Origin of the sequence: Ornithinimicrobium pekingense DSM 21552 (assembly GCF_000421185.1) — a bacterium.
Taxonomy (GTDB): Bacteria; Actinomycetota; Actinomycetes; order Actinomycetales; family Dermatophilaceae; genus Ornithinicoccus; species Ornithinicoccus pekingensis.
Map to the genome: position 1 here is coordinate 1 of NZ_ATWJ01000014.1, position 226,469 is coordinate 226,469.

Sequence of the window (226,469 nt, forward strand, 5' to 3'; positions counted from 1 at the left end):
ACAGCGGCAGAAGAGTGCGGATTCGTGGCAGCCGCTAAGGTCGCGTCATGAAGCCGTCGCCGGGGGAAGTCGCGTCACGAGTCACTGCCATTGTGGAGTCGCCGTGGCCCCGACATCTCGAGGATGGTTTGCCCTGGCTGCAGTCGTTCGGTATCGACACGGACACAGCGGAGGAGACCCCGCGCCGGGGCGCCGACCGCTCCTGGCACATGGCGGCGATGCCCTCCTGGGGAGCGGTCCGTGCAGGGTGGGGCACCTACCGGGACGAGTTCGCGGACATCTTCTGGTTCCTGTGGGACGGCGAAAGCTCCGCTGATGTCCTACGGGCGGCCGACGACCTAGCTCGTGCCCTGACGGACGTCCATGGCGATCCTCGTGAAGTCACTGAGGCAACCCAGTACAGCGGAGGCTCCTGGTGGTGGCAGCTGGAGCAGCACAGCATCGAGATGTACGCCTACAGCGGCGCAGTCAACCCAGATGGCTACCCGACCGGGTCCCCCTGCGTGCAGCTACAGATCGACCTCCGCGCAGTCGCTGAGCCGCGAGAGGCGGAAGCCCGTCGCACCCATGGGTAACCGACCACCGGCTTCCTGCGGCCAACGTCGAGACATGATTCCCACGGCGCACTGACGGTTCAGAACGCGCGACTCGCGGCATGAAGGGTGCTCGGTACTAACGGATCAGGGCCGTCCCGCCCTACGCGGGACCGATATCCGGCGACGTCAGGGGAGGGACTGTGGGAAGGTCGGCTATGACTAGCTCGAGGGCTTCCGATCCATACAACGTGCTTGCCGCGATCGACGCCGCGGTCGAAAACCCGGTCATCCTCGTCCAGCTTCTGCACAGCTGCCGCGACCGCGATAGCGCTTTCGACATGCTCCAACGCGAGTTCGGCTGGAACGAGCATCAGGCGCGTGCGGTCATGGACATGCAGTTCCGCCGAGTCGTCGAAGAGGATCGGCAACTGATACGACGGCAACTGGAGGGCGACGACTAGACCCGCCGCACACGGCATGGTGGGTGTTCCGGGCGAGATGCCTCGCCCAGGGAGAGCAACCGACTGGCGGCAATGTCGGACGCGCCGAAGGCTAGCGTCCTCCTGGCGGCAGATCCGTGCGTTGCCGGTGGCACTGGAAGTTGCATACCTATGCAGTGGGGAGGGCCTTGGGGGGTCTGCTGGCCCGTAGTTTCCTGTGCTCCAGTGGTTCGTCGTGTCCGAATGGGTCGTCTATCGGGACACTGTGACCCTTGCGATTGAGCCGGTTGCGCCGCGTCGGTATCTCTCAGGGAGTGCCCCTGCGTCCAACGCTGCCGATGGCCTGGAACAGCAGGGAGGGTCGCCCGCCGACGGAGTTGATGAAGATGGTGGTGACGGACAGGGCCATCGCGACCATCGCCCACACCGGGTACACCAGCCCGGTGGTGGCCAAGGGGATGCCGACACCGTTGAACAGGAACGCCAGGGCGACGTTCTGGCGGGTGCGGCGGTAGCTGGAGCGACTGATCGTCCGGGCGGTGATGACCGAGCGCAGGTCGTCGCGCACGACGATGATGTCGGCGGACTCGACGGCGATGTCGGTGCCGCCGCCCATCGCGATGCCGACGTCGGCCTGCATGAGGGCGGGGGCGTCGTTGATGCCGTCCCCGACCATGACGACGCGGGTACCGTCGGCCTGGAGGTCTCGGACGATCTCGGCCTTGCCCTCGGGCAGCACCCCGGCGCGGACGTCTTCGATGCCGAGCTGGGCGGCGACGTGGCGGGCGGCGCGTTCGTTGTCGCCGGTGACCAGCACCGGGTCCAGGCCGGCGCCGCGCATCTGGGCCAGGGCCTCGAGGGCGTCAGCGCGGATCTCATCCCCCAGGGCGATCACCCCGAGCGGTTCGCTGTCGGCGGCCACGGCCACGACGGTTCGCCCGGCGGCCTCCAGTCTGTCGATGGCTGCAGCGAGTTGGTCCAGGTTCACGCCCCGCTCGGTGAGGAACCCGGGGCGTCCAACCAGGACGTCGCGGCCGGCGACGCGGGCCATCACACCGAAGCCGGTGACGGACTCGAAGCTCTCCGCGTCCGTCACGGCGAGACCCCGGTCGGTGGCGGCGTCCACGATGGCGCGGGCCAGGGGGTGCTCGGAGGAGGACTCGGCAGCCGCGGCGGTGGCGAGCATGCCGCCCTCGTCGACCAGTGCCTCGATCTCCCGGACGCCGGGCCGTCCCTCGGTCAGGGTGCCGGTCTTGTCCAGCACGATGGTCCGGACCTGTCCGAAGGTCTGGAAGGCCTCCCCGGTGCGCATGATGATGCCTAGGTCGGCGGCCTCCCCCGCAGCGCGCACGATCGCCAGCGGCGCCGCGATACCCACCGCGCACGGGTAGCCCATCACGAGCACGCCGAGGCCGGCGAAGACTGCGCGGCGCACGTCGGGCTCCCCGGCCAGCAGCCACGACCCGGCCAGCCAGCCGAGCAGCGCGAGCGCGGCGACGATCAGCACGGTGGGTGTGTAGACCCGCAGCACCCGGTCGACCAGGTGCAGGATCCCGGGCTTGAGCGCCCGGGCATCCTCCACGTGGCGCACCACCTGGGCCAGGAAGCTGTCGGTCCCGACCCGGGTCACCTCCACCAGCAGGGTCCCGGAGGCGTTGATCGACCCGCCGACGACCTCATCCCCGACGGCCCGATCCACCGGTACCGACTCACCGGTAACCAGGGACAGGTCGACGGTGGAATACCCGTCGCTGACCCGCCCGTCGACCGGGATCCGCTCCCCCGGACGGACCCGTACTAGGTCGCCGGCAGCGACCTCGGCGATAGGGACGTCGCGCTCGGCACCGTCGCGGACCACCCGGGCGGTGTCGGGCTGCAGATCGAGCAGCTTGCGCACCGCCTGACTGGAGCGGGTCTTGACCAGCAGCGAGAGCCACTCGGAGAAGATGTGGTAGTTCGCCACCAGCACGGTCACCGCGAAGAACGGCGCCGTCGGGTAGTCCGGCAGCAGGTTCGTCAGACCGATGACGCCGCCGGCGATGCCCGCGAACGCGCCAACCTCCAGCAGCACGTGCTGATTCAAAATGCGCCGGCGCGCGGCCTGGTAGGCCATCCGCAGGATGTGCGGGGCGACCCCGAACACCACAGCCAGGGCCAGTGCCCCGGTGATTGACCCGGCTGCCGCGTCACCGATCAGCCCGGTCTCCCGGGCCGTGTAGGCCAGCGCAGCCGGGGCGATGATCAACAGCGCACCAAGAGCCGCGCGCGTCCTGCCGGCGGGACGCACGATGGCGTAGGACACCGGCACCATCAGGGCTACCACCGACGCCGGCACCAGCACCGACCAGATGCCGGAGACCTCCAGGATCAGCGCGATCGCGGCCAGGCTCGCCGCGACCGCGGCAAGCAGCCGCTTGCCCTCCCGGACGAGGTCGGCTTCCTCATCCTCGAACGGACGCAGCTTGCGCGGGTCGTACAGGTCGTAGCCAATGTCACGCAGCGTGGCCAGGATGTCCTCAGGTGCGATCAGCGCCGGGTCGTAGTCCACCAGCGCCTGCTCGTGGGTGAGGCTGACCGCGACCTGATCCACCCCCGCCTGGCGGCCCAGGGCCTTCTCGATCGTGCCGGTGCACAACGAGCAGTGCAGGCCCGCGATCCGAGCCCGAATCCGGGCGTGCCCGGCCAAGTGGCTCGGCTCCTCCGCCCACAGCTGCTCGGTACCGCTGTCGGCCGGAGCGGTCATCGAGACGGCCCCTGGATATCACCGGTGACCTGGTAGCCGGCGGTCTCTATCTGGGCCGCCAACGCTGCATGGTCGGTCACGGCCGAATCGAAACGCACCCGCACCTGGCCGGTGCGGTGGTCCGCGGTCGCCTCGCGGACCCCGTCCAGCCGGCGCAGCACCTTGCCCACGCGCTGTTCACACCCGCTGCACGTCATGCCCTCGACCTGCATGATCACGTTCTCCACCATCTGTTCCTCCGGTAGCAGTAGTCACTGAGCCACGTGCCGTGACGCCTCGCACAGACCGCCCTCGAGGGCCTCCTGCGAGGTCCCGCGCACGGGGTTGCTCGGCGATGATCAGACCACGGTAGACCTTCCACTCGACTGGAAGGTCAAGTCCTCCTGTGCGGACACACCGCCGCTGTCGACCTTCCAGGCGCAGGAAGGCTCAGAGTGGGTATCGTCCGTATCCCCGCGCCTCAGGGGCCGACCGGAAGGACCGGTGCCTCTCGTCGACAACCGCACCGAGCAGCTGATCAACGTCCTCGCCGAGTGCGTCGTCAAGTGCGAGGCGCGGGCGAACGACTGCGCCAGCCAGGGCAACGCCGACCTCGCTGGCTGCCTGACCCTGTGTGTCAGGCGTGCATCCCGCTGCTCGCCCGCGGCAGCCAGTTCTCCACCTAGCTGTGCCAGACCTTCGCCGACGCCTGCGAGCAGTGCGTGCAGGCGTGCGAGTGGACTGGCATGACCGAGTGTGCCGAAGCCGGCCGCAAGGCCGCCGAAGCCTGCCGTCAGATGGCTGGTGCCGCCACCTGACCCGCTCGCCCGGGGCGGCCGGTGCAGCCTCAGCTCAGGGTTGGGACTGCACCGGCGCCTCCACTTTCGCCTCCACCTTCTGCCGGACATGCTCGATGAGCTGGCAGGTGGTCCCCGCGTCCACCGGCGGCAGGTTGTCCGCCTCGGCGGCGAGCTCCACGAGTTGGCCGCGCAGGTCCTGTAGCTCGGTGATGCGCCGGTCGATCGTGCTCACCTGCGCGTCGAGCACCCCGCGGACATACGTGCAGGGCGCCTCGCCCCGCTCCCGGAACCCGAGGATCTCTTTGACCTCATCGAGAGTGACCCCGAGCCGCTGGGCGGTGCGGATGAACCGCAACCGGTCGACGGCGTCCTCGTCGTAGATGCGGTAACCCGAAGGGGTGCGCCCCGGGTCGGGCAGCAGCCCGATCGACTCGTAGTACCGGATCGTCTTCGGGTTCACGCCCAGCCGGCCAGCCAGCTCACCAATCCTCATCCCAACCTCCCGGTCACAACCTTACAGCCAGCGGGAAGGGTGGTCCCCGTTGACACGAGTCGGACCGGCCCACATGCGGAACGTTCTCGGTGCTGGCACCGGACGCCGCCGACGCGATCAGAGGTAGCGGCAGACGGTCGTGGCGTCGCAGCTGGTCGGGTCGACCGTGGCGGCATCGTCGCGGAGGCGGGCGACGGTGTGCCGTAGTGCCTGCAGGTCGGCGATCTGGCGGTCCAGGTCGCCCAGGCGGGCCTCGAGCAGGTCTTGGACGTGCTGGCAGGGCGCGACTCCGGCGTCGCGGATGTCGAGGACCTGACGGATCTGGGCCAGAGTGAGCCCAGCGGTTCGGCTGCGGCGGATGAAGTCCAGGCGCGCCAGAGCCTCCGGGGCGTAGTCCCGGTATCCGCCGGCGGTGCGCTCGGGTGCGGGCAGGAGCCCGGCTTCTTCGTAGAACCGCAGCGTCTTGGTGGTGGTGCCGCTGACTTGGGCCAGCTCACCGATCCGCACGGTGACCCCTTGCTCGATCCTTTTCGATGTTCACCTTGACCTTCCCCTGTACTGGAAGGTCCATTGTGACCTCTGGAGACGTGCGACGCGAAGGATGGTGTGAGATGGGTGAGAACTACGACGTCGATCTGGCCGTGATCGGCTCCGGGGGTGCTGCCATGTCGGCGGCCATTGCGGCCAGCCAGGCCGGCAAGAGCGTTGTGCTGATCGAGCGCGGCGTCCTGGGTGGCACGTGCGTGAACATCGGCTGTGTGCCGTCCAAGACGCTCCTGGCGGCCGCCGGAGCGCGGCACGCCGCACTCACCAACCCCTTCGCAGGCGCTCCAACGTCCGCCGGGCCGGTGGATCTGGGCGCCCTGGTCGCCCAGAAGGACGCGCTGATCGCGCGCCTGCGCGAGGCGAAGTACGCCGACGTGGCCGCCGCCTACGGCTTCGAGGTCCGCCCGGGCCAGGCCACCTTTCTGGACAAGGACACCCTGGCCGTCGACGGCCAGGCGCTGCGGGCCCGGGCCTACCTGATCGCCACCGGCTCCACCCCCGCCGTCCCGGACGTGACGGGCCTGGACTGCGTGGACTGGCTCACGTCCACCACGGCGATGGAGCTGCTCGAGCTGCCGGAGTCCCTGGTCGTCATCGGCGGCGGCTACGTCGGGATGGAGCAGGCCCAGCTGTTCGCCCACCTCGGCGCCCGGGTGTCGCTGGTCGGTCGCCTGGCGCCCCACGCCGAGCCGGAGCTGGCCCAGGGCCTTCGGGAGATCTTCGCCGACGACGGCATCAGCGTGGTCGAGGAGCACGCCACCGCGGTGGCCACTGACGTCGGCCCTTCAGGACAGGACGTCGTGGTGAGCACCGCCTCTGGCGCGCAGGTGCGCGGAGCACGGCTGTTGGTGGCCACCGGGCGCGTCGCGCGCACCGACGGTCTCGACCTCGCCGCTGCCGCGGTGGACGTGAACGAGCGGGGCTTCGTCGTGGTCAACGAGACCCAGCGCACCAGCAACCCGCGCATCTACGCCGCCGGTGACGTCTCGGGGGCCGCCCAGTACGTCTACGTCGCCGCCGCCGGCGGTCGGGCCGCCGCGCTGAACGCCCTGGCCGACGACGACGGGGCCACGCCAGCACGCGTGGACTACACCGGTTTGCCTGCCGTCGTGTTCACCCGGCCCCAGCTGGCCTCGGCGGGGCTGACAGAGGAAGAGGCCCTCGCCCGCGGCCACGCGTGCGACTGCCGGGTCCTGGACCTGTCCGACGTTCCCCGGGCGCTGGTCCAGCACGACACCAGGGGCGCGGTGAAGCTCGTCGCTGACGCCACTACCGGCAAGGTCCTGGGCGTGCACGCCCTAGCCGACGGCGCCGGGGAAATCATGCTGGCGGCCACCTACGCCATCAAGGCCGGCATGACCGTTGACGAGCTGGCTGACACCTGGGCGCCGTACCTGACCATGGCCGAGAGCCTTCGCATCGTCGCCGGCCTCTTCCGCAACCAGATGGCGACGTCCTGCTGTGCCTGAGACCCCTCGCGTCCACCCACCTCGACCCGGGGCGCGGCCGAGCACGGCGGACGCCGGGCCCTCGGTGCTGGTGTAGCCGTGCTGCGTCGGGCACACCTTGCTGTTGGTCGTCGGCGTCACCGTACCCCGATCAGTGGAGACAGGAGCGGTCGCTCCAAGGCCGCGCAGGTACTTCCGCATGCTGATGCGAACCTTCGTAACGGGTATGCAGCAGGCTGACCGCCCTCAATTCGGCGGAGTCGTGATGTCACGCACCTCGGTGGGGTCGTGATGTATCGCCCGCCGCACGACAGGATCAGCCGTCGCCGGCTCGACGGACGACCAGGAGGGGCCCGGCCCCTCACGTGAAGGGCCGCCATGGCGGCCTGCGGCTCTCTGCTCGTCTCGCTCCCCGCGGCCCGGGGTCAGACGCCCGGGACGAACACCCGCCGGTGCGCGGTGATCGTCTGCAGCAGGCGCTGCTCGCGGTGCAGCCACTCCGGGTCGGGACGCCCGCCCGGCTCGTTGTTGAGGTGCTTGCGGACCATCGCCAGCTCGCCGCTCTCGTCCTGGAAGGCGGTCATGGCCTGCTGGGCCCGTCTGCCGCCGGCACCGCGCGCCCAGCTGCGGGCGCGCCGCCGCTCCCCCGGGTCGGCCAGCATCGCGACCTCCGCGGGGGTGAACCAGCCGTTGATGCCGTAGCCGGTGAGGGTGTCGCGCAGGATCCGCGACTCCCTCCGCCGGGTCCAGCGCAGCAGGAGCAGGAAGGCGACGAAGAGGGGCACCTGGACGATGGCGAAGATGACCAGGTAGGCGTCGGCCGCCACGACCGCGCTGTAGTTCCACAGCGCGTGCAGGAAGACGGCCGCGGCGAAGCCCACCACGACGACCCAGGCCGAGGAGAGCCGGCGGCGGTGGGCGACCAGCCCCAGCGCCAGGCCGATGCACACGGTGAACATCGGGTGCGCGAACGGGCTGACCAGGCAGCGCATGATGAACAGCCCCACCAGCCCGGGCGTGCCCAGCTCCACGTAGGCCTGCCCCAGGTAGAGGATGTTCTCGACGAAGGCGAAGCCCGCCGCGACCAGACCGGCGTAGACGATGCCGTCGGTGACGCCGTTGAACTCCCTGCGCGCCCGCCAGAAGATCAGCAGCACGCCCAGGCCCTTGGCCAGCTCCTCGGTCAGCGGGGCGAGCACGACCGCACCCAGGACCAGCGGGTCCTCGTGCAGCCCGGCGAAGAAGGCCACCCCCAGCTCGTTGAGCACCAGCGCGCCCAGGGTGGAGATCAGCGCACCCCACAGGAAGGCGAACCACAGCAGGCGCGCCGGCTCCGCCTCCAGCCGGTCGACCCACAGGAACGTCGGGACCACGATGCCGATCGCGATCGAGGCGCTGACCAGGGCGAGGCCGGCGGCCGCGAGGCCGATCACGTCATACACGATCGCGCCCAGCAGCAGCGCCGCGATGCCGAAGACGGTGACGACGGCACTGGTGAGGACCAGCCGTCGGATGGCCGGGCGGCGCGTGACGTTGCGCGGCACCGGCGCCGAGGGCTGGAAGGTCATGACCTGGTGCCAGGGCGCCTGCTGCGCACCTCCCGACGGCTCCCGGGGCGGCGCTGCGGGGGTGTGCGGTGCGCCCGCGGGGGGCGGCGAGTGCGGCGGGAGCATGGCCGCGAGGCTATCGCGCACCCGCGCCAACTAGGCTCGCCCCGTGAGTGGTGATGAGCGGATCGTGTGGATCGACTGCGAGATGACGGGCCTGGACACCCGGGCGGACGCCCTCGTGGAGGTGGCCTGCCTGGTCACCGACTCCGAGCTCAACGTGCTGGGGGACGGCGTCGACGTCGTGATCCGGCCGCCCCAGGAGGCCCTGGACCAGATGGGCGACTTCGTGCGCGACATGCACACGCGCTCGGGCCTGCTGCCGCTGCTGGAGCAGGGCATCACCCTCGAGGACGCCCAGAGCCAGGTGCTGGACTACGTCCGCAGCCTGGTGCCGGAGGGGCGCAAGGCGCCGCTGGGCGGCAACACCGTCAGCACCGACCGCGTCTTCCTGGCGCGCGACATGCCCGAGCTCGAGGCCCACCTGCACTACCGGATCATCGACGTCTCCTCGATCAAGGAGCTCGCCCGCCGGTGGTACCCGCGCGCCTACTTCGCCTCGCCACCGAAGATCGGTGGTCACCGGGCGCTCGGGGACATCCTCGACAGCATCGCCGAGCTGCGCTACTACCGGGAGGCGGTGTTCGTGCCGCATCCGGGACTGGACAGCTCCTCGCTGAGGGAGATCGCCGGCCGGCACGCGCGCAAGCACCCGGGCTGACCCTCCGCGGTCCTCTCGACACGGGCTGAACACGCGTGTAGCGTGCTGAACATGCGTTCAGCACGGACGTCGACGACGGCCTCCGACGGCGACCTCACCGGGCGGGCCCGGATCCTCCAGGCGGCCGTCAACCGGTTCGCGGTCGACGGGACGGCGGCGCCCCTGCGGGCGATCGCCTCCGACGCCGGCGTGAGCGCCGGCCTGATCCTGCACCACTTCGGCTCGCGGGAGGGGCTGCGCGAGGCCTGCGACGAGCTGGTGCTGACGCAGATGCGCGAGAGCAAGACGAGCGTCGTCGCACGGCCGTCCGGTGGCGCCGCGCTACTGGTCCAGCTCGCCCAGGTGGAGGGGTATGCCGCACTCGTCGGCTACGTGCTGCGCTGCCTGCAGGAGGGCGGGCCACGGCTGCGCACCCTCGTCGACCACATGGTCGAGGACGCCGTCGCCTACCTGCACGAGGGCGAGGCCGCGGGGACGGTGAGCCGCAGCCGTTTCCCGCAGGCCCGTGCCCGGTTCATGGTCGAGCAGGCGCTGGGCGCCCTGCTGCTGCAGCTGCCCGCCCAGCAGGACCGGCTGGACCTGCAGGAGCTGCCCCGGTGGCTGCGTGACTACTCCGAGCGCATCGTCGGGCCGGCCCTCGAGCTCTACACCGAGCCGCTGTTCACCGACAGCAGCCTCCTGGACGCCTACCTGTCGACCACCACGACCGCCGCACCGACCGACCACGAGAGAGCGAGCACCCCATGAGCGACATCGCCGTCGAGGTCCGTGACCTCGTCAAGACCTTCGGGTCCACCCGCGCGCTGGACGGTTTCGACCTGACGGTGCGCTCCGGGGAGGTGGCCGGCTTCCTCGGGCCCAACGGCTCGGGCAAGTCCACCACCATCCGGGTCCTCCTGGGCATGCTGCGCGCGGACGCCGGCACCGCCCGGGTGCTCGACATGGACCCCTGGCACGAGGCGGTGGCTGTCCACCGCCGGGTCGCCTACGTCGCCGGGGACACCAGCCTGTGGCCCAACCTGACGGGAGGCGAGGCGATCGACGTCCTGACCCGCGGGCAGCGGGACGAGCGCCACCGCCGGCGGCGCGCCGAGCTGCTGGAGCGCTTCGAGCTCGACCCGACGAAGAAGGCCCGGACCTACTCCAAGGGCAACCGGCAGAAGGTGGCGCTCGTGGCGGCGCTGGCCGCCGAGGCCGACCTCTACCTGCTCGACGAGCCGACGTCGGGCCTGGACCCGCTCATGGAGTCGGTCTTCACCGAGGAGGTGCGGGCCCTGCGCGACGAGGGACGCACCATCCTGCTCTCGAGCCACATCCTGGCCGAGGTGGAGAAGCTGTGCGACACCGTGACGATCATCCGCGCGGGCCGGGACGTGGAGTCCGGGACGCTGGCCGACCTGCGCCACCTGACCAGGTCGACCGTCACCGCGACCGTGCGCCCCGGCAGCGGGGCCGACGCCGGCCTCCTGGCCGCGCGTGCGGGCGTGCACGACTTCGCCGCAGACTCCGGCCGGCTGAGCTTCGACGTGGACGACACCCACGTCAACGACCTCCTCCCGGTGCTGGCCGCTCTCGGGGTGGAGAACCTGACGATCACCCCGCCCTCCCTCGAGGAGCTGTTCATGCGCCACTACGGCGACGACCTGAGCGAGGACGTGCAGGCGTCATGAGCACCACCACCGCCCCGGGCACCCGACGCAGCGTCCGGAGCACCGCGCCGGCCGACCCGGAGGTCTTCGCGGGCACCGGTCGGCTGGTCCGTCTCTTCCTGCGCCTGGACCAGTTGCGGATCACGGTCTGGGGGCTGGCGTTCCTGCTGCTGATCGCCGGGTCGGTGGTCTCGCTCGAGGCGACCTACCCCACGCAGGAGTCGCTGCAGGCACGCGCCGCGCTCATGGACAACCCCTCGGCCATCATGATGACCGGGCCGGCCTTCTCCCTCGACAACTACACCTTCGGCGCGATGCTCGCCAGCGAGCTGTCGCTGTGGGTCTTCCTGCCGGCGGCGATCATGAGCGTGCTGCTGGCCGTACGCCATACCCGCGCCGAGGAGGAGGCCGGGCGGCTGGAGACCCTCAGGGCGCTGCCGGTCGGACGTTTCGCTCCCCCGACCGCCGCACTGGTGACGGTCGCGGTCGCCAACCTCGTCGTCGCGCTCGCCGTCGTCGTGGCTCTCGTGGGGACCGGCGTGGAGGTCGCCAGCTCGGTTGCGTTCGCCGTCGCGACGGCGCTGACCGGGCTGGTCTTCGGGGCGGTGGCCGCGGTCACCGCCCAGGTCACGGAGCACGCCAGGGCAGCCTCGGGTATGGCGCTGGGCGCGATCGCGGTCGCCTTCCTCGTGCGCGGGGTGGGCGACGTCATCGACAACCAGGGCTCGTGGCTGTCGTGGCTCTCCCCCTTCGCCTGGGCGCAGCAGACGCGCCTGTTCGTCGACCTGCGGTGGTGGCCGCTGCTCGTCTCGGCCGCCGCGGTCCTGGCGCTGCTCGCGCTGGCGGTCACGCTGGCCCGTCGGCGTGACCTCGGGGCCGGGCTGCGCGTCCCGCGTCCGGGACCGTCGCAGGCCGCGGCCGGGCTGCTGTCCCCCGCGGGGCTGGCGCGCAGGCTGACCCTGGGGACGTTCGTGGCCTGGGCGATCGGCCTGTTCCTCTTCGCGATGGCGTTCGGTTCCCTGGCCACGGCGCTCGACGAGATGGTCGAGGACATGCCGATGGTCCAGGAGTGGATCGACATCGACGTCGAGGACCTCACGAGGTCCTTCTCGGCCGTCATGCTCGCCTTCCTGGCCATCGGGCCGGCCGCCCTGCTGGTCTCGGCGGTGCTGCAGCTGCGCGGCGAGGAGCAGGCAGGGCGCGTCGAGGGGGTGCTGGCCACCGGCAGCTCGAGGGGCTCGCTGCTCGGCGGCTGGCTGGCCGTCGTGACGGCCCTGACGCTCGGCACCCTGGTCCTGCTGGGCCTGGGCGTCGGGGTGGGCGTGCTCACCGCCACCGGGGAGACCACCTGGGTCGGCGAGCTGACGGTCGCCTCGCTCGCCTACGTCCCGGCGACCCTGCTGCTGGGCTCCGTGGCCGTCGCCCTGCTGGGGCTGGCGCCCCGGTGGTCCGGGCTGGCGTGGGTGCCCGTGGTCTGGACCGCCATCGTCGTCTTCCTGGGGGACCTGCTCGACCTGCCGGGATGGGCCAGGGACCTCTCGCCCTTCGCCCGCACGCCGATGCTTCCGGGTGCGGACGTGGAGCTGACGCCGCTGCTGGTGATGGCGGGGCTGACGCTGCTTCTGACGGCGGTCGGGTTCGTCGGGCTCCGCCGCCGCGACATACCTGCCTGACCCCGCACGCAGAAGACCCCCGGCCACCGGTCGGGGGTCTCCTCGTCCCTGAAGGACGGTCGGGGTGAGTGACGGGACTTGAACCCGCGACATCCGCGACCACAACGCGGCGCTCTACCTGCTGAGCTACACCCACCATGCTGCCCGCGTGCGGACAACGCGGACCATCGTACCCCCTGCACGGCGGTGCTCCGAACCCGCGTCCGTCCCCGCGGTGTCAGCGGGCGTCGACGTCCCTGCCGCGGCCCGGGAGGCCGCGGTCCTCGCCCGCGTCGTCAAGGTCGCGGGCCGCCTCCATCCGCAGCTGTCGTGCCTCCTGCACGATCTTCTCGGACTTCTCGACCTTCTTCTCCGTGCCCTTGGTGTCCCGCGGCGGGAGCTGGATGGTCTCCTCCGCCGCCATGCCGGCGGCCAGCTCCCGGCCGCGCTCCAGCTCGGCGTCCAGCTCGGCCCCGAGCACCAGGACGTTGTTGATGATGAAGATCAGCAGGAGGAGCACGATGACACCACCGATGGCGCCGTAGGTCTCGTTGTAGTTGCCGAAGTTGGCCACGTAGATCCCGAACCCGGCTGCGGCGATGATGGCGACGACGACCGCGAGCGCGGCGCCGGGGCTGAGCCACCGGAACTTCGGCTGCCGGATGTTGGGCGTGCCCCAGTAGAGCAGCGCCACGATCGCGATGAGCATCAGCAGGATGAACGGCCACTTGGCGATGTTCCAGATGGTGTTGGCGGTCCCCGACAGGCCGATCGCCCCGAAGATCAGCTCGGAGACCGTCCCGGACAGGGTGATGGCCAGCACGATGGTCATGAGCATGACCAGGATGACCACGGTCAGGCCCACGAGCATCGGGCGCAGCTTCCAGACCGGACGGCCCTCCTCGATCTCGTAGACCTTGTTCATCATCCGGCTGAACGCGTTGACGTAGTTCGAGGCCGACCAGAGCGCCCCCAGCAGACCGACGATCAGCAGGAGCCCGGCCCCACCGGAGTCCCCCATGGTGTTGAGGTAGCCCGTGACGGTGTCGATCGTCTCCTGCTGCAGGCCCAGCTCGCCGCCGAGGTCGGTCACGGCGGTCTGGGTCGCCTCGCCCTGCCCCAGGAAGCTCAGGCTGGTCGACAGCGCCAGCAGCATCGGGGCCAGGGACATGATCGCGAAGTAGGTCAACGCGGCGGCGAGGTCGGAGCCGCCGTCCTCGCCGAACTCCGCGACGGTCCGCTTCAGCACGCTCTTCCAGTGCGGCTTCGGCAGGTCGCCCGGACTGTCCGGACCGCGGTCGGCGGCCCGGTGGAACTCCTGGTCGTCATGGGCCCGGTCGAGCGTCTCTCGCTTCTCGCTGTCAGTCACCTCGCCAGTTTTGCACGGGGACAACGAAGGGGCAGGTCGTCTCGACCTGCCCCTCCAGTGGTGCGCCCACAGGGACTCGAACCCCGAACCCGCTGATTAAGAGTCAGCTGCTCTGCCAATTGAGCTATAGGCGCGACAGCCGACAACTGTAGCAGCGCCCCGGCCCGGGTCCCAAAACGCCTCCGCCTGCCACAGGGTTCGGCGAGGTGCACGGCATACGTCAGGATGGGGCCCATGCGCGCACTGGTGAAGCCGAACGCCGGACCCGGACTCGAGCTGCGGGAGGTGCCCGAGCCGGAGCCGGGCCCCGGCGAGGTCAAGATCCGGGTGCTGCGCGCCGGCCTGTGCGGCACCGACCTGCACATCGAGTCCTGGGACGACTGGGCGGCCTCGATGCTCGAGCCGCCGCTGGTGGTCGGGCACGAGTTCTACGGCGAGATCGTCGAGCTGGGCGAGGGGGTGCCGACCGACGACCGCTACGGGCTGGCGGTGGGTCAGCGGGTCTCGGTCGAGGGGCACGTGGTGTGCGGGACGTGCCGCAACTGCCGGGCGGGCCGTCAGCAGATGTGCGTGCGCACGTCCAACCTGGGGGTGAACCGCGACGGCGCGTTCGCCGACCACGTCGTGGTGCCCCATACCAACGTCTGGGTGCAGCCCGACCTGATCGACCCCGAGCTCGGCGCCCTCTTCGACCCCCTCGGCAACGCCGTGCACACCGCCCTGTCCTTCCCGCTCACCGGCGAGGACGTGCTCATCACCGGCGCGGGGCCCATCGGGGTCATGGCGACGGCGATCGCGCGCCACGCCGGCGCGAGGTATGTCGTGGTCACCGACCTGTCGGACTCGCGCCTGGAGCTGGCGCGGCAGGCGGGGGCGGACGTGGTCGTCAACGTCGGCCGCGACCGGATCGCCGGTGCGCAGGAGCAGCTGGGCATGGTCGAGGGCTTCGACGTCGCGATGGAGATGTCGGGCAGCCCGCACGCGATGCGCGAGCTCATCGAGAACTGCACGCACGGCGGCAAGGTGGCCCTGCTGGGGCTGCCGCCGGAGTCGTTCGCCATCGACTGGGGCAAGGTCATCACCCACATGCTCACGCTCAGGGGCATCTACGGCCGGGAGATGTACGACACCTGGTACAAGATGACGTTCATGCTGCAGACGTCCGAGCAGCTGCGCGACCGGGTCCGCTCGGTCATCACCCACCGCTTCCCCGCCGAGCAGTGGCAGGACGCCTTCGACGCCGCCCGCTCGGGTGAGGTCGGCAAGGTCATCATGGACTGGAGCTGAGGAGAGAGACATGTACGGAGTCAAGGACCAGCTGCGCGCCGAGCTCGACCAGATCGAGGCCGACGGGTTGACCAAGAACGAGCGGCTGATCACCACGCCGCAGTCCTCGCACATCAGCACCACCGCGGGCGACGCGCTCAACTTCTGCGCCAACAACTACCTCGGCCTGGCCGACCACCCCGAGATCGTCGCGGCCGCCCGCGACGCCCTGGACGAATGGGGCTTCGGGATGGCCTCGGTGCGGTTCATCTGCGGCACGCAGACCCAGCACCGCGACCTGGAGAGGCTCATCGCCGACTTCGTCGGCACCCAGGACTCCATCCTCTTCCCCTCCTGCTTCGACGCCAACGGCGGCATCTTCGAGGTGCTGCTCGGCCCGGAGGACGCGGTGATCTCGGACGAGCTCAACCACGCCTCGATCATCGACGGCGTGCGCCTGTGCAAGGCGCAGCGCTACCGCTACAGGAACCGCGACATGGCCGACCTGCGCGCCCAGCTCGAGGCGGCGCGGGACAAGGGCGCCCGCCGCACGCTGGTCGTCACCGACGGCGCGTTCTCGATGGACGGCTACCTGGCGCCGCTGGAGCAGATCTGCGACCTCGCCGAGGAGTTCGGCGCGATGGTCATGGTCGACGACTCCCACGCGACCGGCTTCATCGGCGAGAAGGGCCGCGGCTCGCACGAGGCCTACGGTGTCATGGACCGGGTCGACATCATCACCGGCACCCTGGGCAAGGCGCTCGGCGGCGGCTCCGGCGGCTTCGTCGCGGCTCACCAGGAGATCGTCGACCTGCTCAAGCAACGGGCCCGCCCCTACCTCTTCTCCAACGCCGTCGCCCCGTCCGTGGTCGCGGGCTCGACGAGGGCGATCGAGCTCGCGCGCGACTCCGACGAGCCGCGCCGGGTGCTGCGCCGCAACGCCGAGCTCTTCCGCTCGCTCATGACCGAGGCCGGCTTCGAGCTGCTCCCCGGCGAGCACCCGATCGTGCCGGTGATGTTCCCCGGCGAGGACGGCGCCCGCCGCGCCTCGCAGGTCGCCGACGCCATGCTCGCCAAGGGCGTCTACGTCATCGCCTTCTCCTACCCCGTCGTCCCCAAGGGGAAGGCGCGCATCCGCGTCCAGCTGTCGGCCGCCCACTCCGAGGACGACGTCCGCGCCTGTGTCGAGGCCTTCGTCGCGGCCCGCGACGAGGTCGGCTGACCACCCCTCTCCCGACCGACGACGCCGGGTGCACGCCCCACCCGCGACCGAGGACGCCGGGTGCACGCCCCACCCGCGACCGACGACGCCGGGTGCACGCCATACCTTCCACCGAGGACCGCGGGTGCGCGGTCACGCTGAGGGGCCGGACGGAATGTGTACACACCACGTCGTCGGTCGGCCGGGAGCTGTACACACCGCGTCGTCGGTCGGCCGGGAGCTGTACACACCACGTCGTCGGTCGGCCGGGAGCTGTACATACCACGTCCTCGGTGGGGATATACTTGAAGGGTTGACAAAGGGTTTCGCGCGCCGGGTGGCTGGGACGGCGTGCACTGCACGAGAGGTGTGCCGCCCTTGTCACCCGTCCAGTCCTACCAGCGCCTCTTCGCGCTCACCGGGCCGCTCTACGTCCTGATCGCCTTCGTCGGACGCATCCCGCTGGCGATGTCCCAGATCGCCTCCCTCCTCGCGGTCACCGCGGCGACCGGCTCCTACACCGCAGGCGGCGTCACCGCCGGTGCCCTCGCCATCGCCAACGCGGTCGGTGCGCCCGTCGCCGGCAGCCTCACCGACCGGCTCGGCCAGCGGCCCGTCCTCCTCGTCCAGAGCGTCGTCGGCACCGTGGGGCTGGGCGTCCTGGCGTGGATGACGATGACGCACGAGGCGGGCGCGGCCTGGTGGCCGCTGCCGGTGGTCGCGGCTCTGGGCGGGGCGTTCGTCCCGCAGGTCGGGACCATGGCCCGGGTGCGCTGGCGCCCCATCAGCCGTCGCGGCAGCGACGACCCCCGCGTGATGGACGCCGCCTTCTCCTACGAGGGCGCGGCCGACGAGGCGTCGTTCGTCCTCGGCCCGGCCGTCGTCGGGGTCATCGCCGCCGTCGTCGACCCCGTCGCCTCGCTGGTGGTCGCGGCCGTCCTGCTCGGCGCCTTCGGCACCTGGTTCGCCGTCCACCCCACCAGCGCCCTGGTCGGCCCCGCCCCGACCAGCTCGACCGCCGTGGCCCGCCTGCTGACGCCCGCGCTGGTCATCCTCGCCGCCACCCAGCTGTCCATCGGCATGGTCTTCGGCTCGGTCCAGACCGGCACCTCGGTGCTGGCGACCGAGGCCGGCATGCCGGGGATGACTGGTCTGCTCCACGCCCTCCTGGGAGTGGGCAGCGTGCTCGCCGGGCTCGCGGTCGTGGCCGTGCCCGAGACCTTCCCGCACGCCCGGCGCCTGCGCGTCTTCACGACCGCGCTCGTCGTCCTGTCCCTGCCCCTGCTGCTCGTCGGCTCGCTCGCCGGGCTCACGCTCGCGCTGCTCGGCCTGGGTTTCGCGATCGCGCCGTCGATGATCACCACGTTCGCGCTCGCCGAGCGCATCACCTCCGTCCGCCGCCTCGGGGCGGCGATGACCCTGCTGGCCGCGGCCACGGGGGCCGGGTATGCGGTGGGTGCCGCCCTGGCGGGCCGGTTCGCCGACCTGGCCGGTCACCGTCCGGCCTTCGCCGTCACCGTGGGCGCGACCCTCCTGGCTGCGGGCCTGGCCTGGGGCGGAGCCCGGCGCCTGCGCGCCTCCGTGCAGGCGCGGACCGCCACCGACGGTGGCGAGGCGCTCGCGTCAGGCTCGGCAGGGCACTCCCCCGAGCCCGTGGACGCGCTCGCGCGTTCCTGATGCTCCCGTCGCCCGGGTAGCGGCGACGGAGCAGGTCAGGCCGGGGTCGGACCCGGTCGAGACCCGGTGTCAGGCCCCGCAGCCCCCCGCACCGCAGGCGCACCCGCCGACGCGGCCGCCGCCGCACCCGTCGGTGTCGACCGCGGCCGAGGCGGCCGCCAGCTCCTGCGGCGTCAGCGGCTGCGCGCCGAGTCGCTCCCCCAGCTGGGCGAACACCTCCACCAGGCGGCGCACGTGCCACTGGTGCTCCTCCTGGGGGTGCTCGTGCACCTGGGCACCCGTGAGCCGGTCGGAGAGCCACACCGCGTGGCCGGCCGGGTTCACCGCCGAGTCCATCCCCCACCACACGTCGACCGGGCAGCGCACGTCCGCGGGGTCGACGCCCCAGGGCTCCTGGACCTGCACGAGGTCGAGGACGATCCCGTCGGCGCCGGCGTGGGCGCCGAGGCCGAGCTCGAGCTGGTCGCGCAGGAACACCGGGTCCTGCAGGGCCAGCGCGTGCAGCATCCGCTGCTGCTCGTCCATGCCGCGGACCCACTCGTGCTGCTCCATGCCCGGACTGCCGGCGTCTGCCGCGCCCGGTGCCTGGGGCCAGACCAGGGTCAGTGCCGCCACCCGCTCGGGGTGGAGGGCCGCGAGCGCCAGCGCGGCAGGCGTGCCCCCACCACCGGCGAGGACACCGACCGGCCCCTCGATCCCGGCGTGGTCGAGCACGTCCAGCACGTCCTGGGCCAGCTCCCGGGCCGGGCGCGCCTCGCCGCCGGGCGTTTCTCCATACCCGGGCCTGTCGTAGGTGAGCACCCGCAGCCCCAGCGCGAGCAGCGCGTCGCGGGCGGGGGTCCCGCTGAAGCGCGAGCCCGGGGTGCCGTGCAGCGCCACGACGGGCAGGCCGTCCGCCGCGCCCTGGACGCGGTAGGCGATCCCGCTGGTCGTGGTGGTCGTGCCGTCGGCGGTGCTGGTCGTCACGCGTCCCAGTGTCTCAGAGCCACCCGGACCGCTTGAACGACCGCCACAGGAAGACCACGACCAGCGCCATCACGGCCACCGCCAGCGGGTAGCCGGCCAGCCAGTGCAGCTCGGGCATGTGGTCGAAGTTCATGCCGTAGATCCCCGCGATCAGGGTCGGCACCGCGATCATGGCCGCCCAGGCGGAGATCTTGCGCATGTCGGAGTTCTGCTGCACGCCGATCTGCGACAGGTGCGTGGCCAGCACGTCCGAGAGCAGGGCGTCATAGCTCTCGATGTCGGCCAGCACCGTGGCGAGGTGGTCGGCGGTGTCGCGGAACTGCAGCCGCAGCTCCGGGGAGACCAGGCTGCCGTCGTCGTCGGCCAGGTGCTCCAGCGGGACGCGCAGGGGCAGCGCGGCGCGCCGGAACTCCAGGACCTCGCGCTTGAGGCGGTAGATCGTCGCCGAGTGGGAGGTGTTACCCCCGCCGAAGACGTCCCGCTCGATCTCCTCGAGGTCCCGGGCCACCTCCTCGTCGATCTCCTGGTAGGTGTCGACGACCTTGTCGATGAGCCCGTGGAGCACCGAGACGGGGCCCTCGCGCAGCAGCTCCTGCTCGTGCTGCTCGAGCCGCTCACGGACGTGGTGCAGCGGGGCGACGTCGCCGTGGCGCAGCGTGGCCACGAAGTGCGGACCGATGAAGGCCATCAGCTCACCGGTCTCGATGTCGGAGGTCTCCTCGACATAGCGCAGGGTCCGGACCACGGCCAGCAGCGTGGAGTCGTAGACCTCCACCTTGGCCCGGTCGCTGCCGTCGAGGGCCTCCTCGACCGCCAGCGGGTGCAGGTCCAGCTCGGAGACGACGAAGTCGAACTCCTCGGGCGTGGGGTCCTTCAGCCCGATCCAGACGAAGTCGGCCGCGGGCGCGTCCTCGGCGCGCAGCCGCACCAGGGCGTCGCTGACGTCCGCGCACTCGTGGCGCTTCCCCTCCCGGTAGAGGGCCTGGTCGACGATCACGGCGTCCCCGGACGGCGGCTCAGAGGTAGAGCCCGGTGCCGGCGTCGGGCACCCGCTCGGCGGCGACGGCGTGGATGTCCCGCTCGCGCAGCAGCACGTAGTCCTTGGACCCGAGCTCGACCTCGGCCCGCTCCTCGGGGTCGAAGAGCACCCGGTCGTCGAGCTGCACCTGACGGACGCTGGCACCGGTCGCCACCACCCGCGCCCAGGCCAGCCGCTTGCCGACGCTGGCGGTCGCCGGGATCACGATGCCGCCACCGGAGCGGCGCTCACCCTGCTCGCCCTCGAGGGACACCAGCACACGGTCGTGCAGCATCCGGATGGGCAGCTTGCCGGAGTCGCCCACCTGCGCGGGTCAGCCGCGGTAGAACGCGCGGCGCGCCAGGCCCAGCACCAGGGCGGTGCCTGCGACGCCGCCGAGGACGTTGGCGACACGGTCGAGGCGCACGTTGCCCTGCTCGTCGAAGGCCGCGTCGTTGGCCTTGCCCTTGAGCGAGGCGATGGTGTTGGCCTTGATCGTCTGGGGGCTGACGCGGTAGGCGAGCTCGTCGACGCTGCGCGCCATCCTCGTGCGGGTCGCAGCGAGGTCTGCCTCGATCTCCTTGACGGAACGTTGCTGCTGCTGTGCGGCCATGTGCGTCGTGTCCTTGAGGTAGGTGAACAGCGGTTCTGCTGAGACGATAACGCAGAACACCTGCTCACGAACCTCAGGAGGTCACCTGCCATGTCCCGCCTCGAGCCCGGTCAGCCCGCCCCCGGCTGGACCCTGCCCACCGCCGACGGTGGCGAGCTGAGCCTGTCCGACCTCGCCGGCCGGAAGGTGATCCTCTACGTCTACCCCGCCGCGATGACGCCCGGGTGCACGACGCAGGCGTGCGACTTCCGCGACAACCTCGCGGTGCTGCAGGAGGCGGGGTATGCCGTCGTCGGCATCTCCCCCGACCCGCCGGCCAAGCTGGCCAGGTTCGTCGAGAAGGAGGGCCTGACCTTCCCGCTGGTCTCGGACGAGTCCAAGGAGGTGCTGACCGCCTACGGTGCCTACGGGGAGAAGAAGAACTACGGCCGCACGGTGATGGGCGTCATCCGCTCCACCTTCGTCCTCGACGAGCAGGGCACGGTCGAGCTGGCCAGGTACAACGTCAAGGCCACCGGTCACGTCGCCATGCTGGCCAAGCAGCTCGGGGTCGCGCTGCCCGCCTGAGGCCGTCGCCTACGCTGGTCCCCGCGCGCTCGTGGTGGAACTGGCAGACACGCAGGATTTAGGTTCCTGTGCTCCGGCGTGCGGGTTCGAGTCCCGCCGAGCGCACCAGCGTATGGCGTGCGCGCGCCGCGAGGGCATGGACGGTGCAGCGCCCAGCCACTAGCGTTCGGTCATGGAACGCACCCCACGGCGGGCGCTGCCCGCACTTCTGACCACCCTGGCCGTCGCCGCCCCGCTGGCCCTCGCCGCCGGACCGGCGCAGGCCGCCCCGCCGGAGTACACCTACGACGCCCTGGGCGACTCCTACGCCGCCGGGTTCGGGCTCGCACCGGAGCAGGCGCACCCCTCCCTCCTGGACGGCCGGATGCGGATCGCGCTGGACGACGCGGCCGCCATTCCTGGGGCCACCGTCACGAGCCTGGCCGGTCAGCTGGCCGCGCTCGACGACGAGACCGACCTCGTCACGCTGTCGGTCGGGGGCAACAACCTCCCGTGGACCCAGGTGGTCCTGACGTGCGCAACGCAGCCCGACGAGGTGTGCCTCGGTGCCACCACTGGCGTCAGCGGAACGGTGGCTACGCAGCTGCCCGCTGGACTCGCGACGGCCTACTCCTTCGTCAAGGCGGCGGCTCCTGGTGCACACGTCGTCGTCACCGGCTACCCGCGGTTGTTCTCCCCGGAGTACGGGGACTACACCGGCAGTGTGGGCCCGCTCTCCTTCACCATCTCGGTGGCCGAGCAGCACGCGATGAACGCCCTCGCCGACCAGCTGAACACCACCATCGCCCAGGTCGCGCAGGCGAGCGGGGTCCAGTACGTCGACGTGGCGACCCGCTTCGACGGCCACGGCATCAACGCCCCTGACGCCTGGATCGGCGACGCCGACGACCCGGAGGCGCTCCACCCCACGGCCGAGGGCCAGCGCGCCTACGCCGCCGCCCTGACCGCCGCGATCAACCCGCGCGACCTGCGGCGGTAGGGCCTCAGCGTCGGCTCAGCCCCGGCGACCGTCCGAGGCCAGCCGCACCTCGCCGGCCACGGTCGTCACCACCTCGCCGCCGACCCAGGTCTGCCCGTCCCCCGTCTCGACGTGCACCCGTCCGTCGCGCCGCAGGCGCGTTCCCTGGCCGGCCACGTAGCGCCCGGGCAGCCTGCCGGCCTGGACGAGCCACTGGGCCAGGCCGGCGTTGAGGCTGCCGGTGACCGGGTCCTCCACCAGCTGAGCACCGTCGCGGAAGAAGGCCCGCACCTCCAGGTCCTTGCCCCCCGTCGACGGGTCGGCCCACCTGCCGGCCACCCCGACCGCCAGGCCGAGCGTCCCGTCCTGCACGTCGACGACGGGGAAGTGCTCCGGCACCGGCTCGACGGCCAGCACCGCCTCGGCGTCCGCGAGCTCGACCCCGACCCACCCGGGGCCGTTGTCCACCCACTCCATCGCGACGACGTCGCCGGCGGACAGACCCAGGGCCGCGAGCACGCGCCCCCGGTCGGCGTCCTCGACCGGGCCGGAGCGCACGAGCGGGGGCCCTGCGAAGGCCAGCCGCGGCTCGCGACGGACGGTGACCAGCCCGGCACCGCACTCCTGCACGACCCGGTCCGGGTGCGCCGGCCGCCCGCCCGCCTCGAGCCAGGCGTGCGCCGAGCCGAGCGTCGGGTGACCGGCGAACGGCAGCTCGCCCCCGGGGGTGAAGATCCGCACCCGGTAGTCCGCGGCGGGGTCGGCGGGCGGCAGCAGGAAGGTGGTCTCGGACAGGTTCGTCCACCGCGCGAAGGCGGCGAGCGTCTCCTCGCCGAGCCCCTCGGCGTCGTGGACGACGGCGAGCGGGTTGCCCAGAATGCCGTCCCTCGCCCCCGGTGGCCCGAAGACGTCGACCTGGCTGAAGCGGCGCGGGAGGGCGGGGCGGTCCATGCCCCCATCCTGCCCGCTCGCGCGTGGGGCGGGCGGGGTCGGCTCAGACCACCCGCAGGCCGTGCTCGGGCACGCCCGGGGTCAGGACCTTCCAGGCCCGCCCCCACGTGCGGGCCTCCGCGACGACGGCGTCCACCATCTCGGTCGTGGTCAGGCAGAGCACGGTCGGGCCGGCGCCGGAGACGACCGCGGCATGGCCCAGCCCGCGCAGGGTGTCGACCGCGCCCATCGTCACCGGGTAGACCCCCCGCCGCTGCTCCTGGTGCAGCCAGTCCTGGGTCGCGTCGAGCAGGAGCGTCGGCTCCGCGGTCAGCGCGTGCACGAGCAGCGCGGACCGGCCCGCCTGGTGCACCGCGTCGGGCCGCGGCACGTGCGGCCCGAGGACGGCCCTGGCCACCGCGGTGTCCACGCGTTCCCGGGTCGGGACGAGCACCACCGGCACCACGTCGGTATGCAGCGTCGGGCGCGCCGTGCGCACCACCCGGGGCGAGGGCATCCAGGAGACGGTGAGCCCGCCGTAGACGGAGGCCGAGGAGTTGTCCGGGTGGCCCTCGGCGATGCCCGCGTGGGTGTTCACCAGGCCCAGGTCGGCCTCGGTCAGCTCGCCGCCGCGCGCGAGGGCGAAGCCCAGACCCAGCCCGCCGACGATGGCCGAGGCCGACGAGCCGAGCCCGGCCGACATCGGGATCCGGTTGCGGCAGGTCAGCCGCAGCCCGTAGCCGTCGAGCCAGCCCAGGCCGCAGGCCAGGAGCGCCTCGCGCATCCGCGCCGCCACCAGGTGGGTCTCGTCGCGCGGCAGGCTGTCGCGCCCCTCCCCCTCGAGCACCACCTGCAGTCCCGCGCCGGCGGGGAGCACCGTGACGTCATACCCGTCCTCGATGCCGAGCGCCAGGCCGACCGCGTCGAAGCCGGGGCCGAGGTTGGCGGTGCTCGCCGGGACCGTGACGGAGACCGAGCGGCCGGTCTCGGGCGCGGCCATCACTCCAGCCCGAGCGCCCCGGCGGCGCTCACGACGTCGACGCTGACGCGGACCGGCTCGATGTCGGAGCCGTCGGCGGTGCGCAGCGCCCACTGCGGGTCCTTCAGCCCGTGGCCGGTGACGGTGCACACCACGGTCGCGCCGGCCGGCACCTTCCCGGCCACGTGCATCTTGAGCAGGCCGGCCACCGAGGCGGCCGAGGCCGGCTCGACGAAGATCCCCTCCCGCGAGGACAGCAGCCGGTGGGCGTCGAGGATCTCCTCGTCGGTCACCGCGTCGATCAGGCCGCCGGACTCGTCGCGCGCGGCCTCCGCCTGCCGCCACGACGCCGGGTTGCCGATGCGGATGGCGGTGGCGATCGTCTCGGGGTGGCTGACCGGGTGGCCCAGCACGATCGGCGCCGCGCCGGAGGCCTGGAAGCCCCACATCCGAGGACGCCGGGACGCGACCGCCACGCCGTCGGCGCCGGGCGCGGCGGAGTCGGCGTACTCGCTGTAGCCCTTCCAGTAGGCGGTGATGTTGCCGGCGTTGCCGACCGGCAGGCAGTGGATGTCCGGCGCGTCGCCCAGGGCGTCGACCACCTCGAAGGCCGCGGTCTTCTGCCCCTCGATGCGGGCCGGGTTGACCGAGTTGACCAGCTCCACGGGGTAGGCCTCGGCCAGCTTGCGCGCCAGGTCGAGGCAGTCGTCGAAGTTGCCGTCGACCTGGATGAGCGTGGCGCCGTGCGCGATCGCCTGGGAGAGCTTGCCCATCGCGATCTTGCCCTCGGGGACCAGCACGCCGCACGCCATGCCCGCCTTGGTCGCGTAGGCGGCGGCGCTCGCGCTGGTGTTGCCGGTCGAGGCGCAGATCACCGCCTTGGCCCCCGTGCGGGCGGCGTCGGAGATCGCGGCGGTCATGCCACGGTCCTTGAACGACCCGGTGGGGTTGAGGCCCTCGTACTTGACGTGCACCTGGGCACCCACGAGCGCCGAGAGGTGCTCGGCGGGGATGAGGGGGGTGCCGCCCTCGCGCAGCGTCACGACGCGCTCGGTCACCGACGCGGGCAGACGGTCGGCGTACTCGGCGATCACGCCGCGCCACTGGTGCGCCATGGAAGGTCCTCTGCTCGGGCGGGGAGGGGCACGTCAAGGGTATGCGGTGCCGCCGGGCGGGCCGGGCGCGGCCCCGCAGATCTCGTCGGGCCGGGCACCGCGCCGGATCTGAGACAATGGTGGGGTTGGCCCGCCCCCGTCCCGGCCGATGAGCAGCGTTGGACGGGACGGCGCCCGCACGGCGGGCGGTCCGGCGAGGCACGTACTGGATTACAGCGAAGGGCAAGGTCAGGTATGCGGTTCACCAGCGGTCAGGTCGTCGTCCACCCCCACCACGGCCCGGCGACGGTCACGGGGACCTTCTCCCGGACCGTCCGCGGCGAGGAGATGCATTACCTGCAGCTGGTCGTCAAGCACAACGCGCTCGAGCTGGCGCTGCCGACTGCCAAGGCCGAGGAGCTGGGGATCCGGCCGGTGATGGGCGCCGGGAAGGTCGCCGAGATCTTCGACCGGCTGACCGCCGAGACCGGCTTCGAGGAGTCGCAGTGGTCGCGCCGCATCAAGCACAACGTCGACCGGCTCAACTCCGGCGACGTGCTGATCCAGGCCGAGCTCGTGCGCGACCTGACCCGCCGCGACGCGGACAAGGGGCTCTCGCTCGGCGAGCGCGACCTGCTGCGCGACGCCCGCCGCCCGGTCGTCGACGAGCTGAGCATCGTCCTCGACCTCCCGGCGGAGGAGACGCTGCGGGTGCTGGAGGCCGCCGTGACCGACGGGACGCGCCCCGACCTCACCGGGCTCGACGACCGCCTGGCCTCCGCGAGCTGACGAGGGTCGACGTCAGGACGGTGCCAGCAGCGCCGTGACGTCCCTGGCGAGCGCCCGGAACGCCTCGCCCCGGTGGGACACCTCGTGCTTCTCGGCGCTGGTGTGCTCGGCCAGCGTGCGCCCGTCCGGTCGCACGAGCAGGGGGTCGTAGCCGAAGCCGTTGGAGCCGCGGGGCTCGCGGCCCACCACGCCACGGCAGGTGCCCTCGCGCACGATCTCGGTCCCGCTCTCCCCTGCCCTCTCCCCCGGCAGCACCAGGGCCGCCGCGCAGACGAAGCCGGCGCCGCGGTGCGGCTCGGGAACGTCGGCGAGCTGGGCGAGCAGCAGGGTGTTGTTGGCCACGTCCTTGTCCGTCCCGGTCGCCTCGGCGAGCGGGCCGGCCCAGCGCGCGGAGAACACCCCCGGTGCCCCGCCCAGCACGTCGACCGCCAGCCCGGAGTCGTCGGCCAGCGCCGGAAGACCCGTGGCGCGTGCGGCATACCTCGCCTTGAGCAGCGCGTTGTCGGCGAAGGTGACCCCCGACTCGACGACGTCCTCCAGGTCGGGGAACTCGTCGAGCCCGACGAGCTCGAGCCCGGCGGCGTCCAGGGCCTCGGCGAGGATCTCGCGCAGCTCGGTGACCTTGTGCGCGTTGCGGGTGGCCAGGACCAGGCGCCGGTCGGCCCCGTCCGCGGTGCGGCTGGTGTCGCCGCTCACCAGGTCGGGGGGCCCTGGTCGACGGCGGCGCCGGCCTCGTGGGCGTCGGCCCCGCCGATGTCGTCCGCGCCGAGCGCGGCCTCCTGGCGGGCGGTCAGCTCGGCGCAGCCCTCGGCCGCGGCGTCGAGCATCGCGTCCAGCAGCTCGCGGTCGAAGGGGGCGCCCTCGGCCGTGCCCTGGATCTCGACGTAGCGCCCGTCCCCGGTCATCACGACGTTCATGTCGGTGTCGGCGGTGGCGTCCTCCTCGTAGTCGAGGTCGATCACCGGCTCGCCGTCGACGATGCCGACGCTGACGGCGCAGACGGAGTTGGTCAGCGGCTCGGCGTCGGCGGCGATGAGCCCCTGCGCCCGGGCGGACTCGACCGCGTCGACCAGGGCCACGAAGGCACCGGTGATGGCGGCGGTCCGGGTGCCGCCGTCGGCCTGCAGCACGTCGCAGTCGAGGTGGATGGTGTTCTCGCCCAGCGCCTCGAGGTCGATGACCGCACGCAGCGACCGGCCGATGAGGCGGCTGATCTCGTGCGTGCGCCCGCCGACGCGGCCCTTGACCGACTCCCGGTCGGAGCGGGTGTGGGTGGCGCGGGGAAGCATGGCGTACTCCGCCGTGGTCCAGCCCTGGCCGCTGCCCCTGCGCCAGCGCGGCACGCCCGCCTCGAACGAGGCCGCGCACAGCACCCGGGTCCGCCCGAACTCGACGAGCACGCTGCCCTCGGCGTGGTCGAGCCAGTTGCGGGTGATGCGGATCTCGCGGAGGTGGTCGGGGGCGCGGCCGTCGTGGCGGCTTCCGGTCGTCATGCCGACCAGCGTAGTTGGTGCGGCCCCCCCGGCCGGGGCGGGCGGGATGGGCCACCCGCCCCGGCGGCCCCGAGCGGCGCAGGCGGTCAGGTCGAGGGGTGCGGCCGCGGCCGGGTCAGAGCCATCCCCCGGACCGCGAAACCTGCCGCGAGCGCCTCGCCGACGATGCTCACGACCTTCTCGGGCGACCACAGCGGGTCGTACATCGAGGGGACCGGGCCGATCGCCGGCACGTTCACGAAGTGGTAGAGGATGACCGGGACGAGCGCGGACAGGGCGACCAGCAGCGCGAGCAGGTAGGCCCAGCGTCGCCCGGTCAGCAGCAGCACGAGCGAGGCGACGCCGGCCACGACGCCCTGGATCCGGAAGAGGTTGCCGCCGCCGATCCCGTCCGGCGCCGCGACGTCCATCACCGGGGCCATGCGCAGGTGGACGAAGGCGTCGACGGCAAGGCCGAGGACGACCACGGCGCGCGTCACCAGCTCGGCCCGGCTGCCCACCCTCGTCGGCGCCTGCCTCGGTGCGGTCCTGGAGCCTGCGGTCATGATCCGTCTCCTTCCACGACGAGCGTGCCGGTCATCGCCGGGTGGGGCGTGCAGTGGAAGGGGTACTCCCCCTCCTCGGTGGGTGCCGTGAAGGTCACCTCGGAGCCGGGCCCGACCACCACGTCGAAGGCATCCCCCTCGTCCGCGGTGACCGTGTGCCCGACGCCGTCCAGGTTGCGGACCACGATCTCGGCACCCGGGGGCACCGAGTCCGGCAGGACGTAGTCGAATCCCTCGATGACGATGACCTCGCGCCCGGTCGACGCGCCGGCATCGTCCTGCGTCGCGGTGGCGCCGTCCTGAGTGGCCGCGGTCCCACCCTGCGTGGCGGTGGCCGTGGCGGGGGGCTGTGCCCCGTACCCGAGGTCCGCCCCCGGCGCCGCGGTGTCCGCGTCACCGCCCTGGCTGCCGCACCCGGTGAGGAGCCCGGCCGCGAGCGCCAGGGCGGCCACGCGGGCCAGGACCGCCGGGGTGCGCGGTCCGGGGAGGCGGGGGGTGCCGTCCATGGAGGTGGTACGGAGTCCGGCGGCAGAGGGATTGCGCTAGAGGACGGCGGTGGACCACACCGAGCCGGAGGGGCCCACCAGCTCGACGGCGGCGAGCGTCCCCGGGTCGGGCACGGCGACCACCCAGCTGTTGGGGCGGTCCTCGGCCAGGCTCCAGACCCCGACGTCCTCGGTGGTGCCGTCGGCGTGCCGCAGCCGGCAGGTGTAGGTCCGTCCGACCGGCCCGGAGGTCACGTCGATGACCAGCAGCGTGCCCTGGTCGCCGTAGCTCGGCGAGACCGTGCCCACGGTCTGCCCGTCCGCCGTCAGCAGGGGCGTCGCCCAGGGCGACGCGGGGTCCGGCTCGTCACGACCGAGGTATGCCGTCGCTCCGGCGCCCGCCGCGACGCCCAGCACGGCGGCCGCGGCGGCCCGGAGCACGGCCCGGCGGGAGGGCCCGGCGCCCGGCGGGACCGCGGAGCCCCCGGCCGACGTGTCCGGCCGGGGTGCGCCGTGGCGTGCCCGGGCGATGCGCTCCAGGGTCGCGGTCTCGAAGGCCGGTGGCGGAGCCACCCGCGGCACGGCCGGCAGCACCAGCTCGACCGCGCCGGCGAGGTCGTCGTAGGAGCGACGGCAGGCGGCGCAGGTGGACAGGTGGGTCGAGAGCCGCTCGGAGGTCTGCCGCTCCGCCTGGCCGAGCGCCAGCTCGACCAGCTCGTCCTCGTCCGGGCACGGGCCGGTGCGGGCGGGGGGCCGCTCACTCATGGGTCGTCTCCATCGTGGCCCGCAGCCGGCGCAGGCCGGTGCGGATCCGGGTCTTGGCGGTGCCGAGCGGGATCGACTCGCGCTCGGCCACCTCGGCGGCGGTGCAGCCGGCGAGCACGGCCAGCACCACGGCCCGGGCCTGCTCCGGCGCGATGCTGTGCAGCCGGCGCACGGCCTGCTCGGTCTCCAGGCGGTGGACCGCGCTCTCCTGCAGGTCGGGCGCCTGGGCCGTGGTGTCCTGCACGAGCTGGTCGAGGATCAGGTCGTCGGTCGGGGTGCTGCGGCGGGCGCGCACGGCGTCGATCGCGGCGTTGCGGGTGATCGTCAGCAGCCAGGTGAGCACCGAGGCGCGGCGCACGTCATACCCGGCGGCTGCCGACCACGCCTTGACGAACACCTCCTGGCAGACGTCCTCGGCGAGCGCGGGGTCGCGCGTGATGCCCACCGCCATCCCGAAGACCGCGCCCTGGAACCTGCGCACGAACGCGGCCGACACCGCCGGGTCGTCCAGCGCGAGCCCGGCCAGGAGGGCGGCGTCGTCGGCGCGGTCGGCGCGCGAGACGGGGGCCATGCCTGAGAGTACGGCCGGCGGACCCTGCAGGGATTGCTCAGACCCGGACGGTCTGCCCCGGCCGGGCCACCTCGACCTCGCCGGCCCAGGCACGCGACGCCTCGGCCACCGCGTCCTCCGTGCTCGTCCACGGCGGCAGGTGCGTCAGCATCAGCCGGCGGGCCCCGGCGTCGCGCGCCGCGGTGGCCGCCCGCAGGGCGGTCAGGTGCACACCGCGCCCGGTGTCGCGGCCCTCGAGGTAGGAGGCCTCGGACAGCACCAGGTCGGCGTCTGCCATGAGCGGGGCCAGGTTGGGGCAGGAGTCGGTGTCGCCGGTGTAGACCAGCACCACCCCGTCGGCCGCCACCCGGAACCCGAAGGTCGGCACCGGGTGCCACACCTCGTAGGGGGTGATGGTGAAGGGACCGAGCTCGAAGGGGGTCGCGTCGGCCAGGGTGCGGAAGTCCATGCCTCTCATCGCCTCCGGCCCGCCCACCCCGTAGGCCCGGGCCATGCGCTCGGCGGTGTTGTCCGGGCCGTAGACGGGCAGGTCGCCGTCGGCGGGGTGGGGACCGTGCTGGCGCAGCACCCGCAGCCCGGTCAGGTCCAGGCAGTGGTCGGGGTGCAGATGGGACAGGACCAGCGCGTCCAGCGTCATCGGGTCGGTGTGGCGCTGGAGCGTGCCGAGCGCGCCGGACCCGAGGTCGAGCAGCACCTGCCAGGTGCGGCCCCGGTGCTCGGCGCGGACGAGGTAGCAGCTGGCCGGTGACTCGGGGCCGGCCATCGACCCCGTGCACCCGACGATCGTCAGATCCATGAGCACATGGTGCCCGCTCGCAGGGCGTCGTGGACAGAGGTGACGTTCTTCAGAGCGGCGTGGGCAGGCAGCTGGCGCGGGTCAGGGCCGGTGAGCGACGACGAACACGCGGCGGAAGGGCAGCACGACCCGGCCCTGCGCATCCGCGCGGTAGGCCTCCCGCAGGCGCGCCCTGAACTCTGCCTCGAAGCGGGGCCGCAGCTCCGGCGGCAGCGCCTGCATGGTCGGTCGGGCACCGGTGCCCGAGACCCAGGTGAAGACCGGGTCCTGCCCCTCCAGGACGTGCAGGTAGGTCGTCTCCCAGGCGTCCACCTGCCACCCCAGGTCCTGCAGCACGGTCAGGTAGGTGGCGGCGTCGTGGGCGTCGGGCGCGGCGACACCTGCGGTGTGCTCGGCGTAGTCGGGCTCCGCGGCGAGGTCGCGCCGGATCGTGTGGCTCGGCTCCTCGAAGTTGCCGGGCACCTGCATCGCGAACCACCCTCCGTCGGCCACCCGCCCGACCAGGGACGGGAGCAGGTCGAGGTGCCCGGGCACCCACTGCAGGGCCGCGTTGGTGACGAGGACGTCGGCCTCTTCGTCCGGCCGACCCTGACCGCCCTCCGCACGACCCCGCCGGGCCCACTCCCTGATGTCCCCGAGCTCGGCCGTGACACCCCCGACGCCGGCCGCCCGCTCGACCATCTCGGCGCTGGAGTCGACCCCGACGACGCGCGCCCCGGGCCAGCGGTCGACGAGGAGACGCGTGAGGTTGCCGGCACCGCATCCCAGGTCGACGACCGTGCGGGGCTCCCCGGCCCCGATCCGGGCGACCAGCTCGACGAAGGGCCGACCGCGCTCGTCGGCGAAGGTCAGGTAGCGGTCCGGGTCCCAGGTGTGCACGTGGCTCCTCCTCGACACAAGTTATCTTGACATCAAGATAATATCTCCCCCGGGGTGGACGCCCGCACGGGGTCGCGGGACAATCACCTGTCATGCTGCCCGGCCGCAGTGAGCGCACCCGGATCCTCGAGCGGGTCCAGCAGGCGTGCGCCGTGGCGCAGGATCCGCTGGAGCTCCTGGAGCACGTCGCCGCGGTCGTGCGCCGCGCGGTCCCCTATGCCGCCGCCGGCTGGATCGTGGTCGACCCGGACACCATGCTGATGAACGGGGTCTACTCCGAGGACGTCGACCGCGACCTGCACCTGGAGCTGATCGCCCTGGAGCTCGGGCAGGACGACGTCAACAAGTTCTGGCAGATGGCGCGTCACGGCGTCGCGGCGGCGGCGCTCAGCGCGAGCACCGGCGGCGACCTCGGGCGCAGCGCCCGGTGGGCCCGCGTCTACGGGCCGCACGGCTACGGCGACGAGCTGCGGGCCGTGTTCGCGGGGAGCGGCGTCGCCTGGGGCCACGCGTGCCTGACGCGCCGGGCGGGCGAGCCCATGTTCGACCCCGAGGAGGTGCAGCTCCTCACCGCCCTGGCCCCCGCCGTGACAGAGGGGATCCGCCGGTGCTACCTGCACGACGACCCCGCTGGCACGGACCTGGACGAGGACCGGGGATTCGTCGTGGTCGCCGACGACGGCTCGGTCGAGACGGTCAGCCCCCAGGTGACCCGGTTGCTGGGCGCACCCGACGACGCCGCCCTCGAGAGCACCATCGTCCTGCACCAGGTCGCCCAACGGGCCCGCGCCCTGGCCGCGGGCGGGGCGGACGGGCCCCCCGCCATGGCTCGCACCCGCTCGCGCGACGGAGCCTGGCTCGTGGTCCGGGGCATCCGGGTCGCCGACCCACCGGACGAGACAGGTGCCGCACGGGCAGGAGGCGGCCGCACCGCGGTCGTGCTCGAGCCGGCGCACGGGGCCGACCTGGCCCCGATCCTGCTGGAGGCGCACGGCCTGACGCCCCGTGAGCGCGAGGTCACCCGGCTCCTGCTCCACGGCATGTCCACCGCACAGATCGCCCAGGAGCTGTGGATCAGCGCCGAGACTCTGCGCGGTCACGTGAAGGCGGTGTTCGCCAAGCTGGGGGTGTCGAGCCGGCCGGAGCTCGCCGCGCTGCTCTCGCACGAGCCGCGACTCCGGCTGCCGCCCGACGGGCCTGGCGACCGGCATACCCGGTGATGCCGGGACGGAAGACGTAGCCGACGAAACGCAGGCCGGGCAGCGACTCCTGCCCCGTGCGCACCAGGGGCATCCCCAGGTCGCCGAGCACCCCCAGGTGGCCGACGAGCGGCTCCAGCCCGCGGTCGAACCCGGTGGCGGCGATGACGACGTCGGCGCCGACCGTGCGCCCGTCGCGCAGCCGCACACCGTCCTGCTCGAGGCCGACGGCCTCGGGCACCACCGTGAAGGCTCCCGCACGCAGCGCGTCGACCACCTCGCGGTCGACCATCGCGGTGCCCGCACCTCTGCTCATCAGGGCGGAGATCGCCCCCTGCACCGGTTGAGGGAGCCCGTGCTCGGTCAGGTTGCCCACCACCCGGCGCGACATCGCGGCCAGCATCCGGTCGACCAGGCGCGTGGGCAGGTGCAGGAAGAGGGGTGTCGGCAGATCGGCCGGCAGGCCCCCCATCCGGCGGAGCAGGACGGTCGGCGGGGTGCGCACCGACAGGGTGACCCGCGCGGCACCGTCCCGCGCCAGCTCGTGTGCGATCTCCAGCCCGGTCGACCCGGCCCCCACGACCACCACCTCGGCGCCGGCGAAGGGCGCCGGGCAGCGGTAGTCGGCGGAGTGCAGGAGGGTCCCGCCGAAGGCTGACGGGTCACGCGCCCAGGCCGGCAGCACCGGGCGGTTGGCCAGGCCCGTGGCCACCACCACCTGCCGGGTCGCCAGCGTGCCGCCGGACGTGCGGACCGACCAGCCCTCGGGGACGGGGTCGAGCCGTCGCACCTCCACCCCGGTGCGCACCGGAACACGGTGGCGCCGTGCGTAGGCGCGCAGGTAGCCCACGTACTGGTCCCGGGTGGGGAACTGTCCCCACGCCCGGGGGAAGGGCGCGCCCGGCAGCGCCGAGTGGATGCGGCTGGTGTTGAAGCGCAACGAGTCGTAGCGCGACGCCCACGCCGCGGCGACATCGCTGCCCTTCTCCAGGACCGTCGCGGGTATGCCGCGCGCGTTGACCTCCGCGGCGCACGACAGGCCCGCCGGACCGCTGCCGATGACGAGCACCTCGTCCATGGCCCCTCCCTGACCCGGCCGACGATCGGCCGTCCTCACCAGGCTGGCGCGCACCGCGGGCCGCGACCACCCCCCACCTGGGGGGTCCTGACCGAGCTCAGGCCTCGACCCGCTCCTCGGCACGGCCGACGAAGGCCTGGTGCACCTGGTCGACCTCCGGGCCGAGGAAGCGCCGGGCCAGGAAGGTGAACCCGTGCGGGTCGCCGGTGGTCAGCCACTGGTGCTGCGGCACCGCCCCGGCCGGGGCGAGCAGGTCGCCGTCGGTGAGCACCCGGAACAGGTCGGCGGCCGTGGCCGCGGCGGAGCTGACGAGCGTGACCTCCTCCCCGAGGACGTACTGGAGGGCCGACGTCAGCAGGGGGTAGTGCGTGCAGCCCAGGATGAGGGTGTCGATCCGCTGCTCCTGCAGCGGCGCCAGGTAGTCCCGCGCCGTGGCCAGCACCTCCGGCCCGCTGGTGATGCCCGCCTCGACCAGCTCGACGAAGCGCGGGCAGGGCTGGGAGAAGACCTCCACCTGCGGCGGGGCGGCGACGAAGGCGTCCAGGTAGGCCCGCGACTGGTGGGTGGCCTGGGTGGAGATGACCCCGATCCGCCCGGAGCGCGTGAGCGACATCGAGCGGCGCACGGCGGGCCGGATGACCTCGACGACGGGCACGGCATACCTCTCGCGCGCGTCGGCGAGGACCGCCGCGGAGGCGCTGTTGCACGCGATGACCAGTGCCTTGACCCCGTGGTCGACGAGCCGGTCGAGGCACTCCAGGGCGAAGCGGCGCACCTCGGCGATCGGCCGGGGCCCGTAGGGCGTGCGCGCGGTGTCGCCGAGGTAGAGCACCGACTCCTGCGGCAGCTGGTCGAGCACCTCGCGCGCGACCGTCAGGCCGCCGAAGCCGGAGTCGAAGACCCCGATCGGGGAGTCGGTCATGCGCCGCCGCTCAGTCGTCCGCGGAGGTGTCGGCCGAGACGAAGGGGTTGCTCAGCGAGCCGATCCCCTCGACCTCCACGACGCACCGCTGGCCGGCGGTGATCGGACCCACCCCGGCCGGGGTACCGGTGAGGATGACGTCCCCGGGCAGCAGGGTGAAGGCCGCCGAGGCGTGGGCGATGATCTCGGCGACCCCGAAGATCATCTCGGCGGTCGTGCCGTCCTGGCGCACCTGACCGTCCACGGTCGCGGTGATCCGCAGGTCGGAGACGTCCAGGTCGGTCTCGACCCAGGGCCCCAGTGGCGTGAAGGTGTCCATGCCCTTGGCCCGTGCCCACTGGCCGTCACCGCGCTGCAGGTCGCGCGCGGTCACGTCGTTGGCCACGGTGTAGCCCAGGATGACGCTCTTCGCGTCCTCGGCGGAGACGTCCTTGCACACGCGCCCGATCACCACGGCGAGCTCGGCCTCGTAGGAGATCTCCTGGGCGAACCCCGGGATGACCACGGGGTCGCCGGGGCCGCAGACCGAGGTGTTGGGGATGAAGAACATCATCGGCTCGGTGGGCAGCTGGCTCCCCATCTCGCGGACGTGGTCGGCGTAGTTGCGCCCGATCGCCACGACCTTGCTCCGTGGGATGACCGGCGCCAGCAGCCGCACGTCCTCGACCTCGAAGGTCTCGCCGGTCAGCTCGATCCGGGTGTAGAGCGGGTCGCCGGAGATCTCGGCGATCTTCTCGCCCGCCCCGTCGACGAGGCCGAAGCGGGGGTCGTCCCCGGTGGTGAATCGGCAGATGCGCATGGGCCAAGGGTATGGGGTGGGCGGGGCGGGTCCTCGGCCGACGTACCGTGGGACACCGTGCAGGTCCTCCCCGAGCAGGTATGGCGCGAGCGCGCCGCGGCGCACGCCGCTGCCGTCGAGCAGCTGTCGGCCGACCGGCTCGCCCGTCGGGTGCAGGGCCGCAGGCACCCGGTCGACGACTTCCTGTGGGAGTACTACGCCTTCCGTCCCGCGCAGCTGGCCCGCTGGCACCCCGGGGCCGGGGTCGGGCTGGAGGGGGCCACCGAGCGGGCGGGCTGGTCGTTCTACACGGTGGCCGACGGCACGGCATACCTCGACCTCGAGCGGTTCCGGGACCGGCGCGGCCGGGCCGTCGGCTTCGTGCGCGACCTGCTCACCGCGACCCTGTCGCGGCCCGGACGGTTCGGCTGCTTCGGCCTGCACGAGTGGGCGATGGTCTACCGCGCCGGAGAGGATGAGGTGCGGCACGGCGGGTGGCCGCTGCGGCTGGGCAGCGCCGGCACCGACGAGGTCGTCGAGACGCACACGGTCGCCTGCTCCCACTTCGACGCCTACCGGTTCTTCACCCCGGACGCGGCACCGCGCAACACCCTGACCCCGACCCGGGAGGGCCAGCTGGCGATGGAGCAGCCCGGCTGCCTGCACGCCGGCATGGACCTCTACAAGTGGTGCTTCAAGCTGGCCCCCACGGTGCCCAGCGAGATCACGGTGGAGGCCTTCGGGCTGGCGCGCGACGTCCGCGAGCTGGACATGCGCGCCGCGCCCTACGACCTGCGCGAGCTGGGCTACGAGCCGGTGCGGATCGAGACGGCCGAGGGCAGGGCGGAGTACGCCCGGGCCCAGCGCGGCTTCACGGTGCGTAGCAACGCGCTGCGCCGCCGGCTGCTCGAGACCCTCGACGTGCTCGGCCCCGTGGGCTGAGCAGCGCCGCCACGCAGCGGGTCAGACCAGCTGGTACATCCAGCCGTGCCGGTCCTCGGCGCGGCCGTACTGGATGTCGAGCAGCTCCTGGCGCAGCGACATCGTCACCTCGTGGCTCTGCGGCATGGCGACCTCGCCGCCGTTCCACGCGAGGCGGCCGACCGGCGTGATGACCGCGGCCGTGCCGCAGGCGAAGACCTCGGTGATCTCGCCGCTGGCGACGCCCTCGCGCCACTCGTCGATGGTGAAGCGGCGCTCCTGCACCTGCAGGCCGCGCTCGCGGGCCAGCTCCAGCAGCGAGGAGCGGGTGACACCCGGCAGGATCGTGCCGGTCAGCTCGGGGGTGACCACCCGCCCGTCGGCGTAGAGGAAGAACAGGTTCATGCCGCCCAGCTCCTCGACGTACCGGTGCTCCTGGGCGTCGAGGAAGACGACCTGGTCGCAGCCGTTCTCGATGCCCTCGGCCTGGGAGGCGAGGGAGGAGGCGTAGTTGCCGCCGCACTTGGCGGCGCCGGTGCCGCCGAGGGCCGCGCGGACGTACTGCTCGCTGACCCACAGGCTGACCGGCTTCAGGCCGCCGGTGAAGTAGGCCCCCGCCGGGGAGCAGATGACCGAGAAGAGGTAGCGGTTGCTCGGGCGGACCCCGAGCGCCTCCTCGGTGGCGATCATGAACGGGCGCAGGTAGAGCGAGGTCTCCCCCGACTCCGCCGGGGGCACCCATCCCTGGTCGAGGGTGACGACCTCCTTGATCGCGTCGAGGAACATCGTCGGCGGCAGCTCGGGCATCGCCAGCCGACGGGCGGAGGCGTTGAACCGCTCGGCGTTGCGCTCGGGCCGGAAGGTCCACACCGAGCCGTCGGCGTGCCGGTAGGCCTTCATCCCCTCGAAGATCTCCTGGGCGTAGTGGAAGACCGCCGCGGAGGGGTCCAGCTGGATCGGGCCGTAGGGCACCACGCGCGGGTCGTGCCAGCCCTGCTCCCTGTCCCAGTCGATGACCGCCATGTGCTCGGTGAACAGGCTGCCGAACCCGGGGTTCTCCAGCAGCCGGGCGATCTCCTCCGGCGAACGGCGCTCGCTGCGCTCGGTGACGGCGAAGGACGTGGACGTCGGCGTCGTGGTCATGGGGCCGAGCGTAGTCCGCTCCCCCGACGGTCGCGTCAGCGGATCCAGCTCATCATTGCCCGGACCCGCCGGCCGACGTGCTCCAGCGGGTGGGCGGCGCGGGCCGCGGCGCGGCGGCTCGAGGGCTCCTGCAGGGCGTCGCCCAGCGGCTGCCCCGCGGGTCCGTACTGGCTGGCGAACCCGGCCCCGTTGATCTGGTCCACGCGGGTCAACAGGTCGTGCACGACGGCGAGGTAGGCGACCTCCTCCTCGACGCCCCGGCGCACCAGCTCCTCGAAGGCCGCCTCGACCGCCTTGCGCAGCGGCGTGTGGACCCGCTCGTCGGCCAGCTCGAGAGCGGTGGCCTGGTGCTCGACGGTGGTGACGATGGCGCCCGAGCGCAGCGAGCCCATCGCGGCGGCGTAGGCCGTCAGGGTGGCCCAGGCGGCGCCGCTGCCGTCCCGGGCGACGGCCACCAGGGCCGGGCAGCCCCGTCCGTCGAGGTACTCGTCCCGGATGCGGTGCCCGTCGCCGACGGCCCGCAGCATCGCCAGGTCGACGCCCTCGGGCACGCTGAGCGCACCGGGCAGCACCTGGGCGCCGGAGGTCACGATGACGAGGTCGCCGGGCTCGGTGTGCTCGTCGAGCAGCCGCTGCAGGTCGGCGGTGTCCATGGCGCCGGGGGCGGCGCTGCCGTCGTCGGCCTCCGGGACCAGCACGATGTCGCAGTGGTGGACGGCCTCCTCGGGCCGCGCCACGTTGAGTCCCTCCATCTCGGCGCTGGCCGCACGCCGGCTGTCCGGGTCGGTGCCGACCCACACGTCGACGCCGGAGTCGCGCAGGTTGAGCGCGTGCGCCTCCGCGACGGCGTCGTAGCCGAGGACGGCGACCTGCCGGTCCTGCAGCAGGGTCAGGTCGGCGGAGTCGGGGTCCAGCACGGTGCTCACGGGCTCCACCCTAAGCGCGCGCACCGCATACCTCGCCCGCGCCCACCCGGCCGTGCGCCCGGGTGGGGCTCAGCGCAGGAAGAGGCGGCGCAGGCGCACGGTCGTCAACCACAGGCCCGCAGCGGTCATGCCCAGGAAGTAGCCGACGTGGACCAGCGTCGCGCCGGTCAGGTGCCCGAACGACAGCTGGCGCATCAGCTCGACGCCGTGCCACAACGGCATCGCCATGACGAACCACTGGATCGCCTCGGGGTAGACGGTGATCGGGTAGAGGGTGGCCGAGAAGAGGAACATCGGCAGCATGACGAAGTTGATGAGGTCCATCTGCTGGAACGTCGTCAGGTAGCTGGTGACGCCCATCCCCAGCGCCGCGAAGCCGAGGGCGATGAGCACCGCGACCGGCACCATGAGCAGCGCCCACCAGCTGGTGACCAGGCCCATGACGGCCAGCACCCCGAGGAAGCCCAGGGCGTAGATGAACCCCCGGAACAGCGCCATGAGGATCTCGCCGAGGGCCACGTCGAGCGGCCCGAGGCTGGTCTGCAGCATCGCCTGGTAGAGCTTGGCGAAGCGCAGCTTGAAGAAGACGTTCCACGTCGAGTCGTAGATCGCGCCGTTCATCGCCGAGGTCGCCAGCAGCGCCGGGGCGATGTAGGCGGCGTACGGGATCGGCTCGCCGGCCGGGCCGGTGACGTCGCCCACCAGCCCGCCCATGCCGATGCCCATCGCCAGCAGGTAGAAGACCGGCTCGAAGAAGCCCGAGACCAGGATCATCCAGTTCTGGTTGCGGATGACGGTGAAGCCGCGCTCCAGGACCGCGGCCACGTTGCCCGAGGAGAGCGAGCGCAGGGGCAGGCGCCGGGTGTGCGGTGCCGCCAGGGTGGTCGTGGGCGGCACGGGTGCGGGGGTCGTCACGAGCGCAGCCTCCGGGTGTAGAAGCGGACCGCCAGCATCAGCCCCGCGACGGTGCAGGCCAGCAGGAAGCCCACGTGCACGGTGAGCATCAGCGGGGACAGCGGCGCCCCGTAGGTGGCCAGCCGGGCCAGCTCGGTGCCGTGCCACACCGGCGAGATCCAGCCGATCCACTGCAGGTAGACCGGCATCACCGACAGCGGGAAGAAGGTGCCGGCGAAGAGGAACATCGGCATCACGACGAAGCGCTGGATGAAGGCGAACTGGAAGCCCTCGTCGGTCAGCGTCGCGGCGTAGGCCTGCAGCGGGGCGCCGAAGGCCGTCGCGGCGAGGACACCGACCGGGATGACCAGGAACGACCAGCCGCTGGGCGCGGCGCCGAAGGCCAGCATGACGAGCCAGAAGATCGCCGCCTGCACCAGGAAGCGGATGACGACCGCCACGAGGTGGCCGAGGGCGATCTGGCCCGGGCTGACCGCGGTCGCCATCGGGGCGTAGTAGAGGCGCTGCCACTTGAACCCGGCCATCACGGGGTAGGTCATCTCGGCGGTCACCGACATCACCACGGTCGAGACCAGGAGGGCGGGGGCCACGAACGTCAGGTAGTCGACCCCGTCGACCGCCCCGACCCCGGAGCTGACCAGCGTGCCCAGCCCGATGCCCATCGCGACCATGTAGAGGAGGGGCTGGCCGACGGAGTAGAGCACGATCGGCCAGAAGTAGGCCCGCATGCCCCGCAGGACGGTCTCGGCGTAGTACCAGACCCCCCGGGCGCGGGCGCGCGCGGCCATGACGGCGTGCTCCGGCGCACGGCCGGAGTAGGCGAGCGCGGTGGCGTCGGCGTCGGCCTCGACGCGGGCGTGGTCAGTCAACGAGGCTCCTCCCGGTCAGCCGGAGGAAGACGTCCTCCAGGGAGGAGCGGCGCACGAGGGAGGTGACGGGGTGCAGGCCGCGGCGCCCGATCTCCTCCAGGGAGGCCTCGCCGTCGGCGGTGTAGATGAGGATGCGGTCGGGCAGGACCTCGTTGCGCACGCCCACGCCCTCCAGCTCGGCGACGACCCGTGCGTTGCGCTCGGAACCGAAACGCACCTCGACGACCTCACGGGTGGAGTGGTCCCGGATCAGCTCGCGCGGCGAGCCCTGCGCCATGATCCGGCCCTGGTCGACCACGATGAGCCGGTCGCACAGCTGCTCGGCCTCGTCCATGAAATGGGTCGTGACCACGAGCGTGGTGCCCGCCTCCTTGAGCCGGAAGAGCCGGTCCCACAGGATGTGCCGGGCCTGGGGGTCCAGGCCGGTGGTCGGCTCGTCGAGCAGCAGGATGCGGGGTTCGTTGACCAGGCCCCGGGCGATGGTGAGCCGGCGCTTCATACCCCCGGAGAGGTTGCCCACCTTCTCGGTCGCCTTGGCCTCGAGCTGGGCGAAGGCGAGCAGCTCCTCGGACTTGGGCAGCAGGTAGGAGCGGGGCAGGCCGAAGTAGCGGCCGTACATGACGATGTTCTCGCGGACCCGCAGCTCCTCGTCGAGGTTGTCCTGCTGCGGGATCACGCCCAGGTGCGCGCGGACCTCGGGACCGTGGTCGGCGGGGTCCATCCCGAGCACCTGCAGCTCGCCGCCGGAGCGGTCGAGGGTGCCGCCGATCATCCGCATCGTCGTCGACTTGCCGGCGCCGTTGGGACCGAGCAGACCGAAGCTCTCCCCCGGCTGGACCTCGAAGTCGATGCCGTCGACGGCGGTGAAGTCGCCGTACACCTTGCGCAAGCCACGTGCGCTGATCACCGGTTCTGCCACGTCGCAGGACTCTACGTCGGACGGCCGACAAACCTCCAACCCTTATCGACCGACGACGCCGTCTGCACGCCCCCACCCCCACCGACGACGGCGTATGTACGCCCCCACCACCACCGAGGACGGTCGTCCGGTCCTCTGCCTAGAGTGGCGGGTATGACGATCAGGATCGGTGCGCACGTGGACCAGGCCGACCCGGTGGCCGAGGCGCTCGCACGGGGCACGACGCTCGTGCAGCACTTCCTCGGCGACCCGCAGGGGTTCAAGGGACCGGAGGTCCGCTATCCCGGGGGCGCCCCGGCGCTGCGTGCCGCGGCGGAGGAGGCCGGGGTCGACCTCTACGTGCACGCGCCCTACATCGTCAACGTCGCCACGACCAACAACCGCATCCGCATCCCGAGCCGCAAGCTCCTGCAGCAGCACGTCGACGCGGCGGCCGAGATCGGGGCCAAGGGGCTGATCGTCCACGGCGGGCACGTCAACAAGGGCGACGACCCGGCCAAGGGTTTCGACAACTGGCGCAAGGCGATCGAGGCGACGGACCTCACGGTGCCCGTGCTCATCGAGAACACCGCCGGTGGCGACAACGCCATGGCCCGCCGGCTGGAGCGGATCGAGGGCCTTTGGGCAGCGGTGCAAGCGGCGGACGGTGCGGAGAACGTCGGCTTCTGCCTCGACACCTGTCACGCGTGGGCCGGAGGCATCTCGCTGACCGAGGCCGTCGAGCGGATCCACGCCATCACCGGCAGGATCGACCTCGTCCACGCCAACGACAGCCGGGACGGGTTCGACTCGGGCGCGGACCGCCACACCAGCTTCGGCGCGGGCCAGCTGGACCCCGATGAGCTGGCCAAGGTCGTCCGCGACGCCGGGGCGCCGGTGATCTGCGAGACCCCTGGTGGCCCCGAGGAGCACCAGGCCGACTTCGCCTGGCTCCGCGACCGGGTCTGAGGGCGCACCACGTCCTCGGTCGGGTGGGGGGGGGTCGGGTGGAGGGCGTGCACCCGACGTCGTCGGTCGGGTGGAGGGCGTGCACCCGACGTCGTCGGTCGGGTGGAGGGCGTGCACCCGACGTCGTCGGTCGGGTGGAGGGCGTGCACCCGACGTCGTCGGTCGGGTGGAGGGCGTGCACCCGACGTCGTCGGTCGGGTGGAGGGCGTGCACCCGACGTCGTCGGTGATCAGGCCCGGGCGGTGTGGAAGGCGACGAGCCGGGCCTGGCCGCTGTCCAGCTCGGCCCAGTCGACGTCGAGGGTCAGCACCGCGCAGCTCGCCGTCGGGACGTGGTCCTCGACGGCGTCCAGCGCGCGTCGGTCGGAGCGCTGCTGGTCGGCGAGCCCCGCGGTGACGATGCCCATCACCGGCTGGTGCCCCACCAGCCACAGCGTGGCCGTCTCCTCCGGCACCTCGCGGACGGCGTCGAGCACCTGGGCGGGGCCCCCGTCGTAGAGCCCGCGACCACCCCATACCTCGACGTCGGGCACCCCGGCCCCGGCCAGCAGCTGCTCGGTCGTCTGCCGGGTGCGGGCCGCAGGCGATGACAGCACCAGGTCGGGCAGGAGCTCCTCCTCGGCGAGCCACCGGCCGAGCACCTGCGCGTCGGCCACGCCGCGCGGCGCGAGCTCGCGGGAGTAGTCACCCTGGGGGTGCGACTGCTCGGCCTTGGCGTGCCGGACGACGACGAGCGTGCGGGTCATGCCCCCACGCTAGCGCCGGGCACCGCCCCCGCGTCAGCCCGTCGCGACCACGTGGTCCAGGCGCCCGTGGTCCCGGTATGCGGTGAGCTGGCGGCTCAGGTAGCGCCCCATCCGCGGGTAGGACGCGGGGGTGCCACCACCGACGTGCGGGCTGACCAGGACCCCGGGCGTCGACCACAGCGGGTGGCCCTCCGGCAGCGGCTCGGGGTCGGTGACGTCGAGCGCGGCCCGCAGCCGCCCGGCCGCGCACTCGCGCTGCAGCGCCTCGTTGTCGACGACCGGGCCGCGGGCGACGTTGACGACGAGGGCGTCGTCGGGCAGCGCGGCGAGCGCGGTCGCGTCCACCAGCCCCCGCGTCGCGTCGGTGAGCGGGACCGCCACCGCGAGCACGTCAGCTCCCGGCAGCAGGTCGGTCAGCCGGTCGATGCCGTGCACCCGCTCGACCAGGTCGTCGCCGGCCCGCTCGCGGCTGGCCACCGCGACCACCTCGCACTCGGCTGCCACCAACCGCTGCGCGAGCGCCCGCCCGATCCCGCCGTAGCCCAGGACCACCACCCGGGAGTCGGCCAGTGAGCGGCGCTGCCCCGCGCCGGAGCGGTCCCAGCGGCCCTCGGACTGGGCCAGGACGTAGCCGGGAATCTCCCGCTGCGAGGCGAGCATGAGCGTCAGGGCCATCTCCGCGGTCGCCGTGTCGTGGACGCCGACGGCGTTGGCCAGGTCCACGCCGGCAGGGAGGTAGCGCAGCGCGTGCTCGAAGCCCGCGCTCGCCAGCACCACGCCCCGCAGCCCGGCGATCTCGTCGAGCCGGGTCATCCACCGGCCGGCCGTGAACGGCAGCGACAGCACGTCGACGTCGCGCCCGCCCCCGGGCGGCGTCTGCAGGTCCCGGGGGTCGTAGGGCAGCACCTCGACGCCCTCGACGGGGTCGAGGTGCTCGACGAACACGGTGGGAACGGCGACGGTCGGGGAGGAGGTCACCTGGCTCACGCTACGACGCTCCGTCACCACCCGGTCCAGGTGGGTCGGGTCTCGCCCGGCGTGCACGCCCCACTCACCTGAGTGCGCTGTGCGCCCACCCGCGGGGTATGGCGTGCACGACCCACTCACGTGAGTGGCTTCCGCAGGCCGGGCGTCGGGTGAACAACCTTCCCGGCACGTCCTCAGCCCTCGACGCCCAGGGTGCTCAGGATCAGCTCGCGCGCCCGGGCGGCGTCGGCCTGGCCCCGCATCTCCTTCATCACCTGGCCGATGAGCGCGCCGACCGCCTGCACCTTGCCGCCGCGGATCTTCTCGACGACCCCGGCGTTGCCCTCGATGACCTTGTCCACGGCGGCCTGCAGCGCGCCGTCGTCCTGGACGAGCTCCAGCCCGCGGGCGTCGGCGACCTCGGTCGGCGTGCCCTCACCGGCGACGACGCCCTCGACGACCTGGCGGGCCATCGAGTCGTTGAGCCGGCCCCCGGAGACGAGCGCGTCGAGCTCGGCGATGTGGGCCGGCGTCACGCCCAGCTCGGTCACGGCGACACCCTGGGCGTTGGCGCGGCGGGCCAGGTCGCCGGACCACCACTTGCGGGCGGCGGCCGGCGAGGCGCCGGCCGCGACGGTCTCCTCGATCACGTCGACGGCACCGGCGTTGACGACGTCGCGCATCTCCAGGTCGGTGAAGCCCCAGTCGCCCTGCAGCCGGCGGCGGCGCACCGCCGGGTTCTCCGGCAGGGTGGCGCGCAGGCGCTCCACGTCCTCCCGGCTCGGCGCCACCGGCACCAGGTCCGGCTCGGGGAAGTAGCGGTAGTCGTCGGCGTCGGACTTGGGTCGGCCCGAGGTGGTGATGCCGGTGTCCTCGTGCCAGTGCCGGGTCTCCTGGACGATCTTGTCGCCGGCGTCGAGGATCGCCGCGTGCCGGGTGATCTCGTAGCGCACCGCACGCTCGACCGAGCGCAGCGAGTTGACGTTCTTGGTCTCGGTGCGGGTGCCGAAGACCTCCGCGCCGATCGGCATGAGCGAGACGTTGGCGTCGCAGCGCATCGAGCCCTGCTCCATCCGCACGTCGGAGACGTCCAGGGCCTTCATCAGGTCGCGCAGCGCCGAGACGTAGGCCTTGGCCACCTCGGGTGCGCGCGAGCCGGCCCCGGTGATCGGCTTGGTGACGATCTCGATGAGCGGGATGCCGGCGCGGTTGTAGTCGACCACCGAGTAGTCGGCGCCGTGGATGCGGCCGGTGGCCCCGCCGACGTGCGTCGACTTGCCGGTGTCCTCCTCCATGTGCGCGCGCTCGATCTCGATCCTGAACGTCTCGACCCCCTCACCGTCCTCGGCCGGGATCTCGACGTCCATGTAGCCGTTGAAGGCGATCGGCTCGTCGTACTGGCTGGTCTGGAAGTTCTTCGGCATGTCCGGGTAGAAGTAGTTCTTCCGGGCGAAGCGGCACCACTGCGCGATCTGGCAGTTCAGCGCCAGGCCGATGCGGATCGCCGACTCGACGGCCGTGGCGTTGACCACCGGCAGCGCGCCGGGCAGGCCCAGGCACACCGGGCAGGTGCGCGTATTGGGCTCGGCGCCGAACGACTGCGCGCAGCCGCAGAACATCTTCGTGGCGGTGGACAGCTCGACGTGGACCTCCAGGCCCATCACCGGCTCGTAGCGGGTCAGCACCTCATCGAAAGGAACGGTAAGGAACTCCGTAGCGGCGGCGGAGCCGCCAGTCGTCGCGGTCACGCGCGCGCCTCCTCGGTCTCGTCGGAGCGGGTATGCGGTGCCGCCGCCGGTGCGCGCTCCGGCACCTCGGGCAGCCGCTCGATGACGAAGCCGCCCTGGGCCTCGGTGAGACGGGCCTCGAGAGCCGCGCCCACGGCATACATGCGCTGGTCCTCCATGGCGGGCGCGAGGATCTGGATGCCGACGGGCAGCCCGTCCTCCTCCGCCAGGCCCGACGGGATCGACATCCCGGGGACGCCGGCCAGGTTGGCCGGGATGGTGGCGATGTCGTTGAGGTACATCGACATCGGGTCGTCGAGCTTGTCGCCGATCCGGAAGGCGGTGGTCGGCGCGGTGGGGCTGACCAGGACGTCGGCCTGCTCGAAGGCGGCGGCGAAGTCGCGCGCGATGAGGGTGCGGACCTTCTGGGCCTGGCCGTAGTAGGCGTCGTAGTAGCCGCTGGAGAGGGCGTAGGTGCCCAGGATGATCCGGCGCTTGACCTCGTCGCCGAAGCCGGCGTCGCGGCTGGAGGCCATCACCTGCTCGGCGCTGGGGCTGCCGTCGGGCTCGACCCGCAGGCCGTAGCGCATGGCGTCGTAGCGGGCCAGGTTGGAGCTCGCCTCGGACGGCAGGATCAGGTAGTAGGCCGCCATGGCGTAGGTGAAGTGCGGGCAGGAGACCTCGACGATCTCGGCGCCGAGGGCGCGCAGGTGGTCCAGCGACTCCTCGAAGCGCGCCTGCACCCCCTCCTGGAACCCCTCGCCGCCGATCTCCCTGACGACGCCGACGCGCAGGCCGGTGAGGTCGCGGGTGCCGGTGGCCGCGGCGACGACCGGCGGGACCGGGGCGTCGATGCTGGTGGAGTCCATCGGGTCGTGCCCGCCGAGGACCTCGTGGAGCAGCGCGGCGTCGGCGACGGTGCGGGCGCACGGGCCGATCTGGTCCAGGCTCGAGGCCAGGGCGATGATGCCGTAGCGGCTCACGCCGCCGTAGGTCGGCTTGGCCCCGACGGTGCCGGTGACGGCGGCCGGCTGGCGGATCGAGCCGCCGGTGTCCGAGCCGATCGCCAGCGGCGCCAGGAAGCCGGCGACGGCGGCGGAGGACCCGCCGCCGGAGCCGCCGGGGATGCGCTCGAGGTCCCAGGGGTTGCGGGTGGGGCCGTAGGCGCTGTGCTCGGTGGAGGAGCCCATCGCGAACTCGTCCATGTTGGTCTTGCCGAGGATCGGCATCCTGGCCTCGCGCAGCTTCGTGACGATCGTGGCGTCGTAGGGCGGCACGAAGTGCTCGAGCATGCGGGATCCGGCGGTGGTGGTCAGGCCACGCGTGCAGGCGATGTCCTTGACGGCGATCGGCACCCCGGCCAGGCGGGGCAGCTCCTCGCCGGCCGCCCGGGCCTCGTCGACGTTCGCCGCGGTGGCCAGGGCCCCCTCCGCGTCGACGAGGAGGAAGGCGTTGAGCGCGGGGTTGAGCCGCTCGATGCGGTCCAGGTGCGCCTGCGTCAGCTCCACGGAGGTGAACTCCCCCGCCGCCAGGGCGTCGGCCATCTGGACGGCGGTGAGCCGGGTCAGGTCGGGGTATGCCGTGCTGTCGGTGGTGGTCGTCATGCTCACTCCTCGTCCAGGATCCGCGGCACGCCGAAGCGCCCGTCCTCGGGGTCGGGCGCGTTGGCCAGCGCCTGCTCGGCGCTCAGGCTCGGACGCACCTCGTCGGGGCGGGTGACGTTGACCAGGGGCAGCGGGTGCGACATCGGCGGCACGTCGGCGGCGGCGACCTCGTTGACCTGGCCGACCCAGTCGACGATCTGGTCGAGCTGGCCGGCGAGGGTGTCGAGCTCGTGCTCCTCGAGCTCGATCCGCGCCAGCATGGCGACGTGCGCGACGTCGTCGCGGGAGAGGTTGGACATGGGTGCCAGTCTAAGGTCGGGAGGCCGACCGCCCGGACGGGCCCGGGAGCCGACAGCCGGGCTCGTGCGTCGCACCGTCATGTCACCGTGGCCAGCCTCCGCGACCACCCGCGCCCTGCGTGCCGCCACCACGGCCGTCGTCGCGATGTCGCTCTCGTCCTGCACCTTCAGCAGCCCGGGCCGCGAGCCCGCGGAGGGACCGCTGGCCGAACGGCATACCTGGGGAGGCCTGTGTGCCGAGGGAGCGTGCTTCAGCACGCTGCTCGTGGAGGCTGACGGGACCTGGACCTACGAGGACGAGCGGGGATCGACGAGGGGCGAGCTGCGGCCGCGCCAGCTGGACCGGGTCCACGCCGCGGTCGGTGCCACCGACCTGGGGTCGGCTCCACGGCACGAGGGGCTGTGCGAGGCCGACCGGGACGGCACCTCGGTCCGGTACGGGTGGGCGGCACCGGACGGCTGGCGGACGGCGTCCTCGTGCGAGGTGCAGGTGGACCCGCGGGACCCGCTGGTACGGGCGCTCCCGCCGCATACCCTCAGGAGTATCCTGGACCCATGAGCGAGAGCGGCATTCCGGGCCGCGTCGTGACGGCCCTCGTCGGTGCAGGGCTCGTCGACCCCCAGCGGGTCGACGCAGCCGAGTCCGTGGTCGAGCAGACGCTCGCCACCCTTCCCCAGCAGGAGCAGGCAGCGGCCCGCCCGCGCGTCGGGCCCCGCCTCACCGAGGTGGGCGCCTACGCCGGGGCAGCACTCGTCGTGGCTGCCGTCATCCTGCTCGGCGCGCAGTACTGGGGCGACCTCAGCCCCCTGCAGCGCACCCTGCTGCTGGCGGCCGTGGCCGCCGTCCTCCTCGCCGGTGCGGTCACGCTCGTCCGCGTGGCCGGCGGGTCGTGGCGCGCGCCGACCCGGGTGGGCCTGCGGGTCCGGCTGCTGGCCGGGACCCTCGTGGCTGCAGCCGCCGTCTCCGCCGGGGTGGCGCTGGGCAGCTGGGTCTACGACGCCACCGTCCCTCCGGCGTCCTTCGACGAGCACAACCTGTCGATGACAGCCGGCGTCGGGCTGGCGCTGGTCGTGCTGGTCGGTGGCTACCTGCTGGTGCCGTCGGTCCTGCTCCACCTGGCCCTCGGCGCCGCGACCGTGATGCTGCTGACGAGCGTCTGGCTCGGTGAGGGCGACGGACGCGAGCTCGTGCGCGGCGGGATCACCCTGGCCGTCGCGGGCGGCTGGCTGCTCCTGACCCGCCGGGGCTGGGCGGAGCGCACGGCGGGGTCCGGCGTGGGCGCGCTGCTCCTGCTCCTGGGTGCGCAGCTGCTGCTCGAGCACGACAACCCCGGTTGGGCGCACGGCGCGACCCTGGCCGTGGCCCTGGGGCTCTTCGGCCTGTACTGGTGGCGCGGCGAGTGGCCGTTCCTGGCTGTCGGGGTCCTCGCCCTGACGATGGCCGTGACCGAGGCGCTCGTCGAGTGGACCGAGGGCTCGCTCGGCGCCGGTGGCGCCGTGCTGGTGGCGGGCCTGACGCTGCTGGCCGCCTCGGGCGGCGCGGTCCTGCTGCGTCGCCGGCGCGAGCACGACCACGCCGACCGGCCGGACCGCCCGGGCCGCTTCCATCTCGGCCGACGCGAGCGGCACGCCTGAGCGGTCCTCTCCCGCCCCTGCCGATGAGTCCGCGTCCTCTCACGGGTCTGACACCCGTGAGGGGCCGGACCGTCCGGCCGGGAGCACAGGAGACGACCATGACCCGCCTGAGCAGCGTGATGCTGGGCACCACCGACCCCGACCGGCTGCACGCCTGGTACACCGCGGTGGTGCCCCCCGAGACCGATGTCCGCATGGGCGACTACCGCATCCTGGGCTACGCCCGTGGGGTCTATCTGTTCATCGACCCCCGCGACGACGTGCAGCCTCGGCACCCCGACCCTGCCCGGACCATCCTCAACCTCGAGGTCGACGACGCCCGTGCCGTGGCCGCCCGGGTGGAGGAGCAGGGCGGGACCTGGGCGGCGCCGCTCGAGGACCGCGACGGCTGCCTCTTCGCCACCGCCAAGGACCCGGACGGCAACTACGTCCAGGTGATCCAGCTCAGCGACGCCGAGCGCGCCGCGATGCAGGGGACGGACGGACCCCTGCCCGGCGGGCTGCTCGCCGACGAGGCCTTCAGCAGCTTTGCGGTCGCCGACCTGGAGGCCGCCCGGCGGTTCTACGCCGGGACGCTCGGGCTGGACGTGCGGGAGGAGGCGATGGGGCTGCTGAGCATCGGCCTCGGCGGCACCCGGGTGATGGTCTACCCCAAGGAGGACCACGTCCCGGCGACCTACACCGTCCTCAACCTCCCGGTCGCCGACGTGGAGGCGGCCGTGCGCGCCCTCACCGATCGGGGCGTGACGTTCCAGCGCTACGCCGGCTTCGAGCAGGACGAGCTGGGCATCGTCCGCGACGAGGGCCCGCAGATCGCCTGGTTCGCCGACCCGTCCGGAAACGTCCTCTCGGTGCTGTCACGGGTCTGACCCCCTTCGTCGAAGGGCTCCGTCACAAGGCCTGCAGACGCTCCAGCACCTTCGCCGGCCGGGGGTTCGTGTGCGGGACGCCGTCGATCACGACCGTGGGCACCGTCTCGTTGCCGCCGTTGACCTCCCGCACGTAGGCGGCGGCCTCCTCGTCCTGCCAGATGTTCACCCAGGTGGCCTGCTCTCCCGCCGCCCCCAGGTGTCCCTTCAGGCGCTGGCAGAAGCCGCAGCCGGGCCTCCAGTAGATGACGACGGACCGCTCGGACTCGGGCATGGCGAGGACCTCCTGGTGGGTGGTGGTGCGCCCGCCCCGCCACGGGGCGGTCCACCACACGAGGGCGAGACCGCCGGCGGCGTAGGCGGCGGCGAAGAGCCAGTCACGCTGCCACACGGACGCCCCGACGACGGCCACCACGAGGGCGAGCAGGACGATCCACAGGCGGCGCATGCCCCCTAGTGTGCCAAGCCGGGCTCAGCCGGCGCCCGCGGTATGCCGCAGCACGTCGGCGGTCACCTCGAGCTGGCCGCGGTGCTGGACCAGCTCCTCCAGCACGTGCACCAGCGCGCCGCCCTGGGTGCGGCCCGCGGGGCGCGCGTGGGTCTCAGGCCGGTGCTGCCCGACGCAGGGGGCGGACCAGTCGGCGCGCGCCACCGCGTCCGCGAGGCGCGCCCGGCCCCCGTGCACCAGCGCCTCGAGCTCGGCGACCGTGCCGGCCGCGCGGAACTCTGCGTCCCGGTCGCGGTGGTCAGGGCGGCCTGCGACCTTGTGCCCGGCCCAGAAGTCGATGACCCCGACGCAGTGGACGACGATCGCGTAGGGGCTGTTGCTGCCGGGCGGGTCCAGCCGCTGGTTGACCACGCCGTCGCCCAGCTCACGGCAGGTCGCCAGCATCCCCTCCAGCGCGGTGTCGACGAAGGCGAGGTAGTCCTCGTCGGCGAGCTGCGGCATACCCGCGCTCATGCGTCCACCGACCCGGTCCGGAGCAGCTGCACGAACTGCTCCTCGTCGAGCACCGGCACTCCGAGCTCCTCGGCCTTGGCGGCCTTGGACCCGGCGTTGGCGCCGACCACGACATAGTCGGTCTTCTTCGACACCGACCCCGCGGCCTTCCCGCCCCGGCTGACGATCGCCTCCTTGGACTCGTCGCGGCTGAAGCCCTCCAGGGAGCCGGTGACCACGACGGTCAGCCCCTCGAGCGTGCGCTCGACCGACTCGTCGCGCTCGTCGGCCATCCGGACCCCGTCTGCCGCCCACCGCTGCACGATCTCGCGGTGCCAGTCGACCTCGAACCACGCCGTGACCGACTCGGCGATCACCTGGCCCACCCCCTCGGTCGCCGCCAGCTCCTCCACCGAGGCCGCCCGGACGGCCTCCATCGACCCGAACTCGGTCGCCAGGGCCCGTGCCGCCGTCGGGCCCACGTGCCGGATCGACAGGGCGACCAGCACCCGCCACAACGGCTGGGACCTCACCTGCTGCAGGTTCTCGACGAGCTTGACCCCGTTGGCCGACAGCACCCGGCCGTCGACCACGGCCTCCGGCGGGTCGCCCTTCTTGGCCGCCCGCGTGTAGAAGGGCACCGAGCGCACGTCGTCGGCCGTGAGGGAGAACAGCGTCGCCTCGTTGGTCAGCACGCCGGCGTCCAGGAGGGCGCCCACGCCCTCCCCGCCGAGCGCCTCGATGTCGAAGGCGCCCCGGCCGGCCAGGGAGTAGAGGCGCTCGCGCAGCTGGGCGGGACACTCCTTGCTGTTGGGGCAGCGGATGTCCTTGTCGCCCTCCTTCTCCGGCCGCAGCGTCGTCCCGCACGACGGGCACTCGGTGGGCATGACGAACGCCCGCTCGCTGCCGTCGCGCTTGTCGACCACCGGCCCGAGGATCTCGGGGATGACGTCGCCGGCCTTGCGCAGCACCACCGTGTCGCCGATCAGCACGCCCTTGCGCTCCACCTCGGAGGCGTTGTGCAGGGTGGCCCGCTCCACGGTCGAGCCGGCCACCTGCACCGGCTCCATCAGCCCCCACGGCGTCACCCGGCCGGTGCGGCCGACGTCGACCCGGATGTCGAGCAGCCGGGTCGTGACCTCCTCGGGCGGGTACTTGTAGGCGATGGCCCACCGGGGCGCGCGCGAGGTCGAGCCGAGCCGGCGCTGCACCGGCACCTCGTCGACCTTGACGACGACCCCGTCGAGCTCGTGCTCGACGTCGTGCCGGTGCTCGCCGTAGTAGGCGATGTAGTCGCGGACCTCCTCGACCGACCCGAGCACCTTCGTGCGGTCCGAGACCGGCAGCCCCCAGGCGGCCAGCAGCTCGTAGGCCTGCGACTGGCTGGCGATGTCGAAGCCCTCGCGCGCGCCGATCCCGTGCACGAGCATCCGCAGGCCGCGCGAGGCGGTGACGCGCGGGTCCTTCTGCCGCAGCGAGCCGGCGGCGGTGTTGCGCGGGTTGGCGTACGGCGGCTTGCCGGCCTCCACGAGCCGGGCGTTGAGCTCCTCGAACGCCGCGACCGGGAAGTAGACCTCGCCGCGGACCTCCACGAGCCGCGGCACCGGCACCGGCTCGCCCGTGTCGTCACCGCCCTCGACGACCGCGCCCTCCTCGGGCACGCCCTCGGCCTCCTGCTGCTCGGGGGCGCGCAGCTGGTGCGGGACCCCCTCGATCGTGCGGACGTTGAGGGTGACGTCCTCCCCCGTGCGCCCGTCGCCCCGGGTCAGGCCGCGCACGAGCCGGCCGTCCTCGTAGAGCAGGTTGACCGCCAGACCGTCGATCTTCAGCTCGCACAGGTAGTGCACCTCGGCGCCACCGACCTCACGCTCCACCCGGGCGGCCCACTCGTCCAGCTCCTCGGGGGAGAAGGCGTTGTCGAGGCTGAGCATCCGCTCCAGATGGTCGACCGCGGTGAACTCGGTGGAGAACGTGCCGCCGACCACCTGCGTCGGGCTGTCCGGCACGCGCAGCCCGGGGTGCTCCTCCTCCAGCGCCTCGAGGTCGCGCACGAGCGCGTCGAACTCGCCGTCGCTGATGACCGGCGCGTCCTTGACGTAGTAGGCGAACTGGTGGGCACGAATCTGCTCGACGAGGTCCGTCCAGCGGTGCCGCGCCTGCTCGGGCACGTCGTCGGCGGGCTGGGTCTCGGGGAGGGTGCTCTCGCTCACCGGCCCATCCTCGCAGGGTCCACCGACACCCCAGGGGTATGCGGTGCGCCCTCGCCACGGGCGCGCCCCGGCCGGCGCGGCCCGGTGATCAGCAACGACCCGACGAGCACGACGCCCGCGCCGAGGAGCACGACCGGGCCGACGGACTCCCCCAGCACCAGCACGCCGAGCAGCACGGAGACGACGATGATCGGGTAGGTGACGCTCGTGGCGACGGTCGGGCCCGCGGCCCGCACCACGGCATACTGCATCGCCTGCGCCAGCCCGGTACCCACCACGCCGAGGACGACCACGGCCAGGACCGGTCCCCACAGGCCCCAGCCGGAGGCCGTGCCGTCGGGGCCACCGGGAGCGAGCGGCCCGCCGGCGGGTGCGCCGCGCAGCCACCAGTCGCCGAGGACGAGCAGCGGGACCTGGGCCGCCGCGACCAGCACCTGGGCCGCCGGCATGGACAGGCCGCCGGGGTCGACCCCGTGCAGGAAGCGCCGCACGTAGGTCCATCCCACCCCGTAGCTGGCCGAGGCGGCCAGGACCATCGCCAGGCCCGCCGGGTCCGGTCCCCGCTCGGCCGACCAGGGCTGGGCGATGAGCACGACACCGGCGAAGCCGATCGCCACCCCGCGCTGGCGGCGGCGCCCCACCGGCTCCCCGGGCAGCAGCAGCGCCGTGGCGAGCACCGCGACCACCGGCGTCGTGGCGTTGGAGATGCCCGCGACGGCGGAGGTCACGCGCTCCTCCCCGACGGCGAACAGCGTCCACGGCAGCGTGCACAGCAGGGTGCCGGTGACCAGCAGGTGCCCCCAGGTGCGCCGGCCCCGCGGCAGCCGCGTGCGGGTCGCGGCCAGCAGGACGAGCAGCACCGCGACCCCGCAGACGATGCGCAGCGAGGCCACCTGGACGGCGGTCAGCGACCCCAGGCCCAGCTTGATGAGCAGGTAGCTGGAGCCCCAGATGAAGGCGAGCGCGACGTACCAGACCTGCCAGGGCAGCGCGCCGGTCCGGCGGCTCACGCCAGTGCGACCTCGGCGAGGCGGGCGGCCGCGGCCACCGTGCCGGCGGTGATGTCGCGGGCGAGGTCGGGGGCGGCGCCCGCCAGGCCGCAGGAGGGCGTGACGGTCAGGTCGGCGAGCTGGCGCGGGGGCAGACCAAGCTCGTGCCAGCGCCTGGTCAGCTCCTCGACGCGTGCGGGCACCACGGCGGCGCCCCGGTCGGCCGGCAGGGCTCCGGCCCACAGGGCCACGCCGGAGTCGAGCAGGCCGGCCACCCGCTCCCAGCCGGCGGTGCCCAGGAGCGAGACGTCGAGGCTGACCGCGTCGGTTCCCGCCCTGCGCAGCACGTCCAGCGGCACGTCGGCCGCGCAGGAGTGGGCGGCGACGAGCACCGCGCCGGCGCCACGGGCCGCGTCGACGACCGCCCCCAGGGCGGAGGCCAGCTCGCCGGCCTCCGGCGTCCGCAGGACCCGGTAGCCGGACTCGGAGCGGATGTGCCCCAGCGACACCGCCGTCAGCGACGGCTCGTCGAGCTGCACGACGACCTCGGCGCCGGGCACCAGCCGCCGCACCGCGGCCACGTGCGCGGCGACGCCCTCGGCCAGGGACCCCGCCAGGTCGCGGGTCGCCCCCGGGTCGGACAGGACGCGGTCGCCCAGCGGCAGCCACAGCGAGGCGGCCAGGGTCCACGGCCCGGCCGACTGCACCTTGAGCCGGCCCCGGTAGCCGTCGAAGGCCTCGGCCAGCTCGTCGAGGTCCTGGCGCCACAGGGAGGCCGTCCGCTCGGCGTCCCGGCCGGGACGGTCGACGAGGCGCCAGCCCTGCGGCTGGAGGTCGACGGGCAGGTCGACCAGCAGGTGGGCGGTGCGCCCGAGCAGCTCCGCGCCGGGCCCGCGGGCGGGCAGCTCGGGCAGGTACGGCATACCCGTCACGCCCTCGGGCACCGCGCCCGCGAGCTCGCCGCGCAGGACGCGCAGGGCCTCGCGGACGTCCGTGCCGGGCCAGGAGCCGACGCCGGTCGCGACGACTCCGTCCGGGGTGGCCGTCGGGGTGCTGCCGTGGGTGTCGGGCGAGGGTTCGGGCACGTCCCTACCCTACGGTCGCGCCGGACGCGCGCCCGGCGCGGGCGATCGTGCCCGAGCCCACCACGCGGGTGCCGTCGTAGAGGACGACCGACTGACCGGGCGCGACGCCGCGGATCCGCTCGTCCAGGCGGACGGTGAGTCGGTCGGGGCTGCCGCCACCGCTCTCGACCTGCACGGTGGCCGGGTGCTCCTGGCCGTGGGCGCGCACCTGGGCCCCGACGCGCAGCTCCCCGGTCGGCGCCGGGCCGCACCAGCGCACGTGGTCGGCGGCGACCAGGTCCACGCCGAGCAGCTCCTCCGGGCCGACGACCACCGTGTTGGTGGTGGTGTCGGTGGAGACGACATACCGCTTGGACCCGTCGGCGGGCGGCACCTTCAGCCCCAGGCCGCGCCGCTGCCCCACCGTGTAGCCGTGGGCGCCGCCGTGCTCCCCCAGCACCGTGCCGTCGGGGTCGACGACCGGGCCCGGGCGTGACCCGAGCCGGTCCGCCAGCCAGCCGCGGGTGTCGCCGTCGGCGATGAAGCAGATGTCGTGGCTGTCGGGCTTCTTCGCCACCGAGAAGCCGCGCTCGGCCGCCTCCTGCCGGATCTGCGGCTTGGTGGTGTCGCCGAGGGGGAAGAAGGAGTGCGCCAGCTGCTCGGCGTCGAGGACGCCCAGGACGTAGGACTGGTCCTTGGCGGCGTCGACCGCGCGGTGCAGCTCGCGCCGCACACCGCCAGGGGCCGCGGCGTCGGGCACCTCCACCACCTGGGCGTAGTGGCCGGTCGCGACAGCGTCGAAGCCCAGCGCCAGCGCCTTGTCGAGCAGCGCGGCGAACTTGATCTTCTCGTTGCAGCGCAGGCACGGGTTGGGGGTCCGGCCCGCGGCGTACTCGGCGACGAAGTCCTCGACGACGTCCTCGCGGAAGCGCTCGGCCATGTCCCAGACGTAGAACGGGATGCCGAGCCGGTCGGCCACGCGGCGGGCGTCCCCGGCGTCCTCGAGCGTGCAGCACCCGCGCGCGCTCTCGCGCAGCGTGGCGGCGGACTGCGCCAGGGCGAGGTGGACGCCGACGACCTCGTGGCCGGCGTCGATCATCCGGGCGGCGGCGACGGCGGAGTCGACCCCGCCGCTCATCGCGGCGACGACCCTCATGCGCCCTCCTTTCGGGGGTATGCGGCTCACGCCCGGCTCCGGGAGGCGGCGTGGGCGCGGCGGGCGCGCTCGAGCGCCGGCGGCAGGGCGGCGAGAAAGGCGTCGACGTCGGCCCGCTCCGAGCCGTGCCCGAGGGTGAGCCGCAGCGCACCCCGTGCCTCGGCCTCCGGCACGCCCATCGCCAGCAGCACGTGGCTGGGGCGCGGGACGCCGGCCTGGCACGCCGAGCCGGTCGAGCAGGCGATGCCCGCCGCGTCGAGCAGGTAGAGCAGCGAGTCGCCCTCGCAGTCGGCCACGCGCAGGTGGACGTTGCCCGGCAGGCGGCCGGTGACGTCCCCCGGGGACCAGCGGCCGCTGACCGTGATGCCGTCGTCCAGGGCGAGCGCCCCCTCGATGAGCGCGTCGCGCAGGACCGACAGGTGCCGGGCGTGGCTGGCCTGGTGCTCGGCGGCGTGCGCGACAGCCTCGGCCAGGCCGGCGATCCCCGGGGTGTCCAGGGTGCCCGAGCGCAGCTGACGCTCCTGGCCGCCGCCGTGGGTCAGGGGCACCGGCGACTGGTCGCGGCCGGCCGTGAGCACGCCCACCCCCAGGGGGCCGCCGATCTTGTGCCCGGTCACGACGCCGAGGTCGACCGCGGACAGGTCGAGCGGGACCTGGCCGAGGGCCTGGACCGCGTCGGAGTGGAAGGGTATGTCGTGCTCGTGGGCCACGGCGGCCAGCTCGGGGACGGGCTGGACGGTGCCGACCTCGTTGTTGGCCCACATCACGCTCGCGAGAGCCACCGTGCCCGGGCCGCCGTCCGCCTCGATCGCGGCCGCCAGCGCCTGGGGGGTGACGACACCGTCGGCGTCCGGCTCGACCCACGTGACCCGGGCACCCTGGTGCCGGACCAGGTGCTCCACCGAGTCGAGCACGGCGTGGTGCTCCACGCCGGAGACGACCAGCCGGTCCCGACGGGCACCGCTGTCGCGGCCCGCGGCGAGGCGCGCGGCATACGTGCCCTTGACCGCGATGTTGTCCGACTCCGTGCCGCCAGAGGTGAAGATCACCTCGGAGGGCCGCACCCGCAACGCCTCGGCCACGCGCTCGCGCGACTCCTCGACGACGCGGCGGGCCTCCCGGCCGGGGCTGTGCAGGGAGCTGGCGTTGCCGACCTGGCGCATGGTGCGCACCACCACCTCGACGACCTCGTCCAGCACCGGCGTCGTGGCGGCGTGGTCGAGGTAGACGGGGGTCGGAGTCAGCACCGGACGAGTCTACGTGGGCGTGCGGGGAGCACCCGGCCGGACAGGGGCCGACGGGGGCCGGGGGCTGGAGGGGGCCGGACGCAGGACGTCCCGTGGGAGTGCCGGCATGCTCAGCACTCCCACGGGACGTCCGCGGCGCGCGGTCAGCCCTTGCGCCTGCTGATCTCCTCGGTGGCCTGGGGCAGGACGGTGAAGAGGTCGCCGACGACGCCGTAGTCGACCAGCTCGAAGATCGGGGCCTCGGGGTCCTTGTTGACCGCGACGATCGTCTTGGAGGTCTGCATGCCGGCGCGGTGCTGGATCGCCCCGGAGATGCCCGCGGCGACGTAGAGCTGCGGAGAGACCGACACACCGGTCTGCCCGACCTGGCTCGAGTGCGGGTACCAGCCGGCGTCGACCGCCGCCCGCGACGCGCCCACGGCGGCGCCCAGGGAGTCGGCCAGGGCCTCGACCGGGGCGAAGTCACCACCGGTGCCCCGGCCGCCGGAGACCACGATCGCGGCCTCGGTCAGGGAGGGGCGCCCGGAGGCGGCCTTCTCCTTGCGCTCGGTGATCCGGGCCGCCTTGGCGGCGTCGGAGACCTGCGCGTCGACCGCCTGGACGGTCGCCGCGCCGCCGCCGGTCTCCTCCACGGGGACGGAGTTGGGCTTGAGCGTGACCACCGGGCAGCCCTGGGCCACCACCGAGGTGACCGTGTAGGACCCGGCGAAGACGGACTGCACCGTCTGCACGCCGCCACCGTCGGCCGGGGCGACGTCGACGGCGTCGGTGACCAGGCCCGAGGAGGTCTTGATCGCCAGGCGGGCGGCGATCTCCTTGCCGTCGTTGGAGGAGGGCAGCAGCACCGCCGCCGGGGAGTGCTCCTGGACCAGCTGGGCGAGGACCTCGGCGGTCGGGGCGACCAGGTGCTCAGCCACCTCGGGCGACTCCACGGCATACACCGTGGTCGCGCCGTGCCGGCCGAGGACCTCGGCGGCGCCCTGGGCGCCGGCGCCGACGAACACCGCGGCCGGCTCGCCCAGGCGGGCGGCCGCGGTCAGGGCCTCGAGGGTGGACTTGCGGACGTCGCCGTCGACGTGGTCGACCAGGACGAGAACTTCAGCCATTGTGTCGTTGCTCCTGTGGGTCTCGTGGGTCGGGGGTCAGACGAACTTGCGGGAGGCCAGGAACTCGGCCAGCTTCGAGCCGCCGTCGCCCTCGTCGGTGACGACCTCACCGGCCGTGCGCGGCGGACGAGCGCTCACCTCGACAACCCTGGACCAGGCCGCGTCCAGCCCGACCTGGGAGGCGTCGACACCCAGGTCGGCCAGGCCCCAGGTCTCCACGGGCTTCTTCTTGGCCGCCATGATCCCCTTGAAGGAGGGGTAGCGCGGCTCGTTGATCTGGTCGGTCACGCTCACCACGGCCGGCAGGGAAGACTCGATCGTCTCGGAGGCGGTCTCGTCGTCACGGCGGATCCGCACCGTGGAGCCCTCCACCGTCAGCTCGGAGGCGAAGGTCACCTGCGGCAGGCCCAGGCGCTCGGCCAGCATCGCCGGCACCACGGACATGACACCGTCGGTGGAGGCCAGCCCGGTCAGCACCAGGTCCACCGGCGCCTCCTCACCGATCTTCTTGATGGCCTCGGCCAGCACCAGGCTGGTCGCGACGGAGTCCGACCCGGCGATGGCCTCGTCGGTGACCACGACGCCCTTGTGCGCGCCCATCTGCAGCGACTTCTTCACCGCCGCGACCGCGTCCTCCGGGCCCATGGTCAGCACCGTGACCTCGCCCTCGCCGGCCTCGACCAGCTTCAGGGCCTCCTCGACCGCATACTCGTCCAGCTCGGACAGCAGCCCGTCCACAGCCTCGCGGTCGGTGGTGTTGTCAGCCTCGAAGCCCCGGTCACCCTGGGCGTCCGGCACGTACTTCACACAGACGACGATGTTCATCTGTCACGTCCTCGTGGGTAGCGGATGTTGTGTCGGTCCATCTTGACACCTGACGAGGACGTCAACGTACGCGCCCCCGGCCTCACCCGAGCAGGTGCACCCCCCAGGTGAGCCCCAGCAGCAGCAGCGTGAGGACCGGCAGGATGAGCGCACCCGCGATCCGTGCGCCCCCGCCGGGCCGCGGGCTCTGCCCGGGCGCGACGATCTGGTCACCGTCCGGCGGGGCGTCGATCCAGGCCGCGACCACGCTGGTCGCCATCAGCACCACCGCGACGAGGGCGACCGGGAGCACACCGACCTCGAACCAGGTGTCCCGCAGGAGCAGGAAGACCCCCACGAAGGCCCCGATGAGCACGACCGGGGTCAGCAGCGAGACCGCCACCCGGTGCTCCACCGCGACCCGGATCAACGGCGTGGGCCACCGCAGCACCGCACCCATGAGCGCGAGCAGGAGGAGGAGACCGACACCGTCGCCGACGGTGATGGCCAACGGTCCGCCCTCGAGCCAGCCGGTGAGGGCCCGCACCGCCGCGAGCATCCCGACGAGGCCGGCGACGTTGCCCAGGACGGTCCAGCTGTTGATGCTCCAGCTCGGCTCCTTCCCGCTGCTGCGGGCGATCTCCCGGGCATAGGGCACCGGCTCGCCGAACGCCTCCAGCGCGCCCTCCCCCGACTCGGCGACGTGGCTGTCCACGGTGACCAGGGCGTCGCCGATCCGGTCGCCGGCGACGCCCAGCAGCCGCAGCTCGATGATGAAGTCGTCGCGCCAGCCCTTCTCGACGTGCGGGGCGATCTGGCCCGGGTCGCCGAAGACGCCGCCGCGGCCCTGACGCGTGCCGTTCTCCTGGATGTCGTTCATCAGCTTCTCCTTGCTGCGGGCGCACCGTCGAGCAGCGCGCGGGTGGTGGTGGTGAAGGACGCCCAGCGGGCGGCCAGGTCGGCCGCCTCCTGCCGTCCCTGAGGGGTGAGCGCGAAGTACTTGCGGCCGGGACCGCCCTCGCCGGGCCGCCACTCGACCTCGACGTGCCCGGCCTCCTCGAGGCGCCCGAGGAGCGGGTAGAGCGTGCCGCCCTTGACCGCCCCCAGCCCTGCCTCGGCGAGCCGCTGGGTGATGGCGTAGCCGTAGCTCGGGCCGTCCTGCAGGACGCGCAGGACGCACACCCCGAGGACGCCCCGCAGCCATTCGCTGGGCCACTGTTCGGTGTTCATGACTAGATCGTACGCCTGACTAGTCAGATACGCAAACTACTTACGGCTTCGAACACGTCCGACCCCCGTGCACCTCTGTCGTGTCACATCGGTCGTCGCAGCGACGCCTGTGACACGAGAGATCCGCACGAGCGTGCTGGTGGACGGGTATGCAGCGAGGCCGGGCGCTCCCCTCGGAGCACCCGGCCTCGTGGCGGGACGGACGGACCGGTCAGCGACCCTCGAAGGCCGCCTTGCCGGGACCCTCCTTGACGAAGGAGGTCATGCCGATCTCCCGGTCGGTGGTGGCGAAGACGCCGGCGAACTGCATCGCCTCGATCGCCAGACCCGTCTCCAGGTCGTTGTCGAGACCTCGGTCGATGGCCTCCTTGGCGGCGCGCAGCGCGAAGGCCGGCCCGTGCACGTAGCGCTCGACCCGGGCGACGGCGGCGGCGTAGGCCCCGCCCGCGGGGGCGACCTCGTCGACGAGGCCGATCCGGTGGGCCTCCTCGGCGTCGACCATCCGGCCGGTGAAGACCAGGTCCTTGGCGCGGGAGGCGCCGACGAGGCGGGCGAGCCGCTGGGTGCCGCCGGCCCCCGGGATGACCCCGAGCAGGATCTCCGGCTGCCCGAGCTTGGCGTCCTCGGCCACCACGCGGAAGTCGCAGCACAGCGCCAGCTCGCAACCGGCGCCCAGGGCGTACCCCTCGATCGCGGCGACGGTCGGCTTGGGGATGCGGGCCACGGCGGTGAAGCACGCCTGGATGACCGGTGCGCGCTGGACCATGTCGGTGTAGGACATGCCCTGCATCTCCTTGATGTCGGCCCCGGCGGCGAAGACCTTCTCCCCGCCGTAGACGACGACCGCGGCGACCTCGTCGTCCTCGGAGACGAGGCGCGCGGCCTCACCGATGGCGTCCTGCACCTCGATCGACAACGGGTTCATCTTCGGCCGGTCGATCCGGATCGTGGCGATGCTGGAGTCGATCTCGACCCGGACGAACTCGCTGGCGGTGCTGACCGTCCGGCTCACTGCGGGTCACCGCCCGCCTGGCCCTCCTGACCCTGGCCGTCCTGACCCTGGCCGTCCTGCTGGCGCCCCTGGGTGCCGACCGACAGCCACGGGCCGACCTCCGTGCCCTCGGGCGCGTCCGCGGGCAGATCGGGCTGCTGGCCCTGCTCGGCCTGCGACTTGGCCACGACGTTGCGGTGCCACAGCGACAGGGCCTGCAGGATGAGGCCGGTCGCGATCTGCAGCTTGGCCTTGGGCTGCTCCTGGCGGGCGACGATCTGCTCGACGGCCAGCACCAGGTTGCCGCCCGCGATGCCGGCCTTGACCAGGTTGACGCCCAGCGTGACGTCGTTGCAGCCGTTGAGACGCGTCAGCAGGTCGTCGGGCACGGTGCCGGCGACCTGCCACTGGCCGAAGACCCGCATGATGTCGAACTGCTCGCCCTGGACGATCTTGACGAACATCCGCTGGTCCCTGACCTCGAAGGCGACGTCGCCCTCCTTGTCCAGGTCGGGGCTCATCTGCAGGTCCTGCAGCGCGTCGAGCACGCGGCCGGACAGCGGGCGCTCCTGCGGCGGCGGGGGGAAGTTGGGAAGCGACGTGGGATCGGTCATGGGCACCAACGTACCCGTCGCCCTGCGGCCGCCCCAGCCGACCCGGGACGGGTACGGAGCATGCCGGGGTGGCCGCGTCCACGGCGCACGCGCGCTGCATACCCTGGCCCCATGCCCGCCCCGCTCCGCCCCCGCCGCAGCCTCGAGACACCTCCCCCGCTGGGGGTGACGATGTCGGTGCTGGGCACGGAGGTGGCGGTCGTCGCGCGGCACGCCACCGCCGTGGACCTGTGCCTCTTCACCGAGGGCAGCGAGAAGCGCCTGCCGCTGCGCCGCACCGCCCACGGCATCTGGTGGGACCTGGTCCCCGACGGCGCGCTGGTGCCGGGCACCCGCTACGGCTTCCGGGTCGACGGGCCCTGGGACCCGCACGTCGGGCACCGGCACAACGCCGCCAAGCTGCTGCTCGACCCCTACGGGCAGGCCGTGGACGGGTGGGTGCACTGGGAGCCGGAGGTCTACGGCCACGTGGTGGACGGGCGCGACCAGCACGACCACGACACCCGGGACGACCGCGACTCCGCGCCGTTCGTGCCCCGCTCCGTGGTGGTGGACCAGGCCTTCGACTGGGGCGACGACGTGGCCCCGGCGGTGCCGTGGTCGGAGACGGTCGTCTACGAGGCGCACGTGCGCGGGCTGACCATGCGCCACCCCGCGGTCCCGCCGCACCTGCAGGGGACCTATGCCGCCCTGGCCCACCCGGCCGTCCTCGAGCACCTCACCGGGCTCGGGGTCACCACCCTGGAGCTGCTGCCGGTGCACGCCTTCGCCTCCGAGGCGGCGCTCGTGCAGCGCGGGCTGCGCAACTACTGGGGCTACAACTCCCTGGGCTTCTTCGCCCCGCACGCCGGGTATGCGGCCGCGAACGACCCCCAGGGCGTGGTCGACGAGCTCAAGGGCGCGGTCCGGGCGCTGCACGCGGCCGGCATCGAGGTCCTCCTCGACGTCGTCTACAACCACACCGCCGAGCAGTCCTCGCACAACGGGCCGACCCTGTCCTGGCGTGGCCTGGACAACCGGACCTACTACCGCCTCGACGACCGGGGCCGTGACATCGACGTCACGGGCACCGGTAACACCGTCGACCTGCGCGACCCGCTCGTGGTCCGGATGGTGCTGGACTCGCTGCGCCACTGGGTGCAGGAGTTCCACGTCGACGGCTTCCGCTTCGACCTGGCGCCGGCGCTGGCCCGCGGCGACGACGGCTACCGCCCCGACCACCCCTTCCTCGTCGCGCTGCAGACCGACCCGGTGCTCTCGGGCGCCAAGCTGGTCGCCGAGCCGTGGGACGTCGGGGTCCACGGGTGGCGCACGGGGCAGTTCCCGCCGCCGTTCGCCGAGTGGAACGACCGCTACCGCGACACCGTGCGCACCTTCTGGCTGGCCGACACCGGCCGCTCGCTCGCCGGGCAGCCAGGGCACGGCGTGCGCGAGCTGGCCACGCGCATCGCGGGGTCGGCCGACATGTTCGCCGCGGCCGACCGGGGGCCGGTGGCCTCGGTCAACATCGTCACCGCCCACGACGGCTTCACGATGGCCGACCTCACCGCCTACGAGACCAAGCACAACCTGGCCAACGGCGAGGACAACCGCGACGGCCACAGCGACAACCGTTCGTGGAACCACGGCGTCGAGGGTCCGACGACCGACGTGGCGGTGCTGGAGGCGCGGCAGCGGTCGGTACGCAACCTGCTGGCGACGCTGCTGCTGTCCACCGGCGTGCCGATGCTGGTCGCCGGGGACGAGCTCGGCCGCACGCAGGGCGGCAACAACAACGCCTACAACCAGGACAACTCGACCTCCTGGCTGCGCTGGACGCTGGAGCCGTGGCAGGAGGCGCTGCTGGGCGACACCCGGGCCCTGCTGGCCCTGCGGCGCGAGCTGCCGGTGCTGCGCCCTGCGACCTTCCCCACCTACGAGCCGGTCGCCGGGCGATCACGCCTGCGGTGGTACGACGAGAGCGGGCACAGCGTCTCGGACGAGGCGTGGGCGGACCCCTCGCGCCGGACCGTCGTCGCGCTCTACGACTCCCTGCACGAGGTCGACGACCGTCAGGCGGTCGTCCTCGTCGTGCACGGCGGGCTCGACGCCGCCGAGGTGGTCGCCCCCGAGGTGCACGGCGTCGCGACGTGGCGGGTGCGGTGGAGCAGCACGGGGGCGGCGGGCGGAGCGCCGGCCTCCGGCGCGGTCGCTCCCGGGGAGCCGCTGCAGGTCGGCGCCACCAGCTTCACGGTCCTGGTCGGCGCCCTCGAGGGTTGACTCCCGACCGACGACGCCGGACGTACGGCATACCCGCGACCGACGACGCCGGATGTTCGCGGAGCGAACACCGGACGTCGTCGGTCGGCAGGAGAGCGTGCACCCGACGTCCTCGGTCGGGTGGCGGGTGGGTCAGGGCAGCGTGACGAGCCCCAGCTCGGCGTCGGAGGACAGGTGCTCGTGGCGCGGCAGCACCCGCACGGTCCACCCCAGCGACCCGGTGCGGGCCAGGCGGAGGCTACCGTCGAAGCGGTGGCGGCCCTCCTCGTAGGACTGGGTCGGCTCCAGGTCGAGGTAGTCGACGTCGGTGAGCGTGTCCTCCGCGTTGGCGCGGCCGTAGGCCATCTGCACCTTCACCGAGCGCGGGTCCAGGTCGCCCAGCCCGACGTAGGCGTGCACAGCGACCTCGTCACCGATCTGCGGTGCGTCGGACAGGCCCTCGGCGTCGACGTGGTCGATGCGCACGTGCCGCCAGTTGTGCCTGACCTGTCCCACGTAGCGGGCCAGCGAGCGCGCGCCGGCGTAGTCGTCCTCGGCCACCGCCCAGGCGGCGTGGGCCGCCGGCCAGTAGAGGGCCTCGGTGTAGTCGCGCACCATACGGTCGGCCAGCACCTTGGGGCCCAGCGTCGACAGGGTGTGGCTGACCTTGTCGAGCCAGCGCTGCGGCAGGCCCTGGGCGTCGCGGTCGTAGAAGGTCGGCACCACCGTCTTCTCGAGCAGTTCGTAGAGCGCGGCGGCCTCGAGGTCGTCCCGGCGGTCGGGGTCCTCGACACCGTCGGCGGTCGGGATCGCCCAGCCGTTCTGCCCGTCGTACCACTCGTCCCACCAGCCGTCGAGGATCGAGAGGTTGAGCGCGCCGTTGAGCGCGGCCTTCATCCCGGACGTGCCGCACGCCTCGAACGGGCGCAGCGGGTTGTTGAGCCAGACGTCGCAGCCCGGGTAGAGCTGCTGGGCCATCGCGATGTCGTAGTTGGGCAGGTAGATGATCTTCCCGCGGACCTCGGGGTCGTCGGTGAAGCGCACCATCTCCTGGATGAGAGCCTTGCCGGTGTCGTCGGCCGGGTGAGACTTGCCCGCGATGATCACCTGCACCGGGCGGTCGGGGTCGCACAGCAGCTTCTTGAGGCGCTCGGGGTCGCGCAGCATCAGCGTCAGACGTTTGTATGTCGCGCCGCGCCGGGCGAAGCCGATGGTCAGCGCGTCGGGGTCGAGGATGTCCTCGGTCCAGCCGAGCTCGGCCTCGGTGGCACCGCGGTCGAGCAGCGACTGCCGGAAGCGGGCCCGGGCGTCCTCGATGAGCTGCTGGCGCAGCTCGCGCTTGGTGGCCCAGAAGGCGTCGATCGGCACCTCGTGCACGCGGGTGAAGACCGAGCGGGAGGCCACGTCCGGACCCAGGTGGGCCTTGGCCAGGTCGTAGAGCTTGCGGTCGACCCAGGTGCCGGCGTGCACGCCGTTGGTCACCGAGCCGATCGGCACCTCGTCGAGGTCGAAGCCCGGCCACAGGCCGCAGAACATCTCGCGGCTGACCGCGCCGTGCAGCTGGGAGACGCCGTTGACGCGCTGACCCAGCCGCATACCCATGACGGCCATGTTGAAGCGCGAGGCGTCGCCGCCCTCGTAGTCCTCGGCGCCGAGCGCGAGCAACCGCTCCAGCGGCACACCGGGCAGGGAGTTGCCCTCGTCGCCGAAGTGCGCGGCGATCGCGCCCACGTCGAAGCGGTCGATGCCCGCGGGGACCGGCGTGTGGGTGGTGAAGACCGTGCCGGCGCGGACCGCCTGCAGCGCCTCGTCGAAGGTCAGGTCGCCGCCGGTGACCAGCTCGCTGATCCGCTCCACGCCCTGGAAGCCGGCGTGGCCCTCGTTGGTGTGGTAGACCGTCGGCGCCGGCGCACCCGTGATCCGCGAGTAGGCGCGCAGTGCGCGCACGCCGCCGATGCCGAGCAGCATCTCCTGCTCCAGGCGCTGGTCGCCGCCACCGCCGTAGAGGCGGTTGGTGACCTCACGGCGGGAGGCGTCGTTGGTCTCGACGTCGGAGTCGAGCAGCAGCAGGGGCACCCGGCCGACCTGGGCACGCCACACGTGGGCGTCCAGGTGGCCCCCGCGCGGCATGGCCAGGCGGATGACGAGCGGGGAGCCGTCCTCCTCGCGCAGCAGCGACAGCGGCAGGTCGTCCGGATCCAGGACCGGGTAGGACTCCTGCTGCCAGCCGTCGGCGTTGAAGCGCTGGGCGAAGTAGCCCGACTTGTAGAACAGGCCCACTCCGACGATCGGGATGCCCTGGTCGGAGGCGGCCTTGAGGTGGTCGCCGGCCAGGATGCCCAGGCCGCCGGAGTACTGCGGCAGCACCGAGGTGATCCCGAACTCCGGGGAGAAGTAGGCGATCGCCTCCAGCGTGCGGCCGTCCCAGCGGCCGGCGCCCTGCTCGTGGTACCAGCGCGGCTTGGTCAGGTAGCGCTCGAGGTCCTCGTGCGCCTCGTGCACCCGGGTGACGAACTCCTCGTCGGCGGCGAGGCGCTCCATGTCGCGCGTGCGCAGGGAGGAGAGCACGGCGACCGGGTCCTGGCCCGTCGACTCCCACAGCCGGGGGTCGATGCCCGCGAACAGGTCGCGGGTCGGCGGGTGCCAGGACCAGCGCAGGTTGAGCGCGAGGTCGTGGAGCGGGGCAAGGTTGCTGGGGAGCACGGTCCGGACGTGCAACCGACGAATAGCCTTCACGAGGGGCAAGGATAGGCGACCGCGATGCAAGAACTTGCAGCGGCGCGGCGTCGGTGCGCCCGGGGCTGCGGACGGACGAGGGCGGACGCCGGTCGGGCGGCGGTCGGGCACGTGCGGATGCTGCGACGCCCGGTTCACGGGTAGCGTGAGCGGCGTGACCGAGCCTTCGACCACGCCCGCCGCCGACGCCGATGCCGCACCCCGCCCCGACCAGCCACCGATCGACCGCTCCGTGCTGTCCCTCTTCGGCCAGGAGCCGATCGGGCGGATCCCGGTCCTGGACGTGGGACCGGTCGTCGACGGCGGCCGTCGCCCCACCAAGTCCGTCGTGGGCGAGCTGTTCACGCTCAGCGCCACCGTCTTCCGCGAGGGCCACGACGCCGTGAGCGCGACGGCGGTGCTCGTCGACCCCGACGGGGACGAGCACCACGTGCCGATGACCCTCGTCAACGAGGGCCTGTCGCACTGGGAGACCGAGGTCTTCGCCGACCGCGAGGGGGTATGGAGCTTCCGCGTGGAGGGGTGGGCCGACCCCTACGAGACGTGGCGCCACGACGGCCAGATCAAGGTCCACGCCGGGGTCGACGTCGAGCTCATGCTCGAGGAGGGCGCCCGGGTGCTCGAACGCGCGCTCGACGAGGTCGACCGGCCGCAGGAGCACCGGCGGGTGCTCGACGAGGCCATCGGCGCGCTGCGCTCCAGCGCCCTGCCCGTGCCCGAGCGGCTGCAGGCCGGGGTCAGCCACCAGGTCCGCGAGGTGCTCGCTGCGGCGCCGCTGCGCGACCACGTCAGCCCCGGCCCGAGCTACACCTGGTGGGTCGAGCGACCGCTGGCGCTCACCGGGGCCTGGTACGAGATCTTCCCCCGGTCCGAGGGCGCGCGCCGCGACCCGCAGACGGGTCTGTGGACCACCGGCACGTTCACCACGGCGCAGGAACGGCTGCCCGGGATCGCCGCGATGGGCTTCGACGTCGTCTACCTCACCCCCGTCCACCCGATCGGCACGACCAACCGCAAGGGCCGGAACAACTCCCTGGTCGCCGAGGAGAACGACCCCGGCTCGCCCTACGCCATCGGCGCGGCCGAGGGCGGGCACGACGCCCTGCACCCCGAGCTCGGCGGCTGGGACGACTTCGACGCCTTCGTCGCACGGGCCGAGAGCGAGGGCCTGCAGGTCGCCCTGGACATCGCCCTGCAGGCCTCCCCCGACCACCCGTGGGCCCGCGAGCACCAGGACTTCTTCACCACCCGCGCCGACGGCACGATCGCCTACGCGGAGAACCCGCCGAAGAAGTACCAGGACATCTACCCGCTCAACTTCGACAACGCGCCCGCCAAGATCTACGCCGAGGTGCGCCGCGTCGTGCAGGTCTGGATCGACCACGGCGTGAAGATCTTCCGGGTCGACAACCCGCACACCAAGCCGGTGGAGTTCTGGCAGTGGCTCATCGCCGACGTCGCGGTCGACCACCCCGAGGTGATCTGGCTCTCGGAGGCGTTCACCAAGCCGATGATGATGCGCACGCTGGCCAAGGTCGGCTTCCAGCAGTCCTACACCTACTACGCCTGGCGCAACACCGCCGACGAGCTGCGCGAGTACGTCACCGAGCTGGCCACCGAGACCGCCCACTACATGCGCCCCAGCTTCTGGCCGACGACGCACGACATCCTCACGCCATACATGCAGCACGGCGGGGCCACCGCCCACCTGGTCCGCTCCGCCCTGGCCGCCACCCTCGTGCCGACCTACGGCATCTACACCGGCTTCGAGCACGTGGAGCACCTGCCGCGCCCGGGCGCCGAGGAGCACCTGGACAACGAGAAGTACGAGTTCAAGGACCGCCGGTGGGGCGAGGACGTGCCCGGCCGCACGGACCTCACCGGCTGGCTGACGATGCTCAACCGCATCAGGCGCGAGCACCCCTCGCTGCACTGGCTGCGCAACATCACCTTCCACGGCGCCGAGGACGAGAACGTCCTCGTCTTCTCCAAGCACGGCGGCGGCGCGGGCGACGGCTCGGACCGCGACACGGTTCTCGTGGTCGCCAACCTCGACCCGTATGCCGTGCGCGAGACCCGCCTGCACCTCAACCTGCCGGCGCTCGGCCAGGGCCTGGGGTGGCACGAGTCCTTCACCGCCACCGACCTGGTGACCGGCAACCGCTGGACCTGGGACGACGCGCCCTACGTGCGCCTCGGGCCGGGCTACGGCGAGGAGCCGGTCCACATCATCCACGTGACGAGAGACTGAGGAAGGACCGGCGATGCGAGGCCTCAACCTGCACCAGCCAGGGCTGAAGAACGACCCCGACTGGTTCCGCAAGGCGGTCTTCTACGAGGTCCTCGTCCGGGCCTTCGAGGACTCCTCCGGCTCCGGCTCCGGCGACTTCAGCGGACTGGTCGGCCGGCTGGACTACCTGCAGTGGCTCGGCGTCGACTGCCTGTGGATCCCGCCCTTCTACGCCTCGCCCCTGCGCGACGGCGGGTACGACGTCGCCGACTACACCGCGGTGCTGCCGGAGTTCGGCACGCTGCCGGACTTCCGCGAGCTGATCAGCCAGGCGCACGCCCGCGGGATCCGGATCATCACCGACCTGGTGATGAACCACACCAGCGACCAGCACCCGTGGTTCCAGGCCAGCCGTTCCGACCCCGAGGGGCCCTACGGCGACTTCTACGTGTGGTCCGACACCGACGAGAAGTACAGCGACGCGCGCATCATCTTCGTCGACACCGAGACCTCCAACTGGACCTTCGACGCGGTGCGGCGGCAGTTCTTCTGGCACCGCTTCTTCTCCCACCAGCCCGACCTCAACTTCGAGAACCCGGCGGTGCAGGAGGCGATGTTCGACGTCGTCCGCTTCTGGATGGACATGGGCATCGACGGCTTCCGGCTCGACGCGGTGCCCTACCTCTTCGAGGAGGAGGGCACCAACTGCGAGAACCTGCCGAGGACGCACGAGTTCCTCGCGGCGCTGCGCGCGATGGTCGACGAGGAGTACCCCGGGCGGGTGCTGCTGGCCGAGGCCAACCAGATGCCGGCCGAGGTGGTCGACTACTACGGCACCGAGGAGGCCCCCGAGTGCCACATGTGCTTCCACTTCCCCGTCATGCCGCGGCTCTACTACGCGCTGCGCGAGGAGAAGGCCGAGCCGATCATCCGGGTGATGAACGAGACGCCGGCGATCCCCCGGGGCACCCAGTGGGGCACCTTCCTGCGCAACCACGACGAGCTGACCCTGGAGATGGTCTCTGCCGAGGAGCGCTCGGCGATGTACGGCTGGTACGCCCCCGACCCGCGGATGCGGGCCAACATCGGCATCCGGCGGCGCCTGGCGCCGCTGCTGGACAACTCCCGCAGCGAGATCGAGCTGATCAACGCCCTGCTGCTGTCGCTGCCGGGCTCGCCCTGCCTGTACTACGGCGACGAGATCGGCATGGGTGACAACATCTGGCTCTCCGACCGTGACGCGGTGCGGACCCCGATGCAGTGGACCCCCGACCGCAACGCGGGCTTCTCGACCGCCGACCCCGGCAAGCTCTACCTGCCGGTGGTCAGCTCGCTGGTCTACCACTACAACTCCGTCAACGTCGAGGCCCAGATGGCCAGCAGCGCCTCGCTGCTGCACTGGACCCGCGGGATGCTGCAGGTCCGCGGCGCCCACGACGTCTTCGGCATGGGCGAGTTCCACCTGTGCGAGACCGACAACGACGCGATGCTGGCCTTCGTGCGGGTGCTGCCCGAGGACGACGAGGGCGAGCGCGACGGCCACCCTGCCGTGCTCTGCGTCAGCAACCTCTCCTCCCGCCCGCAGGCGGCCACCGTCACGGTGCCCGAGCGGCTCCGCGGCGCCACCGTGCTCGACCTCTTCGGCGGCAACGGGTTCCCGGACATCGCCGACGACGGCACCGTCCGACTGACGATGGGCTCCCGCGACTTCTTCTGGCTCGGCCTGGAGCCGCCGGTCGACGACACCCCCGCCCCCCGCGCCAAGGAGGACTCCTGATGGCCACCCTGTCCCCCGGATTCGACGAGTTCCTGCCGGCCTGGGTCGCGACCCAGCGCTGGTACCGCGGCAAGGGCCGTGAGCCCCGGCTGCAGCGCATCGCCGGCTACCGGTGGGAGGACCCCCAGGGCGAGGTCGGCCTCGAGGACCACATCCTCGTCGACCGCTCGGGCGAGGAGGAGGTCGTCTACCAGGTGCCGCTGTCCTACCGAGCCGAGCCGGTCGACTTCCTGGCCGACGCCCTCGTCGCCGTCGCCGAGCACGACGAGCTGGGCACCCGTTACATCTACGACGCCACCCACGACCCGGTGTTCGTCCAGACCCTGCTGCAGCACATCTACGGCGAGCACGACGTGCCCTCCGTGCGCTCCCGGCGCGTCGTCGCCGGCGCCGCCGCGCCCGCGCTGCACACCTGCCGGGTCCTGCGGGGCGAGCAGTCCAACACCTCGATCGTGGTGGAGCCGTTCGGCCGGACGCGCCCGGTGATCATCAAGGTGTTCCGGGTGCTGCAGCCCGGCGACAACCCCGACGTGACCGTGCCCAGCGCGATCGCGCCGCTGGGCAACCGCATGGTGCCGGGGCCGATCGGGTATGCCGAGGGTCGCTGGCCGCTGCCGGACAGCACCGAGGCCCGGGGGCACCTCGCCTTCGTCCAGGAGTTCCTGGCCGACACCCGCGACGCCTGGCAGGTGGCGCTGGAGTCCGCCCGGGCCGAGGAGGACTTCGCCGGGCCGGCCCGCACGCTCGGTGCCGCCACCGCGCGGGTGCACGCCTCGCTGCGGGAGGCGTTCGAGACGCGCACCGGCGACCGGGAGAGCCGCACGACGCTGGTGGACCAGATGCGCCGACGGGCCGAGGCGGCCTTCGCCGAGGTGCCCGAGCTGGAGTTCTACCGCCAGGACGTCGAGCGGCTCTACGGCGCTCTCGAGGAGCTCGAGCTGCCGCCGCTGCAGCGGGTGCACGGGGACTACCACCTCGGCCAGGTGCTCGAGGTGCCCGGCCGGGGCTGGGTGCTGCTCGACTTCGAGGGAGAGCCGATGCGGCCGCTGGCGGAGCGGACCGCGCCCGACCTCGCGCTGCGCGACGTCGCGGGCATGCTGCGCTCGTTCGACTACGCCGCGGCCTCGGTCGAGCTGGGCGGGGAGGGCGAGCGCCGCGACTGGGCCGACCGGGCCCGCACCGCCTTCCTCCAGGGGTATGCCGAGGAGACCGGGGAGGACCTCGACGCCCAGGAGCTGCGGTCCCTGCTCGACGCGCTCGAGCTCGACAAGGCGCTCTACGAGGTCGTCTACGAGGCCCGCAACCGTCCCGACTGGATGCCCATCCCCGTGGGCGCCGTCCAACGCCTCGTCAACCGAGCCGGGCGACGGCGCGACGACGCTGACCTCCGCGCCGCCTCGGGCGACCAGGGGCGGGTCGGCCGTCACCGCGCCCCGGAGCAGAACGACGTCGCTGCAACCGCCCAGCCCCCTGCGGCTGCCGGACAGCCCCCCGCGGCCGCCGCCGCTACCCGGCAGGGTGGGCCGACGGGGAGCGAGCCCCACGAGCCGGCCGCCGCCGACTTCGGCGTCGTCCACGCCCCGGGCTCCACCGGTGCCGGGTCGCTCACCGACGACGAGGGCCACGTGCGCACCGCGGCGCAGCCCGAGGACTACGCCGCCCGACCGGTTCATCACGAGCACCGCACGTCCCCCGTCGGCGAGACCCCCGCCGCCGGCGAGACCCACGCCGCCGGTGAGACGTCGGCGCCTGCAGCCGGCGTCTCCGGGCAGGAGGCACCCCGCGCCTACCCGCCGGCCAGCGGACGACCCACGAGCGCCAGCGGCGGCGTGCCGCACGCCCCCATCGCCCCGCCGGCCGCGATGGTCAGCGCGGGGGACGCGCAGGAGCAGCGCCCCGACGAGGAGACGGTGGAGACCACCGTGACCGGTGGCGAGGAGCCACCGCCCTCGGTGGACGCCAACGAGCCGGCCGAGGTCGAGTGGCGCTACCCCGGCGCGAGCGGCTCTGCCCCCGTCCTCGGTCCGGACGGCCGCCCGGTCGACCCCGCCGTGCTGCGTGAGCAGGCGTGGTCCGACGCGCTGTCCTCCCCGGCCGTGGTCACCGGCCAGCTCGTCGGCGACGCCGACGGGCAGGACGCGACCGACGAGCACGCGGTCCCCGGCACCCGCTCGAGGACGGTGCGCCGCGTGCCGCTGAGCCCGCCCGCCTCGCCGCCGGCACCGCATACCCGCCCGCTCGACCTCGAGGAGGCGACCGACGTCGCCTACGGCCTGCACCGCAGCCCGCACCTGGTCCTGGGCCCCCACCCGTTCGAGGGGCACGTGACGATCCGGGCCCTGCAGCCCGCCGCCGAGGCCGTCACGGTCCGGCTGGCCGACGGCACCGAGCTGGCGATGACCGAGGAGACCGGCGGCATCTGGGTCGCGGTCGTGCAGCAGGAGGACGTGCCCGACTACCGCCTCGCCGTCACCGAGCGGGGTGGGCACCGGGTCGTCGACGACGCCTACCGGCACCGCCCGCAGATCGGCGAGATGGACCTGCACCTGCTCGGCGAGGGCCGCCACGAGGAGCTGTGGAAGGTCCTGGGCTCCCACGTGCGGACCGTGCGGGACGGGATGGGCGAGGTCACCGGCACCCACTTCGCGGTCTGGGCGCCCAACGCGCTGGCCGTGCACGTCATCGGTGACTTCAACGACTGGGACGGCAGCACGCACGCGCTGCACGTCCACGAGAGCGTCGGCGTGTGGGAGCTCTTCGTCCCCGGGGTCGGGGCAGGGGCCCACTACAAGTACGACATCACCGGCCCGGACGGCACGCGGCGCGCCAAGACCGACCCGATGGCGCGGGCCACGGAGGTGCCGCCCTTCAACAACTCGGTGGTGACCGTCTCCAGCCACCGGTGGAGCGACGGGGACGCCGCGTGGATGGAGCGCCGGGCGCGCACCGACATCCACCACGGCCCGATGAGCATCTACGAGGTGCACCTCGGCTCCTGGCGCCAGGGCCTGAGCTACGAGGAGCTGGCCGAGCAGCTGGTCTCCTACGTCAGCGAGATGGGCTTCACGCACGTGGAGTTCATGCCAGTCATGCAGCACCCCTACGGCCCCTCGTGGGGCTACCACGTCACCGGCTACTACGCGGCCGACAGCCGCTTCGGGCACGAGGACGGGCTGCGCTACCTCATCGACCGCCTGCACCAGGTGGGCGTCGGCGTCATCCTCGACTGGGTGCCGGGGCACTTCGCGACCGACCCGTGGGCGATGGCGCGCTTCGACGGCACCCCGATCTACGAGCACCCGGACCCGCGCAAGGGCTGGCACCCCGAGTGGGGCTCCTACATCTTCGACTACGGCCGCCCCGAGGTGCGCAACTTCCTCGTCGCCAACGCCAGCTACTGGCTGGAGGAGTTCCACGCCGACGGCCTGCGCGTCGACGGCGTGGCCTCGATGCTCTACCTCGACTACTCCCGCGAGGCCGGCCAGTGGATCCCCAACCGCCACGGCGGGCGGGAGAACCTCGAGGCGGTCGAGCTGCTGCAGGAGACCAACGCCACGGCATACCGGCGCAGTCCCGGGGTGGTCATGATCGCCGAGGAGTCGACCTCCTGGCCCGGCGTCACGGCGCCGACCGACGAGGGCGGCCTGGGCTTCGGCTTCAAGTGGAACATGGGCTGGATGCACGACACGCTCGGCTACCTCGCCGAGCTGCCCTACTCCCGCTCCCACCACCACCACGCGCTGACGTTCTCGCTGGTCTACGCCTTCAGCGAGAAGTACATCCTGCCGATCAGCCACGACGAGGTCGTGCACGGCAAGGGCTCGCTGGTGCGCAAGATGGCCGGCGACGCGTGGCAGAAGTTCGCCACCACCCGCGCCTTCCTGGCCTACCAGTGGTCCCACCCGGGCAAGCAGCTGCTGTTCATGGGCTCCGAGTTCGCCCAGGCCCGCGAGTGGGCCGACGGCGGGACCCTGTCGTGGGAGCTCACCGAGCAGCCGATGCACGCCGGCGTCCAGCGCCTGGTCCGCGACCTCAACCGCCTCTACGACGAGCTGCCGGCGCTGTGGCAGATCGACCACCACGAGGACGGCTTCGCCTGGCTCGACGCCAACGACGCCTCCCGCAACACCTACTCCTACCTGCGCTGGGGCAACGAGGGACCAGACGGGCTGCGCCCGGTGGTCGCGGCCATCGTCAACTTCAGCGGCATCGCCCAGGAGCGGGTGCACGTCGGGCTGCCCTACGGCGGCCGCTGGCGCGAGGTGCTCAACACCGACGCCGAGCACTACGGCGGGTCCGGCCAGGGCAACATGGGCTTCGTCGAGGCCTATGACGTCGAGCACCAGCGCCAGCCGTTCTCGGCCCTGGTGACCGTGCCCCCGATGGCGGCGGTCTGGCTCGTGCCCGACCCGGTGGAGCCGGAGCCGGCAGCCCTGGAGGAGCCGGCCGAGCAGGACGCCGGGGCCACGGCCGGAGGGGCCGACGCCGGGGAGCCCGGCGGGCGCCACGACCGCGCCGGCGAGCCGGCCCGGGCCGAGGACCTCATCGACGTCGAGGCGGTCGTGCGGGCCTACACCGAGATCGTCCCCGACCCCGAGGACGTGGACCAGCAGGTCGCGTTCGGCACCTCGGGCCACCGCGGCAGCTCCCTGGACGGCGCGTTCAACGAGCACCACATCCTGGCCACGACGCAGGCGATCTGCGAGTACCGCACCGCCCAGGGCATCGAGGGTCCGCTGTTCATCGGCAAGGACACCCACGCACTCTCCGGGCCGGCCTGGCGCACCGCGCTGGAGGTGCTGGTCGGCAACGGCGTGGACGTGTGCATCGACACCGGCGGGGCCGAGGCGTACACGCCGACCCCGGCGGTGTCCCGGGCGATCCTGGCGCACAACCGTGAGGTCGAGGGCGCGGTCGGGACCGCCGACGGCATCGTGGTGACGCCGTCGCACAACCCGCCCCGGGACGGCGGCTTCAAGTACAACCCGCCGCACGGGGGACCGGCCGACACCGACGCGACCGGCTGGATCGCCGACCGTGCCAACGAGCTGCTCCGTGCCGGCCTGGAGGGTGTGCGCCGGGTGCCCTTCGACCAGGCCCTGGAGGCGGCGGAGCCCTACGACTTCATGGGCGAGTACGTCCGTGCCCTCCCGCGGGTCGTCGACATCGACGCGATCCGCGAGGCCGGCGTGCGGATCGGCGCCGGACCGCTGGGCGGCGCCTCGGTCGACTACTGGCAGGCGATCGCCGAGGAGCACGACCTCGACCTGACGGTCGTCAACCCCCGGGTCGACCCGACCTGGAGCTTCATGACGCTGGACTGGGACGGCAGGATCCGCATGGACTGCTCCTCCCCCGACGCCATGGCCTCCCTCATCGACATGATGCAGGGGGAGTCGTCGTTCGACGTGGCGACCGGCAACGACGCGGACGCCGACCGCCACGGGATCGTCACCCCAGACGCCGGCCTGATGAACCCCAACCACTACCTCGCGGTCGCGATCGACTACCTCTACGGCGGGGCCCGCCCTGGCTGGCCCGAGGGGACGGCCATCGGCAAGACCCTCGTGTCGTCGTCGATGATCGACCGGGTCGCGGCCGCCCTGGGCCGGGAGCTGGTCGAGGTGCCGGTGGGCTTCAAGTGGTTCGTGCCCGGCCTGCTCGACGGCTCGGTCGGCTTCGGCGGCGAGGAGTCGGCGGGCGCGTCCTTCCTCTGCCGCGACGGCTCGGTCTGGACGACGGACAAGGACGGCATCATCCTGGCGCTGCTGGCGGCCGAGATGATCGCCCGGACCGGCAGGAGCCCCTCCCAGCGGTATGCCGAGCTCGTCGCCGAGCACGGCGACCCCGCCTACGCCCGGGTCGACGCCCCGGCAGACCGGGCCGCCAAGGACAAGCTCAAGAAGCTCACGGCCTCCGACGTCACCGCGGACACCGTCGCGGGCGAGGCGGTCACCGCCGTGCTGACCGAGGCGCCCGGCAACGGCGCGTCCATCGGCGGGCTCAAGGTCACCACGAAGTCCGCCTGGTTCGCCGCGCGGCCGTCGGGGACCGAGGACGTCTACAAGATCTACGCGGAGTCGTTCCGGGGCCCGGAGCACCTGGCCCGGGTCCAGGCCGAGGCGCAGCAGCTGGTGGACGCCGCACTGCAGGACTGACCGCACGCTGACGCGGGTCGGCCGGTCGCGCGGCTGGGCGACCCGTCCTGCTCGGGTAGGGTGGCCCGCCGTGACCCCTCCCCCGCACGCGACCGCCCTCGCGTGCCGGGGCAGCCGGTGAGGCGCCTGCGGCGCGGGCTGCTCGACCCACGGCCGCTGCGCGTCAGCACCGACTTCCGGCGACTGTGGGCCAGCGGCCTGGTCTCCGGCCTGGCCGCCCAGATGTCGGTGGTCGCGGTCCTCTTCCAGGTGTGGGACCTGACCCGCAGCCCCGTCTGGGTCGGCACGATCGGCCTGGTCCAGGCGGTCCCGATGATCGTGCTCGGCCTGCTCGGCGGCGCCGTGGCGGACGCCCTGGACCGCCGCGACGTCGTGGTGCGGACGACGGCCCTGCAGGCGCTCGTCGCCGCCGGCCTGGCGGTGCAGGCCGCGCTCGACGTCGGCTCCCTGGCCCTGGTCCTCGGCCTGGTGGCGTTGCAGTCCGGGGCCGCGGCCCTCGGCGCCCCGGCCCGGCGCACCTTCGTCAAGCGGCTGTTGCCGGCCCACCTGCTGGCGGCCGGCGTCGCCCTGCACATGATCGGCTTCCAGGCAGCGATGATGGCCGGCCCCGCGCTCGGCGGCCTCACGATCGCCGCGGCCGGCATCGGCGCGTGCTACGCGCTCAACGCGGCGAGCTTCCTCGTGGCGCTGTGGGCGGCATACCTGCTCCCCCCGATGCCGCCGGAGGGCGCGCGCGGGGCCGCCGGGCAGGAGGACCGGATGGCCGCCGACGCCGCGGAGGGCGGCGGCGACAAGCCCACCGGCGCCCCGCAGCCACGGCGTCGGCTACGGCACCGGGTGCGAGCCGTCCTCGCCTCGCTGGCGGACGGCATCCGGCTGACGGTGCGACGCCCGGTGCTGCGCGGCAGCTTCGCCGTCGACCTGGCCGCGACGCTGCTGGCCTTCCCGGTGGCGCTGTTCCCGATGATCAACGAGCTGCGCTTCGGTGGCGACCCGACGACGCTGGGACTGTTCCTGTCCGCGGTCGCGGTGGGCGGGTTGCTGGCCGGGGTCGCCTCCGGGCTGGTGACCCGCTCGGCCCACCTGGGCTGGATCCAGCTCGGAGCTGCCGTCGTGTGGGGTGCGGCGCTGGCCGGGTTCGGGCTCGCGGGGCCGCTGTGGCTGGCGCTGACCTTCCTCGCCGTCGCGGGTGCGGCGGACACGACGTCGGTCACCTCGCGTGCCGCGATGGTGCAGCTGGACACCGAGGACCGGATGCTCGGCCGGGTCTCCTCCGTGGAGCACGTGATCGGCATCGCGGGCCCCGACCTCGGCAACTTCCGCGCGGGCGTGGTGGCGGGGCTGTGGTCACCCGCGGTCGCGGCCTTCAGCGGAGGGGTGCTGTGCGTGGTCGCCGTGGTGGCGGTGGGACTGACCCACCCGCAGCTGGCACGCTTCCGCGTGCAGGGGCAGCGCCCCTGAGGCAGCTGACCTCGGCGGCGGTCAGCGCTCCTTGGGGATCATGATCCACAGGATGATGTAGACCAGCTCCCCGATGCCGGTGATCCCGAAGATCACGAAGCCCAGCCGCACGAGGAAGGTCGGCAGCCCGAACCGCTCCGCGAGCGCGGCGCAGACGCCGGCGATGATCTTGCCCCTGCGGGGGCGGACGAGGCCGTCAGCCATGACGCGGTCCTTTCCGTCGACTGCCGTCAGTCTGCCACCGCTGCCACCGGGGCCACCGGGGCGCTCAGAACAGCGCGCTCATCAAAGAGCTGCGGGCCTTCTGCACGCGCGGGTCGGAGGCGCCGATGACGTCGAAGAGACCGATCAGGTGCGTGCGGGCCGCGTCGCGGTCCTCCCCGGCCGTGCGGCGGACGACGTCGATGAGACGCAGGAAGGCGTCCTCGACGTGGCCCCCGACCGCGTCCACGTCGGCCGCGTCGATCTGGGCCTGCACGTCGTCGGGACGGTCGGCAGCCGCCTGGCGCACGGCCGCGAGGTCGAGCCGGCTGGTGCGCTCGAGCAGGCGGACCTGGCCCAGCCCCAGGGTGGCCAGCTCGTCGGCCGGGTCGGCCGCGAGCGCCTGCTCGTAGGCGTCGACGGCCGCGGCCCAGTCGCCCCGCTCGATCGCGTCGTAGGCGGCCTGGTGCAGGGGCGGCAGCTCCTGCTCCTGGTCCTCGTCACCGGTCTCGTCCGCCTCGCCGCCGTCGGCGGACACGTCGACCCGGCCGGTGATGGCGTTGGTGACCGCGGCCTCGAGGAACTTCTCCAGCAGCTGGTCGACCTGGGCCAGGTCCTGCACGCCCAGGTAGAAGGGCATCGGCTGGCCGCCGAGCAGGCCCAGAACGACCGGCAGGGCCGACACCTGACCGAACGTCTGCTGCAGGATCGGCGTGAGCGCCTGCATGATGCCGGGGTTGTCGGCCAGGTCCACACCGACCACCTGGAAGCGCCCGTCCTTGGCCCGGGCCGCCTCGGCCAGCTCACGCAGGTGCTGCAGCGACTCGGGCACCTGCGGGGTCCACAGGACCAGGACCAGCGGGGTGGTCAGGCTCGCGTTGACGACGGCCTCGAAGGTCGCGTCGCCGGCGTGCACCAGGGCCCCGCTGCGCCCCGGCACCCCGCCGGACGGCATACCCGAGCCCTGGGCCCCGGCGGAGCCGGCGGCGGCACCCGCGGACGGGGCCGGTCGCTGCGCCCCGGCACGGGCGCCCAGCCCGGACAGGTCGACGGCTCCCCGGAGCGCGGAGGTGCTGAACGGCTGCTGGGACATCAAGGGCTCCTCGGCTCAGACGTGCGTGGTGTGCGAGAGGCGCACCCTCACAGGGTATGGGGTGCGCCGGCGCTCACTCGCCCCAGGCTTCCACGAGCTGCTCGCGCGCGGCGATCATCTCGGGCTTGAAGTCCACGCCCTCGGCCGGCACGCGCATCCCGACGAACACCATGGTCCGCAGCACGGCCTCGTCGGTGATCTCGTCGTCACCGGCGAGCGCGACGAAGGACTCGGGGGCGGTCAGCACGCTGTTGGCGTTCACCGTGAAGGTGGTGTCGCGCAGCAGGGTGCCGATGACGAAGGCCGACCCGTCCTCGAACATGAGGGTCTTGGTGTCATCGGAGACCAGCCAGTTCTTCTCCCGCAGGGAGGCCTGGTCGGCCACGGCCGCGGCCTGCTCCTCGGCCGCCTTGCGCACGGCGGGGCTGTAGCCGTGGGTGCGGTAGTCGGGGATGTCCTCCGGCTGCGGCCAGCTGATGTAGGCCCCGAGCTCCTTGAGGGTGTCGCGCGGATTGGCCAGCAGGGTGCCCTGCCCCTCGCGCAGCACCGGGGTGCCGACCGAGCGCCGGTCGAACGTCGGCACCTCCGTGCCGGGGAGCATCCGGGCCTCCCAGATGATGCGGAAGTCCTTGTCCTCGCCGGTCCGGCTCTCCAGGAGGTGCAGCACCGGGACCTCGTCCGCGGGCACCGTCTGCACGAGCAGGAACTCCGGCAGGTCGCCGTCCTCGCGGCTGATCGCCAGCACGTTGGGCTCCGGGGCGGCGTCCGCCTCGGTCTCAGCCGGCTCGCCGAAGACCTCCTCCAGCTGGTCGGCAGCCTCGACGGCCGTGCGCGCCGAGCCCATGAAGGCGCTGCGCTGGGCGTCGGTGACCTCGTCGCCGTCGCCCTGGAAGGACTCGTGGCGCGCCTCCATCACGGTGGCGGCGACGGCCTCGGCGTCCTCGACCGACATGGCGGCCTGGCCCTCGTCGGTCGTCATCGCCTCGCTGGTGGCGGCTGCGTCGTCGGTGGCGGCCGTGGCGGTCGCGGAGTCGCCGTCCGCGGCGGAGGTGGCCGAGCCGTCGTCACCGGGGCCGCCGGTGGCCGCCCCCTCGGAGGTCGCGCCGGAGGCGGGCGTGGAGGCGTCGTCGGTCTCGTCATCGCCGGAGCAGGCGGTCAGGACGAGCGCCGAGGCCAGGGTGACCGCAGCGGTCATTCGGGAGAACTTCATAACGAAACGGTAAACACTGCGCATTCACCCGCCAAATCAGGGATCTCCCAGGAACCGGCCCGGCAGGACGGGAAAGCCCTCCCGGGGTAGCCTCCGGCCCTCCGGCTCAGGCCCGGAGGCGGTCCTCCACCCGGACACCCTCCTCGTCGGCCGGCCCGCTGACCAGGCGCTCCAGGGCGAGGTAGGCGGCATACAGCACCAGGAGCACGGCGGTCACGTGCAGCAGCAGCGCGAGGGAGACGCCCACGATGACCCCCGCGACCCGGTAGCGGCCCCAGAGCAGAGACAGGGCGCTCGGCACCAGCAGCGCGAAGAGGGCACCGAGGGCCAGCTCCTGCTCCCACGGCCGCTGCCCCATCCACGGCAGCACGTCGAGCACGTCGAAGAAGTCCAGCGTGGCCAGCACGCCGGTGACCGAGACGACACCGAGGAGCGCCACGAGCGCCCCGCGCCAGCGCAGGCTGCGGCTCCACCACAGCGTGCCCAGGGTGACGGCCGCCCACATCAGCCAGGCGCGGACCCGGCCGGTCCCGAGCCCGATCATCGCCCGCCGGAAGATCCGGTCGGCCTCGTGCCGCTCCACCCGCGGACCTCGGTAGCGCTCGGGCGCGACGAGCGCGTCGTGCAGGACCGCGGCGGGCAGGAAGTCGCCGCTGCGCGGCACCAGCCAGGTGAACAGGTCAGGCACGGAGGCGAGGTCGGTGCGGAAGGTGCTCAGGTCGGCCGGGACGACGAACGGCTCCTCGTGCTTGTCGTCGCGGTAGCCGAAGGTCCGCAGCAGGGTGAAGGCACGACCGTCGACGCTGCGCAGCTCCAGCCGCAGCACACCCCCGGTCTCGGCGTCGAAGAACTGCCCCACGCCCCGGTCAGCCCCCGGCGAGCTCGTCGGTCGCGCGCACCAGCGCATCGAGCGTGCCGGGCTCGGAGAAGGCGTGCCCGGCGTCGGGCACCACGACGAAACGTGCCCCGGGCAGGCGCTCGGCCAGGTCGAAGGCGGTGCGGGCGGGGGTGCACATGTCGAGGCGGCCCTGGACGATCACGGTCGGGATGTCCGCCAGCGCAGGCGCCCCGTCGATGAGCTGGCCCTCGCGCATCCAGCCACCGTGGACGAAGAAGTGGTTCTCGATCCGCGCGAACGACAGCGCCTGGGCGTCCTCGACCGCCTTGCGGTAGCCCTCCTCGTCGGGCAGCACGGTGATGACGCGCGACTCCCACCCGCTCCACGCCTTGGCCGCGGGAAGGTGCACGGCGGGGTCGGGGTCGAAGAGGAGCTCGTGGTAGGCGGTCTGCATGTCGCCGCGCCGCTCGGGCGCCACGGGCGCGACGTACTCGGCCCACAGGTCGGGGTAGACGTGCTCGAGGTGGCCCCGTTCGTACATCCACGCCAGCTCGCGGGCGCGCAGGGTGAAGATGCCGCGCAGCACCAGCTCGGTGACCCGATCGGGGTGCGCCTGGGCGTAGGCCAGCCCGAGGCAGGACCCCCAGGAGCCGCCGAAGACCTGCCAGCGCTCGATGCCGAGGTGCTCCCGGATGCGCTCCATGTCGGCCACGAGGTCCCAGGTGGTGTTGGTCGCCCACACCCGCGGGTCGACGGTCGTCGAGGCGTGCGGCCGCGACCGGCCCGCCATGCGCTGGTCGAAGAGGATGATCCGGTAGCGGGCGGGGTCGAAGACGCGACGTTGCTTCGGGCTGGTGCCGCTGCCGGGCCCGCCGTGCACGAAGACGACCGGCTTGCCCTCGGGGTTGCCGGACTGCTCGACATACACCTCGTGGCCGTCGCCGACCGCCAGGTGGAAGCTCTCGTAGGGCTCGATCTCGGGGTAGAAGGTCCGCAGCTCGCTCACGGCACCCTGCCTATCACGGCCCACCCTCCGGCGGGTCAGGCCGGGCGCACCATCCGCACCTCGACGACGCCGTCGTCCTGCTGCACGCTCCGGGTCCCGTCGAGCACGAATCCGTTGCGCTCGTAGAAGCGGACCGCCCGGCCGTTGCCCAGGGCCACCCACAGGTAGGCCGGCCCCTGCCCCAGCGTCTCGTCCAGCAGCCGCTGGGCGATGCCCGTCCCCTGGTGCTCCGGGGCGACGTTGAGCGACCATACCTGGCGGGGTGCGGGGGCGTCCTCGTCCATGCCCGGGCCGATCATGAGGAAGCCCACGGGCTCGTCCTCGAGCAGCGCGACGCGGATGGCCCGGCCGTCGTCGGGGACCGTCCCCTCGGCGTAGGCCCGGGTGACGGCGTACCAGCGCGGCCGGAAGTCGTCGACGGACAGCCCGTCGACCACCTCGTCGTCCATGATGCCGCGGTAGGTCTCGGCCCAGATGCGCACGTGCAGCGCCGCGAAGCCCTCGACGTCCTCGGGCCGGGGCTCACGCACGAGGTATGCGGTCGCGCCGGCGGGGGCCTCATGCCCCTGCCCCTGGGTGCTCACCTCAGCCCTCCCCGAGGTGGGCGTTGACCCGGTCGACCTTGGCGCTCAGCTGGCCGGTGCGTCCGGGCCGGATGTCGGCCTTGAGCACGAGCGAGACGCGCGGGCCGTGCTGGGCGACCGCGTCGCAGGCCGCCTTGACCACGGGCATCACCTCGTCCCACTCTCCCTCGATGGTGGTGAACATCGAGGTCAGCTCGTAGGGCAGCCCGGAGTCACGCACGACGCGCAGGGCGTCGGCGACGGCGGCGCTGACCGAGCCGGTGTCGTCGGAGGCGGACGGGGCGACCGAGAACGCGAAGAGTGCCATGACGCCCACCCTATGCACCCCTCGTCTTCCTCCTCCCCTCCCTTCCCCACTCCCTCCCCTCCCCACCGACGACGTCGTGTGCACGTCACCTGCCCCACCGACGACGCGGTACGTACGATCCCGCCCCCACCGACGACGCGGTGTGCGCGCCAGGCGAGCACGCGCCGCCCCCGGTCGCCAGGAGAGCGGGCACACCACGTCCCCGGTCGCGGGGAGAGCGGGCACACCACGTCCCCGGTCGTGGGCGGGGGCGGGGGCGTCTCAGGTGAGGTCGGCGACCACCCGGTCGGCCGCGGCGTAGGGGTCGAGGCGCCCGGCGAGCACCTCGTCGACCGCCTCGCGCAGCGCGCCGTCCTCGCGCAGCCCGCCCATCCGTGAGCGCAGCCCCTCCAGCGCCAGCGCCTGCACCTCGCGGGCCGCCCGCACGCGCCGGCGCTGCTCGAGCTCCCCGTGCTCGGTCATCCAGTCCCAGTGCTTGTCGAGCGCCTCCAGCACCTCGTCGGCGCCCTCGCCCCGGTCCGCGACCGTGGTCAGCACGGGCGGGCGCCACAGGTGCGGCTCGGTGCGGTCGCCGAGAGAGATCATGTGCCGCAGCTCGCGCACCGTCGCCTGGACGCCGTCGCGGTCGGCCTTGTTGACCACGAAGACGTCACCGACCTCGAGGATCCCGGCCTTGGCCGCCTGCACCCCGTCGCCCATGCCCGGTGCGAGCAGCACGATCGTGGTGTCGGCCAGGCCCGCGACCTCCACCTCGGACTGCCCGACGCCGACGGTCTCGACGAGGATGACGTCGCAGCCGGCGGCGTCGAGGACCCGCAGCGCCTGCGGGGTCGCCCAGGCGAGGCCGCCGAGGTGGCCCCGCGAGGCCATCGAGCGGATGTAGACGCCCGGGTCGAGACCGTGCTCGCCCAGACGGATCCGGTCGCCGAGCAGGGCCCCGCCCGAGAACGGGCTCGAGGGGTCCACGGCCAGCACCCCCACCCGCAGGTCGCGCCGGCGCAGCGCCCCGACCAGCATCGACGTGCTCGTCGACTTGCCCACACCGGGGCTGCCGGTCAGCCCGACGATCCGCGCCCGGCCGGCGTGCGGGGCGAGCGCGGCCATGATCTCGCGCAGGGCGGGGTGACCGTTCTCGACGAGCGTGAGCAGCCGACCCAGTGCCCGGGGGCTGCCCGCGCGGGCCTGCTCGACCAGGGCGGGGACGTCGACCTCGCGGCGCGATCGCACCTGCTTCACCTCGGCTCCGGGGACGGTTCGGGACGGACTGCACGGGAGGTGGTGCGCGACACGGCGGCCGGGCGCACCCGGCCGCCGCGCGACATACCTCTCGTGCCGGCTCTCAGGCCTGCTGGCCGGCAGGCACGCGCACGACGAGCGCGTCGCCCTGCCCACCGCCGCCGCACAGCGCGGCCACGCCGACGCCGCCGCCGCGGCGCTGCAGCTCGAGGGCCAGGTGCAGCAGGATGCGTGCGCCGGACATGCCGATCGGGTGACCCATCGCGATCGCTCCGCCGTTGACGTTGACGCGCTCGGGGTCCAGGCCCAGCTCCTTGGTGGAGGCCAGACCGACGGCCGCGAACGCCTCGTTGATCTCGACGAGGTCGAGGTCGGTGGGCTCGATGCCCTCCTTCTTGCAGGCGAGCGCGATGGCGCGCGACGGCTGGCTCTGCAGCGAGGAGTCGGGCCCGGCGACCATGCCGTGGGCACCGATCTCGGCGATCCAGGACAGCCCCAGCTCCTGCGCCTTGGCCTTGCTCATCACCACGACCGCGGCGGCGCCGTCGGAGATCTGCGAGGCGGAGCCGGCGGTGATGGTGCCGTCCTTGCTGAAGGCCGGCCGCAGCCCGGCCAGGGACTCGACGGTGGTCTGCGGGCGGATGCCCTCGTCGTCGCGGAAGGCCACGGGGTCGCCCTTGCGCTGGGGGATCTCGACCGTGACGACCTCGTCGTCGAAGCGACCCTCCTGCCAGGCCTTCGCCGCGAGCTGGTGGCTGCGGGCGGCGAAGGCGTCCTGCTCCTCGCGGGTGAACTCGCGGTCAGCGGTGTTGGCGTCCTCGGTCAGGTTGCCCATCGCCTGGTCGGTGAAGGCGTCCCACAGCCCGTCGTAGGCCATGTGGTCGCGCACGGTGACGTCGCCGTACTTGTAGCCGCTGCGCGACTTCTCCAGCAGGTGCGGGGCGTTGCTCATCGACTCCTGGCCGCCGGCCACGACGATCTCGGCCTCGCCGGCGCGGACCAGCTGGTCGGCGAGCGCGATCGCGTTGATGCCGGACAGGCAGACCTTGTTGATCGTCAGCGCCGGGACGTTCATCGGGATGCCCGCCTTGACGGCGGCCTGGCGCGCGGGGATCTGCCCGGCGCCGGCGGTGAGCACCTGCCCCATGATCACGTAGTCGACCTGGTCGCCGGAGACGCCGGCCTTGTCCAGGGCGCCCTTGATGGCGAAGCCGCCCAGGTCGGCGGCGCTGAACCCGGACAGCGACCCGAGCAGCCTGCCCATCGGGGTGCGTGCCCCGGCGACCAGGACGGACGTGGTGGTGTCGGTGCTCATGGCTGTCCTCCAGCGGCAGTGGTGGGAGCGGTTCCTCCCGCCATCGTAGTGCGGCCCGGGGACGCTCCGGACCCGGGGCGGGAGGGGGTATGGGGTGCCGCGACGTCAGCCTCCGTGGACCACGGCGCCGTCGAGCACCGTGGCCGACACCGTCGTCCCGCGCAGCGCGCGCGCCTGCTCGCGCGACGTCATACCCGGGGCGCCGAGGGGGTCGACGTCCAGCAGGACGAGGTCGCCGGGGGCACCTGCCCGGACCCGTCGTCCGTCGACCGACGCGGCGAGCGCGTCGCGCGGGGTGATCTGCTGCTCGGGGTGCCAGCTCTCGCCGTCGACCGGGCCGCGGTGCACGGCGACCGCCATGGCCAGCCAGGGGTCGAGCTCGGAGACCGGGGCGTCGGACCCGAGCGCCAGCTCGATGCCGGCGTCGAGGAAGCTGCGCACGGCGAAGGCCCGGTGCGTGCGGTCGGGCCAGCACTGCTCGGTGACGCTGCGGTCGTCGAGCAGGTGGGCCGGCTGCACGCTGGCCCGCACCGGCAGGCCCGCCCACCGGGGCAGGTCGGCGAGGTCGACGAGCTGGGCGTGCTCGATGGAGCCGGTGGCTCCCGTGGCGGCGAAGGCGTCGAGCACCGCCTTCACCGCGGCGTCGCCGATCGCGTGCAGCGCGGCGTGGAGACCGGCCCGGGTGGCCCGCCGCAGCAGCTCGACCAGCTGGTCGGCCGGGACGTTGGCGGCACCGGCCGGGTGGGCGAGCTGGGCGGCGTCGGCGTAGGGCTGGCAGCACCAGGCGGTCCGGGTGTTCAGCGAGCCGTCGGTGATGACCTTGAACGGGCCGAGGGTGACCAACCCGTCGGTCGCGCGGACCGGGTCGCCGGTCCGGGCCCCGGAGCGGATGACGGTGTCCAGGCCCTCGGGGTAGACACCGGTGCGCACCCGCAGCGGTGGGGTGCTGCCGGCGGTGCGGTCGCGCCACTGCTCCCAGGGGGCGCCGAACTCGAGGTCGACGACGCCGACCACCCCCCGGGTGTGCGCCTCGGCGACAGCGGCGGCCACGCCCCGCTCCGCCTCCTGGGCGGCGCCGGGGAGGGTCTGCAGGCGGTCGTAGAGCGGGAACCAGTCGGCCTCGGCGACGATCCCGTCGACCGCCGGGCCGCCCAGCAGGCGCAGGGCCGCGGTGTTGAGCCAGCCGTGGTGCGCGTCGCCGCTGATCAGCGCCACGGGCACGGGCCCGCTGACCGCGTCGAGCGCGGCGACGGTGGGCTGCTCCGCCCAGCCGGCGCTGCGGTGCCCGAAGCCGACGAGCACGCCCGTGGGGCTGTCCAGACCTGCCCTCAGCCGCTCGGCGACCCGCTGCAGGACCGCCCGCGGGCCGTCCGTGCCGGAGGTGTCCAGGCGGGCACGCACCAGCCCCCACTGCGTCATGTGCACGTGCTGGTCCCACAGCCCCGGGACCGCCCAGCGGCCCTGCCCCTCGAGCACGGGGACCGAGGCTGCTGCACCGGCCGCGGCGTCCCGGGCGGACGGCCCCACGGCCGCCACGGTGCCGTCCAGCACGAGCACGTCGACCGGTTCGACGGCTGCCGGCGCGGAGGCGTCAAGGGGCACCAGGCGCACGTCGCGCACGAGCAGGTCAGCCATGCTGCGCAATGTAACCCCCTGCCCGCGGGCACGTGCACACGGTTCGTCGCGTCCTCTCCCCCGGTGTCAGGCCGCGGGCCTAGGCTGACGGTATGAGTGCAACCCCTGGCACCGGCCCGGCAGACCCCGCCCTCGACGCGCTCCAGCCGCTCCTGCTGGGTATCGACCACGTCGGCATCGCCGTCCCGGACCTCGACGCGGCCATCGCCTTCCACGAGGACGTCCTGGGCAACAGGGTGGTGCACGAGGAGACCAACGAGGAGCAGGGCGTGCGCGAGGCCATGGTCGCCGTGGGCCCGGCCGACACCACCGGCGGCGGACCGGAGCCGGCCATGATCCAGCTGCTGGCGCCGACCGGCCCGGACTCCACCATCGCCAGGTTCATCGACCGCAACGGACCGGGACTGCAGCAGCTGGCCTACCGCGTCTCCGACGTGGACGCGGCCGGCGAGGTGCTGCGCGGGCGCGGGCTGCGCCTGCTCTACGACCGCCCGCGCCGGGGCACGGCCGGCTCGCGCATCAACTTCATCCACCCCAAGGACGCCGGCGGTGTGCTCGTCGAGCTCGTGGAGCCCGCCGAGTGACCGGACCCAGGGTCGGGCGGGCGACGCCGCCGCAGCACGGGACCGTCGGCGACGGGGCCCCGGGCGGCCCGGCCGCGCCTGCCGACGGGTCCGGGCCGCCCGAGCCCACCTCGGCCCTCGCGGCGGACGAGACCACCGCCGGGCCCCACCCCGCCGGAGCAGCCGTGCGGGCGCCCGAGGCGCCGGGCGACGGGGGCGACCGGGGCGACGGGGGTGACGGGCTCGACGCGATGCCGCCCGGGGCGGGGAGGGCAGCACGACCCGCGAGGCGGGGTGGCGCGCTGCGCCGGCTGTCTCCCGTCCGCGGGGCCAGGGCCGGACGCGCGGCGGTGCAGCGCTGGCAGGACTACCGCGAGCGCCAGCTGTCCGTGCTCGCCGAGAGCAACCGGCTCCAGCGCGAGCTGCGCGAGCAGGAGCGCACCGTCGTCGCCTCCCCGGACGCCGACCCGGCCGGCACGCCGGACGCGTCGGCGGGGGCCCACACCGGTCGGCCCTGGCCCGCCGTCTCGCCGTTCTACGTCGGCTTCACCTTCGCCTTCGGTGCGCTGCTGGCCTGGCTGCTCTTCCAGAACCTGACCCGCCTGACCTCGGTCTTCACCTTCCTCCTCGTCGCCCTCTTCGTCACCCTGGCGCTGGAGCCGGTCGTGCAGTGGCTGACCCGTCGCGGGGTCGCCAGGCCCGCCGCCGTCTTCGTGGTCTTCCTCGGCCTCGTGGGCGTCGTAGCCGCGATCGGGGCGCTGGTGGTGCCCCCGATCGCCTCGCAGACGGCCATGCTGGTGGACCGGGCCCCGGCCTTCCTGCAGGAGCTGGCCAACGAGCCCTGGATCGCCGACCTCGACGAGCAGTACGCCGTCTCCGAGCGCATCACCGCCGAGATCGAGAGCCTCACGGTCGACGGCGCCACGATCTCGACGATCTTCGGCGGCGTGCTCGGCGCCGCCGGCTGGGTCGCCGGCAGCCTGGTCGGGGTCCTGACCTCCGCCATCCTGACGCTCTACCTACTGGCGACGCTGCCGCGGACCAAGGACGCGGCATACCACCTGCTCCCCCGCAGCAGGCGCGACCGGGTGAGCGCGATCGCCGAGGAGATCATGCGCCGGGTGGGCGGCTACGCCCTCGGCCAGGGCGCCGTGGCGACGATCAACGCCGTCTGCTCCTGGGTGATGATGCAGATCCTGGGCATCCCCTACCCCGAGATGCTCGCGGTGCTCGTCGGCCTGCTGGGCCTGATCCCCATGGTCGGCGCCACCCTCGGCGCCGTCGTGGTCGCGCTCGCCGCGCTGAGCGTCAGCCCCACGACCACGCTCGTCGTCATCGTCTACTACGTCATCTACCAGCAGGTCGAGAACTACGTCATCGTGCCCAATATCATGCGCCGCACGGTGTCGGTGCCGGGCGCGGTCACCGTCGTCGCGGTGCTCATCGGCGGCACGCTGCTGGGCGTGATCGGCGCACTGATCGCCATCCCCGTGGCCGCCGGGCTGCTGCTGATCTACCACGAGGTGCTGGTGCCGCGCCAGGAGCGCCTGTAGCGGCGCGGGAGCCTCAGGCCCAGGACCCGCCGGGGCGCCGGCGCTCCCGCGCGGCCCAGCAGACCGTGTGCCAGTGCCGTCGGTTGTCCACCTGGTTCATCGACTCCACCGGCCACACCACGGTGTGCGCCACGTCGGCGCCGACCTCCCCCTGGCAGCCGGGGCAGCGGTAGACCCGTCCGGTGTCGTTGGGCCGCACCTGCCGGGCGGCCCACACCTGCCCGGCCCAGCGGACCTGGCTGGGCGTCGGGTCGCGGCGCAGGGCGGGCGGGGCCTCGCCCCGGCCCCGCGCGGGGCGCCCCGACCTGCGGGGCCGGTTGGAGCGCGGCACGGCAGGGCCGTCAGGAGGTGAAGGGCCGGTCCAGGATGACGTGCTCGACGAGCAGCGGGGAGGCCTCGACCGACTCCCGGGGCAGGCCGGAGCTGCCCGAGGCGAGCTCCTCGCACACCGCGAGGACGTCGTCGGCGCCGATGTGGTCGATCATCGCGAACGGGCCCATCGGGTAGCCCAGGCCGAACTGCGTCGCGGTGTCGATGTCCTCCACGGTGGCGTAGCCCTCGTCGAGCATCCGGACGGCGTCGTTGAGGTGCGGCACGAGCAGGGCGTCGACCACCAGGCCGGCACGGTCGCGGCAGACCACCGGCTCGGCGCCGACCTTGGTGACCAGCTCGCGCAGCACGGCCACGGCGTCGTCGTCGGTGACGCTGGTGCGGCCGATCTCGATCACCTGGCCGTTGTTGGTGGGGGCGTGGACGCGCAGGGCCAGGCAGCGGCCGGGCCGGCCCGACAGGGCGCCCAGCGCGACGGCCGCGGCGCTGTTGACCGTGGTCAGCACGGTGCCCGGACCGGTGATCTCGCCCAGCTCGGCGAAGAGGTCGTCGATGTCGCGGCCCGGGAGCAGGTCCTCGACCGGGTCCCCGGCCGAGGCCGGCTCCCCCAGCTCCAGCCCGTCGAGGTCGTCGACCTCGGTGTCCAGGTCCTGGGCCTCGATGACCACGCCCACGTCCGCGAGCGCCGCGAGCGCCTCGGAGTCAGCGGCCTCGGTGACGTGCACCACGGCATACCCGCCGTTCTCGAGGCGCTCGGCGAGGTCGTCGGCGACCTCGCCGGTGCCGACGACACCCACCGAGGTGACCCCGGTCGGCTCGGGCTGCGGCGGCGTCTGCGCGTCCGCGACGACCGTGCCGCCACCGGGGCGGTCGTAGGTGTAGAAGCCCCGGCCGCTCTTGCGGCCGAGCAGACCGGCGGTGACCATGCGGCCGAGCATCGCGCTGGGGGCGTGCATCGGCGAGCGCGTGTGGTTGTAGATGACGTCACCGATGTGGTGGCAGACGTCCAGGCCGACGAGGTCGACCAGGGTCAGCGGCCCCATCGGCAGGCCGGCGCCGACCCGCATCGCGGTGTCCAGGTCCTCCCGCGAGACATGGCCGTGCTCGAGCATCCGCAAGGCTGAGGTGAAGTAGCCGAAGAGGAGGTAGTTGGCCACGAAGCCGGCCCGGTCGCCCACGACCACCGGCTTCTTGCCCATCGACCGGGACAGCTCGACGACGCTGTCGACCACCGCCTGGTCGCTGCGCACCGTGGTGATGACCTCGACGAGCTTGAGCACGGGCGCGGGGTTGAAGAAGTGCAGGCCCACGACGCGCCCGGGGTGCTTCGTCGGCCCCGCGATCTCGGTGATCGACAGGCTCGAGGTGTTGGACGCCAGGATCGTGCCGGCGTCGCAGATCTCGTCCAGCCGCCCGAAGACCTCGTGCTTGAGCGACATCACCTCGGGCACCGCCTCGACCACGAGGTCGGCGTCCTTGAGGTCCGCCAGGTCGGTGCTGATCGTGACCCGGTCCAGGATCTGCGCCTGCCCCGCCTCGTCGAGCCGGCCCTTGGCCACCGCACGGTCGGTCGAGCCCTGCAGGATCGCCCGGCCGCGCTCGGCATACTCCTGCGTCGTCTCCACCCCGACGACCCGCAGCCCTCCCCTCGCGAAGACCTCCACGATGCCGGCACCCATGGTGCCCAGTCCGATGACGCCGACGGTGCTGATCTCGCGCATGCTCCCGATCCTGCCAGACGCGCACCCGCGGTATGCCGTGGGGCCGGGGCCCCTCGGCACGGCACGGGGGTGGCCCCGCGGGCGGGTTAGGGTTGCCCGCGTGCGTGTCGTGATCGCCCGGTGCTCCGTCGACTACCAGGGGGCCCTGGAGGCCCATCTGCCCCTCGCGACCCGGCTGCTGATGGTCAAGGCCGACGGGTCGGTGCTGGTGCACTCCGACGGCGGCTCCTACAAGCCGCTGAACTGGATGGCCCCGCCGTGCTCCATGGCCGAGGTCGAGCCCGACGAGCTCGAGCGCGAGGAGGGGGTCGAGGCCGTCTGGCTGGTGCAGCACGGCAAGCGCGACGACCTGCTCCGCATCCGCCTGCACGAGGTCCTGTCCGACTCATCGCACGAGCTCGGCATCGACCCCGGTCTGGTCAAGGACGGTGTCGAGGCCCAGCTGCAGGCCCTGCTGGCCGAGCACATCGGCACGCTGGGCCAGGGGTGGACGCTGCTGCGGCGGGAGTACATGACCGCGATCGGGCCGGTCGACATACTGTGCCGGGACCAGGACGGCGCGACCGTGGCCGTGGAGATCAAGCGGCGCGGCGACATCGACGGGGTGGAGCAGCTGACCCGCTACCTCGAGCTGCTCAACCGCGACCCGCACCTGGCGCCGGTCCAGGGAGTCTTCGCCGCGCAGGTCATCAAGCCGCAGGCCCGGGTGCTGGCCACCGACCGGGGCATCCGCTGCGTCACGCTCGACTACGAGGCGCTGCGCGGCCGGGACGACGCGGAGTCGCGGCTCTTCTGACGGGCCTCTTCTGCCCACGGGCGCAGACCGGCCCCGAGACGCAGAGGCGGCACGAGGACGGGCTCCCGCCCGAGGCCGTGCCACGGACAAGGTTCCGCACCACGGACGAGGCGGGCACCATCGTCCCCGGTGCACACCCTGGTCCGCCGCCGTCCCGGCGCGAAGGCCGGTGCACCAGCTCCCCCGCGCGACGTCGCGCTGACCGGGACGGTCGTCCGGTCCCTGCGGCAGGATGGGGCGCATGATCCGCCGCGCGGCGATCGCCGCCCCCAACGCGCACGCCACCCGCGCCGCCGAGCACGCGCTGTCGGAGGGCGGCACGGCCGTCGACGCCGCCATCGCCGCGATGGTCAGCGCCACCATCACCGAGCCGGGCATCGTCGCCCCGCTGGGCGGGTGCTACCTCAACGTCTGGCCGGTCGACGGCGACCCCGTCGTCATCGACGGCAACGTCGAGATGCCCGGGCGGGGCCAGCCGGCGGAGCGGTTCGGGGCGGGGCTCATCGAGGCGGTCTCGGACTACGGCGGGGGCATGACCACCTTCGTCGGGCCCGGGTCAGTCGCCACCCCCGGCATGCTGGCCGGGATGGGGCTGGCGCACGAGCGCTTCGGGACCGCGCCGTGGGCCAGCCTGCTGCAGCCGGCCGCCGAGGTGGCCCGCTCCGGCTTCGCCCTGAGCCGTACCGCCCAGTCCTACCTCGTCCTCGTCACCGACACCATCCTCGCCTGGGACCCGGCCACGCGGGCGCTGCTGACCGACGACGGCGCCGCGCCGCAGGTCGGCCACCCGGTCGCGAGCCCCGCCCTGGCCGACACGCTGGAGCAGATCGGGGCCGAGGGCTGGCAGTCGGTCTACACCGGCGACATCGCCCGCCGGATCGACGCGGACATGCGCGAGCGCGGCGGGCTGCTGTCCGCGACCGACCTGGCGGCCTACCGGGCGGTGGAGCGGCCCGCGCTCCGCAGCCGCCTGGGGGCCTGGGACCTGGCCTGCAACCCACCGCCGTCCATCGGTGGGCCCGTGCTGACGGCGATGCTGCGCCTGCTGCACGCGGTGCGCGAGGAGATCACCCCGGCCCGTGCGGCCCAGGTCATGAAGGAGGTCCTCGACATCCGCCTGGACCGGATCGACACGGCCGAGGACCTCGCCGCAGCGGGCGCCGAGCTGCTGGGGACCCTGCACACCATCGGTGCCACGGGGCTGCCGACCTCGCCCTCGACCGCGCACGTGTCGGTCGTGGACGCGCAGGGTATGGCGTGCGCGCTCACCGCCTCCGCCGGGTACGGGTCGGGGATGACCGTCGCCGGGACCGGGATGATCGCCAACAACGCGCTCGGGGAGCTCGAGCTCAACCGCCTCGGCCTGCACGCGCTCGAGCCGGGCACGCGGCTGGCCTCCAACATGGCGCCCACGACCGCGCGGCTGGCGGACGGCAGCGTGCTGGCCATCGGCACCCCCGGGGCCGACCGGATCACCACCGCGCTCACCCAGGTCATCATCCACGTCGCCCGGCACGGCGAGAGCCTGCAGACGGCGATCGACCGCCCGCGGATGCACCCGCGCCGGCTCGACGACGGCACCGACCGGATCGAGCACGAGCGGGACGAGTCCATCGCGGCCGACCTCGACGCCGTCGGGATGCCGCGGCACGAGCACCCTCCTCAGGCGATGTACTTCGGAGGCGTCGGCGGGGCCTTCCTGCGTCCCGACGGCACGCTCGAGGCGGCCGCGGACCCCCGCCGGGCGGCGGCCACGCTGGTGACCTGAGCACAGGTGTGCCGGGGCGGTCCGGGACGCGCGCGGAGCCGCTCGTGCCTACGGTGGAGGCCATGAGCCATCACCAGCACGACGGCGGCGACGCCGAGCCCGGCACCGAGGTGCAGCAGGCCAAGCAGGAGGCCGCCGAGAACGTGGTCGAGCGCGTCGAGTCCTGGCAGGACGGCGCCGAGGAGCAGACGGTCCGCGAGGAGCTCGCGGAGGGTATGCAGCGCGCCGGTGTCGAGGTCGACGACGCCCAGCTCGACGAGACGGCCGAGCAGATCCACAGCCACGGCAGCGCGGACACCACGCCCGACCCGCGCTGAACCAGGGGCGGCGTGACACCATGCCGCCATGGTCAACCTCACCCGGATCTACACCCGCACCGGCGACGACGGCACCACCGCCCTCGGCGACCTCGGTCGCACCTCCAAGAACGACCCCCGGCTGGTCGCCTACGCCGACACCGACGAGGCCAACTCGCTCATCGGGGTGGCCATCGCGGCCGGCAACCTGCCCAGCCGCATGGAGGCGACGCTGACGCGGATCCAGAACGACCTCTTCGACGTCGGTGCCGACCTGGCGATGCCGCTGCGGGCGAGCTACGACTGGGAGCCGCTGCGGGTGCAGGCGGAGTGGGTCGACGAGCTCGAGGCCGACTGCGACTCCTACAACAGCCAGCTCGAGCCGCTGCGCTCCTTCATCCTGCCGGGCGGGACGCCGGGCTCGGCGCACCTGCACGTGGCCCGGACGGTGGCCCGCCGCGCGGAGCGGGCGGCGTGGGCCGCGCTCGAGGCGCACGGCGACGAGCCGGCCGGCGAGGGCGACCCGAAGGGCGTCGGCGGGGTGAACCCGCTGGCCCCGAAGTACCTCAACCGGCTCTCGGACCTGCTCTTCATCCTGGCCCGCGTGGCCAACCTCGCCGGCGACGGCGACGTGCTGTGGAAGCCCGGTGGCGGCCGCGTCGAGGTGCCGCAGAAGCGTCGCCGCAAGGCCGCCCCGAGCGTCGACCCGGGTGACGACCCGGTGTCGGACGACGCCTGACCGACCGCACCCCACGCCCACCGACGACGCGGTGTGCTCACCCCCACGCCCACCGACGACGCGGTGTGCTCACCCCCAGCCCCACCGACGACGCGGTGTGCTCACCGCGCCCCGGTGTAGATGCCGGTGAGGCGGAACCGCATACCCGGCTCCTCGAGCTCTTCGAGCGCGTGGGCCGTCCAGCCGGCGGTGCGGGCGACCGCGAAGATCGCCGTCCCGGCGTCGCGCGGCAGACCGTCGACGAGGGCCCAGAGCGCAAGGGGGAGGTCCACCGTCATCGGCCAGCCACGTCGGGCGAGCAGCTCCTCGCGCAGCAGCTCGACGGCGTCGGTGACCTCGGTCGTGCAGCGGGGGGAGATCCGCCGGTAGAGCTCCTCGGCACGGGGGTCGGAGCGCTCGTAGACCAGGTGGCCGAAGCCCACCGGCGGCCGGTCTGCGGCCAGCGCCTGCCCCAGGGCGGCCCGAGGGTCCTCGAGCGCGGTGCGCAGCCATCCGTACGCGGCAGCGGGCGCGGTCACGTGCAGGGGGCTGTCGGCGGTGGCCAGGGCGGCCAGGAGCGCGGAGCAGAGGTCGGCACCTCCGGAGACGGCCACCCGCAGGGCGGTCGTCGAGACGGCCATGTCGTGGTCGGCCAGCAGGACGAGCGCGGCGTCGACGTCGGTGACCCGGCCGGTGCCGAGCGCAGCGGCCAGCCGGGCGGCGACCGGTGCGGTGCGCGGCAGGTCCGACGCCGGCGACGACCCGCCGAGACCCTCCAGCGCAGCGACGAGGTGGCCCAGGGCCCGGGACCCCGCCGTCACCGTCGCGGCCGGGCTGCGGTCGTGACGACCCGGGTCGGTCGTGCCGGCGACGAGGACCGCATGCTTGAACCGGTCGAGGACCGAGGTGTGCGGAGGCAGCGCCGCGAGCAGGCGGCGCAGCGCCCCCAGGTCCTCCCCCTCGGGCGGGCGCGGCTGCTCCTCGCTCCCCCACAGCAGGGCGCAGACGTCCTCGAAGGCGGCGGTGCGCGAGAGCTCGACGGCGTCCTTCCCCCGGTAGGCCAGCCGGTCGCCGTGGATGCGGGTGATCTGGGTCCTGACCTCCACCGGCCGAGCGCCCGAGCGCCGTGCCGGCCGGGCCAGCCCCTCGCGCAGAGCCTGCACCGCTGTCGCGTCGAAGAGACTTCCTCCCGGGCCGCCGCGCCGCGTCGGCGTGAGCAGGCCACGGCTGACGTAGGCGTAGACCGTCTCGACCTTCACCCCCAGGTATGCCGCCACCTGGGCGGTCGTGAGGGTGGCGCCGGGACGGCTCACCGCAGCGCTTCGTATGATCTGAACATTGACTGGATCAACGTTGACACAGGATCAATGTTAACGGCACGCTCGGGACATGGACACGATGATCGCCCCGGCCGGCCTCAAGGGCGTCGTGGTCGCCGACACCACGACCGGAGACGTGCGCGGCCAGGAGGGCTTCTACCACTTCCGGCAGTACTCCGCGGTCGACCTCGCCCGCACCCGCGCCTTCGAGGACGTCTGCCACCTGATGCTCGAGGGCGAGCTGCCCACGCCCCGGCAGGCCGCGTCCTTCCGCGCCCGGCTGGCCGAGGCGGCGGCTCTGCCGGACGGACTGACGGACCTGCTGCCCGCCGTCGCCCGTTCCGGCGCCGACCGGGCCTCGCTGGCCCGGTTGCGCACCGCCGTCTCCCACCTGGGGGCGCTGGAGCAGTTCACCCCGACCTGGGGCACCGACCGCGACCGGGTGAAGGCCGACGTGGTCCGCCTCGTCGGGGTCGTCCCCACGATCCAGGCCGCCCTGTTCCGGCTGCGGCGGGGCGACGAGCCGCTCGCCCCACGGCCAGAGCTGGGGGCCGCAGGCAGCTGGCTGTGGATGCTGACCGGTGCGGAGCCGGCGCCCGAGCACCGCGACGCGGTCGCGGCATACCTGACCAGCACGATCGACCACGGCTTCAGCGCCTCGACGTTCACCGCGCGGGTGGTCACCTCCTCGGGCAGCGACGTCGCCTCGGCGGTCTGCGGGGCGATCGGCACCTTCGCCGGGCCGCTGCACGGCGGCGCCCCGGACCGGGCCCTCGACGCGCTCGACGAGATCGGCACGCCCGACCGGGCCCGGGCGTGGGTGCGTGAGCGGGTCGCGGCCGGCGAGCGCATCATGGGTTTCGGCCACGCCGTCTACCGGACCATGGACCCTCGGGCGGCGATGCTGCGCGAGATCGCGCTTGAGCTGGGTGGCCCGCTCGTCGAGCTGGCGGTGCGGGTCGAGTCCGAGGTCGTCGCGGCGCTCGCCGAGCTGAAGCCGGGCCGCGAGCTGCACACCAACGTCGAGTACTACGCCGGGGTGGTGATGGAGCAGTGCGGCATCCCCCGGGAGATGTTCACGCCCACCTTCGCCACGGCGCGGGTGGTCGGCTGGGGCGCCCACGTCCTCGAGCAGACGACGAGCCCGCGCATCTTCCGGCCGGCCGCCCGCTACACCGGGCCCGAGGCCCCGGCCCCGCTGCCCTGACGATCGGGCTCAGGCGACGTTGGAGCTCATCCACCCCGGGGGGACGGCCTCGACCCAGGCCCGCAGCGCGGTGTAGTGCTCCTCGTCCAGCGCCAGGTCGAAGGAGGAGGTGCCGTAGACGACCGGCACCTCGATCAGGCCTGCCCGCCCGATCTCGCGGGCGGTCTCGCCGTTGACGGTGCCGGCCACCCCCAGGTCGAGGTTGCCGCGCATCCACGGCCCACCGGAAAGACCGCCCGGCCCACGCAGGGCCAGACGGTCTTCGGTGAAGCGCAGGGTGCCTCGGCGCCAGGCGCCCTGGGAGGCAGAGCTGCGGTAGGCCACCGGCATAGGCGGGCAGATCAGGCCCTGGTCGCCGAAGATCCGGAACATGACCAGGCCCAGCCCCAGGAGCACCAGCGCGCCGACGGCGGCCAGGAGCACCAGGACGAGGCTCTCCGACATGAGCGGTCAGGCGGTGGGGGTGCTGGTGAGGCTGGCGGCGTCGACGTTGTCGGCGACGATGACCACGCGGTCGTGGTCCACGGACAGGAAGCCGCTGTCGATGGTGACCGTCTCGTCGCCGCCACCGGTCGCGATGCGGACGTCGCCGGTGACGAGGACACCCAGCAGCGGCGTGTGTCCGGGCAGGATACCGAGCTCACCGTCGATGCTCCGGGCGCTGACCATGGAGGCCTCGCCCTCCCAGACCTTGCGGTCCGCGGCGACCAGCTCGACCTTCAGTGCACTCACGTCGGTGTTGTCCTCTCGGGTGTTCGGCCAGACGGTCGGTCCAGTCTAGCGGTCGGCCGGTGCGCCTCCGAACGGGTCCACGGGGTGCCTACGCGAGGCCCAGGTGGGCGGCCTCCTCCCACAGCTCGGCACGCACCCGCGGGTGGGCCGCCTCCTCGATCAGGGCCCGGGCCTGGTCCTTCTCGCTGTGCCCGAACAGCGGCGCGACGCCCTGTTCGGTGACGATCGACGAGGCCTGGAAGGAGGTCACCGGCTCGTCGACCATCGGCACGATCGTGGAGACGTCCGCCTTCGGGTGCCAGGAGCGCAACGCCATGATCGCCTGGCCGCCCTGGGAGTGCAGCGCGCCGACGATGAAGTCGGTCTGCCCGCCGAACCCGCTGTGGATCCGGGCGTCGATGCGCGAGGCGTTGGCCTGGCCGAACAGGTCGACCTCCAGGGCGGTGTTGATGGAGGTCATCGAGCGCTGCCGCGCGATGAGACCGGGGTCGTTGGTGCGCTCGGTGCGCAGCATGTGCACGCGCCGGTTGCCGTCGAGCCACGTGTAGAGCTCGCTGGTGCCGAAGAGGAAGGAGGTCGTCAAGGGGTGTTCTGCGTCCAGGGCCCCCGCGGCGTCCAGGGCCAGCACGCCGTCGGAGAACATCTCCGTCCACAGCCGCAGCCCGCGATGGCCGGTGAGCGCGCCCAGCACCGCGTCGGGGACCGCCCCGATGCCCATCTGGAGCGTCGCACCGTCCGGCACCATGCCGGCGACGCGCTCGCCGATCGCCAGCGCGTCCTCGCCCAGCGGCATACCCTGAGGCGGCGTGGGCAGGGCGCTGCTGGCCTCGAGGGCGAGGTCGATGTGGTCGACCGGCACGAGCGCGTCGCCGTAGGTGTAGGGCATCTGGTCATTGACCTGCGCGACCACCAGCCCCCCGCGCTCACGGCACGCCTCGATCGCCGCCGGCAGCACGTTGACCTCGATCCCCAGCGACACGACGCCGTCGCGCGGGGGCGAGCAGTGCACGAACACGGCGTCGACCGGCAGGGACCGCCGGAAGAGGACCGGCACCAGCGAGAGCCGCGAGGGGACGTAGCGCAGCCCGGGGTGGCGCCGCTGACCCGCCCCCACGAAGCTGGTCTCGACGACGACCCCGTCGCGCTCGGGCAGCCCCGGGGGCCCGTTGAGGGTGTTGAGGACGTAGCGCTCGACGTGCTCGTCCAGGACGCGCACCAGCTCCCAGGGGATGCTGTGGTTGCCGGAGGCGACGACGCGCGGGGTGTCGGGGAGGGCGCGCAGGGCCGCGGCCAGGGCGGAGGTGTCGACGGTGATCACGGGCCCATTGTGCTACGACGCGGCGTCGGACCCAGGGCCGGGCCGGTTCACGCGACGTCCCCGGTCGGGGGTGGGGCGTACACACGGCGTCGTCGGTCGGGGGTGGGGCGTGCGCACGGCGTCGTCGGTCGGGTATGGCGAAGGGCCGGTGAGTCGTGCGACTCACCGGCCCTTCGCCATACCTCAAGGGGTCAGGCGCTCAGCTGTTCTTCTCCAGCTCGGCGGCCTGGCGCTCGACGTCCTCGAGGCCACCGCACATGAAGAAGGCCTGCTCGGGGACGTGGTCGTACTCGCCGTCGGCCACCTTGGTGAAGGCCTCGATCGTCTCGGACAGCGGGACCGTCGAACCCTCGATGCCGGTGAACTGCTTGGCGACGTAGGTGTTCTGCGACAGGAACCGCTGGATGCGACGCGCGCGGCCGACGAGGATCTTGTCCTCCTCGGAGAGCTCGTCGATGCCGAGGATGGCGATGATGTCCTGCAGCTCCTTGTACCGCTGCAGGATCGACTTGACCCGGACCGCCGTGTCGTAGTGCTCGCGGGTGATGTAGCGCGGGTCGAGGATCCGGCTGGTCGAGGCCAGCGGGTCCACGGCCGGGTAGATACCCATCGAGGCGATCGGGCGGGAGAGCTCGGTCGTCGCGTCCAGGTGGGCGAAGGTGGTCGCCGGGGCCGGGTCGGTGTAGTCGTCGGCCGGCACGTAGATCGCCTGCATCGAGGTGATCGAGTGACCACGCGTGGAGGTGATGCGCTCCTGCAGGGTGCCCATCTCGTCGGCCAGGTTGGGCTGGTAGCCCACGGCCGACGGCATGCGGCCCAGCAGCGTGGAGACCTCCGAGCCCGCCTGGGTGAAGCGGAAGATGTTGTCGATGAAGAGCAGCACGTCCTGCTTCTGCACGTCGCGGAAGTACTCCGCCATCGTCAGCGCCGACAGCGCCACGCGCAGACGGGTGCCCGGCGGCTCGTCCATCTGGCCGAAGACCAGGGCGGTCTGGCCGAGGACCCCGGCCTCCTCCATCTCGACGATGAGGTCGTTGCCCTCACGGGTGCGCTCGCCGACACCGGCGAACACCGACACACCACCGTGGTCGCGGGCGACACGGGCGATCATCTCCTGGATGAGCACCGTCTTGCCCACGCCGGCGCCGCCGAACAGGCCGATCTTGCCACCCAGGACGTAGGGGGTGAGCAGGTCGATGACCTTGATGCCGGTCTCGAACATCTGGGTCTTGGACTCCAGCTGGTCGAAGGCGGGCGCCTGGCGGTGGATGCCCCAGCGCTCGGTGACCTCCAGGGTCTCGCCCTCGGGCAGGTCCAGCACGTCGCCGGTGGCGTTGAAGACGTGACCGAGGGTCACGTCGCCCACCGGGACCATGATCGGGCCGCCGGTGTCCTGCACCGCCGCGCCGCGGACCAGGCCGTCGGTCGGCTGCAGGGAGATGGCGCGCACCATGTTGTCGCCGATGTCCTGGGCGACCTCGAGGTTGATCGTGCTCGTGCGGTCACCCATGGTGACCTCGGTCTTGAGCAGGTTGTAGAGCGCGGGCATCTGGCCGGGGGGGAACTCGACGTCGACGACCGGGCCGATGATCCGGGCCAGGCGGCCGACGCCGCCCTGCGTCTGCTCCTGCACAGGAGCGTCAGTGGTAGCAGTCATGACTCAGTGCTTCCTTCTCACTTGGCGTCGGCGAGGGCGCTCGCGCCGCCCACGATTTCGCTGATCTCTTGGGTGATCTCGGCCTGGCGGGCCTGGTTGGCCAACCGGGTGTAGGTCTTGATGAGCTCCTCGGCGTTGTCCGTCGCCGACTTCATCGCCCGCTGGCGGGCGGCGAGCTCGGAGGCGGACGCCTGCAGCAGCGCGTTCCAGATGCGGGACGTGACGTACTTGGGCAGCAGCGCGTCCAGCACCTGCGCCCCGTCGGGCTCGAACTCGTAGAGCGGGTAGATGTCCTCGTCGGCCACCGGCGCCTCGTCCTCGACGACCTCCAGCGGCAGCAGGCGCACGACCTGCACCTCCTGGGTCACCATGTTGACGAACCGGGTGGAGACGATGTGCAGCTCGTCGACCCCGCCGTTCTCGGAGCCGGCGATGAAGTCGGCCGTCAGCCGCTGGGCGATCTCCCGCGCCACCTCGAACGTCGGTGCGTCGGAGAACCCCGACCAGGACTGCTCGAAGCTGCGCCCGCGGAAGCGGTAGTAGCCCTCGGCCTTGCGGCCGGTGAGGTAGGGCACCATCTCCTTGCCCTCGTCCTCCTCCAGCAGCTCGCGCAGCTGCTCGCTGCGCTTCATGACCGAGCCGGAGTAGGCCCCGGCCAGGCCACGGTCGCTGCTGATGATCAGGACACCGGCACGCCGGACCGTCTCACGCTCGGTCGTCAGCGGGTGGTCCACGTCGGCGAAGCTGGCGACGGCCGACACCGCGCGGGTGATCGCGTTGGCGTACGGCGTCGTCTGGGCCACGCGCTGGCGGGCCTTGACCACGCGCGAGGCGGCGATGAGCTCCATCGCGCGCGTGATCTTCTTCGTCGACTGGACGGACCGGCTGCGCTGGCGGTACTCCCGCTGCTGCGCTCCCATATCTCGCCTCTCTTGCTCTGCTCGAGTCGTTGGTGTGGTCGGGGCTGACCCTCGGGTATGCCGTCGTGCTGGGCACCGGTGGCTGCCCGGCCGGGTGGGTGCTGCGCGGGGTGCGCGCCCGCACCCACCCGGCTCACGGCATACCTGCCGGCTGCGTCAGCGGCGACGGACCTTGATCTGCTCCTGGTCGACGTCCTCGCCCTCGAGGGCGTCGACGTTGTCGAAGTCCTCGTCGGAGCCGACACGCACCTCCTGGCTGGCGTCGGGGTTGAACTCCTGCTTGAAGGCCCGCATCGCCTCGACCAGGGCGGCCTCGGTGTCGTCGCCGAGCTTGCCGCTCTCCCGGATGCCGTCGAGCATCGCCTTGTGCTCGCGGCGCAGGTAGTCGACCCACTCGGCCTCGAACCGGCGCACGTCGGAGACGGGCACGTCGTCGATGTGGCCGTTGGTGCCGGCCCAGATGACGCCGACCTGCTCCTCGACCGGGACCGGGGAGGACTGCGGCTGCTTGAGGATCTCGACCATGCGGGCACCGCGCTCCAGCTGCGCCTTGGACGCGGCGTCGAGGTCGGAGGCGAACATCGCGAACGCCTCCATCTCGCGGAACTGCGCCAGGTCGACCTTGAGACGGCCGGAGACCGACTTCATCGCCTTGATCTGCGCGGCGCCACCGACGCGGGAGACGGAGACACCCACGTCGATCGCGGGGCGGACGTTGGAGTTGAACAGGTCCGACTGCAGGTAGATCTGGCCGTCGGTGATGGAGATGACGTTGGTCGGGATGTAGGCCGACACGTCACCGGCCTTGGTCTCGATGATCGGCAGACCGGTCATCGAGCCCGCGCCCATCTCGTCGGAGAGCTTCGCGCAGCGCTCGAGGAGCCGGGAGTGCAGGTAGAAGACGTCGCCCGGGTAGGCCTCACGGCCCGGCGGACGGCGCAGCAGCAGCGACACGGAGCGGTAGGCCTCGGCCTGCTTGGACAGGTCGTCGAAGACGATCAGGACGTGCTTGCCCTGGTACATCCAGTGCTGGCCGATGGCCGAGCCGGTGTAGGGAGCCAGGTACTTGAAGCCCGCCGCGTCCGAGGCGGGAGCCGCCACGATCGTGGTGTACTCCAGCGCGCCGGCCTCCTCCAGCGTGCCGCGCACGCCGGCGATGGTGGAGCCCTTCTGGCCGATCGCCACGTAGATGCAGCGGACCTGCTTGTCCGGGTCACCGGACTCCCAGTTGGCCTTCTGGTTCAGGATGGTGTCGACCGCGACCGTGGTCTTGCCGGTCTGACGGTCACCGATGATCAGCTGGCGCTGGCCGCGGCCGATCGGGATCATCGCGTCGATCGCCTTGATGCCGGTCTGCAGCGGCTCGTGGACCGACTTGCGGGCCATGACGCCGGGAGCCTGCAGCTCCAGCGCGCGGCGACCCTCGGTCTCGATCTCGCCGAGACCGTCGATGGGCTCGCCCAGCGGGTTCACGACCCGGCCCAGGTAGCCGTCGCCGACGGCCACGGACAGGACCTCACCGGTGCGGCGCACCGGCTGGCCCTCCTCCAGGCCGGAGAAGTCACCCAGGACGATGACACCGACCTCGTGCACGTCGAGGTTCAGCGCCAGGCCGAGCGTGCCGTCCTCGAACTGCAGGAGCTCGTTGGTCATGACCGAGGGCAGGCCCTCGACGTGGGCGATGCCGTCACCGGCGTCGACCACGCGCCCGACCTCCTCGCGGGAGGCGGCGCTCGGCTCGTAGGACTGGACGAACTGGTCCAGTGCGTCGCGGATCTCTTCCGGACGGATCGAAAGCTCCGTCATGTCTTTTCTCCTCGTCGTCGGTCCGTGCTCGTCATCGGCGGACCAGTGGTTTTCGGGGTGGGTGTGCGGGTCTGCAGGTCGGGGGTCAGCTGGTCATGCGGCGGTGGGCCTCGGCCAGCCGGTGGCTGACCGTGCCGTCGATGACCTCGTCACCGATCTCCACCCTGATGCCACCGACGACGTCCTCGTCGATGACCACGTTGGTGTGGACCTGGCGGCCGTACTGCGTGCTCAGCGAGCGCACGAGGCGGTCGTGCTGCTCCTGGGTCAGCGGGACGGCGCTGATGACCGTCGCCGTGACCTGGTCCTGACGGCTGGCCGCCTGCTCCAGGTAGGCGGCGAGGGCGTGGTCGAACCGCCGGCCCCGGGTGCTGGCGACGGCCTGCTTGGCCAGGCGCACCGACTCCGGAGCGGCCTTGACCGACAGCAGCCGGTCGACCAGCGTCGTCTTGGCGCGCACGTCGGCCCGTCGGTCGCTGAGCGCGGCCTGCAGGTCCGGGGTGCCCTCGACGATGCGTCCGAAGCGGAACAGCTCGTCCTCGACCTGGGTCAGCCGGTTGTTGCGCTGGGCGTGGGCCAGGATCGCCTCGACGCTGAGCCGCTCGAGCGCGGAGACGAGGTCCCCGGTCTCGGGCCAGCGCTGGGAGACGACCGCCCCGACGACGCGCAGCGCCTCGTCGTGGATCTTGCCGTCGAGGAGGCGCTGGGCCAGGGCGGCCTTGTCCTCCCCCTCGCGCGACGGGTCGCCCAGGTTGCGCCGGAGCACCGGGTTGACGTCCACGGCGTTGGCGACGGCCCAGAGCTCGTCGGCCAGCCGCGAGCCGTCACCGGCCTGCAGCACCTGCTCGAGCGCCGTCTCGGCCTCGTGGTAGGCCCTGCGGTAGGCGCTGTTGTCCATCAGCGGCCCTGCTCGCTGCTGGCGCCCAGCTTCTCCGGGCGGATCGAGCCGGACTCGAGGTCGGCCAGGAAGCGGTCGACGATCCCGCGCTGGCGGGTCTCCTCCTCCAGCGACTCCCCGACGATCTTGCTCGCCAGGGCGGTCGAGATCTCGCCCACCTCGCCGCGCAGCTGGACCATGGCCTGCTGACGCTCGGCCTCGATCTGCTTGTGCGCGGTCTCGGTGATCCGGGTGGCCTCGGCCTGCGCCTGCTCCCGCATCTCCGCGACGATCTGGGCGCCCTGCTCCTTGGCGTTCTCGCGGATGCGAGCAGCCTCGGCACGGGCCTCGCCCAGCTGGTCCTCGTACTGCTTCTTCGCGGCAGCCGCCTCGGCCTGGGCCTTCTCGGCAGCCTGCATCCCGCCCTCGATCGCGGCCGTGCGCTCGGCGTAGACCTTCTCGAGGCTGGGCACGATCTTCTTGGCGACGAACCAGTAGAAGAGGCCGAAGACGATCAGGCCGAAGATGAGCTCCGGCATGTAGGGAAGGATCGGGACGGCAGCCTCCCCGGCGCCCATGGGCTCGGCCTCCTCGGCTGCCATCAGGACGCCCGACGCGATCGTGGTGTAGTCCACGCGCGACTCCTCACGTGTACGTGTCCCTCAGGCGCTCCGGTCGCACCGGTGCACCGCTTGCAGGACGGGTCTGGATGGGCGGAAGGGGGCGTCGTCAGACGAAGAACGCGATGAAGAAGAGGACCAGGCCGAAGATGGCGAGGGCCTCAGCCAGCGCGAAGCCGAGGATGGCGATCGGCTGCAGCTTGCCCTGCGCCTCGGGCTGGCGGGCGACGCCGTTGATGTAGGCCGCGAAGATCAGACCCACGGCGATGGCCGGGCCGATGGCGGACACGCCGTAGCCGAGAAGGGTGATGTCACCAGTCACGTCAAATCTCTTTCTGTGTGATGTCCCGACGGGGCGGCGCCCCGTCGAAGGCTTCGAAACTATTCAGTTGTCGGGTCGGGAGGCTGACGAGTCTTAGTGCTCGTCGGCCAGGGCGCCGCCGATGTAGGAGGCGGCGAGCAGGGCGAAGACGTAGGCCTGCAGGAACTGCACCAGGCCCTCGAAGGCGGTCAGCGCCACACCGAGGATCCAGGCGGGGATTGCCACGGCCATCAGCGCCGGGTCGAAGGTCTTGAACAGGTACCAGCCGCCGATGATGAAGACGACCAGCAGCATGTGGCCGGCGAACATGTTGCCGAAGAGTCGCAGGGCCAGCGTGAGCGGCCGCGTGATGAAGAAGGTGATGAGCTCCAGCAGCAGGATGAACGGCTTGATCCACCCCGGCAGGCCGCCGGGCAGCAGCGAGCCGAGGTAGGGGCCGACGCCGCCCTTCTTGCGGATGCCCACCCAGTGGTAGACGACGTAGACGATCAGCGTCAGCGCGATCGGGAAGCCCACGCGGGCCATCGTCGGGTTCTGGAACGGCGGGATGATGCCGAACAGGTTGTTGAGCAGGATGAAGGAGAAGAGCGCGAAGATGAACGGCACGAAGGGCATGAAGTCCTTGCTGCCGATCATGTCGCGGGCGATGCCGTTGCGGGCGAAGTTGTAGACCTGCTCGGTCACCCACTGGCTCTTGGAGGGCACGACCGCCGCACGGCGGGTGGTCATCCACAGCCAGGCCATGAGGATGACGGTCGCGACCGAGAGCAGCAGCATCGGCCGGGTGAAGTAGTACTCCGTCCCGGGGATGGCGAAGAGGGGCTGCCAGAAGTCTCCCGGCGTGGGCGGGAAGTGGCTCTCGCCCTCCTCGGCCATCGGCACCATCAGCCCAGCGGCCGCAGTGGTCACGCTCACGCGTACTCCTTCTCACAGGTTTCGACGGGTGTCGGGGCGAGCTCCCCAGCGGGGAAGGACGCCACGGGCTCGGGACGGCGCACGGACGTCACGCCCTACCGTACCTGAGCCAGATCACGTACAAGGACAGCACCATCCCGACCACGACGCCCACCGGCAGCAGCAGCCGCAGGTCCAGCGCCCAGTCGGCCAGCCAGCCGAGGGCGCCGAAGGTCAGGGGGCCGGCGATGAGGTAGGCGATGACCGCGTTGCCGAGGTCGGTCTGCTTCGCCATGCCCGGCACGTGCGCCTCGCTGCCGCCGTGCGGGGAGGGGATGGAGGTATGGGGTGCGCGTGCGGGCTCGTCCGCCTGCGGCGACGGCGGGACCTGGCTCATCGTCCCTCCCCCGGCATCGCGACGTCGAGGGCCGAGCGCGAGCGGAGGTAGCCCACGACCAGACCGGCCTGGAAGACCAGGCCCACGAGGATGAAGGCGATCGCCAGCGGGACGACCTCGAGCCAGTCGGTCTGGCCGAGCGACCAGATCACGGCGGCCAGGGCCGCCATCTGGAGCACGAAGACGCCGAAGGCGCCGGCCATGGTGGCGGTCGTCGGGCCGGCCAGCACGCCGCGGATGCCGACGACCCCCAGCACGAACACGGTCAGGGAGATCACGGCGCCCAGGAGCGCCGAGACGGCGGCCCACGGTCCGGCGGCGGCCCAGGTCAGCAGGGGCACCAGCACCACCAGGGGCGCGGTCGGCACCAGACCGCCCAGCAGCATCGAGCGCAGCGGCGTCCGCCGGGGGCGCGTCGGTGCGGTGGAGGTCATGAGGAGGGGCTCCTGAGGTGGTCGGACGGCGCTTGTGAAAGTTATCACAAGCCCTGTGCGTCGGACGAAACCGCAGGTGGGGGCACCTTCCCTCCGGCGCTCGGTCCCGTGCCGTTCCAGGGGCGACGGGTGAGCACGGTCGCCACGACGACGAGCAGAAGGATGCCCAGCGCGGAGACCCACGGCGGCAGGTAGGCGAACGAGACGGCACCGACGGCGATCAGCCCGGCCCACAGGTAGAGCAGGACGACCGCGCGGCGATGGCTGTGGCCGATGTCGAGCATCCGGTGGTGCAGGTGGCCCCGGTCGGGCTTCCACGGCAGCTGCCCGGCGCGGGTGCGACGCAGGACGGCCAGCAGCATGTCGACGAAGGGCAGGCCCATGATCGCCAGCGGCATCGCGATCGGCAGCAGGATCGCCGCCGCGGCCGAGGCGCTGGCCAGCGAGGAGCTCGGGTCCACCGACCCCGTCATCGAGATCGTCGCGGCAGCCAGGAGCAGGCCGAGCAGCAGCGCGCCCGCGTCGCCCATGAACAGCCGCGCGGGGTGGAAGTTGTGCGGCAGGAAGCCGGCGCAGACCCCGATCAGCGCGGCGCTGATGAAGGTCGCCATCGAGAAGACGTTGGGCGGGTCGAAGTTGGTGCTCACCAGGTAGGACCAGCCGAAGAACGCGGCCGCGGCGATGAGCACGACGCCGGCGGCCAGCCCGTCCAGCCCGTCGATGAAGTTGACGGCGTTGGTGGAGATGACGACCACGAGGATCGTCAGGGTCACCATGACCGGCTCGGGCAGCACGGTGACGCCCCCGATGGGCAGCGAGAGCAGCTGCACCCCGAAGAAGGCCATGACGCCGCCGGCGATGACCTGCCCGGCCAGCTTGGTCATCCAGTCCAGCTCGCGCACGTCGTCGAGGGCGCCGAGGACGGTGATGATCGTGGCGGCCAGCAGCACCCCCCACAGCTGCGGCGAGGAGTCGAAGAGCTGGCCCAGGTAGGGCAGCTGCTCCCCCAGGGCGACCGCAGCGGCGAAGCCGACGAGCATCGCCACGCCGCCGAGCCGCGGGATCGGGACGGTGTGCACGTCGCGGTCGCGCACGGCGGTCAGGGCACCGGTGGCCAGGGCGAGGCGGCGCACCAGCGGGGTCGCGAGGTAGGTCACGACCGCCGCTGTCAGCAGCACCATGAGGAACTCGCGCACTGGAAGGCTCCTGCCCGACGCGCCCGACCCGGGCGTGCACCCCGTACCGCGCGGGTATGGGGTGCACGCGGGGCTCAGACGGTGGCCGGCTCCGGGTAGGCCGGGTGGGCGGCCATGAGCTCGGTGACCCGCTCGCGGATCTCCCGGGCGACCGGGTGGTCGGGGGTGCCGTCGGTCTCGGTGACGGCGCGGTGGATGAGGTCGGCCACGACGCGCATCTGCTCGGTCCCCATGCCCTGGGTGGTGACCGAGGGGCTGCCGACCCGGATGCCGGAGGCCACGTTGGGCTTCTCGGGGTCGAAGGGGATCGCGTTCTTGTTGAGCACGATGCCGGCGGCGTCGCAGCGCAGCTCGGCGTCGGCGCCGGTGACGCCCACGCCGCGCAGGTCGTGCAGCGACAGGTGGGTGTCGGTGCCGCCGGTGATCGGTCGGATGCCCTTCTCGCCCAGCGACTCGGCCAGGACGCGTGCGTTGTCGACGACCTGCTGGGCGTAGGCCTGGTAGGCCGGGGTCATGCACTCGGCGAAGTTGACCGCCTTGCCGGCGATGCCGTGCATGAGGGGGCCGCCCTGCATCATCGGGAAGACCGCGCGGTCGATCTTCTTGGCGTGCTCCTCCTTGCAGACGATCGCGCCGCCGCGGGGGCCGCGCAGCACCTTGTGCGTGGTGAAGGAGACGACGTCGGCGTGCGGCACCGGGGAGGGGATGACCTTGCCGGCGACCAGCCCGATGAAGTGCGCCGCGTCGACCCAGAAGATCGCGCCGACCTCGTCGGCGATGGCGCGGAAGCGCTCGAAGTCGATGAGGCGCGGGATGGCGGAGCCGCCGGCCAGGATGATCTTCGGGCGGTGCTCCCGGGCGAGCTTGGCGACCTGGTCGTAGTCGATGTCCTCGGTCTCGGGGTGCACGCCGTAGTGGACGGCGTTGAACCACTTGCCGGAGAAGCTCACCTTGAAGCCGTGGGTGAGGTGACCGCCGTGGTCGAGCGACATCGCCAGGATGGTGTCGCCCGGGGAGGCGAAGGCGCCGTAGACGGCCTGGTTGGCGCTGGCGCCGGAGTGGGCCTGGACGTTGGCGTGGTCGGCACCGAAGAGGGTCTTGGCCCGCTCGATCGCGAGCTTCTCGACCTTGTCCACCTCGGCGCAGCCGCCGTAGTAGCGCGCGTCGGGATAGCCCTCGGCGTACTTGTTGGACAACGTGGAGCCGACCGCGGCCAGCACGGCCGGGCTGGTCTGGTTCTCGCTCGCGATGAGCTGCAGGCCGCTGCGCTGGCGGTCGAGCTCGGAGACGAGCAGGCCGGCGATCTCCGGGTCCTGCTCGACGAGCGCCGCGAAGCTCGGGCCGTAGTAGGTGTCAGGGTTCACCGGCGTGGTCATGATGGTCACTCTAGGGGGTCGGTCTCGTCCGGGCCTCAGGGCGTGAGCGTGCGCAGGGCGGTGCCCGGCACGGTCACGCCGCTGGGCACGACGCTGCCCACGAGCCGGGCCTGGTCCGCACCGTCCTCCTCCGCGTCGACGAGGCCCCCGGACGCCTCGGGCCCGGTGGCCGAGCCCCTGGGGTCAGCAGCCGCGTCCCGCGCGGCGGGGCTGTCGTGCAGCATCGTGGTGCCGAGGACCTCGCGCAGCCGGTCGGCCGAGAGCGCGCCGAGACGCAGCACGACGGGCTCCTGCCCGGTGCAGTCCACGATCGTGGAGGGCAGCCCGCCGGTGCGCGGACCGTCCTCGAGGTAGACCGAGACGGCCCCGCCGAGCTGGTCGAGCGCCTCCTGACCCGTCGTCGCCGCCGGCTGCCCGGTGACGTTGGCGCTGGTCACGGCCATCGGCCCGACCTCTGAGAGCAGGGCCAGGGCGACCTCGTCGTCGGGCATGCGCAGGGCGACCGTGCCGTTGGTCTCCCCCAGGTCCCAGTGCAGCGAGGGCTGGGCACGCACCACCACGGTGAGCGGCCCGGGCCAGAACTGGCGCATGAGGATCTTGGCGTACATCGGCACGTCCACCGCGAGCCCGTCGACCGTGCGCGGGTTGGGCACCAGCACGGGCGGGGGCATGTCGCGGCCGCGGTGCTTGGCGGCGAGCACCATCGCGACCGCGACCACGTCGAAGGCGTCCGCACCCACGCCGTAGACCGTGTCCGTGGGCAGCACGACGACCCTGCCCTCCCGCACGGCGGTCGCGGCCCGCTCCAGCGCCGCGGGGCGGGCCTGCGGGTCGGTGCAGTCCAGCAGCCGGTCCTGCAGCGACGGCGCGGAGCCATCGGACATGGGTGGTCCTCCTCGTGTGTCAGGTGCCGGCCGGACCGCCGACCGACCGGGGAACAGTCTGGCACCTCACCGCACCGGGGACACGGCGTGTTTGAAGTTGCGCCTGGGGCCGCGGTTCGCAAGAGTGCTGCCATGCCGTAGGCGCAGATCGCGTCTTCGTCTACAGAAGGAGTGTGGAATCTATGCGCGGAAGCGGACTGATCTGGACGATCGTGGGCATCCTGCTCATCATCGCCCTGCTGATCTTCATCTTCTGAGGTCGATCGAACCTCCTGACACAGCACCGCCCCGGCCGCCGCACGGCGCCGGGGCGGTGTTCGTGCGTGCTCAGCTGCGGACGGCCCGCGTCACGCGGGGCTTGCCCGCCAGGTCGCGGTGGTCGGCCACCTCGCGCCACACGCCCTGGGCCCGCAGCGCCCGCGGCAGCTCCTCCCCCTGCACGTCGGCGTGCTCCATGAGCAGCACGCCGCCCGGGCGCAGCAGCAGCCCGGCACGCTCCGCCACCTCCAGCGGCACCCGCAACCCGTCCTCGCCGCCGCCGTAGAGCGCCAGCTGCGGGTCGTGCTCGCGCACCTCGACGTCGACCGGCACGGCGTCCGCCGGGATGTAGGGCGGGTTGCTCGTGACCACGTCCACCCGACCGGCCAGGTCGCCGAACGCCTCCTGGGCCCTCCCCTGCCGCAGGTCGACGGCGAGGCCCGTCGCCTCGACGTTGGCGACGGCATACCGGTGCGCCTCGACAGAGAGCTCCACGGCGCCCACGACGGCGTCGGGGCGGGCGTGCGCGAGGGCCAGGGCGATGGCCCCGCTGCCGGTGCACAGGTCGACCACGGTCGGCCGGTCCAGGCCGTCGAGGGCCTGCAGCGCCAGGTCGACCAGCACCTCCGTCTCGGGGCGGGGCACGAAGACACCTGGCCCCACCACGAGCTCGAGGCCGGCGAAGTGCGCCGACCCCGTCAGGTGCTGCAGCGGCACGCGGGAGCGACGCCGCTCGACCAGCTGCAGGTATGCCGTGCGCGTCGCCTCGGGCAGGTCCTCGCCCAGGATCCGCGCCCGCCGCACGTCGGCGAGGTCGCGCCCGGTCACGTGGGCCAGCAGCAGCTCGGCGTCCACGGCGGGGCTGGGCACCCCCGCCTCGGCGAGCGCCGTCGTCGCGGTGCGCAGCAGCCGGTCGAGCCTCACGCGTCGTCGAGCCCGGCGAGGCGGGCCGCCTCGTCGGCGTCGACGGCCGACTGCAGGACCGGGTCCAGGTCGCCGTCGAGCACCTGGTCGAGGTTGTAGGCCTTGAACCCGGTGCGGTGGTCGGCGATGCGGTTCTCGGGGAAGTTGTAGGTGCGGATCCGCTCGCTGCGGTCGACCGTGCGGACCTGGCTGCGGCGCTGCTCGCTGGCGGCGGCCTCCGCCTCCTCCACGGCGATCTGGTGCAGCCGCGCGCGCAGGACGCGCAGGGCCGACTCCTTGTTCTGCAGCTGGGACTTCTCGTTCTGGCAGGAGACGACCAGACCGGTCGGCAGGTGGGTGATCCGCACGGCCGAGTCCGTGGTGTTCACCGACTGGCCGCCGGGGCCGGAGGAGCGGAAGACGTCGATCTTCAGGTCGTTGGCGTCCAGCTCGACCTCGGCGGGGTCGTCGATGTCCGGCATCACGAGCACGCCCGCCGCCGAGGTGTGGATGCGCCCCTGGCTCTCGGTGACGGGGACCCGCTGCACGCGGTGGACGCCACCCTCGTACTTCAGGCGGGCCCACGGCGCCTCACCGGGTGCCGGGGTGCCGGTCGCCTGGATCGACACCCGGGCGTCCTTGTAGCCGCCCAGGTCCGAGGGGGTGCCGTCGAGGACCTCGGTACGCCACCCGCGGCGCTCGGCGTAGCGCAGGTACATGCGCAGCAGGTCGCCGGCGAACAGCGCGGACTCCTCACCGCCCTCGCCCGCCTTGACCTCGAGGATCACGTCGCGGTCGTCGTCGGGGTCGCGGGGCACCAGCTGGCGTCGCAACACCTCCGCGGCCTCCTTCTCGGCGACCTGCAGCCCCGGCACCTCCTCGGCGAAGGACACGTCGTCGGCGGACAGCTCGCGGGCGGTGGCGAGGTCGTCGGCGGCGCGCTCCCAGGCCCGGTATGCCGCCACGGTGGGCGAGAGCGCGGCATACCTCTTGTTGAGCCGGCGCAGCGCGGTCGGGTCTGCGTGGACGGCCGGGTCGGCGAGCTGCTGCTCGATCTCCGCGTGCTCGGTCAGGAGCGGGAGGGCGGAGCCGAAGGGCGAGCTGGACACGCCATACCTCTTTTCACTGGTGGGCCGGGAGGCGCGGTGCCGCTGGGAACGGCGAACGCCGGCCCCGTGACGTGGTGTCACGGGACCGGCGTGGGAAGCCCTACTTGCCGGCCTTCTTGCCGTAGCGCTCCTGGAAGCGGGCCACGCGGCCACCGGTGTCCAGGATCTTCTGCTTGCCCGTGTAGAACGGGTGGCAGTTGGAGCACACGTCGGCGCTGATCTTGCCCGACGTCGAGGTGCTGCGGGTGGTGAACGAGGCACCGCAGGTGCACGTCACCTGGGTCTCGACGTACTCGGGGTGGATGTCCTTCTTCATGTCTCTCCTAGGGTGGTGGTTCCTCCGGGTCGGCTGCGCTGGGTGCGCGCCGTGAACCGGTAGGCCAACTGGCACATTCTGCCAAACCGTGGGCGGGGCGGCAAAATTCCGCCGGCCCCGCTCCGGCCCGTCAGCTCAGTCCTCGTCGTCGAGCCGGACCGAGGAGGTCTGCTGGACCTGGGTCAGGAACTCGTAGTTGTGGCGGGTCTTCTTGAGCCGGTCGATGAGCAGCTCGATGCCCTGGGTCTGGTCGAGCGCGGACAGCACCCGGCGCAGCTTCCACATGATCTTCAGCTCGTCGCCGCCCATGAGGATCTCCTCGCGGCGGGTGCCGGAGGCGTTGACGTCGACGGCGGGGAAGGTGCGCCGGTCGGCGAGCTGGCGCGAGAGGCGCAGCTCCATGTTGCCGGTGCCCTTGAACTCCTCGAAGATCACCTCGTCCATCTTGGAGCCGGTCTCGACCAGCGCCGTGGCGAGGATCGTCAGCGAGCCGCCGTTCTCGATGTTGCGGGCGGCGCCGAAGAACTTCTTCGGCGGGTAGAGCGCCGAGGAGTCCACACCGCCGGAGAGGATGCGGCCCGAGGCGGGGGCGGCGAGGTTGTAGGCACGGCCCAGGCGGGTGATGCCGTCGAGCAGCACCACGACGTCCTGGCCCAGCTCGACCAGGCGCTTGGCCCGCTCGATGGCCAGCTCGGCGACGATCGTGTGGTCGGTCGCGGGGCGGTCGAAGGTGGAGGCGATGACCTCACCCTTGACGCTGCGCTGGAAGTCGGTGACCTCCTCCGGACGCTCGTCCACCAGGACGATCATCAGGTGCACCTCGGGGTTGTTCTCGGTGATCGCGTTGGCGATGGCCTGCATGATCATCGTCTTGCCCGCCTTGGGCGGGGAGACGATGAGCCCACGCTGGCCCTTGCCGATCGGGGCGACCAGGTCGATGACCCGGGTGGTGAGGTTCTTCTGCTCGGTCTCCAGGCGCAGCCGCTCCTGGGGGTAGAGCGGGGTGAGCCGGGTGAAGTCCGGACGGCTCCGGCTCTGCTCCGGGCTCTGGCCGTTGACGCTGTCCAGGCGCACCAGGGCGCTGAACTTGCCCCGGTCGCGCTTGTTGCCGGTCGAGGAGATCGTGTGCTGGTTCTGCCCGTCCTCCTCCGGCGCCTTGATGACACCGGTGACGGCGTCCCCCTTGCGCAGGCCGGCCTTGCGCACCATGTTCATCGGGACGTAGACGTCCGTAGGCCCGGGCAGGTAGCCCGTGGTGCGGATGAAGGCGTAGCTGTCCAGGAGGTCGAGCACGCCGCCGACGGGGACGAGCACGTCCTCGTCGGTGTAGCCCTCCTCGTCCTCGCGCTGGGGGCCGCCCTGGCCCTGGCCGCCGCCCTGCGGGGCGCCGGTGCGTCCGCGCTTGCGGTCGCGGCCGCGCTGACGGCTGCGGCGGCGACGACCGCGGCCGTCGCCGTCCTCGTCGTCGTAGCCGCCATGGCCGCCGTCGTCCTGGCGGCCGCCCTGCTGCCGGTCGTCCTGCTGCCGGTTGCCATGCTGACGCTCGCCCTGCTGCCGGTTGCCCTGCTGACGCTCGCCCTGCTGACGCTCGCCCTGCTGACGCTCGCCCTGCTGACGGTCGCCCTGCTGGCGGTCGTCCTCACGGTCCGGCCGGCGCTCGTCCTGCTGGCGGTTGCCCTGCTGACGGTCCGGCTGGTCACTGCGACGGTCCTGTTGCCGGCGGTCCTGGGCCTCCTGCTGACCGCCCCGGCTGTCTCCCGCCTCGCGGTCCTCACCGCTGCGGGGGGCACCGGCGTGCGACCCGGCGCGGCGGGTCCGGCGGCCGGAGCTGCGCCCCTCGCGCTCGGCCTGGGCGCGGTCGAGGGCGGCCTGCAGGCCGTCCGCCGCGTCCGGCCCGGACGCGGCGGCCTCGGTGCGCTGGGCGTCACGTGCGGGGGTGCGGCCGTCGGCCGGGGTCTCGGTGGCAGCGGCGTCGCCCCTGCGCCCGTCGGCGGGCGCAGCGCTGCTGCTGGTCTCTGCGCGCTCGACGCTGCGGCTCTCGGAGGCGCGGCCCGCGGCACCCCGGGCGGCGGGCCGGTCCGCGGCGGCCGCGCCGGCGGCTCCTCCTCGACGCTCACGGATGGCGGAGACGAGGTCGGCCTTGCGCATCTTCGCGTCGACGGCGATGCCCATGCTCCCGGCCAGCTGCTGGAGCTCGGCGAGGCGGAGGGTGCTGAGCGAGCCGGTCTTGGTCGCTGCAGACTGGGTGGTCTCGGTCACGTGGTTTGTCCTTCCCCCTCAACCGGGCCTGCGGCCCGGTGCGCGGGGTTCTCGGGTGATGGTCCGGTGCCGTGGAGGCGACCGGACGGATACGTGCCACGGACGGACAGGCTCGACGGCCGGCACAGAAACGGGACGTCGGGTTGGACGCCGGTCCGTGGGGTGGGATTGCTCCGGAGCCGACCGGACGAGCGGCCGCCCATGCTCACGGGGCGATCCCAACATAACACGGTGCAGGTGTCGCACCCCACCCCGGCGCGCCCGTCCTGACCTCGTGTCCTGCCCCCGGCCGGGGGCGCCGGCGCTACCGGCCGCGGGCGGCCCGCACGATGTCGCCGAGCACCGCGGAGGCGGTCGCGTCGCCGCCGGCGCCGGCTCCCTGCAGACGCAGCGAGCCGGCCGAGCGGGCCTCCACGATGAGGACGTTGGTGCCCTCCCGGGCCTGCGCCAGCGGGTCGTCCTGAGGCAGCGCCACGGGGCGCACCGCCACCTCGACGCGGTCGCCGCCCCCCGCGGCCGAGCGCCACGCCGAGGCCACGAGCTTGATGACGCTCCCGTGGGCGGCGGCCTGCTCGAAGTCCGCGTCGGTCAGGCCGGTGATGCCCTGGCGCTGCACGTCCTCCATCGACACCGGCAGGTCCCAGGCGGTGCGGGCCAGGATGACGATCTTGGCGGCGGCGTCGAGCCCCTCCAGGTCCTCGGTGGGGTCCGCCTCCAGGTAGCCGAGCTCCCCGGCCTGACGCACCGCCTCCTCGAACGGCACGCCCTTGCGCGCGACCAGGTCCAGGACGTAGTTGGTGGAGCCGTTGACGATCCCCGAGATCGAGGCGATCTCGTCACCCGCCAGGCTCTCGCCCACGACCGCCATGACCGGGACGGCGGCCATGACGGCCGCCTCGTAGTGCAGCCCCGCACCGTGCTCGTCGGCGACGGCCTGCAGCTGCGGTCCCTGCTGGGCGATCAGCTGCTTGTTGGCGGTGACGACCGGGACCCCGCGACGCAGCGCCCGCTCGATCAGCCCGCGGGCGGGCTCCAGCCCGCCCATGACCTCCACGACGAGGTCGGCCCGCTCCACCAGGCCCTCGACGTCGTCGGTGAGCAGCGCCGGGTCGACACCGTCGCGCACCCGGCCGGTGTCCCGGACCGCCACGCCGGCCAGCTCCAGGGGCCGACCCGCCCGGGCCGCCAGGAGCTCGGCGCGCTCCCCCAGCAGCCTGGCCACGGACGCCCCCACCGTGCCGGCGCCGAGCAGCGCGACACGCAGCGCTGCGGGGTCGGAGGAGGGCGTGGGTGCGGACGTCGGCATCGTCATGGCGTGCTCCAGACGGTCGGGTGCGTGGGTCGTGGTGTGCGTGGGGTTCGGCGCGTCGTCGGGGAGCCGCGCGCCGCGGCGCCCCGTGGACGGACGGGTCGTCACATGCGCTCGGGGGCCGAGACCCCAAGCAGGTGCAGACCGTTGGCGAGCACCTGGCGGGTGGCGTCGTTGAGCCACAGCCGGGTGCGGTGCAGGTCGGTGATCTCCTCGTCGGCGGTGGTCGGGCGGACCCGGCACTCGTCGTACCACTTGTGGAAGCGGCCCGCGAGCTCCTCGAGGTACCGGGCCACCCGGTGCGGCTCCCTGAGCTGGGCAGCCTGCGCGACGACCCGCGGGAAGTCGCCCAGGGCGGCCAGCAGGGCCGCCTCGGTCTCGTGCTGCAGCAGCGAGGGGTCGAAGCCGTCCTCGCGGCTCACCCCGTCCTCGCCGGCGAGGCGGGCGACGTTGCAGGTGCGGGCGTGGGCGTACTGGACGTAGAAGACCGGGTTGTCGTTGGAGCGCTTGCGCAGCTCCTCGCCGTCCAGGTCCAGGGGGGTGTCGGCCGGGAAGCGGGCCAGGGAGTAGCGGACGGGGTCGGTGCCGATCCACTCGATGAGGTCGGAGAGGAAGACGGCGTTGCCGCGCCGCTTGCCCATGCGCTCGCCGCTGATGTTGATCAGCTGGCCGATGAGCACCTCGATGTTCTTCTCGGGGTCGTCGCCCGCGCAGGCCGCGATCGCCTTGAGCCGCCCCACGTAGCCGTGGTGGTCGGCACCGAGCATGTAGATCTTCTCGGGGAAGCCGCGGTCCTTCTTGTCCAGGTAGTAGGCGGCGTCGGCGGCGAAGTAGGTGGGCTCGCCGTTGGCGCGGATGAGCACGCGGTCCTTGTCGTCGCCGAAGTCGGTGGTGCGCAGCCAGACGGCGCCGTCCTGGTCGAAGACGTGGCCCTGCTCGCGCAGCCGGGCGACCGCCTCCTCCACCTTGCCGCCCCGGTGCAGCGTCGACTCCGGCAGCCACACGTCGAACTCCACGTTGAAGTCGGTCAGGATGCCGCGGATCTGCTCGAGCATCCACGCGTAGCCCAGCTCGCGCGTCACCGCGAGGCGCTCGCTCTCGGGCAGCTCGAGGACGTCGGGGCGCTCTGCGAGCAGCCGCTCCGCCAGGGGTATGACGTACTCGCCCGGGTAGCCGCCCTCGGGGATGTCGTCCCCGGTCGCCCGGGCCAGGATCGAGGCGGCGAACTTGCCCATCTGTGCGCCGTGGTCGTTGATGTAGTGCTCGGTGGTCACGTCGGCGCCGCTGGCGCGCAGCAGCCGGCCGAGGGCGTCGCCCAGGGCGGCCCAGCGGGTGTGGCCGATGTGCGGCGGGCCGGTGGGGTTGGCGGAGACGAACTCGAGGTTGACCACGTGCCCGGCCAGCGCGTCGTTGGTGCCGTAGCGCTCGCCCCCCTCGACGATCGTGCGCGCCAGCTCCCCGGCCGACGCGGCGTCGAGGGTGATGTTGAGGAACCCGGGCCCGGCCACGTCCACCGCGGCGACGCCGGGGACCTTCCCCAGGCGGGCGGCGAGCTCCTCGGCCAGCTGCCGTGGCGGCATACCTGCGCCCTTGGCCAGCTGGAGGGCGACGTTGGTCGACCAGTCGCCGTGCTCGCGGATGCGCGGACGCTCCACCCGGACCGCGCCGCGGGCGGGCACCTCCAGCGCGAGGCCGTCGGAGGCGGCCTCGGTCAGGAGTGCGTGGATGGCGTCGGCGAGCTGCTCGGGGGTCACCCCGGCAAGTCTAGATGCGCCCCGGCGCGGCCCCGACCACGGGCGTTCGGAGCGGGGGCCTGCACGCTGCTACAGTGTGTCGCTGTTGCCCCCGTAGCTCAGGGGATAGAGCACCGCCCTCCGGAGGCGGGAGCGCAGGTTCGAATCCTGCCGGGGGCGCAACGGGCAAGAGGCCGCTGACCTGGGAGGACCGGTCGGCGGCCTCTCGCGTCGCCGGGTACGGCGAGCGCCGGGCCCCGGGGCCGCCCGTCAGGTCAGGGGTGGGGCCAGCCGCGACCGCAGGCCGCCGTGGAGCCGTCGCTGCAGGCGCAGCTCGTCCCGCAGCCGGGGCGGGACCGGCAGGTGCCGTGCCGTGAGCTCACGGGCGAGGGACTCCATCGCCACCAGCAGCGAGCCCTGGGCGTCGCGCAGGTCCTGCCAGACCACCGGCGCCGTCCGCAGGCCGTTCACGGCCTCGCGGGCCAGGTGGATGTCCGCCGCAAGATCGTTCAGACTCCTGGGGGGGGCACCGGGCAGGTCCGTCGAGCTGCGCTCCATCGGGCACGACTCCGCTCCGTTGCCGGCGTCCGGCGGAAGGCCGGACGTGCTCCGACCCTACTCCTGCCCGGGAGTGCGCCGCGAGCCGTCGGCCGCGACGGCATACCGTGTGCTCATGGCAGGCACGGACGCGCACACCACCCACTCCTTCGTCGCAGGGACGGACCTGGCGGCGCAGGACACCTACGACAACATCGACCCCGCGGACGGCTCGGTGCTCGGCGCGGTCGGGCGCGGCGGCGAGCGGGAGGTCGACGCGGCGGTCGAGGCGGCCGCCGCGGCGCAGAAGGGGTGGGCCGCGACCAGCCCCGAGCACCGCAGCACGGTGCTCACCCGTCTGGCCGACCTCATCGACCGCGACCGCGACGGGCTCGCGCGCCTGGAGTCCGAGGACACCGGCAAGCCGCTGAGCCAGGCCGTCACCGACGCCACCGTGGCCGCGCGCTACTTCCGCTTCTACGGCCACGCCATCGACGCCTACTACGGCACGACGATCCCGCTCGGCCCGGACCTGCACGCCTACACCCGTCGCGAGCCCTACGGCGTCGTCGGCAGCATCGTCGCCTGGAACTACCCGATGCAGCTGCTCTCGCGCGCCGTGGCCGCCTCCACCGCGGTCGGCAACGCGATCGTCGCCAAGCCGGCCGACGAGACCCCGCGCACCGCGGTGGCGATGGCGCGTCTGTCCGTCGAGGCGGGCATGCCCCCGGGCGTCGTCAACGTCGTCACCGGCCTGGGCGCCGAGGCCGGGGCGGCGCTCGCCCGGCACCCCCGCGTGGCGCACCTGGGCTTCGTCGGCTCCACCGAGACCGGCTCGCTCATCGCCCACGCGGCCGCCGACCGGGTCGTGCCCACGGTGCTGGAGCTGGGCGGCAAGTCGGCCCAGGTCGTCTTCGCCGACGCCGACCTCGAGAAGGCCGCGCGGTTCGTGGCCCGGGGTGTGCTGCAGAACGCCGGTCAGACCTGCTCGGCGGGCTCACGCCTCGTCGTGCACGAGAGCGTGCGCGCCGAGCTCGTCGAGCGCGTCGCCGCCCACTTCCGCCAGGTCGGCCTGGGAGCCGGCCTGGAGGACCCCGACCTCGGCCCGCTCGTCTCGGCCCGGCAGCAGGAGCGGGTGCGCGGGTATGTCGAGGGCGCGGGCTCCGGCGAGCTGGTCCTCGGCGGCACCCCGCCGCAGGACGAGCGGCTGGCCTCCGGCTCGTTCTGGCTGCCCACGCTCATCGACGGCGTGGACCCGGCGTCGGCGATCGCCCAGGAGGAGGTCTTCGGCCCGGTGCTCGTCACCATGCCCTTCACCGAGGACGAGGAGGCCGTCGCGCTGGCCAACGCCACCGACTACGGCCTGCTGGCGGCGGTGTGGACCCGCGACCTGGCGCGGGCGCACCGGGTCGCCGCGGAGGTGGAGGCCGGGCAGGTCTTCGTCAACACCTACGGCGCGGGCGGCGGGGTGGAGCTGCCCTTCGGCGGGTTCAAGAGGTCCGGCTACGGCCGGGAGAAGGGCGTCGAGGCGCTCGACCACTTCACCCAGACCAAGACGGTCGTCGTCCGCCTCGACTGACCGTCCCGTCCGCCCGACGTCTCATCCGCTCGGCGGAGACCGATCTCCGCCCGCGGTGGGATGTGCCGCCCCCGGGGCGCCTGGTTGACTGACGCCCATGACCGACGCCCCACGTGAGGGCACGGGGATCAGCGCCCGGGGGTTGACCAAGACCTTCGGGCCGCTTCGTGCCGTCGACAACCTGACCTTCGAGGTCCGACCCGGCAGGGTCACCGGCTTTCTCGGCCCCAACGGTGCCGGCAAGACCACGACCCTGCGCATGCTGCTCGGGCTCATCCGGCCGACGTCCGGCGAGGCCCTGATCGGCGGCCGGCGCTATGCCGACATCGACCGGCCCATGCAGGTGGTCGGCTCCGCCCTCGAGGCCACCGGCTTCCACCCGGGCCGCTCCGGCCGGGACCACCTGCGCGTCCTCGCCGCCACGCACGGCATACCGGACAGCCGCGTCGACGAGCTCCTCGAGCTGGTCGGGATCCCCGCGGCCGCGCGCAAGCGGGCCGGCGCCTACTCCATGGGTATGCGGCAGCGCCTCGGCCTGGCCGCCGGGCTGCTCGGTGACCCCCAGGTGCTCCTGCTCGACGAGCCGGCCAACGGGCTCGACCCGGAGGGGATCCGTTGGATGCGCGGCTTCCTGCGCCACCTCGCCCAGGACGAGGGCCGCACCGTCGTGGTCAGCTCCCACCTGCTCTCCGAGGTCGAGCAGACCGTCGACGACGTCGTGATCATCGCCAACGGCCACCTGGTCCGCGAGGGCACGATGGACGAGCTGCACGGCGACCCCGCCGTCCTGGTGCGCACGCGTGACGCCTCGGCGCTCGCCGACGCCCTCGTCCGCTCCGGCCTGGCGGTGCAGCCGGAAGGTCCTGCGGCGCTCCGGGTGCAGACCGGCGACCTCGCCCGGGTCGGTGACGTCGCCCTGGCGGCCGGCCAGCCGGTCTACGAGCTGCGGGCCCTGCGCACCGACCTCGAGCGGCTGTTCCTGGACCTGACCGAGGCCCCCGAGCACAGCAACCGCAACCGCCTCCCCGAGGAGATCGACCGATGACCGGGCTCGTCCGCTCCGAGCTGCGCAAGGCCCTGACCACCAAGATGGCCTGGGGCATGCCGCTGGCCCAGTTCGTCCTCGCCGCCGTCTTCGCGGCCATCACCGGCGGCTTCCTGCTCTTCGTCGACATCCCCGGCGCCGACGGGACCCCGATCCCGGCCCGAGAGCTGTTCGAGGACGGTGTCCTGGCCCGGATGACCTACACCGGCGGGCTGCAGGTCGGCTACCTGCTGGCCCTCGTGCTCGGCATCCTGGCGATGGGCAGCGAGTACCGCCACAAGACCCTCACCGCCACCTTCCTCGCCGAGCCGCGCCGCGGCCGGGTCGTCGCGGCCAAGGTCGTGGGACTGAGCGTCGTCGTCGTCCTCAACGGGCTGGCGCACCTGGCGGGGGCGGTCGTGGGCGGCGGGATCATGCTCCTGCTCGCCGACGTGCCGCTCTTCCCCGACGCCGGTGACCTGGCCGGGGTGATGCTCCGGCTGCTGCTGGTGCTGGTGCTGTGGGGCCTGATGGGCCTGGGCCTCGGCGTGCTCCTGCCCAACCAGGTGGTGGCGCTCTTCGTGGGCGTCGCCTTCGCCTTCCTCATCGAGCCGCTGCTGAGCTTCGGCATCACCTTCGTCGACGCGCTCGCCGACGCCGCCCGCTTCTTCCCGAGCCAGGCGAGCACCGCCGCGCTGAGCGTCTTCGAGGGCGTGGACCCCGCGACGGCGCAGAACATGGGGTTCAACCCCGACCAGCTCGACTGGTGGGCCGCGGCCCTCACGCTGCTGGTCTACGCGGCCGTCATGACCGCGGTGGGCTGGGTGCTCACCCGCCGCCGCGACGTGGCCTGACCGGCCGCGTCCGGACCCCGCCCGGACCGGGGTGACGCCGTTCCGACGCGGCGTCACCCCGTCCCGCAGGCACGGGGGGCCTCGGGCTAGGCTTGGCGGAGGCGTGCAGTGTCGATGCTGCACCCGAGGCAGCCCCCGGACGTGAGAGTAGGCGCAGACCCAGTGGCCAACCCCCCGAGCGACAACAGCCTCGCGGACTTCGGAGCCAACGAGTGGCTCGTCGAGGAGATGCGAGAGCGCTTCGACCAGGACCCCGGGTCGGTGGACCCCTCCTGGCGCAGCTACTTCGAGGGAGGTGCCCCCAGCGACAACGGCCGAGCGAGCTCTGAGCAGCCCTCCGCCGCCCGCGCCGAGACCACGTCGGCGACCGGCACCAAGGTCCGCACCGCTCCCCCGCGCGGCAAGGTCGGGCAGGCCCCGCCGCGGCAGACCACCTCCCGGTCCGAGAGCGACACCCAGGCCGTCCAGGCCCGCAGCGCGGGCACGGCCTCCGAGCCCGCGGAGGCCCAGCCGAAGAAGGCTGCGGCCAACGCCTCCGAGCCGAGGAAGACCGAGCCGAAGGCCGCCCCCAACCAGAAGGCGGCAGAGTCCGGCCCGCCGCGCACGGAGTCGCGCAACGACGGCGGGCAGCACCGCAGCCAGCAGAAGAACAAGGACAACGCGGCAGCCCAGGAGACGCCGATGACGCGTGACGCTCCCGCACCCAAGAAGGCCGGTCCGCAGAACGACGTGACCCTCACCCCGCTGCGTGGCGCCACCGCCCGGGTCGTGGCCAACATGGAGAGCAGCCTCGAGGTCCCCACGGCCACCAGCGCGCGCAACCTGCCCGCCAAGCTGCTCATCGACAACCGCACGGTGATCAACAACCACCTGTCCCGGTCCCGTGGCGGGAAGGTGTCGTTCACCCACATCATCGGCTACGCCATGGTCAAGGCGCTCAAGGCGCTGCCGGAGATGAACAACGGCTTCTCCACCAGCGACGACGGCAAGCCCGTGCTCGTGGTGCCCGCCCACGTCAACCTGGGCCTGGCCATCGACGTGCCCAAGTCCGACGGCACCCGCCAGCTCCTCGTGCCCAGCATCAAGAGCGCCGAGAACATGACGTTCTACGAGTTCTGGACGGCATACGAGAAGGTCGTGCGCAAGGCCCGCGACGGCAAGCTGACGATCGAGGACTTCCAGGGCACGACGATCTCGCTGACCAACCCCGGCGGCATCGGCACGCTGCACTCGGTCCCCCGCCTGATGAAGGGGCAGGGCACGATCATCGGCGTCGGCTCGCTGGACTACCCGGCGGAGTGGCAGGGCGCCGCGCTGGAGCGGATCGCCGCCGCCGGCGTCAGCAAGATCCTCACCCTGACCTCGACCTACGACCACCGCATCATCCAGGGCGCCCAGTCCGGGGAGTTCCTGCGCCAGATGCACCAGCTGCTGCTGGGCGCCGACGGCTTCTACGACGAGATCTTCACCTCGCTGCGCATCCCCTACGAGCCGATCCGGTGGAACCCGGACATCGCGGCGACGCACGACGACGACATCTCCAAGGCCAGCCGCATCCAGGAGCTCATCCACGCCTACCGCGTGCGCGGGCACCTCATGGCCGACACCGACCCGCTGGAGTACGTCCAGCGTCGTCACCCCGACCTGGCGATCGAGAACCACGGCCTGACGCTGTGGGACCTCGACCGCGAGGTCGCGACGGGTGGGTTCGGCGGCAAGGCGCGGCTGACGCTGCGCCAGATCCTGGGGATCCTGCGCGACTCCTACTGCCGCACGATCGGCGTGGAGTACATGCACATCCAGAACCCTGAGGAGCGGGCCTGGTTCCAGGAGAAGCTGGAGGTGCCCTTCCAGAAGCCCTCCCCCGCCGAGCAGCTGCGCATCCTGCGCCGCCTCAACGCCGCGGAGGCCTTCGAGACCTTCCTGCAGACCAAGTTCGTCGGGCAGAAGCGGTTCAGCCTGGAGGGCGGCGAGTCGGTCATCGCGCTGCTCGACAAGGTGCTGAGCAACGCCGCCGAGGACGACCTGTCCGAGGTCACGATCGGTATGCCGCACCGTGGGCGCCTCAACGTGCTCGCCAACCTCGCGGGCAAGTCCTACGGGCAGATCTTCCGCGAGTTCGAGGGCAAGTCGGCCCCCGGCTCGGTGCAGGGCTCCGGTGACGTCAAGTACCACCTGGGGACCGAGGGCGAGTTCCACAGCGAGGAGGGCAAGAGCACCCGGGTCTACCTGGCGGCCAACCCCTCCCACCTGGAGGCCGTCAACCCCGTCCTGGAGGGCATCACCCGGGCCAAGCACGACCGGCTCAAGCTGCAGACCGACACCCGCGACAAGGACTACTCGGTCCTGCCGGTGCTGCTGCACGGCGACGCGGCCTTCGCCGGCCAGGGCGTGGTGCTGGAGACGCTGCAGATGTCGCAGCTGCCCGGCTACCGCACCGGCGGCACGATCCACGTCGTGATCAACAACCAGGTCGGGTTCACCACCTCGCCCTACAACTCGCGCTCCTCGGTCTACTGCACCGACGTCGCCCGGACCGTGCAGGCGCCGGTCTTCCACGTCAACGGCGACGACCCCGAGGCCGTCGTCCGCGTCGCGGAGCTGGCCTACGAGTACCGCCAGAAGTTCCACAAGGACGTGGCGATCGACCTCGTCTGCTACCGGCGCCGCGGCCACAACGAGGGTGACGACCCGTCGATGACCCAGCCGCTGATGTACGACCTCATCGAGGCCAAGCGCTCGGTGCGCAAGCTCTACACCGAGTCGCTCATCGGTCGTGGCGACATCACGATCGAGGACGCCGAGGCCGCGCTGCGCGACTACCAGAAGCAGCTGGAGCAGGTGTTCGTGGAGACCCGCGCCGCGCTCAAGGGCGAGGGTGACGGCACCTACGGCCTGGAGCGCCCGCAGGCCCAGGACGAGGGCGACATGGCCACCCGGCAGCGGCCGACCGCGATCAGCGAGGAGGTGCTGCACGCGATCGGCGACGCCTTCGCCGAGGTGCCCGAGGGCTTCAGCGTGCACCCCAAGCTGTCCCGGCTGCTGACGACCCGTCGCGACATGACCCGCGAGGGCGGCATCGACTGGGGCATGGGCGAGCTGCTCGCCTTCGGCTCCCTGGTGCTGGAGGGCACGCCGGTCCGGCTCTCCGGCCAGGACTCCCGCCGCGGCACGTTCGTGCAGCGGCACGCGGTGCTCACCGACAACGAGACGGCCGCCAGCTGGACCCCGCTGAGCAACCTGTCCGAGGACCAGGCCACCTTCGAGGTCTACGACTCGCTGCTCTCGGAGTTCGCGGTGATGGGCTTCGAGTACGGCTACTCGGTGGAGCGGACCGACGCCCTGGTGCTGTGGGAGGCGCAGTTCGGCGACTTCGCCAACGGTGCCCAGACTGTCGTCGACGAGTTCATCTCCTCCTCGGAGCAGAAGTGGGACCAGCGCTCCAGCGTCGTGCTGCTGCTGCCGCACGGCTACGAGGGCCAGGGCCCCGACCACTCCTCGGCCCGCATCGAGCGCTACCTGCAGCTGTGCGCCGAGGACAACATGGTCGTGGCCTACCCCTCGACCCCGGCGTCCTACTTCCACCTGCTGCGCATGCACGCCACGGCCCGTCCGCGCCGGCCGCTCATCGTCTTCACCCCCAAGGCGATGCTGCGGCTGAAGGCGGCGGCCAGCGCCCCGGAGGACTTCACCACCGGGACCTTCGAGCCGGTCCTGCCCGACAGCGCCGAGCTGGACAACGAGGCCGTGACCCGGGTGCTGCTCGCCTCGAGCAAGCTGGTCTGGGACCTCGAGGAGGAGCGCCGCAAGCGCGAGGACACCACGACGGCCATCCTGCGCGTCGAGCAGCTCTACCCGGTGCCGGGTGCCCAGATCGCCGACCTGGTCAAGAAGTACCCGAACGCCGAGCTGGTCTGGGTCCAGAACGAGCCGAAGAACCAGGGCGCGTGGCCGTTCATGGCGCTCAACCTGCCCGAGGCGCTGGCGCACCACGGCGAGGAGCGCCCGCTGCGGGTCGCCTCCCGCCCCGCGTCGGCCTCGCCCTCCACGGGCTCGGCCAAGGTCCACGCCGTCGAGCAGGAGGCCCTGCACGAGGAGGCCTTCGGCCGCCGCGGCTGAGCACGTCATACCGCCAGGAGGGGCCTTCCGCGCACCACGCGGAAGGCCCCTCGTGTCGTCCCCTCCGCACCGCTCTCCCCGCCCCCTTCCCTCCCCTTCCTCCCCTTCCCTCCCCTTCCTGACCGACGACGTCGCGTGCACGCCCAACCCGCGACCGACGACGCCGCGTGCACGCCGTCCCGGCGGCAGGTCCGCCTACCCCGCGTCCTCCGACGGCTGCCAGGGGGCGACGTACGCCTCCGCACTGTGGACCACGTCCCACCGCGCCCCTTCCGGAAGGTCGACAGCCTCGACGCCCCCACCTACGCCGACCCACAGCCGCTGGGAGGCCTCGAGGTCGGCCGCCGCGCCCCAGGACGGCCACCACACCTGGGTCTGCGCGGCGGCGCCCGGCGCAAGGCGGATCTCCGCGGGGTCGACGTGAGCACCTGCCGGAGCCGACTCCCTGACGTGGACGTTGAGAGCGAGGTCCTCGCCCGCGGAGAACACCTGCACCGTCGGCCACCCGGTGACCACGCAGTCGCGGGTGCCGACGTTCGTGGCGACGAGGGTGGTGGCGACCACGCTCCCACCGGGCTCCGGCGTGCTCGTGACGACCTCGAGCTCGTCGGGGTGGCAGAGGGCGCCGGCCGTGGGACCGGCCGGCGGCTCGGGCGGGACGACCACCGGTGCGGACGGAGTCGCCTCCGGCGTCACGTCGACCGGGGACGGGGCGGGCGAGAGCTGCGCGTATGACGCGAGCAGCGGCCACCCGGACTGCAGCCCGGACACGACTGCGAGGGCGGTCGTGACCCCGGCGGCGCTGCCGGCGAGCCGGGCACCGACCCCGCTGGTCCGCACCGCCAGGACGACGGTCCCGAGCGCCGTGGCCCACAGGAGGGTCCGCGGCGGCAGGTACACGCCGAGGTCACCGGCGACCGACACGGTGACGGCGCCCCAGGCCGTGCCCGCCAGCGCAGCACTCACAGCTCCGACAGCCGCTGCGTCCCGGCGTCTGCCACCCCCGAGCCAGCGGTGCGTCGCGGCAGCGGCGGCGAAGGCTCCGCCGACGCTGAGCAGCATCCCGATGACGAAGAGGCCGTCGGAACGCATGAGCACCTGTCGCTGCAGCTGGCCCAGCCCCGGCAGCACCAGAAGCCCGGCGCCCGCCGCCACCACGGCCTCCGCGGCGGCGCTCAATCGCGGGGGCCTGGGGCTCCTGCCGTCCTCAGGTGGCCGACCCCACGGGGCCGTCCCGGAGTCGAGGGTGAGCATCTGCTCCCCGTCGAGCTCCGTCGGCCCGCTGAGACCCCGCTCCACACTCTCCTGCCCGTGCCCCCCGGTCGACATCATGCCCCCATCCGACCAGTCGGGACATTCTCCGGTCAACGCCGCGTGCCCGACGAGGCGTCCACGCCGCACGGCACGGGCACACCACGTCGTCGGTCGGGAAAAGGGCGTGCGCACCACGTCGTCGGTCGGGGGTGGGGCGTGCACACCACGTCGTCGGTCGGGGAGGGGGGAGTGGGCGGGCGAAGTCAGGACATGACGACGATCGCGCGGCCGCGGATCTGTCCCGCGTCGAGCAGGTCGTAGGCGGCCGGGGCCTCGTCGAGGGAGAAGCGGCGCGTCACGGCGCGGCGCACGTCGAAGGCGCCCTCGGACGCCAGGCGCACGACCTCCGGCAGGTCGCGTCGGGTGCGGGCGCCGAAGGAACCGGTGATGGTCATGCCGCGCCGGACCAGGGCCGTGATCGGGATCGCGGCCGTGGCCGCCCCGGCGGCGATCCCGACGACGACCATGCGGCCGCCCTCGCGCAGCAGCGAGAAGCCGAGCTCGACGGTCTCGGGCCGGCCCAGCACCTCCATGACCACCTCGGCGCCGACGCCGCCGGTCGCCTCCAGCACCGCCTCGCGGGCGTCGGCGGTGGCCGAGTTGACCGTCACCGTGGCGCCCAGCTCACGCGCCCCCTCGAGCTTGGCGTCGTCGACGTCGACCGCAATGATCGGGTCGGCCCCCAGGTGCCGGGCGAACTGGATGATGCTCGAGCCCACGCCCCCGACCGCGACGACGGCCAGGGACCGTCCGGCGAGGTCGGTGCCGGCCCGCGCCAGGGCCCCGTATGCCGTGAACGCCGCGCACCCCAGCACGGCCGACTCCTCCAGCGGCAGCGACTCCGGCAGCCGCGTCAGCGCCGTGACCGGCACCACCGCGTACTCGGCCAGGCCCGCCATGGAGTACATCGAGAGCCGGGACCCGTCCGCACGCCGCAGCCGCGACGTGCCGTCGAAGAGGTTGCCGCGGAGCCGGTTCTCGGCGAAGAACGGCTCGCACAGGTCGTCGCGACCGGCCTCGCACTGGTGGCAGGTGCCGCACGGCATGATGAAGGCGCCGACGACCCGGTCTCCGACGGTGAGACCGTCCACGCCGGGGCCGAGCGCGTCGACGTGGCCCGAGACCTCGTGCCCCAGCACGCCGGGCGCCGGGAAGGCCACCTCGCCCTTCATCACGTGCAGGTCGGTGTGGCACACGCCGGTCGCCGCGATGCGCACCAGCGCCTCTCCGGCGCCCGGCTGCGGCGTCGGCACCTCCTCCAGCGTCATCGGCTGCCCCGGACCGTCCCACACCACTGCTCGCATGCCCGTCATCGTGGCACGCCCGCCGGTCCCGCACGTCCGGGACCGGCCGCGCGGCGGCGGGAGGACAGGCCCGTGGCCGTGGATGTGGACGTGGCAGGCTGGCGCCATGGACGACCAGCAGCTCCTCGCCTGGACCGCCGAGCACCGGGTCCTCGTCGCCGACACGGTCGACTCGCTCGGGGAGCCGCACGCGTCGGACCCCACGCTGTGCGCGGGCTGGGACGTGCGCACCCTCACGGCCCACCTGCTGCAGCCGATCCGGGTGCCGTCGTGGCGGTTCCTGCTCACGGCGGCGCGGGTGCGTTCGATGGCGCGCGCCTGCGACGTGATCGCCGAGCGCCTCGCCGACCGGCCGCTGCGGGAGATCACCGCCGAGCTCCGGGACAGGGCAGGCACCCCGGCGAGGCCGTGGTACATCGGCGCCGCCGGGCCGTTCGCCGACAGCTGCATCCACCTGCGCGACCTCGCCCAGCCCCAGGGCCTGCCGGTCACCGTCCCGGTCGAGCGCTGGGCGGCGGTGCTGGACATCATCGCCTCGCCGCGGGGCCAGGAGTCGTTCCTGCCCTCGAAGGGGTTCCTCGACGGGCTGCGCTGGGAGGCGACCGACACCGGCTGGGCCTGGGGCGAGGGCCCCGTCGTCCGGAGCACGGCCGAGGCGCTGGCGATGACGATGTCCGGCCGCACGGCATATCTGGGGCAGGTCGGCGGCGAGGGCGCCGGGCGGCTCGCCGAGCGCACGACGGCCTGACGGGCGGCCCGCGGCGGACGCGCCGCCTCGCCGGACGCGGTCAGCTCCAGCGGACGCGGGCACGTGTGCGCCACATGGCCAGCACGTCGCCCGGGTCGTCGACGGCGCCGGGTGCTGCCCGGTTCCACAGCGCCAGGTAGAGGGCGACGGCCGAGCCGTCGAGGCTCGTGCCGACGACCTCGTCGCTGCCGCGCAGGCGGGTCGTCCGCACCGCACCGTCGGCCCCGATCTCCACCCCCCACTCCCGACCGGAGCCGCGGGCCCGAACCGTGAGGCTGCGCGGCCCTGCGCCTGCGAAGCGGGACCGGCCGCGCGGCACGAACCCGGTCAGCAGCTCGTCGATCCCGTCCAGGGCGACCGGCTCGTCGACCCAGGCCGCGTCCCGGGGGTCGGGAAGGCGTCCCAGGCTCGCCGCGAGGGCGTCGACCGCGTGGATGGTCGTCTCGTGGCACTGGCGCCGCGCCCAGAACACCCGCGGCGGAGGCGCGTCGGCGAGGAAGACCGTCGCCCGCACGTCGTCCGGCGCCGTCTCGATCGTCGTGACCAGGGCGTCAGCCCCCTCGAGGAGCCAGCCGACCGGGTCGGCCACCTGCTGCCCCTCGGCGTTCCAGGCCGGTGGGTGGCACTCCTCGCCGCGCAGGGTGGCGCGCGCCCAGCGGTGCACCATGCCCTGGTGCGCGAGCAGCCGGCGGACCGTCCACGCCGGGCAGGTCGGCACCGCGGCCTCGGGGCCGGCCGCGGCGGCGGACCGGACGAAGGCGTCGACGGCGGTCCGGATCCCGGCGACGTGCTCCTCGACCGTGCGGTGCTCCATACCCGGGATCCTGGCAGCACCTGCCGACAGGACCTGTCCGCAGTCTCCGGGGATCTCCTTCCGTGCCGCGGCCGGCGGCGCGCCGGGATGAACCGGCGCCGCGCTCGGGGCAGGATCGGGGTATGGCGCTCGAGCTCCCCTGCCCCGCGTGCGGCACCCAGATGTATGCCGAGCACGCTCACAACCGCTGCCCACGGTGCCGCTACGTCGAGCCGTGCTGCGACGGCGCGCCGCTGGAGGCCTGCGTGGTCCCGGTGCGCCGGACCACCGACCCCTACCTGGAGGTGCGCTGAGGTGCTGACCACCCAGCTGCAGGTGCGCACCGGCGGCGACGAGGTCGTCGTGGACCTGACGCGCCGGTGCGCCGACTTCGTCAGCGGCCGGGGTGACGGCCTGCTGCACGTCTTCGTGCCGCACGCGACCGCCGGCATCGCGATCATCGAGACGGGCGCGGGGTCCGACGACGACCTGCTCGCGGCCCTGGCCGACCTGCTGCCGGCCGACGACCGCTGGCAGCACGCCCACGGCTCTCGCGGGCACGGCCGGTCGCACGTCATGCCCGCGCTGGTCCCGCCCTACGCGACGGTGCCGGTCGACGGCGGCCGGCTGGCGCTGGGCACCTGGCAGAGCATCTGCCTGGTCGACCTCAACGTCGACAACGCCGAGCGGACGGTCCGCCTGGACCTGCTGCCGGGCTGACGCCCGCGCGCCGGGCCCGCGGCGCGCGGGGCGCTCAGGAGGCTGCCGCCCCGCTCAGGAGGCCCGCTGCTCGGCGCGGGTGAGCGAGTCGTCGGCGCGGATGAGCCCCAGGTGGCTGAACGCCTGGGGGTAGTTGCCGATGAGGCGCCCCGCGCCCGGGTCGTACTCCTCGGCGAAGAGGTCCAGCTCGGAGCCGTAGCCCACCAGCTGGTCCATGAGCGCGCGCGCCTCCTCGACGCGGCCGCTGCAGGCGTACTGCTCGACCAGCCAGAAGCAGCAGATGAGGAAGGGGCTCTCGCCGCCCTCCAGCCCGTCGAGACCGGCGCCCGTGCGGTAGCGGTGCAGCAGCCCGTGCTCGTCCCGGAGGTCCTCCTCGATCGCGGCGACCGTGCCGAGCATCCGCTCGTCGTCGTAGGGCAGGAACCCGGTGTGCGGGATCTGCAGCAGGGAGGCGTCGACCTCGTCGTTGTCGTAGGTCTGGGTGAAGGTGCCGCGCCGCTCGTCGAAGCCCCGGCGCAGGATCTCCTCGCGCAGCCGGTCGCGCAGCTGGCGCCAGTGGTCGGCGTCGCCCTCGAGCCCGTGCTCCTCGACGGCCCGCACGCCCTCGTTGAAGGCGGCCCACATCATCACCCGGCCGTGGGTGAAGTAGTGCAGGTCGCCACGCATCTCCCAGATGCCGTGGTCCTTGCGGTCGTAGTTGGCCTCGCAGTAGCGCAGCAGGTTGCGCTGCAGCCCCCAGGAGTACTCGTCCTCTGCCACCCCGTGGTCGCGCAGCCGGGCCAGCGCCAGCATGACCTCGCCGGGGACGTCGGTCTGGTACTGCTCGGCCGCCCCGTTGCCGATGCGCACCGGCCGGGAGCCCTCGTAGCCGGCGAGGTGGTCCAGCTCCTTCTCGTCCAGGCGCCGCTCGCCGCCCAGGCCGTACATGATCCGCAGGTTGTGGATGTCTCCGGCGACGGCCCGCAGCAGCCAGTCGCGCCACAGCCTCGCCCCGTCGGTGAACCCGTGGTCGACCATCACCTCGATCGTCAGGGCCGCGTCGCGCAGCCAGGTGTAGCGGTAGTCCCAGTTGCGGACGCCGCCCAGCTCCTCGGGCAGCGACGTGGTCGGTGCGGCGACGATGCCCCCCGTCCGCGCGTGGGTCAGGGCGCGCAGCACCAGCAGCGAGCGCCGGACCACGTCGGTGTGGTGGGTGTGGGTCTCGGCGCCGGCGGCCCAGTCCCGCCAGAAGGCCCGGGTCTGGGCCAGCACCTGCTCGGCGTCGACCGGGGCGGGGTGGTCGGTCCAGGAGGGGTGCCATGCCAGGTCCCACGCCACCTGCTCCCCGGCGCGCAGCGGGAAGGTCCCGACCAGGCGCGGTGCGGGGCCGCCTCTCGAGGTGTCCGCGGCCCCCTCGTCGTCGTCGTCGTCGACGACGTGCAGGCAGGGGCCGGTGAGCAGCAGCGCGTCCGGGCCCGCGAGCGACGTCATCCGCCCCCGACCGTCGGCGGTGTCCTCGATCCTGCGGAACCACGGGGTGGCCAGGGCGTAGTCGAACCGGATGCGCAGGTCGTGCTCGACCTCGACCTGCCCCTCCAGGCACTCGACCAGGCGGACGAGGTCGACGTTCTCGTCCGCGGGGGTGAGGAAGTCCAGGACCTTCGCCCGGCCGGTGGGCCCGCGCCACACCGTCTCCAGCACGAAGGTGTCCGGCTCGTAGCGCCAGCTCTCCACCTCGCCGTCGACGACGGCGAGCCACCACCGCCCGTCGTCCGGCCCGCCCAGCAGGGCGCAGAAGACCGCCGGGCTGTCGAAGCGCGGCAGGCACAGCCAGTCGATGCTCCCGTCGCGGGACACCAGCGGCCCGGTGTGCATGTCGGACAGCAGGGCGTAGTCCTCCAGGGGGGTGCTCATGCCGTTCACGGTATCGGCCGCACGCGAGCGCCCCTCCCGGCCCGTGCCCGACCGGGACGGCTCACCTGGAGACCGGCGCCGCGGCCCGGTTGACTGGAGGGCATGTCGACCGCAGCCGTGCTCCGTGACCACACGCTCGACCTCGTCCTCAAGGGCTACACCTTCGCCCGGGAGGCCAGGGACCGCTCCGAGGACCCCAGGAAGGGCAGCCGGCTCATGCTGCGCGCGCTGGGCCGTGGCGCACTGCTCGTCCGCGGCGAGGAGGGCGTGCGCCTGTTCTACGACACCGACCGGATGCGGCGGGAGGGCGCGATGCCGGCGTTCGTCGGCGGCGGCCTCTTCGGCAAGGGGTCGGTGCACGGCCTGGACGACGAGGCGCACCGGCACCGCAAGTCGATGTTCGTCCGCACGCTCATGGACCCGCAGCGGGTCGCCGAGCTGCTCGAGGCCAGCGCCCGGGAGTGGTCGGAGGCGGTCGAGGAACGCTGGCTCTCCGGCGGCAGCGCCTCGGTGTACGACGTGTCCGTCGAGGTCTACGGGCGCTCGCTGCTGCGCTGGGCCGGGGTCGAGGCCGACCGGGAGACGCTGACCCGGCTGGCCCACGACGAGGCGGACATCGTCGACGGCTTCGCGGTGCTCGGCCCGGCCTGGCTGCGCACCCAGGTCAAGCGCCGGCAGTGCGACGCGTGGTTCACCGACCTGGTGCGGCGGGCGCGCGCGGGCGAGGTGACCCCGCCACCGGGCACGGCGTTCGAGGCGGTCCTGGAGCACCGTGAGCTGGACGGCGAGCCGCTGCCGGACCACATCGCCGGGGTCGAGCTGCAGAACGCGATCCGCCCGGGCATCGCCGTGTGCCGGTTCGCGGCCTTCGCCGCGCTGGCCATGCACGAGCACCCGGGCTGGCGCGAGCGGATCTTCACCGAGACCGTCGAGCGGGGCAGCACGACCGACGGCCCGCTGGCGGTCGCCTTCGCCGAGGAGGTGCGGCGCTACTACCCGTTCGTGCCGCTGCTGCCGGCCGTGGCCCGGCACGACCAGGAGTTCGAGGGCGAGCACCTGGCCGAGGGTGACCGGGTGCTCATCGACATCTACGGCACCAACCGCGACGAGCGGCACTGGTCGGCGCCGGAGGCCTTTGACCCGGAGCGCTTTCTGGGCACCGGCGAGGTCTTCGCCGAGTACTTCGTGCCCCAGGGCGGCGGTCGGCCGGAGACGGGCCACCGCTGCCCCGGCGAGATGATCACCGTCGGGCTGCTCGCGCAGACCGTCGCCGAGCTCTCCCGCCTCGACGCCGAGGTCGCGCGCGACGGGCTGGACTGGTCGGTCCACCGACTGCCGACCGCCCCGCGCAACGGGGTGCTGCTCTCCCGGGTGCGACGGCGCGGGTGAGCCGCTCCGGGAGGGCCGGACCCGACGGCCGACGCGGCGTAGTCCGCGTCGGCATCTCGGGCTGGCGCTACGCCCCGTGGCGCGGCGTCTTCTACCCCAGGGGCCTGCCTCAGCGGCGCGAGCTGGAGTTCGCCGCCGAGCGGATGGACACGGTCGAGATCAACGGCTCGTTCTACTCCCTGCAGCGGCCCAGCAGCTACCGCGCGTGGGCGGAGGCGACACCCGAGGGGTTCGTCTTCGCGGTCAAGGGCAGCCGCTTCATCACGCACATGAAGAAGCTGCGCGACATCGACACCGCGCTGGCCAACTTCCTCGCCTCCGGCGTGCTGTCCCTGGGCCCGAGGCTCGGCCCCGTGCTGTGGCAGCTCGCGCCGCGGCACCGGTATGACGCGGAGCAGCTGGAGTCCTTCCTCTCCCGGCTGCCGCGCACCCACGGGGCCGCGGCCGAGGTGGCGCGCGGGCACGACGACCGGGTGCGGGAGACGCCATACCTGGAGGCGGCGGAGCCGGACCGCCCGCTGGAGCACGTGCTGGAGGTGCGGCACCCCACCTTCGACGGCAACGCCGAGTTCCTCGACCTGCTGCGGCGTCACCGCGTGGGGGTCGTGGTCGCCGACGCCGCCGGGCTGTGGCCCTACTTCGACGAGGTCACGAGCCCGGTGGTCTACGTGCGGCTGCACGGCGACACCGAGCTCTATGTCAGCGGCTACGGCGAGGAGGCCCTGCAGGACTGGGCCGGACGGATCCGGCGGTGGCGGGAGCAGGCGGACGTCTACGTCTACTTCGACAACGACGTCAAGGTGCACGCACCCCACGACGCGATGCGCCTGGCGCAGATCCTGCGCGAGGACGACGCCCTACGCTGAGGGGCGTGTCTGTGTCGATGCCGGCCGACTTCGTCATCGCGCGCAACCCCGAGGAGGGCACCACGCTGCCCTACCTGCTGCGCATCCCGCTGGGGACGGACGGCGTCGTGCTCAAGGCCAAGGAGACGTGGCCGCGGACCGGCAAGGTCTACTGCCACCGTGCCGTCGGCTGGCCGCGCGAGCCCGAGATCGTCGAACGGGTCCCGGTGCGCTCGTGCGTCCGCCGCGGCGCGGCGATCGACCTGGTGCTGGACCGCGGCCGGGAGAACCGCTCGCAGTTCGTGCTGACCCGCATCCGCGGCGGGCGCGAGGCGATCTTCTGGCAGACGGCCAGGACGGCGAAGCAGGCACGACCGGCGGTCGCGCTGCCGACGGCGCGGGGGTCAGGGGTCCGCGAGCTGGAGATCCTGGTCGACAGCCACGAGCGCTACGCGTGGACCTTCGAGCACCAGCAGGCGACGACGGTGCGGCAGGCGCTGACGGCGGGTGACTACGGCGTGCGGGTCGGCGGGCGCGTCGTGGCGGCAGTGGAGCGCAAGTCGCTGCAGGACCTCGTCAGCACGCTGACCAGCGGGCGGATGCGCTACGTCCTGGCCGACCTCGCGGCGCTGGAGTCGGCCGCGGTGGTCGTGGAGGACCGCTACTCGGCCGTCTTCAAGCTCGACCGGGTGCGGCCGGCCGTGGTCGCGGACGGGCTGGGCGAGTGCCAGGCCCGCTTCCCCACCGTCCCGATCGTGTTCTGCGAGACACGGGCGCTGGCGCAGGAGTGGACCTACCGGTTCCTGGCGGCCGCCGTCGTCCACGCCGGCGAGACGGCGCACGCCGAGGCGGAGGCCACGCCCCTGCCGGCGGCGGTGGAGCCGACCGCCGCGCAGGTGCGGCAGTGGGCACGGAGCAACGGGTATGCCGTCTCCGACCGGGGCCGCGTCAGCCGGGTGGTGCTGGAGGCCTTCGCGCGACGCAGCGGGTGAGGGCCGCCGGGACGCGGCTGCGGTAGCGTCCCGGCATGGGCCACGACCACGACCATGACCACGACGGGGAGGGCACGGCATACAGCTCGCTGTCCCCGATGGACGCGCGGGTGCGCGCCCTCGAGACGCTGCTGACCGAGCGCGGCCTGGTCGACCGGGCCGCGCTCGACGCGGTGGTGGAGCGCTACGAGAAGGAGGTCGGCCCGCACAACGGCGCGCAGGTGGTGGCGAAGGCGTGGGCCGAGCCCGACTACCGGCGGTGGCTCCTCGAGGACGCCGACGCCGCGATCGCCTCGCTGGGGCACGTCGGACGTCAGGGCGAGCACATGGTGGCGGTCGAGAACACCCCGGAGCGGCACAACATGGTCGTGTGCACGCTGTGCTCCTGCTACCCGTGGCCGGTGCTGGGCCTGCCGCCGGTCTGGTACAAGTCCCCCGCCTACCGGTCCAAGGCCGTCATCGACCCGCGCGGGGTCCTCGCCGACTTCGGCGTCACGCTGCCGCAGGACATGCAGATCAAGGTCTGGGACTCCACCGCCGAGGTGCGCTACCTGGTCGTGCCGATGCGACCGGAGGGGACCGAGGGGCTCTCCCAGGAGCAGCTCACCGCGCTGGTCACCCGCGACAGCATGATCGGGACCGGGCTGGCCCGGGCTCCGCACGAGGTGTCGGCGTGAACGGCGTCCACGACCTAGGTGGCCTGCAGAGCTTCGGCCCGGTGCGACCCGAGCCGGACGAGCCGGCCTTCCACGACGACTGGGAGCGACGCACGCTGGGGATGACCCTGGCCATGGGCGCCCTGGGCCTGTGGAACATCGACCAGATGCGCCACCTGCGCGAGAGCCTGCCGCCGGCGCAGTACCTGTCCAGCAGCTACTACGAGATCTGGCAGCAGGCGCTGGAGGACGCGGTCGGGACGCTCGGCCTGCTCGACGACCCGCCCGAGGGCGTGCACGCCAGGTCGGCGGAGGAGCTGCTCGCGACCGTCTCCGCACGCGGCAGCTACGAGCGGCCGACGAGCACCGGGCCGCGGTATGCCGTGGGGCAGCGCGTGCGCGCCCGGGACCTCAACCCGGTGGGGCACACGCGGCTGCCGCGCTACGCGCGGGGGCGGGTCGGCACGGTCGTCGCCGTGCGGGGCGCCCACGTCTTCCCCGACCGCAACGCCGTGCCCCTGGGGCAGCGGCCCGACACCGCACCGGAGTGGCTCTACACCGTCGACCTCTCCGGCCGTGAGCTGTGGGGCGAGGACGCCGACCCCACGCTGACCGTGTCGGTCGACGCCTGGGAGCCCTACCTCGAGGAGGCGCCGTGACGAGCGCCGCGCAGACCCTGGCCGGGATCGCGGCCAGCTGCGGTGACGGGCTGCCGCTGCCGCCGGCGGCCGCTGGGAGGCCCGGGGCCGGGGCCGGGGATGAGGTCTTCGCCGAGCCGTGGCAGGCGCAGGTCTTCGCGATGACGGTCGTGCTGCACGAACGTGGACTCTTCACCTGGCCGGAGTGGGCACAGGCCCTCAGCCGGCGCGTGCGGGACGGCGCCGACGACGGCAGCGACTACTACCGCTGCTGGGCCGCGGCGCTCGAGGACGTGCTCGCCGACCGGGGCGTGGCGAGCGCCGGGGACGTCGAGGGGGCCACCCGGCAGTGGCACGACGCGGCCGCGCGGACGCCGCACGGGCAGCCGATCGAGCTCTAGCCCGGCTGGTCCCCGAGAGCCGCGCGGTGCTTCGCGGCGAGCTCGGGGTAGTGCGAGACCCCCGTCATCAGGCCCGCCCGCTCCTCCTCGGTCAGCTCGCGCCGGACCTTGGCGGGCACGCCGGCCACGAGGGAGCCGGAGGGGATCTGCACACCCTCGAGGACGACGGCCCCGCCGGCGACGAGGCAGGAGTCGCCGACCGACGCGCCGTTCATGACGACGGCACCCATGCCGACGATCGTGCCGCTGCCGACCGAGCAGCCGTGCAGCACGGCACCGTGCCCGACCGACACGTCGTCGGCGACCGTCGTCGGGAAGCCGGCGTCGGCGTGCACGACCACGTTGTCCTGGAGGTTGACACGTTCACCGAGCGTGATCTGCTCGTTGTCGCCACGCACCGACGCGCCGTACCAGACGCTGCTGCCGGCGCCGATGCGCACGCTGCCGCTGACCACGCTGTGCGGGGCCAGCCACGCGTCGGGGTCGATCTCGGGTCGCCGGTCCCCCAGGGCCAGCACCAGTCCGGTCGTCGTCATCGTCTCTCCTCGCTCGGCTGCCGGGTCACGTTCATCCTGCCGGACGGTCTGCGCCAGGCTGGACGTGGCCGTCGAGGACAACCGTGCGGCCCTCGTGGACGGGTGGCGTTCTGCACTGTGCCCAGCGGGCCGACGCCATACCGTGGCTGCCATGAGCGAGCAGCAGCGCGACGACCAGCACGACCCCTCCGCGGACTCGGGAGGCGGCACTGTCTCGGAGGGCGGCTCCGGCGGGCTCAACGCCGACACGGCACTGGGCGGCGCCGACAGCGTCCCGGACACCCCCGACGTCAACACCGAGGTCAGCGACGCGGTGGACATCAACGAGTCGAGCCAGGAGGGAGAGTCGCCGGCGCAGGACGGCGACGTGCCGGACTGACCCTCGCCCGGGCGCGGTCCTCGCCGGTGGCCCTGTGCCTCACACGGGGCGCAGCGTCACCTCGCGCAGCTGGCCGTCGGCCACCGTGCAGGTCATGTAGGTGCAGGTCGGCTGCCGGCGCCGGTCGGTCGGCGAGCCGGGGTTGAGCAGCCGCAGCCCCTCGTGCTCGGTGTCCCACGGGATGTGGCTGTGCCCGAAGACGAGCACGTCCAGGTCGGGATATGCAGCGCGCATCCGCTCCTCCCGACGCGCCTTGGGCCCGGTCTCGTGGACCACACCCCACCGCAGACCGCCCAGCTCCACCCTGGCCACCTCGGGCAGCCGGGCGCGCAGCTCCTCGCCGTCGTTGTTGCCCCAGACGGCGACCAGTCGTGCCGAGCGGGCCGCGAGCTCGTCCAGCAGCGCCGGAGCCACCCAGTCCCCCGCGTGGACGACGACGTCGGCCGCCGCGACCCGGTCCCAGACCTCGGCAGGCAGGTCCTTGGCGCGCTTGGGCACGTGGGTGTCGGCCATCAGCAGTACCCGCAACCCCGTGTCACCGTCCACCCCGTCACCGTAGCTCGGACGGGTGGATGTCGGTGGCGCGTGATGGAGTGGATGGCTCGACCGGGGAACAGGTCCCCGGTCGGCTACTCGGGAGGAAGAACCTGTGAGAACACGCCATACCCTGACCGCTGCCCTGGCCCTGACCCTGACGCTCGGCACCGCCTCGGCGCCCGCGCTGGCGTCGACGCCCGCCGCGCCCACCGCCACCGCCAGCACCACGTCGTCCGAGGACTGGACCGACGAGCGGTCGCGGGCGCTCCTGGAGCGCCTGCAGGAGCTGGCACCGGCCGGCAGCGACCGTGTCGACACGCTCAACCGTGCCCTCGGCATCGACCCGCAGGCTCGGGCCGCCCAGCTCGAGCGTGCCATCGACGGCAGCCAGTACGAGTGCTCGGACACCGAGCTCATGGGCTGGCTCGACGGGCAGCTCGCCGACTGGGACCTCGTCGACATCCTCATCCTGTCGCTCACGGGCGCCCTCGACTGGCCGACCTACGACGCGCTGCTGTTCCAGCCCGACGGGCCCCAGCACTACGGTGTCGACGGCGAGCACACCAAGGAGCTGGAGAAGACCTTCCGCACGCTCACGGCGTTCTGGGACGTCGACGGCAGCGACATCCGCATGGGCGCGATGCACGGCAGCGTCATCCAGGACGACGCGCGGATGGTCCGGCTGCTGACCTTCCTCTACGGCTACACCCCGGAGGAGGCACAGGAGCTGACCGACCTGATCCAGGACTACCTGCAGCAGGACAAGTTCGCCGGTGGCGACCACCCGCTGTTCTCCTTCAACGCCTTCGCCTACAGCGAGGAGGGCGCGCCGCCGGAGGCACAGCTGGGCATCGGCGACAAGATCATCATGGGTGACGGCATCCTCGAGGGGATGGGGGCCATCGGCCTCGGCGACGTGGCGCCGCGCGGCATCCTGGCTCACGAGTACGGCCACCAGGTGCAGTTCGAGCTGGGTCTGTTCGACGACCACGCCGGGGACGCCGAGGCGACCCGGGAGACCGAGCTCGAGGCCGACGCTCTCGCCGGCTACTACCTGTCCCACCCGCGCGGCGAACGGCTGCGCAACCAGCGCGTGGACGCCTTCGTCCGCAGCTTCGGCGAGGTGGGCGACTGCTCGTTCGCCAGCGACGGCCACCACGGCACGCCCAACCAGCGCTCCGCGTCCGCCGCGTGGGCCGACGAGCTGGCCAACGCCAAGGGCGCCAAGGGCCACGTCCTGCCGGCGGGGACGGTCAGCGACCGCTTCCGTGCCGTGCTTCCGGAGATCCTCGCGCCCGACGCCTGACCCTGGGCGAGCTCGCCGGTGAGGTGCCGCCCGGCCGCAGCGGCCGGGCGGCGCCGTCGCGTCGGGACCGCGGACGGCGGACGGCGGACGAGGCACCGATGGCGTCGATGTGACCTGCCTGCTCTGCCGTGCCACGATGGTCGACGCGCCCGAACCACCCCCGTCGCGCGCCGGCGGGGGTCAACACCCATGAGCACGCACGCCGCCACGTCCCAGGAGGCCACGCATGACCGCTCCGCCGTCCGCCCCCGACTCCTCCACGACCGAGGACGCAGATCCCACGCAGAGCCCCGGGGTCAAGATCCTGCGCCCGGTCTTCATCCCGGCCTCGATCGTGATCTTCGTGCTGCTCGCCGCCACGATCGTCTTCAGCCGGGTGGCCGGCACCGAGCTGGAGTCGGCGACCGGGCGGCTCAACGAGATCATCACCGACGGCGTGGGCTGGTGGTACGTCATCGCGGTGAACATCTTCCTGGTGTTCACGATCTACTGCGCCGTCTCGCGGGTGGGGCGGATCAAGCTGGGCCGGGACGAGGAGCAGCCGGAGTTCGGCCTGGTCTCGTGGTTCATGATGCTCTTCAGCGCCGGTATGGGGATCGGCCTGGTCTTCTTCGGCGTCGCCGAGCCCCTGTCCCACTACGTCGCGCCGCCGGAGGCCTTCGGCAACGACCCCGAGTCGCTGGGCGCGGCCCAGGAGTCCGTCGGGCTGATGATGCTGCAGTGGGGCCTGCACCCGTGGGCCATCTACGCGGTGGTCGGCCTGGGGCTGGCCTACATGTCCTTCCGCCGCGGCCGGCCGCTCGCGGTGCGCTGGCTGCTCGAGCCGCTGCTGGGGCGCAGGCGGATCGAGGGCTGGATCGGGCACACGATCGACACGATCGCCATCGTCGGCACGCTCTTCGGCGTCGCCACCTCGTTCGGCTTCGGGGTCAGCCAGATCATGGGCGGGCTGCAGTACCTCGGGTGGGCCGAGCGCTCCCCGGTGCTGGTGATCGGGCTCATCACGGGCATCACGCTGATCGCCGTCTGGTCGGTCGTCACCGGTGTGCACAAGGGCCTGAAGTGGCTGTCCAACACCAACATGACCGTGGCAGCGCTGATGGCGCTGACCGTCTTCGTCCTCGGACCGACGATCTTCCTGCTGCAGGCGGTCCCGGAGAACCTCGGCCGCTACCTCGTCCAGCTGCCGCAGACCATGTGGCACGTCGGCCGCTACTCCTCCGACGGCTGGGAGGCCGCCTGGACCATCGCCTACTGGGGCTGGTGGACCAGCTGGGCGCCCTTCGTCGGCATGTTCATCGCCCGCATCTCCCGCGGGCGCACCATCCGCGAGTTCGTCCTGGGCGTGCTGCTGGCCCCGACGCTGGTCAGCCTGGTGTGGTTCACCATCTTCGGCGACTCCGCCATCCGCTACCAGCAGGAGACCGGCGCGCTGGCCTCCGAGGACCCCGAGACCGGCGGGCTCGTGGTGGACAGCACCACGGCCCTCTTCGCGTTCTTCGAGTCGATGCCGGGCTTCCTGCCCGTCGTCCTCAGCGTCGTCGCCATCACCGTCGTCATCCTGTTCTTCGTCACGTCCTCGGACTCGGGGTCGCTGGTCATCGACATGCTCGCCAGCGGCGGCAGCACCAACACCTCCCCGGTGACCCGGACCTACTGGGCGGTGCTCGAGGGCGCGGCCGCGGCGGTCCTGCTCGTGGCCGGCGGCAGCGTGGCCCTCACCGCGCTGCAGACGCTCTCGATCTCGACGGCGGCACCCTTCTCGGTCATCCTCGTGCTGGCCTGCGTCTCGCTGCTCAAGGCGTTCCGGCACGAGGTCGCCACCATGCCGCTCTACGTGCAGGTGCTGGAGTCCACCGAGCAGGGCGCGCCCGCCGCAGAGACGGCGGCGCCAGCCGCCCCCGCAGCCCCGGAGGCCCGGCGCCGCTGGCTCGACCAGCTGCGCGGCGTCTCCACGACGCTGGACGGCCTGCCCGTGCCGACCGCCGCACCCGGCGGCCCGGTCCCCCGGGTGGTCAACCTGCGGAGGCTGCGGCACGACGAGGTCACCGTCGACCCGGACACGGGCGCCGTGGACGTCGACCTGCGCACCGAGGACCCGTTGGCCGGCGAGGTCTTCGACACCCCCGAGTTCGAGGCGTCCCAGGAGTTCGTCGACCAGCAGGACGGCGACGTCGACACCTCGCGGGTGGACGGGCCGGAGGCGGGGCGCGAGGACCGGTAGCCGCTCGGCCGGTCGGCCGGTCGGCCGGTCGGCCGGTCGGCCGGTCGACCGACCGGCCGGACACTCGGTCGGGCGACCGGTCGGTCGGGTCCGTCAGGTGCTGCTCTGCCGGGCCCGGCCGGTCGACTCCCGGATCGCCAGGCTGGAGGGCAGCACGACCTGGGCGTCGCGGCGCCCCTCGAGCAGCAGCTCCACGCCATACCTCGCCGCCTCCTCGTACTCCCCGCCGAGGGTGGTGAGGGCGGGGGTGACGATGGTGGCGACGAACATGTCGTCGTAGCCCACGACGCTGACCTCCTCGGGCACCTCGACGCCACGGGCCCGCAGTCGTTGGAGCACGCCGATCGCCAGCAGGTCGTTGTGCGCGACGAAACCGGTCGCGCCGGTGCGCAGTGCGGCGTCGGCGGCCGCCCCGCCGTCCAGCGAGGAGGGCCGGTAGGGGCCCAGCAGGTCGATCCGGACGCCCTCGGCCTCCGCGGCGCCCCGCAGCGCGTTCCAGCGCTGGTGGCGCACCCAGCTGGTGACGGGGCCGCCCAGGTAGACGAGGTGCTCGTGACCGAGCGACGTGAGGTGGTGCACGATCTGCCGTGAGCCGTGGTCCTGCTCCACGAGCGCGCAGGAGATGCCGTCGACCCAGCGGTTGAGCAGGACGACCTTGGTGCGCGAGGCGATCGCGGTCACCTCCTCGTCGGCGAGCCGGCTGGAGGCCAGGACGAAGCCGTCGACCCGCCCGATCAGGCGCTCCACGTTGGCCCGTTCCTGCTGCGCGCTCTCCTCGGAGTTCACCAGGACCAGCGTCAGGCCCGCGGCCTGGGCCCGCCGCTCCGCCCCGGTGATCGCGGCGAAGTAGTAGGGGTTGGTGATGTCCGGCACCACCATCGCGATCGTGCCGGTATGCCGCTCGCCGGACGGGCGGGCCCCCGAGCCCTTGCGGTAGCCGAGCCGCGCGGCCACCTCCAGCACGTGCTCGAGCGTCGCGGGGTGCACCTTGTCGGGCTGGGTCAGCGCGCGGCTCACGGTCGCCGCGGAGACCCCGGACTCCTGGGCGACGTCGTAGATGGTGGTGCGACGGCTCACCGTTCTCCTCCGGCCCGGCCTGCATGAAACTTGGTGAAACTTCTTGATGCGATTACAGCAGTTCTCCTACGGTTCCACAACAACCACCACCGGGCGTCCTGCCGCCCGGCCGACGGACGAAGGAGTCTTCGGTGCCCCCGACACCCGCCCCACCAGCCGGCGGCCCCACCCCCCGCCCGGGGTGGGTGGCGTGGCTGGGTCGGCTCGAGCTGGCCATCGGCTCCGTCGCGCTGCTGCTGATCTTCGCCTCGGTGCTCGTCCAGGCCCTGCAGCGCTACAGCCCGTGGGGCGGCCTCTCCTTCACGGGTGAGCTCGCGCGCTTCTCCCTGGTCTGGCTGACCTTCTCGGCCGTCGGGGTGCTCCTGACGCGGGACGAGCACATCACGCTGCAGCTCGTGGACTCCGTCCGCAACGACCGGGTCCGCACCGCCGTCCACGTCTTCGCGCTCCTGGTGGTCGCCGCCGTCGGGGTCGGCGGCTTCGCCGAGGCCGCCAACCTCGTGCAGACGCAGCGCCGGCTGAGCTCACCGGCCATGGACATGCCCATGTCCTGGCTCTTCGTCATCCCGGCGCTCGGCTTCGCCAGCCTGACCGTCAGGGCCCTGGTCGGCGCCTTCCAGGTCGCCCGGCACGGCGCACCGGGCACCACCCTGGGCGCGGCCGTCGGCGGCGAGGAAGGGGCGGTCCGGTGACCGTCGCGCTGCTGCTGCTCTCGATCGTGGGGCTGTGCGTCGTCGTGTGGCTGCTCACCCGCGGGGACGAGAAGATCCAGCGCATCCCCTTCGACCGGGGCCGCCTGGGCGCCGCGACGCGAGGAGTGCTGGGCCCCGCCCTGGCCCCCGTGATCATCCTCGGCGGCATCCTCTCCGGCGCGTTCACCCCCACCGAGGCCGCCGCGATCGGCGCCGCCTACATGTTCCTGCTGGGTCTGGCCTACCGGGCGATCCGGCTGCGGGACATCCCCCGGCTGCTGTCGGAGACCGTGTCCACGACGGCGTCCATCATGATGATCGTCGCCTCGGCCGCCCTGCTGGGCTACATCCTGTCCCTGGAACGGGTGCCGCAGCTGCTCAGCGAGGCCGTGCTCGGCTTCACCGAGAACGGCACCGTCTACCTGGTCATCGTCGCCGTGCTGATGCTGCTGCTGGGCACCGTCATGGACGCCACCGCCGTGCTGGTGCTGGTCATCCCCATGCTGCTGCCGATCGCCAAGCTGCTGGAGGTCGACCCGATCCTGCTCGGCGTCGTGATGATCCTCTCGCTGATGATCGGCCTGCTGACCCCGCCCGTCGGCACGGTGCTGTTCGTCCTGTCCGCCACGCTGCGCGTGCCCGTGGGCCAGGTGTTCCGCGGGACCGCGCCGTTCATCGTCCCCCTGCTGGTCCTGCTCGTCCTCATCATCCTCGTCCCCGACATCGCCCTCTGGCTCCCCGGCCGGCTGGGCCTGTGACACACCGCCCACCCACTGCATACCCGAGATCGAAGGAGAACCTCATGCGCAGCACCCGCACCCTCGCCGTCGTGACGGCGTTCGCCCTGCCCCTCACCCTCGCCGCCTGCGGCAACGACGACGGAGGTGACGGCGCCGCCGGCACCGGTGGCGACGGGGACACCCGCACGCTGCGGCTGGCGCACAGCTACACCGACACCCAGCCGCAGTCCGAGTGCGGCGCCCAGGTCATCGCCGAGGAGGTCGCCGCCGCGGACGTCGGCCTGGAGGTCGAGATCTTCGGCGGGAGCCAGCTCGGCGGCGACGCCGACCGCATCTCCGCCGTCGTCTCCGGCGACATCGACATGGACATCCAGGGCGCCTCGGCCCTCGGCGCCGTCTACGACCCCATCGGCATCATCGACGGCGCGTACGTCTTCGAGGACGGCCAGCAGCTCAGCGACTTCGTCGCCGGTGAGGACTCGCAGCAGATGCGCGACGCTTTCACCGAGGCCTCGGGCGTCACCGTGCTCGGCGCGTGGTCGGCCGGTGCCCGGCACTTCACGGCGAACCAGCCGATCCGCACCCCCGAGGACCTGCAGGGGCTGCGCATGCGCTTCCCCAACTCCCCGCAGTTCCTCATGAACGCCGAGGCGATGGGGGCCGAGGCCACCGAGGTCGCCTACGAGGAGCTCTACCTGGCGCTGCAGCAGGGCACCGTCGACGGTCAGGAGAACCCGATCGTCAACATCGACGCCATCAGCCTGGCGGAGGTCCAGGACTACCTGAGCCTGTCGGGCCACCAGCTCAACTTCAACCTCGTCATCGTGGGACCGGTCTGGGAGGAGCTCACCGAGGAGCAGCAGACCGCCCTGCAGGAGGCGGTGACCGAGGCCGTGGCGCAGGTGCCCGGCTGCGTCGAGGAGACCGAGGCCGAGGCGCTGGAGAAGTGGCGCAGCAGCGGCGACATGGAGATCGTCGAGGACGTCGACGTGGACGCCTTCCGCACCCGCGCCCAGGAGTACTTCGAGCAGAACCTCGAGGGCGACACGCTCGAGCTCTACCAGACCATCCAGAGCTCCATCGGCGGATGACCATCCAGCCGTCCCCGGTGCCGGTTGCCGGGACCCGCTTCGTCTGCGGGCTCATCGGCAGCGGCATCGGGGAGTCCCTGACGCCCGCGATGCACGAGGCGGAGGCAGACCGGCGGGGTATGCCGTACGTCTACCGCCGCACGGACCTCACGGCCCTCGGCCTCAGCCCCGAGGAGGGGGTGGGGCTGATCCGGCCCGCCGGGCTGCTCGGGTTCTCGGGCCTGAACATCACCCACCCGTGCAAGCGGCTGGCGGTGGAGCACGTCGACGAGCTGTCCGCCGAGGCGGCCACGATCGGGGCGATCAACACGGTCGTCTTCGACGGCGGCCGGGTCGTCGGGCACAACACCGACGTCACGGGCTTCGCGCACGGCTTCGCCCGGGACATGCCCGAGGTGGCGCTGGGGCAGGTCGTGCAGGTGGGCGCCGGCGGGGCCGGCGCCGCGGTCGCCCACGCCCTGGTCAGCCTCGGGGCGGGGCGCCTCGTCGTCGCCGACCTCGACCCGGGCAGAGCTGCCGCGCTGGCCACGAGCGTGGCCGGCGCGACGGGTGCCGAGGTGGTCAGCGCGGGCCTCGGCGACCTGCCGGCGCAGCTGTCCCGGGCCGACGGGGTGGTCAACTGCACCCCGGTCGGGATGGCCCAGCACCCGGGGACGCCCTTCGACCCCGACCTGCTCGACCCCCGGCACTGGGTGGTCGACGTGGTCTACCGGCCGCTGGTCACCGAGCTGGTCCGGGCCGCCCGGGCCCGCGGCTGCCGGGTCGCGACGGGAGCGGGCATGGCGATCGGGCAGGCCGTCGACTCGTTCGCCCTCTTCACCGGCGTCCGGGCCGACCCGGACGCCGTCGCCGCGGACTTCGCCCGCCTCGTCGACACGGAAGGACGCCAGGATGCCCACGCTTGAGACGTCGGTGGCGACGGTGTCGCTCAGCGGCACGCTGGTCGAGAAGCTCGAGGCCGCCTCCGCCGCCGGTTTCGGCGCGGTCGAGATCTTCGAGCACGACCTGCTCGCGAGCCGCCAGCCGCCCGAGGAGATACGGCGCCGCTGCGCCGACCTGGGCCTGCGGATCAACCTCTTCCAGCCCTTCCGCGACCTGGACTCGCGCGACCCCGCCCGGCTCGCGGCCAACCTGGAGCGCGCCCGCCGCAAGTTCGGTCTCATGGAGCGGCTCGGGGTCGACCTGATGCTGGTGTGCTCCAGCGTCGGGGACGACGCGGTCGCCGACCGGGACGAGCTCGCCGCCCAGCTCCATACCCTCGGGGACGCCGCCACGGAGCACGGCGCCCGGATCGCGTACGAGGCGCTGGCGTGGGGGCGGCACGTCGACGACTACCGCGTCGCGGCCCGGGTGGCGCAGGCGGCGGACCACCCGGCCGTGGGCACCTGCCTGGACAGCTTCCACATCCTCTCCCGCGGGATCGACCCGGCGGGGATCCTGGACATCCCCGGCGCCCTCGTCTTCTTCCTGCAGCTGGCGGACGCGCCGCGCCTGGAGATGGACGTCCTGCCCTGGAGCCGTCACTACCGGTGCTTCCCCGGGCAGGGCGGGCTGGACGTGGCCTCCGTCGCGCTCAACGCCCTCCTCGCCGGCTACGACGGCCCCCTCTCCCTCGAGGTGTTCAACGACACCTTCCGGCAGGCTCCAGCCCTGCAGACCGCCCGCGACGCGCACCGCTCGCTGCTGCACCTGCAGGACGTCATGCGGCGCCGGATCGGGGAACGCCGGTCCTCGGGCGTGCGGGCCGCCGCGCACGAGCTGGACCGGGTGGAGGCGATGCTCGCCCCGGTCGCACCGCCGACCACGCCCGGCGGCCTGGCGTTCGTCGAGTTCGACGACGAGGACGACGGTGCGCTGGCCGGCCTGATCGACCGGGTGGGCTTCGCCCGCGACCGGACGGCCCCGGACGCGACGGCCTGGGTGCACGAGGACGTCTGGCTGGCGACGCGACCCAGCGGCGCGGACCGCGCCCGGGTGAGCGGCCTGGGTGTGCGGGTCCCCGATCCCGGCCGTGCCGCCGTCCGGGCCCGCCAGCTCGGCTGCGAGGTGGTCTCCGTCGAGGCGCTCGGCCAACCCCTGCAGGCGGTCGACGCTCCCGACACCACACGCGTGACCTTCTGCCCGCCGCGCACGCCCGTCGGCGACCCCGCGCACGGCGGCGTGCCGGGCCTGCTCGGGATCGACCACGTGGCCCTGACCCAGCCGTGGTACGAGTTCGACGGGGCGACCCTGTTCTGGAAGGCCGTCGGCGGACTGGACAGCCAGGCCAGCAACGACGTGCCCGATCCCTACGGGCTCGTCCGCTCGCAGGCGATGACCAGCTGCGGCCGCGAGGTGTCGGTGGTGCTCAACGTCCAGCCCCGCCGCGCCGCCGAGGAGGGACCGTCGGGGCGCGACGGCACGCAGCACGTCGCGTTCGCGACCTCCGACCTGCTGGCGACGGCGGACCACCTGCTCGCCGCGGACGTCCCCCTGCTCCACGTCGGCGACAACTACTACGAGGACCTCGAGGCGCTCTACGCGGTCCCGGAGGACCAGCTCGCGGCCTGGCGCTCACGGGGGATCCTGGTCGACCAGACGGGCCGGGGAAGGTATCTGCAGCTGTTCACCCGCACGGTCGGCGGGGTGTTCCTGGAGTTCGTCCAGCGGGTCGACGGCTACACCGGGTTCGGGGCCCGCAACGCCCCCTTCCGTCTCGCCGCGCAGTCCCGCACCGGGCCGGAGGCATGACTGCGCGGCTCGAGCAGCTGGCGGACGGGCTGGCCTTTCCCGAGGGCCCCGTGGTCCTGCCCGACGGGTCGGTCGCGGTCGTGGAGATGGCCGCCGACCTCGTGACCTTCCTGGAGCCGGACGGCTCGCGCCGGAGCGTCCCGTGCGGTCCCGGCCCCAACGGCCTGGCCCTGACCCCCGAGGGCGAGCTGGTGGTCTGTCTCAACGGCGGGCTCGGCTTCGAGCGCCACGAGGGCCGGCTGCACCCCGGCCTGGCCTTCGGACGTGATGCCCGCGGCGGGGTGGCGCTGCTGCAGCCACAGACCGGCCAGGTCACGCCGCTGGTGCCCTGGGGAGCCAGGTCGCGGGTCAGCGCCCCGAACGACGTCGCCCTGCCGACCGCGGGCCCGTCCGCCGACGGTGGCTTCTGGTTCACCGACCTGGGCCGACGGTTCGTCGACCACCAGGAGCACGGTGGCGTCTACTGGTGCGGCCCCGACGGTGACCTCGGGACGGCCGCCTACCCACGGTTCGGGCGGCCCAACGGCATCGGCCTGAGCCCCGACGGCAGGACGCTCTACGTCACCGAGTCGCAGAGCGCGCAGGTGTGGGCCTGGGAGGTGCTCGGTCCCGGACACCTGGGGCAGGCACGGTTGGTGCACCAGCTGCCCCACCCGTGCCGCCTCGACGGGATGGCGGTCACCGCCTCCGGCACCCTCGTCGTCGCGACCCTGGTCGTCGGGCAGCTCACGGCGCTCTCACCCCACGGGGAGGTCGTTGGCCAGGTCGACGTGGACGACCCCTTCCCCACGAACGTCGTCGTCGACCCCGCCGAGGAGGGCGGTCTGCTGGTCACGCTGGGCTCCACCGGCCGGCTGGTGCGGCTGCGCCTGGACCTGTAGGCGTCGGCGCACCGGCGGCGCACGGCTCGCGCCCGCCTACACTGGCGCGCATGTCGCTTCCCCGCACCCTCGCCCGCGTGGCCCTCGGCGCCGCCATGATCGGTGCGGGAGTGGCGCACCTGACCTCCCAGCGCGAGGAGTTCCAGGCGCAGGTGCCGGAGTGGTTCCCGCTGGAGGAGGACCTGACCGTCGTCGGCAGCGGCGTCGTCGAGATCGCGCTGGGCGCCTCGTTCATCGCGCTGCCACGACGTCGGCGGCTGGTCGGCGGCCTGCTCGCCGCCTTCTTCGTAATGATCTTCCCCGGCAACGTCGCCCAGTATGTCGAGGGCACCGACGCCTTCGGCCTGGACACCGACCGCAAGCGCCTGGTCCGGCTCTTCTTCCAGCCCCTGCTGGTGCTCTGGGCGCTCTACGGCGGTGGGTGGCTGCGCCGGAGGACCCGCACCGACTGACACGCATCTCGCGTGGCAGCCGGCGCGGGGCCGGTCGGTCGTGCGTGGGCGCCTGCCTCAGACGGTCAGTCGCGCGGCACGTCGCCGCGCCAGGCCCCGGTCTCGGTGCCGCGGGCCTCGATGAACTCCTTGAAGCGCTTCGCGTCCCCCTTCACGCGTCGGTCGTCGACCCCGACGGCGGCGCCAGCCTTCTCGACCAGCCCCTCGGGGTCCCAGTCCATCTGGATGGTGACGCGCGTGGTGGTGTCGTCCAGCTTGTGGAAGGTCACGACGCCGGCCTGCTTCACGTCGCCGCCGACCGTGGTCCAGGCGACGCGCTCCTCGGGGTGCTGCTCGGTGATCTCGGTGTCGAACTCCCGCTTCGCCCCGCCGATCTCCACCACCCAGTGGTTGCGGGTGTCGTCGAGCTGGGTCACGGACTCCACGCCCTCCATGAACTGCGGGAAGGTCTCGAACTGGGTCCACTGGTCGTAGGCCGCGCGGATCGGCACGTTGACGTCGACGGACTCGGTGACCTGAGCCATGGCATACCTCCGTATGTCGGGGAACGTTGTCCCCTCCAGGCAACACAGACCTGTCGCTCGCCGCGAGGCGAACCGACTCGCCGCTGGTCAGCCGGGTCCGTCGAGGGCGTCCAGCTGCCGCAGCGCGTCCTCCCAACGGGCCCGGCGCGCCTGCACGTCCTGCTCCCACCACGGTGTGCCCCGCTCGCCCAGCCCGTGCTTGGCCAGGTCGACCCGGCGTCGGGCGGGTGCCGGGTCCTCCCCCGACCTGCGGAGGGCACGCACCCCGGAGCGCCCACGACCCAGGTGGGACAGCAGCCGCTCCGCCACGTCCGCGGGCAGGGCCGGGTCCTGCCGGCGCCACCGTCTGCCGTCCACCACGAGCCAGCGCTCGTCCTCCTCGGTCATGGGTCGATGATGCAGGGGCGTGGACCTGGGCGGCGGACGAGCGTGCAGGGATGCCTCCACCGGCTGCGTGCCGGGACCGCGCGCGGACATGCTGGTGACCCGGCCGGTGGGTGGCCGGGTGCGGGGCGGGGTCATCTCAGGTGCCAGCGGACGCCGAGCGCGGTGACGGTCGCGGTCAGGGCCCGGTCGTGGACCCAGGTGTGGTGCCGCGGGCAGAGCAGGGCGTAGTTGGACAGACGTCGCTAATGTGACCTCATGGCGACCAGGGCGAGCGGCACCCCGAGCAAGGCAGCGGTCTACGCACGGATCTCCAAGGACACCGAGGGCGTGGGAGCCGGTGTGCAGCGGCAGGTGGCCGACTGCCAGAACCTGGCCGAGTCCCTCGGCTGGACCGTGGCAGACACCTACATCGACAACGACCTGTCGGCCTACACCGGCAAGCCTCGCCCCGAGTACGCGCGCATGCTCGCGGACCTGGCCGACGGCCTGGTGGACGGCGTGCTCTGCTACCACATGGACCGGCTGACCCGACGCCCGAAGGAGTTGGAGGAGTTCGTCGAGGCCCTCGACGCGGCAGCGGTCAAGCACGTTCGGTTCGTCGCCGGGCACACCGACATCGGCACCGGCGACGGTCTGATGATGGCGCGGGTGATGGGCGCGTTCGCCTCCCACGAGTCAGCGTCAAAGACGCGCCGGATGGAGCGGAAGTGGGAGCAGGACGCCCTGGAGGGAAAGCCCCGCCGCAGCGGCACCCGCCCGTTCGGGTACGCCGCCGACGCGGTGACCCTGGTCCCCGAGGAGGCAGCGATCATCCGGCAACTGGTGGACCGCTTCCTGGCCGGGGAGTCCACTCGTTCACTGTGCGTCTGGCTGAAGGAGGAAGGGGTGGCGACCACCAGCGGAGGGAACTGGCAGACCTCGACCCTCAAGCAGATCCTGACTTCGGGGCGGATCGCCGGATACCGCGAGCACCGAGGCGTCAAGGTCGCCAAGGCCGTGTGGGAGCCGATCATCACCGAGGAGCAGCACCGCCAGGTCCTCGCGCACGTCGAGGCCCGCAAGCGCAGCGGCAGGAGAGCACCCCAGCGGTACCTGCTGTCAGGGATGCTTCGCTGCGGCCGGTGCGGCAACCGGCTCTACTCCTCCGCTCGCCGGGACACCCGCCGCTACGTCTGCCAGGCCGGGCCGGACCACTTCGGCTGCGGACGGTTGACCGTAGTTGCCGACCCGGTCGAGCGGCTCATCGCCGACGCCGTGCTGCACCGCCTGGACTCCCCGCAGATGGCCGATGCCCTGGCCGGGAAGGTCAGCAGCGACGAGCGCACCGCCGTCCTGTCCCAGGCCCTGGAGGAGGACGAGGCGCAGATGCAGGAACTGGCGCAGGCGTACGCCGCCAAGCAGATCCGCATGAGCGACTGGCTCACGGCCAAGAAGCCCATCGAGGAGCGCATCGAGAACACCCGCCGGCAGATGGACAGGATGAACGGGCACACCGCCCTGGCGAGGGTGGCCGGCCAGGGTCAGGAGTTGCGCCAGCAGTGGGCCGGCCTCAACCTCGAGCGGCAGCACGCGATCGTCAAGACCGTCCTCGACCATGCCGTGATCCGCCCGATGACCCCAGGAGTGCGCAAGTTCGACCCGAACCGTGTGGCCCCCGTGTGGCTCGTGTAGGTCAGTCCCGCCCCGGTGCGTGCTCCCGCTGCGCGGGTGCGCGCGCACCCGGTGCGCGGACCTGGCCCAGCAGCGCGGACACCCGGGATACCACCAGCGGGTCCGTGACGTGCTCGGGCACACCCTGAGCCTCACACGAGGCTGCTACCCACGCCGCCAGATCCTCCGGCGACAGCCCACTCAGGCCCATGCCGCCCACACCGCCGGAGGAGCCTCCCAGTCCTCGACGTCCTCCGAGAGCCAGACGTCCGTGGGATGAGCCCTCATGACGTCGCAGGCCTTCGACAGAACCTCCGCGCGGCTGTCCCCGACCAGGCGCACCTTCTCCGGCTGAAAGCCCTGCGCGACCTCGTACCGGTGCAGCCCCTTTCCCTGAACCCCGTCGAAGGACTTTGACACGTACTTCGACATGTACCCGGCAGCCCGCCGGGCCTCCTCCCGCGTGGTCGAGCCGACCGGCATGTCCGAGACGCGTTTGATGTGAACCCAGCCGCGCCCCCACGCCTCCTCGATCTTGCCGCGTGGTATGAACCGGCCGACGCCGAAGTGCACGTGGAGGTGCACGCCGTCCTTGTGCAGCTCGGGCACCCACACGTACGGGAACGGATCACCGCCGAGACCGGCCCGAAGGTCCCGGAAGAACGATGCGACGTGCTCGCGCAGCAGCACAGGGTCCGAGCATCGGGGCGGACCGTAGGTCAGCGTCCCGAGCCGGGTGATGGAGTTGGCCGCGCAGTACTGCCGCAGCAGCCGCCGCGCGCGCTTGACCGCCTCCTGGCCGGAGCGCACCGGGTCGGAGGCGTGCCCCTGTGGGACGTACGGACGATCACGCCGCGAGGCCGAACGAAAGGACCCACCCGCCTCCCCGGCGGCAGGGACGAGGGTTAGACCCCAAGCAGGGTCAGGAGCAACAACGGGAACACGTACAGACACGAGACCACCCCGGAAGGACGAGCCGACAAGGACGTCAGCCCCACCGTGAGCACTTCCCCGACAGGCGCGCCGGAGACACAAGAAAGCCGCAGGTGGAGCCCAAGCCACCTGCGGCGCGTCCCCGCTGCTGCGTTCGATATGTCTCGTGTGTACCGGCACGTCCCTGCCGTGGATCGACGGCTCGCCCTCTTGCCCCGGGAGCAGGGCACTCAATGTGTGTGCAGTTGATCTGTGCATGCGGTGGGGTGGCCCAACGCAGCCGGTCTCGCGCACCAGCCATGCTGCCACAGCACCATCACTCAGCGGAACCCCCCACGAGTTACGTTGCTACTTCAAGTCAAGAGGCGCTGCCTTCGGCATCGCCCTCTGTCCCGCTGTCCGGCGCCTTGGCGCTATCCCGCTCGGCTTCTTCCCGCATCCTTTCCATAAGGAAGCACAGTTCGGGAACCCACTCAGCAACCACATCTTCAATCGCATGAAAATACGGCTCTCTGACGTCAATTCCGCCGCTGATCGCCTCCTCGACTATGGCCTGCGATGCCTCGAATTCACCGATTGCACTCAGCCCACCGGCCATGGCACCCACCCACGTAACCCGCGAGGGATCTTCCACGTCCTTCACCAATTCCTTGGCCACCTCGATGGCTCCTGCAACGATCGGCACTTCCACCTGGTTTAAGTACGCAAGCGTAGCGACCATTTCGCGCGCGCGTAGCCTGGAACTGACCGCCTGCCGAAGGACGAAGAACAATAGCAAGAGCACGAACGGAACATTCCACCACGAAGTGCCCGCGCAGACAACCCCGCCCAGGATCCCTAGCGGCAGTATCAAACCAAACCGCAACTCAGCTTCGGACCTTAGCCGGTCAATCTCTTGGTATTGCTCTGCGGAATCCTCCCATAGTTGCATGGCACTCACATCTAAGCGCTCAAGCACCAACTCCAGCGGGAAGTCGAGGGAAGCGCCTGACGGCGCGCCAGCGCGAGCGTATTGCCCAGCAATATAGTTCAGGATCAGGCCCCGTATATCTGGGGACTCCCCGCGAAGCCTCATCTGCAAATTGTGGGCAGGAGTCGAGATCCTAAACCAACGCCTGTTAAGCGTACTGGCGATTTTGGCGCGACTGCCTTGAATCACCCGTTCAAGAAGGCCTGATACCGACCTAGCGACGCGCGCGCCGATGATGCCCGTGATGTCGACAGCGATTGTTCCTATTAGGTACGCTGCGATACTCAGCGCGGCAACGACGTATCCCGCACCCAGCGATTCAAACAATGCCTGAGAGCGCATCACGATGGGATGCCCCGCCCACTGCGCCAGCCGCGCCTGATCGATAAGTAGATACACCGCATACAGCCACGCCCACCCGATGAGCAATGGGTTTCGGACGTGCCTGACGCCCGGCATAAGAGCACTCAACATGGCAAGACCGTACAACTAACCGACAGGCACTCATGCCGTTTGACGACTTGCACCCGCTTCCGCTGCCCAGCATCACGAACGCTAGGGCCTCGATTCAGTGGCTGTCAGCCCGTCCTGAGGGGGGTCGCTTCGCGAGTAGTCGGCTTGCCGATGCTGTGCCACCGGCGGCACATAGATTGGCAGCGCCCCGACGCTCCACTGTCCCGAGGGTCGTACGAACGGCTGGCGTAGTTAGACAGGTCAGAACGACCGCCGAGCGCCCAGGGCACGACGTGGTGGGCGTCGCACCACGTGGCCGGCACGGTGCACCCCGGGATGGTGCAGCCACCGTCCCGGGCGGCCAGGCGCAGCCGCTGCCCGGGCGTGACAAGGCGCACCCGCCGGCCCTGGTCCAGGACCTCGCTCGGCCCGCCCAGCACCACCGGGACGATGTCGGCCTCGCACGCCAGCCGGCGGACCGACTCCGCACTGACCGACGCCCCTCCCAGGGTCGCCCCGCAGCCCGGCTCACGGCCCCCGGACTCGCTCAGCTGCCGCTTCAACGTCTCGAAGTCGATGCTGAGCACGAGCATCGCCTTGGGCGTGGTGGGCTGGACCTTCGTGCCGGCCACACCCCGGCGCAGCACGGTCATCAACGCGTCATACCGGCGGTTGCCCGGCGTGCGCAGATCCGGCTCACCCGTGGCCGCCCGCTCCTGGCGCGAGGCCGGCGCCGCCAACGGCGAGGCCAGGATCGCCCTGACCGCCTCGTAGTCCGCGTCGTCACCGAAGGTCATGATGATCCGCTTGACCGACCCGTCGGCCAGGCTCGACTCGTGCACGTCCCGCAGCTGATGGGCGGCCTTCCTGCGCTCCTCGTGGTCCTTCTCGGGCAGGCAGCGCCGCAGCAGCGCGGCGACGATCGCCTCGACGTCGCCCTCGTCGAACAACGGGTTGCACCCCGCGTCGGCCAGCAGCCGCACCGCCTCGGCATATTCCAGGGGCGTGACCGCCCGGCGGATCCGCACCAGCGCCCGGTGCATCCGCGCCGCCCGGGCCAACGGCATACCCCCCGACAGCACCCCCGCCACCAGCGGCGCGTGCACCCCCTCACGGGCAGCCCCGGCCACCCGCGCCAGGTCACGCACCACCCGCGCGTCCAGGTCGGGGCAGCGAGCGGCCAGCCAGTCGACCAGGCTGAACCCGTCGATGGTGTGCAGACCCCGCTCGGCCGCCTCGCACGCCAGCCGCAACCGCGCCCGCTCCAGCGTCGCCGACGCCCGGGAGACCTGGTCCAGGCCCGAGGCCACCTCGGCGTCCTGCAGCAGCACCGCCTCACCCGCCGCCACCTCGGCGAAGATCGCCTCCCGCTGCGTCTCCCGCAGCGCGACCGCGACCCGCTCCCCCACCGGCCTCGGCGCAGGCAGCGTGCCGGTCCCGACGAGCCGGCCAAAGCCGGTCCGGAGCACCTCCCCGCCCCACTGCTGCGACATACCTACACGCTAGAGGCCACCACCGACAGACCCGCTGACCTGCGACGACGCGGGTACGGGGGCGGGCGCCGGCCGCCCGACCGGTCACGCCGTGGTGATCTCCCGGCGGCGCAGCCGCAGGTAGCCCACGAGCAGGGGCAGCCCGACCCAGAGCAGAGCCGTTGCCCCCAGCTGAGCCCACTGCTCACCCGTGAGCGGCGCCTGGGTGTAGAGCGGCGCCTGCGAGGTCGCCAGGTCGAACCACGCGGCGTGGTCACGCACCGCCGCGACGAACTGCACGAGGAGGTTCATCGCCACCGGCAGCGCGAAGTAGAGGACGATCGCGGCGGTGCTGTTCATGAGCAGCAGCCCGAAGGCCACACCCTGCAGGACCGCCAGCAGCTGCAGCAGCACGAGATGCCCGAGGTCGCGGGCACCCAGGTCCCAGGCCTGGTCACCGGTGCCGGCGAGCGCGGTCGCCGCTCCGGCGACCACCAGCAGGAGCGCCAGGCCGGCCAGCCCGAGCACGACGGCGGCCACGGTCTTGGCCAGCACGACCAGCCCGCGCCTGGGCTCGAGGGTGAAGGTCACCAGCCCGGCCCGGGCGCTCCACTCGCTGGTCACCAGCAGGATGCCCAGGACGGGCAGCAGGAACGTCTGCGGCAGCAGCGCCATGCCGGCGAAGCCGTAGACGGTCCGCTCCTCCGCGGGTCCGAAGACGCCGAAGATCACCAGCGCCCCCAGGCTCGCCACGCCGATCGCGGCCAGCAGCCACAGACCGGAGCGGGTGTCGACCGCCTTGCGCAGCTCCACCAGGACAAGCCGCCGCACGGGTATGGCGCGCACCGGCGCCTCCTGCCCCCGCACCGTGGCCGGGCGCTGCGGGGAGGCGGTGGTCATCAGGAGACTCCTTCCCGGGCGTCGGCGGCGGTGAGCTCGAGGAAGCGCTCCTCCAGGCCGCCGGACTCCGACGGGCGCAGCTCGCTCAGGGGTATGCGGTGCGCCGCCGCGACCCGTCCGACCTCGACCGGCTGCGCCTCCACCACCATCCCGCCCCGGGCCGACGGGACCGGCTCCAGGCCCTGCGCCCGCAGCGCCTGCTCGAGGGCGCGGTCGTCGTCGGAGCGCACGACCGTGCCGGCCGTGGCGAGCAGCTCCTCCTTGCTCCCGGTGGCCACGATGCGGCCGCGCCCGATGACCACGAGGTCGTCGGCGATGACCTCCACCTCGCGCAGCAGGTGCGAGGAGAGCAGCGCGGCGCCGCCGGCGCTCGTGAAGTCGCTCAGCAGCGTGCGCATCCACCGGATCCCGGCGGGGTCGAGCCCGTTGGCCGGCTCGTCCAGGAGCAGGATGCGGGGCGAGCCGAGCAGAGCGTTGGCGATGCCCAGGCGCTGCCGCATACCCAGGGAGTAGGCCCCCACCCGGCGCCGGGCCTCCGCGGGCGTGAGCCCCACCAGCTCCAGCATCTCCTCGACCCGCCGCCGGTCCAGCCCCATCGCCAGGGCGCTGAGCGTGAGCGACTCCCGCCCGGTGCGCCCGGGGTGCTGGGCGGACGCGTCCAGCAGGACCCCGACCGTGCGTCCCGGGTTGGGGATGTCTTCGTAGCGCCTGCCCAGCAGCAGCGCGCTGCCCGACGTCGGCCGGGTGAGGGCGCACAGCATCCGCAGGGTCGTCGACTTGCCCGCACCGTTGGGTCCGAGGAAGCCGGTGACCCGCCCGGGCTCCACGGAGAAGGTCACGTCGTCGACCGCGCGGTGCTCCCCGTACACCTTGGTCAGTCCGTCGACCACGATCATGCCTCCACCGTCCCACCGACCGGCGGCGGGCGGTATGCCGCGGGTCACACGGGCGCGGTGCGCAGCACCTTCTCCAGCGGCCTGCCCTTGGCCAGCTCGTCGACGAGCTTGTCCAGGTAGCGGATCTGACGCATCAGCGGGTCCTGGACCTCCTGCACCTTCACCCCGCACACCGAGCCGGTGATGAGCGCGGTGGCGGGATTGAGGTCGGCCGCGGCGAAGAAGTCCTCGAACGTCGTGCCGGCCTGCAGGTGGTGCTCCAGCGCGGCCGCGTCGAACCCGGTCAGCCACTCGATGACGGTGTCGAGCTCGGCCCGGCTGCGACCCTTGCGCTCCAGCTTGGCGACGTAGAGCGGGTAGACCGAGGCGAAGGGCGAGGTGAAGATGCGGCTCACGTCAGTCCATCGCCAGCTCGCCCATGGCGTCCCACCCGTCCCCGTCGACCTGCCGGGAGACGATCTTGGGCGTGGCGGTGATGTGCGGTCGCATCGCGTCGATGCCCTGCTGGAAGTGCGGGCTCTGCACGTGCGCCGCGGCCCCCTCGTCGGTGAACGCCTCGACGAGGACGAACTCGTGCGGGTCCTCCACGCTGCGGGACCACTCGAAGAAGAGGTTGCCCTCCTCCGCGCGGCACGCGGCGGTGTAGTCCGCGACGATGTCCGTCCAGCGGTCGGCGGACTCGGGCCTGACGGGGAACTTCACGACGATGAGGTACATGCCCCCATCCTCGCAGCGTCAGGGCTGGCTGTCCGTGACGGGCGTGACGGTGCCGGAGTCGGGGTCCCACCAGCGCAGCGAGACGGCACGGCGCTGCGTGGGCGCCCCGGCGGCCCCGCCGCCCAGGGCCTCCAGCGCGCGGGCGACGGACCCCGGGTTGAGGCGCTGGGCCAGTGTGACGTGCGGCAGCCACGGGCGGTCGTCGGCGCCCGGCCACAGGCCGGCCAGCTCCTCCTGGGCCGTCCGGAGGAGTCCCGCCGGCACGACGAGCTCGACCAGGGTCACCCGGGACGGCGCGCCCAGGAGCGCGAGGGCTGCCACGGGAAGCTCCAGCGGCAGAAGGGGGCCGAGCCGCCGGGCCGCGGTGCGCAGCACCTCCTCGATCGGACGCGGACCGCTCGCCACCGTCACATGGGGCCGGTGGGTGGCGCCCGGGTGGCGTGCGAGCGAGGGGACGCCCGCCTCCTCGAGGAGCCGCCAGCGGTCCCGGACCGCCGCGTCCGACGGGGCGTCCAGGACCAGCTCCAGGGAGTGCGCGCGGCGGGGCACGGCGCCTCCCGGCGCCGCACCCGGGGGTGAGGGTGACGGCATACCCGAACTCTAGACAAGGCTTGGACACTTTTCCTCTTGCGCTGCACCGCCGCGCGGATCTATGCTCAACAAACATTGGACAAACGTTGTCCATCCAGCACCCCGAGGAGCAGCCATGACCGACCAGCTCACCCCCACGACCACCGGCGCGATGCACGACGGCCACGGGCACGACGCAACGTGGACCGACCTCGCCAAGGAGATGTGGTCCTACCTCACCGGCCAGGGCGCCGCCATCAACTACAGCTTCGTCGACATGGCGGTCGAGGTGCCGCGCGACACCGGCCCCGAGGCCCCGCGGGCGACGTGGAAGCTCAACGGCACCCTGCGGATCACCACCGAGGACCAGCAGCACGCGGGCTCCGGGACCTGATCGACCATGACCGCCACGCTGCACCTCGAGGCCGACCTGCGCCTGCAGGTCGACACCGGTGTCGCCGACGACGACCCCGGACGCCGGCTCTCGGCCTCCCTGACCGGGTCGGGGACCACCCTGACCCTCACGCTCGACGGGCTGGGCGAGGTGCCCTTGGGTATGTCGTACCGCCGGGCCGCGGACACCGTCCGCGACCTCGCCCGCCTGCTGGCCGAGGACGGGCTCACCGTGGTCGTCGCCACCGGCTCGGGCCCCCTGGTGTCCCTGGGCCGGGTCCGGCAGCGTGTGGGTGACCGCGTGCTGACGGGGTCCTCGTATGTGGCTGTCCACGACCGCCGTGGCGCGCTGCGGATGCTGCGCGGCCGCCGCGATGACGGCGCTCCTGCCCTCGCGGGCCTGGTGCCCCCGACCACGCCGTGGCCGCTCACCCCGACGTTCACTCCCCCGCGCCGCCGGCACGTGACCACCACCCACGACCCGCTGGGCGGCGGCGACCCGAGGCTCGTCTACTACCTCGTCCCCCCGGAGCAGGGCGGGGAGCGCCAGGTGCTGCACCTGCGCCGCGGGGTCACCACGGTCGGCGGCGCGGCCGAGGACGACCTGACCGTCCCCGGGCTGCAGCCCGGTCACGTCCGGGTCGAGCGCGACGCGAGCACGGACGAGTACGAGGTGGTCCCGGTCCCCGGCGCGCTGACGCTCGTCGGCGGACGCCCGGTGGAGGAGCCGGTCCGGCTGCGCACCGGACTGGTCGTGCGCGCCGGCGAGCTCTCGCTGGCCTACGTCCGGGACGAGTACGCCGACCACGGGCGCCCCTACGGCGGCCGCCAGGGCGGCGAGTTCTCCCGGCAGCGTCCCCAGCCCCGCCCGCGGTACTGGTGATGGCGGTCTCCGCAGCACCGACCGTCCGCCGCCGTCCGCCGCGGGACCTGCTCGGTGCCCACGTCGCGGTCGTCGGCGCCACCGGCGCCCTGGGCTCCCGTCTCGTCGAGCTGCTCCACGCCTCCGGGGCGGTGGTGACGGTCGTCGGCCGCGACGAGCAGCGGCTGTGGCCGCTGGCCCGCGGGGGCTCGGTGGTGGTGGGCGACCTCGGCGACGAGACGCTCGGCGACCGGCTGCGGTCGGTCGTCGAGCAGCACTACGACGGTCGCCTCGACGGGCTGGTCAACGCGGCCGGGGTCGTGACCTTCGGGCCCGTCGCCGAGCTCCCCGACGAGGTCGCCGAGCAGCTGGTGCTGACCAACCTCGTCGGGCCGCTGTGGCTGCTGCGCCGCACCGTACCCCTGCTGCAGGCGTCCCGGGGCTTCGTCGCCCAGATCACCGGCGTGGTCGCCGAGGAGTCCTACCCCGGCATGGCGGCGTACGGCGCGAGCAAGGCAGGACTGGCGGCCGCCTCGGCCTCGTTGGCCCGCGAGCTGCGGCGCGACGCGGTGGACGTCATCGACCTGCGCCCGCCGCACACCGAGACCGGACTGGCCGGGCGGGCGCTGGCCGGACGCCAACCCACGATGCCGACGGGCCTGGACCCGGACGCCGTGGCCGCGCGCATGCTGCGCGGGATCGTGGACCGGGAGCCGGTGGTCGGCCCCGCCGCCTTCCGCACCGCTCGCCCCGGCCGCGCCGAGCCCGCGGCGACCGGCGTCAGCGCCGGCCCAGCATCCCCTTGACGTACTCCGCCTGGCCGAGGTGTTTGGTGGCATCCTCCAGCACGGAGTAGACACGGACCCCGACCGTGACCGGCGGGTCCCAGCGGGTGTCGACGACGCGGTCCAGGTCCTCGACCTCCAGGCTGTCGAGGAGGCGCCGGGTCAGCCCGTGCACGGCTGCGGCATACCCGCCGAGCAGCGTGGGGTCCTCGACCCGGAAGCGACCCACCTCCTCGGCGCTCTGCCCGAAGCCCGACGCGCGCGGACCGTAGGGCAGCCCGAGGCGGTCGTGCCAGCCGTCCGCGGCCCAGACCTGCTCCACCTCGGCCAGCGCGGCGAGCTGCGCGTCCTGCTGCCGGCTGAGGTGCCACAGCAGCCAGCCCACCGGGTTGGCGCCCGGGTCGGGCCGCCAGCACAGGTCGTCGGCGTCGAGGTCCTCCAGGACCGACGCGACCCCGTCCTCCACGCGCTGGAACCCGTCGAGCAGGACCGACCGGACGTGCGACATCGGGGAGGTCATGACCCGATCCTCGCACGTGAGCGACATCACATCCTCGCGGTATGCCGTTTCCCGGCGGCGCAGGTCCCGCCGGCCCTAGCATCCCCTCGACGGGGCGCCGCTCCGACCGCCCGCGTCGTGCGCGGCGCTGATGTCTTCTCGGAGGGGTTCATGTCCCGATCCTCGGCTGCCCAGCGGCCTCTGACCTTCCTGCTCACCGCCCTGCTCGCCGCCGCGGCGCTGATGCTGGCCACCCTGTCCTTCGTCCCGTCCGCGACGGCTGCCGTGGAGGAGGTGGCGCAGACGGAAGCTCCCGGGACGACCGGCACCGTCGAGGACACCGTCGCCGTCGCCGTCACCGAGGAGCCGGCGCCCGCAGAGGACCCCGTGCCCGTCGAGCAGCCCGCGCAGCCCGACGTGCCGGTCGAGCCGGCCGCGGTGCCCCCCGCCGAGGAGTTCGTCGTCGACTACGTCGGCCCCGAGTGCTGGGACAGCTCCTACAACGTGAGCCTCGAGCACGGGGGTGACACCACCGACCTGCGCGCCGCCGTGCAGGAGGACGTGGACGGCGCGTGGGTCACCCTCAGCACCGTGAGCTTCTACGACGGGCTCGCGTTCGTCTACAGCGACCACCTCGACGAGGGCGTCTCCGCCACCTTCCGTGTCGTCGTCTACGACCGCAGCGCGCCGGCCGAGCTGACCGTCGTGCACGGCCCGATGACGGTCACCGGCGTCTCCACGGACAACTGCGAGGAGCTCGAGGTCCCGACGCTGCCCGAGGACGAGTGGACCCTCGCCGAGTCCGGCTGCGGTGCCGTGACCTTCACCAGCCGCGCCGACGAGGAGGTCGTCGTGCTGTGGTTCGGCGAGGAGCTGGACGAGATCGTCCCCGAGGAGCACTACTTCTTCCTCGCCCCCGGCGAGTCGCGCACCGTCGGGACGACGGAGAGCTTCATCTACTGGGTCAGCGCGGTCGGCGTCGACGAGAACCTCGAGCCCGTCGGCGACGAGGTCGTGCTCGCCGGTGAGGGCGAGGTCGAGGTCCGGCAGGACTGCACCCCGGCCGAGCCCACCGAGCCCGCCCAGCCGACCGAGCCCGCCCAGCCCGCCCAGCCCGAGCAGCCGGCACAGCCGGTCGGTGGCGGTCACACCATCCCGGGCAAGGTGCAGACCGACGGCGGCGCCGACCTCGGCACCGCCGCGGCGGGCCTGCTGATGGTGCTCGCCGCCGCGGTCGGCCTGGTGCGCCGCACCGTCTGACGCGCACCGACCCGCCGGAGGACCTCCGTGGCCCCCCACGCCCACGACGCCGCGCCGCGGCCCGGTGCGCACCGCAGGCTGACCGTCGCCCTGCTCGTGCTCCTGGTCGCGGGCGCGCTCGTCGCGTCCTGGGGCTGGAGGGGCGGGTCGGCGGACGGCCCGCCGGACGCCGCCGCGCCCGCCGCCCCGTCGACGTCCGCCGTGACGGTGTCGCCGGAGGAGGCCGTCGCCGCCACCCGTGATGCGACCGCCACCTCCCGCCCGTCTCCCACGGCGACGTCGGCACCGACCGCGGCGCCGACGACCGCGGCGCCGACGACCGCGCCCGCAGCCGGAGGACAGGCGCCCGTCCACGTGCGGATCACCCGGAGCGCCGAGGTGCTCGTGGACGCCCCGGTCGGGCTCACCCGGCTCGACGAGCGGGACGAGCTCAACCCGCCCCGGGGAGTCGTCGGGTGGTACGGCCCGCCCGACTGGTCGACCGTCCCGGGCGAGCTGTCGGCCTACCCGGGCGTGCTGGCCGGCCACACCACGCACGGCGGCGCGCCCGACGTGTTCTACCGCCTCGGCGAGGTCCGCGCCGGGGACACCGTGACCATCCGTTACGCGGACGGCGAGGACGCGGTGTTCCAGGTCGACGCCGACGCCCTCTCGGTCCCCAAGAACGACGTGACCGAGAAGGCCGACGCGGAGTACTCCTGGGTGTGGAGCCTGCCGGAGCCCGGCCGCAAGGTCTCGCTGTTCTCCTGCGACCTCGCCCAGGGCCTGGACCTCACCGGGCACAGCGTCAACAACTGGGTCGTGCAGGCCACCCGGACGAGCTGACCGGACATCTTCCTGAGCCCGCCGTGGCCGCGGCCCCGCTCACCGGCGGGCCACGTAGTAGCTGTTGATGAAGTCCTCCTCGAGCCGCTCGACCCGCACGTCGCGCAGACCGGCCTCGGCGAGCATCCGCACCGCCCGCTCGGTGCCCCAGGCCGTGCCCAGCCCGTCACCGCCCAGGGAGAGCGACACGGTCATGCAGTGCATCGTCGAGACGGCGTAGAGGTAGGGCGCCCACGGCAGGTCGAGGTTGGCGTCGACGTCGCTGGCGGCGTGGATGTCGACCATGAGGAACACACCGTCCCGCCTCAGGTGGGCGGCCACCTGGCCGAGCACCGCGGCGGGGTGGGCCTGGTCGTGGATCGCGTCGAAGGCGGTGACCAGGTCGAAGCTGCCGGCCCCGTCGAGGTCCGCCACGTCGCGCAGCTCGAAGCGGGCGTTGGTCAGGCCCCACCGCCGCGCCTCGTCCCGCGCGACCGCGAGCGCCTCCTCGGAGAAGTCGTAGCCCACAACCTCGCTGGCGGGGAACGCCCGGGCCAGCAGGTTCACCGCGTGGCCCTGGCCGCAGCCGACGTCGGCCACCCGGATCCCCTGTTCCAGCCGCTCGCGCAGCCCGGGCACCAACGGCACGATCCGGTCGAGCAGGGCCGCGTCGTTGGTCAGCGCGCTCACCTCGGCCATGACGTCGTGGAAGCGGCCGAAGCGGGAGTAGGGCACCCCGCCGCCCTCGGCGAAGCAGTCCACCACGTCGTCCTCGACCTGCGCCATCAGCGGCAGGAACTGCATGAGCGCCGCGACGTTGTCCGCCCCCGCGGACCGGGTGAGGACCGCCGCGTGGGCGTCCGGCAGCCGGTAGGTGTCGCTGGCCGGGTCGTGCTCGACGACCCGGGCGGTCGTCATCGCGCCGAGCCACTCGCGCACGTAGCGCTCGTGCCGTCCGGCAGCGGCCGCCACCTGTGCGCTGGTCGCCGGGGCCAGCCCGGCCATCGCGTCGAACAGCCCCGTCCGGTGCCCCAGGCTGAGCATGAGCGCGGTGGCCCCCGCGGTCATGGTGCCGAGCAGCTGCCCGGCGAAGGCCTGGACCTCCTCGGGGTCGGGGGCGCGCGTCGCAGCCTGCTCCGGGTAAGTCGTGTCGATGCTCATCGTCCGCTCCTTCCGTGTCGTCGTGCGGACGCTCCCGACGCTAGGGCGGTGACCCTCGGGGGCACATCGGCAGAATCGTGCAGACGGTGTGCAGACCCGCCCGCGGGACGGACTCCTCAGACCAGGCCGTGCTCACGGGCCCAGGCCACGGCCGCCGTGCGCGAGGTCACCCCGGTCTTGAGGTAGACGTTGGCCAGGTGCCGGGCCACCGTGCTCTCGCTGATGTGCAGCGCGCGGGACGCCTCGCGGTTGCTGCGTCCCTGCGCGACGGTCGCGACGACCTCCACCTCGCGCGGGGTGAGTCCGGCCAGGTCGGCGGCCGGTCGGCCGGGGGTCGGGGCGCCCAGCCGCCGCAGCACCTCGGAGGCGTGCTCCCGCTCGCGACGGGCCGTGTCGTGGTCGCCGAGCGTCTCGTAGGCCCGGGCGAGGTCGAGCCTGACGCAGCACACGCGGTAGGGCGCGTCCATCGCCTGCCAGCGCCGGGAGGCCTCCCGCAGCTCGCGGACCGCCTCTGCCGCCCGCCCCTCGCCGAGCAGCACCGCGCCTCTCCACCGGCGTGCCTCAGCGGCCCAGCCGGGGCTGGCGTGGGCCCGTGCCACCGACTCGAGCTCCTGGAGGAACGGCGCCGCCTCGCGGGGACCCGTCCGCGCCAGAGCCACCTCCGCGCGGGCGGCCAGGAGCGGGGCCCGGGCCAGCGGGGTGGTCTGGGTCGCCAGCGCCGCGTCGAGGACCGACGCGGCGACCTGGGCGCGCCCGCGGCCCAGGCTCACGAGCGCCAGGCCCGGCAGCGGGTCGCGACCGAGCTCGTGCGCCCGGCGGTAGGCGGTCTCGGCCGCGTCGAGCTCGCCGCGCAGGCGGTGCAGCTCGCCCAGGTTGTAGTGGGCCTCCGCCGCGACCTCCACGTCCAGGGGTGTCAGGTCCTCCACCGAGCGCAGCGCCTCCTCCTCCGCCACGGACCACTGGCCGTGCATGACGCGCAGCTCGACCCGGTGGACGCGGCAGATCCCCGAGAAGAGGACTGCGGGCGCGTGGCCCTCGGCCCACCGCTCGGTCAGCGTCGTCCAGCGCTCGGCGCGCGGCGGGTCGAACAGGTCGTGGCACAGCCCGATGGTCGTGCAGTAGATGAGCCCGACCCACTCCGGGTCCACCTCCCCCGCCTGCACCGGCAGCATCGCCTCGTCGACGCTGCGCAGGCCCTGCTCGACGCGGCCCAGGTGGACGGCCGCGACCCCGTCGACCAGCCGGCCCAGGGCCACGAGCGTCGGCACGCCGTGGTCCTCACCCAGGGCCAGCGCCTCCCCGGCCAGCCGTGCCGCGGCGTCCGGGTCGCCCGCCGCGATGGCTGCCTCGGCGTCCACCACCCGCAGGAACCCCCGCTCCGGCGCCTCGGGCACCTGTTCGAAGAGCCGGCGAGCCCGCGCCGTCCAACCCGCACCCACCTCCCGGCGCCCGCGCACCGTCTCGGTGTAGCCCAGCTCGAAGGCGACCAGCGCCGCCGGCACCACCTGGCCGTCGGCCAGCAGGCGGCGGTGCAGCTCCGCGCTCGTCCCGGCGTAGTCGTCCACCTCACCCAGCCACCAGCACGCGGTGGCCAGCGCCGCCAGGTCCTCGGTCGGGAGGGCCTCCCCCACGGTGCGGTAGGCCTCCCGGGCGGCCCGCCAGTCCCGTCGCGCGGACGCTGCGCGCGCTGCGGCCAGGGCTGGCTCCACGGTCACCGGCCCCTACCGGGTCGCCTGCTCCAGCAGCTCGAGCACGTGCTGGTAGGGCCGGCCGGTCGCGCGCGTCATCCCCAGCTCGCACGTCCGGTTGTTGGACACGTAGGCCGCGTAGTCGCGCTGCCCCACCTCGGCCGCCTCCGGTGCGGTCGCGGCGGCCGTGAGCTCGGGGTGCAGCAGCCCGCGGTCGCCCGCGAACCCGCAGCAGCCCCAGGCCACCGGCACCGTGACGTCGTCGCTGACGTGCCGGGCGACCCGGACCATCGCGTCGGTCGTGCCCAGGTGCGTCGAGGAGCAGGTCGGGTGGACCACCACCGGCCCGGACGGGGCGGTCACCGGCAGCCGGTCGAGCAGGGTGTCGGCCACCCACGCCGTCGCGTCGACCACGCGGATCCCCCGGTATGCCGTGTCGCCGGAGATCATCTGCACGAGCCCCTCGGCGCACGAGGCCGCCTCGCACACCACGGGCAGGCGACCGCCGTCGGTCGCCTCGAGCAGCGCGGGCAGCACCCGGGCCGCCATCACCGCATACCCGCGGGTGCGGCCCTTGGACTTCCACGGGGTGCCGCAGCACAGCCCGCCGAGCCCCTCCGGCGCGGCCAGCGCGACGCCGGCCCGCCCGGCGAGCGCCGTGAGCGACCGCTCGGCGCCCAGGCCCCCCGTGCCGCTCTCCGGGCCGAACATCGTGCCGACGCACGGCGCGAAGTGCACCGCCTCCGCCTCGCCGGAGGCCGCGCCGTCCGCCTGCCGCCGTGGGCCGCCCGAGGGCAGGCCGCGGTCGTAGCGCGGGAGCGTGTCGTGGTCGACCACGACACGTCCGGCGCGGGTGACCAGCGCGGGGACGCCGGGCGCGCGCCGCGCCACGGACAGGGCCGCGGAGGCGGCGACGGTGCCGGCGCCCCATACCCGCGCCGCGCCCGCCCAGGCGACCTCGGCCACGGGCCCGGAGCTCTCCCGCCGCAGCCGCCGCGTCAGGTCCCCGGTGTTGATGAGCACCGGGCAGGCGGTCAGGCACATGCCGTCGACCGCGCAGGTGTCGGTGCCGTCGTACTCGTACTGCTCCTCCAGCTCGTCGGCGAGCGCGTCGTCCCCGCGCAGCCGGGCGGCGCGGATCTCACGGCGCGTGACGATCCGCTGCCGCGGGGTGGTGGTCAGGTCGCGCGAGGGGCAGACCGGCTCGCAGAAGCCGCACTCCACGCAGCGGTCGACCTCCTCCTCCACCGTCGGCGCGGTCTTGAGGTCGGCGAGGTATGACGTGGGGTCGTCGGAGAGCACCGAGCCGGGGTTGAGCACGCCTCGCGGGTCGAGCAGCCGCTTGAGCTCCTGCATCACCTCGTAGAGCTCGTCCCCGTACTGCCGCCGCACGAAGGGCGCCATGATCCGGCCCGTGCCGTGCTCGGCCTTGAGCGAGCCGCCCTCGCCCAGGACCAGGTCGACCATGTCCTCGGTGAAGGCGGCGTAGCGCTCCAGCGACGCGGCGTCGTCGAACTGCTCGTTGAGCATGAAGTGGACGTTGCCGTCGCGGGCGTGGCCGAAGATGACCGACTCGGGGTAGGCGTGCGCCTCGAACAGCTCGGTCAGCCGCACGATCGTGTCGCCGAGCCGGTCGACGCGCACGACGACGTCCTCCAGCAGGGCGTTGGTGCCTCCCGGGCGCGCGCCGGCGACCGCGCTGTAGAGGCCCTTGCGCACGCGCCACAGGCCGGCCCGCTCGACGGGGTCGCGGGTCAGCCGGGCCTCGGCGGAGAGCGGCAGGCCCGCGATCTCGGCCTCGACCGAGCGCACCGTCTCCTCCAGCCGGTCGGCGTGGTCGTCCTGCCACTCGACGAGGAGCGCGGCGTGGTCGACGACCTCCAGGTCGGCGATGACGCGCGGGCACAGCGGGTCCTGCGCGGAGACCCGCAGCGACGCGGCGTCGAGCAGCTCGGCCGTGGCCGTGCCCGCCGCGACCAGCTCGGGCACCGAGCCCGTGGCCCGCACCACGTCGTCGAAGACGAGCAGCCCGGTCGCCACGTGCGGGCGCACCGGCACGGTCCGGAAGGTCGCCGAGGCGAGGAACCCCAGCGTCCCCTCGCTGCCCACCATGAGCCGGGCCAGGATCTGGGCGGGCTCGTCGAAGTCGAGGAAGGCGTTGACGCCGTAGCCCATCGTGTTCTTCAGCGCGAACAGGCGGCGGATGGTCGCCACCGACCCCGCGTCGCCGCGCACCCGGTCGCGCAGCCGCAGCAGGCCCTCGTGGACCTGCGGCGCCTCGGCCCGCAGCCGGGCGTCCGCGTCCGGCTCGCCCGTGTCGACGACCACACCGGTCGGCAGGACCGCGACGAGGGAGTCGAGCGTGGCGTAGGTGTTGGCCTCGGTGCCGCACTGCATCCCCGAGGAGTTGTTGGCGACCACCCCGCCCACGGTGCACGCGTTCTCGCTCGCCGGGTCGGGGCCGAGCCGTCGGCCGTGGCGGGCGAGGAGGGCGTTGACCCGCCCGATCGTGACCCCCGGCCCGACCCGCACGCGCGCGCCGTCGTCGAGGACCTCAACGTCGCGGAAGTGGCGCCGCACGTCGACGAGCACGGTGTCGGTGATGGCCTGGCCCGACAGGCTGGTGCCGCCCGAGCGGAACGTCAGGTGCGTGCCGGCCCGGTCGCAGGCGCGCATGACGGCCGCGACCTGGTCACGGTCGGCGGGACGCGCGACGAGCTGCGGGACGAGCAGATAGTGGGACGCGTCGTGCGCCAGCGCGTGCCGGTCGAGCGCCCGGGACGACACGTGGTCGGCCCCCAGCGCGCCGGCCAGCTCCTGCTCCAGCCGGGCCCAGCCGCCCGCAACCTCCAGCGTCGCCTCGGTCACGTCGTCCACCGTCCTCCCGCGGGCCCACCTCGTCATGGACCCGATGCTGGCGAGGGTAGTCGCTGGACGTGCGTGCCGTCTCGTCCCGAGCGGCTCAGCGGTAGGGGTCGTTGACCTCCCGCAGCTCCAGCAGGGCCGTGCGCAGCTGGCCGGCCAGCTCCGGCCCCAGGTGGCCCTCCCACTCCCGCTCGACCTCCATGGCGACCTGCGCGGCCCGCCGCGAGGCCGCCCGCCCCCTGCTGGTGAGGCGGATGATCCGGGCCCGGCCGTCGACGGGGTCGGGCACGCGCTCCACCAGCCCCGCTCGCTCCAGCCCGGCGACCACCAGGCTCGCGGTCTGCTTGGTCACCTGGGCCTGCCGGGCGAGGTCGGTCAGCCGGGAGCCCTCCGGAGCCAGCCGCTGGGCGATCCGCGCCTGGGCGACGGTCACCTCGTAGCCGTCGCGCTGCAGCGTGCCCACGATGCGCTCGTCCATGGCGCGGTAGGAGATCAGCATCAGCGTGGCGAGATCCATCGTTCCTCTTGACAGTGGTCAGGCAGACTGACCAAACTGGTCAGTGACACTGACCATCATAGGACCCGCCATGACCAGGCTCCCCCCGACCCGCCTCCTGCAGGCCGCGGCCGCCGCGCGCACGGGGCTGCAGCGGCTCACCGGCCGGATGGTCCCGCCCGAGGTGGCCCTGCTGGAGCTGACCACCGGGTTCATCGCGACGCGGACGGTCTACGCGGCGGCGGAGGTGGGGCTGGCCGACGCCCTGGCGAGCGGGCCGCGGACCTCCGCCGACCTGGCGACCGACCTGGGCACCGACCCCGACGCCACGCACCGGCTGCTGCGCGCCTGCGCCGCCTGGGGCGTCTTCCGGCAGCGGCGCGACGGGCGCTTCGAGCTCACGCCGGCCGCCGACCGGCTCCGCGCGGGCACGCCGGGGTCGATGCGCGAGGTGGTCCGCATGCTCGGCCACCCGGCATACCAGCGGGTATGGGGTGAGCTCGCCGGGTCGGTCCGCACGGGCGAGGCGGGTGCCGAGAGGGCGCTGGGGTCCTCGATGTGGGACTACCTCGAGCAGGACCGCGGGTTCGGCGAGACCTTCGACGCCGCGATGACGCGTCTCTCGGCCCTCGACTGGCCGATGGTCGAGGCGGTCTACGACTTCTCCCGCTTCCGGGTCATCGCCGACGTCGGTGGCGGCCACGGCCAGCTCCTCGCGCTCATGCTGGGCGCGGCGCCGGAGGCGCGCGGGATCCTGCTGGAGCAGGCGTCGATGACGGCCGGGGCGCAGGAGCTGCTGGCCCGGGAAGGCGTGCTCGAGCGGTGCGAGGTGCGCGCCGGGTCCTTCTTCGAGACCGCCCCCGACGACGCCGACCTCTACGTCCTGCGGCGGGTGCTGCACGACCATGACGACGAGCGGGCCGCGGCCGTGCTGACCACGCTGCGGGGCCACATGCCCCCTGGGGCGACGCTGCTGGTGATGGAGGGCGTCGTCCCCGCCGGCAACGGGCCGCACCTGTCCAAGGCCCTCGACCTGGACATGCTCGTCTTCGTCGGCGGCCGCGAGCGCACCGAGGCGCAGTGGCACGCGCTGCTGACCTCCACCGGGTTCGAGCCGCCGCGCATCGTGCCCACCCTCTCCTCCGTCTCCCTCGTCGAGAGCACCCCCAGAAGGTCACCATGAACGCCGTCACCCAGATCTGCGCCGCGCTCGCCTCGGTCATCCTCATCGCGGTCTTTCCCGCCGAGGCCTTCTTCATCGGCCGTCCGTCGGTGCAGCGGTTCCTCGGCGTGGAGCCGGAGCGGCTCGAGGACGTCCACCTGTGGTCCTTCAACATCGGCTTCCGCAACGCGCTGGCGGGGGTGGGCACGCTCATCGGTCTGGTCATGGTCAACACCGGCGACGTGGCGACCGGGACCGTCGTGGTCGTGGTGGGTCTGGTCTACATGCTGGGGACGGCCCTGGCCATGGGGCTCTCCGACCTCCTCGGCTACTGGAGACCGCGCGGCGGCAGCGTCCGGGGCACCCTCGCCTCGTCCGTGCTGCCCGCGGGGGCCCTCGTGGCCCTGGCGGTCTGAGCCGCCGGGAGCCGCCACCCGCTGCGCTCAGCGCTCCGGCGCGCTGCGCACGAGGTCGTCCAGCTCCTCCTCCCAGCCGTCCACGGCCGGGAACACCGACCGGACGAGCCAGGTCGCCCCGGCGTCGGCGTACTCCCCCGGCGGCACCCCCGGCCGGTGGTGCACCACGACGTCCCACCCCTCGCGGGCCTGCTCGCCGTCCAGCGCGAGGTAGGCAGCCAGCCCCTCCGGGGTCAGGTGCTCACCCGACCCGATCGGCACGATCCCGTCCCAGCGGCGCGCCCGCGCCAGCGGCCGGCGGTGCGGCGCCACGCCCGCCACCCAGACGGGCGGCCGCGGCCGTTGCACCGGCCTTGGGCGGAGGTCGGCCCGGACCCGGTAGTGCTCCCCGGTGTGGTCGACCGGCCCCCGCATGAGCCCGTCGACCACCTCCAGCGCCTCGTCGAGCATGACCGCCGCACCCTGCGGTCCGCCTCCTCCCCCAGGTCGGCGAAGTCCCTGTCCACCGGCTCCCCCAGGCCGACACCGAGCACCGCCCGCCCACGACTGAGGTGGTCGAGGGTGGTCAGCTGCTTGGCCACGGCATACGGACGGCGGCGCGACAGCGGCGTGACCATCGTGCCGATCCGCACGTGGTCGGTGACGTGCGCGACCGCGCCCAGCAGGACCCACGGGTCGAGCGGGGCGACGTCGGCGCTCCACTGCACGTGGTCCCACAGGAAGACCCCGTCCCAACCCGCCGCCTCGGCCTCGCGCGCCCAGACGACCACCGTCGCGGCGTCCGTGAACGGCGGGATGCTCACCGCGTGCCTCATGAGCCCACTCTAGGGAGGACGCGCACCGGCCGGGCGCCCGCCGACCGCGTCCGGGAGCGGGCCGGCCCGACCCGCGTTACTGTCGACGGGGACCGACCCCATACCCGAGGGAGGGCCCATGGCCTGGCACGACGTCGTCATCGTCGGAGGCGGCAACGCAGGGATCTCCCTGGCTGCGCGGCTGCGCAGGATCGGCGCCCGGGACGTCGCGGTCGTCGCCCCCGGTCCGCTCCACCGTTACCGGCCGATGCTCAACTACGTCGCCGCGGGGCAGGCGACGATGGACCAGCTGACCCGGCCCATGCGCTCGGTCATCCCCGACGGCTGCACCTGGCTGGACCAGCGCGCCGTCGCCGTGCACGAGGACGACGGGGAGGTCAAGCTCGACGACGGCACGCGTCTGGCCTACGGCGACCTGGTGGTCGCCACCGGCCTCGAGGAGGACCTCGACGCCACGCCGGGGCTCGCCACGGCGCTCGACGCGGGCTGGAGCACCACCGCCCACCTCGACTCCACCGCCGGAGCGACCTGGGACGCCGTGCGCGGTATGACGCGCGGCCGGGTCGTCTTCACCGTGCCGCCCGAGCCGTCACCGTGCGGCGGCACCGCGCTCAAGCCGCTCTTCCTGGCCTGCGACCACTGGCAGCAGGAGGGGGTGCTGGACCAGATCGAGGTGCACCTCGTCACGCCCTACGCCTCCGTGCTCGACCTTCCCTTCGTGGACCGGCAGCTGCAGGAGCACCTCGACCGCTTCGGGGTCACCGTGCACCACCGCGCGACCGTGCTGCGGGTCGACCACGAGCAGCGCAGCGTCACGCTGCTGCGCGGAGCGGCCGAGGAGACGCTGGAGGATGTCACGCACGCGTTCGTCGTGCCCCACTACCGCGCGCCGGAGTGGCTGGCGCCGCTCGGGGGCGAGCACCCCGCGTGCCTGGTCGACGTGGACCCGCAGACGATGGCGCACCGCCGGCTGCCGCGGGTCTGGAGCCTGGGCGACGTGGCCGACCTGCGGACCCGCCCGTCGGGCGGGGCGCTGCGCCGGCAGGTCGAGGTGCTCGCCGACAACATCCGGCGTGGCCGGCTGGGCGAGCCGCTGCGCAGCTACGACGGCTACACGATCATCCCCGTCACCGTGGACCGGCGGAACCTCCTGCTGGCGGAGTTCGACCGGACCGGCGCGCAGCAGCAGTCGACGAAGCTCATCGACGTGACGGTGCCGCGGCGCGCGCTGTGGCTCTTCGACCGCTACCTGGAGCCGGTGATCTACTTCCGGGCGCTGCTCAAGGGCCGGCTGGTGCCCTGACCTCCTGGACGGAGACGCCACAGGGGCCCCGACGACCGGGTCGTCGGGGCCCCTGTGCGTGCGAGGAGCAGGTTAGGAAGGAGTCACTCGCCCGTGCTCGGGACCAGACCGAACGTCGCGAGCCAGGCAAGGTCGTCCGCGGTGTCGACGCGGTAGCCGCCACCGGTGCCGGCGCAGATCTGGTTGAGACCGAAGGAGGTCACCGCCGCGACGACGTTCGAGCCCTCCACGAAGATCGGGCCGCCGGAGTCACCGCTGCAGGTGCCGCCGCCGGCCGCGTTGTTGGTGAAGAGCACAGAGTTGCCGGCCTTCTTCTCCCCGAACGCCGCGTCCTGGTTGATGATGCGCAGCGTCGCCTGACGGCGCTCGAGCTCGGCCTCGGTCAGCCCGGTCTGCTCCGGCATCGAGCGCTGCAGCCCGTAGCCGACCGCGGTGAACTCCTGCTTGTTCTGGCCGCGCTTGACGAAGAAGTCGTCGAAGTAGCCCAGCTCCGGCAGGGCGCCGTACTCGTCCATCTCGACCGGCTCGTCGAGGACGACCATGCCGAGGTCGTTGAGGTAGAAGGCGGCGTCGTCGTAGTCGGGGTGGGTGTAGGCGGTGCCCGAGACGGAGTCCGCACCGCCCGACGGCCAGCCGGAGTCGGGACCGATCTCCTCGTCGAACCAGACCTGCACCGCGTCTGCGCCGAAGGTGCAGTGGCCCGCGGTGAGGAAGTGCGTGGGGCTGACGAGGGTGCCGGAGCATCGCCAGCCCGGCTGGAGGTCTCCGTTGTCGTCCTCCACGAGGGCGACCATGATCCCGACGAACGGGTGCTCCCCGTTGTCGGGCTCACCGAAGGTGATGGCGCTGGCCGGCGCGGCCAGGGACAGCGTCAGCGCGGTGACGGCGGACAGGCTCAGGACAGGCTTGGTGAAACGCACAGCTGTGTCTCCTTCGACGGTGATGTGGCGACGGTCACTGTAGGCACACGCCACCCCCGGCCGCAGGGTGGACGTGACCGCCACCGCCGACCGCTACGCCCAGGGCGGGGGCGCGGGCAGCTCGACGGTCGACGCAAGACCGTCGGCGCGGCCGCGGGCGAGCCACAGCAGCAGCTGGCCCGGCGTGCCGGCGACCTCCGTCCCACCCCCGCCGAGCGTCAGGGCCGGCAGGCCGTCGGGCACCAGGGTCAGCCCAGGTGCCTCGCCGGTCGCGTCCCACTGCCGCACGCCGCGGCGCAGCGTGCGCGCGACCCACTCGGGGTCGGCCTGGTCGAAGGTGTAGTCGGTCTCCAGGTCGACGTGGTGGAAGACGACCTCCAGGATGCGCATCGCGATGACCTGGTGCCCCTTGACGACGGTGCCGGTGCGGGTGCGCACCTCGGCCTCGCCGGCCGGGCCGGTCAGCTCCTGGGCCAGGTCGCGGAAGCGGAACGCGGTGTCGCGCAGGTCGGCGCAGATCTCCTCCAGCGGCCGCCGGGAGCCCTCCTCGATCGCGGCGTCGCGGGCCTGCTCCGAGGCGTAGGGCCTGCGTTCCTGCCCGTCGACGGCCGACCTGACCATGGTGCTCAGGGCTTCGGCGTTGCGGGCGACGTGGGTGAGGACGTGGGCGACGGTCCAGCCCGCGCAGAGGCTGTCCCGGGTGGGGTCGGTGAGGCGGGTGCAGGTGGTCAGCAGACGGTCGGTCTCGACGTCGAGAAGGTCGAGGTTCTGCGCGGCGTGGCTCGTCATGGTGGGCTCAGTGTCGCTGCCGGCCGGGCCGGACGGCCGCTGACACGACGGAGCGGGGCACGCCCGGCGCCCGGTCGCCCCCTCGGTCGCTCCTCGCTCACTCCTCCTCGGGCGGCTCGGGCACGTCCCACACCCATGGCCCGGACCCCCGGAGGTCCTCCAGCGTCAGCCGCGCCTCGTCGACCTCGGCGCGCGCCGACCGCGCCTCCTCGAGCTCGGCCCACGCCCGCTCCACCCGCTCCGCGCGCTCACGCTGCGCGACCGTCACGCTGCGGGCGGCTGCCTGTCCCGCCGCGACCAGCCGCTCGGCCTCCGGGAGGTCAGCGGGTATGACGTCCACGGCCTCCTCCCAGCCCGACCCGGACACCACCAGGCGCCCCGAGCGCCGGTCGTCGCCGACGATCCGGGAGGCCCCACCCTCGTGCTCGACGCGGTAGGTGACCGACCCCTCGTGCGTCAGCTCGAACCGGGTGTCCGCCGTGAGCTCGTGCTCGCGGCCGGCCACGAGCACCGTGCACCGGCCGAGGACCACCTCCCCCAGGCTCAGCACCTCGACGTCCTGGCGTGCCCGGGCCAGTGCCTCCTCGGCGGTGCTCACGCGTGCGGCATACCGCTCCTGCGCCCGGCGGAGCCGTTCGCGTGCGCGCCGGACGGCCTCGGCGCGGTGGTCGTCGGCCGGCACCTGCTCCAGCGCGGGCGGCCGACGGGCCGACCGGGCCGACGCCAGCACCAGGAGCACGAGGACGGCGAGGAGCAGCACCGGCAGCAGCATCCTGATCATGCCGCCTCACCTCCTCGTGCCAGCGTAGGTCGCCCTACGCCCGGTGCGCCGGGCACAGACGCGGACAAGGTGCCCGATCGGTGTCGTCATGGCAGCACCGATCGGTCACCTTGTCCGTCCCTCAGGCCTCGATGACGACCGGCACGACCAGCGGGTTGCGCCGGTGCTTGCGGAAGGCCCACTGCGAGACGGCCCGCGCGATGCGCTGCTCGAGCTCGTGGGGGTCGCCGATGCCCTGGGACGCGGCGTCGGCCAGCGCCTTCTCGATCGCCGGGATCGCGGCGTCGAACATCTTCTCGTCGGTGCCGAGGCCGCGGGCCAGGAAGTCCGGCGGCTCGGTCAGCTTGCCGCTGTCGGCGTCGACGAGGGCGACCACCGTGACGGTGCCCTGCTGGCTCAGCGTGAGCCGGTCGCGCAGCTCGTCCTCGGTGACGTCGCCGACCGCGCCGGCCGAGACGTAGACGTAGCCGGCGCGCACCTTGCCGGTCACCTTGACCCGGCCGTCGACGAGGTCGACCACCATGCCGTCGTCGACGACGACCACGTTGTCGGGGTGCATCCCGGTGGCGATGGCCAGGTCGGCGTTGGCCCGCAGGTGGCGCCACTCGCCGTGGACCGGCATGACGTTGCGAGGCTGGATGATGTTGTAGCAGTAGACGAGCTCGCCGGCGCTGGCGTGGCCGGAGACGTGCACCTTGGCGTTGCCCTGGTGCACGACCTTGGCGCCCCAGCGGGTCAGGCCGTTGATGATGCGGGAGACGGCGTTCTCGTTGCCGGGGATCAGCGAGCTGGCCAGCAGCACGGTGTCGCCCTCGCCGACGTGGATCTGGTGGTCGCGGTTGGCCATCCGCGACAGGGCTGCCATCGGCTCGCCCTGCGACCCGGTGCACACCAGCGTGACCTTCGTCGGCGGCAGGTCGTCCAGCGCCTTGGCGTCGACCACGAGCCCGCGGGGGACCTTGAGGTAGCCCAGGTCCTGGGCGATCTTCATGTTGCGCACCATCGAGCGCCCGACGAAGGCCACCTTGCGCTTGTGGGCCGCGGCCGCGTCCAGGACCTGCTGGATGCGGTGCACGTGGCTGGCGAAGCTGGACACCACGATGCGCCCCGGCGCGGTCCGGAAGACCGTGTCGATGGCCGGGCCGAGGTCCTTCTCCGCGGTCGTGAAGCCGGGGACCTCGGCGTTGGTGGAGTCGACCATGAACAGGTCGACCCCCTCCTCGCCGAGCCGGGCGAAGGCGCGCAGGTCGGTGATGCGGTCGTCGAGGGGGAACTGGTCCATCTTGAAGTCGCCGGTGTGCAGCACCGACCCGGCCGAGGTGCGGACCATCACGGCCAGCCCGTCGGGGATGGAGTGGTTGACCGCGACGAACTCGCAGTCGAAGGGGCCCAGGTTCAGCCGGTCGCCCTCGGCGACCTGGGTGGTCCGGGGCTTGATCCGGTGCTCCTTGAGCTTGGCGCTGATGAAGGCCAGCGTCAGCCGCGAGCCGACGACGGGGATGTCGCCGCGCTCGCGCAGCAGGTAGGGCACCCCGCCGATGTGGTCCTCGTGGCCGTGGGTGAGCACCACGCCGACGACGTCCTGCCAGCGGCCCTGGAGGAAGGAGAAGTCGGGCAGGATGACGTCGACGCCCGGCTGGTGCTCCTCGGGGAAGAGGACGCCGCAGTCGATGATGAGCAGCTTGCCGCGGTGCTCGAGCACCGCCATGTTGCGGCCGACCTCGCCCAGCCCGCCGAGCGCCACCACCCTCAGGCCGTTGCGGGGCAGCGTGGGCGGTGCCTTCAGCTCGGGGTGCGGATGGCTCACGGATCTCCTTGATGACGAGGTATGGGGTGTGCGCCGCCTGCACGAGGTCGCGCGGCGGTCCTGGGGTCGACCCTACTCCCCGGCGTCAGCGCGGACCCAGCGCCGCCGTGAGGTCGACCAGGGAGGTCGCCCGCACGTCCGGCGGGGCGAAGTGGTCCGGGTATGCCGTGCCCGTCCGGTCGACCCACGCCGTCGCCAGCCCGGCATGGTGGGCACCGTGGACGTCCCAGGGGTGGACGGCGACGAGCATGGCTCGCGGCGCGGGCACACCGCATACCTGGAGGGCGTGGGCGTAGGCCTCCGGCGCAGGCTTCCACCGGGGCGCGTCCTCGACCGAGAGCAGCGCCTCGAAGGCGTCCGTGAGCCCGTGGCGCCCGAGGAGCCCCCGGGCCACGTCGGCGGAGCCGTTGCTCAGGGTGACCAGGCGGATGCCCAGCCCCTGCAGGGCCCGGACCCCCTCGGCCACGTCCGGGTGCAGCGGCAGCCCCAGGAAGCCGGTCATCACGTGCTCGACGGCGCTGTCGAGGTCCTCGACACGCTCGACGTGATCGGCCAGCAGGCCCCGGAGCAGCTCGCTGCCCACGTCGGCGAACCGCGGGTTCTGCCCCGCGGCGGTCAGGGCGAAGCCGTCGCGCAGCAGGGCCGTGAACCAGGTCCGGGCCAGGTGGGCGGGGGCGCCGACGCCGGCGAAGCGCTCTCCCATCGGGCTCATGTCCGACAGGGTCTCGTTGACGTCGAAGACGATCAGGTCGGGTCGCACGGCTCAGTCCCCCGTGAAGACCTGGACGATGGAGTAGACCCCGAGGGCCATGATCGCGACCGCGCTGACCCACAGCGCCACGGCGGCGAAGCGGCCACCGCGCAGCTCGGGTGCGACATACCTGCGGGTGAGGTGGAGTGCGGACCAGGCGACGGCGGCGAGGAACGCGCCCCCGGCGATGCCGCCGACGGCGATCATGAAGAGCGGGCTGTTGATCCACAGGAAGGTCGCCAGCCAGACCAGGGGCAGGACGACGATGAAGAAGCGCATCCAGAAGTTCCGCCTGTGCGGGTCGGTCCAGTCGAAGACGCCGAGGATCGCCAGGGCGTTGGCCCACGAGCGCGACCACGAGGGGATCGCCGCCCAGATCGTCGAGCCCAGGGCCGCGAGCGCGCCGACGAGGAAGATGATGCGGCCCGTCTCGCCCATGACCGAGGCGAAGGACTCCGACAGCACCATGATCATGTCGTTGCCCTCGGGCTCCAGGCCCTGCGGGTTGAGCACGGCCGCGCCGAGGATGAAGAAGGCGGCGGTCGAGATCGTGTAGATGAACCAGGAGACGATCGCGTCCTTCTGCATCACCGCGATCCACCCCTTCGCCCGGCGGCGGTAGTCCTCCGAGCCGTCGTCCGGGCCGGACCACTGCGCGTAGCCCTTCTCCAGCACCCAGTAGGTGTAGGCGGTGATCTCCTCCGAGCCGACGCCGGTCAGGCCGAACATCGCCAGCGCGATGCCGACCACGGCCAGCGGCAGCTGGAAGGACAGGCCGGTCGCCAGGTCCGAGGCCTCGTAGGCGTACTGCGTGGCCGGCAGCGACAGGACGACCAGGACCGTGACGACGACGAAGGTCATCGTCAGGGCGATCGCGACCTTCTCGATCACGGCGTAGTTGTTGGAGTACAGCGTGACGATCGCCACGAGGGTGACGATCACGGCCCACAGCGTGAGCGAGCCGACGGACAGCGGCTCGCCCAGCACCGGGAGCAGGATGGACATGACCGCCGCCATCCCGCCGATGAGGCCGCCGGTCTGGATGAGCTTGGCGATCGCCATGACCGCCCACGCCCAGAACGGCCACCCCTGGCCGCCGATGCGCGGGGGCACCTTGGCGTAGCCCTCCATGCCGCCCTCGCCGGTGACGATCGCGTAGCGGGCCATCTCGACCTGGACGGCGACCTTGGCCAGGGTGGAGAAGAACACGAGCCACAGCAGGATGAAGCCGGCGCGGGCGCCGAGCGTCGTGGTCGTGATGAGCTCGCCGGCGCCCACGACGGAGGCGGACACGATGAGGCCGGGCCCGAAGAAGCGGGCCGAGGCGAGCCACCCGGTCGGTGGCTCCTTCACGTGCGCCGGGTCGAGCCGGTAGCGGTCCTCGGCCCGCGAGGTGACGAGGAGACCCTCGTCCGCCGACGTGTCGGTCATGGCTGCTCCCTCCCGTGCGGGCGGCCCCGGTGGCGCCCGGTCATGCCGACGCTAGAGGGGCTGTCCCTCGCCCGCCATCTCGACCGCCTGGGGAGCGGAGACCACACGACTGAGGCGCCGGAACCGCGTGAACGGCCTCCGGCGCCTCAGTCGGACGCTGGTCCTGGACGGGTCGGGTCCGCGTCGCCGGTCTAGAGAAAGCGGCGCAGGAATTCTCGCGTGCGCTCCTGCTGCGGGTTCTCCAGCACCTGGTCCGGCGGGCCGGACTCGACCACGACACCGTCGTCCATGAAGTACACGCGGTCTGCAGCTGCCTTGGCGAAGGAGATCTCGTGCGTCACCACGATCATCGTGTGCCCGCGCTCGGCGAGGTCCTGCATCGTGGCGAGAACCTCGCCGACAAGCTCGGGGTCGAGCGCACTCGTCGGCTCGTCGAAAAGCAGCAGCTTGGGCTCGATGGCGAGCGCACGGGCGATCGCCACACGCTGCTGCTGCCCCCCGGACAGCTGGGACGGGTACGACGTCTCCCGGTCCGCCAGCCCGACGATGCCGAGCAACCGACGGGCCCGTTCCTCGGCCTCCTGGCGCGGAACACCATGGACCACGACGGGTGCCTCGACGAGATTCTCCATGACCGTCATGTGGGGGAAGAGGTTGAACTGCTGAAAGACCATCCCCACCTGGCCCCGCTGCCTCGCCGCCGTCTTCGAGCGAGCCCGGAAGAGGTCTCCACCCTTCACCTCGTACCCGATGTAGGTGCCGTCCACCGCGATCGACCCTGCGTGCATCGTCTCCAGGTTGTTGATGCAGCGCAGGAAGGTGGACTTGCCCGAGCCGGAGGGGCCCAGGATGACAATCACCTCACCCCTGTGTACGTCCATCGAGATGCCCTTGAGCACCTCGAGGTCTCCGAAGCTCTTGTGCACGTCCCGGGCTCGGACGAGGACGTCTGTTCCGGTGCTCATGCTCGCTCCTCAATCCGCGGTGTCTCGAGCGCAGGCTCTTCCTGATCACGGTCCTTCTTCTTGGCGCTGGTGGCGCGCACAGCCTTGTCGCTCTTGCCGTAGTACTCCTCAATGTGATGCTGGATGACACTGAGGATCGAGACGACCAGCAAGTACCAGATCACCGCGACGAGCAGCAGGGGGATGGTCTGGAAGGTGCGGTTGTAGACGGCCTGGACGGTATAGAGCAGGTCGTGCATCGCGATCACGGAGACCATGGCGGTGGCCTTGACCATGCTGATGAGCTGGTTGCCCGTGGGTGGGATGATCGCGCGCATAGCCTGCGGTAGCACCACGCGACGCAGCGCCGTCGACTCCGTCATGCCGTAGGCCTTGGCCGCCTCACGCTGGCCACGTGGGACGGAGAGCAAGCCGCCACGGATGACCTCTGCCATGTAGGCACCCTCGTTGAGAGCGAGCCCGAAGATGGCGGCCGTGAGCGGGGTGATGATGTCGTTGGTCTCCCAGGAGGCGAGCTGCGGCCCGCCGAACGGGATACCGATCCCCAGCGTCGGCACCAGCGCTGCCAGGTTGAACCAGAAGATCAGCTGGACCAGCAAGGGGGTGCCGCGGAAGAACCACAGGTAGGCGTCCGCGACCCACCGCAGCAACCGGTTGTCCGACATCTTCAGGACGGCGAACACCACACCGAGGACCACGCCGATGACCATCGACACGGCGGCCAGCCACAAGGTGGTCCACAAGGCCCTCAGGACGGAGGGCGCGAAGAGCCACTCGAAGACGACGTCCCACTCGAAGTTGGGGTTGGTCACCAGCTGGTGCGCCAGCATGGCGACCAGCAGCGCGACGACGCCGCGGGTGACCCACTGCGTCCAGTCCGGGTGGGTCCGGGCGCGGGCGACGTCGACAGGTGGGTCCGGATGCCGGCCCGCTGTCATCACGAGACCCCCAGGTTCATGCCGGGCTCGTCGATCATGTTGTCGGACAGGTTCCACTCGGTCATCACGTCGTCGTAGACCCCGGCCTCGAACAGGGCGGCGAGCGTCTCCTGCAGCAGGGGGCCCAGGTCAGAGTCCTTGGCGACGACGGCTCCCTGGTAAAGGGTGTCGAAACCGTTCTGCTGACCGGTGCCGGCGAGCTCGAGCTCACCCTCGCTCTGCTCGACGAAGTAGGTGAGGGGCGCCTGCGAGGAGAAGAAGGCGTCGGCCCGACCTGAACGGACCGACAGGATGGACTGCGGCTGGTCCTTGAAGCTCATGACCTCGACGGGTGCCTCGCCGCCGTCCTCGCAGCTCTGCGACTGCTCCTTGATGACGCGCTCAGCGCTGCCACCCGCCTGCACGGCGATCTTCAGCCCGCACGTGGTGTCCAGGCCCTCGATGCCCTCAGGGTTGCCCTGCTCGACCGCGAAGACGACAAACTCCTGCACATAGTCGACGAAGTCGTTCTCCGCCTGTCGCTCCTTGAAGTCGCCGACAGGCCCGAAGGCGAAGTCGAACCGGCCGGAGGACATCCCGGTGAGGATCGACGACAGGCCGTCTGCGGTGACGTGGTTGACCTCGATCCCCCACACCTCGCCCACGGCGTCCGCGAGCTCGGCGCTGGCGCCCTCGACCGTGCCGTCCTCCTGGACGATCATGTAGGGCGGGAAGGAGCCCGAGTTGACGGCGGTGATCTCGCCCGCATCGGCATACTCCTGCGGCACCATCTCCCGGATCCGGTCGACCTCTGCCTCGTCAAGGCGGTCCAGCACGGACCCGGCGGACGTGGCGGTGCTGCCCTCGGCGCCGGGCTCGTCGAGCTCGACCGGGTCGGAGCCGCAGGCGGTGAGCGCCAGGGACGTCCCGGCGAGCGCGGTGACGAGACGTGCAGTGGTGGTGATCCTCATGGTGTTACTCCTTCTCGTTCGGGGTGCTGGTGGGGTAGGGCTGGAGCGTGGGCGGGGCGAACCGCGCGTTGGCGAGGACAGGCAGCTTGGCGCGCACGTCAGCGACGCGCTGTGGTTCGAGGTCGGCGACGATGAGGTCCTCCGTCTCAGCCGCGGCCGAGATCACGCGACCCATCGGGTCGACCACGCAGCTCAGCCCGACGTTGCGCTCGGAGATCTCCCCGCTGGCGACCACATATGCGGTGTTGTCGAGGGCACGGGCGGTGCACAGGGTCATCCAGTGGTGCTCCTTGAGCGACCCGCGTACCCATGCGGCGGAGACGAGCAGGACCTGTGCACCGTTGAGTGCGAGGTGGCGCGAGTGCTCGGGGAAGCGCAGGTCGTAGCAGGTGACGAGGCCGAGTCGCACACCGTCGATCTCGACCACCGGCGGGTAGTCGTCCCCGGCGGTCACCTTGTCGGACTCCTTGTCGTTGAAGGCGTCGTAGAGGTGCAGCTTGTCGTAGCGTGCGGCCAACGCCCCGCGATCAGCGACGAGGAAGGCGTTCACCACCTTGTCCCCGTGCTTGAGATGGACGGTGCCGGCGAGTGCCATGCCGTGCCGACGTGAGATCTCGAGCAGCTCGGAGACAAACGGACCGTCCGGGTCCTGGGCCCCTGCCCGGGTCGCGTCAGGATCCTGGGCGTCACGCGAGATGAGCCCCTCGGGCAGGAGAAGGAGCCGAGCCCGGGCGCCGGCCGCCTGTACCGTCAGGTCCTCGATGCGCTTCAGGTTCTCCTGCGGGTCGCGGGCGACCCTCAGCTGACCTACGGCGATCCTCATGCTGATTCCTCCAGGTCGGTGATGTCCATGAACAGGTCGTGCAGGCTCGGCGCCGTGGGAATGATGCCGTCAGCCACCTGCAGATCGAGGAAGTCCTCGATCATGCGTCGGTGCACCTGGATCCCGGGGCTGTCCCAGCCGGGTCGCAGGTGGCGTGCCTGTAGCTGGTACGCGGTGTCCGCACCCAGGGCGGGGTCGTCCAGCATCCGGGCTCGCCGGCGGAGCCACTCCTGCCTGCTCGCGTCCAGCACCTGCACGACGGCTGCTGTCACCCCGCCCGGCAGAGCCGGGTCGGCGGTCAGAAGATGTATGCCGGGCACGTAGCCACGCGCGGCGTAGTAGCGCAGCTCCGGCTCGGTCGACGCCGGGTACAGCGGGCGGAGCGGCGCGTCCGTGCCGTAGACCGCCGGAGGCATGAACGGCGTCAGCACGCCGTCGAGCACCCCCGCCAACAACAGTTCCACCAGGGTGGACCCACCCGTGTCGGACACGTCGTCGCGAGCTCTGCCCGGCCCGAGACGGTCGTAGATCGGACCGCCCGCCGAGAGCGGTCCAGCGAACCACCGTACGCCGGTGGTGTCCAGACCGTCGTGCCGCAGGGCGTCACGGGTCCAGATGTTGCCGCTGTCGTGCCAGCCGGTCAGCCCCAGACGGCCGTTGTCGAGGTCTGCGGCGGACTGCGCGGGGGTGTCCTCCCGGACCAGCACGCAGCGGCTGCGGAAGGCCTGCATGGCGAAGTATGGGACCCCCACCGCGTCGACCGAACCCGAGACTGTGTCGATCACATGCCGGCTCAGCGACGTCTCGGCGACATCGAAGCGGTCGCGCTCACCCGGCCCCGGCAGGGTCTGGACGCGCTCGATCGCGAGCTGCACGCCCTGCGCCCGCAGCGGTCCGGGGTCGATCTCGCCCAGCACGAGGGGAGTCAGCCAGCCCCAGTCGCGCATAGCCAGTGTGACGGTCTTCACCGGTTCGCTCTCCCTCGGTCGGTGGTTCGGATCCCGACCCACCTAAGTTCAGCGTCAGCGGTAACACAAGGCTTTATGTTCTTGTACATTGGGCCCATGGAACATGAGGTCCCGGCCCAGTGGCTGGCATCGTCGATCCGGGACCGCAGCGCCCAGGGCATCGCGAGCGAGGTCGCGCAGCTCATCAACTCCGGCGAGCTGCGCCCGGGCACCCGGTTGCCCAGCGTCCGCGACCTCGCCGCGCACCTCCGCGTCAGCCCGGCGACCGTCTCGTCCGCGTGGGGGACGCTCAAGCAGTTCGGCTCGGTCGAGGGACGCGGAAGAGCCGGCACGACGGTGCTCGGCCCTCAGACGCCCCATCCGCGCCGCTACGGTTCGGAAGGCGCCTTCGACGTGACCGCCAGGCTGGAGCTGGGCCTGTCGGTGCCGGACCCTGCCCTGCTGCCCGACGTGGCGGCATACCTGCGACCACGCGACGTCCCGGACCTGCACGAGTACCGCCGGATCGCCATCCACGAACCCCTCGAGCGAGCCGCTCGTGAACACTGGCCCTACCCGGGAGAGGCTTTCGCCGCCCTGAGCAGCGGCTACGAGGGGCTACTCATGAGCCTGCGCACCTTCGTCCGTCCGGGCGACAACGTCGTCGTGGAGGAACCGTCGCCGCCACGCATTCTCGACTCCCTCGAGCACGTGGGCTGCCGTCCGGTCTTCGTCGGCCGGGACGACGAGGGCATCCGCTTGGACGACCTCGAGCAGGCACTGGCCCGCAAGCCCACTGTGCTTGTCCTGCAGCCCGGCATCCACAACCCCGATGGAAGTGCGATGAGCGCCCAGCGGGCAGACGACATCGCGGACATGCTGCGAGACAGTGACCTCATCACCGTCGAGGACGACGGCATCGGTTTCCTGTCCACCGAACCACCGGAGAGCCTCGCCCAGCGCCGTCGCGACCGGCGCCACGTCTTCGTCCGCTCGTTCTCCAAGTCCCACGGTCCTGACCTGCGGCTGGCCATCATCGAGGGCGGCGAGCTCGAGGTCGAGCAGATCTCCAGCTACTGGGAATTCGGCGCCAGGTGGGCCAGCCGGCTGCTCCAGGACGCCCTCGCGCGAATGCTCGAGGACCCGGCGGCATGGCACACGGTGGAGGCTGCCAGGTCGGAGTACCACCAACGCCGCGAGGCGTTCTTGGACAGGTATGCCCTCCGGGAGGCCGTCTCAGGACGAGGGCTGCTCGACGTGTGGCTGCAGGTGCCCAACGAGCGCCGCGCCGTCGTGACGCTCGCCGCTCATGGGGTTCCGTCGCTCGGAGCCCACCTGTTCTACGCCTCCCGGCCGCCGGATCGCATCAGGATGTCGACGTCGCGGCTGACCGAGGAGGCGTGGCCTGTCCTCGACCGGGTCATGCCCGCGGTGAGCATGCCCCACCTCCGCCAGCCCGGTCGTCTTGCGACGCACCAACCGTAAACTCCACACCATGCCTTCCGACGACCTCGTCGACACCTTCAGCACGACCTTCGGGCGCAGGCCGGACGGTCTGTGGCAGGCGCCGGGACGGGTCAACCTCATCGGCGAGCACACCGACTACAACGGCGGGCTCTGCCTGCCCGTGGCGCTGGAGGTGCGCACCACCGTGGCCGCCGCCCGGCGCGAGGACACACTCGTGCGGATGGTCTCCCTCGACCTGCCCGGTGACGTCGTCGAGGTCGACCTCGACCACGTCGGCTCCGACGGCGTGACGGGCTGGGCGGCCTACGTCGCGGGGGTGCTGTGGGCGCTGCGCGAGGACGGGCTGGCCGTGGCCGGTGCCGACCTGGCCGTCACCTCCACGGTGCCGATGGGTGCCGGGCTGTCGAGCTCGGCGGCCTTGGAGGCGTCGGTCGCGGCGGCTGCCGACGGGCTCTTCGGGCTCGGGCTGCTCGGGGACGACGCCGGCCGGGCCCGGTTGGCGGCCGCCTGCCAGCGCGCGGAGAACGAGATCGCGGGCGCGCCGACCGGGGGGATGGACCAGGCGGTCAGCCTGCGGGCCCGGGAGGGTCACGCGCTGCTGCTCGACTTCCGCGACGGGTCAGCCGAGCAGGTGCCGCTGGACCTGGAGCGGCACGGGCTGGCGCTCCTGGTCGTCGACACGAGGGCCACGCACGCCCTCGTGGACGGGCAGTACGAGTCGCGCCGCCGCTCCTGCGAGCGAGCCGCGGAGCAGCTGGGCGTGAGCACGCTGCGCGAGGTCGACCCGGCGGGCCTGGACGCCGCGCTCGCCCGGCTGGCGGACGCCGAGACCCGACGCCGGGTCCGGCACGTGGTGACCGAGATCGCGCGCGTCCGCGGGTGCGTCGACGCCCTGCGCGCGGGCGACGTCGAGGAGGTCGGGCGCCTCTTCTGCGCCTCGCACGACTCGCTGCGCGACGACTACGAGGTCTCCTGCGTGGAGCTCGACACCGCGGTGACCGCCGCGCTGCAGGCCGGCGCGCTCGGGGCGCGGATGACCGGCGGCGGTTTCGGGGGCTCGGCCGTCGCCCTGGTGCGCGCGGACGCGCTCGAGGTGACCGAGCGCTCCGTGCGCGACGCCTTCGCCACCGGCGGACTGGGTGAGCCGGCGTTCCTGGTGCTCGAGCACGCCGGTGGCCCGGCGGGGCCCGTCACCGGCTGAGGGCGGCCGCACCCCGGCGCTCAGGTGGTCCCGTCCAGCACCGCACCGTCCTCGACGCTGCCTCCCTCGGGCCCCAGCGTCACGTCGCCGCGGACCGTCACGTCGCGGCCGAAGGTCCAGTCCCCCTCGACGGTGAGCGAGCGCGCCTCGCGCAGCGACGGCATACCGGAGGGGAGGCGGGCGTCGAAGTCACCGAGGTGGCCGTAGTGCTCCTTGGCGAGGGTGACGACGGGCGCAGGCGTCCGGACCGCGTCCAGCCGCAGGTCGTCGGTGAGCTCGTAGACGTCGGAGCGCAGCAGCATGAGCTCGTTGGTGGTCTTGACCGGCAGGAACCGCTCGCGGGTCACCCCCAGCGCGACCGCGTCGTCCACCAGCTCGACCGCCCCGCCCATCGCGCTCTCGACCTGGACGACGGGGGTGGAGCCGCTGTCGGTCGGGTCCACGGTCTTGCGGTTGCGGATCACCGGCAGGGGCAGGCTGCCCCCGTGCTCGGCGAGCAGGTCGCGCAGCCGGTCGAGGCGGAACCACAGGTTGTTGCAGTGCACCCACGGGTGGCGGGTCTCGTCGGTGAAGAGGTGCATCTCCTCCTCGGCGGTCTGCGCGGTGTCGCGCAGCACGAGCCGGCCGTCCGACCGCCGTCGCGCGAGGTGGCCGCCCTTGCGGTCCATGGGCGTGCGGGGGCACACCTCGGCGGCATACCCGGCGCCGGTCTGCGCGAACCAGCCGGCGACGCGGCCGTCGGGGACGGCGCCGACGTTGTCGATGTTGGCGACGAGGAGCTGGTCGAAGCCGGAGTCCAGCAGCCGGTCGACCAGGCCGGCGGTGAACAGCGCCGGGTAGAGGTCACCGTGCCCGGGCGGGCACCACTCGAGCCGCGGGTCGGCCGGCCACGACACCGGGGTCAGGTCGTCCTCGCGCAGCTTGGGCTCCTGGCTCTGCAGCACCTCGACGGGGAGGTCGTCGACGGCCAGCTCGGGGTAGCGCTCCAGGTGCGCGAGGGTGTCCCGCCGGGTGCTGAACGAGTCGAGGAAGATCAGGGGCAGCCGCGCTCCCGTCCGCTCGCGCAGGGCGAGGACCTGCCGCACCGCGAGGTCGAGGAAGGTCAGCTCGCCCCGGACCGGCAGCAGGGACTTCGGGGCGGACAGGCCCATGGAGGTCCCCAGCCCGCCGTTGAGCCGGACGACGGCGGTGCGCGCGAGCGCCTCGTCCTGCGCCTCGGGGTCGACGTTCACGTCGGCCAGCAGCGGAGGGTCCTGCAGCGGGGCGATGGTCGACTCCCGGACGATCCCGGTCACGCCCTCCTCCAGGTCGCGGTAGTGCCGCGCGAAGGCCTCCCGGGCGGGGCGCGCCACTCCGGCGTCGGTCATCAGCTCGAGGGCCTGCGCCAGGCCGGGTGCCACGGGGTGCTCGGTCACCGGCCCACCCTGGCACGACCGCCCGGCCGTCACAATGGCCCGATGACCCGTGCCGCTGCCGTCCACGACCACACCCAGGCTCATGTCGAGGAGATGGTCGCCGACCTCGACCGGCTGGTGCGCCTCGAGACGCCCAGCAACCGCCGCGACCTGCTCGAGGCGGCGCTGCCGGAGATCGAGAGGTATGCCGTGGAGCGGCTCGGTGCGCCCGCCGCCCGGGTGCAGCACGACGGCGGGTCGCGGGGGGACGTGCTGGACCTCACCTGGGCCGGGTCCCCCGGCCTGGTGGGCACCGTGCTGGTCCTGTGCCACTACGACACGGTCTGGCCCGAGGGCACGGTCGCCTGCTGGCCGCTCACCCGGGACGGCGACGTCCTCACCGGGCCGGGGGTCCTGGACATGAAGGCCGGCATCGTCCAGGCCGTGTGGATGCTGCGGGCGCTGCGCGAGCTGGATGTCCCCCACCCGTCGGTCCGCCTCCTGCTCACCGGCGACGAGGAGATCGGGTCTGTGGCCGGACGGCCGCACATCGAGGCCGCTGCCGCGGAGTCGCTGGTCACGCTCATCCCCGAGCCGAGCGCGGCGGGGGACGTCAAGGTGCAGCGCAAGGGCATGGTCTTCGCCGACCTGACGGTCCGCGGCGTCGAGTCGCACGCCGGGCTCGACCCCGACGCCGGTGCCAGCGCGGTGCACGAGCTGGCCGGCCTGATCCCCGCCGTCGTGGCGCTGGCCGACCGCGAGCGCGGCACGACCGTCAACGTGGGTGTCGTCACCGGCGGCAGCGGGCGCAACGTCGTGGCGGGTGTGGCCACCTGCGAGGTGGACGTGCGCGTCCAGGACCCGGACGAGGCGCGCCGCGTCGCCGACGCCCTGGAGGCGCTGGCCGTCAGCGACAGCCGGTGCACGCTCGAGGTGGTGGTCGACCACAACCGTCCGCCGATGAACCCGAGCCCCCGCACCGAGGAGATCCTCGAGCTGGTGCGGCGCACCGCTGCCGACCTCGGCGAGACGGTCGGGACCCAGGCGGTCGGCGGCGCGAGCGACGGCAACTTCGTCGCCGCCCTCGGGCTGCCGGTCATCGACGGGCTCGGCGGCATCGGCGCCGGTCCGCACGCCCGCCACGAGCACATCACGGTCAGCGGCCTCCCGCGGCAGACCGCGCTGATGGCCGGGATCGTGGAGCTGCTCGCCACCGAGGCACGGGGGTGACGGGGGCCTGAGCCCTCAGCGGGCAGTCCACGCCGGGCTCTGAGGTCCGCAGCGGCGCAGTGGCCTGCGTCCCACCCCGCCTCGGCGTCTCTACCGGCGTGTGCAATCGCGCAGGTCTCGCACTCCATACCCCTCGCGGGCGGTTGCGCACGCCCGGAGAAGCACCCGTGGGCCGGTCAGCGCCCCAGCTGACCCACCAGCGCCGTGAGCGCGGCCCGCACCCCGGTGCGCAGGGCCGTCCCCACGTCGTCCGGCAGGAACATCGGTGAGTGGTTGCCCGGCACGCCTGCCTCGACCGACTCCGCCCGGTGGCCGCCGAAGAACCAGTAGGTGTAGGGCACCCCGATGGCGTCGCCGAAGCGCCCCACGTCCTCCGACCCGGTGACCGGCGGGGCCTCGGTGACCGCGTCCTGCCCCAGCTCCTCACGGAAGGACTCGATGAGCGAGCGGGTGAGCTCGGGGTCGTTGTAGCACCGCGGGAAGTCGTACATCCGGCGGATCTCCGGCTCGGGGGCACCGGCGGCCACGGCCTCGGCCCGGACGATCCGCTCGACGGCGGCGAGCGCCCTGGCCCGCACGTCCTCGTCGAAGGAGCGCATGTTGATCGTGAAGACCGCCTTGTCCGGGATGATGTTGTCCTTCAGCCCGGCGTGGAAGGTCGCGATCGTCAGCACGAGCATGTCGCGCGCGGACGTCTCGCGGGAGACCACCGTCTGCAGACGGGTCACCATGAAGGCGCCGAGCACGACCGGGTCGATCGAGCTCTCCGGCTGGGAGCCGTGCGCCTGCCTGCCGCGGACCGTGACCTCCAGCGAGTCGGCCATCGCCATCGCGGTGCCGACCGACACGTTCACGGTCCCGGCGGTGGCCGGCCACACGTGCTGGCCGAAGACCGCCGAGGGCTTCGGCGCCCTGTCCCACAGCCCGTCCTCGAGCATCGCCGCAGCGCCGGCGGAGGTCTCCTCCCCCGGCTGGAAGAGGAACACCGCGGTGCCGGCCCACAGGTCGCGGTGCTCGGCCAGCAGCCGTGCGGTCTCCAGGGCGACGGTGATGTGCGTGTCGTGGCCGCAGCCGTGCATCACCGGCACGTCGGTGCCGTCGGGCAGCGTCCCCCTGGCCGTGGAGGCGAAGTCGGCCCCGGTGTCCTCCTGGATCGGCAGGCCGTCGGTGTCGGCGCGGTAGGCGACCACCGGCCCGTCCCCGTTGCGCAGGGTGGCGACGACGCCCGTGCCGCCGCACACGAACGTCTCGTAGCCCCGCTCGTCCAGAAGGCCCTTGATCTTCTCCGCGGTCGCGTGCTCCTGCATCGACAGTTCGGGGGCGCGGTGGAAGTCCTGGTAGAGCTCGACCAGCGCCGCGAGGTTGCCGTCGAGGTCCTGGGTGAGAGCGGCAGCCAGTGCCATGGGTCTCCTTCGGGTGCACAGGTATGCGGTGCCAGGCACGGCCGTCCCGCGCTGGCCTGTCGACCCATCGTGCGCCATCCCACCGGGCCGTGTCAGCAGGCGTGCCGGCCGCTCAGCCCAGCAGCCGCAGGGCGCGGGGCGTCGTCCGGGCCGGTTCGGGCATCCGCAGCGGACCGTGCCCCGGGGTGATGCGTCCGGAGATCCTGCCCACCCGCGCGCCGGTGCCCGCCGGATGAGTCCCCGGCAGTCCGTGCCACGTCAGGAAGCCGAGGAGGGCGAACAGGCACGCCTCCTTGTCGTCCGGCGGCACCCCGTAGGCGTCGCTGGTCACGAGCTCGGTCCCGGCCGGGTCGAGCGCGACGCGCAAGCGGGCCAAGAGCGCGGGATTGCTGGCCCCACCACCGCTGACGACGACCTCCGCGGGACGGAAGCCCGTGACCGCTCCGGCGACCGTCACCGCGGTGAGCTCGGTCACCGTCGCGACCAGGTCTGCGGTGCCGACATCGCGGCCCAGCCGCTGGAGAGCGCGCTGCACGAGCCCCAGGTTGTAGTGCTCCTTGCCCGTGGTCTTCGGAGGCTCCAGGGAGTAGTAGGGGTCGTCGAGGAGCAGGGCCAGCAGCTCGTCGTCAACCGTCCCGCTCGAGGCGAGGGCGCCGTCGCGGTCCAGGGCCGCGCCGGTGCGCCACCCGACCACCGCGTCGACCAGCGCGTTGGCGGGGCCGGTGTCGAAGGCCACCAGCGGTCCCGACGGCGGCACGACCGTCACGTTGGCGATCCCGCCGAGGTTGAGCGCCACCCGTGTGCGTAGGGTCCCGCCGAGCCACAGGGCGTCCCAGGTGCTCGCCAGCGGCGCTCCCTGCCCGCCCGCGGCGACGTCGGCCACCCGCAGGTCGGACACGACCGGCGCACCGGTCGCCTCGGCGATCCAGGCCGGCTGGCCAAGCTGCAGGGTCCCCGCCACCCGACCCTCGACCACGTCGTGGAAGACCGTCTGCCCGTGCGAGGCGGCCAGGTCGACGGGCCGGTCACCGAGGACGGCCCGCGCGGTCGCGACCGCCGCCTCGGCGAAGGCCTGGCCCAGCCGGGTGTCCAGGCGGCACACCTCCTGCATGCCGACACGCCCGGGAGGGAACGCCGCCAGCACCGCGCTCCTCAGGGCCGGGTCGTAGGGGTGGGAACGGGTGCCGAGCACCCTGGCCTCCACGGTCCCGTCGACGAGACCGAGCTCGAGGACGGCCACGTCGACCCCGTCGACCGAGGTGCCCGACCCCATACCCAGGACGATCACGGCCGCTCCTCCCCGTCCATCACGCGGAGGGCCTCACGGACCGAGCCCTCCGCGCGGTGCAGAGCCTCCCTTGCCCGCCCGGCGCCGAGGTCCTGCAGCACCATCAGCAGCGCCGTCTTGGTGTGCCAGCCGGCCTCCTCCAGCGCTTGCTCGGCGCGCGCCCGAGGACACCCGGTCACCTGCCGCACCATGCGGACGGCCCGCTCGCGCAGCTTATCGTTGGAGGCCTGCATGTCGACCATGTACGGACCGTAGGTCTTGCCGAGCCCGACCATCGTGGTGGTCGACAACGCGTTGAGGAACAGCTTCTGCGCCGTGCCCGCCTTGAGCCGGGTCGAGCCGCTGATCACCTCCGGGCCGGTCTCCACCTCGAGCGCGTGCTGGGCCCACCGCGACACCTCGGCGTCCCGGTTGCCGGCGAAGGACACGGTGAGCGCTCCTCGTCGTCCGGCCTCCTGCAGCGCGGCGACGACGAAGGGGGTCCGGCCGGAGGCCGTCAGGCCCACCACGACGTCGTCGGCACCGACCCCGGCATCCTCCACGACCGATCGACCCGCAGCCCGGTCGTCCTCCGCGCCCTCCTTGGCGGCCAGGAACGACTCCGTGCCCCCGGCCGGCAGGGCCACGACGAGCGACCTGTCCGTGCCGTACGTCGGCGGCAGCTCGGAGGCGTCGACGAAGGCCAACCGTGCCGGTGTGCCCGCCCCGACGTAGAACATCCGCCCGCCGCGCCGCAGCCGTTCGACGACAGCGTCGACCACGGGTGCGACGTGGGGCACGAGCTCGAGCAGGGCCGGCACCACGGTGGCCTCGGCGCTCCACAGCTCGCGGAGCACGGCTTCCGTGCCGCGCTCCTCCAGGTCCATGAGGTCCAGGCGGACCCCCTCGGTGCTGAGCTCGTCGAGATCACCGGTGAGGGACACCGGCCCGGCGCCCCCGTCGCCATGGACGCTGAGCAGGTCCTGCAGGTATGCCGGGACCTCACCCGCCCGCACCATCTCGCCCAGCCGCACGGCACCGTCCAGCGCACCGCCGCGGGGCGCGACCACCTCACCGCCCACCGCCTGCGCGAAGGACGTGGTCAGCGGGGCCCCGGCGCCGACCAGCCCACCCGCCAGGCACAGCGGCAGGGCGGCGTCCACCGCGGCCCGGGCGGCCAGCCCCGTCCGGGCCAGGGCCCGGCCCGCCTCCTCGAGGATGCCGGCGCTCACGCCGTCCCCCTCCCGTGCCGCCGCCACGACGTCGGGGACGAACCCGGCCACCAACCGGGACGGATGCGCGGCGGAGTGGACCACCGAGGGCAAGGACGCCAGGTCTCCGTATCGGTCTCGCGCCCTGCCCGCCAGTGCTGCTGACCCCCCGGGGCGGCCCTCCACGTGCAGCAGGGCGGCACGAAGCCCGTCCCGGCCCACCGCATACCCGCTGCCGTCGTCCCCGAGGAGGAAGCCCCACCCGTCGCGCACCGCGGACCTTCCGGCGTCGTCCACCGCGAGGGCGACAGCCCCTGTGCCGGCCGCGACCACCGCGCCCGGTCGGCCACCGAGCGCCCCGACGTGCGTGGTCGCGACGTCACCGGTGAGCACCACCTGCGACGCCCAGCGCCGCAGCAGCCGCTGTCCGAGCTGGTCCCGCCGGGCGGAGGCCGCGTGGTAGCCGACCAGTCCCACGACCAGCACCTCGGCCCGGTCCGCGGCGCCGAGGCCGGCGTCTCGAGCGGCCGCGTCGACGGCGCGGCACACCTGCTGCACCCCGTCCGCGGCAGCCAGCCCCACCGCTCCCGGGCCCGCGCCCTCGCGGGTGCGTCCGTCGGGGCCGCTCGCCCTCAGCCGGCAGCCGGTCTTGCCCAGGTCCACCGCGATCATCGTCCACGTCGTTGACAGCACTCGCGCAGTATGCCAATACTGTGGACCGTTGGTCTAGCACCAGCGGTCTAACTTCCGACACGAGGACGTGACGAACGATGACGAGGATCCCACTCTCCCGTACCGCCACCCTGGTCGCCGCCGCGGCCCTCGGCCTGGGCGCTGCAGCCACCGGCCACGCCGCACCGGGCCCCGCAGCCCCTCCGGGCGCGAGCCCTACCTGCGTGCCGGAGGCGACCCACCCGCTGCACGAGATGCGGGGCACCTGGATCGCCTCCGTCGCCAACATCGACTGGCCCTCGCGGCCCGGGCTGAGCCCGCAGGAGGCACAGGCCGAGCTCACCGCGTGGTACGACGACGCGGCGGCCGCCGGCCTCAACAGCGTCTTCGTGCAGGTGCGGCCCACGGCCGACACCTTCTGGCCGTCCGACCTCGAGCCGAGCAGCCACTGGATCACCGGTGAGCAGGGCGCGGACTTCGGCGGCTGGGACCCCATGGCCTTCGCCGTCGACGAGGCCCACCGGCGCGGGCTGGACTTCCACGCCTGGTTCAACCCCTACCGCATCACCCTGACGGGCACGGACCCGTCCGTGCTGGCCGAGGACCACCCCGCGCGCCAGCACCCGGAGTGGGTCGTCGAGTACGGCGGCAAGCTCTACTACGACCCGGGCGTGCCCGCGGCACGTGAGCACACCGAGGCGGTCATCATGGAGGCCGTCGAGCGCTACGACATCGACGGTGTCCACTTCGACGACTACTTCTACCCCTACCCCGTGGTCGGCGAGGAGTTCCCGGACGCCGAGACCTTCGCGACCTACGGCGAGGGGTACGACGACATCGGCGACTGGCGCCGCGACAACGTCACGACCCTGATCCAGAACCTCGACACCCGGATCCAGGCGACCAAGCCCTGGGTGTCCTTCGGCGTGAGCCCGTTCGGGGTGTGGCGCAACAGCTCGACCGACCCCGAGGGTTCGGCCACGACGGCCGGCGCCCAGACCTACGACGACCTCTACGCCGACACGAAGCTGTGGACCGAGCAGGGCATGGTCGACTACATCCTGCCGCAGGTCTACTGGGCCATCGGGTTCGCGCCGGCCGCCTACGACGTGCTCGTCCCGTGGTGGGACGAGGTCGCCGAGGGCAGCGACACAGCCCTGTGGATCGGCCAGGCCACCTACAAGGTCGGCACGTCGACCCAGTCGCCGGAGTGGGCCGACCCGGAGGAGATGGTGCGCCACCTCGACCTCAACGAGGACTACGCCAACGTCACCGGTGACGTGTACTTCTCGGCCAAGGACGTCCGGGCGAACCGTCTCGACCACTGGTCGCTGCTGCAGGCTGAGCACTACCCCCGCCCGGCGCTGCCGCCGGTCACCGATGCCGGCAGCGCGCCCACGGCGGTCGCGCCGCTGGGCGTGTCCGTGGAGGCGGTCGACGGCGGCACCGAGGTGCGCTGGAACCAGCGCGGCCCGGCCGCCGACAGTGCCGTCTACCGGGTGCGCGGTGTCGACGCGCCCGGCCGCAGCGGCCACGTGGACGCCTGCGCGGCGGTCGAGGCCGACAACCTCGTCGCGGTCGTCGGGCACGGCACCACGACCTGGGTGGACCCGGACGGCCGTCCGGGCGACGTCTACGTGGTCACCACGCTGGCTGACGACAACACCCAGAGCGCACCCTCGCGCCCCAGCCGCAGCCTGTGAGGCGGAGACACGCATGACGGTGGAGGAGGCGCGCGGGCGCAAGTCGGACCACGTCCGGGTGCAGCTGGAGGACCTCATCGCCCAGATGCACCCGGGTGAGCCGCTGCCGGCCGAGCGCGAGCTCGCGGCCCGGATCGGGGTGGCGCGGATGACGCTGCGCCGTGCCGTCGACGCGCTCGTCGCGGAGCACCGGCTGCTGCGGCGGCCGGGGGCCGGGACGTTCGTGGCGCCGCCGCGTGTGGACCAGCAGCTGTCCGCGACCTCCTTCTCCACCGACATGCGCTCGCGCGGCATGGTCCCGGGCGCGCACACCGCACTCGCCCGGCTCCGGCCCGCGGGCATGATGCTCGCCTCCGTCCTGCAGATCCGGCCCAACGCGATGACCCTGCACGTGCGACGGGTCCGCACGGCCGACGGGGAACCGATGGCGCTGGAGGACCTGCACGTCCCGGCGGACCTCGTGCCCGGGCTCACCGGGGACGACCTCGAGGACTCCTCCTTCTACACGCTGCTGGAGTCCCGCTACGGCCTGCTCATCGCCTCCGGCACCCAGTCCGTCGAGCCCCATCTGGTCACCGTCGAGGAGGCCGAGCTGCTCCATACCCAGCCCGGGTCCGCAGCCTTCCTGTTCGAGCGCACCTCCCGCGTGCAGGACGGAAGGGTGGTCGAGTTCGTCCGTTCCGTCTACCGCGGCGACCGCTACCGGATCGTCGTCGACCTCAACCCCCGCAACCCCCAGACCACCGGCTGAGCGCCGGTCCGAACCGAGAGGACACACACCATGTCACGCACCACCCGCAGCACGCGTCTCCTGGCCCTGGTGGCCGGAGCCAGCCTGGTGCTCACCGCCTGCGGCGGAGACGCCACCGAGGACGGCGGCGACGGCGCCGAGGGCACCGCCGGCGGCCAGGGCGGCGGCGACGCGCTGACCGTCTGGATCATGGAGGGCACCAACCCCGACGCCACGCCGTTCTTCGAGGAGGTCAGCACGGCCTTCGAGGAGCAGACCGGGGCCACCCTCGACGTCCAGTTCGTCCCGTGGGCCTCCGCCCACGACCAGTTCACCAACGCCATCGCGGGTGGCACCGGCCCGGACGTCGCCGAGGTCGGCACCACGTGGACGCCGGAGTTCGGCGACGCGGGCGCCCTCATGGACCTCTCCGACCAGATCGGCGAGGCGGGCCTGGCCGAGCAGTACCTGCCCAGCCTCATGGAGGCCGGCACCCTCGACGAGTCGGTCTACGGCGCTCCCTGGTACGCCGGTGTGCGCAGCCTCGTCTACAACACCGAGATGCTCGAGGCCGCCGGTGTGGAGGCCCCGACCACCTGGGACGAGCTCGTCGAGGTCGGTACGGCCCTGAAGGAGGCGGACCCGGACGTCATCCCCTTCCCCGTCCCCGCGTCCGTGCACACCACCACCCCCTTCATCTGGGGCGCCGGCGGCGAGGTCGCCGTGCAGGAGGGTGACACGTGGACCTCCGGCCTGGACTCCGCCGAGTCCCGGGAGGGCCTGGACTACCTGGTCAGCCTCGTCGACGAGCACGGGCTGTCCACCCCCGCGGCGAGCACCTGGAACGAGGCGGACACCCGGGACGCCTTCGCCCAGGAGGACGCCGCGATGATCATCAGCGGGTCCTGGACCCCCAAGTCGATCATCGAGGCCAACGCCGACCTGGAGGGCAAGCTCGGCGTCGTGCCGATCCCCGGCCAGGACGGCGGTATGGCGCCCAGCTTCGCCGGCGGGTCGCACCTGAGCGTCTTCGAGACCACCGACCAGCCCGACCTGGCCTGGCAGTTCGTGGAGATGATGACCTCCGGTGAGTTCGCCCAGAAGTGGGGCGAGCAGACCGGCTTCTTCCCCGGCACCAACGACCTGCTCAGCGAGCTGGAGGAGGCCGACGACCCGCTGGTGGCACCCTTCGCCACCCAGATGAAGGACGCCAGCAAGACGCTGCCCGTGACGCCGATGTGGGGCCAGGTCGAGGGCGCCCAGGTGCTGCCGGCCATGATGGGCACCCTGCTCAGCGGTGACGCCACCGTCGAGGAGGCCACCCAGACCGCGGCGGACGAGATGAACGAGATCTTCGGTTCGTGAGCGCACCGTCCCTGGGGTCGGCGCGGCGGCCGTGGTGGCTGCTCGCGCCGACCCTGCTCGTCCTCGGCGTCCTGCTCCTGTGGCCGATCGTGCGGGTCGTGGTCCTGTCGTTGCAGGACTTCGGCCTGCGCGAGCTGGTCCGCGGCGGAGCCGAGTTCATCGCCCTCGACAACTACGTCGCAGTGCTCACCAACGAGCGGCTGTGGCGGATCGCGCTGCCGAACACGGTCGTCTTCGCCGCGGCCTGCGTGGTGCTCACCGTGGTCGTCGGCACCCTCATCGCGCTGGTCCTGCACCAGCTCAGCGGCGTCTGGCGCACCCTCGTGACGATGGCGATCATGGCCGCCTGGGCCGTTCCGGCCGTGACGGGAACCTACGTCTGGGTCTACCTCTTCGACGCGCGCGAGGGCTTCCTCACCGGGCTGCTCGCCCAGGCGGGACTCATCGACCTGGCGACGCAGAACCTCTTCTCCGACCGCGGGTGGTTCTACGCGATCGCCACGCTCAACGTCGTGCACCACGGGTTCCCGTTCGTCGCGGTCACGGTGCTGGCCGGTCTGACGACGATCCCCCAGGAGCTGCACGAGGCGGCGATGATCGACGGGGCGACCGCCTGGCAACGGTTCCGGCAGATCACGCTCCCGCTGCTCAAGCCGGTCTTCGCGATCGTGACCATCCTGTCGACGATCTGGGACTTCAAGGTCTTCACCCAGATCTACCTCATGCCCGGCGGGGACGGGGCCAACCGCAGCGTGCTCAACCTCGGCACGTGGTCCTACGTCACCGCGATGTCGCAGAACAACTACGGGATGGGCGCCGCGATCGCGGTCCTGCTCACGCTGCTGCTGCTCGCCGTCACCGTCATCTACCTGCGCACCCTGTTCCGCGAGGAGGAGCTGTGAGGAAGAGTCCCCTGCAGATCGCCGGCCTGACGCTCGCCTCGCTGGCCATCGTCGTGTTCAGCCTGTTCCCGGTCTGGGTGATGGTGACCCGTGCCTTCGACCCCGGGGCGGGTTCCGGGCGGCGCAGCGTCATCCCCTCGGGCTTCAGCCTCGAGCACTTCGTGACGGTCCTGGAACGGTCGAGCTTTCCCACCTACCTGATGAACTCCCTGGTCGTGGCGCTCGTCACCGTGGTCGCCAGCGGGCTGCTGGCCCTCTTCGCCGCGGTGGCGGTCGCCCGGTTCAGGTTCAGCGGGCGGACCAAGATCCTCATGATGATCCTCATCATCCAGATGATCCCGATCGAGGCCCTGGTGATCCCCCTGTTCCTGCAGGCCAAGACGCTCGGGCTGCTCAACAGCCTGCTCGGGCTGTCGGTCATCTACATCGCCTTCAGCCTGTCCTTCGCCATCTGGACCCTGCGCGGCTTCGTGGCCGGCATACCCGTGGAGCTGGAGGAGGCCGCATACCTCGACGGCGCCTCCTGGTGGCAGATGTTCTGGCGGGTGCTCTTCCCGCTGGTGGCCCCGGGGCTGGTGGCCGTCAGCGTGTTCAGCTTCATCCTGGCCTGGAACGAGTTCATCTTCGCCCTCACCTTCATGAGCGACGGCGACAAGTACACCGCTGCCGTGGGCCTGCGCACCTTCTTCACCCGCGGCGGCACGGACTGGGGCTCGGTGATGGCCGCGTCGACGCTCATCACGATGCCCGTGCTGCTCTTCTTCGTGGCGGTGCAGTCGCGGCTGTCCTCCGGGCTCATGTCGGGGGCGACCAAGGGATGAGGGGTATGCCGTCACGCGAGGAGCTGCGCACCGCCGCCCTGGGCGTGCTCACACCGGGGTTCGTCGGCACCGAGCTGCCGGCCTGGCTGTCGGGCCTGCTGGGCGAGGGCCTGGCGGGAGTGTGGCTCTTCGGGCACAACATCACCGACGCCGCGCAGTGCCGCGAGCTGACGGGCCGGGTCCACGACGCAGCCCCGCACGCGTTGGTCTGCGCCGACGAGGAAGGCGGCACCGTCACCCGTCTGAACCACCAGGAGGGCTCGCCCTGGCCGGGTGCGTGGGCGCTGGGCGTCGTCGACGACGTCGGGACGACCCGCTCGGTGGCCGCGGGGCTCGGCAGCAGGCTGACCGCCGCGGGCATCGACCTCGGCGCCGCGCCGGTGGCGGACGTCAACACCGAGCCGCAGAACCCGGTCATCGGCGTCCGGTCCTTCGGCGCCGACCCGCAGCTGGCGGCCCGGCACGTGGCGGCCACGGTGGCGGGGTTGCGCGAGGCCGGCGTCCTGTCGTGCGCCAAGCACTTCCCGGGCCACGGGTCGACCCGCCAGGACTCCCACCTGACGCTGCCCACCCTCGAGGTGCCGGCCGACCTGCTCCGGTCGCGCGAGCTCGTGCCCTTCCGCGCCGCGGTCGAGGCGGGGGTGGACGTCGTCATGACCGGTCACCTGGTCGTGCCGGAGCACGGCCCGCTGCCGGCCACCCTCAACCCGGCGTTGGTCAGGATGCTGCGCGAGGACCTCGGCTTCACCGGTGTGGTGTGCACGGACGCCATCGACATGGAGGCGGTGGCGGGCACGGTCGGCCGGGCCCGTGCCGCGGTCCTGGCGCTCGTGGCCGGCGTCGACCTGGTCTGCGTCGGCAACCCGGTCTTCCCCGGTGACTACGACGCGCGGCAGGACGTCCTGGACCTGGTCGACGCGCTGGTGCGCTCGGTCGAGGTGGGCGAGCTCGCCGCGGAGCGGCTCACCGAGGCGGCCGCCCGTGTCCGCGCTCTCGGGCTCCGGCAGGCCGGTCGGCGGGGCGCACCCACCAGGGGTGCCCCGCCGGCTGACGGAGTGTCCGGAGCCGGGGAGACGGTCGGCCTCGACGCCGCCCGCCGGGCTGTCCGCAGCAGCGGAGCTCCCGCACGGCTCACGGCGCCCCTCGTCGTCGGGGCCAGCGCGGCCGGCAACATCGCCAGCGGCGCACGTCAGGAGGTCATGCTCCAGGTGCTCGCGGAGCGGCTCGGCGGGCGTACGGTGCCGGACCTGTCGAGCCTGGCCGGCGCGGCGCCGCACGAGGGTGGGGCCCCGGTTGTCCTGGTCACGGACGACCACTCGGACCTCTCCGACCCGCTGGTACGGGACGCCGTGGCGCAAGCGGCTGCCGTCGTGCACGCAGGCATCCGGGACCTGCCGGCGGATCTTCCGGCGCGATGGGTCGTGCGCACCTTCGGCGGCGGCAGGGCCAGCGCGACGGCCGCAGCAGAGACCTTGGCGTCTGCCGGCCAGGACACCAGGAGCCGCCACTAGTCACGCCCCGGTCAGCGGGCATGGTGCCTGACGTCCCGGTCAGCGCCCCTCCGCCAGCAGCTCCGGCACGGTGACGAACCCGTAGCCCTCCTCCCGCAGGTCCTCGATCATCCCGGGCAGCGCGTCCGCGTCGAGCGTCGAGCCGTCCTCGGGGTGGGCTCCGACGTGCATGAGGACGACCTGCCCCGGGCGGAGGGTGTCGAGCACGCGCCGGCGCACGAGGGCCGTGGTGATGCCCTCCGTGGTGCCCTTCCACCCCAGCGTGTCGACGGTCCACCGGACCGGGACGTAGCCCGCCTCGTTGACGACCTCGATGTCCAACGGGGTGCGGTCGCCGAAGGGGAACCGGAAGAGCGGCTGCGTCGTGGTGCCGGTCAGCGCGGAGATCGACGCCTCCGCGGCGCTGAGCTCGGCCCGGATCTGCTCGTTCGTGGAGTCCGGGAACGAGGGGTGGGTGTCGCTGTGGTTGCCCACCGGGTGGCCGCCGCGCGCCATCGCCCGGACGCTGTCGGGGTAGGTCCGCGCGAAGGTGCCGGTGACGAAGAAGGTGGCGGGCACGTCCTCCTCGGCCAGCGTCGCGAGGATGTCCGTCACCGCGGCGTTCGAGGCCCCGCCGTCGAAGGTCAGGGCGACGACCCGGCGCTGCGTGTCGAAGGCCTCGACGTCCAGCCCCCACCACGCGTCGACGAGGTCGGACGCGGGCGGGACGGGAGCCGTTGGCGTCGACGTCGTGGGTGTCGGTGTCGGCGAGGGCGTCGGCGTCGCTGTCCCGGTCGGCTCGGAGGTATGCGGCGGCGCAGGCGTGGGCGTGACCGTCGCCGCGGGCGCCGAGCTCGTCGGGGCCACCGCGTCGCCGCCGTCCACACCCTCGCCGTCCCCACCGCACCCCGTCAGCACCAGCCCGAGGGCCAGGACCACGGCCGTGACCGCGTGTCGCGACCCCCGTGACCGGGTGGGTCGTCGTGCCTCCTGCGGGCCCATCGTCATCACTTCCTCGTGGACGGCCCCAAGGCCAGGATACGCCGGTTGACCGGCCCGTATGCTGCGCTCGTGACCGTTCCCGAGATCAGCTACCTGGCCGTCGCCGGCGCCGTCGTCGCCTCCATGGTGGTGGGCTTCGTCTACTACCACCCGAAGGTCATGGGCAGCCGCTGGATGCGCGCGATCGAGCACGACGAGGAGTCGGTCGCCGCAGGTGCGGGCAGCTGGGTCTACGGCGTGGTCGTCCTCGCCAGCTTCGTCACCGCCTGGGTGCTCGCCGGCGCGACGTGGCTGTCCTACGAATTCTACGGCGGGTCCTTCCTGGTCAACGCCCTGGTCACAGGCGTGGTCCTGTGGTTGGGCTTCACCGCCGCCCGCGTCGTGGTGCACGACGGGTTCGACCCGCGCGGCTTCCGCGTCACGCCATACACGCTGCTCAACGGTCTCGTGACGGTGCTGGCGATGGCGCTGGTCATCGGCCTGCTGCCGCCCGGCTGAGTGGTGCCGACGCCGACGGCGCCGCACCGTCACGTGAGAGTCGGGACAGCTCCCGAGTCCCACGTGACGACCATCACGGGACGACCCGGAGAGCCCCAGAGATGATGCTGGCCGCCCTCGCGAGCCTGCCGCTCGTCGTCGTCTCGGTCCTCCTGGCCGTGCGCGTCTCGGCCCTGCGCGCCGCGCTGGCCGGCATCCTCATCGCCCTCGGCCTCGTCGCGACCGTCTTCCGCGACCGGACCGACGACCTCCTGCCGGGCCTCGTCTCGTGGCTGCCCACCGCCGTGGAGGTGGTGGTCATCATCGGCGGCGGCATCGCCCTGGCGCGGGTCATGATCGTCTCCGGCGCGCAGGACGTGCTGGCCCGCTGGCTGGGGCGGATGACCGGGGGCGCGGTCACCACGGCGCTGCTGGTCGTCCACGGGGTGACGCCGTTCGCGGAGTCGGTGACCGGCTTCGGCGTCGGCGTCCTGGTCGGTGTCCCGCTCCTGGCCGCGGCCGGCTTCAGCCCGCACCGGGCCGCCGTGCTGGGCCTGCTCGGGCTGTGCGCCGTGCCCTGGGGCGCCCTCGGTCCGGGAAACATCGTCGCGGCCCGCCTCATCGGCTCGACACCCGAGGCGGTCGGCCTCGCCACCGCCTGGCCCAACGTGGTCGTCACCGTCGGCGTGGGCGTCGCCGCGGTGCTGATGATCCCGCAGGGCCGCACCGTCCGGGCCGTCGTGGCCGCGGTCGCCTCCGGCCTCGTGCTGGCGACGGGGATCCTCCTGTCCAGCCTCCTCATCGGCATGGCGCCCTCCGGGGCGCTCGGCGGCCTGCTAGCCGTGGCCGTCCACCTCGCCTGGCGCCGCCTGCACGGCGCGCCCGTCACCCTCCCGCGCGAGGTATGCCGTGCGCTGGCGCCCTACGCGGTCCTCCTCGTCGGCATCCTGGCCAGCACGCTGGCGGTGACCCGGCTCGACCTGACCGGCCCCTGGTCGGCCGTGTCCTCCCCCGCCCTCTGGCTCGTCCTGACGTGCGTCTTCGCGGTGCGCTGGCTGGGGCTCGACGCCGGCACGACCCGCCCCCTGCTCGGTGAGGTGGCCCACCTGTGGCGCCAGACCGCCCTGCCCACGGCGGCCTTCCTGGGGCTGGGCGTCCTCATGGTCCTCGGCGGGCTCACGGTCCCGATCGGCGACGCGATCGAGGCCAGCGGCCCCGTCGCCCTCGTCGTGGGGCCGGCGGTGGGCGCCTTCGGCGGCTTCGTCACCGGCTCCGGTGCGGGGTCCAATTCGATGTTCGCCGCGGCACAGGCCGCGGTCGCCGAGGGGATCGGTGTGTCGCAGCTGGCGTTCGTCGGCGTGCAGAACGCCGCCGCGGGCATGCTGACGATGGCCTCCCCCGCCCGCGTGCTCCTCGCCGTGCGGTGCGCCCCGACGACGGGCGTGGCACCGCAGGACCGGGCCACCCTGCCGCGCGTCACCCGCAGCGTGCTCGTGGTCGACGTCGTCCTCGTGGCGGCGCTCGCGGCGTGGAACCTCGCCCTGCTCCGATAAGAAGGACGCTTCTGCGCCGAGGCCGCGCGGGCTACGGCCGGCGCACCTCGGCATACCTCCTGAGCACCTCGCGCGTCGGCGCCACCTCCACCCCCAGCGGCCGCAGCCGCGACGCGTCGAGGACGGGTCGGTGGGCCAGGAAGACGGTCTGCTCCGGGCCGTACTCCGTCAGCCCCAGCCGCCGGCCGACCGCGAGCGCCCCGCGCAGCAGCGGCTCGGGCACGACCAGCGTCCGCCGCCCCAGCGCGCGCGCGATCTCCGGCACCCCGACCGTGCCCTCGCCCGCGACGTTGAAGACGCCGGTCACCGGCGAGGTCACGGCGGCCAGCACGACCCGCACCACGTCCTCGTCCCACACGAGCACGAAGGGCGACTCCGCCCCGGCCAGCCGCAGGATGAACCGCCCCGACCACAGCCGCGTGATCTGGTTGTCGACCCGCTCGCCCAGGATCGTGCCGATGCGCAGCACCACCTGCTCCAGCCCCGGCGTGCGCTCCCGCTCGGCGGCGAGCATCTCCTCGACCTGCCGCTTGTGGTCGGCGTAGGCGAACTCGACGTTGCCGCGCAGCGGGTGCTCCTCGGTCAGCGGCACGGGGTTGTCGGCGTGGTAGCCGTAGGCCGCCCCGCTGGAGCTGACGACGACCCGCCGCACCCCGTGCTCGCGGCACGCGTCGAGCACGTGCCGGGTGCCGTCCACGTCGACGGCCCGCTCCCGCGCCCGGTCGGACCCCTTGCCGGGCGTCACGATGCTGGCCAGGTGCACGACCACCTCGGGGCGGTGCTCACCCACGACACGCTCGACGGTATGCCGCTCGCTCACGTCCATCCGCACGTGCGTCGCCCCCGGCGTCGGCCGGGCGGGGTCGCGCACGTCGGCGCTGACGACGTCGTGCCCGCCCGCGACCAGGCCGGGGACGACGGAGGAGCCGAGGAAGCCGGAGCCGCCGGTGACGAGGACCTTCACGCCGCGCACGGTACCCGCCGGCCGGGTGCATGATGGGAGGAGGACGCCGGCGGGGCGCCGCCGGCGGTGGTGACGGAGGCGCACCATGGGCACGAGACGGACCCGGACCGCCCGGTGGGCGGTCCCGGCTGCGGCAGCGGTGGCCGCCACGGCCGTGGGGCTGCGGCGAGCGCTGGCCACGCCGCCGATCACGCGCCGGTGGGGCGTGTCGTCGAACGGTATGGAGTACGAGGTGCTCGGTGACGGGCCCCGCACCCTGCTCTTTCTCCCCGGAGGGCCGGGCAGCGAGATCCCCTCGGGCCGGCTGGGCCGGCTGATGAGCCGCCAGCTGCTGCCGTACGTCCGCGCCGGCTACGCGGTCTGGCAGGTCACCCGACGCCGCCACATGCCTCCCGGCCACACGGTCTCGGACATGGCCGACGACTACGCGCGCTTCGTGGAGGAGGAGCTGGGCGGGCATGTGGACCTGGTCGTCGGCGAGTCCTACGGCGGCGTGATCGCCCCCTACCTCGCCGCGAACCACCCCCACCTGGTCGGCCGCGTGGTCATGGCCCTGGCCGCGGCCACCATCACCGACCGCGGCAAGGAGCTCGACGTGCGCTGGGCGACGGCCCGGGCCGAGGGCCGTCACGCGGACGCCGGAGAGGTCTTCCTGGAGTACGTCCTGCCCGGCGAGGAGCGTGCCGGGCTGCGCCGCCGCCTCGGCCCGCTGGCGGGCCGCGTGTTCGCCCGCTCCTCGGTGCCGGCCGGCGACCTGCTGGTGGAGGCGGAGGCCGAGGCCGCCTTCGACTGCCGCGACGTCCTGTCCCGCATCGAGGTCCCGGTGCTGCTGGCCTGCGGCGACCGGGACGAGTTCTTCACCCCCGAGGCCGTCCGGGAGACGGCGCGTCGCATCCCCGGCTCCACCCTGCGCCTCTACGAGGGCAAGAACCACATGGGTGCGGCGACGAGCGGCCGCATCCCCCGGGACGTCCTCGCGTGGGTGGCGGCCGAGGAGGCGTCAGCCACGGCCTGACTGACCTCGTCGACCGCTCAGGCGCGGGCGGCGACCTCGTCGGTCCGTGGGCTCACCCCCGAGCGCCGCCGCCACACCGCGGCGACCACGAGCCCGGCGACGATGTCCCAGATCCCCCACCAGGCGGCGACGAGCGCCATACCCCCGAGGCCGCCGAAGAAGCTGAAGACGAGCAGCAGGCCCAGGCCCGCGTTGCGGATGCCCACCTCGAAGGTCGACGCCTTGACCGACCCCTCCGGCAGCCGTGCGGCGCGCCCGATGACGTAGCCGAGGAGCAGCGCGAGCGCGTCGTGCAGGAACACCGCGACCACGACGAGGCCGATGTAGGCGGTGAAGATCGCCCAGTTGTTGGCGACGCCGACGAGGATGACGGCACCGAGGCCGAGGAAGGCGACCGGCCCGACGACCCGCCGCGCCCGGTCGGCGAAGCGCGGGAAGCGGTGCGCGAGATAGATGCCCACGACGAACGGCAGCCCGATGACCAGCAGGACCTCGGCCAGCATCGCCAGCGGGCTGAGCGAGATCTCGCGCAGCAGCTCGCGCCCGGTGGGGTGCATCGACCCCCAGAAGGCCACGTTGACCGGCATGAGGAAGATCGCCAGCACGTTGCCGACCGCCGTCATCGACACCGACATCGCCACGTCGCCGCCGGCCCGGTGGGTGAGGATGTTGGAGACGTTGCCCGGCGGGCAGCACGCCACGAGGATCAGCCCGAGCGCGAGCGAGCCGCGCAGGTCCAGCGCCAGCGTGAGCACGAAGGTGATCGCCGGCAGCACGAGGAACTGCGCGACGACCGCCACGAGGATCGCCCACGGCCGCCGCGCCGCCCGCCGGAAGTCGGCCACCCGCGTGTCCAGCGCCACCCCGAGCAGGATCAGCCCGAGCACGATGCGCAGGGTCGTCAGCGACCCCTCGTCGAAGGCGATCCGGATGTCGTCGACGTCCGTCACGGGGCCACCCCCAGCTCGGCGGTCTGCGCGCGCACGGCGCGCCGGTAGGCGTCCTTGTTGACGTAGTAGGCCATCCGCTCCAGCCCCAGGTAGTCGTAGCCGCCGCTCAGGTCGGGCCAGGCCGACGGGTCGGCGACCCTGGCCCGCATCCGCTCCGCCGCCTGCGGGTCACGCTCGCGCGCGGCGAGGTATGCCGCCACCAGCTCGGCCTGCTCCCAGCGCCCCTGCCAGCCGATCCCCGACGCCTCGACCATGCCCACGACATACAGGCCCTCGGCGGCGGGGCTGACGATCTGCAGGTAGAGGGCCGGCGCGCCCGTGCCCTCGGGCCAGGCGAGCAGCGAGCGGTCGAGGAAGGGGTAGTGCAGGCGGTAGCCGGTGGCGAGGACGACCACGTCGTAGGGGCGGCGCGTGCCGTCGCGGAAGACGACGCCGTCGCCGTCGAGCCGCTCCACGTCCGGCCGCACGCTCGCGTCGCCGTGCCCGAGGTGGTGCAGGACCAGGCTGTTGACGATCGGGTGCGACTCGTAGAGCCGGTGGTCGGGCTCGGGGAAGCCGAACCGGGTCGGGTCGCCGGTGAACATCCGCAGCAGGCGGCTGTCGACGGCCTGCTTGACCCGCGGCGGCAGCGGCCGGCCCTGGTTGAGGGTGTCGGCGGGCCGGCCGAAGACGTACTTCGGCACGAAGTGGTAGCCGCGCCGCACGCTGAGGTCGACGCTGGCCGCGTGGTGGACGGCGTCGACGACGATGTCGCAGCCGGAGTTGCCCGCGCCGACGACGAGCACCCGTTTGCCGGCGAAGATCTGCGGGCGCTTGTAGTCGGCCGTGTGGAGGATCTCCCCGTCGAAGTGCCCGGGCAGCTGGGGCACGTTGGGCTCGGACAGGGTGCCGTTGGCCACGACGACCCCCGCGTGCTCGGTCTCGACGGGTATGCCGTCGCGCCCGGTCGCGCGCACGACCCACCGCGGCGGCGCCGCCGGGTCGGCCGGGTCGCCCACCGGCTCGACCGAGGTCACCTCGGTGCCGAAGCGGTAGTGCTCGCGCAGGCCGAACCGGTCGGCGTAGGAGCGGAAGTAGGCCAGCAGGTGCCGGTGCGAGGGGTAGTCGGGCGTGCCGGCCGGCATCGGGTGCTCGGTGAACTCCGTGGTCGTCCGGCTCGAGATGAGGTGGGCCGACTCGTAGACCGTGGACCGCGGGGCGTTGATGTCCCACAGCCCGCCCACGTCGTCGGCCAGCTCGTAGCCGACCCACGGCAGCCCGAACCGCTGCAGGTTGCGGGCCGCGGCCAGCCCGGAGGGGCCGGCGCCGATCACGGCATACGGGAGGGAGGTCATGCAGGGGTCCCCTGTCGCAGGCGGCGGGTCATCAGGCGGGCGTAGGTGCGCGGCGCCAGGCGGGCGGCGTGCCAGGCGAGGTGGGCGGTGCGCCCCACGAGGGCGCGGTCGCGCCGGCGCCGCAGCACGTCGACCACCGCGGCGGCCACGTCGTCCGGGCTGACCTGGGCGCCGGTGGTCGAGCGCTCGGCGCTGCCCTCGGCGGTCGCCAGGCGGGTGGTCACGAAGGTGGGGTGGACGAGCCCGACGTGCACCCCGTCGGCCGCCAGCTCGGGGCGCAGCGCTTCCATCAGCCCGGTGACGGCGTGCTTGGCCGCGACGTAGGCCGGGCGCCCCACGACCGGGGCGAAGCCCGCGACCGAGCCGATGGTCACGACGCTGCCGCGGCTCGCGCGCAGGTGCGGCAGGGCGGCCAGGGTGCAGGCGAGCGCGCCAAGGTGGTTCACCTCGAGCACGCGCCGGTGGGTCGCGAGGTCGTGGTCGTCGACACCGCCGATCGCGGAGATGCCGGCATTGTTGACCAGCACGTCGAGCCGCCCGTGGGCGCCGACGACCTTCTCGACCGCGGCCCGGACCTGCGCCTCGTCGGTGATGTCGCAGGCGAGGATGCCGGCGCCGGGGTCGGCGGCCAGGTCCAGCCCCACGACGACCGCGCCCTCGGCGGCCAGCCGCCGACGCAGCGCGGTGCCGATGCTGCCGGAGGCGCCGGTCAGCAGCACCACGGATGCGCGCAGGTCAGCAGGGGTGGGTGTCGTCGTCGTCACGGTGGGGGAAGGCTAGCCGATCGTCGCCGGCTCCTCCCCGGCTCACCCGCGCTTCGACCGTCACCGTCCCCGCCCAGCCGCGGGTCCCACGCCAGGCCGTGGTGACCTCGTGCTGCCAGGGCGACACGAAGTCACCACACCTACGCACCGGGCGCAGGACCCCCGGCCCGTGCGCGGCCCGGTCAGCCCCCGCGCTCTTCCCTCCGGCGGCGCGTCTGGGAGACCGCCCGGCGCACCGCGAGCCAGCGCAGCAGGAGGAAGACCGGGATCGCCACGGCGACGAGCAGCACGACGGTCCAGAGGTCGTTCACGTCTCACTCCTTGCGGTGGGGTTGTCCTGCGGGGGCCATCGTCTCAGTAGAGGAACATCGGCTTGCCGCGGACGTGCCGCACCTTGGGCACGTAGTTCGGCGCGTCGTAGAGCTCGCCGACGTCGACCCGCTTGACCCCCTCGCCGGTCACCGAGATCGGCACGCTGCTGTAGCTGCCGTTGCGCAGCGCCACCATGCGGCCGGTCGACCCGTCGAGCGCGAGGTCGGCGGCCATGACGGCATAGTTGGTGGCGACCATGAGGTCGAGGGAGTCGGGGCTGCCGGAGCGCATCAGGTAGCCGACCTGCTGGTAGACGATGCCCTCGCCCGTCCGCTCCTTGATGAGCTCGCCGGTCACCTGCCCGATGCCACCGAGCTTGCGGTGACCGTAGGCGTCCTCCTCCCCCGACAGCATCATGTCGCCACCCCGGATCGTGGCGCCCTCGGAGATGGTGAGCATCGCGTAGTTGGAGGGGTTGCGGGCCTTGTCGGCCATGAGCAGCTCGCAGACCCGGTCGACGTCGAAGGGCACCTCGGGGATCAGCGCCCGGTCCACGCCCGCCAGGTATGCCGTGATCAGCGAGGTCTCCCCGGAGTAGCGGCCGAAGAGCTCGACCACCGCGATCCGCTCGTGCGAGCCGGTGGAGGTGCGCAGGTTGTGGATGAACTGCACGCCACGGGTGACCGCGGTGGAGAAGCCGATGCAGTAGTCGGTGCCGTTGACGTCGTTGTCCATCGTCTTGGGGATGGCGATCGTGGGCACCCCCTCCTCGTGCATCCGCAGCCCGTAGGACAGGGTGTCGTCACCGCCGATCGGGATGAGCACGTCGATGCCGGCGGCCTCGATCACCCGCAGCACGTGCGCGGTCAGGTCGTGCGGGCCGTCGCCGCTGACCGAGCCGGCCAGGAAGTCGGGCACGTCGGAGGTCTTGACCTTGCCTGGGTTGGTGCGCGAGCTGTGCAGGAAGGTGCCGCCGGTCCGGTCGACGGTGCGGACCGCCACCGGGTCGAGCTCGACGAGGTTGGTCGCCATCGACCCGGGGTCGTCGAGGTCGGTGCCGAGCAGCCCGCCCCACCCGCGCCGGATGCCGGTGACCTGGTGCCCGTGCTCGTGGACGCGGTTGACCACGGCCTTGATGCAGGGGTTCAGCCCGGGGACGTCACCGCCCCCGGTGAGGATGCCGATGCGCACGTCAGTCTCCGTCCTGCCGGGGGTGGCACGGACCGGTCGGCCCGCGCCGCTCGTTCGGTGCGCCTCACGTTAGCCGTCGGCCCGCGTCAGGCGCAGCAGCGACAATGACGCGGTGACGTCCCACCTGCGGCCCACCCGCCACTTCACGCCCCGCTCGACGTGGATGAACGACCCCAACGGGCTCGTCCACGTCGACGGGCTCTGGCACCTGTTCTTCCAGACCAACCCCGAGGGCGTCGACTGGGGGAACATGTCGTGGGGGCACGCCACCTCCCCCGACCTGCTTACCTGGACCGAGCACGACGTGGCACTGCGCTTCTCCGAGCACGAGGCGGTCTTCTCCGGCAGCGTCGTGGTCGACCACGACAACACCTCCGGGCTGGGCGAGGGCGACGCGCCGCCGCTGGTCGCGCTCTACACGAGCCACTACAAGCCGACCTCCCCGCGTGCGGGCACCCAGGCGCAGTCGCTCGCCTGGAGCACCGACGGGGGTATGACGTGGCGCCGCTTCGCGGGCAACCCGGTGCTGTGCCGCCAGAGCGCCGACTTCCGCGACCCGAAGGTGTTCCGGCACGCCACCGGCTGGGTGATGGTGGCGGTTGAGGCGGACCACCGCCAGGTGGTCCTCTACCGCTCCGGCGACCTGCTGGCCTGGGAGCACCTGTCCACGTTCGGGCCGCTGGGGGCCACCGAGGGGGTGTGGGAGTGCCCCGACCTGTTCGAGCTGCCGGTCGAGGGCGGGCCCGGGACCGCGTGGGTGCTCGTCGTCAGCCTGGGCGCGGGCGGGCCGGCGGGCGGCTCGGGCACGCAGTACTTCGTCGGCGACTTCGACGGCACCACCTTCACGCCGCTGCCCGGGGACACCGGCCGGTGGCTGGACGTCGGCCCCGACCACTACGCCGCCGTGTCCTTCGACAACACCGGCGAGCGGCGCGTCATGATCGGCTGGGCCAGCAACTGGGCCTACGCGCACCGCACCCCGACCCCGACGTGGCGCTCCTCGATGTCCCTGGCCCGGGAGGTGTCGTTGCGCCGCTCACGCGAGGGCCGGCCGGTCCTCCACCAGCACCCCGTCCTGCCGGAGGACCTGCTCCAGCAGCGCCTCGTCGTCCCCGCCGGTGGCCGGACCACCCTGACGCTGACGACCGAGGACGGCCGCGACCCGCTCGTCCTGACCGTCGACGCCGGGCAGGACCGCATCACCCTCGACCGCTCCCGCTGCGGGGACGTCACCTTCTCCCCCGACTTCCCGACGCTCGTCGAGGCACCCCTGCCCGGGCACGCGGGCGCTGTCGACGTCCTCGTCGTCGTGGACGCCTCGGTGGTGGAGGTCTACGCCCTCGACGGCGCGCTCACGCTCACCGCGCAGGTCTTTCCCGCGGCGCCGCTGACCACCGCGCAGGTCCGGGACGACTGACGGGCCGCCGGCCTCAGGTGTTGTCGCCCAGGCGGTGGACGCTCACGCCGTCGGCGTCCACCAGCAGGAGCACGGGCTCCGCATCGGGCCCGCCGCGCACGACGACCACGGTCTCGCCGCGGTGCCGGTCGGCGATGTCCTCCATGCCCTCCGAGCCGTCGCCGAGCAGCCCGTGACCGCTGCGGCACGGCACCCCGAGGTCCTCGGCCAGGGTCTCCACCGGCCCGCTGTCCGGGACGTCGTCGGCGGCATAGACCACCTGCACGTTCTCCCGGTAGAGCGCCGAGGCCAGCCACGGCACGTCGGTCAGCCCGGGCGGGTTGACGACGATGATCCGAGCCGCGCACTGCAGGTCGCTCATGGCCCGACTCTATGCCGCCACCGGCCGGTTCGTCAGGTCTCGGCGCGGAGCCGTACATTCTGCTCGTGAGTGCGCAGTCCCCCTCCTCCGTCATCCTCGTCCGCGCGACGAAGTTCGTCCCCAACCCCGCGACGGCGGCCGACAACGCCTTCCAGCACGTCATACCCGAGGGGCAGCCGACCGAGGAGACCTCGCGCCAGGCCCTGGCCGAGATGGACGCCCTCGCCCAGGCGCTGCGCGACGTCGGCGTGCGGGTCCACGTCTTCGACGACGACGACCACACCCGGCCCGACAGCGTCTTCCCCAACAACTGGCTGTCCACCCACCAGGGCGGCTACGTCGCGGTCTACCCGATGTACGCCTCCAACCGCCGCCACGAGCGCCGCGCCGACGTCCTGGAGATGCTCAAGTCGGCCTACCGGGTGCAGACGATCATCGACTACTCCGGCCTGGAGCCCGACGGCATCTTCCTCGAGGGCACCGGCGCGATGGTGCTCGACCACGTCTCCCGGGTGGCCTACGCCGCCGTCAGCCACCGCGCCGACACCAACGTGCTGGAGCGCTTCTGCACCGACTTCCGCTACGAGCCGATGGCCTTCGAGGCGGTCGACTCCGGCGGCGTGCCGGTCTACCACACCAACGTCATCGCCTGCATCGGCACCGACGTCGCCCTCGTGGCCCTGGGGATGATCCCCGACGCCCAGCGCCGCGCCGAGGTCCGCGACCGGCTGGAGGTCAACGGCCGCCGCGTCGTGGAGATCACCGAGGAGCAGGTGCGCCAGTTCGCCGGCAACGCCGTCGAGCTGTGCGGCCGCCACCCCGACGGCACCAAGCGTTATGTGATGGCGATGTCCGGCAGCGCTTGCCGCAGCCTGCGCCCCGACCAGGTGGCCGAGATCGAGCGCTCCTGCGAGATCGTCGCCGTGGACGTCCCCACGATCGAGCTCGCCGGCGGGTCGGTGCGCTGCATGATCGCCGGCGTCCACCTCGACCCGCGCCCCGTCGCCCCCTCCGAGCCGACGGCCACCGCCGAGGCCATCGACGAGCACCCGCACACCGCGGACGGCCAGGACATCGCGGAGGGTATGGCGTAGCGCCCGCGCCGGGCACGACGGCACTTCATCCGGCCTACCGCCTGGTCACTCCGTAGCATCGCCGGGTCCCCGCACCCGCGACGGCGCGTGCACGGCATACCAGGAGGTCCCCTTGAGCACCCAGGACTCAGGACGCAAGGTCGGCCACGACGAGAGGGTCGACGACGACCAGGGCAAGAAGGCCCGCTGGAAGCTCGTCGGCCCTGGCCTGGTGGTCGCGGCGACCGGCGTGGGCGCGGCCGACATGGTGGCGACGCTGGCGGCCGGGTCGCGCTACGGCTACACCCTGCTGTGGGCGGTCATCGTCGGTGTGATCCTCAAGATCGTGCTGGTCGAGGGTGCCGGGCGCTACACCCTGGCCACCGGCTACACGATCTTCGAGGGCTGGCGCAGCCTCGGGCGCTGGACGACCTGGTACTTCGGGCCGTACATCATCGTCTGGGGCTTCGTCTACGGCGCCTCGGCGATGTCGTCGACGGCGCTGCCGCTGGCCGCGCTGTTCCCGCAGGTGCCGCTCACCGTCTGGGCGATCGCGATGGGCCTGCTCGGTTTCGTCATGGTGTGGTTCAACCGCTACGCCGTCTTCGAGAAGATCACCGCCGCCCTGGTCGGGGTCATGTTCGTGACGGTCGTCGGGCTGGCGGTCATCGCGCTGCCCAACGTGCCGGAGATGCTCACCGGGCTGGTGCCGCGCATCCCCGACGGCGGCCTGGTCTACACCCTGGCGCTGGCCGGTGGCGTCGGCGGCACCATCACCCTGGCGGCCTACGGCTACTGGCTGCGGGAGAAGGGCTGGTACACCCCCAAGTGGATGAAGGTCATGCGCATCGACAACACGATGGCCTACGTCCTGACCGGTGTCTTCGTCATCTCGATGCTCATCGTCGGCGCGGAGGTGGTGCGCGCCGCCGGCGCCGCCATCAGCGCCGGTGACGAGGGCCTGCTCGACCTCTCCGACGTGCTCAACGCCCGGTACGGCGACGTGGTCGGCACGTGGTTCCTCATCGGCTTCTGGGCCGCGGCGTTCTCCTCGATCATCGGCGTGTGGAACGGCGTCTCGCTGATGTTCGCCGACTTCTGGGGCAACATGCGCGGTGTCGGGTCGGGCCACCCCGACACCCGCGTGGGCGGGAAGTACTTCAAGTTCTACCTGCTGTGGCTGACCTTCCCGCCGATGCTGCTGCTCTTCCTCGGCCGGCCGATCGGGCTGATCCTCGCCTACGGCGTGCTCGGCGCCCTCTTCATGCCGTTCCTGGCGGTGACCCTGCTCGGCCTGCTCAACGGGCGGCGGATCCCGAAGGAGTGGGCCAACAAGTGGTGGCTCAACGCGGCGCTGGGCATCACCACGCTGATCTTCCTCGTGCTGGGCGTCAACCAGCTGTGGGGCGCGGTCGGCGACCTCGTCGGGTAGGCGAGCACGCGGCGTCCCTCCCGGGGGGGTCACTACCGGCGTGCACAACGGACGGAAGGGCGGGCTATAAGGCCCTGGCGGACGGTTGTGCACGCCGGCCGGGTCGGGTGTGGACAGCCATCACGGGGTGGACCTCAGCCGTGCCACGCTGGCCGCCATGTCGGAGGGGGGACACAATGACGGGTATGCAGCTGCTCACCGACCGCGCCGACGCGTTCCGGGTGGGCCGTGCCGAGTTCGAGGCGATCAGGGACCGGCCGTCCGACCCGGACCGCTACGAGCTGCTCGACGGTGAGGTCCTTGTGACACCCGCACCCAGCCCGGTGCACCAGGAGGTCGTCAGCGAGCTCACCGCGCTCCTCCGCCCTCTGGTCCCTCCGCACTGGTCCGTGCTCTCAGGACCGCTCGACGTGGAGCTGGCGACGGGCGAGGGCGACACGGTCCTGCAGCCTGACCTCCTGATCGCCCATCGCGGCCGGCTGACCGCCACCGGGCACGACGGTGCTCCTGTCCTGGTCGTCGAGATCCTCTCCCCCACCACCTGGCAGCGTGATCTCGGCGGCAAGATGGCCGCCTACGCCCGCGCCGGCGTGCAGCACTACTGGGTCGTCGCGCCGACCACGCCGTCCGTCACGGTCTACGAGCTGGGCGAGGAGGGGACGTACGTCGAGCGACACCACGCCGAGGGCGACCAGCAGGTGGACGTCGCAGCACCCGTTCAGGTCATGCTCAATCCCAAGCGCCTGACCGGAGACTGAGCCACCCGACGCACGTCAGGCACGTCGGTCCCCCTCCCCGAAGGCCGGGCCGACCGTCCCCGGCGGCAGATCGGACATCGTGCGCAGGTAGCTGCTGCCGGAGACGTAGGGCTTGGCGGTGATCGCCGCCTCGGCGGCGACCCGGCTCATGGCGTAGACATCGGAGACCATCACCCAGTCGTGGGCGTCGACGAACACCACCATGAACCAGCGCCACACCTCCTCGAGGTCGACCCGCAGCAGGCACAGCGCGTCGCCGAGCACCATCAGCCGCTCGATGTGGTGCGCCCACCCCCGCTCCAGCACGCGCCGGATGACCAGGTCGCCGGCTCGAGCCCGGTGGAGCCGTCCCACCACCCCTGCGGCATCGACCGCCCGTGGCCCATTACGTCGTCAGACGTCGAGCCCCGCCTGGCGCGCCCGGTCGACGAAGCGGCCCACCGAGGCGCGGTGCAGGACGAGGGCGGGGTCGACCAGCCGCACGTTCCTCAGGCGTGGACCCTGACGTTCCCGCCTCTCCTCACGCCGGCTGTGCTCACCGCTGCGGGACGAGCTCCGCCGTGGCGGGCGCGCAGGCCTGCAGCGTGAGCTGAGCCGCGTTGGAGTTGAGGAACCACCACGTCCCCTCCTCAAGGTCCACCACCGCCGGCTCGTCCTCGACGACGTCCGCCGCTCCGCTGGCACCTGTCGCCGTCGCCGAGCCCGCGTCGTAGCGCGGCGGCGTCTCCTTCGGCCCCCAGACCACCTTGGTCCGCCCGACCTCCGGGTCGAACGGGCCGCCGTGCACGAAGCCCGTCGCCGTGAGCAGGTAGCGGCCACCACTGACCTTCACGTGGTCCTGAGGAGCCACGTCGAACGCGTGCGCACCGAGGTCGAGCGCAGCGCCGGAGGGCTGGCAGGGCGCCTGCGTGGCACGTCCCTCACCTGCTCCGGGGGACAGCGAGCAGCCTCCCGGGAGCAGCGTCGTCGCGGCCAGGATCAGCCCGAGCCCCGTCCGCACCCTCACCGAGACAGGCACCACTCACCCACCGTCACGCTGACGTCCGCGCCGCTGACCCGGATAGTGTCGGCGACCGCGCCGCAGGAGAGCTCGCTACGGGCTCCGTGCACGTCCAGGCCCCCTGCCGCCACGAGTTGGCCGAGGATCGCGGCGTCGGACGCGGTGAGGACGACGTCGCCGCCGCTGACGACGGCCGGCTCGCCGTGCGCTGCTGTGCCTCGTCCGACCCTGATGCCGTTGCCTCGCACCGTCACGTCGCCCTCCGCCGCGATGGTCCCGGCGTAGGTCCCGGCCTGTCGAAGGTCGACGGCGCAGGGCACGTAGACGACACCGGTCACGCTCCCGGCCTCGGGCGGCGTCCATACCCCGTCGACGCAGTCGGTCTCCGGGACCGCCCGGTAGTTGCTGCTGCCGGCGGACGCGCCACCGGGTCGGTACTGGGCGACCGTCGCCGCGCGCGGACCTCCCTGACCCGCGGTGACCTGTGACGGGGCTGGGTCGACGGTGATGCGGCCCCTCGTCTCCAGCGCCCCCGCGTGCTCCACCCCGCCGACCAGCTCGGTGTGGGCTCCACGCAGGGCCAGCGACCCCTCCGAGTGCACGAGTCCTTGGGCCGAGAACCTCGCCCCGGTGATCGTGAGAGCGTCAGGTGCCGTCGCAGCCGCCCAGAGGGCGGGCCGTGAGGTTACCGGTGAGACGGTCTCGCTGACCGTGCTCCCTGTGAGCTGGCTCGTCGCCTCGATGACGAGGGTGCCGCGCGCGAGCATCTCCACGCTGGGCACGCTCACCAGCACCCCTCCGTGGACGTCCACCTGGAACTCGCCGACCGGGGCACCGTTGACCGTGACGGTGACGTGCTCGATCGGCACGTCCGGCGTCGGCGAGGTCGGCCGGGTCTCAAAGCCCGTGAGGTATGTGGTGTAGGAGCCGGTGGGCCGGCCGTCGACCCGCAGCAGGATCTCCTGGACCAGCTGGGACCCGTCCGCGCCCTCGCCGCTGAGCTGCAGCCGGTGGATCCCGGGGTTGAGGTCGGGCACGACGACGGTGGTGTCGACGACGCCGTCGGCGTCCGCTGTCACCTCACCCAGGTCGGTCGGCGTCGAGAACAGCGTGAGCCGCACCGGGGTGCGCGGCGCGAAGTTGCGCACGATGACGCGCAGGAGATCCTCGAAGAAGGTCTCCAGCGGGTTTCCGTCCGCCCCTGCGGGCGGCGCCGTAGGCGTCGAGGGCGCGGCACAGCCGGAGGTGCCCCGGTACTGCGTGAGCACCTCGCACGCCATCGTCTCGAAGCCGGCCGCGTTGGGGTGGAACAGGCCGCGGGAGCGGTCGAACGCCACCTGGACGGAGTCGTCGCTCGTCCCGGGCGGCGACATGATGTTGCCGAAGATGGCGTTCTGCTGCGTCTGAAGGTAGGCCAGCAGGTCCTGCGCGGACTCGATCACCCGCTGGTTGGCGGCATCGACGTCGCAGGTGGCGCCGAAGGGCACGTAGTGCTGGGCGTAGCAGGTCTTGGCGTCGGCGTACTCTTCGACGAGCGCATCCAGCTTCTGGCGGGCGACCGCGTCGCCGGTGCCGTCGAGGTTGAGCAGCCTCGTCACCTCGGTGTCGAAGTTGTCCTTGTCGATGCCGATGGCGAGCTGGTCGCCGCTGTGCCCCGGGCACAGGGCGTTGGGCCCGAAGGAGGACTCGATATCGACCACCTCCGTGCCGGTGCTGGCAGCGGCTTGGTCGATGCGGGCGTTGATGTCGGTGATGCGCTGCCTCGCGTAGTCAATGTCCTTGGCGCGCAGGCCGCCGCACCAGGCGGGACTGTCACCGGCCGGCAGGACCCCGGGGTAGTTCACCTGCATGACGCGGGCGAAGGGGAAAGCGCCGGAGATCTGCTCCTGGCCGAACTGCTCCGCGGCGGCGAGCGTCGTGAGGGCGTCCCCGGTCTTGAGGAACCACCCGTCCACCCGACTGCACGTGGCCTGTTGAGCGATCCAGTTGATCTCCCCGGGCGCGTTCGGATACCTCGCCAGCAGCGACTCGATCAGGGCCGGGCCAACGCAGGCGGCCACGATGTCGCTGAAGCGTGCGTCGTTGCCTCCCATGCCGACGGTCACCAGTCCGACGTCGGCACCGGAGAGACCCTGCCCCTCGAGGGTGTCAAGGGCTGTCTGGACCTGGGAGTTCGCCGCGATGCCGCCGCCGATGGGCCCCACGATCGGCGGCTTGCTGCCGGCGTCGATCTCGGCGCCGCTGCACGTGCGGTCGACGAGCAGGACGGGCAGGCCGGGAGCCAGCAGGTCCCTGTTGATCTTGGCGTAGTTGCGCAGGGCCCGGTGGCACCCGTTGGGGTCGAGGTGGCTGCCGAACCGAGCGGTGTAGGTGTTTTCCTGCGCGCCGGCGGCGAGCGGGAAGTTGGAGCCGTTCTCGTATCCCTCGGAAAGATAGCGCGACGCCGGCCGGATGTCTGCGGCAGCGCCCTCGCCGGACTGGTATGAGTCACCGAGCGCGACGTAGACCAGCTCGTCACCGATGTCGACGGTGGCCGGCGGGTTCATGGTGAACGTCGCCAGGAAGATGTTGTCGTCAGCGGACGGGTTCTGCGTCGTCACCGTGATGTCGGTGTCCCCGTCCTCGACGTACGGCAGCAGGTCGTACCTCTCATCGTCGGAGCGAGGCTCTCGGGGGGTGGCGAACGGGTCGTCCGGGTTGCCCGGCCGGTCGCCCAGGCCCCCGACGGTGATGAGTGCGCCGTTGGCGGTGGCGCCGTCGTCCTCACCGCCGGCGGCGGTGGTCAGACGCTGACCGTTCACCTCCACGGTGCTGTACTGCTGGACCCCGCCCGCCTGGGCGGAGAAGGAGATCCCCAGGGACATCTCCATCGTCGTCACCGGGTCCGCGGTGTCGATCGGCGACGCCAGCCGCAGCGTGTAGGTGTCCCCGGACGTCTTGAGGGCTCCGTACAGGATGGCGACGCTCTGGTCGATCTCCACGTTCGGGTCGTCCCAGATGACCGTCAGGATGCTGCCGTCCACCAGCCAGCCGACCGGCTCCTGGTAGGTCAGGACGGCCAGACCGGGTGCGGCCGCGTCCAGGGTGTCGGCCACCAGGTCCGTCACGTCGGCGAGGTAGTTGTAGCTGTCGATGCCGCTGGGGATCTCTCCGGTCATCGGGACGTCCTGGTCCGCCAGTCGCACAGGCTGGGTCATCGGCGTCCCTGTGAAGCCCGTCGTGGCGGTGGCGAGGTATGCCGCGCGGACCTGCGCCCCCTCGGGCTTGAGGATGGTCAGGCCCGCCACCTCGCCGCGCGAGGTGACGCCGGCCGAGGACTGGGAGACCTTGCCCCGCTCGTTGACGGCCACCATCAGCCCGTCCGTGGTGTCCGCTGGTGTCATCGACATGGACACCCGCGCGTCCGCCGGACGGGTGCCCGGCACGTTCTCACCGTTCGCCTGTGGGACCGTTGTCAGCGCCCCCGTCATCACGATCGACAGTATCGGCACGAGTGCCATCTTCCAGAGCCGCATGAGTGCCTCCCCGACAGGCGAGGCGCTACCCCCCGCTCCCGTGGGAAGCGTGGCAGCAACCCGTCCGGCTTGGCAAGGGTTTGCTCAGAAAACTCTCAGGTGGCGGACAGGGAGCCGCCTCATGCGGAGAGCCACAGCACGTCATACCCCTGGAGGGTGACGGCACCCGCGCCGCTGGTGCCGTCGAGGAGGTCGCGCCACGCACCCTCCCAGGGGACGGTGACCGCCTCGCCCGTCACGTTGGTCAGGCTGACCACGCTCGAGCCGTCGTCGGCGGTCCGCCGCACGGCGAAGACCCGTGGGTCCAGCTCGAGCACCTCCTGGTCGCACCAGGGTGAGAACGCCGCGACCTCCCGGCGTCGACGCAGCAGGCCGGTGATGCCGTCGAGCACCTGACGCCGACGCCCTTGCGTGGCGAGGTCGAAGTCGAGCTCGTCGGCGTCGAGCACCGCGCGGTTGATGCGCCGGGCGATGCCGCTCTCGGCGACGGCGGCGAGGTCGGAGCGGCTGCCGAGGAGGGAGTGGACGTAGATCGCGGGCACGCCGACGACCGACAGCAGGATGTTGTGCGCGGCGACGGCCTTGCGGGCGAAGGTCGCGTCGTCCGCGGCCTCCTGCGGGGTGCACAGCGCGTCGAGGTAGCTGATGTTGAGCTCGTAGACGGTGGTGCTGCCGTCGGGCTGGTCGGCGAGCGAGACCTGCCCGCCGTGGGCGAGCACCCGGTCGGCGAGCGCCTGCCGCTCCGGCTCGGTCAGCAGCCCCTGGGTGGGCCGCAGCCCGATGCCGTCGTGGCTGGCCAGGAAGTTGAACCAGGTCGCGCTGTCGCTGACCGGCCCGACCGTCGCCGCCCATCGCGACAAGGCCCCGGTGTCGCCGGCGACGAAGGAGTGCAGGACCAGCGGCGGCAGGGCGAACTGGTAGACCATGTGCGCCTCGTCGGTGCCGTCGCCGAAGTAGGAGATGTTGTCGGCGTGCGGCACGTTGGTCTCGGTCAGCAGCCGCGCGCCGGGGCGGGCGTGGTCGACCAGCGCGCGCCACAGCTGGACGATCGCGTGGGTCGCGGGCAGGTGGATGCAGGAGGTGCCGCTCTCCTTGACCAGGTAGCCGATGGCGTCCAGGCGCACCGTGGTCGCACCGTGCGCGAGATAGCTGAGCAGCACCTCGGTCAGCTCGACCAGCACGGCCGGCGTCCCGACGTTGACGTCGACCTGGTCGGCGCCGAACGTCGTCCACGCCGAGCGCACGGTGCCGTCGGGCGCCTCGTAGTCGTGGAAGAGCGGGGTCGTGCGCGGGCGCACGACCTGGGAGACGTCGCGGTGGTCGCCCTGCTCGATGTAGAACCCGCGGCGGCCCGGCAGCCCCGCGAGCCAGCCGACGAACCACGGGGAGCTCGCGGAGGTGTGGTTGGCGACGAAGTCGAAGGCGAGGTCGTGGTGTCGCCGCAGCGCGTGGACGTCGTCCCACTCCCCGACCGCAGGGTTGACCGAGCGGTGGTCGACCACGCCGAAGCCGTCGTCGGAGGTCCACGGGAAGAACGGCAGCAGGTGGATGTCGGTGACCAGGTCACCCACGTGCTCCTCGACGACCTCGCCCAGCGCCCGCAGGGGCACCTCGCCCGCCCGCTGCACCGAGTCGGCGTAGGTGATGAGGAAGGCGCTGCGCTGGTCGAAGCGGCGCACCGGCGGCGCGGCCCGCAGCGCGAAGCGGTAGCGCTCGGCCAGCCCGACCAGCTCGGGCGCCAGGTTGTTGGGCACCCACCGGTAGACGACCGCGAGCAGCTCCTCCACCCGACGCTGCAGGTCCTCCAGCTCGCTCACCCCAGGTCTCCTCTCGCTCCGCGGGCGCGCACCTCGCCGGCCGCGACACCCAGCCCCTCCGCCACCGTCGCCTCGTCGAACCGCGGCGCAGGCGGGTCCGACAGCACGCCGCGGACGAGGCTGCGCCCGCGCTCGTCGAGCTCGTCCCACCGGTCCGACCAGGACCGCATACCCCCGAAGCGCCGGCTCTCGGCCGCCCACCGCTCCCGCAGCGCGAAGCCGGGCCGCGCCACGACGACGTCGGGGTCGTCGGTCCACAGCCGACCGTGCGTCCAGGCCCGCGCGGCCGTCGACATCAGCCCCCGCAGCCCGCGCGACCCGTCGGCGGCACCCTCGTGGAAGGTGTCGGGCGAGACCCGCATCGCGTCGACCAGCCCGACGCTCGGCAGCAACGGCGCGCCGCACGCGAGGAGGGTGCAGTCCTGCCCCATCACCTCCCGGACCAGGGACAGGCCAGCGCGGTATGCGGTGACCGCCTCGGCGCGGTCGCGCCCGGGCCCGGGGAGCGCGCCGGCGTAGAGGAAGTCGAGCTTGAGGTAGTCGACGCCGAGCCGGCGCAGGGCGGTCAGGTGGCCGCGCAGCAGGTCCTGGACGCCGGGGTGGAGCAGGTCGAGGCCGACGAGGTCCTGGCCCCAGTTGCGCCCGGCGTCGCCGGTCAGCCACCCGGGGTGGTCGCGGGCGAGCTCGGTGTCGCGGCCGACGAGGAAGGGCGCCAGCCAGATGCCCGCCCGCAGCCCGGCCTGCCGCACCTCGGCGACGACGCGCTCGAGGTCGCCGAAGCCGGGGCGGGTCCGCAGGCCGTCGCCCAGGCCCGTGCTCCAGCCGTCGTCGACCTGCACGATGTCGGTGGGCAGGTCGTGCTCGCGGATGTCGGTGAGCGCGGCGCGGACGTCGTCGGCCGTGACCTGCTCGAAGTAGCGGTACCACGAGCACCACACCCGCGGCTGCTGACCGGTGCGGGCGCCGAGCCGTTCGCCGATCGTCGTGCCGGCGGCGACGAGGGCCGCAGCTGCGGTCGGGGCGGTCCACCGCTCCACCTGCCCCGACGCCTCGACGGCCAGGTGCCAGCCGCGCTCCTGCACGGTGATGGTGGCCGGGTCGCGCAGGTCGGCGCTGAGGTATGCCGTGACCGGCCCCCC

General features: G+C 72.8%; 213 protein-coding genes, 4 tRNA genes and 2 pseudogenes (1 of these 219 running past the window's edge). 82 read left to right on the forward strand and 137 right to left on the reverse strand.

What is annotated here, in order from left to right:
• Window positions 1–47 precede the first annotated feature (47 nt).
• Together K330_RS0115670 and K330_RS0115675 are read left to right on the forward strand one after the other, a co-directional pair.
• A complete protein-coding gene (locus K330_RS0115670; RefSeq protein WP_022922764.1) occupies window positions 48–575 on the forward strand; it encodes a hypothetical protein in 528 nt (175 codons plus the stop codon).
• 209 nt (window positions 576–784) lie between these two features.
• A complete protein-coding gene (locus K330_RS0115675) occupies window positions 785–997 on the forward strand; it encodes a hypothetical protein (RefSeq protein ID WP_141817750.1) in 213 nt (70 codons plus the stop codon).
• A gap of 286 nt (window positions 998–1,283) precedes the next feature.
• Here K330_RS0115675 and K330_RS0115680 read toward each other — a convergent pair whose 3' ends face one another.
• The 4 genes from K330_RS0115680 to K330_RS0115695 all read right to left on the reverse strand — a co-directional run bounded on the left by K330_RS0115680 (window position 1,284) and on the right by K330_RS0115695 (window position 5,498).
• Window positions 1,284–3,719 carry a heavy metal translocating P-type ATPase gene (locus K330_RS0115680; protein WP_022922766.1) on the reverse strand — a complete coding sequence of 812 codons (2,436 nt, stop codon included), beginning with the start codon at window positions 3,717–3,719 and terminating at the stop codon, window positions 1,284–1,286.
• On the reverse strand, window positions 3,716–3,946 hold the full coding sequence (locus K330_RS0115685) for a heavy-metal-associated domain-containing protein (protein ID WP_029202753.1): 231 nt from the start codon (window positions 3,944–3,946) through the stop codon (window positions 3,716–3,718). Before K330_RS0115685 ends, K330_RS0115680 begins: the two co-directional genes overlap by 4 nt.
• A gap of 604 nt (window positions 3,947–4,550) precedes the next feature.
• Entirely contained in the window at window positions 4,551–4,991 is a 441-nt protein-coding gene (locus K330_RS21800) for a heavy metal-responsive transcriptional regulator (RefSeq protein WP_022922768.1), read from the reverse strand.
• A gap of 117 nt (window positions 4,992–5,108) precedes the next feature.
• Window positions 5,109–5,498: a heavy metal-responsive transcriptional regulator gene (locus K330_RS0115695; RefSeq protein ID WP_022922769.1), complete on the reverse strand. Its 390-nt coding sequence runs from the start codon at window positions 5,496–5,498 to the stop codon at window positions 5,109–5,111.
• A gap of 104 nt (window positions 5,499–5,602) precedes the next feature.
• On the opposite strand from K330_RS0115695, the gene merA reads away from it, so the two are divergent.
• The gene (gene merA / locus K330_RS0115700; RefSeq protein WP_022922770.1) at window positions 5,603–7,006 is read left to right on the forward strand and encodes a mercury(II) reductase; all 1,404 of its coding nucleotides are present in this window, start codon (window positions 5,603–5,605) and stop codon (window positions 7,004–7,006) included.
• A 404-nt stretch (window positions 7,007–7,410) separates the two neighbouring features.
• On the opposite strand, the gene K330_RS0115705 is transcribed toward merA, so the two are convergent.
• The gene (locus K330_RS0115705) at window positions 7,411–8,658 is read right to left on the reverse strand and encodes a PrsW family intramembrane metalloprotease (RefSeq protein ID WP_156875848.1); all 1,248 of its coding nucleotides are present in this window, start codon (window positions 8,656–8,658) and stop codon (window positions 7,411–7,413) included.
• 43 nt (window positions 8,659–8,701) lie between these two features.
• On the opposite strand from K330_RS0115705, the gene orn reads away from it, so the two are divergent.
• The 4 genes from orn to K330_RS0115725 are packed head-to-tail and all read left to right on the forward strand — an operon-like array spanning window position 8,702 to window position 12,635.
• Entirely contained in the window at window positions 8,702–9,313 is a 612-nt protein-coding gene (orn, locus tag K330_RS21805; protein ID WP_022922772.1) for an oligoribonuclease, read from the forward strand.
• A 51-nt stretch (window positions 9,314–9,364) separates the two neighbouring features.
• Entirely contained in the window at window positions 9,365–10,060 is a 696-nt protein-coding gene (locus K330_RS21810) for a TetR/AcrR family transcriptional regulator (protein ID WP_051145658.1), read from the forward strand.
• Entirely contained in the window at window positions 10,057–10,983 is a 927-nt protein-coding gene (locus tag K330_RS0115720; protein WP_022922774.1) for an ABC transporter ATP-binding protein, read from the forward strand. The genes K330_RS21810 and K330_RS0115720 overlap by 4 nt, the downstream gene beginning before the upstream one ends.
• A complete protein-coding gene (locus tag K330_RS0115725) occupies window positions 10,980–12,635 on the forward strand; it encodes an ABC transporter permease (RefSeq protein WP_022922775.1) in 1,656 nt (551 codons plus the stop codon). Before K330_RS0115720 ends, K330_RS0115725 begins: the two co-directional genes overlap by 4 nt.
• Window positions 12,636–12,698: 63 nt before the next feature.
• Here K330_RS0115725 and K330_RS0115730 read toward each other — a convergent pair.
• From K330_RS0115730 to K330_RS0115740, 3 genes are all read right to left on the reverse strand, one after another.
• Window positions 12,699–12,771 (reverse strand) — tRNA-His (locus K330_RS0115730).
• Window positions 12,772–12,852: 81 nt separating this feature from the next.
• Window positions 12,853–13,983, reverse strand: coding sequence for a YihY/virulence factor BrkB family protein (locus tag K330_RS0115735; RefSeq protein WP_022922776.1), 1,131 nt, complete (start codon window positions 13,981–13,983; stop codon window positions 12,853–12,855).
• A gap of 58 nt (window positions 13,984–14,041) precedes the next feature.
• Window positions 14,042–14,117, reverse strand: a tRNA-Lys gene (locus K330_RS0115740).
• Window positions 14,118–14,217: 100 nt separating this feature from the next.
• Between K330_RS0115740 and tdh the strand changes: the two genes are divergently transcribed.
• The 3 genes from tdh to K330_RS21815 all read left to right on the forward strand — a co-directional run bounded on the left by tdh (window position 14,218) and on the right by K330_RS21815 (window position 18,127).
• The gene (gene tdh, locus K330_RS0115745; protein WP_022922777.1) at window positions 14,218–15,270 is read left to right on the forward strand and encodes an L-threonine 3-dehydrogenase; all 1,053 of its coding nucleotides are present in this window, start codon (window positions 14,218–14,220) and stop codon (window positions 15,268–15,270) included.
• A gap of 10 nt (window positions 15,271–15,280) precedes the next feature.
• A complete protein-coding gene (locus K330_RS0115750) occupies window positions 15,281–16,471 on the forward strand; it encodes a glycine C-acetyltransferase (RefSeq protein WP_022922778.1) in 1,191 nt (396 codons plus the stop codon).
• A 357-nt stretch (window positions 16,472–16,828) separates the two neighbouring features.
• Entirely contained in the window at window positions 16,829–18,127 is a 1,299-nt protein-coding gene (locus K330_RS21815) for an MFS transporter (protein ID WP_202804542.1), read from the forward strand.
• Window positions 18,128–18,196: 69 nt separating this feature from the next.
• On the opposite strand, the gene K330_RS0115760 is transcribed toward K330_RS21815, so the two are convergent.
• The 4 genes from K330_RS0115760 to K330_RS0115775 are packed head-to-tail and all read right to left on the reverse strand — an operon-like array spanning window position 18,197 to window position 20,724.
• Window positions 18,197–19,093, reverse strand: a complete 897-nt coding sequence (locus tag K330_RS0115760; protein ID WP_022922780.1) for an alpha/beta fold hydrolase — start codon at window positions 19,091–19,093, stop codon at window positions 18,197–18,199.
• 13 nt (window positions 19,094–19,106) lie between these two features.
• Window positions 19,107–20,090 carry a magnesium/cobalt transporter CorA gene (gene corA, locus K330_RS0115765; protein ID WP_022922781.1) on the reverse strand — a complete coding sequence of 328 codons (984 nt, stop codon included), beginning with the start codon at window positions 20,088–20,090 and terminating at the stop codon, window positions 19,107–19,109.
• Between the two features lie 19 nt (window positions 20,091–20,109).
• Complete coding sequence (locus K330_RS0115770) at window positions 20,110–20,406, reverse strand: GroES family chaperonin (RefSeq protein ID WP_051145659.1); 297 nt, start codon at window positions 20,404–20,406, stop codon at window positions 20,110–20,112.
• 39 nt (window positions 20,407–20,445) lie between these two features.
• On the reverse strand, window positions 20,446–20,724 hold the full coding sequence (locus K330_RS0115775) for a DUF3618 domain-containing protein (RefSeq protein WP_022922783.1): 279 nt from the start codon (window positions 20,722–20,724) through the stop codon (window positions 20,446–20,448).
• Between the two features lie 90 nt (window positions 20,725–20,814).
• On the opposite strand from K330_RS0115775, the gene bcp reads away from it, so the two are divergent.
• The 3 genes from bcp to K330_RS21820 all read left to right on the forward strand — a co-directional run bounded on the left by bcp (window position 20,815) and on the right by K330_RS21820 (window position 22,270).
• Window positions 20,815–21,291, forward strand: a complete 477-nt coding sequence (gene bcp / locus K330_RS0115780) for a thioredoxin-dependent thiol peroxidase (RefSeq protein WP_022922784.1) — start codon at window positions 20,815–20,817, stop codon at window positions 21,289–21,291.
• Between the two features lie 25 nt (window positions 21,292–21,316).
• Window positions 21,317–21,399 (forward strand) — tRNA-Leu (locus K330_RS0115785).
• Between the two features lie 64 nt (window positions 21,400–21,463).
• Complete coding sequence (locus K330_RS21820) at window positions 21,464–22,270, forward strand: SGNH/GDSL hydrolase family protein (protein ID WP_022922785.1); 807 nt, start codon at window positions 21,464–21,466, stop codon at window positions 22,268–22,270.
• Window positions 22,271–22,285: 15 nt separating this feature from the next.
• Here the strand turns inward: K330_RS21820 and K330_RS0115795 are convergent, their stop codons facing one another.
• From K330_RS0115795 to thrC, 3 genes are read right to left on the reverse strand one after another with little or no spacing between them, the layout of a single operon-like run.
• Entirely contained in the window at window positions 22,286–23,200 is a 915-nt protein-coding gene (locus tag K330_RS0115795) for a PhzF family phenazine biosynthesis protein (RefSeq protein WP_022922786.1), read from the reverse strand.
• Window positions 23,201–23,243: 43 nt separating this feature from the next.
• Window positions 23,244–24,179, reverse strand: a complete 936-nt coding sequence (locus K330_RS0115800) for a homoserine kinase (RefSeq protein ID WP_029202756.1) — start codon at window positions 24,177–24,179, stop codon at window positions 23,244–23,246.
• Window positions 24,179–25,273 carry a threonine synthase gene (gene thrC / locus K330_RS0115805; RefSeq protein ID WP_022922787.1) on the reverse strand — a complete coding sequence of 365 codons (1,095 nt, stop codon included), beginning with the start codon at window positions 25,271–25,273 and terminating at the stop codon, window positions 24,179–24,181. Before thrC ends, K330_RS0115800 begins: the two co-directional genes overlap by 1 nt.
• A gap of 234 nt (window positions 25,274–25,507) precedes the next feature.
• Here thrC and K330_RS21825 point away from each other — a divergent pair, with 234 nt between their 5' ends.
• A complete protein-coding gene (locus K330_RS21825; protein WP_022922788.1) occupies window positions 25,508–26,041 on the forward strand; it encodes a CarD family transcriptional regulator in 534 nt (177 codons plus the stop codon).
• A 12-nt stretch (window positions 26,042–26,053) separates the two neighbouring features.
• Here the strand turns inward: K330_RS21825 and rdgB are convergent, their stop codons facing one another.
• The 8 genes from rdgB to K330_RS0115850 all read right to left on the reverse strand — a co-directional run bounded on the left by rdgB (window position 26,054) and on the right by K330_RS0115850 (window position 31,575).
• A complete protein-coding gene (gene rdgB, locus K330_RS0115815; protein ID WP_022922789.1) occupies window positions 26,054–26,737 on the reverse strand; it encodes an RdgB/HAM1 family non-canonical purine NTP pyrophosphatase in 684 nt (227 codons plus the stop codon).
• Complete coding sequence (rph, locus tag K330_RS21830; RefSeq protein ID WP_022922790.1) at window positions 26,734–27,534, reverse strand: ribonuclease PH; 801 nt, start codon at window positions 27,532–27,534, stop codon at window positions 26,734–26,736. Before rph ends, rdgB begins: the two co-directional genes overlap by 4 nt.
• Before the next feature lie 86 nt (window positions 27,535–27,620).
• Entirely contained in the window at window positions 27,621–28,079 is a 459-nt protein-coding gene (locus K330_RS0115825; protein WP_022922791.1) for a hypothetical protein, read from the reverse strand.
• Entirely contained in the window at window positions 28,076–28,585 is a 510-nt protein-coding gene (locus tag K330_RS0115830) for a cupredoxin domain-containing protein (RefSeq protein WP_022922792.1), read from the reverse strand. Before K330_RS0115830 ends, K330_RS0115825 begins: the two co-directional genes overlap by 4 nt.
• A 36-nt stretch (window positions 28,586–28,621) precedes the next feature.
• Window positions 28,622–29,329 carry a hypothetical protein gene (locus K330_RS0115835; RefSeq protein WP_022922793.1) on the reverse strand — a complete coding sequence of 236 codons (708 nt, stop codon included), beginning with the start codon at window positions 29,327–29,329 and terminating at the stop codon, window positions 28,622–28,624.
• Window positions 29,322–29,900 (reverse strand): RNA polymerase sigma factor, encoded by a 579-nt coding sequence (locus tag K330_RS0115840; RefSeq protein ID WP_022922794.1) that lies wholly within the window; start codon window positions 29,898–29,900, stop codon window positions 29,322–29,324. Before K330_RS0115840 ends, K330_RS0115835 begins: the two co-directional genes overlap by 8 nt.
• Window positions 29,901–29,937: 37 nt before the next feature.
• Window positions 29,938–30,696, reverse strand: coding sequence for an MBL fold metallo-hydrolase (locus K330_RS0115845; protein ID WP_029202760.1), 759 nt, complete (start codon window positions 30,694–30,696; stop codon window positions 29,938–29,940).
• Window positions 30,697–30,777: 81 nt separating this feature from the next.
• Complete coding sequence (locus K330_RS0115850) at window positions 30,778–31,575, reverse strand: methyltransferase domain-containing protein (RefSeq protein WP_022922796.1); 798 nt, start codon at window positions 31,573–31,575, stop codon at window positions 30,778–30,780.
• A 1,040-nt stretch (window positions 31,576–32,615) separates the two neighbouring features.
• On the opposite strand from K330_RS0115850, the pseudogene K330_RS24690 reads away from it, so the two are divergent.
• A pseudogene (locus tag K330_RS24690) lies at window positions 32,616–32,669 on the forward strand (hypothetical protein); the annotation flags it as partial.
• Here K330_RS24690 and K330_RS21835 read toward each other — a convergent pair.
• The 3 genes from K330_RS21835 to K330_RS0115870 form a co-directional block, all read right to left on the reverse strand.
• The gene (locus tag K330_RS21835) at window positions 32,650–33,852 is read right to left on the reverse strand and encodes a flavin-containing monooxygenase (protein ID WP_022922798.1); all 1,203 of its coding nucleotides are present in this window, start codon (window positions 33,850–33,852) and stop codon (window positions 32,650–32,652) included. The pseudogene K330_RS24690 and the gene K330_RS21835 overlap by 20 nt on opposite strands.
• Before the next feature lie 97 nt (window positions 33,853–33,949).
• A complete protein-coding gene (murI, locus tag K330_RS0115865) occupies window positions 33,950–34,774 on the reverse strand; it encodes a glutamate racemase (protein WP_022922799.1) in 825 nt (274 codons plus the stop codon).
• A 10-nt stretch (window positions 34,775–34,784) separates the two neighbouring features.
• Window positions 34,785–35,573, reverse strand: coding sequence for a fumarylacetoacetate hydrolase family protein (locus K330_RS0115870; RefSeq protein ID WP_022922800.1), 789 nt, complete (start codon window positions 35,571–35,573; stop codon window positions 34,785–34,787).
• Window positions 35,574–35,630: 57 nt separating this feature from the next.
• Here K330_RS0115870 and K330_RS0115875 point away from each other — a divergent pair, with 57 nt between their 5' ends.
• Complete coding sequence (locus K330_RS0115875; RefSeq protein ID WP_022922801.1) at window positions 35,631–36,494, forward strand: hypothetical protein; 864 nt, start codon at window positions 35,631–35,633, stop codon at window positions 36,492–36,494.
• Between the two features lie 21 nt (window positions 36,495–36,515).
• Here the strand turns inward: K330_RS0115875 and K330_RS0115880 are convergent, their stop codons facing one another.
• The 5 genes from K330_RS0115880 to K330_RS0115900 all read right to left on the reverse strand — a co-directional run bounded on the left by K330_RS0115880 (window position 36,516) and on the right by K330_RS0115900 (window position 41,245).
• On the reverse strand, window positions 36,516–37,616 hold the full coding sequence (locus K330_RS0115880; RefSeq protein ID WP_022922802.1) for a branched-chain amino acid aminotransferase: 1,101 nt from the start codon (window positions 37,614–37,616) through the stop codon (window positions 36,516–36,518).
• Between the two features lie 35 nt (window positions 37,617–37,651).
• The gene (locus K330_RS21840) at window positions 37,652–38,542 is read right to left on the reverse strand and encodes a hypothetical protein (RefSeq protein ID WP_051145647.1); all 891 of its coding nucleotides are present in this window, start codon (window positions 38,540–38,542) and stop codon (window positions 37,652–37,654) included.
• Window positions 38,543–38,611: 69 nt separating this feature from the next.
• Window positions 38,612–39,421, reverse strand: a complete 810-nt coding sequence (locus K330_RS0115890; RefSeq protein ID WP_029202761.1) for an ABC transporter permease — start codon at window positions 39,419–39,421, stop codon at window positions 38,612–38,614.
• 32 nt (window positions 39,422–39,453) lie between these two features.
• Entirely contained in the window at window positions 39,454–40,326 is an 873-nt protein-coding gene (locus tag K330_RS0115895) for an ABC transporter permease (RefSeq protein WP_029202762.1), read from the reverse strand.
• Window positions 40,319–41,245 carry an ABC transporter ATP-binding protein gene (locus K330_RS0115900; protein WP_029202763.1) on the reverse strand — a complete coding sequence of 309 codons (927 nt, stop codon included), beginning with the start codon at window positions 41,243–41,245 and terminating at the stop codon, window positions 40,319–40,321. The genes K330_RS0115895 and K330_RS0115900 overlap by 8 nt, the downstream gene beginning before the upstream one ends.
• A gap of 153 nt (window positions 41,246–41,398) precedes the next feature.
• Between K330_RS0115900 and K330_RS0115905 the strand changes: the two genes are divergently transcribed.
• The gene (locus K330_RS0115905) at window positions 41,399–42,193 is read left to right on the forward strand and encodes a deoxyribonuclease IV (protein WP_022922805.1); all 795 of its coding nucleotides are present in this window, start codon (window positions 41,399–41,401) and stop codon (window positions 42,191–42,193) included.
• A gap of 229 nt (window positions 42,194–42,422) precedes the next feature.
• On the opposite strand, the gene K330_RS0115910 is transcribed toward K330_RS0115905, so the two are convergent.
• From K330_RS0115910 to gatC, 5 genes are all read right to left on the reverse strand, one after another.
• A complete protein-coding gene (locus K330_RS0115910) occupies window positions 42,423–42,938 on the reverse strand; it encodes a SixA phosphatase family protein (protein ID WP_022922806.1) in 516 nt (171 codons plus the stop codon).
• A 33-nt stretch (window positions 42,939–42,971) separates the two neighbouring features.
• Entirely contained in the window at window positions 42,972–43,925 is a 954-nt protein-coding gene (locus K330_RS0115915; RefSeq protein ID WP_308423427.1) for a 2-hydroxyacid dehydrogenase, read from the reverse strand.
• A gap of 173 nt (window positions 43,926–44,098) precedes the next feature.
• Window positions 44,099–45,652 carry an Asp-tRNA(Asn)/Glu-tRNA(Gln) amidotransferase subunit GatB gene (gene gatB / locus K330_RS0115920; protein WP_022922808.1) on the reverse strand — a complete coding sequence of 518 codons (1,554 nt, stop codon included), beginning with the start codon at window positions 45,650–45,652 and terminating at the stop codon, window positions 44,099–44,101.
• Window positions 45,649–47,235, reverse strand: a complete 1,587-nt coding sequence (gene gatA / locus K330_RS0115925) for an Asp-tRNA(Asn)/Glu-tRNA(Gln) amidotransferase subunit GatA (protein ID WP_029202765.1) — start codon at window positions 47,233–47,235, stop codon at window positions 45,649–45,651. Before gatA ends, gatB begins: the two co-directional genes overlap by 4 nt.
• Before the next feature lie 2 nt (window positions 47,236–47,237).
• Window positions 47,238–47,534: an Asp-tRNA(Asn)/Glu-tRNA(Gln) amidotransferase subunit GatC gene (gene gatC, locus K330_RS0115930; protein ID WP_022922810.1), complete on the reverse strand. Its 297-nt coding sequence runs from the start codon at window positions 47,532–47,534 to the stop codon at window positions 47,238–47,240.
• Between the two features lie 79 nt (window positions 47,535–47,613).
• Between gatC and K330_RS0115935 the strand changes: the two genes are divergently transcribed.
• From K330_RS0115935 to K330_RS24615, 3 genes are all read left to right on the forward strand, one after another.
• Window positions 47,614–48,093, forward strand: coding sequence for a hypothetical protein (locus K330_RS0115935; RefSeq protein WP_156875849.1), 480 nt, complete (start codon window positions 47,614–47,616; stop codon window positions 48,091–48,093).
• On the forward strand, window positions 48,090–49,169 hold the full coding sequence (locus tag K330_RS0115940; protein WP_022922812.1) for a hypothetical protein: 1,080 nt from the start codon (window positions 48,090–48,092) through the stop codon (window positions 49,167–49,169). The genes K330_RS0115935 and K330_RS0115940 overlap by 4 nt, the downstream gene beginning before the upstream one ends.
• A 98-nt stretch (window positions 49,170–49,267) precedes the next feature.
• Window positions 49,268–50,038: a VOC family protein gene (locus tag K330_RS24615; protein ID WP_022922813.1), complete on the forward strand. Its 771-nt coding sequence runs from the start codon at window positions 49,268–49,270 to the stop codon at window positions 50,036–50,038.
• A gap of 22 nt (window positions 50,039–50,060) precedes the next feature.
• On the opposite strand, the gene K330_RS24620 is transcribed toward K330_RS24615, so the two are convergent.
• The 13 genes from K330_RS24620 to K330_RS21865 all read right to left on the reverse strand — a co-directional run bounded on the left by K330_RS24620 (window position 50,061) and on the right by K330_RS21865 (window position 62,389).
• Window positions 50,061–50,486, reverse strand: a complete 426-nt coding sequence (locus tag K330_RS24620) for a glutaredoxin domain-containing protein (protein ID WP_022922814.1) — start codon at window positions 50,484–50,486, stop codon at window positions 50,061–50,063.
• 24 nt (window positions 50,487–50,510) lie between these two features.
• Window positions 50,511–50,999 (reverse strand): mycothiol transferase, encoded by a 489-nt coding sequence (locus tag K330_RS0115955; RefSeq protein WP_029202766.1) that lies wholly within the window; start codon window positions 50,997–50,999, stop codon window positions 50,511–50,513.
• Entirely contained in the window at window positions 50,996–53,188 is a 2,193-nt protein-coding gene (gene ligA, locus K330_RS0115960) for an NAD-dependent DNA ligase LigA (RefSeq protein WP_022922816.1), read from the reverse strand. The genes K330_RS0115955 and ligA overlap by 4 nt, the downstream gene beginning before the upstream one ends.
• On the reverse strand, window positions 53,185–54,198 hold the full coding sequence (locus K330_RS21850; protein ID WP_022922817.1) for a DMT family transporter: 1,014 nt from the start codon (window positions 54,196–54,198) through the stop codon (window positions 53,185–53,187). Before K330_RS21850 ends, ligA begins: the two co-directional genes overlap by 4 nt.
• Window positions 54,195–55,262, reverse strand: coding sequence for a uroporphyrinogen decarboxylase/cobalamine-independent methonine synthase family protein (locus tag K330_RS21855; protein WP_022922818.1), 1,068 nt, complete (start codon window positions 55,260–55,262; stop codon window positions 54,195–54,197). The genes K330_RS21850 and K330_RS21855 overlap by 4 nt, the downstream gene beginning before the upstream one ends.
• A gap of 4 nt (window positions 55,263–55,266) precedes the next feature.
• Window positions 55,267–56,397 carry a tRNA 2-thiouridine(34) synthase MnmA gene (mnmA, locus tag K330_RS0115975; protein ID WP_022922819.1) on the reverse strand — a complete coding sequence of 377 codons (1,131 nt, stop codon included), beginning with the start codon at window positions 56,395–56,397 and terminating at the stop codon, window positions 55,267–55,269.
• Between the two features lie 26 nt (window positions 56,398–56,423).
• Window positions 56,424–57,641: a cysteine desulfurase family protein gene (locus tag K330_RS0115980; RefSeq protein WP_029202767.1), complete on the reverse strand. Its 1,218-nt coding sequence runs from the start codon at window positions 57,639–57,641 to the stop codon at window positions 56,424–56,426.
• A gap of 146 nt (window positions 57,642–57,787) precedes the next feature.
• Complete coding sequence (locus tag K330_RS0115985) at window positions 57,788–58,750, reverse strand: electron transfer flavoprotein subunit alpha/FixB family protein (RefSeq protein ID WP_022922821.1); 963 nt, start codon at window positions 58,748–58,750, stop codon at window positions 57,788–57,790.
• Window positions 58,751–58,786: 36 nt separating this feature from the next.
• Window positions 58,787–59,575, reverse strand: a complete 789-nt coding sequence (locus K330_RS0115990) for an electron transfer flavoprotein subunit beta/FixA family protein (RefSeq protein ID WP_022922822.1) — start codon at window positions 59,573–59,575, stop codon at window positions 58,787–58,789.
• 82 nt (window positions 59,576–59,657) lie between these two features.
• Window positions 59,658–60,434 (reverse strand): hypothetical protein, encoded by a 777-nt coding sequence (locus K330_RS22950; protein WP_022922823.1) that lies wholly within the window; start codon window positions 60,432–60,434, stop codon window positions 59,658–59,660.
• Window positions 60,434–60,784, reverse strand: a complete 351-nt coding sequence (locus tag K330_RS0116000) for a PadR family transcriptional regulator (RefSeq protein ID WP_022922824.1) — start codon at window positions 60,782–60,784, stop codon at window positions 60,434–60,436. The genes K330_RS22950 and K330_RS0116000 overlap by 1 nt, the downstream gene beginning before the upstream one ends.
• Window positions 60,785–60,995: 211 nt before the next feature.
• Complete coding sequence (locus K330_RS0116005) at window positions 60,996–61,796, reverse strand: enoyl-CoA hydratase/isomerase family protein (protein ID WP_022922825.1); 801 nt, start codon at window positions 61,794–61,796, stop codon at window positions 60,996–60,998.
• Window positions 61,793–62,389 (reverse strand): hypothetical protein, encoded by a 597-nt coding sequence (locus tag K330_RS21865; RefSeq protein ID WP_022922826.1) that lies wholly within the window; start codon window positions 62,387–62,389, stop codon window positions 61,793–61,795. The genes K330_RS0116005 and K330_RS21865 overlap by 4 nt, the downstream gene beginning before the upstream one ends.
• Before the next feature lie 111 nt (window positions 62,390–62,500).
• Between K330_RS21865 and glgX the strand changes: the two genes are divergently transcribed.
• Entirely contained in the window at window positions 62,501–64,648 is a 2,148-nt protein-coding gene (gene glgX / locus K330_RS21870; protein ID WP_022922827.1) for a glycogen debranching protein GlgX, read from the forward strand.
• A 132-nt stretch (window positions 64,649–64,780) separates the two neighbouring features.
• Here the strand turns inward: glgX and glgP are convergent, their stop codons facing one another.
• Entirely contained in the window at window positions 64,781–67,363 is a 2,583-nt protein-coding gene (gene glgP, locus K330_RS0116020; protein WP_022922828.1) for an alpha-glucan family phosphorylase, read from the reverse strand.
• 154 nt (window positions 67,364–67,517) lie between these two features.
• On the opposite strand from glgP, the gene K330_RS0116025 reads away from it, so the two are divergent.
• The 4 genes from K330_RS0116025 (at window position 67,518) to K330_RS0116040 (ending at window position 78,989) form a co-directional block, all read left to right on the forward strand.
• Window positions 67,518–69,614, forward strand: coding sequence for an alpha-1,4-glucan--maltose-1-phosphate maltosyltransferase (locus tag K330_RS0116025; protein WP_022922829.1), 2,097 nt, complete (start codon window positions 67,518–67,520; stop codon window positions 69,612–69,614).
• Window positions 69,615–69,627: 13 nt separating this feature from the next.
• Window positions 69,628–71,370, forward strand: coding sequence for a maltose alpha-D-glucosyltransferase (gene treS / locus K330_RS0116030; protein ID WP_022922830.1), 1,743 nt, complete (start codon window positions 69,628–69,630; stop codon window positions 71,368–71,370).
• On the forward strand, window positions 71,370–77,528 hold the full coding sequence (gene glgB, locus K330_RS24695) for a 1,4-alpha-glucan branching protein GlgB (RefSeq protein ID WP_022922831.1): 6,159 nt from the start codon (window positions 71,370–71,372) through the stop codon (window positions 77,526–77,528). Before treS ends, glgB begins: the two co-directional genes overlap by 1 nt.
• A 117-nt stretch (window positions 77,529–77,645) precedes the next feature.
• A complete protein-coding gene (locus K330_RS0116040) occupies window positions 77,646–78,989 on the forward strand; it encodes an MFS transporter (RefSeq protein WP_029202768.1) in 1,344 nt (447 codons plus the stop codon).
• A gap of 21 nt (window positions 78,990–79,010) precedes the next feature.
• On the opposite strand, the gene K330_RS0116045 is transcribed toward K330_RS0116040, so the two are convergent.
• The 10 genes from K330_RS0116045 to K330_RS0116090 form a co-directional block, all read right to left on the reverse strand.
• A complete protein-coding gene (locus tag K330_RS0116045) occupies window positions 79,011–79,193 on the reverse strand; it encodes a PspC domain-containing protein (RefSeq protein WP_022922833.1) in 183 nt (60 codons plus the stop codon).
• 64 nt (window positions 79,194–79,257) lie between these two features.
• On the reverse strand, window positions 79,258–80,283 hold the full coding sequence (locus K330_RS0116050) for a co-chaperone YbbN (RefSeq protein ID WP_022922834.1): 1,026 nt from the start codon (window positions 80,281–80,283) through the stop codon (window positions 79,258–79,260).
• Window positions 80,284–80,356: 73 nt separating this feature from the next.
• The gene (locus K330_RS21880) at window positions 80,357–81,493 is read right to left on the reverse strand and encodes a fimbrillin family protein (RefSeq protein WP_040658293.1); all 1,137 of its coding nucleotides are present in this window, start codon (window positions 81,491–81,493) and stop codon (window positions 80,357–80,359) included.
• A 106-nt stretch (window positions 81,494–81,599) separates the two neighbouring features.
• On the reverse strand, window positions 81,600–82,352 hold the full coding sequence (locus K330_RS22955; RefSeq protein ID WP_022922836.1) for a DUF1353 domain-containing protein: 753 nt from the start codon (window positions 82,350–82,352) through the stop codon (window positions 81,600–81,602).
• A 7-nt stretch (window positions 82,353–82,359) separates the two neighbouring features.
• A complete protein-coding gene (gene pip, locus K330_RS0116065; protein ID WP_029202769.1) occupies window positions 82,360–83,328 on the reverse strand; it encodes a prolyl aminopeptidase in 969 nt (322 codons plus the stop codon).
• A 44-nt stretch (window positions 83,329–83,372) separates the two neighbouring features.
• On the reverse strand, window positions 83,373–83,921 hold the full coding sequence (locus K330_RS0116070) for a GNAT family N-acetyltransferase (RefSeq protein ID WP_022922838.1): 549 nt from the start codon (window positions 83,919–83,921) through the stop codon (window positions 83,373–83,375).
• Window position 83,922: 1 nt separating this feature from the next.
• Window positions 83,923–84,228, reverse strand: coding sequence for an MTH1187 family thiamine-binding protein (locus K330_RS0116075; RefSeq protein WP_040658317.1), 306 nt, complete (start codon window positions 84,226–84,228; stop codon window positions 83,923–83,925).
• Window positions 84,229–84,489: 261 nt separating this feature from the next.
• The gene (gene meaB, locus K330_RS0116080; RefSeq protein WP_029202772.1) at window positions 84,490–85,455 is read right to left on the reverse strand and encodes a methylmalonyl Co-A mutase-associated GTPase MeaB; all 966 of its coding nucleotides are present in this window, start codon (window positions 85,453–85,455) and stop codon (window positions 84,490–84,492) included.
• A 112-nt stretch (window positions 85,456–85,567) separates the two neighbouring features.
• On the reverse strand, window positions 85,568–86,779 hold the full coding sequence (locus K330_RS0116085; RefSeq protein ID WP_022922841.1) for an acetyl-CoA C-acetyltransferase: 1,212 nt from the start codon (window positions 86,777–86,779) through the stop codon (window positions 85,568–85,570).
• A gap of 105 nt (window positions 86,780–86,884) precedes the next feature.
• Entirely contained in the window at window positions 86,885–88,414 is a 1,530-nt protein-coding gene (locus K330_RS0116090) for an amidohydrolase (RefSeq protein WP_022922842.1), read from the reverse strand.
• Between the two features lie 92 nt (window positions 88,415–88,506).
• On the opposite strand from K330_RS0116090, the gene mce reads away from it, so the two are divergent.
• Complete coding sequence (gene mce / locus K330_RS0116095) at window positions 88,507–88,998, forward strand: methylmalonyl-CoA epimerase (protein ID WP_022922843.1); 492 nt, start codon at window positions 88,507–88,509, stop codon at window positions 88,996–88,998.
• Entirely contained in the window at window positions 88,995–90,530 is a 1,536-nt protein-coding gene (locus K330_RS21890; RefSeq protein ID WP_022922844.1) for an AI-2E family transporter, read from the forward strand. Before mce ends, K330_RS21890 begins: the two co-directional genes overlap by 4 nt.
• Window positions 90,531–90,543: 13 nt before the next feature.
• Here K330_RS21890 and K330_RS0116105 read toward each other — a convergent pair whose 3' ends face one another.
• The gene (locus tag K330_RS0116105; RefSeq protein ID WP_022922845.1) at window positions 90,544–90,861 is read right to left on the reverse strand and encodes a hypothetical protein; all 318 of its coding nucleotides are present in this window, start codon (window positions 90,859–90,861) and stop codon (window positions 90,544–90,546) included.
• 10 nt (window positions 90,862–90,871) lie between these two features.
• On the reverse strand, window positions 90,872–92,581 hold the full coding sequence (locus K330_RS0116110) for a 3-hydroxyacyl-CoA dehydrogenase (protein ID WP_022922846.1): 1,710 nt from the start codon (window positions 92,579–92,581) through the stop codon (window positions 90,872–90,874).
• 100 nt (window positions 92,582–92,681) lie between these two features.
• On the opposite strand from K330_RS0116110, the gene nucS reads away from it, so the two are divergent.
• The 4 genes from nucS (at window position 92,682) to K330_RS0116130 (ending at window position 96,180) form a co-directional block, all read left to right on the forward strand.
• Window positions 92,682–93,377 carry an endonuclease NucS gene (gene nucS, locus K330_RS0116115; RefSeq protein WP_022922847.1) on the forward strand — a complete coding sequence of 232 codons (696 nt, stop codon included), beginning with the start codon at window positions 92,682–92,684 and terminating at the stop codon, window positions 93,375–93,377.
• 241 nt (window positions 93,378–93,618) lie between these two features.
• Window positions 93,619–95,145, forward strand: a complete 1,527-nt coding sequence (locus K330_RS0116120) for a gamma-glutamyltransferase (RefSeq protein WP_022922848.1) — start codon at window positions 93,619–93,621, stop codon at window positions 95,143–95,145.
• A gap of 62 nt (window positions 95,146–95,207) precedes the next feature.
• A complete protein-coding gene (locus K330_RS21895) occupies window positions 95,208–95,462 on the forward strand; it encodes a hypothetical protein (protein WP_022922849.1) in 255 nt (84 codons plus the stop codon).
• 28 nt (window positions 95,463–95,490) lie between these two features.
• Complete coding sequence (locus tag K330_RS0116130; protein ID WP_022922850.1) at window positions 95,491–96,180, forward strand: cob(I)yrinic acid a,c-diamide adenosyltransferase; 690 nt, start codon at window positions 95,491–95,493, stop codon at window positions 96,178–96,180.
• A 101-nt stretch (window positions 96,181–96,281) separates the two neighbouring features.
• Here K330_RS0116130 and K330_RS0116135 read toward each other — a convergent pair whose 3' ends face one another.
• Window positions 96,282–97,472: a citrate synthase gene (locus K330_RS0116135; protein ID WP_022922851.1), complete on the reverse strand. Its 1,191-nt coding sequence runs from the start codon at window positions 97,470–97,472 to the stop codon at window positions 96,282–96,284.
• Between the two features lie 76 nt (window positions 97,473–97,548).
• Here K330_RS0116135 and K330_RS0116140 point away from each other — a divergent pair, with 76 nt between their 5' ends.
• On the forward strand, window positions 97,549–98,685 hold the full coding sequence (locus K330_RS0116140) for a citrate/2-methylcitrate synthase (protein ID WP_022922852.1): 1,137 nt from the start codon (window positions 97,549–97,551) through the stop codon (window positions 98,683–98,685).
• Window positions 98,686–98,694: 9 nt separating this feature from the next.
• On the opposite strand, the gene K330_RS0116145 is transcribed toward K330_RS0116140, so the two are convergent.
• From K330_RS0116145 to K330_RS0116165, 5 genes are all read right to left on the reverse strand, one after another.
• On the reverse strand, window positions 98,695–99,129 hold the full coding sequence (locus tag K330_RS0116145; protein ID WP_022922853.1) for a DUF2550 family protein: 435 nt from the start codon (window positions 99,127–99,129) through the stop codon (window positions 98,695–98,697).
• Between the two features lie 6 nt (window positions 99,130–99,135).
• On the reverse strand, window positions 99,136–99,417 hold the full coding sequence (locus K330_RS0116150; RefSeq protein ID WP_022922854.1) for a F0F1 ATP synthase subunit epsilon: 282 nt from the start codon (window positions 99,415–99,417) through the stop codon (window positions 99,136–99,138).
• 88 nt (window positions 99,418–99,505) lie between these two features.
• Entirely contained in the window at window positions 99,506–100,735 is a 1,230-nt protein-coding gene (locus K330_RS0116155) for an acetyl-CoA hydrolase/transferase family protein (RefSeq protein ID WP_022922855.1), read from the reverse strand.
• A 199-nt stretch (window positions 100,736–100,934) separates the two neighbouring features.
• Window positions 100,935–102,392, reverse strand: a complete 1,458-nt coding sequence (gene atpD / locus K330_RS0116160) for a F0F1 ATP synthase subunit beta (protein ID WP_022922856.1) — start codon at window positions 102,390–102,392, stop codon at window positions 100,935–100,937.
• Between the two features lie 17 nt (window positions 102,393–102,409).
• The gene (locus K330_RS0116165; protein ID WP_022922857.1) at window positions 102,410–103,312 is read right to left on the reverse strand and encodes a F0F1 ATP synthase subunit gamma; all 903 of its coding nucleotides are present in this window, start codon (window positions 103,310–103,312) and stop codon (window positions 102,410–102,412) included.
• Window positions 103,313–103,344: 32 nt separating this feature from the next.
• Here K330_RS0116165 and K330_RS23770 point away from each other — a divergent pair, with 32 nt between their 5' ends.
• Entirely contained in the window at window positions 103,345–103,488 is a 144-nt protein-coding gene (locus K330_RS23770) for a hypothetical protein (protein WP_156875850.1), read from the forward strand.
• On the opposite strand, the gene atpA is transcribed toward K330_RS23770, so the two are convergent.
• From atpA to K330_RS0116250, 16 genes are all read right to left on the reverse strand, one after another.
• A complete protein-coding gene (gene atpA / locus K330_RS0116170; protein ID WP_022922858.1) occupies window positions 103,469–105,118 on the reverse strand; it encodes a F0F1 ATP synthase subunit alpha in 1,650 nt (549 codons plus the stop codon). The genes K330_RS23770 and atpA overlap by 20 nt on opposite strands.
• Window positions 105,119–105,203: 85 nt before the next feature.
• The gene (locus tag K330_RS0116175) at window positions 105,204–106,016 is read right to left on the reverse strand and encodes a F0F1 ATP synthase subunit delta (protein ID WP_022922859.1); all 813 of its coding nucleotides are present in this window, start codon (window positions 106,014–106,016) and stop codon (window positions 105,204–105,206) included.
• Window positions 106,016–106,597, reverse strand: coding sequence for a F0F1 ATP synthase subunit B (locus K330_RS0116180; protein WP_051145661.1), 582 nt, complete (start codon window positions 106,595–106,597; stop codon window positions 106,016–106,018). Before K330_RS0116180 ends, K330_RS0116175 begins: the two co-directional genes overlap by 1 nt.
• A gap of 127 nt (window positions 106,598–106,724) precedes the next feature.
• Window positions 106,725–106,937: an ATP synthase F0 subunit C gene (locus K330_RS0116185; RefSeq protein WP_022922861.1), complete on the reverse strand. Its 213-nt coding sequence runs from the start codon at window positions 106,935–106,937 to the stop codon at window positions 106,725–106,727.
• 93 nt (window positions 106,938–107,030) lie between these two features.
• Complete coding sequence (gene atpB / locus K330_RS0116190; RefSeq protein ID WP_040658294.1) at window positions 107,031–107,852, reverse strand: F0F1 ATP synthase subunit A; 822 nt, start codon at window positions 107,850–107,852, stop codon at window positions 107,031–107,033.
• Between the two features lie 88 nt (window positions 107,853–107,940).
• Window positions 107,941–108,228: a hypothetical protein gene (locus K330_RS23775; protein ID WP_022922863.1), complete on the reverse strand. Its 288-nt coding sequence runs from the start codon at window positions 108,226–108,228 to the stop codon at window positions 107,941–107,943.
• The gene (locus K330_RS0116200; RefSeq protein WP_022922864.1) at window positions 108,225–108,662 is read right to left on the reverse strand and encodes a hypothetical protein; all 438 of its coding nucleotides are present in this window, start codon (window positions 108,660–108,662) and stop codon (window positions 108,225–108,227) included. The genes K330_RS23775 and K330_RS0116200 overlap by 4 nt, the downstream gene beginning before the upstream one ends.
• Window positions 108,663–108,706: 44 nt before the next feature.
• Window positions 108,707–109,858: a glycosyltransferase family 4 protein gene (locus K330_RS21900; RefSeq protein WP_022922865.1), complete on the reverse strand. Its 1,152-nt coding sequence runs from the start codon at window positions 109,856–109,858 to the stop codon at window positions 108,707–108,709.
• 74 nt (window positions 109,859–109,932) lie between these two features.
• Window positions 109,933–111,234 (reverse strand): serine hydroxymethyltransferase, encoded by a 1,302-nt coding sequence (locus K330_RS0116210; protein WP_029202776.1) that lies wholly within the window; start codon window positions 111,232–111,234, stop codon window positions 109,933–109,935.
• A gap of 35 nt (window positions 111,235–111,269) precedes the next feature.
• Complete coding sequence (locus K330_RS21905) at window positions 111,270–112,118, reverse strand: L-threonylcarbamoyladenylate synthase (protein ID WP_022922867.1); 849 nt, start codon at window positions 112,116–112,118, stop codon at window positions 111,270–111,272.
• Window positions 112,119–112,445: 327 nt separating this feature from the next.
• Complete coding sequence (prmC, locus tag K330_RS0116225; protein ID WP_022922869.1) at window positions 112,446–113,300, reverse strand: peptide chain release factor N(5)-glutamine methyltransferase; 855 nt, start codon at window positions 113,298–113,300, stop codon at window positions 112,446–112,448.
• Complete coding sequence (gene prfA, locus K330_RS0116230) at window positions 113,297–114,388, reverse strand: peptide chain release factor 1 (RefSeq protein ID WP_022922870.1); 1,092 nt, start codon at window positions 114,386–114,388, stop codon at window positions 113,297–113,299. Before prfA ends, prmC begins: the two co-directional genes overlap by 4 nt.
• Window positions 114,389–114,488: 100 nt before the next feature.
• The gene (gene rpmE, locus K330_RS0116235; RefSeq protein WP_022922871.1) at window positions 114,489–114,704 is read right to left on the reverse strand and encodes a 50S ribosomal protein L31; all 216 of its coding nucleotides are present in this window, start codon (window positions 114,702–114,704) and stop codon (window positions 114,489–114,491) included.
• A gap of 135 nt (window positions 114,705–114,839) precedes the next feature.
• Window positions 114,840–116,963 carry a transcription termination factor Rho gene (gene rho / locus K330_RS0116240; protein WP_022922872.1) on the reverse strand — a complete coding sequence of 708 codons (2,124 nt, stop codon included), beginning with the start codon at window positions 116,961–116,963 and terminating at the stop codon, window positions 114,840–114,842.
• Window positions 116,964–117,267: 304 nt separating this feature from the next.
• The gene (locus tag K330_RS21910) at window positions 117,268–118,275 is read right to left on the reverse strand and encodes a homoserine dehydrogenase (RefSeq protein WP_156875851.1); all 1,008 of its coding nucleotides are present in this window, start codon (window positions 118,273–118,275) and stop codon (window positions 117,268–117,270) included.
• A gap of 101 nt (window positions 118,276–118,376) precedes the next feature.
• Window positions 118,377–120,026: an arginine--tRNA ligase gene (locus K330_RS0116250; RefSeq protein WP_022922874.1), complete on the reverse strand. Its 1,650-nt coding sequence runs from the start codon at window positions 120,024–120,026 to the stop codon at window positions 118,377–118,379.
• Window positions 120,027–120,113: 87 nt separating this feature from the next.
• On the opposite strand from K330_RS0116250, the gene K330_RS0116255 reads away from it, so the two are divergent.
• A tRNA-Arg gene (locus tag K330_RS0116255) sits at window positions 120,114–120,185 on the forward strand.
• 90 nt (window positions 120,186–120,275) lie between these two features.
• On the opposite strand, the gene K330_RS0116260 is transcribed toward K330_RS0116255, so the two are convergent.
• Window positions 120,276–120,563 (reverse strand): hypothetical protein, encoded by a 288-nt coding sequence (locus K330_RS0116260; RefSeq protein ID WP_022922875.1) that lies wholly within the window; start codon window positions 120,561–120,563, stop codon window positions 120,276–120,278.
• 115 nt (window positions 120,564–120,678) lie between these two features.
• Between K330_RS0116260 and K330_RS0116265 the strand changes: the two genes are divergently transcribed.
• The 4 genes from K330_RS0116265 to K330_RS0116280 all read left to right on the forward strand — a co-directional run bounded on the left by K330_RS0116265 (window position 120,679) and on the right by K330_RS0116280 (window position 128,118).
• A complete protein-coding gene (locus K330_RS0116265; RefSeq protein ID WP_029202777.1) occupies window positions 120,679–122,121 on the forward strand; it encodes an aldehyde dehydrogenase family protein in 1,443 nt (480 codons plus the stop codon).
• A gap of 97 nt (window positions 122,122–122,218) precedes the next feature.
• Window positions 122,219–123,166: an ABC transporter ATP-binding protein gene (locus K330_RS0116270; protein WP_022922877.1), complete on the forward strand. Its 948-nt coding sequence runs from the start codon at window positions 122,219–122,221 to the stop codon at window positions 123,164–123,166.
• Window positions 123,163–123,999: an ABC-2 transporter permease gene (locus K330_RS0116275; protein WP_022922878.1), complete on the forward strand. Its 837-nt coding sequence runs from the start codon at window positions 123,163–123,165 to the stop codon at window positions 123,997–123,999. The genes K330_RS0116270 and K330_RS0116275 overlap by 4 nt, the downstream gene beginning before the upstream one ends.
• 162 nt (window positions 124,000–124,161) lie before the next feature.
• Window positions 124,162–128,118 (forward strand): multifunctional oxoglutarate decarboxylase/oxoglutarate dehydrogenase thiamine pyrophosphate-binding subunit/dihydrolipoyllysine-residue succinyltransferase subunit, encoded by a 3,957-nt coding sequence (locus tag K330_RS0116280; protein WP_022922879.1) that lies wholly within the window; start codon window positions 124,162–124,164, stop codon window positions 128,116–128,118.
• A 195-nt stretch (window positions 128,119–128,313) separates the two neighbouring features.
• Here the strand turns inward: K330_RS0116280 and K330_RS0116285 are convergent, their stop codons facing one another.
• Both K330_RS0116285 and K330_RS0116290 read right to left on the reverse strand, forming a co-directional pair.
• Window positions 128,314–129,450 carry a DUF4232 domain-containing protein gene (locus tag K330_RS0116285; RefSeq protein WP_084617645.1) on the reverse strand — a complete coding sequence of 379 codons (1,137 nt, stop codon included), beginning with the start codon at window positions 129,448–129,450 and terminating at the stop codon, window positions 128,314–128,316.
• A 185-nt stretch (window positions 129,451–129,635) separates the two neighbouring features.
• On the reverse strand, window positions 129,636–130,736 hold the full coding sequence (locus K330_RS0116290; RefSeq protein WP_029202778.1) for a zinc-binding dehydrogenase: 1,101 nt from the start codon (window positions 130,734–130,736) through the stop codon (window positions 129,636–129,638).
• Between the two features lie 106 nt (window positions 130,737–130,842).
• Between K330_RS0116290 and K330_RS0116295 the strand changes: the two genes are divergently transcribed.
• Window positions 130,843–131,484 (forward strand): maleylpyruvate isomerase family mycothiol-dependent enzyme, encoded by a 642-nt coding sequence (locus tag K330_RS0116295; protein WP_040658295.1) that lies wholly within the window; start codon window positions 130,843–130,845, stop codon window positions 131,482–131,484.
• Between the two features lie 40 nt (window positions 131,485–131,524).
• Here K330_RS0116295 and K330_RS21915 read toward each other — a convergent pair whose 3' ends face one another.
• Window positions 131,525–132,298, reverse strand: a complete 774-nt coding sequence (locus K330_RS21915; protein WP_022922883.1) for a maleylpyruvate isomerase N-terminal domain-containing protein — start codon at window positions 132,296–132,298, stop codon at window positions 131,525–131,527.
• 122 nt (window positions 132,299–132,420) lie between these two features.
• Between K330_RS21915 and K330_RS23780 the strand changes: the two genes are divergently transcribed.
• Together K330_RS23780 and K330_RS0116310 are read left to right on the forward strand one after the other, a co-directional pair.
• The gene (locus K330_RS23780) at window positions 132,421–132,591 is read left to right on the forward strand and encodes a hypothetical protein (RefSeq protein WP_022922884.1); all 171 of its coding nucleotides are present in this window, start codon (window positions 132,421–132,423) and stop codon (window positions 132,589–132,591) included.
• Window position 132,592: 1 nt separating this feature from the next.
• Window positions 132,593–132,997 carry a secondary thiamine-phosphate synthase enzyme YjbQ gene (locus tag K330_RS0116310; RefSeq protein ID WP_022922885.1) on the forward strand — a complete coding sequence of 135 codons (405 nt, stop codon included), beginning with the start codon at window positions 132,593–132,595 and terminating at the stop codon, window positions 132,995–132,997.
• Between the two features lie 54 nt (window positions 132,998–133,051).
• Here K330_RS0116310 and K330_RS21920 read toward each other — a convergent pair whose 3' ends face one another.
• Window positions 133,052–134,890 carry a glycoside hydrolase family 15 protein gene (locus tag K330_RS21920; RefSeq protein ID WP_040658324.1) on the reverse strand — a complete coding sequence of 613 codons (1,839 nt, stop codon included), beginning with the start codon at window positions 134,888–134,890 and terminating at the stop codon, window positions 133,052–133,054.
• A gap of 102 nt (window positions 134,891–134,992) precedes the next feature.
• Here K330_RS21920 and K330_RS0116320 point away from each other — a divergent pair, with 102 nt between their 5' ends.
• The 6 genes from K330_RS0116320 to K330_RS0116345 are packed head-to-tail and all read left to right on the forward strand — an operon-like array spanning window position 134,993 to window position 139,811.
• The gene (locus K330_RS0116320; RefSeq protein WP_022922886.1) at window positions 134,993–136,279 is read left to right on the forward strand and encodes a cytochrome P450; all 1,287 of its coding nucleotides are present in this window, start codon (window positions 134,993–134,995) and stop codon (window positions 136,277–136,279) included.
• A complete protein-coding gene (locus K330_RS0116325) occupies window positions 136,276–137,145 on the forward strand; it encodes a DUF72 domain-containing protein (protein ID WP_022922887.1) in 870 nt (289 codons plus the stop codon). The genes K330_RS0116320 and K330_RS0116325 overlap by 4 nt, the downstream gene beginning before the upstream one ends.
• A gap of 5 nt (window positions 137,146–137,150) precedes the next feature.
• Entirely contained in the window at window positions 137,151–138,116 is a 966-nt protein-coding gene (locus tag K330_RS0116330; RefSeq protein WP_229665729.1) for an Lsr2 family DNA-binding protein, read from the forward strand.
• A 35-nt stretch (window positions 138,117–138,151) separates the two neighbouring features.
• Window positions 138,152–138,793, forward strand: a complete 642-nt coding sequence (nthA, locus tag K330_RS0116335; protein ID WP_022922889.1) for a nitrile hydratase subunit alpha — start codon at window positions 138,152–138,154, stop codon at window positions 138,791–138,793.
• Entirely contained in the window at window positions 138,790–139,431 is a 642-nt protein-coding gene (gene nthB, locus K330_RS0116340) for a nitrile hydratase subunit beta (protein WP_022922890.1), read from the forward strand. The genes nthA and nthB overlap by 4 nt, the downstream gene beginning before the upstream one ends.
• Complete coding sequence (locus K330_RS0116345) at window positions 139,428–139,811, forward strand: nitrile hydratase accessory protein (RefSeq protein ID WP_022922891.1); 384 nt, start codon at window positions 139,428–139,430, stop codon at window positions 139,809–139,811. The genes nthB and K330_RS0116345 overlap by 4 nt, the downstream gene beginning before the upstream one ends.
• Here K330_RS0116345 and K330_RS0116350 read toward each other — a convergent pair.
• Window positions 139,808–140,347 carry a gamma carbonic anhydrase family protein gene (locus tag K330_RS0116350; RefSeq protein WP_022922892.1) on the reverse strand — a complete coding sequence of 180 codons (540 nt, stop codon included), beginning with the start codon at window positions 140,345–140,347 and terminating at the stop codon, window positions 139,808–139,810. The genes K330_RS0116345 and K330_RS0116350 overlap by 4 nt on opposite strands.
• Before the next feature lie 151 nt (window positions 140,348–140,498).
• Here K330_RS0116350 and K330_RS0116355 point away from each other — a divergent pair, with 151 nt between their 5' ends.
• Window positions 140,499–140,726 carry a hypothetical protein gene (locus tag K330_RS0116355; protein ID WP_022922893.1) on the forward strand — a complete coding sequence of 76 codons (228 nt, stop codon included), beginning with the start codon at window positions 140,499–140,501 and terminating at the stop codon, window positions 140,724–140,726.
• A 39-nt stretch (window positions 140,727–140,765) separates the two neighbouring features.
• Here K330_RS0116355 and K330_RS0116360 read toward each other — a convergent pair whose 3' ends face one another.
• A complete protein-coding gene (locus K330_RS0116360) occupies window positions 140,766–141,272 on the reverse strand; it encodes a metallophosphoesterase family protein (protein ID WP_022922894.1) in 507 nt (168 codons plus the stop codon).
• 103 nt (window positions 141,273–141,375) lie between these two features.
• Here K330_RS0116360 and K330_RS22960 point away from each other — a divergent pair, with 103 nt between their 5' ends.
• The gene (locus tag K330_RS22960) at window positions 141,376–142,569 is read left to right on the forward strand and encodes a neutral zinc metallopeptidase (protein WP_022922895.1); all 1,194 of its coding nucleotides are present in this window, start codon (window positions 141,376–141,378) and stop codon (window positions 142,567–142,569) included.
• Between the two features lie 226 nt (window positions 142,570–142,795).
• The gene (locus K330_RS21930) at window positions 142,796–144,793 is read left to right on the forward strand and encodes a BCCT family transporter (RefSeq protein WP_022922896.1); all 1,998 of its coding nucleotides are present in this window, start codon (window positions 142,796–142,798) and stop codon (window positions 144,791–144,793) included.
• Between the two features lie 93 nt (window positions 144,794–144,886).
• Here K330_RS21930 and K330_RS0116375 read toward each other — a convergent pair whose 3' ends face one another.
• On the reverse strand, window positions 144,887–145,870 hold the full coding sequence (locus K330_RS0116375; RefSeq protein WP_022922897.1) for a LacI family DNA-binding transcriptional regulator: 984 nt from the start codon (window positions 145,868–145,870) through the stop codon (window positions 144,887–144,889).
• Window positions 145,871–146,001: 131 nt separating this feature from the next.
• Between K330_RS0116375 and K330_RS24390 the strand changes: the two genes are divergently transcribed.
• From K330_RS24390 to K330_RS21955, 7 genes are read left to right on the forward strand one after another with little or no spacing between them, the layout of a single operon-like run.
• Window positions 146,002–146,562 carry a TRAP transporter small permease gene (locus K330_RS24390; protein WP_229665730.1) on the forward strand — a complete coding sequence of 187 codons (561 nt, stop codon included), beginning with the start codon at window positions 146,002–146,004 and terminating at the stop codon, window positions 146,560–146,562.
• Window positions 146,559–147,320: a TRAP transporter large permease subunit gene (locus tag K330_RS21940; protein ID WP_051145651.1), complete on the forward strand. Its 762-nt coding sequence runs from the start codon at window positions 146,559–146,561 to the stop codon at window positions 147,318–147,320. Before K330_RS24390 ends, K330_RS21940 begins: the two co-directional genes overlap by 4 nt.
• A gap of 44 nt (window positions 147,321–147,364) precedes the next feature.
• A complete protein-coding gene (locus tag K330_RS0116390) occupies window positions 147,365–148,393 on the forward strand; it encodes a DctP family TRAP transporter solute-binding subunit (protein WP_022922898.1) in 1,029 nt (342 codons plus the stop codon).
• Window positions 148,390–149,298, forward strand: coding sequence for a shikimate dehydrogenase (locus tag K330_RS21945; protein WP_022922899.1), 909 nt, complete (start codon window positions 148,390–148,392; stop codon window positions 149,296–149,298). The genes K330_RS0116390 and K330_RS21945 overlap by 4 nt, the downstream gene beginning before the upstream one ends.
• Complete coding sequence (locus K330_RS21950; RefSeq protein WP_022922900.1) at window positions 149,285–151,123, forward strand: sugar phosphate isomerase/epimerase and 4-hydroxyphenylpyruvate domain-containing protein; 1,839 nt, start codon at window positions 149,285–149,287, stop codon at window positions 151,121–151,123. The genes K330_RS21945 and K330_RS21950 overlap by 14 nt, the downstream gene beginning before the upstream one ends.
• The gene (locus K330_RS0116405; protein ID WP_022922901.1) at window positions 151,120–152,004 is read left to right on the forward strand and encodes an SMP-30/gluconolactonase/LRE family protein; all 885 of its coding nucleotides are present in this window, start codon (window positions 151,120–151,122) and stop codon (window positions 152,002–152,004) included. Before K330_RS21950 ends, K330_RS0116405 begins: the two co-directional genes overlap by 4 nt.
• A 50-nt stretch (window positions 152,005–152,054) precedes the next feature.
• Window positions 152,055–152,456: a DoxX family protein gene (locus tag K330_RS21955; protein ID WP_022922902.1), complete on the forward strand. Its 402-nt coding sequence runs from the start codon at window positions 152,055–152,057 to the stop codon at window positions 152,454–152,456.
• Between the two features lie 65 nt (window positions 152,457–152,521).
• Here K330_RS21955 and K330_RS0116415 read toward each other — a convergent pair whose 3' ends face one another.
• Together K330_RS0116415 and K330_RS0116420 are read right to left on the reverse strand one after the other, a co-directional pair.
• Entirely contained in the window at window positions 152,522–152,980 is a 459-nt protein-coding gene (locus tag K330_RS0116415) for an SRPBCC family protein (protein ID WP_022922903.1), read from the reverse strand.
• An 87-nt stretch (window positions 152,981–153,067) separates the two neighbouring features.
• Window positions 153,068–153,367: a hypothetical protein gene (locus tag K330_RS0116420; protein ID WP_022922904.1), complete on the reverse strand. Its 300-nt coding sequence runs from the start codon at window positions 153,365–153,367 to the stop codon at window positions 153,068–153,070.
• Between the two features lie 255 nt (window positions 153,368–153,622).
• On the opposite strand from K330_RS0116420, the gene K330_RS0116425 reads away from it, so the two are divergent.
• Entirely contained in the window at window positions 153,623–155,038 is a 1,416-nt protein-coding gene (locus K330_RS0116425) for a recombinase family protein (RefSeq protein WP_022922905.1), read from the forward strand.
• Window positions 155,039–155,218: 180 nt separating this feature from the next.
• Here the strand turns inward: K330_RS0116425 and K330_RS24700 are convergent, their stop codons facing one another.
• The 8 genes from K330_RS24700 to K330_RS21970 all read right to left on the reverse strand — a co-directional run bounded on the left by K330_RS24700 (window position 155,219) and on the right by K330_RS21970 (window position 161,949).
• Window positions 155,219–156,208: a rolling circle replication-associated protein gene (locus tag K330_RS24700; protein WP_420329253.1), complete on the reverse strand. Its 990-nt coding sequence runs from the start codon at window positions 156,206–156,208 to the stop codon at window positions 155,219–155,221.
• A 100-nt stretch (window positions 156,209–156,308) separates the two neighbouring features.
• Complete coding sequence (locus tag K330_RS0116445; RefSeq protein WP_156875853.1) at window positions 156,309–157,319, reverse strand: hypothetical protein; 1,011 nt, start codon at window positions 157,317–157,319, stop codon at window positions 156,309–156,311.
• A gap of 179 nt (window positions 157,320–157,498) precedes the next feature.
• The gene (locus tag K330_RS22965) at window positions 157,499–158,866 is read right to left on the reverse strand and encodes an HNH endonuclease signature motif containing protein (RefSeq protein ID WP_022922909.1); all 1,368 of its coding nucleotides are present in this window, start codon (window positions 158,864–158,866) and stop codon (window positions 157,499–157,501) included.
• 84 nt (window positions 158,867–158,950) lie between these two features.
• Window positions 158,951–159,745 (reverse strand): ABC transporter permease, encoded by a 795-nt coding sequence (locus K330_RS0116455; protein WP_022922910.1) that lies wholly within the window; start codon window positions 159,743–159,745, stop codon window positions 158,951–158,953.
• Window positions 159,745–160,641, reverse strand: a complete 897-nt coding sequence (locus K330_RS0116460; protein ID WP_022922911.1) for an ABC transporter ATP-binding protein — start codon at window positions 160,639–160,641, stop codon at window positions 159,745–159,747. The genes K330_RS0116455 and K330_RS0116460 overlap by 1 nt, the downstream gene beginning before the upstream one ends.
• A 44-nt stretch (window positions 160,642–160,685) precedes the next feature.
• On the reverse strand, window positions 160,686–161,036 hold the full coding sequence (locus K330_RS0116465; RefSeq protein ID WP_022922912.1) for a DUF2200 domain-containing protein: 351 nt from the start codon (window positions 161,034–161,036) through the stop codon (window positions 160,686–160,688).
• Window position 161,037: 1 nt separating this feature from the next.
• Window positions 161,038–161,358 (reverse strand): putative quinol monooxygenase, encoded by a 321-nt coding sequence (locus K330_RS0116470; RefSeq protein WP_022922913.1) that lies wholly within the window; start codon window positions 161,356–161,358, stop codon window positions 161,038–161,040.
• A gap of 18 nt (window positions 161,359–161,376) precedes the next feature.
• Window positions 161,377–161,949, reverse strand: a complete 573-nt coding sequence (locus K330_RS21970; protein WP_084617650.1) for a 2'-5' RNA ligase family protein — start codon at window positions 161,947–161,949, stop codon at window positions 161,377–161,379.
• Window positions 161,950–162,100: 151 nt separating this feature from the next.
• On the opposite strand from K330_RS21970, the gene K330_RS0116480 reads away from it, so the two are divergent.
• From K330_RS0116480 to K330_RS21980, 3 genes are read left to right on the forward strand one after another with little or no spacing between them, the layout of a single operon-like run.
• Window positions 162,101–162,322, forward strand: coding sequence for a hypothetical protein (locus tag K330_RS0116480; RefSeq protein ID WP_040658335.1), 222 nt, complete (start codon window positions 162,101–162,103; stop codon window positions 162,320–162,322).
• A 6-nt stretch (window positions 162,323–162,328) separates the two neighbouring features.
• Window positions 162,329–163,204: an FHA domain-containing protein gene (locus tag K330_RS21975; protein WP_022922916.1), complete on the forward strand. Its 876-nt coding sequence runs from the start codon at window positions 162,329–162,331 to the stop codon at window positions 163,202–163,204.
• Window positions 163,204–163,989 (forward strand): SDR family NAD(P)-dependent oxidoreductase, encoded by a 786-nt coding sequence (locus tag K330_RS21980; protein ID WP_022922917.1) that lies wholly within the window; start codon window positions 163,204–163,206, stop codon window positions 163,987–163,989. The genes K330_RS21975 and K330_RS21980 overlap by 1 nt, the downstream gene beginning before the upstream one ends.
• Here the strand turns inward: K330_RS21980 and K330_RS0116495 are convergent.
• Window positions 163,964–164,488, reverse strand: coding sequence for a mycothiol transferase (locus K330_RS0116495; RefSeq protein ID WP_022922918.1), 525 nt, complete (start codon window positions 164,486–164,488; stop codon window positions 163,964–163,966). The genes K330_RS21980 and K330_RS0116495 overlap by 26 nt on opposite strands.
• A gap of 150 nt (window positions 164,489–164,638) precedes the next feature.
• On the opposite strand from K330_RS0116495, the gene K330_RS21985 reads away from it, so the two are divergent.
• Together K330_RS21985 and K330_RS21990 are read left to right on the forward strand one after the other, a co-directional pair.
• Entirely contained in the window at window positions 164,639–165,727 is a 1,089-nt protein-coding gene (locus K330_RS21985; RefSeq protein WP_022922919.1) for a Sec-independent protein translocase family protein, read from the forward strand.
• Between the two features lie 27 nt (window positions 165,728–165,754).
• Complete coding sequence (locus K330_RS21990; protein ID WP_022922920.1) at window positions 165,755–166,552, forward strand: class F sortase; 798 nt, start codon at window positions 165,755–165,757, stop codon at window positions 166,550–166,552.
• A 39-nt stretch (window positions 166,553–166,591) separates the two neighbouring features.
• On the opposite strand, the gene K330_RS0116510 is transcribed toward K330_RS21990, so the two are convergent.
• The 4 genes from K330_RS0116510 to K330_RS0116525 form a co-directional block, all read right to left on the reverse strand.
• Window positions 166,592–167,692 carry a class I SAM-dependent methyltransferase gene (locus tag K330_RS0116510; RefSeq protein WP_022922921.1) on the reverse strand — a complete coding sequence of 367 codons (1,101 nt, stop codon included), beginning with the start codon at window positions 167,690–167,692 and terminating at the stop codon, window positions 166,592–166,594.
• A gap of 116 nt (window positions 167,693–167,808) precedes the next feature.
• Window positions 167,809–169,407 (reverse strand): helix-turn-helix transcriptional regulator, encoded by a 1,599-nt coding sequence (locus K330_RS0116515; protein ID WP_022922922.1) that lies wholly within the window; start codon window positions 169,405–169,407, stop codon window positions 167,809–167,811.
• A gap of 6 nt (window positions 169,408–169,413) precedes the next feature.
• Window positions 169,414–172,284, reverse strand: a complete 2,871-nt coding sequence (locus K330_RS0116520; RefSeq protein ID WP_084617652.1) for an FAD-binding and (Fe-S)-binding domain-containing protein — start codon at window positions 172,282–172,284, stop codon at window positions 169,414–169,416.
• A 58-nt stretch (window positions 172,285–172,342) separates the two neighbouring features.
• Window positions 172,343–172,762 carry a MarR family winged helix-turn-helix transcriptional regulator gene (locus K330_RS0116525; RefSeq protein ID WP_022922924.1) on the reverse strand — a complete coding sequence of 140 codons (420 nt, stop codon included), beginning with the start codon at window positions 172,760–172,762 and terminating at the stop codon, window positions 172,343–172,345.
• A gap of 70 nt (window positions 172,763–172,832) precedes the next feature.
• On the opposite strand from K330_RS0116525, the gene K330_RS0116530 reads away from it, so the two are divergent.
• Together K330_RS0116530 and K330_RS0116535 are read left to right on the forward strand one after the other, a co-directional pair.
• The gene (locus K330_RS0116530; protein WP_022922925.1) at window positions 172,833–173,924 is read left to right on the forward strand and encodes a methyltransferase; all 1,092 of its coding nucleotides are present in this window, start codon (window positions 172,833–172,835) and stop codon (window positions 173,922–173,924) included.
• Window positions 173,921–174,319 (forward strand): DUF1304 family protein, encoded by a 399-nt coding sequence (locus K330_RS0116535; RefSeq protein WP_022922926.1) that lies wholly within the window; start codon window positions 173,921–173,923, stop codon window positions 174,317–174,319. The genes K330_RS0116530 and K330_RS0116535 overlap by 4 nt, the downstream gene beginning before the upstream one ends.
• A 27-nt stretch (window positions 174,320–174,346) precedes the next feature.
• On the opposite strand, the gene K330_RS24400 is transcribed toward K330_RS0116535, so the two are convergent.
• Together K330_RS24400 and K330_RS24705 are read right to left on the reverse strand one after the other, a co-directional pair.
• Window positions 174,347–174,769, reverse strand: coding sequence for an LLM class flavin-dependent oxidoreductase (locus K330_RS24400; protein WP_051145652.1), 423 nt, complete (start codon window positions 174,767–174,769; stop codon window positions 174,347–174,349).
• A 14-nt stretch (window positions 174,770–174,783) separates the two neighbouring features.
• Window positions 174,784–175,134 (reverse strand): annotated as a pseudogene (locus K330_RS24705) (LLM class flavin-dependent oxidoreductase); the annotation flags it as partial.
• Between the two features lie 118 nt (window positions 175,135–175,252).
• Between K330_RS24705 and K330_RS0116545 the strand changes: the two are divergent.
• Window positions 175,253–176,437 carry an FAD-dependent oxidoreductase gene (locus tag K330_RS0116545; protein ID WP_022922927.1) on the forward strand — a complete coding sequence of 395 codons (1,185 nt, stop codon included), beginning with the start codon at window positions 175,253–175,255 and terminating at the stop codon, window positions 176,435–176,437.
• A gap of 83 nt (window positions 176,438–176,520) precedes the next feature.
• Here the strand turns inward: K330_RS0116545 and K330_RS0116550 are convergent, their stop codons facing one another.
• From K330_RS0116550 to K330_RS23960, 11 genes are all read right to left on the reverse strand, one after another.
• Window positions 176,521–177,357, reverse strand: coding sequence for a S1 family peptidase (locus tag K330_RS0116550; protein ID WP_022922928.1), 837 nt, complete (start codon window positions 177,355–177,357; stop codon window positions 176,521–176,523).
• A gap of 93 nt (window positions 177,358–177,450) precedes the next feature.
• On the reverse strand, window positions 177,451–178,146 hold the full coding sequence (locus K330_RS0116555) for a maleylpyruvate isomerase family mycothiol-dependent enzyme (protein ID WP_022922929.1): 696 nt from the start codon (window positions 178,144–178,146) through the stop codon (window positions 177,451–177,453).
• A gap of 97 nt (window positions 178,147–178,243) precedes the next feature.
• Window positions 178,244–178,927, reverse strand: a complete 684-nt coding sequence (locus tag K330_RS0116560) for a hypothetical protein (protein WP_022922930.1) — start codon at window positions 178,925–178,927, stop codon at window positions 178,244–178,246.
• Window positions 178,928–179,048: 121 nt separating this feature from the next.
• Window positions 179,049–180,734 (reverse strand): ribonuclease J, encoded by a 1,686-nt coding sequence (locus tag K330_RS0116565; RefSeq protein WP_022922931.1) that lies wholly within the window; start codon window positions 180,732–180,734, stop codon window positions 179,049–179,051.
• Between the two features lie 85 nt (window positions 180,735–180,819).
• Window positions 180,820–181,494 (reverse strand): haloacid dehalogenase type II, encoded by a 675-nt coding sequence (locus tag K330_RS0116570; protein WP_022922932.1) that lies wholly within the window; start codon window positions 181,492–181,494, stop codon window positions 180,820–180,822.
• Between the two features lie 3 nt (window positions 181,495–181,497).
• Window positions 181,498–182,916 carry an Nramp family divalent metal transporter gene (locus K330_RS0116575; protein ID WP_022922933.1) on the reverse strand — a complete coding sequence of 473 codons (1,419 nt, stop codon included), beginning with the start codon at window positions 182,914–182,916 and terminating at the stop codon, window positions 181,498–181,500.
• 191 nt (window positions 182,917–183,107) lie between these two features.
• Window positions 183,108–183,881, reverse strand: a complete 774-nt coding sequence (locus tag K330_RS0116580) for an amino acid ABC transporter ATP-binding protein (protein WP_022922934.1) — start codon at window positions 183,879–183,881, stop codon at window positions 183,108–183,110.
• A complete protein-coding gene (locus K330_RS0116585; RefSeq protein ID WP_022922935.1) occupies window positions 183,878–184,819 on the reverse strand; it encodes an amino acid ABC transporter permease in 942 nt (313 codons plus the stop codon). Before K330_RS0116585 ends, K330_RS0116580 begins: the two co-directional genes overlap by 4 nt.
• The gene (locus K330_RS0116590; RefSeq protein ID WP_022922936.1) at window positions 184,819–185,769 is read right to left on the reverse strand and encodes an ABC transporter substrate-binding protein; all 951 of its coding nucleotides are present in this window, start codon (window positions 185,767–185,769) and stop codon (window positions 184,819–184,821) included. Before K330_RS0116590 ends, K330_RS0116585 begins: the two co-directional genes overlap by 1 nt.
• Window positions 185,770–185,773: 4 nt before the next feature.
• Window positions 185,774–186,592 carry a nitrilase-related carbon-nitrogen hydrolase gene (locus tag K330_RS0116595; protein ID WP_022922937.1) on the reverse strand — a complete coding sequence of 273 codons (819 nt, stop codon included), beginning with the start codon at window positions 186,590–186,592 and terminating at the stop codon, window positions 185,774–185,776.
• Window positions 186,589–187,602, reverse strand: coding sequence for a substrate-binding domain-containing protein (locus K330_RS23960; protein ID WP_169448602.1), 1,014 nt, complete (start codon window positions 187,600–187,602; stop codon window positions 186,589–186,591). Before K330_RS23960 ends, K330_RS0116595 begins: the two co-directional genes overlap by 4 nt.
• Window positions 187,603–187,656: 54 nt before the next feature.
• Here K330_RS23960 and K330_RS23965 point away from each other — a divergent pair, with 54 nt between their 5' ends.
• Window positions 187,657–189,024 carry an aminotransferase-like domain-containing protein gene (locus tag K330_RS23965; RefSeq protein ID WP_040658342.1) on the forward strand — a complete coding sequence of 456 codons (1,368 nt, stop codon included), beginning with the start codon at window positions 187,657–187,659 and terminating at the stop codon, window positions 189,022–189,024.
• 10 nt (window positions 189,025–189,034) lie between these two features.
• Window positions 189,035–190,207: a galactokinase gene (gene galK / locus K330_RS0116610; RefSeq protein WP_022922940.1), complete on the forward strand. Its 1,173-nt coding sequence runs from the start codon at window positions 189,035–189,037 to the stop codon at window positions 190,205–190,207.
• A 20-nt stretch (window positions 190,208–190,227) separates the two neighbouring features.
• Here galK and K330_RS0116615 read toward each other — a convergent pair whose 3' ends face one another.
• Entirely contained in the window at window positions 190,228–191,622 is a 1,395-nt protein-coding gene (locus K330_RS0116615) for a UTP--glucose-1-phosphate uridylyltransferase (protein WP_022922941.1), read from the reverse strand.
• Window positions 191,623–191,664: 42 nt separating this feature from the next.
• On the opposite strand from K330_RS0116615, the gene K330_RS0116620 reads away from it, so the two are divergent.
• A complete protein-coding gene (locus K330_RS0116620; RefSeq protein ID WP_022922942.1) occupies window positions 191,665–192,831 on the forward strand; it encodes a M20/M25/M40 family metallo-hydrolase in 1,167 nt (388 codons plus the stop codon).
• A 176-nt stretch (window positions 192,832–193,007) separates the two neighbouring features.
• Here K330_RS0116620 and K330_RS0116625 read toward each other — a convergent pair whose 3' ends face one another.
• The 3 genes from K330_RS0116625 to K330_RS23435 all read right to left on the reverse strand — a co-directional run bounded on the left by K330_RS0116625 (window position 193,008) and on the right by K330_RS23435 (window position 197,405).
• Window positions 193,008–194,234, reverse strand: coding sequence for an amidohydrolase (locus K330_RS0116625; protein ID WP_022922943.1), 1,227 nt, complete (start codon window positions 194,232–194,234; stop codon window positions 193,008–193,010).
• 112 nt (window positions 194,235–194,346) lie between these two features.
• Complete coding sequence (locus K330_RS0116630; RefSeq protein ID WP_022922944.1) at window positions 194,347–195,522, reverse strand: anhydro-N-acetylmuramic acid kinase; 1,176 nt, start codon at window positions 195,520–195,522, stop codon at window positions 194,347–194,349.
• On the reverse strand, window positions 195,519–197,405 hold the full coding sequence (locus K330_RS23435) for an N-acetylmuramic acid 6-phosphate etherase (protein ID WP_156875856.1): 1,887 nt from the start codon (window positions 197,403–197,405) through the stop codon (window positions 195,519–195,521). The genes K330_RS0116630 and K330_RS23435 overlap by 4 nt, the downstream gene beginning before the upstream one ends.
• Window positions 197,406–197,482: 77 nt before the next feature.
• On the opposite strand from K330_RS23435, the gene K330_RS0116640 reads away from it, so the two are divergent.
• Genes K330_RS0116640 through K330_RS0116665 form a run of 6 tightly spaced genes read left to right on the forward strand, consistent with a single transcriptional unit; the run spans window position 197,483 to window position 204,416 of the window.
• The gene (locus K330_RS0116640) at window positions 197,483–199,087 is read left to right on the forward strand and encodes a glycoside hydrolase family 10-like protein (protein WP_022922946.1); all 1,605 of its coding nucleotides are present in this window, start codon (window positions 197,483–197,485) and stop codon (window positions 199,085–199,087) included.
• 13 nt (window positions 199,088–199,100) lie between these two features.
• Window positions 199,101–199,838, forward strand: coding sequence for a GntR family transcriptional regulator (locus tag K330_RS0116645; protein ID WP_022922947.1), 738 nt, complete (start codon window positions 199,101–199,103; stop codon window positions 199,836–199,838).
• A 30-nt stretch (window positions 199,839–199,868) separates the two neighbouring features.
• Window positions 199,869–201,182 (forward strand): sugar ABC transporter substrate-binding protein, encoded by a 1,314-nt coding sequence (locus K330_RS0116650; RefSeq protein WP_022922948.1) that lies wholly within the window; start codon window positions 199,869–199,871, stop codon window positions 201,180–201,182.
• Complete coding sequence (locus K330_RS0116655) at window positions 201,179–202,084, forward strand: carbohydrate ABC transporter permease (protein ID WP_022922949.1); 906 nt, start codon at window positions 201,179–201,181, stop codon at window positions 202,082–202,084. The genes K330_RS0116650 and K330_RS0116655 overlap by 4 nt, the downstream gene beginning before the upstream one ends.
• Window positions 202,081–202,905, forward strand: coding sequence for a carbohydrate ABC transporter permease (locus tag K330_RS0116660; protein ID WP_022922950.1), 825 nt, complete (start codon window positions 202,081–202,083; stop codon window positions 202,903–202,905). Before K330_RS0116655 ends, K330_RS0116660 begins: the two co-directional genes overlap by 4 nt.
• A gap of 5 nt (window positions 202,906–202,910) precedes the next feature.
• Window positions 202,911–204,416 (forward strand): glycoside hydrolase family 3 N-terminal domain-containing protein, encoded by a 1,506-nt coding sequence (locus tag K330_RS0116665; RefSeq protein ID WP_022922951.1) that lies wholly within the window; start codon window positions 202,911–202,913, stop codon window positions 204,414–204,416.
• Between the two features lie 39 nt (window positions 204,417–204,455).
• Here the strand turns inward: K330_RS0116665 and K330_RS22010 are convergent, their stop codons facing one another.
• Window positions 204,456–205,334 carry a polysaccharide deacetylase family protein gene (locus K330_RS22010; RefSeq protein WP_229665732.1) on the reverse strand — a complete coding sequence of 293 codons (879 nt, stop codon included), beginning with the start codon at window positions 205,332–205,334 and terminating at the stop codon, window positions 204,456–204,458.
• Between the two features lie 132 nt (window positions 205,335–205,466).
• Between K330_RS22010 and K330_RS0116675 the strand changes: the two genes are divergently transcribed.
• Together K330_RS0116675 and K330_RS0116680 are read left to right on the forward strand one after the other, a co-directional pair.
• On the forward strand, window positions 205,467–205,895 hold the full coding sequence (locus K330_RS0116675) for a DUF1761 domain-containing protein (protein ID WP_022922953.1): 429 nt from the start codon (window positions 205,467–205,469) through the stop codon (window positions 205,893–205,895).
• Between the two features lie 101 nt (window positions 205,896–205,996).
• Window positions 205,997–207,427 carry an L-lactate permease gene (locus K330_RS0116680; RefSeq protein WP_022922954.1) on the forward strand — a complete coding sequence of 477 codons (1,431 nt, stop codon included), beginning with the start codon at window positions 205,997–205,999 and terminating at the stop codon, window positions 207,425–207,427.
• Between the two features lie 31 nt (window positions 207,428–207,458).
• Here the strand turns inward: K330_RS0116680 and K330_RS22015 are convergent, their stop codons facing one another.
• On the reverse strand, window positions 207,459–208,391 hold the full coding sequence (locus K330_RS22015; protein ID WP_022922955.1) for an NAD-dependent epimerase/dehydratase family protein: 933 nt from the start codon (window positions 208,389–208,391) through the stop codon (window positions 207,459–207,461).
• Window positions 208,392–208,476: 85 nt separating this feature from the next.
• Here K330_RS22015 and K330_RS0116690 point away from each other — a divergent pair, with 85 nt between their 5' ends.
• Window positions 208,477–209,406, forward strand: a complete 930-nt coding sequence (locus tag K330_RS0116690; protein WP_022922956.1) for an alpha/beta fold hydrolase — start codon at window positions 208,477–208,479, stop codon at window positions 209,404–209,406.
• Window positions 209,407–209,423: 17 nt separating this feature from the next.
• Here the strand turns inward: K330_RS0116690 and K330_RS0116695 are convergent, their stop codons facing one another.
• From K330_RS0116695 to K330_RS0116715, 5 genes are all read right to left on the reverse strand, one after another.
• Window positions 209,424–210,356, reverse strand: a complete 933-nt coding sequence (locus K330_RS0116695; RefSeq protein ID WP_022922957.1) for a bile acid:sodium symporter family protein — start codon at window positions 210,354–210,356, stop codon at window positions 209,424–209,426.
• Window positions 210,353–211,690, reverse strand: a complete 1,338-nt coding sequence (locus K330_RS0116700) for a flavin-containing monooxygenase (RefSeq protein ID WP_022922958.1) — start codon at window positions 211,688–211,690, stop codon at window positions 210,353–210,355. Before K330_RS0116700 ends, K330_RS0116695 begins: the two co-directional genes overlap by 4 nt.
• Window positions 211,687–212,454, reverse strand: a complete 768-nt coding sequence (locus K330_RS0116705) for an SDR family NAD(P)-dependent oxidoreductase (protein WP_084617658.1) — start codon at window positions 212,452–212,454, stop codon at window positions 211,687–211,689. The genes K330_RS0116700 and K330_RS0116705 overlap by 4 nt, the downstream gene beginning before the upstream one ends.
• Window positions 212,455–212,636: 182 nt before the next feature.
• The gene (locus K330_RS24570; protein ID WP_022922960.1) at window positions 212,637–212,765 is read right to left on the reverse strand and encodes a hypothetical protein; all 129 of its coding nucleotides are present in this window, start codon (window positions 212,763–212,765) and stop codon (window positions 212,637–212,639) included.
• A gap of 43 nt (window positions 212,766–212,808) precedes the next feature.
• A complete protein-coding gene (locus K330_RS0116715) occupies window positions 212,809–213,957 on the reverse strand; it encodes a 6-phosphofructokinase (RefSeq protein ID WP_022922961.1) in 1,149 nt (382 codons plus the stop codon).
• A 112-nt stretch (window positions 213,958–214,069) separates the two neighbouring features.
• Here K330_RS0116715 and K330_RS22020 point away from each other — a divergent pair, with 112 nt between their 5' ends.
• A complete protein-coding gene (locus K330_RS22020) occupies window positions 214,070–215,374 on the forward strand; it encodes a glycoside hydrolase family 32 protein (protein WP_022922962.1) in 1,305 nt (434 codons plus the stop codon).
• Between the two features lie 13 nt (window positions 215,375–215,387).
• On the opposite strand, the gene K330_RS0116725 is transcribed toward K330_RS22020, so the two are convergent.
• Window positions 215,388–215,735, reverse strand: a complete 348-nt coding sequence (locus K330_RS0116725; RefSeq protein ID WP_022922963.1) for a hypothetical protein — start codon at window positions 215,733–215,735, stop codon at window positions 215,388–215,390.
• Window positions 215,736–215,800: 65 nt separating this feature from the next.
• Here K330_RS0116725 and ctlX point away from each other — a divergent pair, with 65 nt between their 5' ends.
• The 3 genes from ctlX (at window position 215,801) to K330_RS0116740 (ending at window position 218,998) form a co-directional block, all read left to right on the forward strand.
• A complete protein-coding gene (gene ctlX / locus K330_RS0116730) occupies window positions 215,801–216,829 on the forward strand; it encodes a citrulline utilization hydrolase CtlX (RefSeq protein WP_022922964.1) in 1,029 nt (342 codons plus the stop codon).
• 112 nt (window positions 216,830–216,941) lie between these two features.
• Window positions 216,942–218,240: an Nramp family divalent metal transporter gene (locus tag K330_RS0116735; protein ID WP_022922965.1), complete on the forward strand. Its 1,299-nt coding sequence runs from the start codon at window positions 216,942–216,944 to the stop codon at window positions 218,238–218,240.
• A gap of 185 nt (window positions 218,241–218,425) precedes the next feature.
• Window positions 218,426–218,998: a Uma2 family endonuclease gene (locus K330_RS0116740; protein WP_022922966.1), complete on the forward strand. Its 573-nt coding sequence runs from the start codon at window positions 218,426–218,428 to the stop codon at window positions 218,996–218,998.
• Between the two features lie 15 nt (window positions 218,999–219,013).
• On the opposite strand, the gene K330_RS0116745 is transcribed toward K330_RS0116740, so the two are convergent.
• The 5 genes from K330_RS0116745 to K330_RS22035 all read right to left on the reverse strand — a co-directional run.
• Complete coding sequence (locus K330_RS0116745; RefSeq protein ID WP_188791412.1) at window positions 219,014–219,352, reverse strand: hypothetical protein; 339 nt, start codon at window positions 219,350–219,352, stop codon at window positions 219,014–219,016.
• 181 nt (window positions 219,353–219,533) lie between these two features.
• Window positions 219,534–220,016 (reverse strand): hypothetical protein, encoded by a 483-nt coding sequence (locus K330_RS0116755; protein ID WP_156875857.1) that lies wholly within the window; start codon window positions 220,014–220,016, stop codon window positions 219,534–219,536.
• Window positions 220,001–223,423, reverse strand: coding sequence for an SGNH/GDSL hydrolase family protein (locus K330_RS22980; protein WP_169448605.1), 3,423 nt, complete (start codon window positions 223,421–223,423; stop codon window positions 220,001–220,003). Before K330_RS22980 ends, K330_RS0116755 begins: the two co-directional genes overlap by 16 nt.
• A 209-nt stretch (window positions 223,424–223,632) precedes the next feature.
• Complete coding sequence (locus K330_RS22030; RefSeq protein ID WP_022922971.1) at window positions 223,633–225,330, reverse strand: alpha-amylase family glycosyl hydrolase; 1,698 nt, start codon at window positions 225,328–225,330, stop codon at window positions 223,633–223,635.
• Window positions 225,327–226,469: the 3' portion of a glycoside hydrolase family 36 protein gene (locus tag K330_RS22035; RefSeq protein WP_022922972.1), read on the reverse strand. 225 nt of this gene lie beyond the right edge of the window; only the last 1,143 of its 1,368 coding nucleotides appear in the window; its start codon lies off the right edge, out of view — the gene reads right to left on this strand; its stop codon occupies window positions 225,327–225,329. Before K330_RS22035 ends, K330_RS22030 begins: the two co-directional genes overlap by 4 nt.

Excerpts from the sequence above, each read along its gene's own strand:
- K330_RS0115670 (WP_022922764.1), top strand. The coding sequence starts at position 48 with ATGAAGCCGTCGCCGGGGGAAGTCGCGTCACGAGTCACTGCCATTGTG.
- K330_RS0115680 (WP_022922766.1), bottom strand. The coding sequence starts at position 3,719 with ATGACCGCTCCGGCCGACAGCGGTACCGAGCAGCTGTGGGCGGAGGAG.
- K330_RS21800 (WP_022922768.1), bottom strand. The coding sequence starts at position 4,991 with ATGAGGATTGGTGAGCTGGCTGGCCGGCTGGGCGTGAACCCGAAGACG.
- merA (WP_022922770.1), top strand. The coding sequence starts at position 5,603 with ATGGGTGAGAACTACGACGTCGATCTGGCCGTGATCGGCTCCGGGGGT.
- K330_RS0115705 (WP_156875848.1), bottom strand. The coding sequence starts at position 8,658 with ATGCTCCCGCCGCACTCGCCGCCCCCCGCGGGCGCACCGCACACCCCC.
- K330_RS21810 (WP_051145658.1), top strand. The coding sequence starts at position 9,365 with ATGCGTTCAGCACGGACGTCGACGACGGCCTCCGACGGCGACCTCACC.
- K330_RS0115720 (WP_022922774.1), top strand. The coding sequence starts at position 10,057 with ATGAGCGACATCGCCGTCGAGGTCCGTGACCTCGTCAAGACCTTCGGG.
- K330_RS0115725 (WP_022922775.1), top strand. The coding sequence starts at position 10,980 with ATGAGCACCACCACCGCCCCGGGCACCCGACGCAGCGTCCGGAGCACC.
- tdh (WP_022922777.1), top strand. The coding sequence starts at position 14,218 with ATGCGCGCACTGGTGAAGCCGAACGCCGGACCCGGACTCGAGCTGCGG.
- K330_RS0115750 (WP_022922778.1), top strand. The coding sequence starts at position 15,281 with ATGTACGGAGTCAAGGACCAGCTGCGCGCCGAGCTCGACCAGATCGAG.
- K330_RS0115770 (WP_051145659.1), bottom strand. The coding sequence starts at position 20,406 with ATGCTGCACGACCGTGTGCTGGTGTCCCTCGAGGGCGAGCAGGGTGAG.
- K330_RS0115775 (WP_022922783.1), bottom strand. The coding sequence starts at position 20,724 with ATGGCCGCACAGCAGCAGCAACGTTCCGTCAAGGAGATCGAGGCAGAC.
- bcp (WP_022922784.1), top strand. The coding sequence starts at position 20,815 with ATGTCCCGCCTCGAGCCCGGTCAGCCCGCCCCCGGCTGGACCCTGCCC.
- K330_RS21820 (WP_022922785.1), top strand. The coding sequence starts at position 21,464 with ATGGAACGCACCCCACGGCGGGCGCTGCCCGCACTTCTGACCACCCTG.
- K330_RS0115795 (WP_022922786.1), bottom strand. The coding sequence starts at position 23,200 with ATGGACCGCCCCGCCCTCCCGCGCCGCTTCAGCCAGGTCGACGTCTTC.
- K330_RS0115800 (WP_029202756.1), bottom strand. The coding sequence starts at position 24,179 with ATGGCCGCGCCCGAGACCGGCCGCTCGGTCTCCGTCACGGTCCCGGCG.
- thrC (WP_022922787.1), bottom strand. The coding sequence starts at position 25,273 with ATGGCGCACCAGTGGCGCGGCGTGATCGCCGAGTACGCCGACCGTCTG.
- K330_RS21825 (WP_022922788.1), top strand. The coding sequence starts at position 25,508 with ATGCGGTTCACCAGCGGTCAGGTCGTCGTCCACCCCCACCACGGCCCG.
- rph (WP_022922790.1), bottom strand. The coding sequence starts at position 27,534 with ATGACGACCGGAAGCCGCCACGACGGCCGCGCCCCCGACCACCTCCGC.
- K330_RS0115825 (WP_022922791.1), bottom strand. The coding sequence starts at position 28,079 with ATGACCGCAGGCTCCAGGACCGCACCGAGGCAGGCGCCGACGAGGGTG.
- K330_RS0115830 (WP_022922792.1), bottom strand. The coding sequence starts at position 28,585 with ATGGACGGCACCCCCCGCCTCCCCGGACCGCGCACCCCGGCGGTCCTG.
- K330_RS0115835 (WP_022922793.1), bottom strand. The coding sequence starts at position 29,329 with ATGAGTGAGCGGCCCCCCGCCCGCACCGGCCCGTGCCCGGACGAGGAC.
- K330_RS0115840 (WP_022922794.1), bottom strand. The coding sequence starts at position 29,900 with ATGGCCCCCGTCTCGCGCGCCGACCGCGCCGACGACGCCGCCCTCCTG.
- K330_RS0115845 (WP_029202760.1), bottom strand. The coding sequence starts at position 30,696 with ATGGATCTGACGATCGTCGGGTGCACGGGGTCGATGGCCGGCCCCGAG.
- K330_RS21835 (WP_022922798.1), bottom strand. The coding sequence starts at position 33,852 with ATGGACGAGGTGCTCGTCATCGGCAGCGGTCCGGCGGGCCTGTCGTGC.
- murI (WP_022922799.1), bottom strand. The coding sequence starts at position 34,774 with ATGACCGACTCCCCGATCGGGGTCTTCGACTCCGGCTTCGGCGGCCTG.
- K330_RS0115870 (WP_022922800.1), bottom strand. The coding sequence starts at position 35,573 with ATGCGCATCTGCCGATTCACCACCGGGGACGACCCCCGCTTCGGCCTC.
- K330_RS0115880 (WP_022922802.1), bottom strand. The coding sequence starts at position 37,616 with ATGACCACGACGCCGACGTCCACGTCCTTCGCCGTCACCGAGCGCAGC.
- K330_RS0115905 (WP_022922805.1), top strand. The coding sequence starts at position 41,399 with ATGACGATCAGGATCGGTGCGCACGTGGACCAGGCCGACCCGGTGGCC.
- K330_RS0115910 (WP_022922806.1), bottom strand. The coding sequence starts at position 42,938 with ATGACCCGCACGCTCGTCGTCGTCCGGCACGCCAAGGCCGAGCAGTCG.
- gatA (WP_029202765.1), bottom strand. The coding sequence starts at position 47,235 with ATGACGACCACCACCGACAGCACGGCATACCCCGACCTGACCCGGCTC.
- gatC (WP_022922810.1), bottom strand. The coding sequence starts at position 47,534 with ATGTCCAACCTCTCCCGCGACGACGTCGCGCACGTCGCCATGCTGGCG.
- K330_RS0115935 (WP_156875849.1), top strand. The coding sequence starts at position 47,614 with ATGTCACCGTGGCCAGCCTCCGCGACCACCCGCGCCCTGCGTGCCGCC.
- K330_RS0115940 (WP_022922812.1), top strand. The coding sequence starts at position 48,090 with ATGAGCGAGAGCGGCATTCCGGGCCGCGTCGTGACGGCCCTCGTCGGT.
- K330_RS24615 (WP_022922813.1), top strand. The coding sequence starts at position 49,268 with ATGACCCGCCTGAGCAGCGTGATGCTGGGCACCACCGACCCCGACCGG.
- K330_RS24620 (WP_022922814.1), bottom strand. The coding sequence starts at position 50,486 with ATGCGCCGCCTGTGGATCGTCCTGCTCGCCCTCGTGGTGGCCGTCGTC.
- K330_RS0115955 (WP_029202766.1), bottom strand. The coding sequence starts at position 50,999 with ATGAGCGCGGGTATGCCGCAGCTCGCCGACGAGGACTACCTCGCCTTC.
- mnmA (WP_022922819.1), bottom strand. The coding sequence starts at position 56,397 with ATGAGGGTCGTCGCCGCGATGAGCGGCGGGGTCGACTCCGCCGTCGCC.
- K330_RS0115985 (WP_022922821.1), bottom strand. The coding sequence starts at position 58,750 with ATGGCTGAAGTTCTCGTCCTGGTCGACCACGTCGACGGCGACGTCCGC.
- K330_RS0115990 (WP_022922822.1), bottom strand. The coding sequence starts at position 59,575 with ATGAACATCGTCGTCTGTGTGAAGTACGTGCCGGACGCCCAGGGTGAC.
- K330_RS22950 (WP_022922823.1), bottom strand. The coding sequence starts at position 60,434 with ATGAACGACATCCAGGAGAACGGCACGCGTCAGGGCCGCGGCGGCGTC.
- K330_RS0116000 (WP_022922824.1), bottom strand. The coding sequence starts at position 60,784 with ATGAACACCGAACAGTGGCCCAGCGAATGGCTGCGGGGCGTCCTCGGG.
- K330_RS21865 (WP_022922826.1), bottom strand. The coding sequence starts at position 62,389 with ATGACCGATCCCACGTCGCTTCCCAACTTCCCCCCGCCGCCGCAGGAG.
- glgX (WP_022922827.1), top strand. The coding sequence starts at position 62,501 with ATGCCCGCCCCGCTCCGCCCCCGCCGCAGCCTCGAGACACCTCCCCCG.
- treS (WP_022922830.1), top strand. The coding sequence starts at position 69,628 with ATGCGAGGCCTCAACCTGCACCAGCCAGGGCTGAAGAACGACCCCGAC.
- glgB (WP_022922831.1), top strand. The coding sequence starts at position 71,370 with ATGGCCACCCTGTCCCCCGGATTCGACGAGTTCCTGCCGGCCTGGGTC.
- K330_RS0116045 (WP_022922833.1), bottom strand. The coding sequence starts at position 79,193 with ATGGCTGACGGCCTCGTCCGCCCCCGCAGGGGCAAGATCATCGCCGGC.
- K330_RS0116050 (WP_022922834.1), bottom strand. The coding sequence starts at position 80,283 with ATGTCCCAGCAGCCGTTCAGCACCTCCGCGCTCCGGGGAGCCGTCGAC.
- K330_RS21880 (WP_040658293.1), bottom strand. The coding sequence starts at position 81,493 with ATGAAGTTCTCCCGAATGACCGCTGCGGTCACCCTGGCCTCGGCGCTC.
- K330_RS0116075 (WP_040658317.1), bottom strand. The coding sequence starts at position 84,228 with ATGGCACTCTTCGCGTTCTCGGTCGCCCCGTCCGCCTCCGACGACACC.
- K330_RS0116085 (WP_022922841.1), bottom strand. The coding sequence starts at position 86,779 with ATGAGCACCGACACCACCACGTCCGTCCTGGTCGCCGGGGCACGCACC.
- K330_RS0116090 (WP_022922842.1), bottom strand. The coding sequence starts at position 88,414 with ATGGCTGACCTGCTCGTGCGCGACGTGCGCCTGGTGCCCCTTGACGCC.
- mce (WP_022922843.1), top strand. The coding sequence starts at position 88,507 with ATGAGTGCAACCCCTGGCACCGGCCCGGCAGACCCCGCCCTCGACGCG.
- K330_RS0116110 (WP_022922846.1), bottom strand. The coding sequence starts at position 92,581 with ATGCGCGAGATCAGCACCGTCGGCGTCATCGGACTGGGCACCATGGGT.
- K330_RS0116120 (WP_022922848.1), top strand. The coding sequence starts at position 93,619 with ATGATCCGCCGCGCGGCGATCGCCGCCCCCAACGCGCACGCCACCCGC.
- K330_RS21895 (WP_022922849.1), top strand. The coding sequence starts at position 95,208 with ATGAGCCATCACCAGCACGACGGCGGCGACGCCGAGCCCGGCACCGAG.
- K330_RS0116130 (WP_022922850.1), top strand. The coding sequence starts at position 95,491 with ATGGTCAACCTCACCCGGATCTACACCCGCACCGGCGACGACGGCACC.
- K330_RS0116140 (WP_022922852.1), top strand. The coding sequence starts at position 97,549 with ATGGACACGATGATCGCCCCGGCCGGCCTCAAGGGCGTCGTGGTCGCC.
- K330_RS0116145 (WP_022922853.1), bottom strand. The coding sequence starts at position 99,129 with ATGTCGGAGAGCCTCGTCCTGGTGCTCCTGGCCGCCGTCGGCGCGCTG.
- atpD (WP_022922856.1), bottom strand. The coding sequence starts at position 102,392 with ATGACTGCTACCACTGACGCTCCTGTGCAGGAGCAGACGCAGGGCGGC.
- K330_RS0116165 (WP_022922857.1), bottom strand. The coding sequence starts at position 103,312 with ATGGGAGCGCAGCAGCGGGAGTACCGCCAGCGCAGCCGGTCCGTCCAG.
- atpA (WP_022922858.1), bottom strand. The coding sequence starts at position 105,118 with ATGACGGAGCTTTCGATCCGTCCGGAAGAGATCCGCGACGCACTGGAC.
- K330_RS0116175 (WP_022922859.1), bottom strand. The coding sequence starts at position 106,016 with ATGGACAACAGCGCCTACCGCAGGGCCTACCACGAGGCCGAGACGGCG.
- K330_RS0116180 (WP_051145661.1), bottom strand. The coding sequence starts at position 106,597 with ATGGCAGCCGAGGAGGCCGAGCCCATGGGCGCCGGGGAGGCTGCCGTC.
- K330_RS23775 (WP_022922863.1), bottom strand. The coding sequence starts at position 108,228 with ATGAGCCAGGTCCCGCCGTCGCCGCAGGCGGACGAGCCCGCACGCGCA.
- K330_RS0116200 (WP_022922864.1), bottom strand. The coding sequence starts at position 108,662 with ATGACCTCCACCGCACCGACGCGCCCCCGGCGGACGCCGCTGCGCTCG.
- K330_RS0116210 (WP_029202776.1), bottom strand. The coding sequence starts at position 111,234 with ATGACCACGCCGGTGAACCCTGACACCTACTACGGCCCGAGCTTCGCG.
- K330_RS21905 (WP_022922867.1), bottom strand. The coding sequence starts at position 112,118 with ATGTCCGATGGCTCCGCGCCGTCGCTGCAGGACCGGCTGCTGGACTGC.
- rpmE (WP_022922871.1), bottom strand. The coding sequence starts at position 114,704 with ATGAAGAAGGACATCCACCCCGAGTACGTCGAGACCCAGGTGACGTGC.
- K330_RS21910 (WP_156875851.1), bottom strand. The coding sequence starts at position 118,275 with ATGACGATGCCGACGTCCGCACCCACGCCCTCCTCCGACCCCGCAGCG.
- K330_RS0116260 (WP_022922875.1), bottom strand. The coding sequence starts at position 120,563 with ATGGAGCGCAGCTCGACGGACCTGCCCGGTGCCCCCCCCAGGAGTCTG.
- K330_RS0116265 (WP_029202777.1), top strand. The coding sequence starts at position 120,679 with ATGGCAGGCACGGACGCGCACACCACCCACTCCTTCGTCGCAGGGACG.
- K330_RS0116270 (WP_022922877.1), top strand. The coding sequence starts at position 122,219 with ATGACCGACGCCCCACGTGAGGGCACGGGGATCAGCGCCCGGGGGTTG.
- K330_RS0116275 (WP_022922878.1), top strand. The coding sequence starts at position 123,163 with ATGACCGGGCTCGTCCGCTCCGAGCTGCGCAAGGCCCTGACCACCAAG.
- K330_RS0116285 (WP_084617645.1), bottom strand. The coding sequence starts at position 129,450 with ATGATGTCGACCGGGGGGCACGGGCAGGAGAGTGTGGAGCGGGGTCTC.
- K330_RS0116290 (WP_029202778.1), bottom strand. The coding sequence starts at position 130,736 with ATGCGAGCAGTGGTGTGGGACGGTCCGGGGCAGCCGATGACGCTGGAG.
- K330_RS0116295 (WP_040658295.1), top strand. The coding sequence starts at position 130,843 with ATGGACGACCAGCAGCTCCTCGCCTGGACCGCCGAGCACCGGGTCCTC.
- K330_RS21915 (WP_022922883.1), bottom strand. The coding sequence starts at position 132,298 with ATGGAGCACCGCACGGTCGAGGAGCACGTCGCCGGGATCCGGACCGCC.
- K330_RS23780 (WP_022922884.1), top strand. The coding sequence starts at position 132,421 with ATGGCGCTCGAGCTCCCCTGCCCCGCGTGCGGCACCCAGATGTATGCC.
- K330_RS21920 (WP_040658324.1), bottom strand. The coding sequence starts at position 134,890 with ATGAGCACCCCCCTGGAGGACTACGCCCTGCTGTCCGACATGCACACC.
- K330_RS0116320 (WP_022922886.1), top strand. The coding sequence starts at position 134,993 with ATGTCGACCGCAGCCGTGCTCCGTGACCACACGCTCGACCTCGTCCTC.
- nthA (WP_022922889.1), top strand. The coding sequence starts at position 138,152 with ATGGGCCACGACCACGACCATGACCACGACGGGGAGGGCACGGCATAC.
- K330_RS0116350 (WP_022922892.1), bottom strand. The coding sequence starts at position 140,347 with ATGACGACGACCGGACTGGTGCTGGCCCTGGGGGACCGGCGACCCGAG.
- K330_RS0116355 (WP_022922893.1), top strand. The coding sequence starts at position 140,499 with ATGAGCGAGCAGCAGCGCGACGACCAGCACGACCCCTCCGCGGACTCG.
- K330_RS21930 (WP_022922896.1), top strand. The coding sequence starts at position 142,796 with ATGACCGCTCCGCCGTCCGCCCCCGACTCCTCCACGACCGAGGACGCA.
- K330_RS0116390 (WP_022922898.1), top strand. The coding sequence starts at position 147,365 with ATGCGCAGCACCCGCACCCTCGCCGTCGTGACGGCGTTCGCCCTGCCC.
- K330_RS21945 (WP_022922899.1), top strand. The coding sequence starts at position 148,390 with ATGACCATCCAGCCGTCCCCGGTGCCGGTTGCCGGGACCCGCTTCGTC.
- K330_RS21950 (WP_022922900.1), top strand. The coding sequence starts at position 149,285 with ATGCCCACGCTTGAGACGTCGGTGGCGACGGTGTCGCTCAGCGGCACG.
- K330_RS0116405 (WP_022922901.1), top strand. The coding sequence starts at position 151,120 with ATGACTGCGCGGCTCGAGCAGCTGGCGGACGGGCTGGCCTTTCCCGAG.
- K330_RS21955 (WP_022922902.1), top strand. The coding sequence starts at position 152,055 with ATGTCGCTTCCCCGCACCCTCGCCCGCGTGGCCCTCGGCGCCGCCATG.
- K330_RS0116415 (WP_022922903.1), bottom strand. The coding sequence starts at position 152,980 with ATGGCTCAGGTCACCGAGTCCGTCGACGTCAACGTGCCGATCCGCGCG.
- K330_RS0116420 (WP_022922904.1), bottom strand. The coding sequence starts at position 153,367 with ATGACCGAGGAGGACGAGCGCTGGCTCGTGGTGGACGGCAGACGGTGG.
- K330_RS0116425 (WP_022922905.1), top strand. The coding sequence starts at position 153,623 with ATGGCGACCAGGGCGAGCGGCACCCCGAGCAAGGCAGCGGTCTACGCA.
- K330_RS24700 (WP_420329253.1), bottom strand. The coding sequence starts at position 156,208 with ATGCACAGATCAACTGCACACACATTGAGTGCCCTGCTCCCGGGGCAA.
- K330_RS22965 (WP_022922909.1), bottom strand. The coding sequence starts at position 158,866 with ATGTCGCAGCAGTGGGGCGGGGAGGTGCTCCGGACCGGCTTTGGCCGG.
- K330_RS0116455 (WP_022922910.1), bottom strand. The coding sequence starts at position 159,745 with ATGACCACCGCCTCCCCGCAGCGCCCGGCCACGGTGCGGGGGCAGGAG.
- K330_RS0116460 (WP_022922911.1), bottom strand. The coding sequence starts at position 160,641 with ATGATCGTGGTCGACGGACTGACCAAGGTGTACGGGGAGCACCGCGCG.
- K330_RS0116470 (WP_022922913.1), bottom strand. The coding sequence starts at position 161,358 with ATGTACCTCATCGTCGTGAAGTTCCCCGTCAGGCCCGAGTCCGCCGAC.
- K330_RS21970 (WP_084617650.1), bottom strand. The coding sequence starts at position 161,949 with ATGCCGTCACCCTCACCCCCGGGTGCGGCGCCGGGAGGCGCCGTGCCC.
- K330_RS0116480 (WP_040658335.1), top strand. The coding sequence starts at position 162,101 with ATGCACGACGGCCACGGGCACGACGCAACGTGGACCGACCTCGCCAAG.
- K330_RS21975 (WP_022922916.1), top strand. The coding sequence starts at position 162,329 with ATGACCGCCACGCTGCACCTCGAGGCCGACCTGCGCCTGCAGGTCGAC.
- K330_RS21980 (WP_022922917.1), top strand. The coding sequence starts at position 163,204 with ATGGCGGTCTCCGCAGCACCGACCGTCCGCCGCCGTCCGCCGCGGGAC.
- K330_RS0116495 (WP_022922918.1), bottom strand. The coding sequence starts at position 164,488 with ATGACCTCCCCGATGTCGCACGTCCGGTCGGTCCTGCTCGACGGGTTC.
- K330_RS21985 (WP_022922919.1), top strand. The coding sequence starts at position 164,639 with ATGTCCCGATCCTCGGCTGCCCAGCGGCCTCTGACCTTCCTGCTCACC.
- K330_RS0116510 (WP_022922921.1), bottom strand. The coding sequence starts at position 167,692 with ATGAGCATCGACACGACTTACCCGGAGCAGGCTGCGACGCGCGCCCCC.
- K330_RS0116520 (WP_084617652.1), bottom strand. The coding sequence starts at position 172,284 with ATGACGAGGTGGGCCCGCGGGAGGACGGTGGACGACGTGACCGAGGCG.
- K330_RS0116525 (WP_022922924.1), bottom strand. The coding sequence starts at position 172,762 with ATGGATCTCGCCACGCTGATGCTGATCTCCTACCGCGCCATGGACGAG.
- K330_RS0116530 (WP_022922925.1), top strand. The coding sequence starts at position 172,833 with ATGACCAGGCTCCCCCCGACCCGCCTCCTGCAGGCCGCGGCCGCCGCG.
- K330_RS0116535 (WP_022922926.1), top strand. The coding sequence starts at position 173,921 with ATGAACGCCGTCACCCAGATCTGCGCCGCGCTCGCCTCGGTCATCCTC.
- K330_RS24400 (WP_051145652.1), bottom strand. The coding sequence starts at position 174,769 with ATGCTCGACGAGGCGCTGGAGGTGGTCGACGGGCTCATGCGGGGGCCG.
- K330_RS0116545 (WP_022922927.1), top strand. The coding sequence starts at position 175,253 with ATGGCCTGGCACGACGTCGTCATCGTCGGAGGCGGCAACGCAGGGATC.
- K330_RS0116555 (WP_022922929.1), bottom strand. The coding sequence starts at position 178,146 with ATGACGAGCCACGCCGCGCAGAACCTCGACCTTCTCGACGTCGAGACC.
- K330_RS0116560 (WP_022922930.1), bottom strand. The coding sequence starts at position 178,927 with ATGATCAGGATGCTGCTGCCGGTGCTGCTCCTCGCCGTCCTCGTGCTC.
- K330_RS0116575 (WP_022922933.1), bottom strand. The coding sequence starts at position 182,916 with ATGACCGACACGTCGGCGGACGAGGGTCTCCTCGTCACCTCGCGGGCC.
- K330_RS0116580 (WP_022922934.1), bottom strand. The coding sequence starts at position 183,881 with ATGAGCACCGGAACAGACGTCCTCGTCCGAGCCCGGGACGTGCACAAG.
- K330_RS0116585 (WP_022922935.1), bottom strand. The coding sequence starts at position 184,819 with ATGACAGCGGGCCGGCATCCGGACCCACCTGTCGACGTCGCCCGCGCC.
- K330_RS0116590 (WP_022922936.1), bottom strand. The coding sequence starts at position 185,769 with ATGAGGATCACCACCACTGCACGTCTCGTCACCGCGCTCGCCGGGACG.
- K330_RS0116595 (WP_022922937.1), bottom strand. The coding sequence starts at position 186,592 with ATGAGGATCGCCGTAGGTCAGCTGAGGGTCGCCCGCGACCCGCAGGAG.
- K330_RS23965 (WP_040658342.1), top strand. The coding sequence starts at position 187,657 with ATGGAACATGAGGTCCCGGCCCAGTGGCTGGCATCGTCGATCCGGGAC.
- galK (WP_022922940.1), top strand. The coding sequence starts at position 189,035 with ATGCCTTCCGACGACCTCGTCGACACCTTCAGCACGACCTTCGGGCGC.
- K330_RS0116620 (WP_022922942.1), top strand. The coding sequence starts at position 191,665 with ATGACCCGTGCCGCTGCCGTCCACGACCACACCCAGGCTCATGTCGAG.
- K330_RS0116625 (WP_022922943.1), bottom strand. The coding sequence starts at position 194,234 with ATGGCACTGGCTGCCGCTCTCACCCAGGACCTCGACGGCAACCTCGCG.
- K330_RS0116640 (WP_022922946.1), top strand. The coding sequence starts at position 197,483 with ATGACGAGGATCCCACTCTCCCGTACCGCCACCCTGGTCGCCGCCGCG.
- K330_RS0116645 (WP_022922947.1), top strand. The coding sequence starts at position 199,101 with ATGACGGTGGAGGAGGCGCGCGGGCGCAAGTCGGACCACGTCCGGGTG.
- K330_RS0116650 (WP_022922948.1), top strand. The coding sequence starts at position 199,869 with ATGTCACGCACCACCCGCAGCACGCGTCTCCTGGCCCTGGTGGCCGGA.
- K330_RS0116665 (WP_022922951.1), top strand. The coding sequence starts at position 202,911 with ATGCCGTCACGCGAGGAGCTGCGCACCGCCGCCCTGGGCGTGCTCACA.
- K330_RS0116680 (WP_022922954.1), top strand. The coding sequence starts at position 205,997 with ATGATGCTGGCCGCCCTCGCGAGCCTGCCGCTCGTCGTCGTCTCGGTC.
- K330_RS0116690 (WP_022922956.1), top strand. The coding sequence starts at position 208,477 with ATGGGCACGAGACGGACCCGGACCGCCCGGTGGGCGGTCCCGGCTGCG.
- K330_RS0116700 (WP_022922958.1), bottom strand. The coding sequence starts at position 211,690 with ATGACCTCCCTCCCGTATGCCGTGATCGGCGCCGGCCCCTCCGGGCTG.
- K330_RS0116725 (WP_022922963.1), bottom strand. The coding sequence starts at position 215,735 with ATGAGCGACCTGCAGTGCGCGGCTCGGATCATCGTCGTCAACCCGCCC.
- K330_RS0116740 (WP_022922966.1), top strand. The coding sequence starts at position 218,426 with ATGCAGCTGCTCACCGACCGCGCCGACGCGTTCCGGGTGGGCCGTGCC.